The following is a 224,803-nucleotide window of genomic DNA, read 5'->3' as shown; positions in this document are numbered from 1 at the left end:
TTACCGACATGCTGAAATATGCCCGCTTTCAGCTGGACGGCAAGGACGCCGCCGGGAACCAGCTGTTGTCCATGGAGGCGCTGGACTATGCCCATGCTCCGGCAGTCGATGCTGCGGCCGGCGAGTTTACCGGACTGACATGGTTCGTCCATGACTACGACGGCGTCACCAGCCCCTTCCACGGGGGGAATTGGCCCGGCACGCGGTCTTTTCTGAAGCTGATACCGGAACACGACTTTGCGGTGGTGATCATGGTCCACAGCGATCGCGGAGTCGAAGCCTACAGTAATATTTCGGACGCAATGGTCAAAGCCTTCACGGGAATCGAGGCCGACTCTCCGGTCGCAGCGGGCGTCGATCCGTCTGTGCTCGATCCCTTCGTCGGCGTCTTCAAGGGGAATTCCCAAAACATCGAGATCCGGAAAGAGGGCGACAAATATGTGTTTGTCCAGTTCTCCGCATTGACCAGCGGAGCGGATCCCGCGCCTGCCAATGTGGCCAACACGGCCGAGGGCTATTTCATCATCACCGAAGGCCCGAACGAGGGATCCCTTGGCGAATTGCTCGAAGATCCGTCTGGCGCACTCAACTACGTGCGATTCAACCATCGGATCTTCATTCGGGGCGACGGGGCGGTCGACGAATTCTCGCTCTCTGGAACTGCATTCGACAAACCGGCTGAGTAAGAGCCACGGGTTCGGTGGAGGGGCGCTCCAGCACCGCGCAGATTGAACTCTCCACCGAACCCGTTGCATCGGCAACAGGAGAAGTCCAATGCGAAAACTAAACCCAAAGACCTTGACCGCGGCGCTTGTCTGCACAGCCGTCATTCAGCTAGCACGCTAGTGGCGCTCTGCGGCGAACAGCGGCTACGTCCGCATGTGAGACGCTCGAAACCGGCGCAGCGAAGGTCCGGTTCAGATAATTGATCTTGAAGCCCGGACTGAACGGCAGCTTTCGCCGTTTCGACTCGGGTTTCTCGCGGTCGCAGAGAATAGCCGGTGTCCGCCCTTCGTGACGGTTTCTGCGCGTTCGCCCGAGGTCGGCAGTGGGCTCTTCTGAGACATCTGAGTCATTCCGTCAGATGTCCGGAAAGTCCAAGGTTTGTTGCTGCTGTCAGCGGAGCTGCAGCGGCGACAAATCTGACAAGGAGGAAAGCGCGGGCGGCTGCCGCAGCTATGGGGATTGTGCGTTACCGGTGCGTCAGTCGAGGAACGGATCGGCGGTCGCGTTGGTCACGGGGCGGGTCGGCCAGTTGGTTTCCACGGTCTGATGCCGCCGTTTGGTCTGTCTTTCCGGCTTCAATAGCCCATCTCGCTGCCACGTCATGAGTCTGGCCGTAGTGATCGGTCCGACACCTGGGTACCGCGGGGCCGGGTGGGATCGGTGGTTCATACAGTTCCTTCCGAGACAAAGGACTGGACTTCTGAGCGCGGCAGAGCGGTACTGACGGTGTAGCCGCGTCGCCCGGGATGCCCGGGCTCCACTCAGTACAGGGCGAGGGATTGGCCATTGCCCGCAGAGTGGAGAATTGAGATGGCGATTGAATCTGAACAAAAGACAGGGCTCGGAACACCCAAAACGGTGCGCGCGAAAGCGACGCGCGGCGATCAGCTGCGCAGGTTGCTGACCCGGAAATCCGGCGCCTCGATCGCGCAGATTGGGAAGGCATTCGGCTGGCAGCCTCATACCGCCCGGGCAGCGATTTCGGCTCAGCGCAAGGCCGGGTCCGTGATCACCCGTAGCGATAGCGCCAAGGGGTCAGTCTATCGGATTGTCGAGGAGGGGCGCAGCCAGTGAGTGCGGATCATCTGACTGAGCTCGCCTTCCGGATCGCGGAAATCGAGGCCATGGATCGCGCCGCTTGCCTCAAGCGGTGGCGGGAGGTCTTTGGTCGGCCGCCGCCAAAGTACCTGTCACCGCAGTTCCTCAGGCGGGTGCTGATCTGGGAGGCGCAGAACAGGGCACTTGGCGCGGTGTCGGCTAGAACCACCCGCCGCCTGAACCAGATTGCTGCTGGCAGACCCGTACAATCGACCGCAAAGGCAGGGTCACATCTGGTCCGGGAATGGAACGGGCGGACATACCAGGTCGAGGTGGTGGAAGACGGATACGTCATGGATGGCAAAACCTGGCGGTCCCTGTCGGCCCTTGCGAGACATATAACGGGCGCGCGCTGGTCTGGCCCGCGCTTCTTCGGTGTTCAGTGATGCGCCGGATCCGCTGCGCGATCTACACGCGGAAGAGTTCCGAAGACGGGCTCGAGCAGGACTTCAACTCGCTCGACGCCCAGCGGGAGGCGTGTGAGGCCTACATTGCCAGCCAAAAACACGAGGGCTGGGAGTTGCTCCCGGATCGCTACGACGATGGTGGCATCTCCGGCGGCCATCTTGAGCGCCCATCCTTGAAAAGGCTCATGCAGGCGGTGGACGAGAAACGCGTGGACCAGATCGTCGTCTACAAGATTGACCGCCTGACCCGGTCGCTTGCCGACTTTGCCAAACTGGTGGAACGGCTGGATGCGGCCGAGGCATCGTTTGTGTCGGTAACGCAGAGCTTCAACACGGCGACCAGCGTGGGGCGTCTGACCCTGAACGTGCTTCTGAGTTTTGCCCAGTTCGAGCGGGAGGTCACGGCGGAGCGTATTCGGGACAAGATCGCAGCTTCTAAGCGAAAGGGCCTCTGGATGGGTGGCAATGTGCCGCTCGGCTACCAGGCCGATGGCCGGACACTGAGGATAGACCAGGAGGAAGCTGCCACGATCAGATGCCTCTACGACTGGTACCTGGAGCATGGCGTCGTCCGCGTGGTGAAGGAACAGGCGGACGCGTTGGGCCTCCGATCACGTCGACGCCTGCGCGGGGCAGGGCGCATCTCCGGAGGCAAGGCATTCGACCGGGGTCACATCCATCACATTCTGAGTAACCCGATCTACGCGGGTCGCATCCGCCACAAGGGTCAGGTCCATGATGGGCAGCATCCCGCCATCATTGCGCCAGCGATCTGGGAGCGGGTGCAGCAGATGCTGGAAGACGGGTGCGGAAAAGCGCGCGGAACAAGGCACATGGCGCCGCGATCGCCGCTCGCAGGCAAGCTCTTTGATGAAACCGGCGATCGTCTGACGCTGAGTCATAGTGGGACGAATGGCAAGCGGTTGCGCTATTACATCTCCCGCAGGCTGGTCACGGATCGCAGCCAGAAGCATCCGGATGCCTGGCGCCTGCCCGCAAGACAGGTGGAAGCACTGATCGCCGAGCTTGTCAGGGCGCACCTGAAGAAGACCGGGATCGCAACGCTGCTCATCCAGGATATTGCCGCCTCAGAGGTTGCCGCGACATCCGCCAGACTGCATGCGGTCGAGAAGACAGGCGACTGTCTGGCGCTCGTCGATCGGGCTGACCTGAGCCCAGGTAACATCACGGTTCGCTTCAATCAGAACGCTCTCGCCAACCTCGTCGATTGCGACCCGGAGAGGATCAATCCAGAGCAGCTCATCCTCAGCGCCCCGTTCCGGATGCGCCGACGGGGTGTGGAACTGAAACTCCATCTTGGGGATGCGCCGTCCGAGATCGACCGGACGCTCGTTCAGAACATTGTCAAGGCCCGGCGCTGGATGGCGATGATCCTTGATGGCAAGACCTTTGCGGAGATCGCCGAAGGGGAGGGGACGTCGAAGCGGCGGGTCCAGGATGTGATCGATCTGGCGATGCTCGCACCTGACGTGCTCGACGCAATTGCGGCCGGTGAGCAGCCCGAAGGTCTGACCTCCGACTATCTGATCAAGTCGGGCGTCCCGGCTGACTGGTCAAAACAGCGCGAAACGTTCGCGCAGCTGTAACCCAAAAACTCGACACATCTCCCAAACTCGTACCGCCGGAATCGCAAACGGAGACTGCGGGCTGAAATCCGCCGGATATGCACTCTGGTTCGCGTCTCTCCGAGAAAGTCGCCACGACAACCGTCGGAATATACGCCGGAAGTGCCCGGCAAACTCTCAGCGCCTGAATTTTGGGAAGTGCGTGGCTGGGGTGGTAGGATTCGAACCTACGGTACGCGGTACCAAAAACCGTTGCCTTACCACTTGGCTACACCCCAACGGTGAGCGGCTGTCTACGCAACCTGCTTGGGCAACGCAAGGGGCGCTTGCAAAAAATATCGGCCCTTCGGACACTTTTTTGAGGGCGGCTGTCAGCCCTTGGTTTCGACCAGGATCGCGCCGTCCCGGCCACCGCGTTCGACCGCTTCATGAGCTGCGGCGCAAGCGCTGAGCGCATAGGTCTTCTGTACCGGAATCCGAAGCGCCCCGGCGACCAGCGCCGCGTGCAATTGCGCGATGGTCTTGGTCCGCCGGGCTGGGGGCAGCAGATAGATCAGGGCCATCTCCAGCGTCACCGCCTTGAACATCAGCGGATAGAACGGCAGTTCGGGCGACATCGCCTTGGCCGATCCATAAGCGTTGATGCGTCCGTTTTCGGCGATCACAGCCGCGTTTGTGGCGGCGTTCATGCCGAACTCCACCTCGACGATTCGCTCCACCGGGCGGCCATTGTTGGCGTTCAGGATCGCGGCCGCCAGGTCCGGGTCGGCATAGTCCAGCACGGCGTCGGCGCCAGCCGCGCGCACCCGCTCGGCGGCCGCGCGCCCGGCGGTGGCGATCACCCGCGCGCCCCCCCATTTCGCCAGTTGCACCGCCAGGTATCCGACCGTTCCGGCGCCGCCATGCACCAGCACCGTCTGCCCCTCGACCGGGCCGCCCGAGAACACCACATGGGTTGCGGTCAGGCCGGGGATGCCCAGCACCGCGCCGGTCTCGAGGCTGACGCCCTCCGGCAACGGCACCGCCTGTTCCGCAGGCAGGGCGATCTGTTCGGCGCAGGTGCCCATGGCCCGTCGCCACTGCCCGTTCCACAGCCAGACCCGCTGGCCGATCCGCCCCGGGTCGACCCGTTCACCCACGGCCGAGATCACGCCGGACCCGTCGCTATGCGGCACGATCACGGGGTAGGGCAGTTCGGTCACCCCCACCCGCGCCCCGGCCCGCGCCTTCACGTCCGAGGGATTGACGCCCGACAGCGCCACATCGACCAGAACCTCGCCCGGTCCGGGGCGGGGTGGCTGCATCTCTTCAAGGTGCAGAACCTCGTCGGCCGGCCCGAAGGCGCGGTAGGTGATGGCTTTCATGGTCCAATTCCTGTCTGTTCCGTTCCGTTGACCTTAGCGGGATCGGCGGCAAAGGCTAGGCCTTGGGGCAGGAAGGATGCCGGATGAGGGATTGCACAGGCCGGACCAGCCGTTTGACTGACCGACGGACTATGCTTCCGCTGCAATTATCTCGACATCGGCGATGGAGCGGGGGGCCGCGCGAGGCCGCCCGTGTCCTGGCGCGATTTCACCTGGTCGATCTCCGGTTTTCCGGCCTGCCGCATCGTGGTCGGGTGCACCGTCGGCAAGCTGACCGAGGCCGGGTTTTCCGCCTGCGACCGGCCTTGCCCCGATGAAAGCTACAAGGCGGGTGTGTGCCGGTTCCCGATGCTGGCGCCCGGCGGGCCCGACGATCCCGAGGCCCACACCAATGCAGGTGATCCGCATGCATACCCTCTTACTGATTCTCTTTGGGGGGCTGGGGGACAAGGCGATGGCAGGCATAGGCCGGACGTTCCGGAAACTCTGCCCCGGCGCCGGTCATTTCCTGCAAGGGGACGTGGGCGAAGATTTGGCGCGCCATAGGCTCGCCTTCATCCTCCACAGCCGCGAAACCTGGATCAGTCCCGGATCTCGTCCGGGTCGACGCCCCAGAGATTGGACTTCAGCGCCCAGCCGCGATAGCCGCCGGCAGTGATCCTGCACCAGTCGACGGTGCAACTGCCCAGCCGAGCGACGACGCCGTTCTCGAAATGGGCGGCGATCTGCGAATTGGTGTCGGGACGGTCGTAGACCGGCATCATGTCTTTTTCCACCAGTACCGTCCGGGCTCCCGACAGCAGTGCGTAATGCACCCAGCCGCCTGCGCCTTCGCGGTCCTGAACCTTGCGCCAGTGGCCGTATTCGGCGGTGATCTGCAATGGCATGTCGCGGCGCTTGAACACCCAGTCGATGCGATGGGTCAGCGACGGGCCGCGCCGCACGTTGCCTTCGGATGTCTTCATCGAAACGTAGCGGGGGATCGGAAGATTGGTCACCGCCCCACGCTTTTCTTCGTCCGCCTGCGCGCCTTGTGCCAGCACGAGCGAAACCGCGAAAACCACCGACGCCAAGGGGCGTCCGAAACTGAATGAACCTGTCACTGCCTGCCTGCCAGATGTCTGCCTGCGTTTTGAAAAAGGCTGCGTTATTTGCGCATGGGGTTCTTGTGCCCCGCCTTCTCCTGCGCCACGATGCCATGGCGCGTGACCGTTTGAAAGCTGTGGGAGAGCTCAAGTGCCAAGAGAACGTCTGAGTGTTGTCGTAACGCGACGGTTGCCCGAGGCGGTGGAAACCCGCCTCAGCGAACTTTTCGATGTCCGTCTGCGCGATGACGACACTCCGATGACGCGCGAGGAACTGGCCGCGGCCATGCGCGGGGCGGATGTGCTGGTCCCGACGCTGACCGACAAGATCGACGCAGGCCTTCTGGCACAGGTGGGCGAGCGACTGCGGCTGATCGCCAATTACGGCGCGGGTGTCGATCACATTGACGTGGCCACCGCGCGCCAGCGGGGTATTCTGGTCTCGAACACGCCCGGCGTGCTGACCGACGATACCGCCGACATGACCATGGCGCTTATTCTCGCCGTCACCCGACGCATTCCCGAGGGGCTTGCCGTGATGCAACGGAACGAATGGACCGGCTGGGCCCCCACCGCGCTGCTGGGCGGCCGTGTCGGTGGCCGCCGACTGGGCATCCTCGGCATGGGGCGCATCGGTCAGGCGGTGGCCCGCCGCGCTCGCGCCTTCGGCATGCAGATCCACTACCACAACCGCCGCCGCCTGCGCCCCGAGATCGAGGAAACGCTCGAGGCGACATATTGGGAAAGCCTCGACCAGATGATCGCCCGGATGGACGTGATCTCGGTCAACTGCCCCTCGACGCCCTCGACCTTTCACCTGATGAACGCGCGTCGGCTCAAGCTGATGAAACCCACCGGCGTCATCGTCAACACCTCGCGCGGCGAGGTTATCGACGAAAATGCGCTGACCCGGATGATTCGATCGGGCGAGATCGCCGGGGCAGGGCTCGACGTCTACGAACACGGCACCCAGGTGAACCCGCGCCTGCGCGAACTGCCCAATGTGGTGCTGCTGCCCCACATGGGCTCGGCCACGTTGGAGGGCCGGATCGAGATGGGCGAAAAGGTGATCATCAACATCAAGACCTTTGCCGACGGTCACCGCCCGCCTGACCAGGTGGTGCCGGCGATGCTCTGAGGCGCACGAGCGGCAAGGTTCGAACACCCTTCGTTTGTGCCGCCTTGGCAGCATTGACAGGATGAACGCGGCAACGCGACAGCAGGGAGAGTGACGATGCGAACCGGTATGATGGCGGGCCTCTGGCTGGCGGCGATGGTGGCCGGCTCGGCATCGGCCCAGCAGGCGGCGGATACGGTGGCCCCTGAAGGCGCGGCAGCCGGGCAGGTCAGGCCCATGTCGGCAGTGGTCGAGGCCGCGCAGGCGGCCAAGGCCGCGGGCCAGCCGGTCGAGGCGCAGAACTGGATGGTGGCGGCCGCCAATCCGCTGGCGGTGATGGCGGGCGGCAACGTGCTGCGCCGGGGCGGCACCGCCGCCGACGCCATGGTCGCCGTGCAGACCGTGCTGGGCCTTGTCGAACCGCAGAGCTCGGGCTTGGGCGGCGGCGCGTTCCTGGTCTGGTACGATGGCGCCACCGGCCGTATGACCACGCTCGACGCCCGCGAAACCGCCCCGCGCGCGGCGACGCCCACCCTGTTCCAGGACGACACCGGCGCGCCGCTGAAATTCTTCGACGCCGTGGTCGGGGGCCGCTCGGTCGGCACACCGGGCACGCCTGCGTTGCTGGAAGAGGCGCACCGCCGCTGGGGACAGGCCAACTGGGGCACGCTCTTCGGCGATGCGATCTGGCTGGCCGAAAACGGTTTCACCGTCTCGCCCCGCCTTGCCGGTCTGGTCGAGGAAGACGCCGAAAGGCTGGGCCGGTTCCCGGAAACGGCGGCCTATTTCCTGCCCGACGGCGTGGCCATCAAGGCCGGCGATACGCTGAAGAATCCCGCCTATGCCGCAACCCTGCGCGCCTTGGCCGCCGACGGCGGGGCCGCCTTCTACGGCGGCCCCATCGCCGCCGACATCGTGCGCACCGTCCGTCAGGCCGAGGGCAATCCCGGCGTGTTGTCGGGGGCCGACCTGGCGCTTTACCAGGTGATCGAACGCGAACCTGTCTGCGCCGCCTACCGCACCTACGAGGTCTGCGGCATGGGCCCGCCCTCGTCCGGGGCGCTGACCGTGGGGCAGATTCTGGGCATGCTGGAACCTTTTGACCTGGCGGCGCTGGGGGCAGAGAACCCCGAAAGCTGGCGGCTGATCGGCGATGCCTCGCGCCTCGCCTTTTCCGACCGGGGCCGCTACATGGCCGACAGCGATTTTGTCCCGATGCCCACCAGGGGGCTGGTCGATCCCGCCTATCTGAAATCGCGAAGCGAGCTGCTCGCCGGCCCTAAGGCGCTGGACAGTGTCGAACCCGGCAACCCCGAGTTTGACCATGCCTCGAACTGGGCCGATGACATCTCGCTCGAACTACCCTCGACCTCACATATCTCGATCGTGGATCGCTATGGCAACGTGCTGTCGATGACCACCACCATCGAAAACGGTTTCGGCTCGCGGCTGATGACGAACGGCTTCCTGCTCAACAACGAGCTGACGGATTTCTCGTTCCAGACTCATGACAACGGCGTGCCCATCGCCAACCGGCTGGAACCGGGCAAGCGTCCGCGTTCCTCCATGGCGCCCACCATCGTCACGCAGGATGGCAAGCCGGTGCTGGCCATCGGCTCGCCCGGCGGCAGCCGCATCATCGGCTATGTCGCCCGCGCGATCATCGCCTGGGCCGACTGGGGCATGAACGTGCAAGAGGCGCTGAACGCGCCGCATCTGGTCAACCGCTTCGGCACCTATGACCTCGAAGAGGGCACCGGAGCGGCCGCGATGGAAGAGGCGCTGACCGGCCTCGGCTACAAGGTCTCGGTGCGGGCGCTCACCTCGGGCCTGCACGCCATCGAGATCGGAGAGACGCTCAGGGGCGCCGCTGACCCGCGCCGCGAAGGCATCGCCATGGGCGAATGAGTCGGTCGGGGTTAGTGGGTATTGACCTGCAGCCGCGCCGCTTCTTAGGTAGCGTTTGAATCCTGGCGGGACTGGCCCGCCGGGGCAAGGGGGGATAGACATGGCTCGGATCACCGCATTGCCGCGCAACGAGACCGGCATCGAAACCGTGATTGGCATTCTGAAACAGCGCTTTGGCGACCGTTTGCAGACTGGCCAGGCGATCCGTGAACAACATGGCCACACAACGACCTGGATCGACAATCAGCCGCCCGACGCGGTGGTGTTCCCCACCTCGACGGCCGAGGTCTCGGATATCGTCCGGACCTGCGCCGAACACAAGGTGCCGGTGATCCCCTTCGGCACCGGCACCTCGCTGGAGGGCCACGTGAACGCGCCCGCCGGCGGTATCTCGGTCGACTTGATGCAGATGAACAACGTGCTTGCGGTGCACGCGGGCGATCTCGATTGCGTGGTCCAGCCCGGCGTTACCCGCGAACAACTCAATACCCACCTGCGCGACCAGGGCCTGTTCTTCCCGATCGACCCCGGCGCCAATGCCTCGATGGGCGGCATGGCCTCGACCCGGGCCAGCGGCACCAACGCGGTGCGCTATGGCACGATGAAGGACAATATCCTCTCGCTCGAAGTGGTGATGCCCGATGGCGAGGTGATCCGCACCGCGCAGCGCGCGAAAAAGACCTCGGCCGGCTATGACCTGACCCGGCTGATGATCGGCGCCGAGGGCACGCTGGGCATCATCACCGAGCTCACCCTGAAACTGCAAGGCATCCCCGAGGCGATCTCGGCGGCGCGCTGCTCCTTCCCGACAGTCGATGCCGCCTGCCAGGCGGTGATGACCACAATCCAGTTCGGCATCCCGGTGGCGCGGATGGAACTGCTCGACGTGATCGCGGTGCAGGCCGTCAATGCCTATTCGAAACTCGACCTGCCGGAAACGCCGCTGCTGCTGCTGGAGTTTCACGGCTCCGAGGCGGGCGTGGCGGAACAGGCCGAAATGTTCGGCAGCATCGCCGAAGAGCACGAAGGCACCGGTTTCGCCTGGACCACCTCGACCGAGGAACGCAACCGGCTGTGGAAGGCGCGGCACGAATTCTACTGGGCCACCCTGCAATTGCGTCCGGGCTGCACGGCGCTGGCGACCGATGTCTGCGTTCCGATCTCGCGGCTGGCCGATTGTGTCAATGCCGCTACCGCCAAGGCCGAGGAAATGGGCCTGTTCGCGCCGCTGGTCGGCCATGTGGGCGATGGCAATTTCCATATCTCGCCGGTGATCGACAAGACCAATCCGGCCGAAGTCGCCAAGACCGAGGAATTCACCGCCTGGCTGGCCGAGCTTGCGATCTCGATGGATGGCACCTGCACGGGCGAGCACGGCATCGGCCAGGGAAAACGTGCCTATCTGAGCCGTGAACTGGGGCAGGCCCCGCGCTACATGGCGGCGATCAAGGCCGCGCTCGACCCGCTGGGCATCATGAACCCCGGCAAGATCCTCTGACCGGGAGTGGCTGCGCCGCCTGAGATTTTTCGTCGAAAAATCTCGTCTCCGGCGGGAGTATTCTCGAAAAGATGAAGAGCGGGGGCATCCAAACCGCGCACCATGCGGGGTGAAGTCGGTTTTGCGCGTTTTTGCGTCGGATGAACTTGGCGTAACACGCGCGGCTTCGTCATAAAGCATGCCAACGAGACTCATTTCCGGAGAGCGGGCACATGAAAACCCAAGTCAAAGCACTGGTCGTCGGCGGCGGCGCCGTCGGCACCTCGATCGCCTATCACCTGGCCAAGGCGGGCTGGGACGACGTCATGCTGATCGAGCGGGACGAGCTGACCTCCGGCTCGACCTGGCATGCAGCGGGCCTGCTGCCTCTGTTCAACATGTCCTACGCGACGACCCATATTCACAAGTACTCGGTGGATTTCTACAAGACGCTGGAAGCGGAAACTGGTCTGAACGCCGGGTTCGCCGTGGTCGGCAACCTGCGTATGGCGCAGACCCAGGACCGCATGGACGAGTTCATGCTCTATGCCTCGACCGCCGAGACCTGCGACGTGAAATACGAATGGCTGAGCCCGGACGAGATCAAGGCGCGCTGGCCGCTGATCCGCACCGACGATCTGAAAGGCGCGCTTTACCACACCGAGGACGGCTACATTAACCCGGCCGACGTGACCCAGGCCATGGCCAAGGGCGCCCGTCAGCGCGGCGTCGAGATTGTGCGCAAGATGCAGGCTGATGCCTTCCACTGGACCGGCACCCATTGGGAAGTCACCTGCACCAAGATGGTGGAGCAGGGCGGCAACCTGGTGCCCAGCGACGAGCAGGTGGTGATCACCGCCGAGCATGTGGTGACCGCATCAGGCAACCATGCGCAGCGCACCGCGAAACTGCTGGGCATCAAGATGCCCGCGATCCCGGTCGAACATACGTTCATCGTCATGGACAAGGATCCCGAACTGGTCAAATGGCGCGAGGCGGGCAATCCCGAACACCCTGTCGTGCGCGACGCAGACAACGAATCCTATGCGCGCGAAGAACGCGGCGGCTGGATCCTGGGTATCTACGAACACGGCGCACCGGCGCGGTTCGAATATGGCGTGCCCGACAGTTTCCGGGCCGATCTGTTCCCGCTCGATCTCGACCGGATCGCCGATCAGTACATGGCGATGGCCGAGCGCGTGCCGTCGTGCGCCGATAGCGGCCTCAAGGACGATTTCAACGGCCCGATCTGCTATACCCCCGACGGCAACCCGCTGGTGGGTCCGGCGCCGGGCCTCAGAAACATGTGGCTGGCCGAGGGCTTCTCCTTCGGCATCACCGCCGCCGGCGGCACCGGCTATTACCTGGCGCAGATGATGGTCAATGGTGAGGCCGAGATCGACATGGCGTCGCTCGATCCCAAGCGCTACAGCTCGAACTGGATGACCACCGAGTTTGCCGCGCGCAAGAACGAGGAATGCTACAGCCACGTCTATATCCTGCACCACCCGGATGAAGAGCGCGAAGCCTGCCGCCCGCTGCGTACCGCGCCCGCCTATGATCGGCAAAAGGCACGCGGCGCGCAATTCGGCTTCGTCAACGGCTGGGAGCGCCCGAACTATTACGGCCCGCTCGATGCGCCCGAAAACTTCGACCATGACGCCCGCAGCTTCCGCCGTGGTGGCTGGTGGCAATATGCCGTCGAAGAGGCCAGGGCGATCCGCGAAGGCGTGGGCCTGATCGACGCCACCGCATTCACCAAGCATGTGGTCAAGGGCCCCGGCGCCACCCAGTTCCTCGACTGGTTCACCTGCAACAAGCTGCCGAAAGTGGGCCGGATCAACCTGACCTATGCGCTGACCGCGTTCGGTACCACGCGCACCGAATACACCATCGTCCGCAATGGCGAGAACAACTACTACCTCGTCTCCGCCGGCGCCTGGTCCGAGTATGACGCCGACTTCCTGTGCAAGGCGGCCGAGGACAAGATGGAGGAGTTCGGCTATATCGAGATCCAGGATGTCACCACCCAGTGGGGCGTCTTTGCCATCGCAGGGCCCAAATCGCGCGATGTGCTGAAAGAGGTGATCAAGGACGCCGATCCCGACACCGCGCTCTCGAACAAGCGTTTCCCCTGGCTCAGTGCCCGCCAGATCGAACTGGGCATGTGCCCGGTCAACGCGATCCGCGTCGCCTATACCGGCGAGCTGGGCTGGGAACTGCATCACCCGATCGAGATGCAGAACTACCTCTGGGACCTGCTGAATGCGGCCGGTGAAAAGCATGGGATGAAGCTGGTGGGCGCCCGCGCCCAGAACTGGCTGCGCCAGGAGAAGAGCTATCGCGCCTTCGGCACCGAACTGGGCCGCGACGCGACCCCGCTCGAGGCCGACCTGCCGCGCTTTGTCGATCTCGACAAGGACTTCCACGGCAAGGCGAAACTGGTCGAAACCGGCGTGCGTGCCAAGTGCTGCACGCTGCTGATCGACGGACCGAGCGACGCCGATCCCTGGGGCCGCGAGGTGCTCTATACCCCCGAAGGCGAGCGCGTCGGGCGCCTGACCTCGGGCGGCTATTCGGTGGTGTTTGGCAAGTCGATCGGCATGGGTTACGTTCGTCCTGAACTGGCCGTCGAGGGCACAAAGCTCCAGGTCAAGATGTTGGACAAGCTCTGGGATGCAATCGTCACCTGCGACAGCCCCTACGACCCGAAGAACGAGACCATCCGCAAGGACGGCTGAACCACGCCGGATCCCTTTGATCTGGCTGATCCTGATCGCCGCGCTCTCATTGGGCGCGGCGTTTTTCTACAAGCAGAACCCGCTGGCCAACGCGGCACAGCGCTATGCCACTTCGATCGCCACCGCGAGCGCGGCCACCTATGTCACGCTCCGGACGCTGAACGCGGTGCTCTCGACCGCGCAAGAGGTCCAGGTCTCGGGCAGCGCGCTGGTGGTTTCGGGGACCGCGCAGCCGCTCAGGATGCTGGAGCCGGTGGATGACACCGTGGAACGGATCGCCGCCGTGGTGTTCAACCTGATGCTGGCCACCGGCATCCTGGCCGTGGCCATGGGGCCTGTGGGCGCGGTGGGCGGCGGCATGATCGCGGCGGCATCGCTGCTCTGGATCATGGACCGCATATTGGGGCCGCGCGACGTGGTGTCGGTGCTGTCGCGGCGGTTGGCCTGGTATGGCGGGTTCTTCCTGCTGGCGCTGCCTCTGGCCTTCGTGATGTCGGCCTGGCTGGCGGACTGGCTGACGGCGGATGTGCTGGAGCGGCATCAGGCCATCATCGCCGAGATCACCGCCTCGGTCGGCGCGCCGGTCCCGGAACAGGCGGGTGGCTGGTGGGAGACAATGCGCGGCACCCTGGGCGAGGCGGGCCGATACCAGGAGTTGGCGCAGAACCTCTGGACCCGCGCCGACGACCTGGTCGGCAGCTACGTGGCGCTCCTGGCGGTGTTCGTGTTTAAAATCTTTGTGTTACCTGCCCTGCTGGCGGGCGCGCTTTTTATCCTGACCCGTTTCTTCGCGCACCGCCCCGAAAAAAGCTGAACGGGCGCTCCCACCCGTTGGGTCCGGCGCCGCGCTTTGCGCGGCGCGGTGGATCAGAACAGGTCAGATCTCTCCACCATCAGGTGTTCCAGAACCCGGGCAACCACCATCGCGGCCACCAGTATCGCGGTTTTCATGATCGCGCTCCCTGTCGGTTTTCCGGTTTCTTAACGGCAGGGGCGCGCAATTCCGTCGCCTCAGTCCGCGGCAGTCTCGTTCAACTCCATGTGACCGCTGCCGCGCGACAGCACCCGCCGCAAGATCGGTTCGAAGAATTCCAGCGGTTTGGTGGGATAGTCCGGGTCAAAGGCGCATTGGTCGTATTCATGGCAGAAGTAACGCGCGTCCTCCCAATAGGGGCTGTCACGATACTTGTCGCGCGCGTTGCGGTCGCCGCCCCAGTAATGGTTGTAGTAGTACCCCTGGAACACGCAGTGATGTTGCAGAATCCAGTAACACTTCTCGCTGACATAGGGTTTCATCATCGCCGCGGCCAGTTCGCCGTGGTTGTAGGGCGACAGGATATCGCCCACGTCATGCACCAGCGCCGCCACCACGATCTCGTCCTCGGCCCCATCCGCATGAGCGCGCGTCGCGGCCTGAAGCGAGTGTTGGTAGCGGTTGATCGGGTAGGGGGTCCAGGCCTCGTCCAGCGAACGGATCGCCTCCAGGATCCGCTCGGGCAGGGCGGCGTTATAGGCCTCTTCATATTCCATCACCGCATCCCAATCGGCCTGGGTGGCCTCTTCGAAACTGGTCCAGGTGGGCTTTTGTGACTTGTCCAGCATGGCGCATTCCCTTCGTGTCTGTTTCGGGCGAAGGTAACAGAGCGGATCTGAGCAGAAAAACGAATTGATTTGCTCAGTCTGATATGAAAAATCTTTCACTTATGCAGATCGCCGCGCTCGAAACCTTTCTTGCCATTGCCGAGACCGGCAGTTTCCATGCCGCCGCCCGCGCGCTCAACGTCACCCAGACCGCCGTCAGTGCCCGCATCAAGGCGCTGGAAACCGCGCTGGGCGTCGCGCTGTTCGAGCGCGGTCCAGCCGGAACAAGGCTCAGCCTCGCGGGCCAGCGGTTTCGCCCCCATGCCGAACAGATGTCGCGCACCTGGAGCTTTGTCACCGCCGAGATGGCAGCAGGTCCCGGCGCGCGCGGCGCCTTGCGTCTGGGTGCGCAACTGTCGCTGTGGGACGCGCTGCTGGTCGACATGGCGGTCTGGCTCGAACAGGAGCAGGGCGTCGTGCCCTTCACCCTGAACTATGATCACGCGCTCGACATGGGCGTGGCCGTGGCCGAGCGCCTGCTCGACCTCGCACTGGTACACGACCGCCCGACGCAACCGGGGATCGAGGTGGTCGACCTGCCTGATGAAAGGCTGCTGCTGGTATCGGACCGGCCGTTGAGCCTGGGCCAGGACGAGATGCCGCTGTTCATCAACCTGGAATTCTGCGCCGAATACGATCGGCTCTGGCAGCAGGTGATGCCGCCCGGCAGCCGCCAGCATATCGTTCTGGGCAATGCGGCGATGGGCCTGCGCTATCTGCTGCGGCGCGGAGGGGTGGGGTATTTCCCCGATACGATGGTGAATGGCCCGCTCCGGCGCGGGCGGTTGCACGCGGTGCGCGGCGCGCCCGAAATGCACCTGGCCTGCCGGGCGATCCACCTGCGCGACAATCCCGCACTTGGCCAGATCGAAACCGTCATCGCGGGGCTGCGCAAACTGCGCCGCGGGCGCTGAGCGCGGGTTGGTCGGTGTCGGCGATGTGCTAGACTGAGTATGAATTTCAGGTCGTCATTGAGGAGACACCCGTCATGCGCGCCTATTTCGTCGCCTGCCTGTTGCTGGCTGCCCCCGCGTTTGCCCAACAAGGCCCCGCCTTCGACTGCGCCAAGGCGCAGAGCGACGCGGAGAACCTGATCTGCCAGGATGCCGATCTGGCACGGCTCGACCGGCTCGTCACCGGGCGCTATGTTGCCGCGCTCGACGTGGTCAAGGGGCTCGACGCAGGGGCTGCCGAAGCCGAGAAACAGCTTCGCGCCGAGCAACGCGGCTGGATCAAGGGCCGCGACGACTGCTGGAAGGCCGATGACCTGCGCGCCTGCGTCGCCGACAGCTACCTGCGGCGCGACGGCGAACTGGTGGCGCGCTGGATGCTGGAGGACCCGAACGGCATCTCCTTCTGGTCCTGCGGCGGCAACCCGGCGAACGAGGTTGTAACCTATTTCTACGCCACCGAACTGCCCAGCGTCCGGTTCGAACGGGGCGACAGCATCGACACCGGATCTCTGGTGCCGACCGGGTCAGGCGCGAAATACCAAGGCAGCTTCGGCCGCTCGATCTGGATCAAGGGCGACAGTGCGATGTATCGCGACCCCGACCCGGACGGCAGCGAATTCGAATGCGTACTGGTGTCGAGCGGCTGAACCTGCCGCCTGTCATCCCGCCAGTTCGTCGAAGCATTCCAGCGCCTTGGCGGCGTACATCATCGAGGGGCCACCGCCCATCTGGATCGACATCGCCAGCACGTCGGCCACTTCGGCGCGGCTGGCACCTGCCTTGACCAGCGCTTCGACATGCAGCGAGATGCAGGGTTCGCAGCGCGACGCCACCGAAATGCCGAGCGCCACGAATTCCTTGGTCTTGAAATCCAGCGTGCCGCCTTCCTTCACCGATTTTCCCAGCGCGCCAAAGGCGCGGGCGGTCTCGGGAATCGCTCCGTTCAGGTTGCGCAGCCCGGCGCGGGTGGCGGCCAGCTTGTCGTTCCAGCTCATATCATGTCCTTACACATATTTTGCTGTTCGCATATGTAAGCATTGCCGAGACCGCGGCCTTGATCTGGATCAGACCCGCGGTTTTTCCGCCACCAGCGCCAGGTTGTTGGCGGGCATCTCGATCACCTCGGCCATCTCCAGCCCGGCGCCCTGCATCAGGTCCATCGTGTCGAAATCGTCCTTGTAGCCGATCTCTGGGTCCTTGGCGGTCAGCGCCGCGTGGAACCGTTCGTCGCCCTCGCTGGTCAACTCACCCGCCCGCATGAAAGGGCCATAGATCACCAGACGCCCGCCGGGGTTCAGTGCTGTGGCAGCCTCGGCAATCAGCGTCGCCGCCTCTGCCCCGGATATCAGGTGCAGGAGGTTTATCAGCACCACCAGATCCTGCCCCGCCCATTCGGCAGCCCAGCCGGGGCGGGTGGCGTTCAGCGCCTGCGCGGGGGCGACATTGTCCAAGCCCTCGCAATAGGCGTCGATGCTGGCGCGGCGCTGGGTATCCACCTCGGTGGGTTGCCAATGCAGCCCCGGCAACCGTTCGGCAAAGGCACTGACATGCTGGCCGGTGCCGCTGGCCAGTTCCAGCGCCCGGCCCCGATGCGGGGCCACCTGCTCCAGCAGGTCGCACAGCACACCCACGTTGCGGCTTGCCGCCGGGGCAATCATGCGTGCGCCTTCTCCTTGCGTGGCGACACTGGCGACCGGGGGCGGCTTGCGGCTCATCTCAGCCGCTCCGGCCGCAACTGCGCCACCACCCCGGCTTCGATCTCGGGCGCGGCACCCGTCACCAGATCGCACAGCAGCTGCGAAGCCGCCGGCGAGGTCTGGAACCCGTATCCGCCCTGACCGGCACACCAGATGAAATCGCGCTGGTCCGGGTCAGGCCCCAGCACCAGCACCCGGTCGGGGGCAAAGCTGCGCAAGCCCGCCCAGTTGCTTTCCATCCGGGTCACTTCCTCGGTCACCATCTCCTGATAGCGCGCCAGCCCCTCGGCCAGCACCATGTCGTCGGCCCAGGCGTCCTGTGGCTCCACCGGGTCGGCATCGGCGGGCGAGACGATCAGCTTGCCGGCATCGGGCTTGGCATACCAGGTCTCGCCCACGCCCATCAGCATCGGCCAGCCGCTCAGGTCATGGCCGCCCGGCGCCGGGATACGCGCCATAGACCGGCGATAGGGTTGCAAGCCGATCGGCGCCACCCCGGCCATTCCTGCCACCTGATCGGCCCAGGCCCCGGCCGCATTGACGATATTGCGTGCCTCGAACACCTCTCCGGCCTCGACCTGCCAGACCGCGCCGCGAGAGATCCGCGTCACCCGCTGCCGGGTCAGCACCGCGCCGCCATTGGCACGGATCACCCGCGCGAAATCCTGCATCAGCCGGTCGGTGTCGATGTCCCAGGCCTGGGCATGATGCGCGGTAAAGGCCACCGTCTCGGGGTTCAGGATCGGCACCATGGCGCGTGCCGTCTCGAACGGGATCGGCTCCATCTCCATATCGGCGACATCCGTCTCGAATGACTCCGCCTGATCGGAGCCGCCCAGCAGCATCAGCCCCCGCGGGGTCAGGTAGCCACCATTGGCGGTGTGGTGATAGTCGGCGCTGGCCCGGTTCAGCGCCACCACCGCGGGCTTGCCATAGGCCGCCTCGAACAGCGCGGCCGAGCGGCCCGAGGCGTGGTACCCCAGCGCCTCTTCGGCCTCCAGCACCGTGACCTTGCCATGCGCCGACAGGCGCGCGCCCGCGCTCAGCCCGGCGATGCCGCCGCCGATTACCAGAAAGTCGATCATGCCTGTTCCTCGATCCTGTCGGTTGCCGGCGGTGGCGTCGGGCTCAGCGCCGAGAGCCGCGCATAAAGCTCCGGCGACATCTCGAACCCCATCGCCGCCAGCGACGGGCGCAACTGTTCGGTCGAGCGGGCCGAGACGATGGGTTGCGCCCCCAGAGGGCTGGCCGCGACCCAGGCCACCGCCAGCGTCGCCGGATCGACCCCCAGTTCCGCCCCGATCCGCACCAGCCCTTCGGCAGCGCGCGGCATCCAGTCCAGCCCGTAGCGCGCGGCATAGCGGTCGTCCTCGGTCAGCCGCCCGGCGCCGCCCCCGGCATATTTGCCGGTCAAGAGACCGCCGCCCAGCGGCGAATAGGCCGCGACGTTGATCGCCTGATCGGCGCAAATCGGCAGGATCTCGACCTCGGCCTGGCGCTTGACCAGGTTGTACATCGGCTGCACCAGGTCGACCGTCAGGTCGAACCGCGCCGCGATGGCCACCGCCTTCATCACCTGCCAGGCGGCGAAATTCGACAGGCCGACATAGCGGATCTTCCCCTCGTCGCGCAGCTGCGCGAAGCATTCCATCGTCTCGTTCAGGTCGGTCTCGGGATCGAACCGGTGCAGATAAAGTGCATCGATCATGTCAAGCCCCAGCCGCGACCGCGAGACGTCCAGCTGCGCCCGCATATTGGCGGCCCCCGCGCCTCCGTCATATCCCACCTTGGTGGCGATCAGCAGCCGCTCGCGCTCGGCCTTGATCATCCCGCCCAGCAGGGTCTCGGACTGGCCGCCGGTATAGACATAAGCGGTGTCGAAATGGGCGATGCCCGCCGCGCGGCAGGCGTCATACATCTGGCGGCTGGCGGCCGTATCGGCACGGCCCCCGAACTGCATGGTGCCAAAGGCAAATCCACGCGCGTCCGTGCCGTCGAGAGTGGTCAGGATACGTGTCATGGGGCAGACCATGGCACGCCCCGCGCTGGCCGAAAAGGGCAAACAGACGGCCACATCGACTTGCCTGCAAACCCGCCGGACCGCATAGTCGCGTCAGGACACTCGGGCTCAGACAGGATAACGGCATGAACACAGCTGAAATGCATCCCATGGCCACGGCGCACCTGCCGGGCTACCTTCCGGGAGCGGATGGAAGCGACCCGCTGTTCGTCGGGGTCGCGGCCTTTACCATCGCCCTCATCGTGTTCATCGGCGCGATGTACTTCACGCTGCACGCCCTGCCGGAACGCATGGCGCATCACGGCAACCACACCCAGTTCCAGGTGATCGGCATTCTCGCGCTGATCGCGCTTTTTACTCATAACAACATCTTCTGGGTGGCCGCCCTGCTGCTCGCCGCCTTCAGGTTGCCGGATTTCCTGACCCCGATCCAGTCGATGGCAAGCTCGCTCAGCGGCATCCTGAGCCGGATGTCCACGCCATCTGAAACGCCGCCGCCGGCCAGATCTGTCGATCCGGAGGCGCCCCGCGATGTTTGAGCTTCTGATCTGTTCGCTTGTCACCATCCTGCCCGATTACCTCTACCGCCGCTACCGTCAGGGCAAGCGCTGGGGGCACGAGATCACCTTCTTCTCCATGTGGTACGAGCTGCGCTATGGCATCACGCTCTGCGCCCTTCTCACCATCTCGCTGATCACGCTGGTGTTCTTCTATCACCCCTCCACTTCGAACGTGCGGTCCTTCTTCCGCACCGTGACCATCCTGCCCGAGACGGGCGGCCGGGTGGCCGAAGTTCACGTGACCAACAACCAGCAGGTCGCGGCGGGCGACCTGCTGTTCCGGCTCGACGACGCCAGCCAGCGCGCCGCGGTCGAGACCGCCGAACGCCGGGTGGAAGAGGTCGAGGCCTCGCTGGTGGTGGCGCAGGCCAATCTGGCCGCAGCGCAGGGCGCCGTCACCCGCGCCGAGGCGGCGCTGAAGCAGTCGCAAGAGGATCTGGCCCGCGAACAGGAGCTAATCAACCGCGGCTCCAGCGCGGCCCGGCAGGCCGAACTGGACCGCTTCACCAACGAGGTCGGCATCCGCGAGGGCGAGCTGGACGCCGCCCGCGCCCAGCAGCAGGCGGTCGAGGAACAGATCCGCGTGCTGATCCCCGCCCAGCAGGCCAGCGCCCAGGCGGCGCTGGAACAGGCGAAAACCGAGCTTGCCAAGACCAGCGTCTTTGCCGGGGTTTCGGGCACGGTGGAACAGTTCGGCCTTCAGGTCGGCGACTACATCAACCCGGTGCTGCGCCCCGCCGGCATCCTGGTGCCCACGGAATATGTAGACAAGCACCGGTTCGTCGCGGGGTTCCACCAGATCGCGGCCGGGGTGCTCAAGCCGGGCATGTATGCCGAGATGACCTGCCTGTCGAGACCGTTCACCGTTATCCCGATGGTGATCGTTGGCATCCAGGACGTGGTTCCCTCGGGCCAGATCCGGCCCACCGACGTGCTGGTCGATCCGCAGGACAACGCCCGCCCGGGGACTGTGACCGTGTATATGGACCCGGTCTATGCCGGCCAGGCCGACGGAATTCCCGCGGGCTCGAACTGCCTTGCCAATGCCTATACCAACAACCACGACATCCTTCATGATCAGGAGATGAGCACTGGCCGCTGGCTGTTCCTGCACGTGGTCGATACGGTCGGCCTGGTGCACGCGATCCTGCTGCGCATCCAGACGCTGCTCATGCCGGTCAGGACACTGGTGCTCAGCGGCGGGCATTAGCAATGCCCGCTAAAGCGCCCGGTAGACGCTCCATTCATCGCTCAACCCCCTGAGCCGGTGGCTGCCGAGATCCTCGAAATCCAGGCCCGAGCCCGCCACCAGGTCCTTTACCGTGCGGGACACGAGGATATCGCCGCCGTTGCCCAGCTGGGCAATGCGCGCAGCGATGTTGACGGCGATGCCGCGGACATCGTCATCGGTCACCTCGACCTCGCCGGTGTGAACGCCGATCCGGACCGGGATGCCCAGTTTGCCAACGGCCTCCTCGATGGCCTTGGCGCAATGAATGGCGCGGCCGGGTCCGTCGAACGTGGCCAGAAACCCGTCGCCCAGGGTCTTGACCTCGTGCCCGTGAAACAGGCTCAGCTGGTCCCGCACCGCCCTGTCATGCGCATCCAGGATGGCGCGCCATTCCGCATCCCCGAGGGTTTCGGCCCGAAGGGTCGACTCGACGATATCGGTGAACACCACCGCCGCCAGAACGCGGTTGAACACCGGGGCGGGCCTGCTGCCGGTGACGAAGGCGTTCACTTCGGCCAGGATCTGCTCGCCCTCCTTGCCGAGAAAGACGAAGTGGTCGCGGCCCTCCAGTTCGATCAGCGTCGCGCCGGGGATCAGCCGCGCCAGCGTGCGGCCGCCTTCGATGTCGATCAGCGCGTCCTCGGTCTTGTGCATCACCAGTGTGGGGATCCGGATGGCGGGCAGGATATCCTTGATGTCGATCTTGCTGTTCACCTTCATGATCTCGATCAGATCACGCGGCGAGGCGCCCGTTCTCTCGTATTTCCCCCACCAGTCCTGAAACGCCTGGTTATGTCCGCTGTCCGGGCAGAACATCGGCAGCGCCGCCCCGGTTCCCCAGGACGTCTCGGCATAGTCGAAAAGCTCCTCCAGCGCCTCTTGGGTCGGAAACCAAGACTCGAAACTGGCGAAGGCGCCATAGAGGATCAATCCATCGCAACGCGGCGCCTGATAGGCGGCGAATACCGACGCCAGCGAGCCGCCCTCGGATATTCCCATCACGAAGGCTGTCTCCATGCCGGCGGCATCCATCACCGCCCGGATGTCGTCCATGCGCTTGTCCATGTCGGGCACCGCGACGCCACGGTCGGACAGGCCGGTTCCGCGCTTGTCGAACAACGCGACGCGGGCGAACTGACCCAGACGGTCCAGCCAGCGCGCCCAGTTCGGTTCCTCCCAGTAGGTCTCGATCTGCGACACGAAGCCGGGGACCAGGACGAGGTTCTTCGGCCCATGGCCGAAAACCTGATAGGCGATGTGGACATCGCCGCTTCTTGCATACTGCGTTCTCGGAGGCATCCGGCCTCTCCAATAAACCAGTCGAAAGCGCGACCAGTCTAGAACCTGTCGCAGCCGCCTGACAATCAAATACCCGGAAGCCGGCAGGCAGGGGGCGGGTGACGGCACAGCTGCCCAAGCCAAAAGAAAGGCCCCGCGCCGCTGCGCGGGGCCTTCCTGTTCCTTCCGGCGCTCCGATCAGTTCGGAATGTCGCCTTCGATGCCTTCGACGTAGAAGTTCATGCCGGCCAGCGTGCCGTCATCGGCGGTTTCGCCCTCGGCGAGCCAGTCCGAACCGTCCTGCTTCTTCAGCGGGCCGGTGAAGGGGTGGTATGCGCCGCTTGCGATCGCGTCCTTCAGCGCCAGCGCTTCGGCCTTCACCTCGGCGGGAACCGCGTCGGAAATCTCGCCGATGCCCACCATGCCGGGCCCGATGCCGTCCCAGGTGCTGGTGCTGGTCCAGGTGCCGTCCATCACCGCCTGGGTGCGGGCGATGTAATAGGGCGCCCAGTTGTCGATGATCGAGCTGACACGCGGCAGCGGCGCGTATTCGGCCATGTCCGAAGCCTGGCCAAAGGTGATCACGTTGCCGGCGGCCTGCGCGGCGGCCTGCGGCGCGGTCGAATCGGTATGTTGCAGGATCACGTCGGCACCCTGTTCGATCAGTACCTTGGCGGCGTCGGCCTCTTTCGCCGGGTCGAACCAGGTATAGGCCCAGACGATCTTGAACTGCACGTCCGGGTTCACCTTGCGGGCGTGGATGAAGGCCGAGTTGATGCCCCGGATCACTTCGGGGATCGGGTAGGAGCCGATGTAGCCCACGATGTTCGACTTGGTCATGCGCCCGGCGATGGTGCCCTGCACCGCACGGCCCTCATAGAAGCGGGCCGAATAGACGGACACGTTCTCGGCCTGCTTGTAGCCGGTGGCATGCTCGAACTTCACCTTCGGGAACTTCTTGGCCACGTTGATCGTCGGGTCCATGTAGCCGAACGAGGTGGTAAAGATCAGGTCGGCGCCTTCCAGCGCCATCTGGGTCATCACCCGCTCGGCATCCGGGCCCTCGGGCACGCTTTCGACGAACACGGTCTCGACCTTGTCGCCGAAATGCTCTTCGACGGCCAGCCGGCCCTGGTTGTGCTCGTAGGTCCAGCCGCCGTCGCCCACGGGGCCGACATAGACAAAACCGACCTTGGTCTTGTCCTCCGCCATCGCGCCGGTCGCCAGACCCAGCGCCATCGCGGCGGTTGCGAGAAGAGACGTGAACTTCATCTAGGAACTCCCCTGTTTGGTTCTTTATTTGCTCTCGTCAGTGAGAGGCGTGGAAAATGCGGCCGAGCGAGGCCGGTGCCCTGCTCTTGTCCGCCGAAAGGATGACAAGAACAAGGATGGTGATGACGTAAGGGGACATTGCCAGATACTCGACCGGGATGGCAACGCCCGCCGCTTGCAGATTGAGCTGAATGACCGTGACGCCGCCAAAGAGATAGGCACCCAACAGCGCCCGCCACGGCTTCCAGCTGGCAAAAACCACCAGCGCCAGCGCGATCCAGCCGACACCGGCGGTCATGCCCTCGGTCCACTGCGGTACGCGAATGAGGCTGATATAGGCCCCGCCCAGACCGGCACAGGCGCCGCCAAACAGGATCGCCAGGATGCGAATGCGGATCACCTTGTAGCCCAGCGCGTGCGCCGCATCGTGATTCTCGCCCACCGCGCGCAGGATCAGGCCCATGCGGCTGTATTTCAGCATCCACCAGACCGCCGCCGTCAGCGCGATGCCGAGATAGAGGATCAGGTCATGGCTGAACAGGATCGGCCCCACGACCGGCAGGTCGCTCAGCACCGGAATGTCGAGCTTGCCCATCGCCGGCGGCTTGATCCCGACATAGGATTGGCCCATCAGCGCGCTCAGCCCCAGGCCGAACAGCGTCAGCGCCAGGCCGCTCGCCACCTGGTTGGCCAGCGCCACCTGGGTCAGCACCACGAACAAGAGCGACAGGATCGCGCCGCCCACGGCGGCGCCGATGAACCCCAGCCAGGGCGAGCCGGTCTCGACCGCGATGGCAAAACCGCTGATCGCCCCGACGATCATCATGCCCTCGACGCCCAGGTTCAGTACGCCCGCGCGCTCCACCACCAGTTCGCCGATCGCGGCCAGCAAGAGGGGGGTTGCCGCGACCATGAGAGAGGCCACCAGCAGGACGGGATTGATTGCAGACAGGTCCATGGTTCACGCCACCTCCTTGCGGGCCGCACGGATGCGGTAATTGGTCAACAGATCCAGCGCCAGCAGGAAGAACAACAGCATCCCCTGGAACACCTGGATCGCGGCGGCAGGCAGGCCCAGACTGCCCTGCGCGATTTCGCCACCGATATAGGTCAGCGCCATCAGTCCACCGGCCAGCAGGATGCCCACCGGATGCAACCGACCCAGAAAGGCCACGATGATCGCGGTAAAGCCATAGCCCACGTTGAAGTCGATGCTGACCTGGCCCGACGGGCCCGAGACCTCGAACAGCCCCGCCAGCCCCGCCAGCGCGCCCGACACGCCCAGGCAGAACAGGATCAGCCGGGCCGGGCGCACGCCGGCGAACCGCGCCGCCCGCGGCGCCTCGCCGGTCAGGCGGATGTGGAACCCGGTCATGTGCCGGTTGAGCAGCACATAGGCGAATATCACCGCGATCAGCGCCGCCACCACGCCCCAATGCATTCCCGATCCTTCGATCAGCTCGGCATTATGCGCGCTGCCATAGGATTGCAGGTTGCGCGAGCCGGGAAAGCCGAAGCCCTCGGGGTTCTTCAACAACCCAAGCGACATCGAGGCTAGAAGCTGCTCGGCCACATAGACCAGCATCAGCGACACCAGGATCTCGTTGGTGCCGAACCGCACCTTGAGGAAGGCCGGGATCATCGCCCAGGCCCAGCCGCCCAGTGCGCCTGCGACCACCATCAGCGGAAAGATGTAGAATGCCTCCATCGGATAGAAGGCCAGCCCCACACCGGCGCCCACGATGGCGCCCATGATGTACTGCCCCTCGGCCCCGATGTTCCAGATGCCCGCGCGAAAGCCCAGCGAAAGGCCGATGGCGATCAGCACCAGCGGCGCCCCCTTCACCAGCAGTTGCGGCCGATAGTAGAACGCATATTCGCCGAACAGCGGCTCCCAGAAGATGGTGCCGATCGCCTCCACCGGGTTCTTGCCCAGGGCCGCGAACAGCAGCCCGCCGAAAAACATCGTGGCCAGCACCGCCACCAGCGGCGTCGCCATCGACCAGGCGCGCGACGGCTGCGGCCGTTTCTCCAGAACGATCATCCGCGCGTCCCCCCAATCACGGTGTTCTTGTTGTTAGCTTGTCTCGGGCTGCGGTCAGACATGCGCCACCTCCATCCCGTGGGCGCCGCCCATCATCAGGCCGATCTCGTCCACCGTCAGCCCGGTCGTGGTGCGCGGTGTACTCAGCCGCCCCTCGTTCAGCGCCGCGAACGTGTCCGAGATCTCCATCAGTTCGTCCAGGTCCTGGCTGATGCAGATCACCGCCGTGCCCCTGGCCGCCAGGTCCAGCAGCGCCTGCCGGATCGCCGCCGCAGCCGCCGCGTCCACGCCCCAGGTCGGCTGGTTCACCACCAGCACGTCGGGGTTCTGCAACACCTCGCGCCCGATCACGAACTTCTGCAGGTTGCCGCCCGACAGCGACCGCGCCGCGTTCTCCGGCCCCGGCGTGCGCACGTCGAAGGCCTTGATGATCCGCTCGGCGAAATCGCGCGTCTCGGCCCATTTCAGGAACCCGTTGCTTTCCAGCCCCTCGCGCACCGACCCGGTGAGCAGCGCGTTTTCCGTCAGGCTCATGTTCGGTGCCGCCGCATGGCCCAGCCGCTCTTCGGGGGCGGTGAGCAGGCCCAGCCGCCGCCGCGCGGTCGGCCCCATCCGGCCCACCGGCTGGCCGTCCTTCTTGACCGCATCCGCAGCCGTCAGGATCTCGCCCGACAGCACCGCCAGCAACTCGTCCTGGCCGTTGCCCGCGACCCCGCCGATGCCCAAGACTTCGCCCTTGCGTACCGTCAGGTGCAGGTTCTTCAGCGATGTGCCGAACTCGCTGGGCGAGGGCACCGACAGGCCCGTGATATCCAGCGCGATCTCGCCGAATGCGCGGCCCGCACGTTGCGGCGTCTTCAGCGCCGTGCCCACCATCATCTCGGCCATGTCGCGGGCCGAGGTCTCGCGCGGGGTGCATTCGCCCACGTTCTTGCCCAGCCGCAGGATGGTTGCATGGTCGCAGAGCGTGCGGATCTCCTCCAGCTTGTGACTGATATAAAGGATCGAGGTCCCCTCGGACCGCAGCTTTTGCAGCGTCTGGAACAGGATCTCCACCTCCTGCGGCGTCAGCACGCTGGTCGGCTCGTCCATGATCAGCAGCTTCGGGTCCTGCAACAGGCAGCGGATGATCTCGACCCGCTGCCGCTCGCCCGCGCTCAGATCACCCACCGTGCGGAACGGATCCAGAGGCAGGCCATAGGTCTCGCTCACCTCACGGATGCGCGCGGCCAGATCGCCCATAGCGGGCGGGTTCTCCATCCCCAGCGCGATGTTCTCGGCCACGTTCAGCGCGTCGAACAGCGAGAAATGCTGGAACACCATGGCGATCCCGTCGGCCCGCGCCGCGCGCGGTTCGGGCGGTGCATAGGGCGCGCCGCGCAGGGACATGGTGCCGCTGTCGGGCTTGACCAGCCCGTAGATCATCTTGACCAGCGTGGACTTGCCCGCGCCGTTCTCGCCCAACAGGGCATGCACCTCGCCCTCGCCGATGTCGAAGCTGACATTGTCGTTGGCGACGACGCCGGGATAGGCCTTGGTCAGCCCCTTGATGCTCAGAAGTGGTGTGCTCACGCGCGCAGTTCCTTCCTTGTCGTTTCACCATGCGCCGGACTCAAGAGCCGGGCTGCAACGCCGATGGCGATGCTGGCGGGATGCTTGCCCAGGGCGGGATCGCCGATCGGGCAGGTGATGCGGGCGATCTGCTGCGAACCATGACCAAGCGCGGCCAGCCGCGACCGGAACCGCGCCCATTTGGTAGCCGAGCCGATCAGCCCGGCAAAGGCAAAATCGTGCCTTAGCAAGCGATTGCACAGTTCGAGGTCCAGTTCGTGCGAATAGGTCAGGATCAGATGCTCGGCCTCTCGCGGCGCATAGGGTACCAGATCCGCCGGCCGTGCCGCCGGCACACGCGTCACCCCTGCGGGAATGGTTTCGGGAAACCGCTCCACCCCTGTATCGACCCAGGTGATGGCGATATCGGGCAGCGGCGACAGCACCTCCACCAGCGCGCGGCCTACATGGCCCGCGCCCCAGATCCAGAGCTGCCGCGCGGGTTTCAGGACCGGCTCCACCATCCAGCCCTCGATCAGCTGCGGCTCGGGCGCCACACCCTGTCCGCGCGCCCGCGCCAGCAGGCGCTTGACCGCCAGCGGGGCAGGTGCCGCGCCGCTCACCGGCCGGGCTACAACCTCGCCTTCGATCGCCTCCAGCCGCGCCGCATCCCAGGCTTCGGTCAACAGCGTCACCGCCCCGCCGCAGCACTGGCCCAGCTCCGGCCCCAGCGCATGGCGGCTCAGCCCCAGCCGCCCGGCCCGCGCGGCCTCGGCTGCCTGAAACTCCAGGGCGCCGCCGCCGATGGTGCCCGACTGGCCGTTCTCCCAGACCACCATCGCCGCGCCCACCTCGCGCGGCGAAGATCCCCGGATCGCCGCGATCACCACCCGGGCCACCGGCCCGTGCGCGGCCACCGCCGCCCGCAGTTCCTCAAGGTCAAATGCCATCGCGCAGCCTCCGGATGCCCTTCCAGACCTCCTCCGCCGTCGCCGGTGCGTTCAGCGCCGGATAGGCGCTGCCGCAGGACGCAACCGCATCCGACAGCGCCAGCCAGGCAGAAATCCCCAGCATGAAGGGAGGTTCGCCCACCGCCTTGGAGCGATAGATCGTCTCCTCGCGGTTCTGCCCGTCCCAGAGCGTCACTTTGAACACCTCGGGCCGGTCCGAACAGGCCGGGATCTTGTAGGTCGAGGGCGCATGCGTCCTCAGCCGCCCGCGCTCGTCCCAGACCAGTTCCTCGGTGGTCAGCCAGCCCGCGCCCTGCACGTAACCGCCCTCGACCTGGCCGATATCCAGCGCCGGGTTCAGCGAAGCGCCGGCATCGTGCAGGATATCGGTGCGCAGGATGCGGTTCTCGCCGGTCAGCGTATCCACCGCGACCTCGGTCACCGCCGCGCCATAGGCGAAATAGTAGAACGGCCGCCCGCGCCCCTGGATGCGGTCCCACTCGATCTTGGGCGTCTTGTAGAATCCGGTGGCTGACAGGCTGACACGGCCCTGATAGCTCTGCGCGGCGGCCTCGGCAAAGCTGTAGCGGGCCGCACCCACCTCCACCATCCCGTCCGCGAACCGCACCGAGGCCACGTCGGCCTGATGGCGTTCGGCCAGAAACGCCGCCATCCGGTCGCGGATCGTGTCGCAGGCGGCCTTCACCGCCATGCCGTTCAGATCCGACCCCGACGAGGCCGCCGTGGCCGAGGTATTGGGCACCTTGGCGGTATCTGTCGCGGTGATCTTGACCATTTCCAGCGGAATGCCGAAGCGGCTCGCCGCCACCTGCGCCACCTTCTGGAACAGGCCCTGTCCCATCTCGGTGCCGCCATGGTTCAGGTGCACGGACCCGTCCTGGTAGACATGCACCAGCGCGCCCGCCTGGTTCAGATGGGTCAGCGTGAACGAGATCCCGAACTTCACCGGAGAAAACGCGATCCCCCGCTTGACGATCGGATTGGCCGCGTTCCAGGCTGCCACCGCCGCCTTGCGCGCAGCATAGTCGGACGAGACCAGCAGCGCTTCGGTCATTTCGTGTAATTCGAAATCCTCGACCAACTGGCCGTAGGGCGTGGTGTTGTCGGTCTTGCGGCGGGGCAAAGCATCGCGCGAGGTGTAATAGTTGCGCTTGCGCAGTTCGACCGGGTCCATCCCCAGTTCATGCGCGATGTGATCCATGACCCGCTCGATGCCGACCATGCCCTGAGGGCCGCCAAACCCGCGATAGGCGGTGGCGGACTGCGTGTTGGTCTTCAGCCGGTGACTCTCGATCCGGGCATTGAGCAGGCGATAGGCGTTGTCAGCATGCAGCATCGCCCGGTCCGCGACCGGCAGCGACAGGTCCTGCGCCCAGCCGCAGATGACATGGTGCAGAAAGGACACCCCGGTAATGCGGCCATCGGCGTTGAATCCGGCCCGATAAGCGATGCGAAAGGCGTGGCGCTTGCCGGTGATCACCATGTCGTCGTCGCGGTCATAGCGCATCTTGCAGGCCCGGCCGGTGGCGCGGGCGGCCAGGGCGCAGGCCACCGCCAGCGCGTTGCCCTGGCTCTCCTTGCCGCCAAATCCGCCACCCATGCGGCGGGTCTCGACACGGACGGCGTGCATCGGCACGCCCAGCGCCTCGGCCACCTTGTGCTGGATCTCGGTCGGGTGCTGGGTGGAACTGTGCACCAGCATGTCGCCGCCCTCGCCGGGCAGCGCCAGCGCCGCCTGGCCCTCGAGATAGAAATGCTCCTGCCCGCCCAGTTCGAAGCTGCCCTCGATCACATGGGCGGCCGCTGCGATGGCCGCCTCGGCATCGCCCTTTTCATAGATGCGCGGGCCTTCCTCGAACCGGCTGTCCGCCGCCAGCGCCTGTTCAATGGTCAGGATCGCCTCTTCCTCGGCATAGTCGATGCGGCCCAGCCGCGCCGCCTTGCGCGCGGCCAGGTGGCTGGTTGCCACCACCAGGAACACCGGCTGGCCCACATAGTTGACGCTGCCGTCCGACAGGAACGGTTCGTCATGGACCGAGGGCGAGACGTCATTGGCAAAAGGCAGGTCATCGGCCGTCATCACCAGCACCACGCCCGGTGCCTTGCGCACCGCATCCAGATCCATCGCGGTGATCCGCCCCTTGGCGATGGAACTCAGGCCAAAGGCCAGGTGCAGCGTGTCGCGCGGGGTGGGGATATCGTCGACATACCGGGCGCTGCCGGCCACATGCAGCGGCGCCGCGTCATGGGGGAGGGGTCTGGTGACGCTCATGCCCGTACCTCCAGCACATTGGCCATGTGGCCCTGATCCTCTGCGAAATAGCGGCTCAGCAACGCCTTGGCGGTCTCCATCCGGTAGAGGGCCGAGGCGCGCATGTCCGACATCGGGGTGAAATCGGCCTCGAAGGCGGGCAGGGCGGCGGTGACGGTCTCCTGCGTCCAGGGCTGGCCGATGAGCGCGGCCTCGACCGCGCGGGCGCGTTTGGGGATGCCCGCCATGCCGCCAAAGGCGATCCGGGCAGCAGTAACGGTGCCGCCTTCGACCGTGATGTTGAAACAGCCGAGGACGGCGGAGATGTCCTGATCGAAGCGCTTCGACAGCTTGTAGCATTTCAGCCGGTCGGGCTGGCGCGGGAAACTCACCGCCTCGACAAACTCGCCCGGCGCGCGGTCCTGCTTGCCGTAATCGAGGAAGAACTCCTCGAGCGGCAGGTCGCGGCGCGCGTCGCCCTTGCGCAGGTGCAGGGTTGCTCCCAGCGCGATCAGCGCGGGCGGGTTGTCGCCAATGGGCGAGCCATTGGCGATATTGCCGCCGACGGTGGCAGCATTGCGCACCTGCACGCTGGCATAGCGGCGGATCATCTCGCCATAAGAGGGGTGCAGCGGCGCGACGGTGTCGCGCATGCGGTTCATGTCAACCATGGCGCCAAGGCGCACATGGCTGTCGGTAATCTCGATCCGATTGAGATCGGCGCAGCCGGAAAGAAAGATCACCTTGGGCAGGTCGCGCAATTGCTTGGTTACCCAGAGGCCTACATCGGTCGCCCCGGCGACCAGCGTGGCGTCGGGATGGGCTTCGTAAAGGGCCGCGAGTTCATTGCTTGAGGTGGGGGCAGAGGGGGGCTCTGCCCCCCGGCCTGCGGCCTCCCCCCGGAGTATTTCCGGCGAAATGAAGGCACGATCGGTTGCAAGCCAGTCGGGTTTCGGCGCGTCCTCGACCGCGCGGGCGGCGCGGATGATCGGGGCGTAGCCGGTGCAGCGGCAGAGATTGCCCGCCAGTTGCGTGTCATGGTCGGTGGCGCCCTCGGCATGGGCAGCCACCATCGACATCACGAAACCCGGGGTGCAGAAGCCGCACTGGCTGCCGTGGTGGTCGACCATGGCCTGCTGCGCCGGGTGGGTGCCGCCGAGTCCCTCGACCGTGCGCACCGCCTTGCCGTGCAGCTGCGGCAGGAACAGGATGCAGGCATTCATCGCGCGGGTGCCGTCGCCGTCGCTCACCGAGACCGTGCAGGCGCCGCAATCGCCCTCGTTGCAGCCTTCCTTGGTGCCGGTCAGGCCGCGATCCTCGCGCAGCCAGTCGAGCAGCGTCGCGGTGGGGTCGGCCTCCGCCAGCTCCACTGTCTCTCCGTTCAGAAGAAACGTGATCTTCATACTGTGAAACCCGTCGCCTTACTCTGTTGGCCCATCGGTGCCCTCCTTCGATGCGACGTAGAAGAAGAGGCGGGCTGTGTTCTGGGAAAAGGTTAGAAACGCGAGCGGCCTTCTGGCAAGGAAAACTCATTCTGCGCTGCAACATTTTTGCGACGCCTGTGGCGGATTTCAAAACATGCCTGAAAAATACTCCAACTGATTCAACGGTCTGCCCTTGCGGCCCGGACGCAGGTTTGAAAGACCTTCAGATTTTAACGAATAATCGCAACCGGCCTTTTGGCGAATGGGCGGTAGTCTGTGGCCCGTCTTGCCGCCTCAGAGCAGCGAGGCCAGACGTTGCAGGCCGATCCCGATCGCCAGCAATCCCACCGCCACCGTCAGGGGGCGCCGGGGCGCGATGGCCGCCAGCCGGCCGCCCACCAGCGCCGCAGGCACGCCGCCGGCCACCAGCCCCGCCACCGGCAGCAGAACCTCGTGCAGGTCGCGCCCGGTGCCCCACCGGCCCAGATGATACCCGGCCATCAGCACCAGGAACACCGTCAGGCTCACGACCAGCTCGGCCAGCGCCGAGGAGCCGATGGCGCGGCGCGGTTCGTGGCCCGCGCCGATCAGCCCGCTGGTCACCACCGGCCCCCAGCTGCCGCCGATCCCCTCGATCAGCCCGCCGGTGGCCCCCAGCGCCGAGACCCGCCCGGTCGCCAACAGGCGCGGCGCCCGCCCCGACAGCCCGCGCCACAGGATCAGCCCGCCGATCAGCAGCAGATAGCTGCCGATGATCACCGTCAGAACCGGCCGTTTCAACTCGCCCAGGATCAGCGCGCCGACGATACCGCCCGCGGCCCCGGCCAGCGCCAGCCGCAGAAACAGCGCCTTGTCGATATTGCCGTTGAGCGCATGGGAAATCCCCGCCACGATGCCGGTCGGCACCTTGGCCGCGTTGACACTGGCGGAGACCAGCGGCGGCGGCACCCCCTGTGCCAGCAGGACCGAGGCCGAGATGACCCCGAACCCCATGCCCAGGGCGCTGTCTGCAAGTTGCGCGAAAAAGCCCACAAGGGCGAAGGTCAGGAACAGGTCCACGGCGACTCGGGGGAAAAGAGCCTATTTGCCACCTCGCTAAGCCATTCCCGGGCGTCCCGCAATCGGGGTTTTCGCCAGGGTTGTTACATCCCCCGTGGCGCCCCTGATCCGGATCGCCTATCGTCCCGGGCATGAGCAGCACGCCCCGATTCATCCACCTCCGCCTGCATACCGAATACTCGCTTCTCGAAGGCGCGATCCGGCTCAAGAAACTGCCCGCGCTTTGTGAAAAGATGGGCATGCCGGCGGTGGCGGTGACCGACACCAACAACCTGTTTGCGGCGCTGGAATTCTCGGTTGCGGCCAGCGGCGCGGGCATCCAGCCGATCATCGGCTGCCAGGTTTCGCTGGCCTATGTCACACCCATGCCGGGGGAAAAGTCGAAACCGCCCGCAGGGGTCGTGCTCCTCGCGCAGTCCGAGGCGGGGTACGAGAACCTGATGAAGCTCAACAGCTGCCTTTATGTGGATAAAGGCGGGCAGTTGCCGCAGGTCACACTGGACGAGCTTGCCACCCATTCCGAGGGGCTCATCTGTCTCAGCGGCGGGCCGGACGGGCCGGTGGGGCGGCTGTTGCAGCAGGGCCAGCGCCCGGCGGCCGAGGCGCTGGTGGACAAACTGGCAGGCATGTTCCCCGACCGGCTCTATATCGAGCTGCAACGCCACCCGGGCGAGGGCGGCGCGCCCGAGGCCGAGCGGCTCACCGAACGCGGCCATGTCGAGATGGCCTATGCCAAGGGCCTGCCGCTGGTGGCCACCAACGATGTCTATTTCCCCACCGCCGACATGTACGAGGCGCATGACGCGCTGATCTGCATCGCCGAGGGCGCCTATGTCGATCAGCAGCAAGGCCGCCGCCGCCTGACCGCCCAGCATTACCTGAAATCGCCGCAAGAGATGGCGACGCTGTTCGCCGACCTGCCCGAGGCGATCGAGAACACTGTCGAGATCGCCCGCCGCTGCGCCTTCATGGCCTACAAGCGCGCGCCGATCCTGCCGAAATTCGCCGATGACGAGGTGCAGGAACTGCGCCGCCAGGCCAACGCGGGCTTGCAGGCCCGTCTTGCGGTGATCCCGCACGCGGTCAGCGTCGAGGAGTATCAGAAGCGGCTCGATTTCGAGCTCGACATCATCGAGGGCATGGGCTTTCCCGGCTACTTCCTGATCGTGGCCGACTTCATCAAATGGGCCAAGGATCATGACATACCTGTGGGGCCGGGGCGGGGCTCGGGCGCGGGGTCTCTGGTGGCCTATGCGCTGACCATCACCGACCTTGACCCGCTGCGTTATTCGTTGCTTTTCGAACGGTTTCTCAACCCCGAACGGGTCTCGATGCCCGACTTCGACATCGACTTCTGCATGGACCGGCGCGAAGAGGTGATCCGCTACGTGCAGGAGAAATACGGCCGCGACAGGGTGGGACAGATCATCACCTTCGGTGCGCTTCTGTCCAAGGCTGCGGTGCGCGATATCGGCCGGGTCCTGCAGATGCCCTATGGCCAGGTCGATCGCCTCAGCAAGATGATCCCGGTCGAGGGGGTGAAACCCGTCAGCATCGAAAAGGCGCTGGCCGACGAGCCGCGCCTGCGCGATGCCGCCCGCGAGGAAGAGGTGGTCGACCGCCTGCTGACCTATGGCCAGCAGGTCGAGGGGCTGCTCAGGAACGCCTCGACCCACGCCGCCGGCGTGGTGATCGGCGACCGGCCGCTGGACGCGCTGGTGCCGCTCTACCAGGATCCGCGCTCGGACATGCCCGCCACCCAGTTCAACATGAAATGGGTGGAACAGGCGGGGCTGGTGAAGTTCGACTTTCTCGGCCTGAAAACCCTGACCGTGATCCAGAACGCGATGGACCTGATCTTCAAGTCGGGCCGCCCGCTGCATGTGGCCGCCGACGGCCGCCAGCTCTACGAGCCCGCCGAGGGGGCCGAAAACCAGATCAACGCCATTCCGCTGGAGGACGAGGCCACCTACAAGCTTTATTCCGCTGCCAAGACCGTCGCCGTGTTCCAGGTGGAAAGTTCGGGCATGATGGATGCGCTCAAGCGCATGAAACCCACCTGTATCGAGGATATCGTCGCCCTCGTGGCGCTCTACCGCCCGGGGCCGATGGAAAACATCCCGGTCTATTGCGAGGTCAAGAACGGGGTGCGCGAGATCGCCTCGATCCACCCCTCGATCGACTTCATCCTCGAGGAAACGCAAGGCATCATCGTCTACCAGGAACAGGTGATGCAGATCGCCCAGGTGATGGCGGGGTACAGCCTTGGCGGCGCCGACCTGCTTCGCCGCGCCATGGGCAAGAAGATCGCCGAGGAAATGGCCAAGGAACGCCCCAAGTTCATCGAAGGGGCCACAGCCAACGGCGTGACCAAGGAAAAGGCGGGCGAGGTCTTTGACCTGCTCGAAAAATTCGCCAACTACGGCTTCAACAAATCGCACGCCGCCGCCTATGCGGTGGTCAGCTACCAGACCGCCTGGCTCAAGGCCAACCACCCGGTCGAGTTCATGGCGGGCGTCATGAACTGCGACATCCACCTCACCGACAAGCTGGCGGTCTATTTCGAGGAGGTCCGCAAGGGGCTGGGCCTGCCTTACGTGCCGCCCTGCGTGAACCGCTCGCAGGCGACCTTCGACGTGGTGAACGGAGAGCTTGTCTATGCGCTCGGCGCGCTCAAGAACGTGGGCGTCGAGGCGATGCGCCTGGTGGTCGAGGGCAGGGGACAGAAACCCTTCGTCAACCTTTTCGACGTGGCCCGCCGGGTCGATCTGAAGAAAGTCGGCAAGCGGCCCTTGGAAATGCTCGCCCGCGCCGGGGCCTTCGACCAGCTCGACCCCAACCGCCGCCGGGTGTTCGAGAGCATCGAGGCGCTCAGCGCCTATTCCGCTGCCATCCACGACCAGAAGGCGTCGAACCAGGTCTCGCTGTTTGGCGAGGCGGGCGACGACCTGCCTGAACCGCGTCTCGCCGCCGTGCCCGACTGGATGCCCGCCGAACGCCTGTCCGAGGAATTCAAGGCCATCGGCTTCTACCTCTCGGGCCATCCGCTCGACGATTACATGCCCGCGCTCAAGCGCCGGGGCGTGCTGACGCTGGACGAGGTCACCGAACAGGCCCGTTCCGGCCCGGTGCTGGCCAAGATGGCGGGCGTCGTCGCCGGGCGGCAGGAACGCAAATCCGCCCGCGGCAACCGCTTTGCCTTTGCCCAGATGTCCGACCCCACCGGCGCGTTCGAGGTCACGCTCTTCTCCGAAGTGCTGGAGAAAAGCCGCGACTATCTCGAAACCGGCGCCCATGTGGTGCTGACCGCCGAGGCGACGATGGAGGCCGATCAGCTCAAACTGCTCGCCCGCTCGGTCGGTCCCGCCGATACCGTGGTGGCCGAGGCCGGTGCCACCGGATTGCGGGTTTTCATGGACGATGCCAGCGCCGTGGCCACCGTCGCCCATATTCTGGCCGAAGCCGCCAATGCCGCCCGCAACGCGGCCCGCGGCCCGATCCAGCTCTGCCTGATGGACCCCGGTCTGCCCGGCGAGGTCGAGATGGACCTGGGCCAGGATTTCCCCCTCAACCCCCAGATCAAGGGCGCGATCAAGTCGCTCGACGGGGTGCTGGACGTCGAGGAGATCTGAGCACCCTCCGATGCTCTCGGCAAATTCGCGCGGCGGCGGGGGAGTCGCCGCCGCGCATTGGGCGCTCGGTGCCTCACTCGGCAGCGATCGCCCGGTCTGCCTGGCCTTCCGTTGCGAACGGCACCCATTTCAGATCGCCGTCATAGCGCCAGGCCAGATTGCCCGCCTCGTCCATCGCAATGAGGTGGAGCCAGCGGTTGTCGAACAGCGCCCGCACACCGGAATGCCGCCGCAGCACATCGGTCATTGCCGCGCGCGGCGCCTCGATCACCACCGACAGGCGCAGCGGCTCGTGCTGGACCCGCTCGCCGTCATGCACCGACTGCCACGGCAGGCCGGGGCGTGGCGCGCCGCCATTGCCTTCCAGCACGCCGATGCCGCCCACCACGTTGTGCAACAGCTTGTTGCCGCCGCCAAACAGGGCCGGGGCCACGGTCGAACCGTAATATTGCAGGCTGATCCAGCTGGCGACCACGACAGGCGCGGTCATGATCAGTTCCAGCACACCGAAACCGTCGTCCCTGCGCCAGTCATAGCTGTGCAGGAAGGCCTGTCCCGCCAACCCCTTGCCCTCGGTCCGGTGCCGCGGCGCGGCGACGAAGGCGCGGCAGCCCGCCAGCCCCCATTCGGGGCGCAACTCGGCCCAGTCCTGCGCGCGACGTGCGATATCCGCCCCGCCCTTGGCACGCGGCAGCCGGGCGGCGCGCTCGGCGCGCGCCAGTTGTCCTGCGGCCTCCAGCCAGCCCCTAAGCCGTGCGATATCGGCCGCCCAGGTATCGGACGGCAGGTCCTGATCGTAGAGCGTCACCCGGTCGGTGGTGGTATGATGCAGCGCCGGCAGGAACACAGTATCGGCGGGAATCTCGATCCCGTCCGCCCGCAGCCCGGCGCGCACTTCGGCATCATTCAGCAGCCCGGCCAGCAGCCGCGCGTTCACATCGCCCGCATAGCCGCCGCAGGCACCGCATTGGAGCGCGCTTTCATGCGGGTTGTTGGTGACGTCCGCGCCATGACCGGCCACCATCACCACCCGTGCAAAGCCACCCGTCAGTGACATTGCGCCCAGCACCGTCCGCGCCATGGCAACCCGCGCCTCTGGCCCGATCGCCGGGTCGAGCTGCGGCGCGGGGTCCGCCTTGGCCGCCTTGCCCAGCCCCAGCGCGTCGCGCACCAGCTTGCCCGCATAGACCGGGCCGGTCGCCTCGACAAAGGCAAAGGAGGACACCGCCGCCAGCTTGAAGCGGCCCCAGGCCCGTCCGGCCCGCGCCGCGTAGCGGCGGCTCAGATCGGCCTCGCCGGATTCTGCCGCCTGCGACTGGACGCCGGGCCTGAGCAGCACCGGCCCCCGCGCCTCGACCACGTCCGACCCGGCCGCCCGATGCGCGCTGGCCAGGCCAAAGAACCCGGCAAAGCCGATGGTCTCTATCCCGCTGTCCTGCGCCTCCAGCGCCCGCCGGAAGACTTCGGAGCGCACGTCGATGCAGAAAGCCGCCTGAACCTCGGGTCGCCCCTGCCGGGCACGCGCCGCGCCAGCGGACAGCGTCTCGGAGAGCCTGCGTTGCGCCGCCCGCTCGGCGGCCTCCTGCCAGATTGCGTCCACCGCAATCTCATGCGCCGGGGTCACCGGGGCCTCATGAGCGGCGACGGTTTCGGCCCAGCGGTCGGCGATCTGCGCGCCATAGAGTCCGAACAGCGCCTCGTCGAACACCATCCGGATGGCCAGAAGTTCCGTCACCGTATTGTCTTGCGCCCCTTCCAGTTCGGCCTGCCAGAGCAGGTAGCGGCCATATTGCGCCCAGCCGCTCAGCGTGATCAGCCAGCGGTGAAACGCGGTGCCAGCGGCCTGCGCGCTCACTTCCAGCGTCTCGCAAGCCCGCCCGATCGCCCGCCAGTGCGACCGATTGGTCGCCGCGACAAAGGCGCCAAAGCCTGTCAGCCCGTGGATTTCCGGCGTCAGGTCGCGGCTGGCAAACTCGCGCCAGGCGGCAAAGGCCCCGCCCGCGCGCGCCGGTTGCCACAGCGCCTGTCCCTGGTCGAAATGGCTGGCCGCCCAGACGCCGATCCGCTCCTCGATCAGGCCCGGCCAGTCGATCCCGGACACGTCGGCGGCCAGATCGGCGACCGTCGGCAGTGCCTCTGCCGGTGCAGTCTCGCCCCCGAGTGCCGCCTTCACATCCGCCAGGGTCAGCCTGCCGAACCGCGGTTCGGCTGCCTCCAGCGCCGCCAGCAGGTCGGCCTCCAGGATCTCGCCTGCCGCGAATTTCCCGGTCCAGACGCTGCGCTCGGGCGTGATCCGGGTTCCTGCCACCCGCGCCAGCCGCGCTGCGGTCACCGCCAGCGGCTCGCCCGACTGGCCGAGGAAGGGGTTCACCGCCACGCTGGCCGACAGGGGAAACAGCGGCGGGATGGCCCTGGCCGCACCATTCGCCTCGGCGACAAGCTCCAGCAGGGGGGCGGGCAGGGTTTCAAGCTTTGCAAACATCTCTCTCGTCTCCGGTTCAGGCAGGGGTCCGCTTCGACCAGCCGTCCAGCAGCCGGTCAAAGATCGCGTTGGCATAAAGCCCGTTGGACAGGTGCACCCGAATGCCGGCGGCCGCCGGATGCGTGGCCCAGAGCGGGAAGGTGGCCTGCGCCACGGCAACCACGCCGAAGCTGATCAGGGCCAGGACGATCAGCGCCCATTCCAGTGGCCCCGGCGCGGGCACCGGCGGCAGTGCCCCGGCTGTCACATGCAGCGCCACCAGTTGCAGCACGAAATAGCTGACCGAGGTGACCGAGGCATAGATCACCATCCGCCGGGTCAGCGCCCCCGGCGCGGTATCGGCAAAGCCCTGCGCCAGCAGGTAGGCCACGCCAAAGATCAGGATCACCCCCAGCGCGATGGCTTGCACCGACTTGCCATCGAAACCGAACACCAGCCCGACCAGCCCGTAGATCGCGATGCCGATGGCAAAGGCCCGCACCACGTTCCGGGCGCTGGGCACCGCCACCGGTCCGGGCCGCCGGATCGCCGCCACGTTGCGCACCGCCTCGCCCGCGCTCAGGAAGGCATGCGCCTTGTAGAGCGAATGCGCCACGATATGCAGCAGCGCCAGCGGGAACAGCGCCAGCCCGCATTGCATGATCATGAAGGCCATCTGCGCGATGGTGGACCAGGCCAGCGAGGTCTTGACCGCCGGTTGCGTCAGCATCACCAGCCCGCCGAACAGCGCGGTCAGCCCGCCCAGCATCACCAGCACCGCCATCACGCCGGGTGCTGTCAGCATCACATCGGCCAGCCGGATCAGCAGGAAGCCACCGGCATTGATCACGCCCGCGTGCAGCAGGGCAGAGACCGGCGTGGGCGCCTCCATCACCTCGGTCAGCCAGCCATGCACCGGGAACTGGGCCGAGGCCAGAACCGCGGCCAGCGCCAGCAGCGCCGCCGCCGCCATGGTCGCCCAGCCGGGCTGCACCGCGCCCAGGATCGCGGCGATATCCGTCGTGCCATGAACCGCGACCAGCAGCACCACCGCACCCGCCAGCGCCACCTCGCTCAGCCGCGCCACAACGGCCTTCTTGCGCGCCGCGCGCCGCGCGGTCGTGCGCTCGGGGTAGAACAGCAAAAGCCGGCCCAGCGTCAGGCTGGTCGCCATCCAGGCCGCCAGCATCTGCACCAGGTTGCCCGACATCACCAGCAGCAGCACCGCCGCCAGCGTCGCCGCCATCCAGCCGGTGAACGCGCCCTGCCGCGCTTCGCCATCCATGTAGGTGGCGCTGTAGCGCAGGACGATCCAGCCGATGAAACTGACCAGAACCAGCATCGTCGCGCTGACCGCGTCCAGCCTCACCGACAGCCCGATCCCCCAGACCCCGATCAGCCCCGAGGTGCCCGGCCCCTTCAGCACCAAGAGCAGCGCCGCGCCCGCAGCCACGGCAAGCCCCGCCAGCGCCGCCCATTCGGCCAGTTTCGGCAGCCGCCCCGGACGCGAGCCCGGATTGCGGCCGGCATGCAGCGCAACAGCGAACAGGATCAGCGGTCCCAGCAGCGGCAGATACAGATATGACATGGCAATTCCCTTCGATCCTTGTGGGCACAGCCCTTTGCGCTGGACCTAGGCCATCGCTGGAATCAATAAAAATACATTGTTTGATGAAAATAGTTCGCTTAAATAGAACGATATGCCACTCAACTATCACCACCTGCGCTATTTCTGGGCCGTCGCCCATGACGGCAACCTGACCCGCACCGCCGAGCGTCTGAATCTGTCGCAATCGGCCTTGTCGGTGCAGATCAAGCAGCTCGAAGACCGCCTGGGCCATGCCCTGTTCGAACGGCGCGGCCGCCAGTTGCACCTGACCGAGGCGGGCCGGATCACGCTTGACCACGCTGACGCGATCTTTGCCACCGGCCAGGAACTGGTGGCGACGCTTCGGGAGACCGGCCGCACCCGGCAGGCGCTGCGGGTGGGGGCGCAGGCCACGCTGTCGCGCAACTTCCAGATCGGCTTCCTGCGCCCGATTTTGGGACGCGAGGATGTCGAGGTCATCCTGCGCTCGGGCAGCCCGACCGAACTGCTCGAAGGTCTGGGGACGCTGAACCTCGACGTGGTGCTGATGAACCGTGAACCCCCCGACGACAGCCTGACCCCCTACGAGACCCATCATGTCGCCGAACAGCCGGTGAGCATCGTGGGCACCCCAGCCCGGCTGGATCCCGACCGCCCGATCGAGGCGCTGCTGACCGAACAGCCCTTCATCCTGCCCACCACCGACAGCACGGTACGCACCGCCTTCGACGCCATGGCGAGCCGGCTGGGGGTCCGCCCGCAGGTGGTGGCCGAGGTGGATGACATGGCGATGATGCGCCTTCTCGCGCGCGAGGATATCGGGCTGGCGCTGGTCGCCCCGATCGTGGTCCGGGACGAGCTGACCTCGGGTCGGCTGGTCGAGGCGCGCGCGCACCCGCGCATTCGCGAAACCTTCTACGCGGTCACCCAGCGGCGGCGCTTCCCGAACCCGCTTGTTCAGGAGCTCCTGACCCGCAACGCCGGTCCCGAAGTGAGAGTCTGAGCGGGGCGCGGAACGGCGCCATATCCGCGCCCGATCCCCTGTACAAAACGGTCAAACCAGCCCGCAAGCGCAGTATAAAACGGCCAGAACGGCGTACATTAACTCTAATAGTGCGGTGGTCGCTCGTCGCCCAGGATGACCCCGCCGCCACCTTCCGCGACCCTGTCAGCCTCGCGCTGCATCAGCATTTCCACCCGTTTCGCCAGCCGGTCGATCTCGTCCCGCTGCCGCGCCACGATGTCGCTCAGTTCGTCCACCGTGCGCGTCAGATGCGCGATGCGCTCTTCGAGATGCTGCATGTTTTCGGTCCTTTTCGCGGTCTTCCTCTCCCTTACAGGCGCAACAACGGTCTTGCCAGCCCCTCGGGTGAGGCGTCATTCTGACGATGGAGGACTGCGCATGAGCATCATCACCGACAGCACAGACGGCATCACCATCGTCACTATCAACCGACCCGACGCGCGCAACGCGGTGGACCCCGCCACCGCCCGCGCGCTCTACGAGGCGTTTCTCGACTTCGAAGCCGATCCGGACCAGCGCATCGCCATCCTGACCGGGGCAGGGGGATATTTCTGCGCCGGGTTCGACCTCAAGGCGGCGGGTTCAGGGGACGCGGATACCTGGATTGAATCGCTCTACATTCCTGCGGACTGGTCCGACCCGGCAGTTTATCCCAGGCCCGGACCAATGGGACCTTCGCGGCTGATGCTGTCGAAACCGGTGATCGCCGCGATCGAAGGCCCGGCGGTGGCCGGCGGCATGGAATTGGCCGCCTGGTGCGACCTGCGGGTGATGGCCCGAGGGGCGGTCACGGGCGTTTTCTGCCGCCGCTGGGGCGTGCCGCTGCTCGACGGCGGCACCGTGCGCCTGCCGCGCATCCTCGGGCAGGGGCGGGCCAGCGACCTGATCCTCACGGGCCGCGCGGTCGAGGCCGACGAGGCGCTGGCATTGGGCTTTGCCAACCGAACCTGTCCGCAGGGGCAGGCGCTTGCCACCGCCCTTGATCTGGCGCGTGATCTGGCGCGGTTTCCGCAGGCCTGCATGCTTGCGGACCACCTGTCCGCGCGCATGGACCCCGCGGCCCTTGCCGCCGCGCTGCGCCGCGAATGGAACTCCGCCGCCGCCTTCATTGCCGAAGGCCGGGCCGGTGCGGCCCGCTTCGCCGCCGGAAAGGGACGCTCCGGAAGCTTTGCGGACATCTGAAAACAACCGAGTGACAGGGCAACGCACCGATGCGGCCGCACTGCGCCTTGCCCCGGGGCGGGCCTTGGGCTAGACCGCGCGCGGAACAGAACGCCCAAGGACTCCCACCATGGCCAAGCCCAAGAAAACGCCCCGCCCCAAGGCCGAAACGCCCAAAGGGTTCCGCGACTATTTCGGCGCCGAGGTGACGCAGCGGACCGAGATGCTGCGCACCATCGCGGGGGTCTATCATCGCTACGGCTTCGAGGCTCTGGAAAGCAGCGCGGTCGAGACGGTCGAGGCGCTGGGCAAGTTCCTGCCCGACGTGGACCGCCCCAACGCGGGCGTGTTTGCCTGGCAGGAATCCGAGGAGGAGGGCGCCGGCGACTGGATGGCGCTGCGCTATGACCTGACCGCGCCGCTCGCGCGCGTCTATGCCCAGCACAGCAACGACCTGCCGACCCCCTATCGCCGCTACGCGATGGGGCCGGTCTGGCGCAACGAAAAGCCGGGTCCGGGCCGATATCGCCAGTTTTATCAATGCGATGCGGACACGGTTGGAAGCGCGTCCATGGCCGCCGATGCCGAGATCTGCGCCATGCTCAGCGACACGCTGGAAGGGGTCGGCATCCCGCGCGGCGACTATGTGGTGAGGGTGAACAACCGCAAGGTTCTGAACGGGGTGCTGGAAACCATGGGCTTGGTCGACGACGACCAGCGCGCCGCGGTGCTGCGCACCATCGACAAGTTCGACAAGGTTGGTGCCGATGGAGTGAGTGAGTTGTTGGGCAAAGGACGGCTCGACGCCTCGGGCGCGTTCATTGATGGTGTGGGGTTGAGCGAAGCGCAAATGCGGCCTGTGCTCGAATTTATCGACTATTTCAATGTTGTTCAGGATGAGCTCTCGCTTGAAGCAAGTCGGGCTTACGACGAGGGAAATAACGACCGTGGCACGCAGTTGGACAACGCTAGATACGCGGTATCGCCCGAATTTAAGGCGGATCCAGTTGCCTACGATCCCGATGCGCTGAATATTTGGAACACGCGGGTATTTGATCACTTAAAGAGGATTGTTGGAAATTCCGTCATTGGTTTCCAAGGGATCGATGAATTGCGAGAGATTTTTGAGCTTCTCGGCGCGCAAGGCTATGGAGCGGACCGTATTAGGATTGATCCCAGTGTCGTGCGTGGCCTCGGCTATTACACCGGTCCCGTTTTCGAAGCCGAACTGACCTTTGAAATCCTGGACGAAAAGGGCCGCAAGCGGCAGTTCGGCTCGGTTGCGGGCGGCGGGCGCTATGACGATCTTGTTGCACGTTTTACCGGCCAAAGCGTTCCGTCCGTGGGCGTCTCCATCGGCGTCGACCGCCTGCTCGCCGCACTGCGGGAAAAGGGCCGCATTCAGGCCGTGGAACATGGCCCCGTCGTGGTCACGGTGATGGATCGCGACCGCATGGCCGATTATCAGGCGATGGTGGCCGAGCTGCGGAACGCCGGAATCCGCGCCGAGGTCTACCTGGGCAATCCCAAGAACTTCGGTAACCAGCTCAAATATGCCGACAAGCGCAACTCTCCCGTTGCAGTGATCGAGGGCGGCGACGAGAAGGCAAATGGCGTGGTGCAGATCAAGGACCTGATCCTGGGCGCCCAGATCGCCGCCAGTGCAACGCTGGAAGAATGGAAGGAGCGCCCCGGCCAGTACGAGGTCGCCCGTTCCGATCTGGTGGCCAAGGTGCGCGAGATTCTGGCGGGGCAGGCGGGATGATCACCCGCGCCCGCATTCTGGAGCAGGCCGCGCAGCTGCGCGCGCGGTTCGAGGCGGTCGGCGCGCAGGTGGTGGAGACCCCCATCCTGCAACCGGCCGAAACCCTGCTCGACCTCTATGGCGAGGATATTCGCGCCCGCGCCTATGTCACTTCGGACGCGCTGAGGGGCGAGCAGATGCTGCGCCCGGACTTCACCGTGCCGGTGGTGCAGAAGCACATGGAACACGGGGCCGAACCCGCCCGCTATACCTATGCCGGTGAGGTGTTCCGGCGACAGGAACACGACCCCGACCGCGCCAACGAATACATTCAGGTGGGATACGAGGTCTTCGACCGCACCAATCCCGCCGCCGCCGATGCCGAGGTCTTTGCCCTGTTCGCCGAGGCGCTGGAGGGGCTGGAGTTGCGCGCCGCGACAGGCGATATCGGCATCCTTATGGCGGCAGTACAGGGGCTGAAGACGACCGCGCCGCGCAAGGCTGCCCTGATGCGCCACCTCTGGCGGCCGCGCCGGTTCCGGGCTCTGCTCGACCGCTACGCCGGCCGGACGCCCGTGCCCCCGGCGCGCGCGGCGCTGCTGGCGGCCGATGATCCGCTGCAAGGCGGCGTGCCCGAGATCGGAAAGCGCGACCGCGCCGAAGTCGAGGAACGGATCGCCATTCTGCGGGCCGATGCCGCCGCAGCGCCGATTTCGGACAACGAGATGGCCGGGCTGGAGGCACTGCTGTCCGTGCGCGAAACCATGCCCTTTGCGCTGGAGCACCTGCGTGACATTTCGGTGGACCTGCCTCAGATCGTTCCCGCACTCGACCGGCTGGAGGCGCGGATCGCCGCCCTGCGCGCGCGTGGCGTCGATGTGGACCGGCTCGATTTCGAAGCCTCCTACGGGCGTACCTCGATGGAATATTACGACGGTTTCGTCTTTGGCTTCTATGCCGAACGCCGTCCCGACCTGCCGCCCATCGCCACCGGCGGGCGCTATGACGCGCTAACCCGGCAGTTGGGCCACGGCGCCGAGATCCCGGCGGTGGGCGGGGTGCTGCGCCCGGGCCTGATGCTGCTGTTGTCGGAGGCCGTGACATGAGCCTGAAACTCGGGGTGCCGTCCAAGGGACGGCTGATGGACAAGACCTTTGCCTGGTTCGAGAAACGCGGCATCACCCTGAGCCGCACCGGATCGGACCGGGAATATGCCGGGCGGGTCGACGGAATCGACGGCGTTTCCCTTGTGTTGCTATCGGCCGGTGAAATCCCGCGTGAATTGGCCGCAGGGCGCCTCCACCTGGGGGTAACGGGCACGGATCTGGTGCTGGAGAAGCTGCCGCTCTGGGAGCAGCAGGTCGAGGAGATCGCACAACTCGGTTTCGGACAGGCGGACCTGATCATCGCCGTACCGGCCTGCTGGGCCGATGTGGATACGCTTGACGACCTTGATGCCGCCGCCGCCGGATTCCGGGCTCGGCACGGCCACCGGCTTCGTATCGCGACCAAATATCACCGCCTGGTGCGCGATTTCCTGACGGATGCCGGCGTTGCGGATTACACGCTGGTGGACAGCCAGGGCGCAACCGAAGGCACGGTCAAGAACGAGACCGCCGAAGCCATTGCCGACATCACCTCGACCGGGGAAACCTTGCGCGCCAACCATCTCAAGATCCTGAGCGACGGGTTGATCCTGCGCAGCCAGGCAACGCTCTGGCGGAGCCGGGTGGCGCCGCTGAATCCGGGTGACAGACAGGCTCTCGAACTGCTTCTGGACCGGCTGGCGCGTTAGGGGGGGCTGCCCCCGTCACCTTCGGTGACTCCCCCGGAGTATTTCGGACCAGAAAGAAGCGGAAGCGCGTTCGGGCTTCTTTCTGGTGAAAAATACTCCGGAGCGCGAGGCGGAGCCTCGCAAGAACCTAATGTTTTCCTGCGCGGGCCTAACCGCACTTGGAGTGGCCGCAGCTACGGCAAGTCATGCAGCCTTCGATCATCACCATGTCGAACTGACCACAGCTGGGGCAGGCCTTGCCACGCGGTTGGTCGCCGTTCACCACCTGCGCCTGCGGGTCCGTCTTCAGGCCCATGCCTTCGCCTTCGAGGAAACCGATGGCGATCAGGTGCTGTTCGATCACGCCGCCGATGGCCGCGAGAATCGACGGAATGTATTTGCCCTTGACCCAGGCACCGCCGCGCGGGTCGAACACGGCCTTCAGTTCCTCGACCACGAAACTGATATCGCCGCCGCGCCGGAACACCGCCGAGATCATCCGGGTCAGCGCCACGGTCCAGGCGAAATGCTCCATGTTCTTGGAGTTGATGAAGACTTCGAAGGGGCGCCTGCGGCCGGCGACGATGATGTCGTTGATGGTGATGTAGAGCGCGTGTTCGCTGTCGGGCCACTTTATCTTGTAGGTGTTGCCTTCGAGATGCTCGGGCCGGTCCAGCGGCTCGGACATGTAGATGACGTCGCCGCTCTCGGTCCCGTGCGGTGCATTGGCGCGTTCCCCGGGCGCGGTGTCGGCGCTTTCCGACACGGTCAGAACCGAGCCGGTCACTTCGTTTGGCCGGTAGGTGGTGCAGCCCTTGCAGCCCAGGTCCCAGGCCAACATGTAGACGTCCTTGAACTCGTCGAACGAGATATCCTCGGGGCAGTTGATGGTCTTGGAAATCGAACTGTCGATCCATTTCTGCGCCGCCGCCTGCATCCGCACGTGATCGGCGGGGGCCAGCGTCTGGGCGTTGACGAAATAGTCGGGCAGGGGGGTGTCGCCGAACTTGTCGCGCCACATCTGCACCGCGTAATCCACCACCTCTTCCTCGGTCCGGCTGCCGTCCTTTTGCAGCACCTTGCGGGTATAGGCATAGGCAAAGACCGGTTCGATCCCGCTGGAGACGTTGCCAGCGTAAAGCGAGATGGTCCCGGTGGGCGCGATCGAGGTCAGGAGCGCGTTGCGGATGCCATGGGTGCGGATCGCCTCGCGCACATCCTCGTCCATCTGCATCATGTTGCCGGAGGCCAGGTATTTCCCGGCGTCAAACAGGGGAAAGGCGCCTTTTTCGCGGGCCAGATCGACCGAGGCCAGATAGGCGGCGCGGGCGATGGCGTGCAGCCAGTCCCCGGTCTGTTTGGCGGCCTCGTCGCTGCCATAGCGCAGGCCCAGCATCAGCAGCGCATCGGCAAGGCCGGTGACGCCCAGCCCGATGCGGCGCTTGTTCCGCGCCTCGGCGGCCTGTTCGGGCAGCGGGAATTTCGACGCATCGACCACGTTGTCCATCATCCGCACGGCGGTGGCGACCAGCTGATGCAGCGCCTCGGGGTCCAGCTTGGCCCCGGCTTCGAACGGGTTCTTGACCAGGCGCGCCAGGTTGATCGAGCCCAGCAGGCAGGCGCCATAGGGCGGCAGGGGCTGTTCGCCGCAGGGGTTGGTGGCGGCGATGGTCTCGACATAGTTGAGGTTGTTGGCCGCGTTGATGCGGTCGATGAAGATCACGCCCGGCTCGGCATAGTCATAGGTCGCCTGCATGATCCGGTTCCACAGGTCGCGCGCCTGGACCGTGTGATAGATCTTGCCGTCGAATTGAAGTTCCCACGGACCGTCAGCCTTGACCGCCTCCATGAAAGCATCGGTCACCAGCACCGACATGTTGAACATGCGAAGGCGGGCCGGGTCGGATTTGGCGGCGATGAACTGCTCGATATCGGGGTGATCGCAGCGCATGGTCGCCATCATCGCGCCGCGGCGGCTGCCTGCCGACATGATGGTGCGGCACATGGCGTCCCAGACGTCCATGAAGCTCAAGGGGCCGGATGCGTCGGCGGCCACGCCTTTGACGTCGGCGCCGCGCGGGCGGATGGTCGAGAAATCGTAACCGATGCCGCCACCCTGCTGCATGGTCAGCGCCGCCTCCTTCAGCATCTCGAAGATGCCACCCATGCTGTCGGGGATGGTACCCATGACGAAACAGTTGAACAGGGTCACCTGCCGGGCGGTGCCGGCGCCCGCGGTGATGCGGCCTGCGGGCAGGTATTTGAAATCTTCCAGCGCCTCGTAAAACACCTGTTCCCAATGGGTTGGGTCTTTTTCGACCTTGGCCAGGTCCCGGGCGATGCGCCGCCAGCTGTCCTCGACCGTCAGGTCGATCGGGGTGCCGTCTGCCTGCTTGAAGCGGTACTTCATGTCCCAGATCTGCTCGGCGATGGGGGCGGCGAAACGGCTCATCGGTTGATTCCCTGTTTTGGAAGAGGCATCCAGATTAAACCAATTGTGATCGGGACCACAACTGCTTGATGGGGCGGCCGGGTGCGCTACAATATCATGAATGTCCTTGGGAAGACTCTGTGGGCAAGCTGTGGATAAGACAATGCACCTGATCAAGCTGAGCGTGGGAACCGAAAGCGTCGATGACCTGTCGGAGTGGCAGGAGCGGTACCGCCAGCGGTTTGCCGACGGTTTGCCGCGCCATGTCACCCGCATGTGGCCCAAGCGCGAGACCGAGATCGTGAACGGCGGGTCGATCTACTGGGTGATCAAGGGGCAGGTGCAATGTCGTCAGCGGGTGTTGCGGCTGGACGAGGTCACCGGGCAGGATGGCACCCGCCATTGCGCCATCGTGCTCGACCCCGAACTGCACCGCACGCAGAGCGCGCCGAAACGCCCGTTCCAGGGCTGGCGCTACCTGAACCCCGAGGACGCGCCGCCCGACCTGCCGAAGAACAGGGCGCAGGACGACGCGTTGCCGGAGGCGCTGAACCGGGCGCTGGCGGAAATCGGCGTGATCTGATTGCCCCCGTGCCCACCCTGCCGGCCGGTAGACGCCAGCACGACATGGCGCGGAGCGAATTCGGGACTCAGGCGGTCAGGCCATAATCGAACGTGTAGTTGTCGTACTGATAATCGACGCTCCAGTCGACGGTGTAGCCAAGGTCTTCGAGAACCGCCAGGCTGGTATCCGACAGGTAAGCCGTCTGCGGGTTGGAGAGATCGATCCATCCGGTCATGAGTTCATAGGCGAAGTCGCCGGTAAAGAACGCATTTGAATTGGGATCGGACGGCGGGTTCACGGCCGATACCGCGAGATCGGTTTCCCAATGTCCGCCTGCCGTCCCGGAGCCGCCGTCGTTTTCCACGGCCAGTCTTGGCATCCGCCCACCGTCGCTGACGAATTCCGCCGAATAGGCGTTGTTCGCCGCGGTGCCGGTGTAATTTCCGCGATTGTCCACCAGACCGTGGTTGTACGGTGCCAGCAGCGGGTTGCTCTGTCCCCAGAGCGTTCCGACTCCCAGAACATGCATCATTTCATGCGTGGCTATCAGGGTGGCCTGGTCCAGGGTCAGGTTGTAGTCGGTGTCGATCGACATGGAACCTGCCGCCGGCATCCAGCCACTGGTCGTTCCGGCTGCGGCGCCCCAGAATGCCGACGGTCCTGCGGATGCAAGTACGCCGCTTGTCGGGATATCGCCGATCTCGACCTGAATCCACAGATCGTCCCAGTAGACGGAACCATTGTTGATCAGCGAGTCGGCCATGGCAGTGCCGTTGCTGTCCACCTCGACGAACAGGCCTTCGGTGATGAAGTTGGTGAAGAAATCCGCCGAGTTCTCAAGTGCCGTCTGCCAGGTTTGCGCCAGAGCCGAGGACCAGTCGCCGACATATTCCAGGACGATATCGAAGCCGGAAATCGAGTCGATGGTCGAACCGGTCCGCTCGCCGCCATCGCTGGAGAAATAGAAGTTTCCGCCATTTGTCCCGAGTTCGGTCGTGCCTCCGGTGTCGATCAACACCTGGTCAGGGTTGTTCTCGGAAACACCGGGTTCCGCAGGCGGATCGGTGTTCTTGCCGCCGCCCTTGCCGCCGCCCTTGCCGCCGCCACCGTCGCCATCGCTGCCAGGTTTGACGGCCGGCGCCGTCGGGCCGTTGGAATCGACCCCCGTCAGAACTGCGTTGCCACTGGCCGGATATGCCGCAGCGCCGGGCTGATAAGACGGCTGGGTCAGCTGGAATTCATCCACTTCAGGATCGAATTGCTGGAAAAAAGGAAGGTCAGGCCAGTCCGGCTGACTTTGTGAGTCCGGAGAATTGCCGGAAACCGCAGGGAAAGTTTCACCAAAGATATCCTCAAGCACATCGTCGAGGATGCCCTGAAACTGGTTCGGGAGTAGTTCACGGTTCATGTGCCGGACCTCCGAATTTTTGCTGGTCATAATAAATGCAAAAGAATTGCAGCTAAAATTGTCCAGATAAACAATGCATTTGTAAACACATTGTTTCCCTGCCCCTGGTTCGGGTCGTCACGGCTGTTGTGTCTCGCGAGGACGGAGACGTCACATCTTGACCAGCAGGCCAAGCAAGCGATCCAGGGCAGGCTGCATTTCCGTCTCGGAGAAGGCGCAAAAGCCCAGCACAAGGCCGTTTGCCCCCGACGAACCGGCGGCATAGCGCGAGAGGGGCTCGATCGTGATGCCCTGACCTTCGGCAAGTGCGGAAATTTCGGTGTCCTGGTACCCGTCACGCAGGTGCAACACCGCCTGCATCCCGGCATGGTGATCGACCGCCCGTCCAAAGGACTCGAAGTCGCGCGCCAGCCGGTCGAAAAGGTAACGCCTGCGTTCGGTATAGATGCGACGCACCCTGCGCAGATGGCGGTAGAATTCACCCGAGGCCATGAACTCGGCCAGAACCTGCTGCGGCATTGAGCCGGCCCTCAGGCCAAAGCGGTTCAGCGTGGCGCGAAAGCGACCCGCCAGGGGCACGGGGACCACCAGATAGCCGAGGCGCAGCGCATTCGAGAAGATCTTCGAGAAGGAGCCGACATAGATGGTGCGGCCCAGCCTGTCACCACCGGCCATGGCCGGGATCGGGCGGCCGGCATAGCGGAACTCGCTGTCATAATCGTCCTCGACGATCCATCCGCCCGTGGTTTGCGCCCAATTGACAAATGCGCGGCGGCGGCTTGGCGACATTGCACCGCCCAGCGGGTACTGGTGGGAGGGTGTCAGAATGGCGAGTTTGGCCGCTCTGTCCCGAGCGGGCAGGGTGGCGCCTTCGTCGTCGATCGGCAGCAGCACGGTTTGCAACCCCTGTGCGGCGGAAAAGGCATGCAGTGGTGGATAGCCGGGAGTTTCCAGCGCGACGGCGTCGCCCGGTCCGGTCAAGGTCCGCATGCACAGTTCCAGCGCGTCAGTGGCGCCAGCGGTGATGATTACCTGGTGTGGCGCTGTGTCGATACCGCGCCAGTCGCGCAGATGGGCGACGATGGCCTCGCGCAGGGCCGGGTTGCCGAAACTGTCGCCGGTGCTGAACATCGCCTGCGGGTTGGTTCGGCAGAGGCGGGCCACCGTCTTTGCCCATTGCCGGTAGGGAAACAGACGCATGTCGGGCGTGCCTGCGGCAAACGGCCTTGGGCCGGGCGGCGCCTGCGGTGCGGGTGCGGAGCGGATGGGGGGCCGTGCGGTCATCTCGACCTCTCCCATGGCGCAGACCACGTGCCCCGATCCTTGCCTTGCGCTCAGATAGCCTTCGGCAACCAGCTGATCATATGCGGTAATCACGGTCGACCGCGATACCCCCAGTTCCGCGGCCAGGGCGCGGGTGGGCGGCATCTTGCTGCCGGCGGGCAACTGGCCGTTGACCGCTCTGCTCCGGATCGCGGCGCAAATCTGTTCGAACACCGGCAATGGGTCGTTCCGGTCAATGGAAATTGCGGGCCAGGAGGTTTGCGTCATGGAATTGGTCTGTTCAGATTGGGAATTTTTGGACGTTAACGGAAAGCCGGATCGGCGGCAAACAGGCCCGTATTCTGGAAGGACGGAACATGGACCACGCTACAAACCATCTCGGCCAACCCATCGGGTTTGCCCTGCCTGAATGGCAGAAGCGACCGCGTCCGGATCGCCGCATTCTGGAAGGGCGGTTCACCCGGCTTGAGCCGCTGGATGCGGCCAGTCATTCCGATGATTTGTGGCAGGCGTTCGCGACAGATATCGACGGGCGCAGCTGGACCTACATGCCCTTCGGGCCTTTTGCCGGGCAGGCTGCATTCGCGGAATTCCTCGCAGACATGAGCAGGGGCGACGATCCGGTTTATTACGCCATTCTTGACCGGACCACCGGGCGGGCGCTGGGAATCGCCAGCTTCATGAGGATCCAGCCCGAGCATGGGGTGATCGAGGTCGGCGGCATAGCCTATGCGCCCCCGCTGCAACGGACACCTGCGGCGACCGAGGCGATGTACCTCATGATGGCGCATGCGTTCGACGATCTGGGGTATCGCCGGTACGAATGGAAATGCGATGCGCTCAACGCCCCCTCGCGCCGCGCGGCGGCGCGGCTTGGATTCACCCATGACGGGCTGTTCGAACAGGCCATCGTCTACAAGGGACGCAACCGTGATACCGCCTGGTTCTCGATCCTCGACCGCAACTGGCCGAAGGTGCAGCGCGGGGTCGAGGCCTGGCTGTCGCCGGAGAATTTCGATGCCGGGGGCAATCAGAGGCGTAGCCTCGTGAAATGCCGGGCCTAGGCCCGGCGCAGCTCGACAAAGGTCTCGTTGTAGGCCGCACCCCGTTCGATATCCGCACGAATGTCTGCCGGGATCAGCGCGTTGACGGTCAGGCCGGTGGAGGAGGTTTCGCGCCATGTGCCCTTGGGGCTGTAGAGCACGCCCGGCAAGGTGGCATCAGTGATCGACAGAAGCAATTCGACCGTGCCGCGGGCATTGCCGACAAGCACGCGTTCTCCATCGGCAAGACCAAGCCGTGCAGCATCCTCGGGGTGGATTTCGACCGTTTCGATACCCTGGCTGTCAGGATGGCCGCCAAAGGTGGCGTTGGTCCGTTTGGCTGAACCCGGAGTGATCAGGGAAAACGGCAGGTCGGCCGAAACAGGCCGATAGGCGGGCAGGCCGCAGCCAAACCGTTTTTCGAGGTCATGGCTGTACAACTCGATCCGGCCTGATGGCGTCGCCGGAAAAACCGTGTCGCACATCACCATCGGCGCATCGCCGCGGCGGCCCATGTCCAGCGCCCGGTCGGTGGGCAGGTCACGGGGCGCGAGGCCACCCAGCCTGGGGTCGGTCCCATCCATCGCCTGATCCATCAGGCTGGCATCGTCGTCGTGAAATTCCGGTTCGTCATAACCGAACCGCGCGGCGAGGCGTCGGAAGATCTCGGTATTGGGCAGGCTCTCGCCCACAGGGGTAATGACCGGTTCCGCCCGTTGCAGATAGGCCTGCCCATAGGCGCCGTAGATATCGGCATATTCGAAATGGCTCGAGGCCGGCAGGACCACGTCGCAGAACGCCATGCTGTCCGTCATCACCACGTCGGCGCCGACCGTGAAAAGATCGTCGCGCTTGAGGGCGCGCATCATGGCGGTCTGGTCGGGATGGGTTGCGACGGGATTGTGATTGTAGATCATCAGCGCCTTGACCGGCGGGTCGAGTGTTTCGTCCAGCAGTTTCTCGGCCACGTCCACGATGTTGAAGACCCGGGTGCCCGGTTGCTTCAGGTGGTCGCCCTGCAAGCGCGCCGTGGTCCGGGGAAAGGCGCCCCCCGGCTTGGCGATCACCCCCGCGCCGGGCCGCCCGTGATGGCCCGTCAGCGCGTTGAGCGCCATGGCGGCACGCAGGCCCGACCCGCCGGACGCGCCACGCTCGATCCCGTTGCCAAGCGATGTCGCCATGGTTCGTGCCGCTGCGATCCAGTCGGCCAGCATGTGGAACTGCACCGCTGTCAGGCCGCATTCGCGTTCGACATCCCCCACGCCAAAGGCGCGGGCGGCGTCGAGATAGGCATCGGCCCCATGGACCCAGCGCGCAATGAACCCGATGTCGAGCGCGCCGCGTCGGTCAAGCTCGGACGCCAGCGCCATCGCCAGAACGACATCCGTGCCCGGACGGATTTGCAGATAGAGGTCGCATTGCTCGGCCAGCTTGATCCGGTGCGGGTCGATCACCATGACCCGGCCGCCGTTGGCGCGAACCTGTTTCAGAACACGCATGAGATGGAGGTTGGATACCGTGACATTGTTGCCCCAGACCAGCACCAGATCGGCCAGGGCGGCCTGCTCCGGCGGCATGCCTGGGGCCGGGCCGAAGAGGCTGGTATAAGCTGTACCGCGCACGCCCCCGCACAGCGGGCCGCGCTCCAGCATCGTTGCTCCCATCCGGTAGAAAAACCTTCGATCCATCGATCCGCCGGCGAGTTCTCCGTGCGGGCCCGCATAGTTGAACGGCAGGACGGATTGTGGACCATGCCCGGCGATGGCGCGGGTGAAACCATCGTGGATCAGGTCCAATGCCTCATCCCAGCTGATCGGCGCGAAGCTGCCGGATCCGCGCGGCCCGGTCCGCCGCAGGGGTCTTGCAAGGCGTCGGGGGCCGTGCACGAAATCGGGATAGTAACGCGCCACCTTGTTGCAGATGACTCCGGCGGTGAAGGGGTTTGCACGCGATCCATGAACCCTGGACACGCGTCCGTTTTCGACCGTGACGTCAAGGCTGCAGGTGTCGGGGCAATCCAGAGGGCAGACAGAAGGCAAGTTCATGGGCAGGGCGATCCGGTTTTCCTGGTTCGGTGTCGGGGTTGCCCGGAAAGTCTAACCGTTGTGGTCTGCTGCAACAGCGCCAAACTGGCAAGATTTGACCAGTCCAATTTGCGAACGCCTTGGTCGAACGCACGGGCCGCCGTTTTGTGGCAGGATCTTTGCCCCGTGAAAATCCGGCAGCAGATGGCCCAAATGGGGTGAGGCATGAAAAGCACGGTTCAAGGGACTGGAAACAAAGATCTTCCGCAACGTCACTAAATTTGCTAACGATCCTCTAATAAAAAAATGAGGCAGGCAGACGGTAAATGAAAACGGGCTTTCGTGGCACGTTCGTCATTTCCTGGTCGCAAACAGATCTAGATGGACTCGAGGGGGCTTCTCTCGATACCTTGACCGCGGGAGCAGTCTGGTCCTGGCGGGGTGAGGCCGTTCAGGTGGACGGGCCTGTTGGGTTGTTGCGACTGGACCGGGCGGACGGTGAAGAGGCTCTGCGCAGACGCGCGGCGCGCAAGGTCAGGCGTCTGGTCGGGGCGGCAGTACAGAACCGGTCGGATATCGATGCGGTCGAGGTGGAAGAACCGCTTCTGGACCAGAGTTTCGTGGTCACGAACGGCGCTCGAAGCTACACGATAACCCTGATCGAGACCGGCAACGGGTCGCCGCCCTTGCTCATGTTCGTCGATGACATGCCGCCGCGCGACACGGATCTCTGGGTCGTGCACAGCAGTCTTGGCGCGGCCACTTCCAGGCCGGAAGAATCTGCCCGGGGCGGGGTGATCTGCTTTACCCCCGGTACGCGCATCGCCACGCCCACCGGCCCCCGCCTGATCGAGGAGTTGCGCGAGGGCGACAAGGTCCAGACCCGAGACAGCGGACCGCAGGAGATCCAGTGGATCGGCCAGCGCAGGATGACGGGTGCGCGGATGTTCGTCATGCCGCATCTGCGCCCGATCCGGCTGCGCGTCGGCGCCCTGGGCATTGACCGGCCCGATGCGGAATTGCTTGTTTCTCCCGAACACCGGATGCTGCTGCGCGGCCCGGTCGCTCGGTCCTTGTTCAATACCAGCGAGGTGCTGGTCGCTGCACGCGACCTGGTGAATGGCAAAACGATCACGGTTGACCTGACCGTGCGCGAAGTGACCTATTTCCATATGTTGTTGCCCAGTCACCAGATCCTTTGGGCCAACGGGATCGAGACCGAGAGCTTCCATCCGGCGAACGCGGCCCTGTCCGCCTTGACCGAAACCGACCGGCGACGGCTGTTGCACCATATGCCGGGCCTGGAAGCCGACCCGTTCGGCTACGGAAGTTTCGCACGCAGAAATCTGACGCCGACCGAAGCGGCGTTGATGATGTACGAGGCCGCCTGACCTCCGGCTTTTCGCGAAGAGCGTGTCAGACACCCAGGCGCGCAAAACCGGCTTTGTGGTCTTCGCCGGCTTTGTCCGGCTCGGCGAAAGCCGATGCATCGGATGGCTTCAGGCAGATCGGGCATCCAAGACGGGGCGAGGCGATACCGGGTAGCTGGCTGCCGTCCCGGAGCCGCGCCCGCAGGACCCCGTGCAATCTGGCGACCGCCTGGTCGACTTCGGCACGTGCGGGCACGATCACGCGTACCTGTTCCAGCGCCACGCAAAGCAAGGCCGCCTGCAGAGCCTTTCGGTCTTCGAGCTTGCAGGACGCGACAAAGGCTTCGATGGTCATCGGGCCGCTCGACAGGGTTTCGGTTACTTCGCGGGTGATATTGCTTGCCAGTGAAAACGCCTTTCGGGTTTCCGACACGTCACGTTCGTCATCCAGCATCGGTTCCCACAGGGCGATCGTCATCGCCCTGATGCGCCGGGTCCGTTCGGCACCGCTCAGCCGAGGGGCGCCCCGCGAGAACAGATCGGCGCGAAAGCTGCGTGTCGAGGCCAGATCTCGGGCCGTTTCACCCCAACCGGCCTTCGCCGCCTCGGTCACGAAGGCAAGAGCCTTGTCGCGGAACCGGAGCATGTCGAACTGCTCGGCAAGATCGCATGGCGCGGCAAAGATCATTTTTGCCGGCGCGAGTTCGCTTTGCAGATCCGACAGCCAGACCGGCCGGCCGTGCTCGGCCCCCAGATCATGTGCCAGGTAGAGATCCGGCATAGAGGACAGCAGGTCCCACATTGTCGATACGCCCGGGGGCTCGACCGCTTCGATCCAGTGCGCGACGGCGTTGCGCGCGGAACTGTATCCTGCCGCTCCCGAGAGGGTGGGAATGGTGCGGAAGAGATGCCTTATCGGTTCCGGCGCAGCCCAACCCGCCGCCGCAGCATAGCCGAAATAGGCAATGCCGCCGGGTTTCAACCAGCGACCAAGCACCTCAACCAGTTCCTTCTGAACTTCTGGCGCCAGCCATGTCCAGACTCCATGCAAGGCGGCATAGTCGAAGGGTTCGGGGTCGGGGAAGTCCAGCAGCTCGCCAAACGATGCTTCTCGGACAGTTATGTTGACGAGACCGGCCTCTTCGATGAGCACGCGGGCAGACGCCACGTGTTCGGGCATGAAATCCACCCCCAGGAATTCGGCCTCGGGGTGCAGCGCAGCCAGAAGGACAAGATTGTAAGCCGAGCCGCATCCGAACTCGACATACCGGAACCGGTCACCATTGCGGGGCGGGCGAATCCCGGCGACCGTCAAGGAAAGATCCATCATCACCGGAGCCGCATTGGGCTGAACGGTGTCGTAATAGGCCGCCCGGGCCTGATATCCATTGGACCAGTCGGATGATGTTGCCAAGGTCGCTCCGGTTCGTCTGCGCGATTGAGTCCACACTGGTCGATACAGGATCGACCAGTGGTGTATAGCCTGACGGTAACACGGTTCTGGACGCATGTCACAAAACCCCGCATCACGGAAACATCGCATGTTGACTCGGGCTTGCGGACGTATATAAGCGCGGCTTCATTGGTGTTGGTGGCTCCCGCAAGGGAAGGCCTGTCATGCTGTATGGCAAGAGGACAACGCCCTTCATAGTGGCCCTTGCGGGCTTCGACCATAACGAAGGAGATCAGCCGTGACCAAACGCACGTCTGCCAAGTACAAAATTGACCGCCGGATGGGCGAAAACATCTGGGGTCGCCCGAAATCCCCCGTCAACCGCCGCGAGTACGGCCCCGGCCAGCACGGCCAGCGCCGCAAGGGCAAGATGTCCGACTACGGCCTCCAGCTGCGCGCCAAGCAGAAGCTGAAGGGTTATTACGGCGACCTGACCGAAAAGCAGTTCCGCCGCATCTACGGCGAAGCCGAGCGTGTGAAGGGCGATACAGGTGAAAACCTGATCGGCCTGCTGGAGCGTCGCCTGGATGCCATCGTCTACCGCGCCAAGTTCGTGCCGACCGTCTTTGCCGCACGTCAGTTCGTGAACCATGGTCACGTTCTGGTCAACGGCAAGCGGGTCAACATCCCCTCCTACCGCGTGAAAGAGGGTGACGTGATCGAGGTGCGTGACCGTTCCAAGCAGCTGGCCTCGGTTCTCGAAGCCGTTTCGCTGGCCGAGCGCGACGTGCCGGATTACCTGGAAGTCGACCACTCGAAGATGACCGCCACCTTCGTCCGCACCCCCGGCCTGGGCGATGTGCCCTACGCGGTGGTGATGGAGCCGAACCTGGTCGTCGAATACTACGCCAAGAACTGATCCGTTCAGGTTCGTCGAATTCCGAAAGCCGCGCATGTTCTGCGCGGCTTTCTGCTGTTTGGGATGGCTCTCCGGGCGCTCGCGTGGAGAGCGAGGGGCAGGCGAGGTGCCCAAAATCTAAAGCGGCAGCGGCCGGCCCTCGGCAATTGACTCCATCGCGAAATAGCTGGTGACGCTGTCCAGTTCGACCTTTTCGATCAGCCGCTGGTAGACCTTGTCATAGCTGGCCATGTCACGGGTCACGACTTTGAGTTGATAGTCGTAGTCGCCGCCGATGCGGTGGAAATCCACCACTTCGGGAATGGTCAGAACGTGGCTGCGGAACTTTTGCAGCCACTCCGCCGAATGATGGCGTGTGCGCAGCATGACAAAGACCACGAGATCGAGCCCCAGCTTCTCGCGCGCGATGCGGGCGGTTGCACCTTTGAGAACGCCATTGTCCGAAAGCGCTTTCAGCCGCCGCCAGCAGGCGTTCTGAGACAGTCCCACCTGTTCGGCCAGCTCACGCTGGCTGAGCGAGGCATCGCGTTGCAGTGCCTTCAGAATGTTTGTGTCTATATGATCAATTTTTCCCATATCATCTATCAATTGACACAAAAATTACAATTTTCAAGCAAGGAAAAGGTGAGTTTTTGCGAATCCGAACGATCATATTGGTTCTGCAAGCAGGAGCCAAACCATGATCCTTACCCAGTTCCGCCAGTCGATCGAAGCAGATGTAGCCGCCGGACGCCTGTCCACGGGTCTGATCGGAGAGAACGTGATGATACCGGGGCTGAACGGCGATGTGCCGCTCGTCTATGCCGATTACGTGGCCTCGGGGCGCGCGCTCAGACAGGTCGAGGATTTCGTGGCGGGACAAGTTCTGCCGTTCTATGCCAACAGCCATACCGAGGCCTCCTATTGCGGATCGTACATGACTCGTCTGCGCAGGGAGGCGCGGGACGAGATCGGCCGGTGTGTCGGCGCCACGGAAGACGACGCGGTGATCTTTGCCGGATCGGGCGCCACCGCCGGGCTCAACCGGCTGGTCAGCCTGTTTGGAATTGGGGAGGCTGACCGGCCGGTTGTCTTTATCGGACCTTATGAACACCACTCCAACATCCTGCCCTGGCGCGAAAGCCGGGCAAAGGTGATTGAAATCCCCGAGGCGCCCGAGGGCGGCCCGGATCTGATGGCGCTCGAGGCGGCGCTTTTGACCCATGCCGACAGCGACCTGAAGGTGGGGGCGTTTTCTGCGGCGTCGAACGTGACCGGGATCGTCACCGATACGGTGCCGGTGACCCGGCTGCTCAAGACGCATGGCGCGCTGTCGGTCTGGGACTATGCCGGCGGTGGTCCCTATCTGCCCATCGACATGGGCGAAGGCGGTGTGCGCAAGGATGCCGTCGTCGTCTCGCCGCACAAGTTTCCCGGCGGTCCAGGTGCTTCGGGCGTGCTGGTCGTGAACAAACACGCGGTGCGCCGCAAGGCGCCCAGCTGGCCCGGCGGCGGTACGGTCAGTTTCGTGTCGCCCTGGCGGCATGACTACAGCGCCAACCTGGCGGCGCGGGAAGAGGCCGGAACTCCGAACGTGATCGGTGACATCCGCGCGGCACTCGCCTTTATCGTCAAGGATGTCGTGGGTGCGGACGAGATCGCACAGCGCGAGGCCAGGTACAACGCGATGGCGCTGGAAGGGTGGGGGGGCAACCCGCATCTGACACTGCTCGGCATGGACAAGGGGCACCGTTTGCCGATCTTCTCGTTCCTGGTGCATGACCGGGCCGGACAACCTGTGCACCAACAGCTGTTCACCCGGATGCTGAGCGATGTGTATGGCATTCAGGCCCGTGGCGGTTGCGCCTGCGCGGGACCCTATGCGCATCGTTTGCTGGGGATAGACCGGGCTGCATCGGAACGGCTGCATGCCGATCTGGCTGCCGGCAAGGAGATGCGCAAACCCGGCTGGGTCCGGCTGAACTTCTCGTATCTCATGGGCGAGGAGACGGTGCGCTTCATCATCGACGCCGTCAACGACCTGTCGCGCCGGACCGAGGAGTATGGCCCCCTCTACCAGGCAGACCCGGCAACCGCGCGCTTCAAGGCCGCATGAGGGAATTGCGGCTTTTCTCGCAGGGCTGAGATCGGTATGAGGGGCAGAGTTTCAGGAGCCCCCGCATGAACCAGTTCACCCCGCAGCCCGGCATCATGGACATCGCCTTGTATCAGGGCGGCAAGGCCCATGTCGAAGGCGTGGCCAATGTCATCAAGCTCAGCTCGAACGAGAATCCGTTCGGCCCCAGCCCTGCGGCGATCGAGGCAATCCGGGCCACTGCGGGGCAAGTGCATCGCTATCCAAGCACCGACCATGCCGAACTGCGCGCGGCCATCGGCGAGGTACACGGGCTTGACCCCGACCGGATCATCTGCGGAGTCGGCAGCGACGAGGTGCTGCAATTCGTGACCCAGGCCTATACCGGGCCGGGCGACGAGGTGATCTATACCGAACACGGGTTCTCGATGTACCCGATCCTGGCGCGGATGGCGGGGGCTACCCCTGTGCAGGTGCCCGAACGCCAGCGCGTCGTCGAGGTCGATGCGATCCTTGCCGCCTGTACCGAGCGGACCCGGATCGTGTTCCTTGCCAACCCGGCCAACCCGACGGGAACAATGCTGACCGAGGCCGAGGTCACGCGGCTGGCAGACAATCTGCCTGGCCACGTGCTGCTGGTGCTGGACGGCGCCTATGCCGAATTCGTCGAAGGATTCGACGGCGGCGCGGCGCTGGTTTCGGCGCGCGACAACGTCATCATGACCCGGACCTTTTCCAAGATCTACGGGCTGGGCGGATTGCGGATCGGCTGGGGCTATGCCCCGCGCGCGATCATCGACGTGCTCAACCGGATACGTCAGCCGTTCAACCTGTCCACGGTGCAGCTGGCCGCCGCCGAAGCCGCGGTGCGTGATCAGGATTGGGTGGTGCGCTGCCGGGCCGAAAACACGCTCTGGCGCGGCTGGTTGGCCGAAAGGTTTGCCGAACTGGGCATTGCGTCGGACCAGTCCTGTGCCAACTTCATTCTCGCGCGCTTTGCCGACCGGGCCGAGGCCGAAGCCTGCGACCTCTTCCTGCAATCGCAGGGCCTGATCGTGCGCCGGGTGGCCGGATACAATCTTCCCCAGGCGCTGAGGATCACGGTGGGCGACGAGTCCTCCTGTCGCGCTGTGGTTGATGCGGTTCGCGCTTTCAAGGAGCGCGCCGCATGAGCCGGGTCTATGATCGCGTCGCCCTGATCGGTCTGGGTCTCATCGCGTCGTCCATGTTCTGGGCGATCAAACGGGCCGGACTGGCAGGCGAGGTGACGGGGTACGCACGTTCCGAAGCGACCCGCGACACCGCACGCCGGATCGGCCTGTGCGATCGGGTCTGCGACAGCGCCGCCGAAGCAGCCGAAGGTGCAGATCTGGTGGTTCTCTGCGTGCCAGTGGGTGCGATGGGCGCGGTTGCGGCCGAGATTGCCCCGGTATTGAAACGGGGCGCCACGGTGTCGGACGTAGGCTCGGTCAAGCGCCATGTGATCGACGCGGTTTCCCCTTACATCCCCGAAGGTGTGCATTTCGTCCCGGCCCACCCGCTGGCCGGCACCGAGCATTCGGGGCCGGAATCCGGGTTCGCCGAACTCTTCGACAACCGCTGGTGCCTGCTGGTGCCTGTCGCGGGCAGCGATCCCGCCGCCGTGGCCCGCTTGCGCGACTTCTGGGAGGGGATCGGCTCGAATGTCGACGAGATGGAGGCCGACCACCACGATCTGGTGCTGGCCGTTACCAGCCACGTGCCGCATGCCATCGCCTATACGATGGTCGGGGTGGCGGATCACTTGCGGCGGGTGACCGAAAGCGAGGTCATCAAGTATTCGGCGGCGGGCTTTCGCGATTTCACCCGGATCGCGGCCTCGGACCCGACCATGTGGCGCGACGTGTTCCTGACCAACAAGGAGGCGACGCTGGATATCCTGGGCCGTTTCGCCGAGGAATTGTTCGTATTGCAGAGGGCCATCCGGATGGGCGACGAAAAGTACCTGTTCGACTACTTCACCCGTACCCGCGCGATCCGGCGCGGTATCATCCAGGCCGGTCAGGACACTGCCGCTCCGGACTTTGGCCGCAGCAAGGTCAAGCCATGACTGGCCGTGGGCGCATATTGGCCGCGATGTCGCTGGCCTTGTGGGCCTTGCCTGCAATGGCGAACGCGCCCGCCAACTCGCTGCGCCCGATCGCGCGCCACGCAACTGCCGCCGACCCGGTGGTCGAGGCCGCCGTGAAACTGGCCGCGGCCGACGCATCGGCTTCCGTTGCCGTTTCCCGCGTCAGGCCGAATGCCCGTCCTGCATCGGACCAGGAGATACTGGCCGCCGCGCGCACGCCCGCGTTGCAAGATGCGGGGCCTGAGCAGTCCTCTCGTCCCGAGGCACGTCCACAGGAAGTGGAGGAGCGCGCCCTGTTCGGGCGCAAGAAACGGCTCAAGGGCTCGGTCTGCGGCAATCCTGACATACAGGGCGAACCGGTGGGCAGGGTGTCGGGCAAGATCAATGGGTGCGGGGTCAAGGATGCGGTGCGTGTGACGTCGGTGTCCGGTGTTCAGCTCAGTGTTCCTGCGACCATGGACTGCGATACGGCGCAATCGCTGAACACTTGGGTTGACCGCAGCGTCAAACCCACATTTCGCCGACGCGGACCAGTGGTCGAATTGGAAGTGGCTGCTCACTATGCCTGCCGTACGCGCAACAACCAGCGTGGCGCCAAGATTTCCGAGCACGGCCAGGGCCGCGCCATCGACATCGCAGGCTTCACCATGAAAGACGGAGAACTGATCACTGTCGCCGAAGGCTGGAAACGCGGCGCGACCCGCAAGATGCTGCGGCAGGTCTGGAAAGAAGCCTGCGGGCCATTCGGTACTGTTCTGGGGCCCGAGGCCGACCGGTATCACTGGAACCATATTCACCTGGATACCGCCCGGCACAGGGGCGGGCCGTACTGCCGCTGATCCGGCAGCCTAGCGCAGGAAAAGCCGCGGTGCGGGCCCCAGGGGGATAGGCCCCAAAGTCACGTAGCCGCCACGAAACCCCAGTTCCAGGTCGAGCGCCTCGGGATTGCCGCCCAGTCCGGCAAGCATGTTCAGCACCCTTGTCAGCGGCTCGGCCGCCCGTGCGGGCAAGGCTCCGGATTGTTGGGCCATGTTCACCATCTCGCGCCAGTTTTCAGCCTTGAGCGCAACTTCGCCTGTGGGAACACCGTATTCGTCGACGGTGACCTTGCCCGCCGCGAAAAGGCGCAACTCGCCCCAGACCGCTTCGGCCAGCTTCAGGTCGATCACGCGGGGTTGCGGGCGGCTTTGTTCCAGTGCGCTGCGGTCCCAGGGCTTGTCGAAGGCGACATTCAGATCCAGTTCGAGCCTGTCGAAACTGCGCGGGAGCTGCTCGGATCCGCCCAGCAGGCGGCGCATGTCCTTGCCGGGGGAGAAATCCGGCGCTTCGGCATGGATCCGGTAATGTTCCGGCGCGTCCTGCTGTACCATCGACAGCGACAAGGCATCGGCATCCGCCAGAACTTCGGCCCCGCGCGAAACGGACCACTCGCCGGATGTCAACGCCATCGACTGAAGCGTCAGCGCATTTCCTGGCGCGAGGTTCAGATCCGCGCGCATCGCTTCTGCCTCGATCACCAGCGTATGGTCGTAATAAGACAGGCGCTGCGCTGTTTCGGGAAAATGGAGCGTTTGCCGCCCCGGCCAGATCGCCGGACTTTCCAGCGCCAGCCGATCGGCCCGCCAGGCAGTCCCGGTGGAGGGGTCGGCTAGCGCCGGAGCGTCGATGGTGATCCGGTGCCTGAACGGAAAACCTGAAAGGCGAATATCGGAGTATTCCGCCTGCCAGCCGCGCTCGGCCTGCACAGAGAACCAGCCGGTGACCGAACCGCGCAGGCCAAAACCTGCAACCGCCCAGTAACCCGACCAAAGGGCCGCAGCCAGAAGCGCAACTCGCACCAGGTTCAACATGGACTGCCCCTTTTGTCTGCTTACATTTTCATGTTTATAGGCCCAAACGGGCAAGGACCAGTGCGATGACGATGTGGGTTTTCGGATATGGATCACTGATGTGGAACCCCGGTTTCCCGGTGGCGCGGCGAGAGCTGGCGACGCTTCGGGGCTGGGCGCGTTCGTTTTGTATGACTTCCATCCACCACCGCGGCACCGAGGACAATCCGGGGCTTGTCCTGGCTTTGGACTCTGTGGCCGGAGCGCAGTGCCGGGGAATCGCATTTGCAGTCGAGACCGGGCATGAAGACCGGACGCTTGACGAATTGCGCGAACGCGAACTCATATCCTCGGCCTATGTGGAACGGCTGCTTGACGTGCATCTCGACAGGGGCGAACGCGTGACTGCGGTCACATACGTGATCGACCCTCATCACGTGCAATATTGTGGGGGTATGCCGCTGGAACAACAGGCCCAGATAATCGCAAATGCCGTGGGCGGGCGCGGCCCGAATACCGAGTATCTTTACAACACGGCAGCTCATCTTGCCGAAATCGGCCTCAATGATCCCGATCTTGACTGGCTTTCGGCGCGTGTCAGGCAAATCACGGCATAAACCCTTGGCGTTGCGAACGTCTTTTCGATAGGTTCGAGAGCAAGAGCAGTGACTGGTTCAGGAATTTCGCGCATGGCGCCTCCAGACCGAGAAGCGAGGCCGCAATTCTCGCAACCGATCCGTCAAATCCTGATGATGCTGATCGTCATAGGGCTGTCAGGCTTTGGTACTTTCGTCGCCATGCCACGCGTGCTGCCTGTGTTCGAGGCCAATCCCTATCTGAACGGCTTCATCCTGATGGTTTTCGTCATCGGCGTGGTCACCTGTTTCTGGCAGGTGATCCAGCTGATCGGATCGGTCCGCTGGATCGAGGATTTCGCCGCTGGTCTGGAGCGGGACGGAACGCCGGCGCCGTCCCTGCTGGCGCCCCTGGCCTCGCTCCTGCGGTCGCGCGCGGCACGGATGCAGATTTCCTCGACATCGACCCGTTCCATCCTCGATTCAGTGGCCGAACGGATCGAGGAAGAGCGCGAGATCACCCGTTACATCACCAACGTGTTGATCTACCTGGGGCTTTTGGGAACGTTCTTTGGCCTGGCGACGACGATTCCGGCGGTGGTCGATACCATCCGCAGTCTCAACCCGCAGGAGGGCGAAGAGGGGCTCGCCGTGTTCAACCGGCTGATGACCGGGCTTGAGGCGCAGTTGGGCGGCATGGGCACCGCCTTTGGCTCGTCGCTGCTGGGATTGGCCGGGTCACTGATCGTCGGCTTGCTGGAACTTTTTGCGGGCCACGGACAGAACCGGTTTTATCGCGAACTGGAAGAATGGCTTTCGACGATCACGCGTGTCAGCTTTTCCTCGGGGGAAGAGGGGGGAGCGGAAAGCGGTGTGATCGCTGCGGTGCTCGATACGATGGTCGAGCAGATGGATGCCCTGAAGGCGATGTTTGCCGCGTCCGAAGAGGGGCGAACAGAGATCACCGGACGACTTGGGCAGTTGGCCGATGCCATTTCCGAGATGAACATGCGCGATGCCGAGACCGAAAGCATCACCTCCGCGCTCGACCGGGTGGCGTCGGGGCAGGAAGCCCTGCTTGATCACCTGCGCACCCATGGCCTGCACGAGGGCATCGATGCGGAAAGCCGGATGCGTCTGCGCTCCATCGACGTGCAGATGCTGCGCATTCTCGAAGAGATTTCCGCCGGGCGACAAGAGAGCATGGCCGAATTGCGTACAGATATCGAACTGCTTGCCAAGGCGCTGTCCGGTACGCGCAAACCCGTGCGCGGACCCGCACGGGACGAGGGGTAGACCATGGCCCTGTCGCGGCGCACCGGTCAAAGGTTCCAGGGTTCGGTCTGGCCGGGTTTCGTGGACGCGATGACCGGATTGCTGATGGTTCTGACCTTTGTGCTGACCATCTTCATGGTCGTCCAGTTTGTTCTGCGCGAGACGATCTCGGGACAGGAACACGAACTGGATGCGCTGGCGCAAGAGGTTGGCCGGCTGGCGCAGGCTCTTGGGCTGGAAGAACGCGCCAACAGCCAGTTGCAGGCGCGGCTGGGGGCGCTGAATGCGACGCTGAATGACACCCAGGACGACCTGACACAGGCGCAGGCTCTGATTGCCTCGCTCACCGTCGAGCGGGATCAGCAGCGCGCGGCACTGGACGATGCGGCGACCCGGATCACGGCGTTCGAAGCCCAGGTTGCCGCCCTGCTGGCAGACCGGGACCAGGCGCTTGGCACCGTCGCAACACTTGAGGAGGAGCAGCGCGCCCTGTTGTCCGAGCAGGAGGCGCTGAACCTCGCGCTGGCGCAGGCTCGCAGCGAGATCGACGACCGGGCCGAAGCCGCCCGTCTGGCCGCTGCCCGGCGCGAGGCGCTCGAGGCGATGATCGCCGATCTGCAACGCGAAGGCGATGAGAGCGCGGCGCGGATCGGAGCGCTGGAACAGCAGTTGAGCGAGGAAGAAGCCGCGCGCCTGACCGAAGCGGCGGCGGCAGAGGCGCTGTGGGAGAAACTCAAGGATGCCGATGCCGAGCTGACGGCGATGACACTGGCGCTCGAGGCGCAGCGCAAACAGGCCGAAGACACCCTGACCCTTCTGGCGGCGGCCGATGCGGCCAAGGCGCAGCTGGATGCGAAACTTTCCGAGGTACTTGCCGAAATCGAGGCGGCGCGGGCGCAGCTGCATGAGCGCGATGAACTGGCCGAGCGTTTGGCGCGGGTCCTGGCGCAGATGGAGGTCGCACAATCGGAAAACGAGGCGCGCGTCAACGCCTTGTCGGCGGAATTGGATCGCATCCGCGCCGAAGGCGAACAGACCCGCGCCGACCTTGCCGCTGCCCGTGCCCGCGCGGCCGATACGCAAAGCGCGCTGGAAGCCGCCCTGGCAGAGCAGCGGGCGGCCACGGTCGCCACGCGGACGCAATATCAGGACGAATTGGAGCGGTTGCAGTCCGAACATGCCGCCGCGCGCGCAGCGCTGGAAACAGAACTGGCCGAACTGCAAGCGCGTGCAGACAAGACAAGGACCGCGCTGGAGGAACGGCTGGCGCGCGCCGAGGCCGACGCCGCCGGAACCAAGGCCGCTCTGGAGGCGGAACTGGCGCGGACCCGCACCGATCTGGCCGCAGCCCGTTCCGCGGCCGTTTCGACCGAAGAGGATCGCGCCTCGGTCGAGGCGCGCCTGCTGGCGGCGCTGGAGTCATTGGAACGGGCGCAGGCTACGGCTTCGGACCAGGAGGTTCTGCAACAACGCCTGCTTGCCGCCCTCAATGCGCAGACCGAAGCCGAGGCCAGCGCGGCCGAGCAGCGCACTTTGGCAGAGCAGCGCGCCGATCTGCTGGCACAGGCACGTGCGGCTCTGGGTGAGGAGCAGGCGATTTCGGCCGAGGCGCAGCGACAGACGGCATTGCTGAACCAGCAGGTTGCGGCGCTCAGATCGCAACTGGGCAGCTTGCAGGCGCTGCTCGACGACTACAAGAGCCGTAACGAAGCCGCGCAGGTTCGGGTTCAGACATTGGGACAGGATCTGAACGCGGCCCTGGCGCGGGCGGCATCTGAGGAACGGAAACGGCGCATCCTGGAAGAGGCGGAGCGCAAGCGGCTGGAGGCCGAAGCCATACGTCTGGCCGAGGAAGCAAAGGCGCTCGAGGCGCAGGCCAAGGACCTGGAACAGTATCGCTCGGAGTTTTTCGGCAGGCTGCGCGGGCTGCTGGGGGATCAGGAAGGCGTGCGGATCGAAGGCGACCGTTTCGTGTTCTCGTCCGAGGTCCTGTTCGATCCGGGCAGCGCGGATCTGTCGCCCGAGGGCCAGTCAGAAATTGCAAAGGTGGCGGGCATCCTGCGTTCGGTCGCGGCCGATATTCCGCCCGAGATCGACTGGGTGATCCGGGTCGATGGCCATACCGACAACATTCCCTTGTCGGGGACCGGGAAATATGCCGACAACTGGGAACTCAGCCAGGGCCGGGCTTTGTCAGTTGTGCGCTACATGGTTGATTTCCTGGGCATTCCACCCGACCGGCTTTCGGCCAACGGCTTTGGCGAATACCAGCCGATCAACCCGGCGGACACGCCCGAGGCCCGGGCACAGAACCGCCGGATCGAGCTTAAACTGACCGAGAAGTAATGACTATTTCACAACTACTTGAGTAGCGATCCGGTCGAGTTCCCGGCCCTCGCGCAAGAGTGTGATTTCGCCGTTGTACGCGCCGACAGGCCAGTTGCTGCTTCCGGCCCGACGGCCGGTCGCACGAAAGAGCCGCGCCTGGTCGCGGTCCAGTTTCATGTCCTGCGCCAGAAAGCGGCCACCGGGCCCGTCGATTGTGAGGCGCAGCGTATCGCCTGCACGCCCGCCATATGCCAGGACGAACAGAACGATCGCGGGGGCGTCGGCCGGCAGGTGTTCCGCCGTCACCGTACCGTCCTGGACCGCCTCGTATTCCGGGACATTGTCCGTGAAACCGGCGTCGATCAGGCCGCCTGGTACGTAGGCGATCGTATCCTGCCAGAGGCTGTGCCCGTCCTGACCGCAGGCCGCAAGCGCGCCGGTGTCAAACGGATCCACCACGGCGCCGTCACGCCGGACCGACAGGTGAACATGCGGGAACTGCGCCTTGCCGCTGATCCCGACCTGCCCCAGGACATCGCCGCGTTCGACCCGGTCACCGCGGCGGACCCGGACCGACCCCTGTTTCATGTGGCAATACTGGGTTTCCCAGCCGTCCTCATGCTCCAGCACGACCCCGTTGCCGCATTCGCGACCCGCGACCGCTTCGGCGTTGTCGGGGCCGTAAACGCGGTCCTCGACCCCGTCACGGATGCCGCGCACGACGCCTGGGGCCGAGGCGATCACGTTCACACCGGCTCGCATGGCCTCCAGCGTCGGCACTGCGAAATCGGTGCCCTTGTGGCCGTCATAGCTGAGCCTGCCACAGGCGAAATCGCGTGCGCCTTCGCTGGCGTCGCGGTCGACATATTGCTGGATGTAGCAGGTTTCGCCCAGGGTGCAGTCAATGGGCAGGCCTAGAAGAGGATCGCTCGCCGCGGGCAAGGCGGCGAGCGAAAACAGGGCCGTCAGGCCAAACCGCATCAATCCGCAGTCAGCAGAGGCGGCTTGTCGCCCGAGATGCGCGGCCGGTCCGGCCCGTCGATCTGCAGGACCAATTCGCCCTTCTTGACGCTGACGCGGACGACGCCGCCCTTGGCCAGCTTGCCGAACAGCAATTCTTCGGCCAGCGGCTTCTTGATGTTTTCCTGGATCACGCGCGCCAGCGGGCGGGCGCCCATCTTGTCGTCATATCCCTTGTCCGCCAGCCACTCGGCGGCCTGACGGGTCAGTTCGATATGAACATGACGGTCCATCAGCTGTGCTTCGAGCTGCAGCACGAACTTCTCGACGACCTGCAGGATCACCTCCTTGGGCAGCGGTGCAAACGAGATCACGGCGTCCAGACGGTTGCGGAACTCGGGCGTGAAGGTCCGCTCGATGGCGGCGGTGTCCTCGCCTTCACGCCGGTCACGCCCGAAACCGATGGCGGATTTCGCCTGCTCGGCGGCGCCCGCGTTCGAGGTCATGATCAGCACCACGTTGCGGAAATTCACAGTGCGCCCGTTGTGGTCGGTCAACTGACCGTGGTCCATCACCTGCAGCAGGATGTTGTAGACATCCGGATGCGCCTTTTCGATCTCGTCCAGCAGCAGAACGCAATGCGGATGCTGGTCGACACCGTCGGTCAAAAGGCCGCCCTGGTCAAAACCGACATAGCCCGGCGGGGCGCCGATCAGGCGCGAGACCGCGTGTTTCTCCATGTATTCCGACATGTCGAAGCGCAACAGTTCCACACCCAGCGTATCGGCCAGCTGCTTGGCAACCTCGGTCTTGCCGACGCCTGTGGGGCCCGCGAACAGGTAGTTGCCGATCGGCTTTTCCGGTTCGCGCAGGCCCGCGCGCGCCAGCTTGATGGCGCTTGAAAGCGCTTCGATGGCCTTGTCCTGACCAAAGACAACCCGTTTCAGGCTCGCTTCGAGATCTTTCAGCACCTCGGCATCGTCCTTGGTGACGTTCTTTGGCGGGATGCGGGCGATCTTGGCCACCACGGCTTCGATCTCCTTGACGCCGATGGTCTTGCGGCGCTTGCTTTCCGACAGCAGATGTTGTGCCGCGCCGGCCTCGTCGATCACGTCGATGGCCTTGTCCGGCAACTTGCGGTCGTTGATGTAGCGCGCCGACAGTTCCACTGCCGACTTGATCGCGTCCGCCGTGTAACGGACATCGTGATGTTCTTCGAAATAGGGTTTCAGCCCCTTGAGGATCTTCACGCTGTCCTCGACCGAGGGTTCGTTCACGTCGATCTTCTGGAACCGGCGCGAGAGCGCGCGGTCCTTCTCGAAATGCTGGCGGAACTCCTTGTAGGTGGTCGACCCCATGGTGCGCAGTTTGCCGCCCTGAAGCGCGGGCTTGAGCAGGTTCGACGCATCCATCGCCCCGCCGGAAGTGGCCCCGGCACCAATCACGGTATGGATCTCGTCGATGAACAGCACCGCGTCAGGATGTTCTTCCAACTCGTTGACCACGGCCTTGAGCCGTTCTTCGAAATCGCCGCGATACCGGGTGCCGGCCAGAAGCGCGCCCATGTCCAGCGAATAGATCGTGGTGTTTGCCAGAACCTCGGGGATTTCACCGGCGACGATCTTGCGCGCCAGCCCTTCGGCAATGGCGGTCTTGCCGACGCCCGGATCGCCCACCAGAAGCGGGTTGTTCTTGCGGCGGCGGCACAGCACCTGGATGCAGCGCTCAACTTCCTGGTCGCGGCCGATCAGCGGGTCGATATCGCCTGCGCGCGACTTGGCGTTCAGGTTCACGCAATACTTGGACAATGCGCTTTCCTTCTGCTCGGCCTCGCCCGCAGTTGTCGAACGGCTTTCTTCCTGGCTCCTTTCGGCGCCGGTTACCGGACGGTTCTCTCCATAGGCGGGATCCTTGGCCACGCCATGGGCGATGAAGTTCACCGCGTCATAACGGGTCATGTCCTGTTCCTGCAGGAAATAGGCAGCGTTCGATTCACGCTCGGCAAAGATCGCCACCAGGACATTGGCCCCGGTAACCTCGGTGCGGCCGGAGCTTTGCACATGGATCGCCGCTCGCTGGATTACCCGCTGGAACGCGGCTGTCGGCACCGCCTCGGACCCGTCGATATCGGTCACCAGGTTGGCGAGATCCTCATCGATGAATTCGGTCAGGGTGCTGCGCAATTCCTTCAAATCGACACTGCATGCCTTCATCACCCGCACGGCGTCGGGTTCTTCGAGCAGCGCCAGCAACAGATGCTCCAGCGTTGCGAATTCGTGTCGCCTTTCGTTCGCCGCCGCCAGGGCTGCGTGAATGGCCTGCTCAAGTGTGCTCGAAAATGAAGGCACAGGCGTGCTCCTCTGTCTTGGGTCGGGAGGGGGCGAGTTGCGGTCGGACCCCTCTGCCAACCATGTGCTCATACTATTAGAGTTTGGTTGATGTGAGCGGCGCTTCAAGGGTTTTCTTGATTTTACCACTCACATTTATCGTGATGGGTGGCGCGAATGTTGCAATTGCGGCATCAAAACCTGTCCTTGCGGCCGCGAATTTCAGCGAACACGTTAACGGGGCTTTCTCCTGCCATTCCCAAATGCGCCTGAATGGCCGGGTCCGCTGCCCGCAGAAAAGGGTTGGTCGCCTTTTCCAACCCAAGAAGGCTCGGGACGGTTGGTTTCCCATTCGCCCTGGCAGCATCTATTTCTGCGGCGCGCGTTTTCAAGGCTTCGTTGCCAGGATCTATGGTCAGAGCGAAGCGCGCATTGGATTGGGTGTACTCGTGGCCGCTGCACACGGTGGTATCATCGGGCAGGGCGGCGATTTTCGAGAGCGAGTTCCACATCTGCTCGGCCGTGCCCTCGAACAGGCGGCCGCATCCCAGCGCCATCAGGCTGTCGGCGGTGAAGACGGCCTTGCTTTGGGGCAGGTAGAAAGCCAGATGTCCGACGGTGTGGCCGGAAACGTCAATCACCTCGACCGGTTCTCCGCCGATCTCGAACCTGTCGCCCTCGGTTACTTCCCTGTCGAGGGGGGGTAGACGGTGCGCGTCCGCGGCCGCGCCGATTACCTGTGCAGGGTGGGCGGCCAGGATCTCGGGCAGCGCATCGACGTGGTCCCAGTGGTGATGCGTTAGCAGGACATGGCTCAGTTTCCAGCCGCCCGCGGCCAGTTCCGCCAGTATGGGCCCGGCTTCGGGGGCATCGACGAGCGCGGTTTCGCCGCTGGCCGCATCATGGGCAAGATAGGCATAGTTGTCGCTGAGACAGGGGATGGTGACGATTTCAAGAGGCATGGCCTTTTGCCTTTTTTCGTTGCTAGACTGGCTCAGCCAAACAGATCGGGCGAGCGGCTGCAATGCATCTGGACGTGCAGGACCTGAGGAATTTCTATTATCGAAGCACGCTGGGGCGGGCTGCGCAGGCGGCTGTGCGCGGTCGGCTTCTGGATATATGGCCCGAGGCCCAGGGACAGACGGTTGCGGGTTTCGGCTTTGCCGTGCCGCTTCTGCGCCCCTATCTGGCGGATGCGCGCCGGGTCATCGGGCTTATGCCCGGGCCGCAGGGCGTGATGCCCTGGCCCGCGGGCCTGCCAAATGTTTCGGTCCTGTGCGAGGAAACCCTTTGGCCGGTCGAGACCGGCCATGTGGACAGGCTGGTGGTGATGCATGGGCTTGAGACCTCGGAGCATCCCTCGGCGGTACTGGATGAGTGCTGGCGCGTGCTCGGGCCCGGCGGCAAGGCGATTTTCGTCGTGCCCAATCGGGCCGGACTGTGGTCCCGATCGGACAAGACCCCCTTCGGCTATGGCCGCCCCTATACGCTCGGTCAGTTGGAAACCCAGTTGCGCAAACACCAGTTCCTGCCAGAGTTCCACTGTTCGGCCCTGTACCAGCCACCATCGTTCAAGCGGTTCTGGCTGAAATCGGGTGCGCTGATCGAGCGGACGGGCACACGGCTGCCGACGATAATGGCCGGGGGCGTGTTCATGGTAGAAGTCTCCAAGCGCGTCCATCCGCCTCGCGGCAACGCAACGAAACACGTCGAACGCCCGGCCAAGGCACTCGACGGAATCCTGAAACCCGTCTGAACAGGATCATGCTTCGGATGCAATCGGCCTGCCTGGCCGGTCAGGAATCGGAAAAAACACGGGTTTGCAGGTACAATTTCAACCAGAAGAACGGGCGCAAACGGTCGCACTCTCGTTAACTCTCTGAAAAAACTTGATTTTGCTCAGGGGCCGTTATCGCTATACTATATTGCGACATAAGGAACGCTCTGCTACATCCCCCGTGATTTCGATGCCCCGCCGTTACGGCGGGGTTTCCTCACGCCCCCGGGGCCGCGCACAGGGCGCGTTCGGGGCCAATAATATCGGAAGGGTGGACGTGTCCGAACCAGCTTCGATTTCCGCAGGCATAGCCGCGCGCTATGCCACCGCGATTTTCGAGATCGCGAAAGAGAACAAAGACCTCAAGGGTCTGGAAACCGGTATCAACGATCTGGCGGCTGCCCTCGGCGAAAGCGCCGATCTGCGCAACCTGATCGCCTCGCCGCTGGTCTCGCGTGCCGAACAGGAGGCAGCGATCACCGCGATTGCCAAAAAAATGAAGCTCGGCGCAATGCTGGCAAATTCTCTGGGTCTGATGGCCCAGAAACGCCGCCTTTTCGTGCTGCCGCAGTTGCTCAAGGCGCTCAAGGACGCGCTGGCCGAAGAGCGCGGTGAAGTCACCGCCGACGTCACCTCGGCAAAGGCGCTGACCAAGACCCAGATCGAAAAGCTGACCAAGACGCTGAGCGAACGCGTAGGCAAGTCGGTCACCATCAATGCGACCGTGGATGAATCCCTCATCGGCGGTCTTGTCGTCAAAGTTGGCTCGAAGATGATCGACAGTTCGATCCGCTCCAAGCTCAACTCCCTCCAGAATGCAATGAAAGAGGTCGGATAAATGGGTATCCAAGCTGCAGAAATTTCTGCAATCCTGAAGGACCAGATCAAGAATTTCGGTCAGGAAGCAGAAGTGGCCGAAATCGGCCGGGTGCTGAGCGTCGGCGACGGTATCGCCCGCGTCTACGGCCTCGACAATGTCCAGGCCGGTGAAATGGTCGAATTCCCCGGCGGCATCATGGGCATGGCGCTGAACCTGGAAAGCGACAACGTCGGCGTCGTGATCTTCGGCTCGGACCGGGACATCAAGGAAGGCGACACTGTCAAGCGCACCAACTCGATCGTGGACGTGCCGCAGGGCGACGAACTGCTGGGCCGCGTTGTCGACGGTCTGGGCAACCCGATCGACGGCAAGGGCCCGATCAACGCCAAGCAGCGCGGCATTGCCGACGTCAAGGCGCCGGGCATCATCCCGCGTAAATCCGTGCACGAACCGATGGCGACCGGCCTCAAGGCCGTTGACTCGATGATCCCGATCGGCCGCGGCCAGCGGGAACTGATCATCGGTGACCGTCAGACCGGCAAGACCGCAATCGCGCTCGACACCATCCTGAACCAGAAGTCCTACAACGAAGCCGCCGGCGACGATGAGAGCAAGAAACTCTACTGCGTCTACGTGGCCGTGGGCCAGAAGCGTTCGACCGTCGCCCAGCTGGTCAAGAAGCTGGAAGAAGCCGACGCGCTGAAATATACGATCGTCGTGGCCGCAACCGCGTCCGACCCGGCACCGATGCAGTTCCTTGCACCCTATGCCGCAACCGCGATGGCGGAATATTTCCGCGACAACGGCCGCCATGCTCTGATCATCTACGATGACCTGTCGAAACAGGCCGTGGCCTATCGCCAGATGTCGCTGCTGCTGCGCCGTCCGCCGGGACGTGAAGCCTATCCGGGCGACGTTTTCTATCTCCACTCGCGTCTGCTGGAGCGTTCGGCCAAGCTGAACGAGGACTTCGGCGCCGGTTCGCTGACCGCTCTGCCGGTCATCGAAACCCAGGGCGGCGACGTGTCGGCCTTTATCCCGACCAACGTGATCTCGATCACCGACGGCCAGATCTTCCTGGAAACCGAACTGTTCTACCAGGGCATCCGCCCCGCCGTGAACACCGGTCTGTCGGTGTCGCGCGTGGGCTCCTCGGCCCAGACCAACGCAATGAAGACCGTTGCCGGTCCGGTGAAACTGTCGCTGGCCCAGTATCGCGAAATGGCGGCATTCGCCCAGTTCGGCTCCGACCTTGACGCCGCCACCCAGCAGCTGCTGAACCGCGGTGCGCGCCTGACCGAGTTGATGAAGCAGCCGCAGTATTCGCCGCTGACCAACGCGGAAATCGTCTGCGTGATCTTTGCCGGCACCAACGGTTACCTCGACAAGATCCCGCTGAAGGAAGTTGGCCGCTGGGAAGCGGGGCTGATCTCCCACATGCGCGGCAAGCGGGCAGACATCCTGGAATGGATCACCAAGGAAGATCCGAAGATCAAGGGTGAGGCCGAGGACAAACTCAAGGCAGCGATCGACGAATACGCCGCCACGTTCGCATAAGGAGAGAGTTGGGACATGCCTTCTCTCAAGGACCTTAAAAACAGGATCGAGTCGGTCAAATCGACCCGCAAGATCACCAAAGCCATGCAGATGGTCGCGGCGGCAAAGCTCCGCCGCGCCCAGGACGCTGCCGAGGCGTCGCGCCCCTACGCGGAACGGTTCAATGCCGTGATGGCGGGGCTGGCGGCTTCGGTCGGCGGCAGCGACAGTGCGCCTTTGCTGCTCCGCGGCACGGGCAACGATCAGGTTCACCTTCTGGTCGTCATGACGGCCGAGCGCGGCCTGTGCGGCGGGTTCAACTCGAACATCGCCAAGCTGGCACGCAACAAGGCGAACGAACTGTTGGCCAAGGGCAAGACGGTCAAGATCCTGACCGTCGGCAAGAAGGGCCGCGACTCGATGAAACGTGAATTTGCCGCCAATATGGTAGGGCACGTGGACCTGAGCGGCGTGAAGAGCCTTGGTTATGCCAACGCGCAGGACATTGCGCGCGACATTCTGGGCCGGTTCGACGCCGGAGAGTTCGACGTTGCCACGATCTTCTATTCGAAGTTCGAAAACGTCGTGTCCCAGATCCCGACCGCGCAGCAGATCATCCCTGCCGCCTTTGAAACTGAAGGCGCGGCAGAGGGTGTTGCCCTGTTCGACTACGAGCCCAGCGAAGAGGCCATTCTGGCCGACCTGCTGCCGCGTGGCGTGGCGACGCAGATCTTCTCGGCCTTGCTGGAAAACGGCGCCTCGGAACAGGGCGCCCGGATGTCGGCGATGGACAACGCGACCCGCAACGCGGGCGAGATGATCGACAAGCTGACCATCCAGTTCAACCGCTCGCGTCAGGCCGTCATCACCAACGAACTGATCGAAATCATTTCCGGCGCCGAGGCGCTGTAAGACTATCCGGAGACGAAACATGGCGAACGCAAAAGGCAAAGTCACGCAGATCATCGGGGCCGTCGTCGACGTCCAGTTCGATGACGCACTGCCTGAAATTCTGAACGCGCTGGAAACCGAAAACAACGGCAAGCGCCTGGTACTCGAAGTGGCCCAGCACCTGGGCGAGAACACCGTCCGCACCATCGCGATGGACGCGACCGAAGGTCTGGTCCGCGGCGCGGTCGTGACCGACACCGGTGGCCCGATCTCGGTGCCGGTCGGCACGGCGACCCTGGGCCGCATCCTGAACGTGATCGGCGAGCCGGTGGACGAAAAGGGCCCGGTCAACGCGACCGAGACCCGCGCCATCCACCAGCCCGCGCCCGAGTTCGAGGAACAGTCGACCGCGACCGACATCCTGGTCACCGGCATCAAGGTCATCGACCTGCTGGCTCCCTATTCCAAGGGCGGAAAGATCGGCCTGTTCGGCGGCGCCGGCGTGGGCAAGACCGTTCTCATCATGGAACTGATCAACAACATTGCAAAAGTGCACTCGGGCTTCTCGGTGTTCGCCGGTGTGGGTGAACGGACCCGTGAGGGTAACGACCTCTACCACGAGATGATCGAATCGAACGTTATCAAGCCGGATAACCTGGAAGAATCGCAGGTGGCGCTTGTCTACGGTCAGATGAACGAGCCTCCGGGAGCCCGTGCCCGCGTCGCGCTGACCGGTCTGACGCTGGCCGAACAGTTCCGTGATGCCTCGGGCACCGACGTTCTGTTCTTCGTCGACAACATCTTCCGCTTCACCCAGGCAGGGTCCGAGGTGTCGGCGCTTCTGGGCCGTATTCCTTCGGCCGTGGGCTACCAGCCGACGCTGGCCACCGACATGGGCGCGATGCAGGAACGCATCACCTCGACCAAGTCCGGCTCGATCACCTCGATCCAGGCCGTGTACGTTCCTGCGGACGACCTTACCGACCCCGCGCCTGCAACCACCTTCGCGCACCTCGACGCAACCACGGTTCTGTCGCGTGCGATCTCGGAACTGGGTATCTACCCGGCCGTTGACCCGCTCGACTCCTCGTCGCGGATCCTCGACCCGCAGGTTGTCGGTGAAGAGCACTACCAGGTTGCCCGTGACGTTCAGGGTATCCTCCAGCGCTACAAGTCGCTGCAGGACATCATCGCCATCCTCGGCATGGACGAACTGTCGGAAGAGGACAAGCTGACCGTGGCCCGCGCCCGGAAGATCCAGCGTTTCCTCAGCCAGCCCTTCGACGTTGCGAAAGTGTTCACCGGCTCGGACGGTGTGCAGGTTCCGCTGGAAGACACGATCTCGTCGTTCAAGGCGGTTGTGGCCGGTGAATACGACCACCTGCCCGAAGCTGCCTTCTACATGGTCGGCGGCATCGACGAAGTGATCGCCAAAGCCGAGCGTATGGCCGCCGCAGCTGCCTAAGGAGTAACCCTGATGGCAAACACCATGCAATTCGACCTCGTCAGCCCGGAGCGCCGCCTCGCGTCGCTCCAGGTGACTGCGGTCCAGATTCCCGGCGCGGACGGGGACATGACGGCAATGCCCGATCATGCCCCGACGATCACCACGTTGCGTCCCGGTATCCTCAAGGTCGAAGGGCCCGAAGGTTCCAGCGAATACCTGGTGACGGGCGGATTTGCCCAGATCAGTGCCGACGCTCTGTCGGTGCTGGCCGAAAAGGCGATCCCGGTGACCGAAATGACGCGTGCGCATCTGGATGAACTGATCGCCGAGGCCCGTGCCTCGCACGATGCAGCCAAGTCACAGGAACAGCACAGCCTGGTCGACGATGCAGCGAAACTCCTGGCCGACATGGAGGCCCTGGGCACCCATATGGGTCTGTGATCCGTTCCACCGGAGCCAATCAATCATGACAAGGCCAGCCGTTGACCGGCTGGCCTTTTTTGTGTCTTGTTTTGATCAGATTACTCTTTGATATTTCTCAACTGTCTGTCGTTGTCCCGGATCTTGGCCCATGAAGATGTTCTCCTCCCACCGCGTCGCTATTCAGCAAGGTGATGTTGCGATGTTCTCGGACTACGAGAACGGAGGAGACATGTGGACCGGATCGGGTAACCGGGAACGCAGACACGCTGTCAGCTTCGGCCAGGAGTTCCGTTCGGAACCCGCCGTGGTGGTGGGAATTTCCCTGTGGGACGTCGATACCGGAGCTGCGGTGCGGGCGGAAGTGAAAGCGGAGAACATCACCCAAAATGGGTTCGATATCGTCTTTCGAACCTGGGCTGATACGCGTGTCGCCCGGTTGCGTGTCGGTTGGACTGCGATCGGTGACGTTGCCCATGAAGATGACTGGGACGTGATCTAGGCACGACGCCCAAGAAAATTCGTCGAATTTTCTTGGGCCAAGGGTCTGTGGTCAGGGCTCTGAAACAGTCAGGCGGCTCAATCCATGTGATACAGCGACTCGTAGATCGGCCGCAGTGTCTTGTCTTCGAACAGCGATGAGACCGAGGTGCCGTTCCAGATATTCAGGATCGCCTGGGTGAAGATCGGTGCTGTCGGCACCACGCGGATGTTCGGCGCTTTCAGAATCTCCGGCGTCGGCTGAATCGTATCGGTGATGACGAGCGACTTCATCACGGAATTGGTGACACGGTCTACTGCCGGGCCGCTCATCACGCCATGGGAAATGTACGAATGTACTTCCTTCGCGCCATTGTCCAGCAGGACCTGCGCGGCCTTGCACAGCGTGCCGGCGGTATCGCAGATGTCATCGACGATCAGACAGATCTTGTCGGTCACATCTCCGATCACGGTCATCTCGGCCACTTCGCCCGGCTTTTCGCGGCGCTTGTCGACGATCGACAGCGGCGCATTGATCCGCTTGGCCAGTTCTCGTGCCCGTGCGACGCCGCCCACATCCGGAGAGACCACCATCAGGTCGGCCATCCGGTCCTTGAAATTCGTCCGAACATCCAGTGCAAAAACTGGCGAGGCATAGAGGTTGTCCACCGGGATGTCGAAGAATCCCTGAATCTGGGCCGCGTGCAGATCCATGGTCAGGATCCGCTCGATCCCGGCTCCGGTCAGCATGTTGGCGACCAGCTTTGCGCTGATCGGGGTACGTGCCTTGGTCCGCCGGTCCTGCCGGGCATAGCCGAAATAGGGAATCACCGCCGTGATCCGCGCCGCCGAGGATCGGCGAAGCGCGTCCGCGATGATCAGCAGTTCCATCAGGTTGTCATTGGCGGGGTTCGAGGTCGGCTGGATGATGAACATGTCCTCGCCGCGGACGTTCTCGAAGACCTCGACGAATATCTCGCCGTCGTTGAACCGCTCGACCCGCGCGTTGACCAATCCCTGGTCCACGCCGCGATACAGGCTCATACGGCGGGCTATGGATTGTGCGAGCGGAAGATTGGCGTTCCCAGAGATAAGCTTGGGTTCGGTGAAGGACGGCATGACTGTTTTCCCCAGGCAGCACTGTCTGTTGTGACAGATTCGTGATGTTGACACCGCTTACCATGGGCGTACCGTCCAGCAAAGGTAACGCTGCGGAGAAAGTGAACATGGCTGATATCGACTACTATTTTTCGACATTGTCGCCTTTTTCCTACCTGGCTGGCACACGGTTGGAGGAGATTTCGGCAAGGCATGGCGCAAGTATCGCCTACAAACCGGTCGATATCCTGGCGTTGTTCTCGCGCACGGGGGGCGTGCCACCCAAGGACCGGCACCCGTCGCGCATCGAATACCGGGCCCAGGAATTGCAGCGTCAGGCCCGCAAGACCGGTTTGGCCTTCAACCTGAAACCTGCGCATTGGCCGACGAACGCGGCGCCTTCCTCCTATGCGATCATCGCGGCAGTTCGGGATGGTGGCGGCGACGTTGGCGCTTTGTGCCATTCGATCCTGCGCGCCTGTTGGGCCGAGGATCGTGACATCGCCCAGGACGATGTCATCCGCGATTGCCTGGAGCGCGCCGGGTTCGATCCCGGCCTCGCCGACAGCGGGTTGCTCGTCGGGGCGGAGACCTATGCCGCCAATCTGGAAGAGGCTGTCGACCGCGGCGTCTTCGGTGCTCCGTTCTACATCACACGGGATGGGCAGAGGTTCTGGGGGCAGGATCGGCTGGGCGATCTCGATGCGCATCTGGCGGAGATCAAGGGGTGAGGGATATCGCCTCCTTGCCTCAGCCCGTCCATGTCAGCACCTTCGGCCATGGGCCTCGGCAGGTATTGGCGCTGCATTGCACCATTGCCCATTCCGGCGCGTGGAAGGGATTGGCGCGTATTCTGGGGGACGAGGCCCGCTTCACCGCGCCCGACATGCTCAGCCACGGGCGTAGCCCGGACTGGGACGGGCAGGGATGCTTTCAGGACCGTATCCTGCAAAACGCGGAAGCCTGTCTGGACACCCGCAGCGATGTTATCGGTCATTCCTTCGGGGCTACGGTCGCCTTGCGGCTGGCGGTGGAGCACCCGGATCGTGTGCGCAGCCTGACCATGGTCGAACCGGTGTTCTTTGCCGTGGCCTGTCAGGATGCGCCCGAGTTGATAGAACAGCATGGCCGGGACGCAAAACCCTATATCACCGCGCTTGAAAGTGGGGACAAGGCTTTGGCCGCGCGGCTCTTCAACCGGATGTGGAGCACTGCCGACAGCCCGCGCTGGCCGGACCTCCCCGAAGCGACAAGGGCAGCCATGATCCGTGGCATCCACATTGTGCCAACCGTCGACAACGCCCTGTTCGAGGATAGCGCCGGGCTTCTGCGCCCCGGTATCCTGGATCGGGTGACAATGCCGGTCCTTCTGTTGCGCGGCGCCCTTTCGCATCCGGTCATGACAGCGATCTCGCAGGGTCTCGTGCGGCGCCTGCCGGAAGCCCGCGAAGCCGTGATCGACGGCGCCGGCCACATGTTGCCGATCACTCACCCCGAAGAGACGGCGCAGCAGATCCGCAGCCTCTGGGCGCGCGCCGGCTGAAGCGATCCTTCATCTTTTGAACAGGATGAAGAGGCGGTTCAACCCGTACATATACGGAGTGCAAGTGGGCCCTGGAAGTCGTAGCGCTCGGGCGCAAGCCATTCGGGCCCGGTGACGGTTGCAAGCAAGTCCAGACGCGGTTGCCCGGCGGGTCCGGGACGAAATCCGGGTCGGTGGCCTGTTGGCGCGGCGTGTTCACGGCACTGCCCCCTTGCCTTGGCCGCCTGCGGATGCAAGACCCTAGGACATGCGGCGTTGGTGGATCATCTTGGGATTTCTGGCGGCGGTCGGCCTGATGGCGACCGGAGTCTGGTCCTATGGGCTGCGCCAGGCACTGGGGCAGCTTGCGCAGCGGGCCGAGGCCGACCTGGAGCTTGCCACCGACCGGTTGACCGCGCAGTTGCAGCGGTATCAGGAAACCGCTGTGCTTCTGGCCGATCATCCGGCTCTGGACAAACTCGACACCGAAGAGGGGCAACGTCAGGCTCAGGCGCTGTTTCTCGACATCGCGGACAAGACATCGGCGCTGGAGATCCTCTATGCCGATACCCGTGGCGCGGTGCTGGTGTCGGCGCGGGGAACATTGTTCGGAGATGTTTCGGCAACCGGCTATTTCCGGCGGGCGATGCATGGCGCCCTGGGCAGCGAACACGGCGTTCAGCATCCGCTGGATCAGCGCGCCTTCTACTATGCCGCGCCTGCGTTCGGACTTGGCGGCAAGGTGCGCGGCGCATTGGTCGTGGCAGTGGATATCGCGCATCTGGAATGGGATTGGCGTGGGAATACGCCGGCGGTTTTCTTTACGGATTCGTCCGGGCAAGTCTTCATCTCGAACCGCAACGAACTGTTGTGGTGGACCCGGCCTGCTGGCGAACCCGGCCTGGTGCCGGCCAAGGGTCCGTCACGTCCGTTCCGGGCACGATGGATGGCGGAATACGAGATCTGGCACCTGGACTGGGGACCCTACCTGCCGCAGCGGGCATTGCATCTGACCCGCGACCTGCCGGTGATCGGCATGACGGGCGAGGTGCTGGTCGATATCACGCCGGCGCGCCGGATCGCGGGGTTGCAGGCGGCGGCGGTGGCGGCGATCTGCCTGGCCTTCGGGGCGATGCTGTATCTTGCGACCGAACGGCGCCGGACCCTGGCCGAGGCCAACCAGGTGCTGGAAAGCCGGGTGGCGCAACGGACGCGGGCGTTGACGGCGGTCAACAGTGCGCTCCGGCGCGAGGTGGCCGAGCGGCAGGAGGCGGAAGCGGCGCTGAAACGGGCACAGGCGGAACTGGTGCAGGCCGGCAAGTTGAGCGCGCTAGGGCAGATGTCGGCGGGTATCAGCCACGAGTTGAACCAGCCGCTGATGGCGATCCGCCAGTTCGCCGACAACGGTGCGGCCTTTCTTGCGCGCGGGCAGGCGGACAAGGCGGGCGAGAACCTCGGCCGGATCTCCGACATGGCGGCGCGGATGGCGCGGATTATCAAGAACCTGCGCGCCTTTGCCCGCAACGAGAGCGAGCCGATGAACCGGGTCGATCTGGCGCAGGTGATCGCCACCGCGATCGAACTGACCGAAACGCGGATCGCAGCGGAGGGGATCGTGATGGACTGGCAGCCGCCGGACAGCCCGGCGCTGGCCTGGGGCGGCGAGGTGCGGCTGGTGCAGGTGTTCGTCAACCTGATCACCAACGCCGCCGACGCCATGTCCGGGACCGATGACCGGCGTATCTGCATCCGCGTGAACGAGGGCACGCGGTTGTCGGTCACCGTGTCCGACACGGGACCGGGGATTGCCGACCCAGAGAAGATCTTCGAGCCTTTCTATTCCACCAAGACGGTCGCAAGCTCCGAGGGGATGGGATTGGGCCTGTCGATCTCCTATGGGCTGGTGCAGAGTTTCGGCGGCAATATCCGGGGCGAGAACACGGGCGAGGGGGCGACCTTTACCGTGGAACTGGAGCGATACAGAGAGGATGAGGCGGCATGATCCGCAAGGTTCTGTTGGTCGATGACGACGCCGCCGTGCGCGAGGCGCTGAGCCAGACGCTGGAACTGGCCGATTACGAGGCGGTGACCGCGGGCTCCTTCGTGGCGGCCAAGGACCATATCACGCCCCGTTTCGAGGGCGTCATCGTTTCCGACATCCGGATGCCCGGGCGGGACGGGTTTCACCTGCTGAACTATGCGCGCGAGACCGACCCCGAGCTGCCGGTGATCCTGCTGACCGGCGAGGGCGACATCCCGATGGCGGTCAAGGCGATGGGCGAGGGGGCCTATGATTTCCTGGAAAAACCCTGTGCCGCTGCCGATCTGCTGGCGGTGATCGGGCGCGGCATCGGGGCGCGGGCGCAGGTGCTGGAGACCCGCGCGCTGAAACGGCAGCTGGAGCGCGGCGACCCTGCGGCGCGGCTCCTGTTCGGCGCCTCGCCGCAAGCCGAGGCGCTGCGCGAGCGGGTGCGGGCAGTGGCCCCGACGCTGGCCGAGGTGCTGGTGACCGGGCCTGCGGGCAGCGGTATCTCGAAAGTGGCCGAGGTCATCCACCTGATGTCGCCGCGCGCGCAGGGGCCGTTCCTGAAACGGCCTGCGGCGGGGCTGGACGCGGCGGAGTTCACCCGGCTGTGCAAGGACGCGGCCGAAGGATCGGTATTTCTGGACGAGGTCTCGGCCCTGTCGCAGGCGGCGCAATATGCGGCGCTGGAGCAGATCGAACAGGGCAGGGGGGCCAGGCTCCTGGCCGGGACAACGGCCGACCTTGCGGCGCTGGTCGAGCAGGAGCGATTCAACGCCGACCTGTTTTATCGTCTCGAAGGGATGCGGGTGCGGATCCCATCGCTGGCCGAGCGTCCCGAGGATATCCCGGTGATTTTCCGCCACTATGTCGTACAGGCGGCAGAACAGGCGGGCATCCCGGTGCCCGAGGTGACGCCCGACCATCTGGCGGCGCTGATGACGCAAAGCTGGCCCGGCAATGCGCGTTCGCTGATGTCGGCGGCGATGCGCTTCGTGCTGGGAATGCCCGAAGATGTGGCTGTAGCCGCCGAACTTGGGCTGAGCGAGCAGATGGCGCGTGTCGAACGGTCACTGCTGATCGCGGCGCTGGGTCGTCATAACGGTCACGCCTCGGAGACCGCGCAGGCGCTGAAACTGCCGCGCAAGACATTCTACGACAAGCTCGCGCGCTATGGCATCAAGCCCGAGACCTATCGGCGTTGACGGCTTGAAAAGGCTGGCCTGAGAAAATTCGACGAATTTTCTCGGACCGGCCGGAAACGGCGTGAGGCGATTCGCGTCACATGTGTGGAAATCCGCACAACGGCGTTCCGGGTTGTGTGGTTTCTTGCACAAGGGCTGCTCCGAATCTGATGATTCTACAAGTTATTTTTTGTTAAATTATTGAAATATAAACATTAAAACGAATCATTTGGCTTTGCGTGACTATCTGTTGAGCACGGCTCAGCGAATCGCTTCACTGCGCGGCATGCGGCACCTTGAGGGAGGTGCCCAGAGGAGCATCACCAAGAATTTCGGGAGGAGACCGATATGAAATTCCTGACCACCGCTGCAACCGCGCTGGCGCTGACCGTGACCGCAGGGGCCGCTCTGGCCAGCTGCGAGGATGGCGAGATCGTCGTCAAGTTTGCGCATGTGACCAATACCGACAAGCACCCCAAGGGGATTGCAGCCTCGCTGCTGGCCGAGCGCGTGAATTCGGAAATGAACGGCAAGATGTGCATGGAGATCTACCCGAACTCCACGCTCTACAATGACGACCAGGTGCTCGAGGCGATGCTGCAGGGCAACGTCCAGCTGGCGGCGCCGTCGCTGTCGAAATTCGAGACCTTCACCAAGCAGTTCCAGATCTTCGATCTGCCCTTCATGTTCAAGGACATCGCGGCGGTCGACGCCTTCCAGAAGTCGGAAACCGGCCAGGCGATGAAGGAATCGATGGTGCGCCGAGGCCTGCTGGGACTGGAGTTCTGGCACAACGGCATGAAGCAGATGTCGGCCAAGAAGCCGCTGCTGACCCCCGAGGACGCCAAGGGCCTGAAGTTCCGTGTGCAGCCTTCGGACGTGATCGTGGCGCAGATGGAAGCTCTGGGCGCCAGCCCGCAGCCGATGGCCTTCTCCGAGGTTTATGGCGCGCTTCAGACCGGCGTTGTCGACGGGCAGGAGAACACCTGGTCCAACATCTACGGCCAGAAGTTCTTCGAGGTGCAGGACGGCATCACCGAGACCAACCACGGCATCATCGACTATCTGGTGGTGACCTCGGTCGACTGGATCGACAGCCTGGACCCGGCCGTGCGCGAGCAGTTCACCACCATTCTGAGCGAAGTAACCGATGCGCGTAACGCCGCCGTGGGTGACGTGGACGCGGCCGCCCGCCAGTCGGTGCTGGATGCCGGCGGCGTGATCCGCGAACTGACGCCGGAACAGCGCCAGATGTGGGTCGATGCGATGAAGCCGGTCTGGCAGAAGTTCGAGGACGGTATCGGCGCCGACAACATCGCCAAGGCGCAAGAGTTCAACAACGCCAGCTGACGAGCCTGGCAGGGCGGCCCGAAACCGGGCCGCCCGTTTCCTGTCCAGTTGGACATCATCCAATCTTTCGGAGAATGATCATGTCTCGTCCGTCGCATGACGTGACCGGCCAGTCGGAGTCCGCCTTCGGTCGCGTGATTAACAATATCGAGGAGACCGCCATCGCCGTCATCCTCGGCCTGATGACCCTGCTTACCTTCATCAACGTGGTTCTGCGCTATGTCTTCAACAGCTCGCTGATCTGGGGGCTTGAGGTGGTGCTGATCCTGTTCGCCTGGCTGGTGGTCTTCGGGGTCAGCTACTGTGTGAAGGTGACGGCCCATCTGGGGGTCGACGTGGTCATCAACCTGCTCAACCCCGGCGGCCGCAAGATGATGGCGCTGGTGTCGGGCCTGTGCTGCATCCTCTATGGCATCATGCTGTTCAAGGGCTCGTGGGACTATTGGGCGCCCTTTGCCGCGCTGCAGCCGACCGAGGGGCGCTGGTTCCCGCTGGGCTTTACCGAAGGGGTGCGCGACCGGGCCTTCTATGTCACCGACCAGGTGCCGATGCTGGAAATCTTCCGCTGGTTGGAGCCGCTGATCAACTACGGCGAGGAATACGAAAAACTGCCGCGGGTGATCCCCTATGTCATCCTGCCGGTCGGCTCGGCGCTGCTGCTGTTCCGCTTCGTGCAGGCCACGCTGGGCGTACTGCGCGGATCCCGCGAAAGCCTGATCGTGAGCCACGAGGCCGAAGACGCGGTGGCCGAAGCCGCCGCCCTGAACAAGGACTGATCCGATGGATGTCGTCATTCTCTTCACGATGGTCGTGGGCTTTCTGCTGATCGGCGTGCCGATCGCGGTGTCGCTTGGCCTCAGCTCTATCATCTTCCTGCTGGCCTTCTCGGACACCTCGTTGGCCTCGATCGCGCAGAGCTTTTACCAGGCGATGGCGGGGCACTATACGCTTCTGGCGATTCCGTTCTTCATCCTGGCCTCCAGTTTCATGTCCACCGGCGGCGTGGCCAAGCGGATCATCCGCTTCTCCATCGCCTGTGTCGGGCACCTGCGCGGCGGGCTGGCGATTGCGGGCGTCTTTGCCTGTATGCTGTTCGCGGCGCTGTCGGGCTCGTCGCCCGCGACCGTGGTCGCCATCGGCACAATCGTCATCGCGGCGATGCGGCAGGCGGGTTATACCCGTGATTTCGCCGCCGGGGTGATCTGCAACGCGGGCACGCTGGGCATCCTGATCCCGCCGTCCATCGTGATGGTGGTCTATGCCTCGGCCACCGATGTCAGCGTCGGCCGGATGTTCCTGGCGGGCGTCATTCCGGGTATTATGGCGGGCCTGATGCTGATGATCACCATCTATGTGATGGCGGTGATGCGCGGCATGCCCAAGGGCGAGTGGCAGGGCTGGGGCGAGGTTGGCGCCTCGTTCCGGGACGCGTTCTGGGGGCTGATGCTGATCGTGATCATCATGGTCGGGATCTATGGCATTCCGGGGATCACGGGGGCGATCTTTACGCCTACCGAGGCGGCGGCGGTGGCCTCGATCTATGCCTTCATAATCGCCATGTTCGTCTATCGTGACATCGGTCCGCTGCGTCCCCGCGAGGCGCGCAGCCTCTCGGCGGCCGCCGTCACCGACGGCTCGGCCGAGCCCCGGCCCCTGTCCCTGCTGGACAAGCCGCAGGCGCTGATCACCGCCTTCTTTCACCACGATACCAAGCATACGCTGTTCGAGGCGGGCAAGCTGACCATCACGCTGATGTTCATCATCGCCAACGCGCTGATCCTCAAACATGTGCTGACCGACGAGCAGATCCCGCAGCATATCGCAGGCGCGATGCTGGACGCCGGTTTCGGCCCGGTGATGTTCCTGGTGATCGTGAACGTGATCCTGCTGATCGGCGGTCAGTTCATGGAGCCCTCGGGCCTCATTGTGATCGTGGCGCCGCTGGTGTTCCCGATCGCCATCGAGCTGGGTATCGACCCGATCCATCTGGGCATCATCATGGTGGTGAACATGGAAATCGGGATGATCACGCCGCCGGTAGGCCTGAACCTCTTCGTCACTTCGGGCGTGGCGGGCATGCCGATGATGTCGGTGGTGCGCGCGGCGCTTCCCTTCCTGGCGGTGCTCTTCGTCTTCCTGATCATGGTGACGTATATTCCGCCGCTGTCGACCTTCCTGCCCAATTCGCTGATGGGGCCGGAGATCATCATCAGGTAGCGGCGCGAACAGACAAAAGAAAACGCCGGGCGGGGAAACCTGCCCGGCGTCTTGCGTTGCGGTCCGTGGATCAAGCGTTTTCCAGCGCCTTGACGATGGGCGAGAAATCGGCGGCAACCAGGCTGGCGCCACCGACCAGTGCCCCGTCCACGTTGGGGACGGCAAATATCTCGGCGGCGTTTGCGGGTTTGACCGAACCGCCATAAAGCAGGCGGATGGCATGGCCGGTCTCGGAGCCGTAACGGCCCAGCAGTTGGGCACGCAGTGCTTCGTGCACTTCGGCGATCTGTTCGAGCGTCGGAACCTTTCCGGTACCAATGGCCCAGACCGGTTCATAGGCCACGACGACCTCGTTGCCCGTGATCCCGTCGGGCAGCGATCCGGCCAGCTGGCCGCTGACGATCTCCAGCGTCCGGCCCGCCTCGCGCTGGTGCAGTGTCTCGCCGATGCAGACCACGGCGACAAGGCCGGCGTCGATCGCGGCGCGGGTCTTGGCGCATATCCGGGCGTCGGTCTCGCCATGGTCGGCGCGGCGTTCGGAGTGGCCGAGGATCACGGCGCTGGCGCCGGCATCGGCCAGCATGGCGGCGCTGATGTCGCCGGTGTGCGCGCCCGAGGGCTCGGCATGGCAATCCTGCCCGCCAAGGGCCACGGCGGAGCCAGAAAGAGTGTCGGCCGCGCGCGACAGCAGGGTGGCGGGTGGACAGATCAGGATATCGACGGCGGGGTCGGGATGGGCATTTGCTATGGCCTTGAGCGCCTCCAGCGCGGCGCCGGTGCCGTTCATCTTCCAGTTGCCTGCCGCCAGTTTCCGCCGCATTCCTGCCTCCTGCCCATCAATTGTTCAACCACCCCACCGGATAGCACCGGCATGACGGCAAGACAATCTGGCGGGGGCAAAAGGGCTCAGGCCTTGCCGAGGCTTTCGTCGAACTTGATCGACTCGCCACAGCCGCAGGCATCGACGACATTTGGGTTCTTGAACTTGAACCCTGCTTCGAGCAGCGAGACCTCGTAGTCGATCTCGGTCCCGAAGAGGAACATCTGAGCCATGGGTGCGATCAGCACGCGGGCGCCATCCTGTTCCACCACCTCGTCATGCGGGTCGGCCTGATCGACATAGTCCATGGTGTATTCCATGCCGGCGCAACCGCCCTTCTTGACGCCGATGCGCAAGCCGGAATGGCCGCCCTTTTCCATCAGGCGGGCAATCTGGGCGGCTGCCCTGGGGGTCATCGTCACGGCCTGTTTGCCGGGAATGCCGAACATGAGGGTCTCCGTTGTCGCGCGTTATCTTCAATCTAGGGCCGGGCTGGGACTGGCTCAAGGGGTTTGGGAAAAAGGATGGGTGCCGTCCCCGGGCAGGAACGGCCCCCATACATGGATCGCATCCTGGGGCAAGGCAGATCCGGGCCGGTTGGGTGCTGAGGATGATGGGGAACCAGCAACAGACCAGCGCGGGCAAATTGCCGGTAAACTGTAACGGTCTTGTGTCGGCACTGTAACCGCTATCCGAAATTTCTCGTCGGCATGGCACTTTTTCCCGTGATTTGCCACCCAGGGCGCCGCCTTTACATGAAGCCCAGTTCCAGTCGCGCCTCGTCCGACATCATTTCCATGCCCCAGGGTGGGTCCCAGGTCATTTCCACGTCGACCGACTTGACGCCGGGAACGGCCTCGACTGCGGCGACCACCCATCCTGGCATCTCTCCGGCCACCGGGCAGCCCGGAGCGGTCAGCGTCATGATGATGCGGACATCGCCCTCGACCGAGATGTCGACGGTATAAATCAAGCCGAGTTCGAAGATATTGACCGGGATCTCAGGGTCATAGACGGTGCGGCAGGCCTCGACCACCGGGTCGTAGAGCGGGTGATCGACGGTCGACGGCGCAATCAACGGCGCGCCTTCCATGGGTTCTGTCGCGTGGGTCATCTGTCTCTCTCGCCGTTTCCTGAGTGTTTATATAGGAAAAACCCGAGGTGGCGTCCAGAGGCAGTGGTGCCGCGTCAACGCCACAAATGGGCATGGGTGGCGAAAAGACCCTGAAGCTTGCTGAGCAACCGGTTGGCGGCTCCGGGGTGCGGAACCTCTCCCGTGGAAAGTCGCTCGATGGCCATTTCGACCGGGCAGGGGCGGCTGGTGCGCGGATCCCAATAACGCGGGTAATCGATCAGGGCGGCGTGTACCAGCCCGGCCAGATCCGGCCGGGCCTGGCGGCGGGCGGGCACCGGGCCCAGATCGCGGGTCAGCCCCCAGCCCGCGTAGAACGGCGCGCCGAGCGTTGTCACCGGCACCCCGCGCAACAGCGCTTCGAACCCCAGAAGCGAGGTCATGGTCCAGACCTGGTTCACATGTCCCAGCAACGTGGCCGGATCGGCCGCGCGTGCTACCACATCGGCCAGCCCCTCGGCCTCGATCTGGCCGGTGCGTAACCCGGCCTCGACGTCCGGGTGCGGCTTGTAGACGATCACCGCCTGCGGATTTGCGGCGCGGACGGCGCGCAGCAGGTCCAGGTTGGTGCGTGTCTCGCCCGCGCCGGTTCGGATCGACGCGTCATCCTCGACTTGTCCGGGTACGAGGATGCGGTGCCCGGGTGGCAGGTCGGGCAGGGCGCCGCCCAGATTGTACTTGCTGACGCCCGTTTCTGTCAGACGCGCGATCAGCCGTTCGGCGCGGCGGCGCTGGTCATCCCGCAGGGTTGCGCGCGCGGCGATCAGGCGCTCCATCCGGCTGGGGCGGGTCGGATCGTAATAGATGCCCAGATCGTCGGTCACCAGCGACAGCGGCGGCACCAGTTCCGCGCCCAGCCCACGCGAGCGCAGGAACCCGTCCTCGACCCGCACGGCCGGACGATCGGGGTCGGCCTTGGCCGCCCAGACCATATGCGGGCGCGGATCGTCCGGAGCAGGGGTGTCGGTGAAAGCCACCTTGCCATATTGCCCGAACATCTGCCGCAGCGGCTTGCGTTTCCACAGCCGCATGCCGCCCGCGGTCCAGCCGGCGCGGTCCTGCCGCCAGGCCCGCACGTCCGCCTCAAGCGTGTCGAGCACGGTTTCCAGCTCGCACAGGCAATCGCGGTGCGGATCGTACCAGGTGGGATAGCGGATCATCGCGGCGGCAAAAAGCTGTGCCCGCGTCAGGCGGCGTTCCCGGCGCGGTACCGGGTGTTCGTCCAGGCTCAGCCCCCAGCCCGCGTAAAAGGGCTGGCCAAAGACGCGCGGCTTGTGCCCGGCGAGGATCGCCTCGAACCCCAGTTGCGAGGACAGCGTGTAGACGCCGACAGCGCCGTCGAGCAGCGCCCAGGGGCTGATCGGCGCGTCATAGAGGCTGACGCGCGCGTTGACATCGCTGTCACCGTAATAGCCGGGCCGGAACCCGGCGGCGGTTTCGGGATGGGTCTTGATCAGCACCCGCGCGCCGGGATGTTCCTCTTGCGCGAACACCAGCATCTCGCGGAACAGCGCATCCGTGCCCTTGCTGGCGGTGGCCGAGGCATCGCCTCGGGTCTGATCGACCACCAGCACATAGCCCGGTTCGGGCGGCGGCAGGCCGGAGTCGGTGGCGGCATACTTGCTCAGATGGCTGTCGCGAATCCGGGCGATGGCGTCACGTGCCCGATTCAACAGCGCGGTATCGTCCAGCGGGTGGCTCGCCAGCATCTGTTCCAGGTCACTGGGCGTGGCCGGGTCGAAATGCACCCCCGCCCGGTCGAGCAGCAGGCCCAAGGGTGGTTCTCCCGCCCGGCCGGGAAAGAGCGAGCGCAAGAACGCATCCTCGACCCGGAGCAGGGGCGCCGAGCGCCGCGCGGCAACCGCAAGCCCGCGATGGGCGGTGGGGCTATTGCCCCAGATTCCGACCAGATCGCCCTCGGCGGGCAGGCCCAGCCGGATGTCGTATCCGGCCAGCGACAGGATGCGGCGCAGGCGGGCTTGGGTCAGGAAACCACCGTTATAAACGAACAGCCGGGAGCGGTCGCCCCCGGCTGCCCGGTTCATGCCACTGGGCGACATGCGTCAGCCGCCAGCGATCGTCTGCAGGTTGGCCAGCGGGGTCAGGCCGCCGGAAATGAGCGAGATGGTCTTGGTCCACTGGGCATAAGGCGCCTCGGTGACGTAGAGCGTATCCTCGTCCCGGATCACGAAGTCGCGGGCGATGAACAGGCCGTTGGGTTCGGTAAGGTTCAGCACGTAGACCATGCGCTGTGCGCCTTGCAGGTCGTCGCGGCCCAGCACCTGACCGGCGATCTCGGCCGGTTCGTTGCGGAAGATGAACACGCCGGTGGGATCGGATGCTGCGGAAATCAGGCCGCCGACCTGGGCGATCGCCTCAAGCGCGGAGAGGTCCTGGGTCTCGAAAGGCACGCGGGCCTGGGTGCTGGTCGCCCCCAGCGCGGTGAACGAGCGGGTGTCCTCCTCGACCAGGATGCGGTCGCCGCCACGCAGGGCGATGTCCAGCTCGGGGTGGTTGAACAGGTCCTGATACCAGACCTTACCCTGCTGGTTGCCACGGATCACGGTAACCTCGGCGATCTCGGGCTGGATGGTGATGCCGCCAGCCTGCGCCAGCATGGCCGCCAGTGTCCGGGTCGGACGCTCGATCGGATAGACGCCCTGGCCGCCTACAGCGCCGGTCAGCGATACGGTCGAGCCGTCGCCTGCAAGCCGGCGCACCTGGACCTGCGGGTCGGGGGTCTGTTCCTCGAGCTTGGCGGTGATCGCCTCGCGCAACTGGTCGGGTGTGTTGCCCGAGGCGCGCAGCCGTCCGGCGTAGGGCACAAAGATGAAGCCGGCGCTGTCGACCTGGACCTCTTCGAGAATCGTGGCATTGGTGCCTTCGCTGGCCAGCAGCCCGTCATCGACGTTTTCCCAGACCGTGAGACCCAGCACATCGCCGGGTCGGATCGTGTCCGAGGTCAGGGCAGAGGCGTTCTTGAATGCGTCGGAAAAGCCCAGCGCGGGCACAACGGCGGTTGCGCGCGTGACACGGTCGTTGACGGCAACGATAAAGGCGTCGCCTTCTTTCTGCACCGAACCGGCAAAGATTTCCCGCTTGTTGGGCCCGACTTTCGGCAAGGAACATGCGGCCGCGACAGACAACGCAGCCAGCAAAGCAACGGGCTTCGCCCAGCGGACGGGATGGATTTTCACTGCTCGGTCTCCTCGACCTGATGTTTCTGCCTCAGGTTTTTTTCTCAAACTATCGGAATCCGGATGAAAAATCCAGTCCCGGGAGTTGTGCCGTTCAGTTGACTACCCGCAACTGTTGCCTTGGTGCCGCTTTGCCCGACTTGAGCGCATCATAGGGGTCGTCGCGGGACAGCATCATGTCGACGACCTGCCTCAGCAGTTGCCGGCGCCCCTTGCGGGAATAGAAGCCGCCGGGCAGCTGGCTGGTCTCAAGCAGGTAGCGGCGATACTCCTTGTAGGCGCGGCTGTCGGGGCGGTCGGCGGCAGCAAAGAAATCGGCCACCGGCTGGGTCGAGACGAACTCGGGTTTGTCATAGACCGCGCGGCCAAAGACCTTGAGCGGAATGCCGCGCCACAGCACCTGCTGGCCGGCGGTCGAATTCACGGTGACGGCGCTGCGCGCGTCGTTCAGAAGCTGCGCCAGCTTGCCGCCGCGCACGTAATGCACCCGGCCCTCCAACCCGTGCTGGCGGGCGAGCCGCCGGACCTCGCGCCGCAGCGGCACCCGGCCGTTCTCGAGCGGGTGCGCCTTGACCACCAGGTGGTGATGCCGCGGGGCACCTGTGGCGAAACCCTCGAAGATCTCGGCCAGGAAATCGGTCATCGAGGCAAAGGGCGAGTGCATCCGGAACGAGCTGTCATGTTCCAGTTGCAATAGCGCCAGGTGATAGGGAAAGCCGCCGTTGCGGATGCGGGCAGTGGCGATCATCCGTTCGACCGCCAGCGCCGGCATCAGCAAGAGCCGTTGCAGGTAGAGCAGGAATTCCTTGGTTACCGGCAGGTCGCGATGGGGCCTGAAACGGCGATAACCCTGGTTGGTGAACATGACGAACCAGTGGTAGAGCGCGCCATAGAAGATGTGCTGGCGCATGTCGCCCCAATGGGCAGGCGGCAGCGGCGTCTCCATGTCCGACAGCGCCAGCGCCGCGCGCATGTCCTCGATGCTCATGTCCATCAGCCGCGAATTGCCGTTCGAGCCGCCGCGTTCGTAAGTGACCCAGTAGGGGCGCAGGTAGCCTTCCTCGAACACGTGAATGCCAAGCCCCCGCTGACGCGCGGCGACAACGGCGGCAGCATGGATGGGGCGGGTGTCGCCGTAAAGCACGATGTCGGTCACGGCCCGGGTCTCCAGCAGATCGGCCAGCGCCACTGGCCAGTCCTCATGCGCGCCCTTGTAGGGAATATAGCTCCGGGTATGGAACCAGAAGGCCCGGTCGCCCGAGTTGAAGCCGACGCGCCAGACCTCAGCCCCGGCAGCGCGCAGCATGCGGCCGAGCGCGTCGAAGAACGGCCCGTGCGGCCCTTGCAGGAACAGGAAGACCCGCCTGGTCTGGGTCTGGTTCGGCATCTGCGGTCCCTTTACCTTTGCACCTGCCCAAGCGTGCGGCATTCCGGCTATCCTGCAAGATCAATCGGGCCAAACTATGACCCGCTCCGGGCAGGCGGGCAAGCATCGGGGCTTGTCCGCCGGGAAACACGGCGTTACGTCAGAAACTGAATTGCAAGCGCGAGGGTAAGGAACATGTTCACCGGCATCGTGACCGACATCGGCACCGTGGTCGAACTGGAGCAGCGCGGCGACCTGCGGGCGCGCATCCGCACCGCTTATGACACCGCGCGCATCGACATCGGCGCCTCGATCGCCAGCGACGGCGTCTGCCTGACGGTGATCGCGCTGGGCGAGGACTGGTACGATGTCGAGGTGAGCGCCGAGACCGTATCGAAGACCAACCTCGGCGGCTGGACGGTCGGCAAGCGGCTGAACCTCGAGCGGGCGCTGAAGGTGGGCGACGAATTGGGCGGGCATATCGTTTCTGGCCATGTCGATGGCGTGGCCGAGGTGGTCTCGGTCACGCAGGAGGGCGACAGCACGCGGGTCCGGTTCCGCGCCCCGCACGCGCTGGCGCGGTTCATCGCGCCCAAGGGGTCGGTGGCGCTGAACGGCACCTCGCTGACGGTGAACGAGGTCGAGGGCGATGAATTCGGCATCAACCTGATCCCGCATACCAAGGAGGCGACGACCTGGGGCGATGTGCACACCGGTGACCTCGTGAACCTCGAGATCGACACTCTGGCGCGCTACGTGGCGCGGCTGGCCGAGGCGGGCTAGGGGCATGGCCGGGATCGGGCACAACGGCGGGCCGTCGATGGAGCCGGGGCAGGTCTGGCGCACCCATGCCTGGCGGCAGGCGCAAAAGGCGCTGATGCCCAATGCGATTCCGATGCTGGTGCTCAAGATGCGCATGAGCCGGGCCGCCGAACTGGGAATGGACTACCGTACCTATGCCAGGGTGCGGCAGTATTCCGGGCAGGACATCCTCGGCCTGTTGTTCTCGTCCAACGCGCTGCGAATCTTCGGTTCGGGCGGGGAGATTCCCGCGGCGGAGTCCCGCACGGTCTCGGCTGTCCGCAATGCCCGTCGGCTGGCGCTGGTGCACCCTCCGGCCGCGCCCGAGATCGTGCTGACTGCGAACCGGGCGCTGGAGGATGCCGCCCGGGCGCCACGGTTGACCGACAGCTGGAGCGAGATGCGCGCGCGGGTGCGGGGGCTGATCCAGGGACAGCGCCTGCCCGGGTCCGCGGTGCTGGTGATCGGCGATGCGCCGCTCGAGGCTGAATGGGTCGCCGCCGGCCGCGCCGCGGGCTATCTGCCTTCGGCCGAATACTTCCGCCACCAGGCGGGCTGACCGGCTGCCGCCGCGTCGTGCTGCTTCTTTCTGGTTCGAAATACTCCGGGGGAGTCGCGCAGAGCGCGACGGGGGCAGCGCCCCCTCTTGCCCGCCAGTGGGTCAAGCCAGCGCTCCCGCCCCCTGGCGCCGCATCGCGGATGCGTCCCCAGGCGTTGGGCCGGGCGCGGAGCCGTTCCGGGCGCCGCAGGCGCCCACAACGCCCCCGCGCGGGCGCGCGCAACGCCGCGTCCGGCGCCCTGTCTGCCGTTTGTGTACTGGCATTCGCGCGCCGGGTGGTCTATCTGCGCAAACAGACCAAGACAGCTGAAAGGCCGCCCCATGAGCTTTGAAACGCCCGGACCCGTCGAGGCCCGCCTGCGCGAGGCGATCAGCCCGATCGAGGAGATCATCGAGGAGGCGCGCAAGGGCCGGATGTATATCCTGGTCGATCACGAGGATCGCGAGAACGAGGGCGACCTGTGCATCGCCGCCGAATTCGCCGATGCCGCTGCGATCAACTTCATGGCCACCCACGGGCGCGGGCTGATCTGCCTGCCGATGACGGCCGAGCGGATCGAGAGGCTGGGTCTGCCGATGATGGCGGTGAACAACTCGTCGCGGCACGAGACCGCCTTTACCGTGTCGATCGAGGCGCGCGAGGGCGTGTCGACCGGAATTTCCGCCGCCGACCGGGCGCTGACGGTCGCGACCGCGATCAACGAGCAGAACACGATGGCGCGCCTGGCCACCCCCGGCCATATCTTCCCGCTGCGCGCCCGGCGGGGCGGCGTGCTGGTGCGCGCGGGCCATACCGAGGCGGTGGTCGACATCTCGCGGCTCGCCGGACTGAACCCGTCGGGCGTAATCTGCGAGATCATGAAGGACGACGGTACCATGGCGCGCCTGCCCGATCTGGTCGAGTTCGCCGCGAAACACGGGTTGAAGATCGGCACCATCAGCGACCTGATCGCCTATCGCGCGCGCAACGACAACCTCGTGGTCGAAACCGCGCGCAGCACGGTGAAATCCGAATTCGGCGGCGACTGGGAAATGCGCATCTTCACCGACCAGACCCACGGCATCGAACATGTCGTGCTAGTCAAGGGTGACATCTCGACGCCCGAGCCGGTGCTGACCCGCACCCATGCGCTGCACGAGGCCTCGGACGTGCTGGGCCTTGGCCCCAAGCCGACCCAGGAACTGCCCCGCGCGATGGAGAAGATCGCGGCCGAAGGGCGCGGCGTCGTCTGCCTGTTCCGGCAGCCGCGCAACGCGCTTTATGCCAGCGACGAGGACGGCGTGCGCACCATCAAGCAGACCGGCCTTGGCGCCCAGATCCTGTCCAAGATGGGCCTGCACGAGCTGATCCTGCTCACCGACTCGCCGCAAACCAAATATCTCGGGCTCGACGCCTATGGCCTCTCCATCGTCGGCACCCTCCCCATACTGAAGGACGCCTGACATGGCCGGACATGAAACCCATTACATCCTGCCGCGCCCCGCGTTTGACAAGCCGGTGAAACTGCTGATCGTGGTAGCGCCCTATTACAAGGACATCGCCGACAACCTGGTCGCTGGCGCCAAGGCCGAGATCGAGGCCGTGGGCGGCACCTGGGAACTGGTCGAGGTACCCGGTGCGCTGGAGGTGCCGATCGCCATCGCCATGGCCGACCGGATGTGCAATTTTGACGGTTACGTGGCGCTGGGCTGCGTGATCCGGGGCGAGACCACCCATTACGACACGGTCTGCAACGACTCGAGCCGTGCGATCCAGCTGATGGGATTGCAGGGCGCCTGTATCGGCAACGGTATTCTGACCGTCGAGAACCGCCCGCAGGCCGAGGTGCGCGCCGACCCGGCCGCCATGAACAAGGGCGGAGGGGCCGCCGCCGCGGCCTTGCATCTGATCGCGCTCGGCCGTAAGTGGGGCGCTTCGACCAAGGGCGTGGGGTTCAAGCCGCTGTCCGAGTCGATCCAACTGGCTGACAAAGGCAACGGAACCCCGACCGCATGAACAAGAAACGGAAGATGAAATCGGCGGCCCGGCTCTACGCCGTGCAGGCGCTGTTCCAGATGGAGCATTCCAGCCAGACCGTCGAGGCGGTGGTGGCGGAGTTTCTGGATCACCGGTTCGGCGCCGTTTACGACGGCGAGGAGATGGCCGAAGGCGACACGGATCTGTTCCGCAAGCTGGTGGATGGCGCGGTGAACAACCAGGCGCTGGTCGACCAGATGACCGACCGGGCGCTGGTGGCGAAATGGCCGATCTCTCGCATCGACCCGACGCTCAGGGCGCTGTTCCGCGCGGCGGGCACTGAACTGACCCAAAGCGACACCCCGCCCAAGGTGGTGATCACCGAATTCGTGGATATCGCCCGGGCGTTCTTTCCCGAAGGGCGCGAGACCAGTTTCGTCAACGCGGTACTGGATCACATGGCGCGTGAAGCCCGGCCCGAGGCATTCTGAACGACACCGGTTTTCGGGGAACAAGAACCTCCCAAAAAGACGCGGCGCATCTGCAGATGGCGCCGCGTCTTCAATTCTGAAATTCCAAGCTGAAATAGCCAAGGCGCCACCACTCACGATTGGAGCCCTGCCCGCAAACGCTAGCTGATCGCGATCTTCGAATAAACCTATCTCTTCCGATAGGTGGGATCAGTCAGAAGACCCATCTGCACCGCACGCACAAGAGCGGCTTCGCGGGTTGGCGCGCGCAGCTTGTCACGGGCAGATTTCAAATGCGTGCGTACCGTGATCTCGCTGATGCCCAGAGCTGTTGATATCTGCTCGTTTCGCATGCCTTCGGCAAGCAGGTACAGAACTTCCTGTTCTCGCCGCGACAGGGGGGCGGTCGTTCCCAGGACCGGTGCCAGATCATGACCGGGGTGTTGGCCGTCTTCGCTGCCGGGACCCAGGTTGGTTCCAATCACGGTGGCCAGGATACGCATGCCGGTGGTTTGTTCGGTCATCCATTCTTCGGCCTCGGATCGGTCAGAAAACAGGGCCACCAGCGCCGCCCGGTTGCCGGGGCAGGGGACCACGAGGCTGAACGTATGCTGGTAACCATATTCGACCATTCCTGTGTAGAGTGCCGTAGCGGTGGCCGAATTGGATTGCTGCATGCGCACGCCCAAGTTGATGTACAGACACTCGGGCCCCTGGATCGTTTGGGCCAGAACCAGATCCGCGTCCGAGTAACCGCCTTCGGCATAGACCTTCAGCCATTGCGGCGACATCGAACTGCGCGCCCAGTGCAAAACACCCGTCTTTGGCGTGAAATGCCCCATGTTCAGGGCACGAAATCCAAACCCTTCAAGACGACCTACGACGTGGTCCCAACGGGCGGTGTCATCGAATATGTGAGACAGACTTTCCAGCAGGTCGAGCGCAAACTCCGAAATATTTCGCATTCAATCTCCGGCATATATTGTCGCAGGGACTACGCGACACACTGCTTCGTGGATCATTTTGTGCTACGTTTGATCACAACAACAAGGAGAATGGCAATGCCCCGGCTGATCCGGCTCTACATTACCCAGGTTCTGGTTGGGTTCGCGCTGTCGGCTGTGTTTACGGCAGGGTTGATATGGTTCGACATCGCCGGGCTCAGGGGGCTGATCATGCGCTCCGACGCGGCATTGCTGGCGGTCTTCATGCTGTGGTTCATGAACGGAATCGTGTTTGCAGGGGTGCAATTCGCCTGGAAGATCATGAGCTTGGCCGAAACCGAGGATGGGCCGCGTGGCGGCAGCCCGGTATCCGATCTGCGCCCCGCCGCGGCCAGGCAGGAAGCAACGGCACACCGTCGTTGATCGGGGATGCGGCGGGAACCACCAGGTTTCGACCGTGCGGTTCGATTCCCGAGGACCTGTTTGTACAGGTGGGTGCCAGTTAATCAGGCCAGGACCTGAACAGAGCCAGCCCCCTCGGAAATGTTTAAGGCCACCGGAATGCTACCTGTCACGAGAAGGGCAGAACCCGCCGCCGTCATAAGTAGGGCCGACGCAGGCCGCATGCAAGGGGGATCGGCGCAACCAGCAAGGCTTGGTGATGCCGGGTGCATTTTCGCATTGCGATCAGATGGCAGGCGGTGAAGGAACCGGCGGATTTTCCTGCTCCAGACGGCTCAAGAGGCAAGCCAAGCGGCCATTCCTCAAGGGATCAAAACCTCAGAAAGTGCAGAACCTGCGGATCGTTTGATAAGGGTGTCAGGACAACAAACAGGTTGGCGAATTCGCTTAGACCGATCGTGATGTCTTGCGGAAGGCCAAGGCCTTCCAGTATCCGGGGCATGGTTTCGGCATGGGCAACCACGAGAACCGTGTCCTCGTCATGTTCGAACGTGAGGGCGTCGATCAAACCGGCGATGTCATCTCCGGGCGAGGTATAGGTCCGAAGACCAAGCGCATCGGCAACTATGCCCCCGGTTTCCCAGATTCTGACGCATCGGACGTGACAATTGCTTCGAGCTTCGCATTCCGGAGCATCCTGGCCCAATTGTCGGCGCGATGCCGACCCTCGGGTATCAGTGCCGGGTCGGTTCCCGAAAGCTCTTTTTCTCCGTGCCTGACAAGGAAGACCGCTTGTTGTGCGGTTGCCGGCAAACTTGTGGTGACCAGAGCCAGCAAAAGGGAGATGATTTTTCGCAAAATTCGGAACCTTCTGCTTCGGGGACACTTGTTGGTCCATGACGGTATGTCACCCTAACCCGGTGGCCCGGTACGTCATAGCCAAAGGCAAAACTTGTCCGAACGGATGCGATTCTTGAACGGTGGAACATACGGCCGGGAAAAATGAGGCGGAACGCCAGGGACAGGATTGAGACCGGTGCATTGACGAAGGTCGCTTGAATTGCGCCGGGTTGATTTCCGGACCGGGTGACGCGTGGGTATTCACGCCGCTGCATCTGGGGCCAAGTCGGTCATGGGACTTGATTTTTGTTCACTTATTGTTCACGTTTGGCGACATGGTTTTGGATCTTCAACCCGGACAGAAACTGGCGCGTGGCGTGGCGCGTCACCTGAACGCGCATGGATTTGTCTCGGTCGAGGAATTCGTACCGGCGCGTGGCCTGCGTGTCGATGTCATGGGATTGGGCCCGAAGGGTGAAATCTGGGTGATCGAATGCAAGTCGAGCCGTGCGGACTTCCAGTCGGATGGCAAGTGGCACAACTATCTGGATTGGTGCGACCGTTATTTCTGGGCGGTCGATACCGAGTTCCCGACCGATCTGCTGCCCGCCGGTACGGGGCTGATCATCGCCGATGCCTATGGCGCCGAAATCCTGCGCATGGCGCCCGAACAGAAAGTTGCTCCGGCCCGGCGCAAGGCACTGATCCAGAAATTCGCCACCCATGCGGCGCGGCGACTGCTATCGTTGCGCGACCCGGAAGGTCACGGGATTTTTGTCTTCGACTGACCGCGGCCTCAGCGTTTGCCCATGCTGCGGGCGGCTTGCGCCGCGGCGCGAATCTCGTCCGCGATCTCCTCGGCTTCTTCCGGGTCAAAGTCCATCGGGATCTCGGTTCCGTTCGCCTCGATGAAGAGGCGCACCATGCCTGCATCGGTCGGGCCGATCTGAAGGTTCGCCTCGATGTCGCGTTCGGTGTTGATACCCATCTGTGCCTCCGGGAAAACTCTCGCCGGACTAGACCGGAGCGGGTTGAGAATCAAGGTGGTTGCGGGGTTACTTGGTACATGGACAATATTTCCCTGCGCCCGTTTGTTGCAGAGGACGCCGCCTGGCTGGTCGAGCGTCACGGCACACTCTATGCCGAGGCTGAAGGGTTCGACACGACTTTCGCGCCGTTGGTTGCAGAAATTCTGGATGCCTTCGTCGCCGGGCATGATCCGGCCTGCGAACGGGGTTGGATCGCAGAACATCAGGGGCGGCGACTCGGCAGCATCTTTTGCGTGCGGCTGGACGATGGAACTGCGAAGCTGCGCCTTTTCCTGCTGGCGCCCGAAGCGCGCGGCAAGGGTTTGGGCAGGCGGCTGCTGGAGACTTGCATGGATTTTGCGCGCAGGGCCGGATACCGCGACATGCAGCTCTGGACCCATGAGAGCCACCGCGCGGCCTGCGCGCTCTATGCCGCTGCGGGCTGGCATTTGGTCGATAGCAAGCCGGTGCGCTCCTTTGGTGTCGACCTGATCGAGCAGACCTGGAAAATTACCCTCTGACCCTCTTGCAATCCCGGACCCGGTTGGGTACATCGCCGTTCACGGTGCCGCCTTAGCTCAGTTGGTTAGAGCGCTGGATTGTGGATCCAGAGGTCCCCTGTTCAAGCCAGGGAGGCGGTACCATGAAAATCACTGAAAATATCCAGGCACGTATCGCTTCCATCTCCGGTGCCGTCATTCTGCTGGCGCTCGGCATCGGCCCGGAAAACCCGCCAGGCAAGAAACGGGCCGTTACCTGAGCCACAGCCCTTTCGACTTGATCCGGTTGCGGATGGCCTGTTCCTTGTGGGGCAGGTCCGCGCGGTCGAACATGGCCCGGATCTTTTCGCCCTTGCCCTGATAGACGATCTTCTTCAGTGGCTCGTAATTCTTGAGAACCTTCTTGATCCGGTTCGGCGCGCAGACGTCCTCCAGCACGTCGACCACGTGATCGGCCTCACGCGCGTAGAGCAGCGGAAACAAGCGATAGTGACAGGTGACCGAACCATCGAGCAGCCCGTCGGGCAAGGTGTCGCGGCCCCCGCCAAAAGAGTGGATCACCAGCGGCAGCGCTACCTGATCGAGCCAGGGGTCGAGGCTCTGGCAGGCCAGTTCGGGCAGCGGCGTATCGCGGATCGAACGGGCATAGGTCAGGAACCGGTGGCCAAACTTCTGCGGGCATTCGTAAAAGAAGAAGCCCGCGTTGAAATAGAGATACCGCTTCCAGTATTCGTCGGGCTGGCTGAAATCCAGTGAACTGTCGAAGTCCAGCCCGAACCGGGTGTAGAGGGCGCGCCAGATCTCGGCATAACCCGGACCGTAAAGCGTCGGTTGCGGCCAGGTTCCTTCCCGCCTGAGTGACGCGGTGGGCCGTGAGAAATCGAAGGGCACGGCGGCGAGGTCGCCGGTCACCAGCGTATCCGTGTCGAAGAACACGAAGGGTTCGCCCTCTGGCAGGGCCAGAAGCGCCTCGATCTTGTTGCCGTACGGGTAGGTTTCACCAAAGACCCTGTTCTCGAAGGGCAGGATTTCCGCCCCCAACGCGTCGAGCATGGCGATAACGTCTTCGTTCAGGGCCGATGGGTCGTCCGTCCACCTGGGTCCGGACCGAGGCACCGCCACGAATAGCCGCCCGCCGAACCCCGGCGAGGAATGCCGAAGCGAGGCCGCAAACAGGACAGCCTCGTATTGCAGGCGGTTGTTTTGCCCGACGATGACGATGTTGAATATCTTGCTCATGTCGTTTGTCGTTGCCTGCCCGCCATGTCCCCCGCTACGGATTTTCGAGTGCGGCCGGGGGCTTTTGCGTTACTATAGGCCGCGCCGGCGGGCTTCAAAACCCGGATTTTGCCGGATGAATTACGAAAGGTTTTCGAGATGCTCGATTTTCTGCTCTTCATAGTTGCCGCTGCCGCGCAATCGGGGGGTGCGAATTCTGATGCGCCGTCCGCATCCATTGCCCAGGCGCCAGCTCCGAGCTTCCTCGCGCCTACGCCTACGCCTGCGGCCCCGGCTGCCCCGGCCTTTCTCACACCCGCGCCGCAACTCGTGGCCGAGCCACAGGAGCCGACGGGCAGGTTCACCACCGCAGTCGAGGTCCGGCCCATTCTGAACGCCACGCGCGGCAACTGGGTGGCGCTGCGCGATTACGACGGGCAGGATCTGCTCTATGTCACGCATCTGTGGTCCTGGCGTTGCGGTCTGGCGCAGATCAGGATCGGCATTAACGGAGCCGAGCCCGAAATCTGGCCGCTGCCCGCTTGCCATGGGGACACGGCGGCGCCAAACGCCATAACCGAAAGCGACGGGCTGCCGTTTCGAAGCTTCCCCTCCGGCTCAGTTGCGCAGATCGACGTCGAACTGGTCTATGACGATCTGGGCGAAGACGCTGCCGGTTTTTCCCGGGCTCAGGTTCTGATGCCCTAGGGGCGGATCATCTTCTCGTGAATGTGCCTTGCCGTTTGGCGCTTCGGCCCAGATCGAGACGGGATGGCGAAAACAAGGAGTTTGCACCATGCGCATCAACGCGGATTTCAGCCGGCGGGCGGCCGTGCATTTCGATCAAAGCGAGTGGGTGCCGTCGCCTGCGGCAGGGGTTGAACGCAAGATGCTGGACCGGATCGGTGCGGAAGTGGCGCGGGCGACGACCATCGTCCGTTTCGCGCCCGGCAGCGCCTTTGCGGCACATACGCATGACGGGGGCGAGGAATACCTTGTCCTGGACGGGGTGTTCCAGGATGAGACGGGCGACTTTCCCGAAGGTTTCTATGTGCGCAACCCGCCGAAATCGTCGCATAGACCTGCGACCGAACCGGGGGCCACGATCCTGGTGAAGCTGCACCAGTTCGATCCGGCGGACCGGACCGAAGTGCGGCGCGCGACGCTTGGTCATGATAACGAGACCCTGTTTGTCGATACCCACGAGGAAGTGCGGATCGAAACATGGTCGGAAGGCGCGGCAATCGAACGCGAGAATCCGGGGGGAACGGAAATCTTCGTGCTGGAGGGGGCATTCCTCGAGGGCTCGGAACGGTTCGGAAAATGGGATTGGCTGCGTCTGCCGCCCGGCCAGCCCTTGTCACTGCGCGTGGCGGATGGGCCGGTGCGGGTCTGGATGAAGTCGGGGCACCTGTCGCAAATGGTCTGACGCGGGATCGGAGGGCGCCGAGAATTTTCGTCGAAAATTCTGGCGCGATGCAGCAGGGGGCTGGCGATTCCGCCCGGAGGTTCGGGATTTTGACCGGATGATAAATTTTACCAGTTGATAAAATTTCGTGATGTGTCACTCTGGATCCCAATAAGGAACATATCTTCAGGGAGAAGAGTGATGGCACAGGGCCAGATGGCTCCCGGCATCGTGGCCGGGCGGCTTTCCAGCGACGAACTTGCCGCGAATTTCGACGATCTGCACCCGGCCTATGCGCCGCACGAGGCGGCGGTAGCCGCAGATCGGTGCTATTTCTGCTATGATGCTCCGTGCCAGGCGGCCTGTCCCACCGATATCGACATTCCGATGTTCATCCGGCAGATCCAGACCGGCCACCCCGAGGCCGCGGCGCGTACGATCTTCGAACAGAACATTCTGGGGGGTATGTGCGCCCGGGTCTGTCCGACCGAGACGCTCTGCGAGGAGGCCTGCGTGCGCGAGGCGGCCGAGGGCAAGCCGGTCGAGATCGGGCGGTTGCAGCGCTATGCCACCGACACGCTTATGCGCGGGGGCGTACACCCGTTTACCCGCGCGGCCCCCACGGGCAAGACCGTGGCGGTGGTAGGGGCGGGTCCGGCGGGCCTGTCCTGCGCCCATCGTCTGGCCATGCTGGGCCATGACGTTGTGATCCACGAGGCGCGCGAGAAAGCCGGCGGGTTGAACGAATTCGGCATCGCCGCCTACAAGGCGACGCAGAACTTTGCTGCGGCCGAAGTGGACTGGCTGCTCCAGATCGGGGGGATCGTCATCGAGACCAGTTCGGCGCTGGGCAGGACGATCACGCTCGAAGGGTTGCGCGATGCCTATGACGCGGTGTTCCTGTCGATCGGTCTGGCCGGGGTGAACGCCCTGCGCGCGGCGGGCGAGGACAAGGACGGGGTGATCGACGCGGTGGAATTCATCGCCGCATTGCGACAGGCCGACGACCTGTCGGCGCTGCCGGTCGGGCGCAACGTGGTGGTGATCGGCGGTGGCATGACCGCGATCGACGCGGCCGTGCAATCTAAACTGTTGGGTGCCGAAAACGTGACGGTCGCCTATCGCCGGTCGCGCGAGGAAATGGGCGCCAGCCGGTTCGAGCAGGATCTGGCCGCCTCGAAGGGCGTCAAGCTGATGTTCAATGTTCAGCCTGTGGCGGTGCATGGCAATGGCTCGGCGGTCGAGATCGAGCTCGAATACACCTCCAGCGCGGGCGGGACATTGAAAGGGACCGGCGAAACCATTCGGTTGGCCGCCGACCAGGTGTTCAAGGCTATCGGGCAGTCGCTGGCGGGCGCGCCGGAGGGGCTGGCGCTGGAGGGTCGCAAGATCCGTGTCGAGGGGCCGGGGCGAACCTCGGTGCCGGGTGTCTGGGCCGGTGGCGATTGTGCCTCGGGCGGCGACGATCTGACCGTGACGGCGGTGGCCGAAGGCCGTGACGCCGCCATGGATATTCACGCCCAACTGAGCGCGTGACACCGAACAAGGATGCGAAAGCACATCAGGGAGGCCGCATAAATGGCTGATTTGAAGACAAACTTTCTGGGAATAGAAAGTCCGAACCCGTTCTGGCTGGCCTCGGCGCCGCCGACCGACAAGGAATACAATGTCCGCCGCGCCTTTGAGGCCGGTTGGGGCGGTGTCGTGTGGAAGACGCTGGGAGCCGAAGGCCCGCCGATCGTGAACGTGAACGGCCCCCGTTATGGCGCGATCCACGGGGCCGACCGGCGTCTGTTGGGGCTCAACAACATCGAACTGATCACTGACCGGCCGCTGGAAATTAATCTTGAAGAGATCGCACGGGTCAAGGCGGATTATCCCGACCGCGCCGTGATCGTGTCGATCATGGTGCCGTGCGAGGAAGCGGCATGGAAAGCGATCCTCCCGCGGGTAGCCGAGACAGGCGCCGATGGCATCGAGCTCAATTTCGGCTGCCCGCATGGGATGAGCGAACGCGGCATGGGCTCGGCGGTTGGCCAGGTGCCCGAGTATATCGAGATGGTCACGCGGTGGTGCAAGACCCATTACGACAAGCCGGTGATCGTGAAGCTCACGCCCAATATTACCGATATCCGCCATCCTGCCAGGGCCGCGAAGAACGGTGGGGCGGATGCGGTTTCTCTCATCAATACAATCAGTTCCATCACGTCGGTGAACCTGGACAATTTCAGCCCCGAACCCTCGATCGACGGCAAGGGCAGCCATGGCGGCTATTGCGGGCCCGCGGTGAAGCCGATCGCGATGAACATGGTGGCCGAGATCGCCCGCGACCCGGAAACCCGGGGGCTGCCGATCAGCGGTATCGGCGGGGTGACCACCTGGCGTGATGCGGCCGAATTCATGGCGCTGGGCTGCGGCACCGTGCAGGTCTGCACAGCCGCGATGACCTATGGCTTCCGCGTGGTGCAGGAGATGGCCTCGGGTCTCAGCCAGTGGATGGACGAGAAAGGCTACACGAGCGTCGATGCGTTCATCGGGCGCGCCGTGCCGAACGTGACGGATTGGCAGTATCTGAACCTGAACTATGTGGCCAAGGCCAGGATCGACCAGGAGGCTTGCATCAAGTGCGGCCGCTGCTACGCGGCCTGCGAGGATACCAGCCATCAGGCGATCTGGATGAAAGAGGGGCGAGTCTTCGAGGTCAACGATGCCGAATGCGTCGCCTGCAACCTCTGTGTCGATGTCTGTCCGGTCGAGGCATGCATCACCATGGAACGGCTGCAACCGGGGACGACCGATCCCCGCACTGGTCGCGTGGTTCAGGAGGAATACGCCAGCTGGACCACGCACCCGAACAACCCGATGGCCCGGGCGGCAGAGTGAAGCACAAGATTTTTCGACGAAAAATCTAGAGTTGAGAAAATTCGTTGAATTTTCTCAGAACAGCAGGCGGATCGGGCCGTTGTGGCAGATCACGACGAACTGATCCGCCGTTTCGATCACGTGGTAGTTGCGGCGGCGCATTTCCGCAAGAAACCTGTCCCGCCCCACTTCGCGTTCGACCCAGGACATAGAACGGCGCACGACCGCGCCGCGTTGGGCGGCGCGGGTGGCGAACATCTGGTCAAGCCAGCGTTGGGCGTGGTCGGTGTTGTTGATGGTCTGCATGCGCACAGTTCAGCAGTCTTTGGTTAACAAAGGTTGAAGGCTGTCTCGAAACCCGCGCCTTGCGTCCGAAGCTTTGCGCGGTTAAGCCCGGGGTAGGGTCATTTGTCGGCGGAACAATATGGTACGTCAGCTTCTTCCTGTAAGTGCCTTGCTGCTTGGATCGGCGCTTCTTCTGTTTGCCGGCGGCATGAACAGCCTGATTCTGCCGATCCGCGGGGCGCAGGAAGGGTTCAGCGCGGCGTCGCTGGGTCTGCTTGGAACCGGTTGGGCGCTGGGATATGTCGCGGGTTGCATTTACACGCCACGTTTGGTGGGCAAGGTTGGTCACGTACGCGCCTTCGGCGTCATGTCGGGATTTGCCGCCGTCGCTGTCCTGTTGTCGCTCCTGCTGCTGACCCCCTGGACATGGATTCCGTTGCGCGCGATGTCGGGCTTCTGCTTTGCCGGCGCGGCGATGATTGTCGAGAGCTGGCTGAGTGAACGCGCGGAGCCGAGCACGCGCGGCCGTATCTTCGGCCTCTACACGATGGTCAACCTGGGCGCTTCGACGGCGGGGCAACTTGTTCTGACCCTCGGCGATACCTCGGGGTATCTTTATTTTGTGCTACCGGCGATCTTCTATTGCCTGGCGTTGATGCCGACGGCGATGTCGTCCAAGGCCTTGCCGAAACCTCTGGTCAGTGTCCGTCTCGATTTGCGCGCGCTTTGGCGCAACTCGCCCGTGGCGGTTATCGGGGTGCTGTGCGTGGGCGTATCGAACAGCGCCTTCGGCACGCTGTCTGCGGTCTATGCGGACGGGATCGGACTGGCGATCACCGCTGTGGCGCTGTTTGCCAGCCTGCCGGTTCTGGCTGGCGCGGTGTCGCAGATCCCCATCGGCTGGCTGTCCGACCGTTTGGACCGGCGCGCAGTCCTGATCGGGGTGGCGGCTGCCGCGCTGGCGGCAGATCTCGTCTTCATCGCCCTGTCGCCTGAAAGCCGGGCGCTGAACCTGGTGTTGTCGGCGTTTTTCGGCGCGGCCATTTACGCCATGTATCCGATCATCATCGCACATGCGAACGATCATGCCGCAGCGGATCAGGCGATCCAGGTCAGTGGCGGATTGTTGATGCTTTATGGTGTCGGATCCATCGTTGGTCCGCTTCTGGCGGGTTTCGGCATGGAAACCCTCGGCGGTGCCGGCCTGTTCATGACATCCGCCGGGGCGCATGTGCTGCTGATCCTCTTCGCCGGCCTTCGCATCCTGCTGCGTGCTCCTGTGGATGAGGCCGACAAGGCGAGCTTCGTTCCCGCGCCTGCTGCCCGTGCAATGACGCCTGAAACAGCGGCCCTCGCAAGCGGAGAGATGGACGAGGAGGCGGCTTCCGTCGAGGATGCGCCTGCGTCGACTAATCCGGACGCGGGCTGAGCAAGCGCCGGTAAAGGGTGTCGAGAAACAGGTCGGCGCCGTCGAACGGGTCTTCGTCGCCCAGCACGGCGCGCACCTGCACGTCGAAATCCGCGTAGTGCTGGGTCAGCGACCAGATCGAGAATATGAGGTGATAGGGGTGAACAGGGGCGATGCGGCCCGCATCCATCCAGGCGCGCAGCAGCGCCACCTTGTCGTCGACAAGCGCTTTCAGGTCCTCGCTCAGCGCCTGATGAATACGCGGCGCGCCCTGTACGATCTCGTTGGCGAAAAGCCGGCTTTCCCGGGGATAGTCGCGGCTCATCTCCAGCTTGCGATGAACATAGGCGAGCAGTTCCTCCAAGGGCTCGCCGCTGTCGTCGAGTGCGCGCAGCGGATCGAGCCATGTGTCCAGAAGCTCGGCCAGCAGCGCTTCGTGCATCGCCTCCTTGGAAGGGAAGTAATAGAGCAGGTTGGGCTTGCTCAGACCCGCTTCGGCGGCGATCTGGTCGACCGTGGCGCCGCGGAAACCATTTGCCGAGAACACATTGAGTGCCGCTTCGAGAATTGCGGCTCGGTTCCTTTTCTGGATGCGGGTCGGGGCACGGTCCTGCGGCATGCGGTGCTGCTTTTTCCTACGGTTGCCCGGAATTCAGGCGGTTTCTTTGGGTCAGGTTCGGCAAATTCTTGACTGGTGGTGAACCCGTGATAGCGTGAGTTTGACCAGTTGGTCAAATCAGAATGAAAATTGCAGGAAAAGCGGACAACAGGGGAAGGCGAATGGCGGCACCGGCACAGAATCTCAGAATCAATGGTGACCGGTTGTGGGACAGCCTGATGGAGATGGCCAGGATCGGCCCCGGTGTCGCGGGCGGCAACAACCGCCAGACCCTGACGGATGCGGATGGCGAGGGCCGCGCCCTGTTCCGGACATGGTGCGAGGCGGCAGGTTGTTCCATGGGTCTCGACCAGATGGGCAACATGTTCGCCATGCGCCCGGGCACCGACCCGGAGGCTCTGCCGGTCTATGTGGGCTCGCATCTGGATACCCAGCCCACCGGCGGCAAATATGACGGGGTGCTTGGCGTGCTGGGTGGTCTGGAGGTGATCCGCACCCTGAACGACCTGGGGATACGGACCCGGCATCCGATCGTCGTCACCAACTGGACCAACGAGGAGGGCACGCGCTTTGCCCCGGCGATGCTGAGTTCTGGCGTGTTCGCCGGCATGCATACACAGGACTGGGCCTATGCCCGTAGTGATGCCGAGGGCAAGAGATTTGGCGACGAGCTGGCGCGGATCGGCTGGCGTGGCGAGGAAGAGGTGGGCGCGCGCAAGATGCATGCGTTTTTCGAGTTGCACATCGAACAGGGGCCGATCCTGGAGGCCGAGGGCAAGGATATCGGTGTCGTCACCCATGGCCAGGGGCTGAGCTGGACCCAGGTGACGATCACCGGCAAGGATGCGCATACCGGCTCGACGCCGATGCCGATGCGGCGCAACGCGGGGCTGGGCATGGCGCGGGTGCTGGAAAAGGTGGACGAGATCGCGCTGAGCCATGCGCCGCACGCGGTGGGGGCGGCGGGCCATATCGACGTCTACCCCAACTCGCGCAACGTGATCCCCGGCAGGGTCGTGTTCACGGTCGATTTCCGCAGCCCGGACCTGTCGGTGATCGAGGACATGGAGGCGCGGCTACGGGTCGAGGGCCAGAAGATCGCCGACGCGATGGGGCTGGAAATCGCGTTCGAGAAGGTGGGCGGCTTCGATCCGGTGAAGTTCGACGAGGGCTGCGTGACGGCGATCCGCAACGCGGCCGAACGGCTGGGGTACAGCCACATGAACATCATCTCGGGTGCCGGGCATGACGCCTGCTGGATCAACCGGGTGGCACCGACGGCCATGGTCATGTGCCCCTGTGTCGACGGGTTGAGCCACAACGAGGCCGAGGAGATCAGCAAGGACTGGGCGGCTGCCGGGGCGGATGTGCTGTTCCATGCGGTCGTGGAGACGGCGGAGATCGTGGAATAGCCGGGGGCGCTGCCCCGGATCCCCGGAGTAATTGGAAAAAGATGAAGGAACAGGACCTGCGCGGGTGATCGCCGATCTGCACCATATCGACCGGATCAAGGCGCTGATCGCGGCGGAGTTGCGGGACTATGACCCCGAGGTGGGCGCGCGCACCGTAGGCTGGGGGCAGCCGTTGCCGGCCGAGTGGCACCGCGCGACGCTGGCGGAGTTTCGCGCGGCGCTGATCGAACCCGAGGAGATCGAGGTGAAGTTTTCTGGCGGGGTCTCGATGGTGTGCTGGGCGGTGACGCGCAGCAACGGGGATTACCGGGTGGTCTGGGTGCCGAACGCCGAGGCATTCTCGCTGGTGACGGAAACCAGATTCGGCCCCGTCGATATCGGGGTGCATGGCGATGCGATCGGCTGTTTCGGGTCGGTCTAGGGATAAACAGGGAGTAAGCAGGATGTCGACGGTCATCAGGAACGGAACGGTTGTCACGGCGGATCTGACCTACAAGGCGGATGTGCGTGTCGAGGGGGGCGTGATCACCGAGATCGGGCAGGGGCTGAAGGGCGACAAGGAACTGGATGCGACCGGATGCTACGTGATGCCGGGCGGAATCGACCCGCATACGCATCTGGAGATGCCCTTCATGGGCACCTACAGTTCCGACGATTTCGAGAGCGGCACCCGCGCCGCGCTGGCCGGCGGCACCACGATGGTGGTGGATTTTGCCCTGCCCAACCAGGGCGAGGGGCTGATGGATGCCCTGAAGCGCTGGGACAACAAGTCGACGCGGGCCAATTGCGACTATTCCTTTCACATGGCGGTGACCTGGTGGGGCGAGCAGGTCTTCAACGACATGAAGACCGTGATCGAGAGCCGGGGTATCACCACTTTCAAGCATTTCATGGCCTACAAGGGCGCGCTGATGGTGAACGATGACGAGATGTTCGCCAGTTTCCAGCGCCTTGCCGAACTGGGCGGGGTTGCCATGGTGCATGCCGAAAACGGCGACGTGGTGGCGGAGCTGACCGCGAAACTGCTGGCCCAGGGCAATGCCGGCCCCGAGGCGCATGCCTATTCCCGCCCGCCGCAGGTCGAGGGCGAGGCCACCAACCGGGCGATCATGATCGCCGACATGGCGGGCGTGCCGCTCTATGTCGTGCATACCTCGTGCGAGGAGGCGCATGAGGCGATCCGGCGCGCTCGCATGCAGGGAAAACGGGTCTGGGGCGAGCCGCTGATCCAGCATCTGACGCTGGACGAGAGCGAGTATTTCCACCCCGACTGGGATCATGCCGCGCGGCGGGTGATGTCGCCGCCCTTCCGCAACAAGCAGCACCAGGACAGCCTGTGGGCGGGGCTGCAATCGGGTTCGCTGAGTGTGGTGGCGACCGATCACTGCGCCTTTACCACCGAGCAGAAGCGCTATGGCGTCGGCGATTTCTCCAAGATCCCCAACGGAACCGGCGGGCTGGAGGACCGGATGCCGATGCTGTGGACCCATGGCGTGGCGACCGGCCGGCTGACTCCGAACGAATTCGTTGCAGTCACGTCAACAAACATCGCCAAGATATTGAATTGCTATCCGAAAAAAGGTGCGGTTCTGGTCGGGGCGGATGCAGACCTGGTGGTCTGGGACCCGGAAAAGACCAAGACGATCAGTGCCGGCAGCCAGCAGTCGGCGATCGATTACAACGTGTTCGAAGGCAAGCAGGTCAAGGGCCTGCCGCGCTTCACGCTGACGCGCGGCCAGGTGGCGGTGCATGATGGCGAGATCCGCACTCAGGAGGGGCACGGCAAGTTCGTGGCCCGCGAGGCGAACGCCACGGTGAACAGGGCGCTTTCCACCTGGAAGGAGCTGACCGCACCGCGTCCGGTGCAGCGCAGCGGCATTCCGGCGACGGGGGTGTGATGCGCCTATTCGGGCACCAGCGCGTCAAGTTCGGGCAGGAGGACCACGCTCTCCTGCTCGTGCGGGTCGGTGCGGGCGAGGATGGCGACCGCCTCGGTCGTGCCGGTGTTGATCGGCAGGTGTGGAACGCCTGCCGGGATGTAGACCAGATCGCCGGCCTGGGTTTCCATCCGGTGTTCGAGGGCAGGCCCCCAGTACATGACCGCCGACCCCTCGATCACGTAGATCGCGGTCTCGTGGTCGGCGTGCAGGTGAGCCCTGGCCCGGCCGCCCGGCGGGATGCGCAGCATGTGCATGCAAATGGCTTGCGCGCCGGTGGTCTCGCGCGCGATACCCTGAAAGTAATCGAACCCCTGCTTGCCGGAATAGGTTTCGCCAAGGCGGAGCTTTTGACAGGAGTCTGGCATCTGATCGGACATTGGTCTGGGGTCTCCACAAGGACAATGACAACATGAATGGGACAGGGGAGCGGCCGGAGATGTCAAGCGTGGTTTCGGCCAGGGGGCTGAACCTGACGTTTCAGACCAGCGATGGACCGGTTCATGCGCTCAAGAACGTGAACCTCGAGATCGAAAAGGGCGATTTCGTCAGCTTCATCGGGCCGTCGGGCTGCGGCAAGACGACGTTCCTGCGGTGTATCGCTGCGCTGGAGCAGCCTACGGGCGGGAGCCTGAGCGTCAACGGGATGACGCCGGACGAGGCGCGGCGCAATCGGGCCTATGGCTATGTTTTCCAGGCGGCGGGACTCTATCCCTGGCGGACCATCGCAAGGAACATCAAGCTGCCGCTGGAAATCATGGGATATACGCGCGAGGAACAGGAGGACCGCGTAAGGAAGGTCCTGGATCTTGTTGATCTTGCAGGTTTTGGTGGGAAGTACCCGTGGCAGTTGTCCGGCGGGATGCAGCAGCGGGCGAGCATTGCGCGGGCGCTGGCCTTTGATGCCGACATCCTGCTGATGGACGAACCTTTCGGGGCGCTGGACGAGATCGTCCGCGACCACCTGAACGAGCAGTTGCTCGCGCTCTGGGCGCGGACCGGCAAGACCATCGGCTTTGTCACCCATTCGATCCCCGAGGCGGTGTACCTGTCGACCAGGATCGTGGTGATGAGCCCGCGCCCGGGCCGGATCACCGATGTGATCGAAAGCCCGCTGCCCAGGGAACGGCCGCTCGGCATCCGCGACAGCAAGGCGTTCATCGAGGTTGCGCATCGGGTGCGCGAGGGGCTCAGGGCGGGGCATTCCGATGATTGAGTCTGGAAAAACCGCTGCAGCATGGGGCACAAGAAAATTCGACGAATTTTCTTGGCCCCTGCGTCAACGGGGCGGAGCGGTGTCATGAGGCAGGTACTCGCCGTACTGGCCGTGGTCGCGGCGATCGTGGGGTTGTGGTATCTCGCCTGCATCCCGATGAACATGCAGGGTGTGCTGGTCGAGGCCGAGCGCGCGGGGGCGCAGGTGTCGCCGCCCGAAGCGGCGGCGCGGCGCGAGATGGGCGGGGTGTCACTGGCGCTGCGCAACGGCTTTGCGATCCCGGCGACCTGGGCGCAGGAACGTCCGCGCCTGCCCGCGCCGCATCAGGTGGCGGTCGAGCTTTGGGAAACCACGATCGACAAGAAGATCACCTCGAAACGCAGCCTGGTCTATCATGGCTGGGTGACGCTCAGCGCAACGCTATTGGGCTTTGCCATCGGAACAGGGCTGGGCGTGCTGCTGGCGGTGGGCATCGTCCACAGCCGCGTGATGGACATGTCGGTGATGCCCTGGGCGATCGTAAGTCAGACCATACCGATCATCGCCCTGGCCCCGATGATCATCGTCGTGCTCTATTCGGTAGGCGTGCAGGGGATCATCCCCAAGGCGGTCATATCCGCCTATCTGAGCTTCTTCTCGGTGGTCGTGGGCATGGTCAAGGGGTTGCGCAGCCCAGATGCGATGCAGCTTGACCTTCTGCGCACCTATAATGCCTCGAAGGGTCAGACCTTCTGGAAACTGCGCCTGCCTGCGTCGATGCCCTATCTCTTCGCCTCGCTCAAGATCGGCATCGCGGCCTCGCTGGTAGGCGCCATCGTGGGGGAATTGCCGACCGGCGCGGTGGCCGGCCTGGGCGCGCGCCTGCTGGCCGGCAGCTATTATGGCCAGACGGTCCAGATCTGGTCGGCGCTCTTTGGCGCGGCAATCCTCGCGGCCTGTCTTGTCGGGCTTCTGGGCCTGATCGAAAAGATGGTGCTGAAGCGGATGGGGATGGCGTGATGGTGTTGGTTGTCCTTGCTCTTGTGCTCTGGGGGGCGGGCTGGTGGCTCAACACACGGCTGGCCGAGGGGCCGCATTCCGGCACGTCTGCCGTGCGGCTTGCCATTCCCTTGATCTTTGGCGCGACCGTCCTGGTCATGTGGGAACTGGTGGTGCGCGGGTTGAACGTGCCGCTGGTCATCCTGCCCGCGCCCTCGCTGATCGTGGTCCGGTTCGCGGACAGCATTCCGATCCTCTGGGCCGATTTCGTGCAGACCTTCGTCAAGGGGGCGCTCAGCGGTTATCTCATCGGCTGCGGTGCGGCCTTCCTGATGGCGGTGGCGGTCGACCGGTCCGAGTTTCTGCGTCTGGGCCTGTTGCCGGTGGGCAATTTCGTGGCAGCCCTGCCGATCGTCGGCACCGCGCCGATCCTGGTCATGTGGTTCGGGTTCGACTGGCAGTCCAAGGCGGCGGTCGTGGTGGTGATGGTGTTCTTTCCGATGCTCGTCAACACGGTGGCGGGCCTGCGCGAGACGACCGCCATGCAGCGCGACCTGATGGAGACCTACGCCGCCAGCTATTGGCAGGCGTTCTTCAAGCTGCGCCTGCCGGCGGCGATGCCGTTCATCTTCAACGGGCTCAAGATCTCGACCACGCTGGCCCTGATCGGCGCGATCGTGGCGGAATTCTTCGGTTCGCCCACACTGGGCATGGGGTTCCGCATTTCGACGAGCGTCGGGCAACTGGCGCTCGACATGGTCTGGGCTGAAATCGTGGTGGCCGCCCTGGCCGGCACGCTGTTCTATGGAGCGGTGGCCTTGATCGAGCGATATGTCACCTTCTGGCATCCTTCACAGCGAAGGTAGCCTGACCCAAGATATCACAGATCCCGGGGCAAACCGGGGCAGGACCGGAAAACACAAGACCAACAAGGAGTAAAAAGATGAAGAAACTGATGAATGGCGCGGCCCTGGCTCTGGCGCTGGCGGCGGGTCCGGCGCTGGCTGCGGACGAGGTCAAGCTGCAACTGCAATGGGTGACCCAGGCGCAGTTCGCCGGCTATTACGTGGCGCTCGACAAAGGCTATTACGACGAGGAAGGGCTGGATGTGACCATCCTGCCCGGTGGACCCGATATCGCGCCGCCGCAGGTGCTGGCCGGTGGTGGCGCCGATGCCATGCTGAACTGGATGCCCTCGGCGCTGGCGGCACGGGAAAAGGGCCTGCCGGTGGTGAACATCGCGCAGCCTTTCAAATCCTCGGGCCTGATGCTGACCTGCTGGAAGGATACCGGTATCACCGGCCCGCAGGATTTCAAGGGCAAGACCATCGGCGTGTGGTTCTTCGGCAATGAATACCCGTTCCTGTCGTGGATGAGCCAGGAAGGCATCAGCACCGATGGCGGTCCTGACGGGGTGACGGTGCTGAAACAGGGTTTCAACGTCGATCCGTTGCTGCAACGCCAGGCCGACTGCATCTCGACGATGACCTACAACGAATTCGGTCAGGTGCTGGATGCCGGTGTCGGCGAGGACGAGTTGGTGACCTTCAAGTACGAGGACATGGGCGTCGCCACGTTGGAGGACGGCATCTATGTGCTCGAGGACAACCTCAAGGATCCGGCCTTCAAGGACAAGATGACCAGGTTCGTGCGGGCGTCGATGAAGGGCTGGAAATATGCCGAGGCCAACCCCGAAGAGGCTGCGGGAATCGTGCTCGACAATGATGCCACCGGCGCCCAGACCGAGGCGCATCAGGTCCGCATGATGGGCGAGATCGCCAAGCTGACCGCCGGGTCGAACGGCGCCCTGGACCCGGACGATTTCGACCGCACGGTGAACACCCTGCTGGCCGGCGGGTCGGATCCGGTGATCACCAAGAAGCCTGAAGGCGCCTGGACGCATGAGATCACCGACGCGGCGTTGAACTGATCGCTGCCAAGGCAGCCATTGCTTCAAAGGAACTGAACGCGGCCCCCGGGCCGCGTTTTTTCGTCAAGAACAGTCGCTTTGGCGCTGGAAGCATGAGCGAACCGTGCTAAGAAATGGTGCAGAATGGGGCAATTCATGCGCATCGGTGAGAATCTGGAATAAAATGCAGGAGTTTGCGCAAGAATTCAGGGATGCATTCGCGCTTATCCTGGCGGGCGACGCTGAATTGCTGGCTATTGTCCTGCTATCTCTTCGGGTTTCCCTGTTCGCGGTGTTTTTTGCGGCTGTCATCGGCATGCCCCTGGGCGCGGCGCTGGCGGTCGGGAGATTTCCCGGGCGCGGGGCGCTGGTGGTTCTGGTCAACGCGCTGATGGGCCTGCCACCGGTGGTGGTCGGACTTCTGGTCTATCTGATGCTGTCCCGATCCGGCCCGTTGGGCGTCCTGCAACTTCTTTATACGCCGACTGCAATGATCATCGCGCAGGTGGTGCTGGTCACTCCGATCATTGCCGCGTTGAGCCGGCAGGTGATCGAGATGTTGGATGCCGAATATGCCGAGCAGATGCGCAGCCTCGGGCTGTCGCGCTTTGCCACGGTGCCGGTTCTGCTTTGGGACGGGCGGATCGCGCTGCTGACCGCGCTTCTGGCCGGGTTCGGCCGCGCGATTGCCGAGGTGGGCGCCGTGATTATCGTGGGTGGCAACATCAACCATGTCACGCGGGTGATGACCACGACGATTGCACTGGAAACTTCCAAGGGAAACTTGGCGCTGGCGCTGGCGCTGGGTGCGGTGCTGATCGCCATTGCGGTCACCGTAAACGCGCTGGTCAGCCTTCTGGGGCAACGCGCCGAGGTTCGGGAGGCCATGCGGAATGCGTGATCTCTGCAACGATACCGGCGTGCTGATCGAAGCGACAGGGTTGCGGCTGGTGCGCGGCACCAAGCATCTGCTGGACATCCCGCACCTGCGGCTTGGCGGCCCCGGACCGACGGTGATCCTTGGCCCGAATGGCGCGGGCAAAAGCTTGCTGTTGCGCTGCCTGCATGGGTTGATCCGCGCCGACGCGGGTCAGGTACGGCAGGATGGAATACCCTTGGACGGCAGGCAGAGAATGCGCCAGGCAATGGTATTCCAGCGTCCGGTCCTGTTGCGCCGCTCGGTTGCGGCCAATCTTGATTTCGTGCTGCGGCGACAGGGTTTGCCCCGCGCGGTGCGGCGGGAACGGATCGCCGAATTGCTGGAAACAGGCGGCTTGAGCGGGCGGGAACGGCAATGGGCGCGGTCGCTGTCGGGCGGAGAGGCGCAGCGGCTTGCGATCCTCCGGGCGCTCGCGACAGAGCCCGATGTGCTGTTCCTGGACGAACCGACCAGCGCTCTTGACCCCGGCGCGACCCAGGCCATCGAGGCGCTGGTGAAGCAGGCCAGCGCCAAGGGCGTGCGCATCGTGATGGTCACTCATGACATCGGCCAGGCCCGCCGGCTGGCGCGGGATGTCGTGGTGATGATCGGCGGGCGCATCGCCGAGCATGGCGATGCGCTGCACGTATTTGACAATGCAACCCATGGGACCGTCCGGCGCTTTCTCGCCGGCGACCTGATTTTCTGAAAGAAACGGAGAGGATACATGTTCGTAACCTGGATCAGGGCGGGCGCCTTGGCGCTGGCAATGGCGGGCGCCGCGCAGGCGGCCGAGGATTTCATCGTGGTGCAATCCACCACATCCACGCAGAACTCGGGCCTGCTGGATCACATCCTGCCTGCATTCGAGGCGGAGAGCGGGATCGAGGTGCGGGTCGTCGCGGTTGGCACCGGACAGGCGATCAAGAACGCGACCAACGGTGACGGTGACGTTCTGCTGGTGCACGCCAAGGCGGCTGAGGAGAAATTTGTTGCCGAAGGCTGGGGCGTTCAGCGGTTCGACGTGATGTACAACGATTTCGTGCTGGTCGGTCCCGTGGCGGACCCGGCGGGCATCAAGGGGGGCGCGGATGTGGTTGCGGCGCTGAGTGCGATCGCCTCGGCGCAGGCGCCTTTTGCCTCGCGCGGGGATGACAGCGGCACCCACAAGGCAGAGTTGCGCCATTGGCAGAGCGCCGGTGTGGATGTCGCCGCCGCCTCGGGCGGCTGGTACCGCGAGACGGGCTCGGGCATGGGCGCGACGCTGAACCTGGCCGCCGGCATGGGCGCCTATGCGTTGACCGACCGCGCGACATGGATCGCATTCGCCAACAAGGGGGATCTTGAGGTCATGGTCGAAGGCGACGACCGGCTTTTCAACCAGTACGGCGTGATCCTGGTGAACCCCGAGAAACATCCCGGCGTCAAGGCGGAAGCCGGGCAGAAATTCATTGATTGGCTGATTGGCCCGGATGGTCAGGCCGCGATTGCGTCCTACACGCTCGACGGCCAGCAGCTGTTCTTTCCCAACGCCAGGTGAGTGCGAGATTTTTCGTCGAAAAATCTTGCACTGACCGGGCGCATGGCACGAAATGAAAGGTGGGACCGGCGTCAGCCGGTCGCGCCGTTCCGGTGGACGGTGCCCAGGCCGGAAATGTCGTAACCGCCCATCTCGGCGGCCCGCGCCGCGAAATCAGGCGACCGCAGGAAGCGCATCAACTGCTGCATCGGTGGATCAAAAGCCGCCCGTCGCCAGATGGCGAGATCAAACCGCTCCTCATGGGTCGGGATGAACGTCAGCCCATGGGGTGCGGCCAGCGCGCCAAGGCCGAACCCCACTTCGGCCTTGCCGGTCTGGAGCAGCACGGCAAGGTCCTCTTCGGTGCGGGCGCGATTTTCGAGAGGGGTGAGGGCGTCAAGGCCCAAACCTTTGGCCGACAGTTCGGCGCAGAACAAATGCTGGCTGGCGGCGCTGTCCTGTCGCAGCGCGACCCGGCGTCCTCCAATATCTCCGAAATCGGCAATTCCCGTCACGCCCGGCGCCAGCAACAGGCCGCGTGTGCGGCGGGCGATCTCGATCAGGACGACCGGCGCCTCGCCCATGGTCTCGGCCAGGGTATTCACGTTGAACCCGTCTGCCTCGCGGATATGCAGGGCCGCGGCCTGGGCCGTTCGCGCCTTGAGCCTGTCCAGCCCATCGAACGATCCGTCGTAATAGGTCGCAAGCCCCGAGCCGCTTTCGCGCAGCGCCCAGTCGAGCAGCGGGTCATGGCTGCCCGCTAAAATGGGCGGCAAGGCGGGCTCGGCCACTTGCGGACCGGCATGCGAGGCGTTCAGCCAGGCCTGGATCTCGGCGCGCGGGAACAGCAGCTTGCCCATGGCGCGCACATGCGGGATCTCGCCCGAGGACGCGAGGTCGTAGGCCTTGCGCTCTCCGATCCGGAGCAGGTCGGCCAATTCCCGGGTGGTCAGGTACTCGGGCATTCAGTCGAGGCGCACGTCGCGGCCGGTGCTTCGGTCGGCAGCAGAAAATCCGATTTCATCCAGCGCCACGGGCGCGGCGACGGTCACGACGATCATCATGGCAACAGCGCTTGCAAACGCCTTCATTTCTGGTCCTCCGCATGGGTGGCCGGGCGCAGATGAGAAATCAGGCCGGTACGATCTTGCGCGCCTGTGATCCTCTGCATCGGCATCTTCGAGCCCGGAATGTAATGGTCCGGGCCGAGGTCGAAAAGCAAATTGATGGTCTCGCCGGTCCATAACTCGATTGGAACATGGCCAAGCGTATCGCCGCGCCGGAAAACCGGCACGTGATCGGCTTTTGTCGGCCGTACTGTCGGGTTGGCTGGGTCCTGGAAGACGCGATTTCCGGTCTTGAGTGCGAAGCAGGGCAGCATATGTTTCGGGAAAGCCGATGGTGCAATCTCGGCAGGGCTGCCGAAACCTGGTGCCTCCTGTGCGCGGCGGGGCTGGCCAAGGCGATGCGGCTCAGGCACAAGAGGGCGACCCGCATGCACCACGCCCGGCGGCGACGGGTAGTTGGCGTCAGATGAAATATGAAACACAAGGAGAACCGGGGCGATGAGCGGCGATTACAACATGTCGATGCGCAAGTTTCTCAAGCACGTAGGTGTCACCAGCCAGCAGGCGATCGAGGAAGGACTCCGCAAGGCGGGAATGCCCGAGGGCGGGCAGTTCAAGGCAAACATCGTGCTGACCGTAGAGGGTCTGGAGGTCACCCACGAGGTGACCGGCGTGATCCGGGATGGTGACGCATGAGCCTGCGCGACGCCGTTCTGGCCAATCTCAAGAAGATCACCGACCCGGTCTCGGGGCAGGACATTGTCAGCGCGGGTATCGTCCGGGCGCTGAATGTCGAGGGCGAAAATGTCCGTTTCGTACTCGAAATCGACCCGAAACTGGCTGAAATGTACAAGCCCGTACAAAGCGCTGCCGAAAAGGCCGCGCAGATGGTCGCAGGGGTCGCGAAGGTCTCGGCGTTGATGACCGCGCATTCCGACAAGGCGCCGCCCGATCTGAAACCGCGCCCCAAGGCGGCGCCCCAGGGGCCGCAGCCGGTGCCCGGAGTGGACCGTATCGTGGCGGTGGCCTCTGGCAAGGGCGGGGTGGGCAAGTCCACCGTCTCGGCCAACCTCGCCTGTGCGCTGGCTGCCGAGGGGCGGCGCGTGGGTCTTCTGGATGCCGACGTCTATGGTCCGTCGCAGCCGCGCATGCTGGGCGTTTCGGGTCGGCCCGCCAGTCCGGACGGCAAGACCATCCTGCCGCTGCGCAACCATGGCGTCACCATGATGTCGATGGGGCTGATGACCAACGAGGGGCAGGCGGTGGTCTGGCGGGGCCCGATGCTGATGGGCGCGCTGCAACAGATGATGAACCAGGTGCAGTGGGGCGGGCTTGACGTGCTGATCGTCGACTTGCCGCCGGGCACCGGCGACGTGCAACTGACGCTGAGCCAGAAATTCGCGGTCGATGGGGCCATCATTGTGTCGACGCCGCAGGACGTGGCGCTGATCGACGCCCGCAAGGGGATCGACATGTTCCGCCAGCTCAAGACGCCGATCCTGGGCATGATCGAGAACATGTCGACCCATATCTGTTCGAACTGCGGGCACGAGGAGCATGTCTTTGGCCATGGTGGCGTTGCGGCGGAGGCGGAAAAGCTGGGCGTGCCGCTGCTGGGGGAAATCCCGCTGCATCTCGATATCCGGGTCGCTGCCGATGGCGGGGTGCCGATCGTTGTCAGCAAGCCCGAGAGCCCGCAGGCCGAAGCCTTCCGCCGGATTGCACGCGACTTGATCGCCAAGGGGCAGGCCTGAGCCGCCCCGCCTTTCCGCCGCCGATCAGGGTATCGTCCTCTCGGGGGTGAGGCGCCGTTCGACCGGACCGGCGCCATGGCGGCCATGGGCCGCGACGGCGGGCCGCCCCCGCGGTGCCGCTGGACGTGGCGTGGGCCGAGTTCGACCATATGGCAGAACTGGGCGATGACCACGTCCAGCGGCACCCTGTTGACCGTGGCGTGAACTGACCGATGCAGGGGGCGCGAAAGCTATCGCACCATCGCCCCGCAAGAAGTCGAACTGGATCCGCTGGCGGTGCGCCTCATCCCGTTCAATGACTGCCTTCGCAGAACCGACCCGCCGTGTTAGGATGTTTGACAGCATTGCACTTTGGATTTTGTTCTGTAGGAAGGATACAACATGCGCATCAACGGCGACTTCGGCGTTCAAGGTTTGACCGTTCAGCAGGTGTTGCTAACGATTATTCGGGATGGCGCATTTGTGGAAGGCTTTCTGATTTTGGAGCAACTGGAAAGCGTTACCTTTTCCGAACTAGGCCCTGCCAGTCCCAACAACATTCCGTTGCTCAATGGCGGTTCCGTCTCGTTCTTCTTTTCCGACCAGGGCAACCCAAATCCGTCGCCAACTGTCGATAGGCCCATCTATTCCGCTGTTTTCGTGGACGAAGATTTCAATACGGTCCAGATCGACTTTCCCTCGCCGCTGTCGTTGAATCATCTGCGCAACCTGACAGCGATGGGCAGCGGCGAGCCGACGCGAACGAACTATCCCGATTTCTTCAACGCGATCTTTCCGCTGGTTGCGGGCAACTTTCTGAGTGCCAACGGTAGCGACGGGCCCGATGTCATACGGGGGTTCGACAGTGATGATTTGCTCGCCGGTCTGGGCGGCAACGACAATATCCTCGGGGAAGGAGGGGCAGACCTGATCAACGGTGGTCCCGGCAACGACACCGGTTCGGGCGGCCTGGGCAATGACTCGTTGCTGGGCGAGAACGGTGGCGATCTGTTGTTCGGCGGCCCAGGCGACGATCAGATCAGCGGCGGCCCCGGTGAGGATCTTCTGGGCGGCGGCCCGGGTAATGACCAGCTTTTCGGGGGCGCGGATAACGATCTGATCTTCGGGGCTGCGGGTGATGACACGATCGAGGGCGGCGACGGCGATGACCTGATCGGCGGCACCGACGGCAACGACCTGATCAGTGGCGACGGAGGCAATGACGCGCTTTGGGGTGCCGGCGACAACGATACCATCCAGGGCGGCGAGGGCGCCGATACCGCTGGCGGTGGCGCCGGGGATGACATCATCGAGGGCGGCGACGGCAATGACCAGCTATGGGGGGGCGACGGTAGCGATACAGCGGGCGGCGGCGAGGGGAACGACACCATCGGCGGCTTTCTGGGGAACGACAGCCTGAACGGCGAAGGTGGAAACGACGAGCTTTGGGGATCTTCGGGCAATGACACTTTGCTGGGCGGCGGTGATTTGGGGTCTGATACGCTGGGCGGCGGCATAGGCGACGACAGTCTGGATGGCGCGGGCGGCGATGACCAGCTATTTGGCGGTTTGGGCAACGATACACTGTTGGGCGGCGCTGGTGACGACATCATCTTCGGGGCGGCCGGCAACGACCTGATCCTTGGAGGACCCGGCAACAATCAGATCTACGGCGGCCCGGGGCAGGACACGATCTGGCATGAGAGCGGCGAGAACTCGGTCTTCTTCTTCTCACCCGTGGACGATGTGCTGAACCTGTCGGTCTTCGGCGGCAACTTTGCCTTTATCCAGTCCATCATGGTTCAGGACGGAAACAACGTGGTGATCGGCTCTCCGGGCGATCAGGTTATTCTGATCGACATCCAGTTGCCCAGCCTGGAGGAGGATAACTTCATCTTGGTGCCATGATGCGCTGCCGGGGCGGCGCCGGGGTCAGACCAGGTCGGTGAAACCGCCGTATTGTCCGCGCTTGAACATCAGACCCTTGCCGGGACGGTGGGTTGCGCTCAGCACTTCGCCCACCAGGATCTGGTGGTCGCCGGCCGGGTGGCGTGCTGCCAGGCGGCAATCGAAACGGGCGAGCGCCCGGCGCAGAGTGGGAATGCCGTTGAGGCCGATTGTCCAATCCGCATGGCTGAAATCCAGCCCGTCGCGGGCAAATCCCTGCGCCAGTTCATGCTGATCCTCAGCCATGACGTGAATTGCGTAATGCCGTGCGTTCGCAAAGGTCTCGTAGCGGTTCGAAGCGTTGGCCAGGCACCAAAGCACGAGAGCGGGCTCCAGGGAAACAGAGGCAAAGGAATTGGCCGTGATGGCCGCAGGTCCCTTGTTGGAGAAGGTGGTGATGACCGTCACGCCGGTGCCAAAACACCCCAGCGCATCGCGGAATGCGCGGATGGTCTCGGGCCCCGGGATGAAACTGGTCTCGGTCATGTCGGTCTCGGCTCTGGTCTGCGCCCCCACGTGCCATGACGGGCGAAGATTGTCCATGCCGGCTACGGAAGAGCCGGAGCGGCCGGGAAAGGGTGCCTTGGTATCCATGCAGCACAAGAGAGCGCGGAAATGTGTGTTTTCAATGTTTCAATTGCGCAAGAGTACGGCAGACAGGCACATTTCCTTCAATTCAGGTCTTCGAGCAGGCGACCGTGCTTTCGGGTTTCGCGGATGACTTCGCCGAACCGGTTGAAACCTCGAGCCCGCAGCATCGGAAGCATGCGGCAGAGCACCTCGGCGGTGGCCTGCGCGTCCCCAAGGGCCGTATGACGCAATTCCGCCGGAATGGTGACCCCCAGGCGGTCGCAGAGCGCATCCAGCGTATGCGTCTCGCTTGCCCCGAACAGGACCGCCGACAGCAGCACGGTGTCGAGAATCGGATGTTGCCACTCCAGTTCGCAGCGTTTGGCGTGACGGCGCAGAAAGGCCATGTCGAAGGGGGCGTTATGCGCGACGATCACCGAGTCGCGGGAAAAGTGGTGAAACTGCCGGGCCGCCGCCACGATGTCGGGCGCGCCCCGGACCATCGCATCGGACACGCCGTGCACCCTGGTGGAGGCCGGGGGAATTGGCCGCCCCGGATCGACCAGCAGGTCGAGCCTTTCGCCCGGTACGATGCGGCCCTTGACCACCCGCACGGCGCCGATCTGCACGATCTCGTCCTTGTGGGGCAACAGTCCCGTAGTCTCCGTGTCGAACACCGCAAAGTTGAGCGCGTTCAGGTCCATGTCGTCCACTGCGGCGTCCGCAACCTGGTTCAACAGGTCGAAGTCGTATACCAGGGGGCGGGGGGCTTCCGGTGCGATGCGGGCGCTGGCCTCGTCGAGGATCAGCATGTAACCGGGCGCGTTGCCCAGCGGTTTCATGCGCGCCTGATAGGTCTGCGCACCGTCGGCGCCGGACAGGGTGCAGGACACTTCCAGTCCTGTCTTGACCAGCCGGGCATAGGCGCGTTCGAGACTGTCACGCTGAAAATAGTCGAACAGCGAGGCATTGAGGCGCGGGTGTGCGATCTGGGCGAGGACCCCGGCGGCCTGACCGTCATAGAGCACGATCTGGTGACGCGGATTGGCCAGCAGCATGGCGACCGGGATCTCGGTGAGGAGCGCGGTCAGCCGCTCCTTTTCGGCAGAAAGATGCGCGGTCTCGGCGGCAACGGCGGCGGCTGTATCCATGGCGGAGGCGTTGAGCTGGCCCGCCAGTCCGGCGGCGGCGGGGGCCAGGTCGCCCAGATAGCGCGCAGCGTGCAGATCGAGACTACCCTCGGCACCGGCATGGGCGCGGACGCGCATGCTGGACGACAGGCGCTCGATCGGTTTGGCGACATTCTCGTCGAAAAGGAGCCAGATGCCCGCCACCAGCGCCACCAGCCCGAATCCTGCCATCAACGCCGCCAGCACGAAGGCATCCATCAGATTGGGATTGCCGGTGCGGACATAGGCCAGCCAGAGCGCGCCCAGCACGACCGCCAGCCCGCCCGCCGCCAGCAGGCAGAAGAAGAGAAAGATGCGCAGCCGCAGGCTCAGTCCGGTCAGCATGTCACGCCTCGCAGGTGGCCAGAATGACGGGATCGTCCGGCGGCGGGCGGCGCCAGTCGGCCTCTGCGACGCTGCCATCGGCGGCGAATTCGGCGCCGCCGGCCAGACTCGCGCGGCGGTGTCCGTCGCAATCGACCAGCACCGGCAGTTTCGTCACCGGGGCCCAGCGCCCGAAGAAGTAGAGATCCACGAGGCGCTGTCCGGGCTGCGAGGGGTTGGTCCGGACCGAGCCCGCATCAATGGCGGCGAACCGGCCGACGAAGGGCGCGACATAGGTCCACGGCCGGTAGAGGGCCCGGCTCTCGACCTCTTCGACGATCCGCATTGTTTCCGGCAGGTTGGCGCGGGTACGCGTGTACCAGCCGTATTCGCTGGCAATGGTCACACCGATCATGCCGCAGCCGGCCGCGACCGGTGCCAGCCACCGCGGCAGGCGGCCGCCGGTGAACCGGTTCAGCGCCATGACCACACCGGCGATGGCAAGCCCGGCCACCAATGTGCCTACAAGTTCCAGAAACATCGCTCGGCTCCTCCCGCTTTTCCGACCTGCCGCCAGATGCAGGCAAAGATTTTTCGACGAAAAATCTCGGCCCGCCCGGTGGTCAGCTCAGCATTCCCTTGCCGTGTCCTACGGCCGATTGCATCGTCTTTACCACCACGAAGGCGTCGCGCAGATGACTTCGCTCAAAATCGGAGAGCGATGTGGGGGCCAGATAGTTGTCGGGCGCCTCGCCGCGCCGCACCAGTGTGGCCTGATGCTCAAGCCGGGTTTCGGCGATCAGGTCATAGGCGTCCATGAGGTCGCGCGCGCCCGAAGGGCTGAGCACGCCCGCCGCCTCTGCCGCCTCCAGCCGGGCCCGGGTGCCGACCTCGGTCAACTCGCCCTGAAGCGCATAGATGCGGCCCAGATCGACCACCGGCACGACCCCGTTGTGTTTCAGGTCGAGCGTGTTGCGATGCTCGCCCGAGCGGATGGTGGCGAAGCCGCGCAGCAGGCCCAGCGGCGGAGTATGTTTCAGCGAGTTCGAGATCATGTGCGCCACGAATATCGAATTGGCCCGCGCCGCGCGCAGCGTCTCGGCCTGGAGATCGGTGAACAGCGCCTGATGCCCGCCGATCGGGCGCAGGTCGAACATCACGCTGGCCAGCATCTGTGCCTCGGGATTGGGTTTGGCGATCCAGCCGCGGAAGTATTCACGCCAGACCCGCACCGGCTGGCACCAGCGCGGGTTGGTGGCCATCATCTGGCCCGGACAGTAGACATAGCCGCAGGTATTGAGCCCGTCGCAGACATATTTCGCCAGCGCCTGGAAGTAGGGCATCTGGTCGTCGGCCACGCTGTCGTCCAGCATCAGGCAATTGTCCTGGTCCGACACGCCGGTCTGTTCCTGCCGGCCCTGGCTGCCGCAGGCGAGCCAGAGATAGGGGACCGGCGGCGGGCCGAGCTTTTCTTCGGCAAGCGCAAGCAGGCGGCGGGTGGCGGTGTCTGCGATATCGGTGATCAGCCGCGTGACGACCTCGTGCCGGTTGCCGCCCGCCACCAGTTGCACCAGCAGGCGCGGGATCTCTGCGGTGACCTCGGCCATTTCGGCGGCGCTCGGGGCGCGCGCGATGCGGCTGACCAGTTCGGCGGAATTCACCGCCTGGAACCGGGTCAGGTCGGTCTGCGTGACCATGCCCACGAGCCGGCCGGCCTCGACGATGGGGATATGGCCGATGTGGCGCTCCATCATCGCATGCAGCACGTCCGAGCCGATGGCCGAGGGCGCCAGAGTCAGCGGGGCAGGGGTCATCACCTGGGCCACCGGGGTGCTCGCGTCCCGCGCTTCGGCTACCACTTTGCCCGAGAGATCGCGCTGGGTGAGGATGCCGACCAGTGCGTCGCCCTCGCAGACGCAGAGCGAGGAGATCGAGCGGCTGCGCATAAGTCGGGCGGCCTCCTGCACCGGGGCGTCCGGCGTGCAGGTCGCGGGATCGCGCGTCATCAGGGTTTCGACCCGGCTGGTTGCCAGGCTTTGGGCCTGCGGGCGCGGGGCCCGCGCGCGGGTGAAGAATCTTGCCACCGGCGGGTGGTCCGCCATCAGCTCGGCGAACAGGTCGGCGGGCAGGACCAGTAGCACGGAATGGGCATCGGCCCGGGCCGAGGTCACGGCGCGGCCATCGCGCAGCAGCCCGCGTTCGCCGAAGGAATTGCGCAGACCCAGGTGCGAGACCACGACGCCGTTCTCGTCGCGGATCTCGATCTGGCCCTCGTAGACGATGAAGAGGCCCGGCAGGGGCTCGCCCAGATCGTAGACGGCGAAATCGCGCTCCACTTCCCAGGCGTCGATGCGCGTCGCGATGCGGGTCAGTTCGGCAAGGGGCAACGCGTCATAGGGATGAACGGATTTCAGGAACCGGGTGATCTGTTCGGGCGAAAGGGGCATGGGGCACCAGTTTGTCGAAAAAAGTCCCGCCAGGGCAAGGCCTGGCGGGACCGTGGTCAGTAAGGGCGGCCCGAAAGAGGGAGAGAAGATGGGCCGCCCGTCAACTCAGTGATCCTGAGCTGCGCCTGCGCCTCGGGGAATGCGCACGCTTTCGACCAGGTCCTTGATCTCCTGCGGGGTTTCCTTGGTCATGCCGGCCACCACATAGGCGACTGCAAAGTTGACCGCCGCACCGATTGCGCCGAACGAGGTCGACTTGACCGTGCCCAGCAGCGGGTCGGCATCGGTGAAGGAGTTGGTGTCTGGGATGAAGAACCAGCCCTTGTGCAGGAAGATGTAGATCAGGGTCACGATCAGACCGGCCAGCATGCCTGCCACCGCGCCGGTGTTGTTGATCTTCTTCGAGAAGATCCCCATCATCAGCGCCGGGAAGATCGAGGCCGCGGCGAGGCCAAAGGCAAGCGCCACTGTCTGTGCGGCAAAGCCCGGCGGGTTCAGACCCAGATAGGTGGCGACGGCGATCGAGACGGCCATGGCGATCCGGGCCGAGAGAAGCTCGCCCTTTTCCGAGATCGAGGGATTGATCGAGCCCTTGATCAGGTCATGGCTGACGGCCGAGGAAATGGCCAGCAACAGACCGGCGGCGGTGGAGAGCGCGGCGGCAAGACCGCCGGCGGCCACGAGACCGATCACCCAGCCGGGCAGGTTGGCGATTTCGGGGTTGGCCAGAACCAGGATGTCGTTGTTGAACTTGGTCAGCTCGTTACCGGCCCAGCCCTTTTCGGCAGCCTTGGCCTGCATGGCCTCGGACTTGTCGTTGTAGTACTGGATCTTGCCGTCGCCGTTCTTGTCTTCCCAGCCCAACAGGCCGGTCTTTTCCCAGGTTGCCATCCAGTCATAGCGCGGATCGGTTTCGATCTGCTCGAGCGAGACGGCTTCGGCATCGGTGCCATTGGGCCACATCATGTCGGTGATGTTGAGCCGCGCCATTGCGCCGACGGCCGGAGCGGTCAGGTACAGAAGCGCGATGAACACCAGTGCCCAGCCTGCCGACCAGCGCGCGTCCGACACCTTGGGAACGGTGAAGAAGCGCATGATGACGTGGGGCAGACCGGCGGTGCCGATCATCAGCGACAGGGTGAAGAGCACCATGTTGAACGTGTCGCCGTTGTGGATGGTGTATTCGGCAAAGCCCAGCTCGCGCAGGATCGCGTCCAGCTTGGCCAGCAGCGGCTCGCCGCTTGCGGTATGGTCGCCGAACAGGCCCAGGCCCGGGATCGGGTTGCCGGTCAGTTGCAGCGAGATGAACACGGCCGGGATGGTATAGGCCATGATCAGAACGACATACTGGGCGACCTGGGTATAGGTCACGCCCTTCATGCCGCCGAACACCGCATAGGCGAACACGACCACGGCGCCGATCAGCAGGCCGGTGGTGTTCGACACTTCGAGGAAGCGGCCGAAGGCCACGCCCACACCGGTCATCTGCCCGATCACGTAGGTCACCGAAGCGACGATCAGACAGATCACGGCCACAAGGCGCGCGGTCGGGCTGTAGAAACGGTCACCGATGAATTCCGACACGGTGAACTTGCCGAACTTGCGCAGGTAGGGGGCAAGCAGCAGCGCCAGCAGCACGTAGCCGCCGGTCCAGCCCATCAGGAAGGTCGAGTTGTCATAGCCGACAAAGGCGATGAGACCGGCCATCGAGATGAAGGATGCGGCCGACATCCAGTCGGCGGCGGTGGCCATGCCGTTGGTGACCGGGTGAACGCCACGACCGGCGGCATAGAATTCCGCCGTGGAGCCCGCGCGGGCCCAGATCGCGATGCCGATGTAGAGCGCAAAGGATGCGCCTACGAACAGCAGGTTGATGGTAAACTGGTCCATGGGGGCTTACTCCTCGTTCACGCCGTATTCGGCGTCGAGCTTGTTCATGCGCCAGGCGTAGAAAAAGATCAGCGCCAGGAACACCAGGATCGAGCCTTGCTGGGCGAACCAGAAGCCAAGATCGGTGCCGCCGACGGCAATCCCGCTCAGCATCGGGCGCAGCACGATGCCGAACCCGAAAGACACCAGCGCCCAGATCGCGAGGCTGATGAGAATGATCCGCACATTGACCTGCCAATAGCCCTTCTGGGCGTCGGTGTCCTGTGCAGAGGTGGTGGTTTGGTCCGCCATGTCGCGGTTCCTCCTTGCTTCCTCCTGAGGCGCCCGGCTGCGGTCCGGGCGGTCTCGCTCCATTTCCTGCCGCCAGGGCGTCAGGCACAAATCCGCCGTTCCGCCAAGGCGGTGCGTCGGCATTCACTTCCGGGGGACTGGCGGCGGCGCAGGCCGCGCGCCGGACTCTCTCGCCTAGCTCATCGCCCCCTTGACGATGGCAGCGAGGCCCTGGGCGATCTCGTCGATCCCGCCCATGGCGTCGATACGTTGCAACACGCCATGCCCGTCGTAATAGGCGATCAGCGGTGCGGTCTGTGCATGATACGCTTCTAGCCGGCTGGCGACTGTTTCGGCGTTGTCATCGGCACGGCGCTTCATTTCGGTGCCGCCGCACTTGTCGCAGCGGCCCTCCTGCACGGGTTTCTTGAACGTGTCGTGATAGCCTTCGCCGCAGCCGGCGCAGGTATAGCGACCCGAGATGCGGGTCACCATCTCGGCGTCTTCGACCTCGAGGCTGATGGCGGCGTTGATGCACTGGCCGCTTTCGACCAGTAGTGCATCCAGCGCCTTGGCCTGCACCGTGGTGCGGGGAAAGCCGTCGAGGATCACGCCGCGCGCGCAGTCGGGTTCGGCCAGGCGGTCGCGCAGGATGGCGATGACGATCTCGTCCGAGACCAGGTCGCCCGCCTCCATCACTGCCTTGGCCTGCTGTCCGGCAGGGGTGCCGGCAGCCACGGCGGCGCGCAGCAGATCGCCGGTGGAAAGCTGAACAAGGCCGAACTTCTCTTCCAGCATCCGGGCCTGGGTGCCCTTCCCGGCGCCCGGAGGGCCGAGAAGGATTAGAACGGCGGGGGTGGTCATCACGGCAGCGTCCATGTCCATCCCCTTACTTGCCTGCCCGATTGGCGATCAGGTCGTCGACGACCGAGGGATCGGCGAGGGTCGAGGTGTCGCCCAGCGAGCCGAAGTCGTTCTCGGCGATCTTGCGCAGGATCCGGCGCATGATCTTGCCCGAGCGGGTTTTCGGCAGGCCGGGGGCCCACTGGATCACGTCCGGGCTGGCGATTGGGCCGATCTCGGAGCGAACCCACTTGACCAGTTCCTTGCGCAGCTCCTCGCTGGGTTCCTGGTCGTTCATCAGGGTGACGTAGCAGTAGATGCCCTGGCCCTTGATCTCGTGCGGGTAGCCCACCACGGCGGCCTCGGCCACCGCGGCATGCGCCACCAGCGCGCTTTCGACCTCGGCGGTGCCCATGCGGTGGCCCGAGACGTTGATCACGTCATCGACGCGCCCGGTGATCCAGTAATCGCCATCGGCATCGCGGCGGCAGCCGTCGCCGGTGAAGTAATAGCCTTTGTAGTCGGCGAAATAGGTCTTCTGGAACCGCTCGTGATCGCCCCAGACGGTGCGCATCTGGCCCGGCCAGCTATCCTTGATGCAGAGCACACCCTCGACCCCGTTGCCTTCGATCTCGACGCCGGACTGCGGGTCCAGTACTACGGGCAGGATGCCGAAGAAGGGTTTCATCGCCGAACCCGGCTTGGTGGCATGGGCGCCCGGCAGCGGGGTCATCAGGTGACCGCCGGTCTCGGTCTGCCACCAGGTATCGACGATCGGGCATCTGCCCTTGCCCACCACCTCGTTGTACCAGTTCCAGGCCTCGGGGTTGATCGGTTCGCCGACCGTGCCCAGCAGGCGCAGGTCGCTCAGGTCGTGCTTTTCGACAAAGCTGGTGCCCTGGCCCATCAGCGCGCGGATGGCGGTGGGGGCGGTGTAGAACTGGTTGACCTTGTGCTTGGCGCAGACCTCCCAGAAGCGGCCCGCGTCGGGATAGGTCGGCACGCCTTCGAACATCAGCGTGGTGGCGCCATTGGCCAGCGGGCCATAGACGATGTAGCTGTGGCCGGTGACCCAGCCCACGTCCGCGGTACACCAGTAGATGTCGCCGTCGTGATAGTCGAAAGTGATCTGGTGGGTCATCGCGGCATAGACCAGGTAGCCGCCGGTGGTGTGCACCACGCCCTTGGGCTGACCGGTCGAACCGGAGGTATAGAGGATGAACAGCGGATCCTCGGCGCCCATCTCGGCGGGCTTGCAATAATCCGACGCCTCGAGCGCCATCTCGTTATAGTCGTAGTCGCGGTCGGCGATCCAGGTGGTCTGGCCGCCGGTCCGTTTCACGACCAGGCATTTGACGCTGTCCTTGCAGTGCAGCAGTGCGGCGTCGGCATTGGATTTCAGCGGCGTCTTGCGGCCACCGCGGGGCGCCTCGTCGGCGGTGATCACCACCTTGGCGTCGCAACCGTTGACCCGGGCCGCCAGCGCGTCGGGCGAGAAGCCGGCAAAGACGATGGAATGGATGGCGCCGATCCGGGCACAGGCCAGCATGGCATAGGCGGCCTCGGGGATCATCGGCAGATAGATGACGACGCGGTCGCCCTTGCGCACGCCCAGACTCTCCAGGATGTTGGCCATCCTGCAGACCGAGCCGTGCAGCTCCTTATAGGTGATGTGTTTCGCGGCTTCGGTGGGCGAGTCCGGTTCCCAGATGATCGCGGTCTGATCGCCGCGGGTGGCGAGGTGACGGTCGATACAGTTGGCCGTGACGTTCAGCGTGCCATCGGCGTACCAGTTGATCGAAACCTCGCCGAAATTGTAATTGACGTCCTTGACTTGGGTAAAGGGCTTGATCCAGTCGACCCGCTTGCCCTGCTCGGCCCAGAACGCGACCGGGTCGGAGATCGAGGCAGCGTACATTTCGGAATATTGTTCCGCATTCACATGGGCGCGCGACACGACGTCCGCGGCTGGCGGATACAGCTTGGTCTCGGTCTGAGCTGCTGGTGACATGGATGAGGTTCCTCCCTCTGAGAAATTTCACTGTGACCGATATCACCCGGAGAACCTGGTGTTGTCGATCCGCTTCCGACCCTGCGCAGATCATAGTTGAAATTGAAAACAATGAAATAAATTACTGGATTTCAAAGGATTGTCTGTAAAGTATTTTTTCGCATACCGAGAAGTTGTAAATGATAGCGCCTGAACAGGTCAAATATCTCAATGAAAACGGCAGCCATCTTGTCAATATCTCGCGATGTGGGCTTTCCGTTTTGGGGCGGCTGCGCCGGAAACCGACCGAGGCAATTCGGGTTCGCGGGTGTGACATAATGTTTCGGGGCCCGCCTTCAATCCGCAATCTTTATGCGTTTGCGATACCGGCCGAGTCGGTGTTCGGCGGGCTTGGCATGCGTCACTGTTGGCGCTAGCTTGTCCGCGAGCGGTCGAACAAGGCCGCCACAAAGGGAGAGACTTCATGAACAAGATGTTGAGCGGCGCGGTCGTGGCCGCCGTGGCCGTTTCGTTCGCCGCTGAAGCAGGCGCAACCGAATGGAACGTGTCGGTCTGGGGCAAGCGTCGGGCCTTTACCGAGCATATCGAGAAGCTGGCCGAACTCGTGAGCGAAAAGACCGGCGGCAGTTTCACCATGAACATCAGCTATGGCGGTCTGAGCAAGAATACCGAGAACCTTGACGGTATCTCGATCGGCGCTTTCGAGATGGCGCAGTTCTGCGCCGGTTACCATGCGGACAAAAACCCCTCGATCACGGTTCTGGAATTGCCGTTTCTGGGTGTCAGTACGCTGGAAGAGGAATGGAAGGTTTCGCAGGCGGTCTATGAGCATCCGGCCACTGCCGCCGATCTGGCGCGCTGGAACGCGACGCTGCTGATGCCTTCGCCGCTGCCGCAATACAACATCGCGGGCGTGGGCGAGCCGCCGCGCACACTCAAGGATTTCGACGGCCTGACCGTGCGCGCCACCGGCGGCATCGGCGAGGCGCTGAGCCTGATCGGAGCGGTGCCGACCTCGGTCACCTCGGAGGAGGCGCGCCAGGCGCTCGACTCCGGCATCGTCAAGTCGATCGCATTTGCGCCGCACGCGCACATGTCCTTTGGCGTGATGGAAGTGGCGAAGTGGTGGAGTGACAACCTGAACCCCGGCACGGTGAACTGCCCGGTGGTTGTCAATACCGATGCGTTGAACGCGCTCAGCGACGCGGAGCGCGACGCGCTGCTGGGTTCGGTCGACGAGGCGATGGAGTACTACATCGACTTCTATGAAAACCAGACGATGAAGAAATGGTGGCCGCTGCTCGAGGAAAAGGGAGTCGAGCGGATCAGCTACAATGAGGAGCGTCTGGCCGAGTTTCGCGAGAAGGCCGCGGGCCCGGTGGCGGCGAAGTGGATCGAGGACAACACTGCGCGCGGCCTGCCCGCACAGGAACTCTATGATCTCGTGATCAGCACGCTGGGCCGCTGAGGCCCGGACGTGGGGCGCACCCGGGCCGGGGTGCGCCGCCTTTTCATTCAAAATCCAATGAGGGAGCAGGGCCATGGCGATCAAAGCCTCGGTGCTTGCCGATGACAGTCTGCTGAGCCGGCTGGATCGGGGGTTATACAGGTTGGAGACGATGTTCGGCCTTGTCAGCGGGCTGTCCGTGTTCGCCCTGATGATCCTGGCTGTCTATTCGGTGGGCGGGCGCAACATCCTCAACAGCCCGGTGCGCGGCTATGTCGACTGGATCGAGATCACCATGCCTCTGATCGCGATCATGGCGGTAAGCTATGCGCAGCGCGACGGCGTTCATATCCGGATGGATATCCTGGTGAGCAGGCTGAGGGGCCGCTGGCTGTGGATCGCAGAGTTCGTGACCACCCTGCTGGTGCTGCTTCTGGTGCTGCTGCTGATCTGGGGGTCTTGGGCGCATTTCCAGCGCAGCTTCGATTTCGCCGCGCCGCTCTGGAGCCGGGATAGCACAATCGACATCAAGCTGCCGATCTGGCCGGCCAAACTGGTCGTGCCGCTGGCCTTTTCCGTGCTTGCGCTCAGGCTGGTCCTGCAACTCTGGGCCTATGGCCGGGCAATCCTGCTGGGCACGGACAATCCGGTTGCGGTGCCGCTGATCGAAGATGCCGCAACCATCGCCGCCCGCGAGGCCGAGGCGGTTACCGGCCGGGAGGATACGTGATGGAAACCATCGACATCGGCATCATTGTCTCGCTTGGCCTGCTCGTCATGGTGGTTCTGGGCATGCGCGTGGCCTTTGCCGCGGCGATGGCCGGGCTTGTCGGGCTGATCTGGATATTCTGGGCAAAGAAGGGCTATGATCCGGCACAGTTCGGCTGGGCGCTGACGGTGGCGACCAAGACCGCCGGGCAGGTCCCGCATTCCAAGGTGGCAAGCCAGGCGCTGAGCCTGATCCCGACCTTCATCCTGATCGGCTATCTTGCCTATTACGCCGGCCTGACCAAGGCGCTGTTCGAAGCGGCCAAGCGCTGGATCGCCTGGGTGCCGGGCGGGTTGGCGGTTGCCACCGTGTTTGCCACGGCGGGGTTTGCAGCCGTGTCGGGGGCCTCGGTCGCGACCTCGGCCGTATTCGCCCGGATCGCCATTCCGGAGATGGTCGAGAACGGGTATAACAAGAAATTCGCCGCCGGGGTGGTTGCCGCTGCGGGCACGCTGGCGTCGCTGATCCCGCCCTCGGCGATCCTGGTCATCTACGCGATCATCGTCGAACAGGACGTGGGCAAGCTGCTCTTGGCCGGGTTCATCCCGGGCGCTTTTTCGGCCCTGGTCTACACGCTGATCATCGTCGGCATCGCCATGATCTGGAAACGGGTCGGTCCGCCCATTGGCGGGTTCACCTGGAAGGAGCGTTTCGTTTCGCTGCCGCCGGCACTGCCTATCGTGGCGGTGGTGGTGATCATCATCTTCTTTGTCTACAACCCTTTCGGCGATGCCTGGGGCACGCCGACCGAGGGCGGGGCGATCGGCGCCTTCATCGTGTTCCTGATGGCGGTCTACAGGGGCATGCGCTGGGTCGAGTTGAAGTCGGCGCTGCTTGAGACTGCCAAGCTGACGGTGATGATCTTCACGATCATCTGGGGCGTCCTGATCTATGTCCGCTTTCTTGGCTTTGCCGACCTGCCAGGGGCCTTCGCGGACTGGATCACCTCGCTTCACATGTCGCCGATGCTGATCCTGATCTGCATCCTCTTGGCCTATGCGGTGCTGGGCATGTTCATGGACGCGATCGGAATGCTGCTGCTGACCCTGCCGGTGGTCTATCCGGCTGTCATGGCGCTGAATGGCGGGGAGACGGTCAGCGCCGCCGACAGCGCCTTTGGCATGTCGGGGACCATGTGCGCGATCTGGTTCGGCATCCTCGTGGTCAAGATGGCCGAGTTCTGTCTGATCACGCCGCCCATCGGGCTCAACTGTTTCGTGGTGGCGGGCGTACGCCCCGACCTGAGCGTGCAGGACGTGTTTCGGGGGGTGGCGCCGTTCTTTGTCGCGGACGCGGTGACCATCGCGCTTCTGGTGGCGTTCCCCGGCATCGTCCTGTGGTTGCCGTCGCTTGCGGGTTAGGGGCATTTGTCGAAAATCCGAAACACGGCATTGCGGGTTTGAAATCGGACTGACTGCGGGCGGGCGGCCCTTGTGCTGCCCGCGACATCATCTACCGTGCGTCGCAGACCGGCGCGCGGCGCCCTGAACCGGAGGATGACGTGTCGATAGACGCAAGGATCGTGGACGACCTGCAAGCGAACGGGATCGAGTTCGTGACAACGGTGCCCTGCAAGCAACTGGCCGGCGTGATTGCAGAGGTCGATGCGCGGCCCGGTATCCATCATGTGCCCTCGAACAAGGAGGACGAGGGCATGGGGCTGTGCGCTGGTGCATGGATGGGCGGCAAGCGCCCTTGCATCATCATGCAGAACACCGCCATCGGCGTCACCATCAACACGCTGGCCACGCTGATCCAGTATTACCGGTTGCCGCTGCCGATGCTGATCTCGTATCGCGGCGAGTTGCGTGAACCCGTGGCCTGCCAGGTCGAGATGGCGGTGCATACCAAGGCGCTTCTGGCCCAGCTCAACATTCCGACCTATCACTTTCATCGCCAGGCGGATGTCGAGGAACTGGACCAGATCCTGAAATATACATTCATGTGCAACAAGCCCGTGGCAATCCTGACGGATGCCAGCTTCTGGGGAGGCTACGGCGATCAATGATCCGATATGACATCCTGACCGAAATCGCCCCGATCCTGCGCGACCACCTGGTGATCTGCAACATCGGCATTCCTAGCCAGGAGCTGCATGCCATCGACGACCAGCCCAGCAATTTCTACATGTTGGGCACGATGGGGCTGGCCTCGTCGATCGGACTGGGGCTGGCGCTGGCGCAGCCCAAGCCGGTGATCGTGATCGACGGAGACGGGTCGGTGCTGACCAATCTCGGCACGCTGCCGACCATCGCCAACAATGTCGCCGACAATTACATCCTGCTGATCGTGGACAACGGCTCTTACGGTTCGACCGGAGACCAGCCCACCTATGCCGGCCGCAAGACCTCTCTGGCGGCGATGGCGCGGGCGGCGGGTTGCGAACGGGTGATCGAATGCGCGGCCGAGGACACGGGCCGGGTGTTGACCGAGGCGCTGGAGGCACGGCAGATGACGGTGATCGTCGCCAAATGCGACAGCGGAAACCGCAAGATGCCGGTGATCACGATGGATCCGGTTGTCATCCGCGACCGGTTCATGAAGGCCGTGGCCGCCGGAGGCTGAGACGGCAGCGGGCGGGAACCGCCCGCGCCGCAACCGCGACGACCGGGACTGACTGAAAGGATGCCGCGCGTGAACATGGAAACGGTCGTCTTCCTGGCGCTTGGCGGGTGCGCCGGCGGCTTCGTGAACGGCTTGTCCGGCATGGGGACCGCGCTTTTCGCGCTGACCTTCTTCCTGCTGAAGTTCGATCCCGAAACAGCGGTGGCGCTGGCCGCGCTTCTTGCGGTGCTCGCCGGGATCCAGGGCATGTGGGTGGTGCGCGGCGAGATCCGGGCCGACCTGCGCAGGGTTTTGCGGTTCATCCTGCCGGGCCTGGCGGGCGTGCCATTGGGCCTTTTGCTGCTGGGTCGGGTGGACGCCGACCTGTTGCGGCGCCTGATTGCCGTGTCTCTGGTGCTCTATGGCGGCTACTTCGGTTTTCGAAAGGCGCTGCCGCGGCTGGAGCGGCCGCATCGCTGGATCGACCGGTCGGCCGGTTTTGTGGGCGGCGTGATGGGGGGGCTGGCATCCCTGTCGGGCCTGGTGCCGGTCATCTGGCTGTCGATGCGCGGCTGGCCCCGCGGCGAGACGCGCGCCGTCCTGCAAAGTTTCAACCTGGTGATCCTGCTGTTCGCGATCTGCGGTCTGGCGCTGAAAGGGGCCTATGGCCGCGAGACGCTGGAAGCCTTCGCCGTTGTCCTGCCAGCAGGTATCGTGGCGGCGCAGGCCGGGATCTTCGTGTTCCACCGGATCACCGACGCCCAGTTCCAGCGCTTGCTGATCCTGCTGTGCCTCTGCCTGGGCATTGGCATGCTGCTGCGGGACGCGCTGGCGGGATAAGGCGGCGGGGGGCCGGTCGGCGGCACCGCCCCCGTCGCCCGTCGGGCGACTCCGCCGGAGCACTTGCGTAAAGATGAAGGCGAAGCCGACCGGTCAGAACACGGGCGCGGCCAGGGAATACGGCCCTGGTTCCGGCCCTGGCCAGCACCTGCGCGACGACATCGGCTCCGCGCATCAGATCACTTCGTCCGACCGGTCGTCGGTTTCACCAGAGCGTTTCATCACCGCCGGTCTTGTCCCTTCGTAGAGATGTTCGATATTGCCCGCGATCCTTGCGTTCGCACGTTCGAAAAGGCAGGTGCCGTCGAGATCCGAGGCAACGATGAACGGACCCATGCGATTGCAGCGGATCACCCGCATTGCCTGCGCCATCCCCAGTTCGGCAGGCCAGTGCACCGCCTCGACGCGCTCGACCTCGCGGCCCAGCAGTGCGCCGGTGCCGTAACCCACCGTCGATAGATAGACCGCGCCGTTGGGCACGAAATGTTCCTTGTAGTCCTTTGGTGACATGCCTCCCTTGCCGACGATCAGTTTCGCGCCGGTGCGGGCCATCCATTCCGGCAGCCATTTGGCAAAGTGGAACGAGGCGGTGGCGGTCACCGCGCCGGCGATACCGCCGAACACCGTGGAATTGGCCACGCCGTTGCCGCCCAGCCGGTTCGAGCCATGCGAGCGGCGGGTGTCCTCGCCCGCGACACAGCGACCCTCAAGCGCGGTGCGGGTGTCGACATCAACCACCACTCCGCCCATGAAGTAATGCGCGGTCGGCACCACCTCGACCTTTTCTTTGGCAAGGTCGAAACCGCAATCTGCTCAGCGCTTGACCATTCCAGGAAAACTGGCGCACACGGCATAGATGCCACGGCTGACCACATCGCGCGTGGCGCGTTCGCCCTTGGCGTCATAGTCGAACATGAAGCGTTGACCGGCAGGGTTCAGCAAACGCCCGCCGGCGCCGCGCAGGGCCGTCGCGAGCCCGTTCATGCTCTTGTCGCCCGAGGGCGTATGATAGCGGTACATGGTCGGCTCGCGGCCCGTGGCCATCAATACCGCCCGGGCGCGGACCAGCCGAAAGAGACCGCGCCGCATGTCGATCATCAGAACACTCGCCAACGCCGACCCGTCCCGCGACGGCACCAGACCGACTGCCCGATGTTCCTGCATCTGCTCGACATTCTGGGCCAGCACCTGCTCCATCGGCCGCAGACCTCCGAACGCATGCAGGGCGAGAAGAAATACAAGGGCGAATTCCGACAGTTTCACAAGCGGATATTCGGCAAGGCTCAGGTAACGGTCGAACTTGTCCGGGGCAGTCAACGCCAGGGCCAGGACGCGGAAATGCACCGGCAGGAAAAGCGCCAGCGCCAGTCCGGACAGGCGATGGGTGAGAAAGGCAAGCCAGGGCGGGTGCGACCTCATGAGCGGACTCCGGTCACGGCAACGACCGCGTGCAGCCCGGTGGCGATCAGGAGGGCGGCGATGACAAGCGGCGGCAGCACGAGGGCCCCGCCGCGCAGGCCAAGCCATTCGGGCAGGATGACCCGCAGGCCGATGGCGCCATGAAAACCGGCGATCAGCACGAAACCGCGGTAGAACAGGAACCAGAGGTCGGAACCATGGGTCCGCGAGAGTATCTCGGCGGCGCTCGGACCACCATGGATGGCCCGGACCATGACGCCCGGATGCAACAGCACGAAAGGCGCCATCAGAACTGCGGTGATCCGCTGGAGCAGGTAGAGGCGCATGTCCGGCATCAGCTGCGTCCCCGCAGCGCGCGCCGGGCCGCGGCCCGTCTCAGCCCGGCAATGGCCGCCGTCGGGTCGAGACCGTTGGGGCTATGCGCCGTGCAGCTTCCAATGGAATGGCAGGACTGGCAGCCGCCCGAGCCGGAGACGTGGTCTGTGGGTCCGTCTGTGCGGTGGGGGCGGTTCTGTCGCGAGTAGGGTGATGATGCCCGCCAGCCCTTGTCCATTTTGCGAAGAACGGGTCCATGTCCACGACGAGGTCGCGGATCAGGGGCAGGTTCCGAAGCGGTCCGATTGTCAGCTGGCCCCCCTTTGCGCGGTCTGAACATGGGTGCGGCAGGTCCGGCGCGGGACACAGTCCACCATCATCGCGCAACTGCCGCACATGCCCACCCGGCGGGCGAAACGATAGGCAAGTGTCGGCTCTGTGTTGTGTTGAATCCAGCTTACCACGTCCAGCACCGTCTGGCTGTCCTGGGCGGGCACATCTCAGGTCTGGAGCTGGACGGCCTCTGCGGTGCCGCGCTGGATGGTGACCGAAAGGGTTATTGCAGACAGGTTCCCCATGTTTTCGATATCCGCTGGTGATGGATTCCAATAGCTTCGGAAGCTAAGCAAACAAAAAACAATTATGATTTCAAGATTTGTAAGGAAAAGTTACACATGGGCGACGAGACATCGAGTTCCAGGCTGGCCGCAGTGATCGAGGCGCGGTTCGGCGACCGGATCGACATGACAGCGCTGGATCTTGCCCCGGCGGCGGCAGATGCGGCATATGCGATGCTGTCGCGCGGGTCGTGCCGGCATTACGCCGATCGGCCCGTGCCCGAGGCCATGATGCGGCTCCTCGGGGCGATTGCTCTGTCGTCGCCCAGCAAGAGCGACCTGCAACAGCGCGACATCATCTGGGTGCGCGGGCCGCAGGCGTCGAGGGTCAAGGCGCTGGCCGGCGCGCAGGACTGGATCGCCGGAGCCCCGGAACTGCTTGTGTTCTGTGCCAACAACCGCCGCCAGCGTCAGTTGCACCAGATGCAGGGGCGACCCTTTGCCAACGACCATCTCGACGCATTCTTCAATGCCAGCGTCGATGCGGCGATTGCGCTGTCGGCCTGCGTGTCCGGGGCCGAGGCGCTGGGTTTGGGGTGCTGCCCGATCAGCACCATCCGGAACGCGGCAGATGAGGTGAGCGCGGTGCTGGGCCTGCCCGGACATGTGTTTCCCGTCGCAGCGCTTGCGGTGGGTTGGCCAGAGTTCCCGCAACCGCGCCTCAGCATGCGCCTGCCACTTGCCGCGACCTTTCACGAAAATTGCTATTCCGAAGGCGAGCCCGAAGCGACCATTGCCGAATATGACCAGCGCCGGGCTGGGCAGACACGGGGCATGCGGCAACGCGCGCAGGAGCGTTTCGGCCGCGCCGATCCCTATACCTGGTCCGACGACAAGACACGCCAGTATGCGGTGCCCGAACGGGCGGATTTTGCCGAATTCATTCGGGTCAAGGGGTTTCGAATTGATCCCGATACGCGCGATGAGTGACCGGGCGCGGCCTTGACTTGTGTATAGTGGGCCGTGTTTCTGGATCCGTCGAAATGTTGCGAAAAATGGCGGCTGAGGAATGGGTGACACCGAAACTCTGGTGATCGGGGCGGCGGTTCTGTTCCTGGCCGGCAGCATCAAGGGCTTCATCGGATTGGGATTGCCGACGGTTGCGATGGCACTTCTGACGCTCGCTCTGGAACCGCGTGCCGCTGTGAGCCTGATCCTGGTTCCGATGCTGGTCAGCAATCTCTGGCAGATGATCCGTGGTGGTCCGGTTGCCTCTGTCATCCGCCGGCATTGGCGGTTTGCAATCCTTCTCGCCCTCTCCGTTGCGATCACCCTGTGGCTCAGCCGCGATACCGGGGACCGGGTGCTGGGCTTTGTTCTGGGTTCGGTCGTGATCGTCTTCGCGGCGACCGGGTGGTGGAAGCTGGTGCCCGAGATACCGCAAGCCGGCTCAGGACGGGTGGAGACCGCCGCCGCCCTTTTGACCGGGGTCGTGGCGGGCCTGTCGGCGGGTTGGGTGCCGCTGGCCATGTATCTTTTCGCCCGGCGGGTCTCTCCGCAGGAGTTCGTGCAGGCTACCGGCTTCCTGGTCTCGGTTGGCTCCGTTCCCATGCTGATGGGTTATCTTGCCTTGGGCCATGCCGATGGTCAGAGTACGGTGATGTCGGCAATTCTCGTCCTGCCCACGCTTGCGGGGTTCACTCTGGGCGAAGGATTGCGTCGGCGAGTCGATCCGGAGGTCTTTCGCAAGGCGCTGCTGATCACCTTTGCTGGACTGGGCCTGAACCTTGTCTTCCGTTCGGTCAGCGGTGGCTGGTAGCGGACGCGCGCAGGCTCGGACATGGCCGCCACCCTGCGGAACGCACGCACCGCCCATAGGTTCAGATTGTGGCGCGTGACTTTGGATCAGGCATTCGGTCCGGGCGGTCACGAACGGGGGAGGCGTCACCGGACGAAGCAACCGGAACAGGCGATGTCCTCACGGTTCATCTGTGCTAGACGGTGCCAGACCAGATTCGAGTTTCACATGTTGTCCGGCATCAAAAAAGGATAGTGAAGCAAGGCCGATCGACGTGACTCGGTCGGAACACGGAGCGAACGCATTGAAGACAGACCCACAAAGAGCAGCGCGTCTCAGCGTGGCCCCGATGATGGATTGGACGGACCAGCATTGCCGGTACTTCCACCGCCTGCTGAGCCGCGAGACGCTGCTGTATACCGAGATGGTGACGGCACCCGCACTGGTGCGGGGCGGGGCGGTGCATTTGCTGGATCATGATGCCGCCGAGCATCCCGTGGCGCTGCAACTGGGCGGGTCGGACCCGCGCGAACTGGCGCAGGCCGCCCGTCTCGGCGCGGATGCGGGCTATGACGAGATCAACCTGAATTGCGGCTGTCCGTCGGATCGGGTGCAGTCGGGCACGTTCGGCGCCGTTCTGATGACGCATCCGCGCCTGGTTGCGGATTGTGTCCTGGCCATGCGCGAGGCGGTGGACGTGGAGGTGACCGTCAAATGCAGGATCGGGGTGGATGATCAGGACCCCGAGGTCGTGCTGCCGGATTTCCTGGACCATATCGCGCGGGCGGGATGCCGGCGCGTGACCATTCATGCGCGCAAGGCCTGGTTGCAGGGTCTCAGCCCCAAGGAAAACCGGGATATCCCGCCACTCGACTATGATCTGGTGCATCGGATGAAGGCGCGGTTTCCCGATCTGCACATCTCGATCAACGGCGGCATCACGTCTCTGGATGAAGCCCGCGCACATCTCGATGCGGGACTCGACGGGGTTATGATCGGGCGGGCGGCCTATCACCAACCGGCCGATATCCTGTGTGGCGCCGACCCGATGATCTTTGGAACCGGGGCCGCCAGCGACCCGGTCGAGGCGGTGCGCGCCATGTTGCCATATATCGAGGCGCATCTGGCATCCGGTGGCCGCTTGCATCAGATCACGCGGCATATGCTGGGCGCGTTTGCAGGCCGGCCCGGTGCCCGGAGCTGGCGGCGGATGCTGTCCGAGGGCGCCGTGCACAAGGGAGCCGGACCGGAACTGGTCGAGGCGGCGCTGGCGCAGATCGTCGAGATGCCGGAGCGTCAGGCCGGCTGATCCTAGCCAAGGTGAAAGCCGCGGAACTCCTTGTTTGTCCAGAGGCTGAGCATGGTCTTCATCTGGCTGACCGCCGGAATGGTCGACAGGCGGGACCGGTAGAGCGCCTCGTAATCCGCAGGCGAGCGGACACAGACGCGCATCAGGAAATCGAACTCGCCCGTGATCATGTGACATTCGAGAATCTCGGGCATCAGCGCCACCGCCTTTTCAAAGGCTTCAAGATCCTCGCGCCGCTGCGAATTCAGCTTCACTTCGATGAACACCTGGACATCGAGCCCTACCGCTGCCCGGTCGATCTGCGCCGCGTAGTTGCGGATCACACCGGCGGATTCGAGCAGCTTGACGCGCCGGTGGCAGGCCGATAGCGACAGCCCGATGCGATCGGACAAGGCCGCCATGGATACCTGACTGTCCTGCTGTAGGATCGTGACGATTTTTCTATCCAGGTCGTCCATTCGAAATTTTTCCTGAAATTTCAGAAAATAAGACACCATTTCCGAATTTTTTCCGAAACGACAGGAAGTTTCGTAACATTTTTTTTATGTGGTACGTATTTTTACGTGGCGTCATTTGGACGCAGAGCATTTCCAGGGAGGAAGACATGACAACCAAATTCGTCGTCGGCTATGACGGCAGCGCGGCGTCCCGGCGCGCACTGGATTTCGCGATGGAGCGTGCCGCGGCCGTTGGCGCCACGATTATCGTGGCCCATGTGCTTGAATGGTCGCCCTATTCTTTTCTCACCCCGACCGAGCTGGAGGAGCGTCACAAGCGCCGGGGCGAAGAACTGGCACGTGCGGAAAGCCACCTGATGGCCCCGTTGAAAAGCCAGTTGTCGGGCAAGGGCGTCCCCTTGGAAACCGTAATCCGCTACGGTCACGTGGCCGACACGCTCTGCGAGATTGCGACAGACAATGGCGCGGCGCAGATCTTTGTCGCGCGCAAGGGCGAAAGCAGCCTGGCCGCGCGCGTGTTCGGATCGGTTGCCGGTACGCTGGCGCAATGCGCGCCTGTCCCTTGCACCATCGTGCCGTAAACTTCCAGGTATCGAGGATCCCATGAAAAATCTTTCCAAAGCAGTGGCACTTGCCGCGCCGGCGGCGATGATGTCGGCAGCTCCGGCACTTGCCCAGTCCATCGACGAGAAGGTCAACGAGATATTTGCAAGCTCGACCGGCTGGTTCGTCAATTTCATCTTCAGCCCGTTTCCCGGAACCAGCTTTCCCTGGATCGTGGCCTGGCTGGTGGTCGCGGCGACGGTCTTTACCTTTTACTTCGGATTCATCCAGTTCCGCGCCTTTCCGCATTCCATAGCGCTGGTGCGGGGGGACTATTCGGACCCGAAAGATGCCGGCGAGGTCAGCCATTTCCAGGCGCTTGCCACCGCGCTGTCCGGCACCGTGGGTCTTGGCAATATCGCGGGCGTGGCGGTTGCCGTTGGCATCGGCGGGCCGGGCGCGACCTTCTGGATGATCCTGGCCGGCCTGATGGGCATGGCGTCGAAATTCACCGAATGCACGCTGGGTGTGAAGTACCGTAACGAATATGCCGATGGCACCGTTTCGGGTGGCCCGATGTATTACATGACCAAGGGCTTTGCCGAGCGTGGTCTTCCGGCGGGCAAGTTCATGGCCGTGCTGTTCTCGATCTTCTGCATCCTCGGCGCCTTCGGCGGCGGCAACATGTTCCAGGCCAACCAGGCGCATGCGCAGATCACCAATGTGGTGGGCGACTATCCCGGCTGGATCACCGGGCTGATCTTTGCCGGCGTGGTCTTTGCCGTCATCGTCGGCGGCCTGAAATCCATCGCCCGGGTGACGGAAAAGGTCGTGCCGTTCATGGGTATCCTCTATGTCGGTACGGCGCTGTTCATCCTGGTGATGAACTTCGACAAGATCGGCTGGGCCTTTGGCCAGATCTTCGCTGGCGCCTTTACCGGCGCGGGTGTCGCCGGCGGGATGGTCGGAGCGCTGATCCAGGGCTTCAAGCGCGCCGCCTTCTCCAACGAGGCGGGCGTGGGTTCGGCAGCCATTGCACACTCGGCCGTCCGGACCAAGGAGCCGATCACCGAAGGCTTCGTGTCGCTGCTTGAACCGTTCATCGACACCGTGGTGATCTGTACCATGACCGCGCTGGTGATCATCATCACCGGCCAGCTGATCCAGGACCCGACGACCGGCCTTTACCTGCTCGATGCCGGTGCCTCGACCATCCAGACCGTGGATGGCAACAAGGGCGTGGCGCTGACCTCGGCGGCCTTCTCCTCGGCCTTTGGCGGGTTCAAGTACATCCTGGCCGTCGCGGTGATCCTGTTCGCCTTCTCCACGATGATCAGCTGGTCCTACTACGGGCTGAAGGCCTGGACCTTCCTGTTCGGCGAAGGCAAGACCACCGAGATGGTGTTCAAGCTGCTGTTCTGCGTCTTTGTCGTGATCGGCGCGGCCGCCAGCCTCGGCCCGGTCATCGACTTCTCGGATGCGGCGATCTTTGCGATGGCGGTGGTGAACATCATCGCGCTCTATTTCCTGATGCCGATCGTCAAGCGCGAGATGACCTCGTACCTCTCGCGCCTGAAATCCGGCCAGATCAGGAAATTCGGCTGATCCACAGATGGTCCGGACGAAAAGGGCGGGGCAATCCCCGCCCTTTTTGCGTGACAGGGCACTTGAGCCCGAATGGCCGCTTTTCCCCAGCGCATCTCCGGTGTACCCATGCCGGGACCAATGGCGGAGTTCCGAGCATGCCCGATACCACCCTCCTGATGCAGATGCTGGCCCTTCTGGTCGTCATCGGCGCATTTGCCGGCGTGCTGGCCGGGCTTTTGGGCGTCGGAGGCGGCATCGTGCTGGTGCCCGCGTTCTTCTACGCCTTCCAGACCCTTGGGTATGGCGGCCCGCAATTGATGCAGATGTGCCTGGCGACTTCGCTGGCCACGATCATCGTGACTTCGCTGCGGTCGGTCCTGAGCCACAACAAGAAGGGCGCTGTGGATTGGGTGATCCTGCGCGGCTGGGGGCCGGGAATCGCGGTGGGCGCGGTTCTGGGGGTCCTGGTGGCGGCCTCGCTGCGGTCGGTCGCGCTTCAGGCGCTGTTCGGCGTGCTGGGCATCGTGATCGGTGCATATCTGGGGCTGGGCCGCGCGCATTGGCGGTTGGGCGATGCGATGCCGGGCGGAGTGCGCCGCGTGATCATGTCGCCGATCGTGGGCTTTCTCTCCGTTCTGATGGGGATCGGCGGCGGCAGTTTCGGCGTGCCGCTGATGAGCCTTTACAATACGCCCATTCACCGCGCCGTGGCGACTGCCGCCGGGTTCGGGGTGATCATTGCGGTTCCCTCGGTGCTGGGCTTCCTGTTTCTGCAGATCGACCCGGCCCAGCGGCCGCCGCTGACGGTGGGGGCGGTCAATCTGGTGGCCTTTGGCGTCGTCATCTGCATGACGCTGATCACCACGCCCTTGGGGGTCAGGCTGGCCCATGCAATGGACCCCAAACCGCTCAAGCGCGTCTTTGCCGTGTTCCTGACGCTGGTGGCGCTCAACATGCTGCGCAAGGCGCTCGGGTGGTAGAGGAGTTCCTCTCTCGCGGCTGGGTGCGGTTTCCGTTCGACCCGGTACTGGCCGAATGGGTCGCCCATGCGCTGCCCGCTGCGCGCCGGGCAGTTGCGGACCCCGCTTTTGCACATTGGCTCGATTGTGAGGGCACCTGGTTTGTCGGCGTCGATGCGCTCGACAATGACAGCGCGGGCCGGGTGGGCGACGGGCCGCCGCTGGCCGGGCAGGCGATGAACTTCATAGCGCGCCATCTGCGCGCATTGCCGCTGCACAAGGCACAGGTTTCGGTCACTTATTCCGGCTATCCCCGCCCGCGCCGGGGCGAAGGCGAGGCCGGCTTTCGCTATCGTCTCAATCGTGGCGCGGCGCATGTGGACGGGTTGAAACCCTCGGGCCCTGACCGCCGCCGCCATTTGGACGAACCGCATGCCTGGATCCTGGGCCTGCCGCTGACTGCCGCCGATGCCGGGGCCGCACCCATGATCCTGTGGGAGGGCAGCCATCGCATCCTCGGCCCTGCGCTGGCCCGGGCCCTGGAAGGATACCCGCCCGAAGACTGGCACCAGGTTGACGTCACCGATGCCTATCAGGCGGCGCGGCGCGAGGTGTTCGAGACATGTCCCATGCTGCGGCTGCATGCGGTCCCCGGCGAGGCCTACCTGCTGCATCGCCATTGCCTGCATGGTGTAGCCCCCTGGGCGCTGGACGCGCAGGCCGGGCCGGACGGGCGCATGATCGCCTATTTCCGCCCCCTGATGCCCGGCGGCGTCCCCGTCTGGATCGAGGCGCCTTGACCGCCGCTAGAATGCATCGGCTCCGGGTTCATCTTTTCCGCAAATGCTCCCGCCGAAGGCTTGGTCCTTCCGCAGGAAAGGCAAAACAGGGCGTCAGCCCCGCAGCCGTGCGGCGCGGCCGCCGCGGCGCTTGGTCAGGTTGGGGGCGCGGGACGGCAGTTCGGCCATGATCCGGGCGCGCTCTTCGCTGTCCATGCGCGACCAGCGTGAAATCTCGTCAATGGTGCGATAACAGCCGGTACAGATTCGCTCGGTCGGGTGCACCAAGCAGATGCGGATGCAGGGCGACTCGATCTCGTTGCGTTTCCAGACCGTGTCGGTCATCGGCTGAGGCTCCTAAAGATTGCGCAGACGATCCAGCGCGCCTTGCAGGATATAGCCCGCCGCCACGTGGTCGATAACCTCGGAGCGACGTTTTCGTGTCGTATCCGCCTCAAGCAGTGCCTTTTCTGCCGCAACCGTGCTCAGGCGTTCGTCCCAGAAGGTGATCGGCAGCTCGGTCAGGCGCGACAGGTTGCGGGCAAAGGCACGGGTCGACTGGCAGCGCGGCCCCTCGCTGCCATCCATGTTGCGCGGCAGCCCAAGGATCAGGCCGGCGATCTGTCGCTTCTGGATAATGGCCAGCAAATCCGTGGCATCGGTCGAGAACTTTCGCCGCCGGATGGTCTCCAGCGGCGAGGCGACGCCGCGCATCGTGTCCGACACCGCAACGCCGATCGTGCGCTCGCCAAGGTCCAGCCCGGCCAGCGCGCCGAACGCGGGCAGCGTGTCCGAGAATTCTTCGATCCGGTCGAAGATCATTCGCCCAGTCCCGCCTGCCGTGCGGCACTTTCGATCAGACCGCGCGCCTCGGCGTTGTCCGCGTAGACCTGACGCGCCTCTGCCAGGATGGTGCCGGCCCGTTCCGTGTCACCCAGGACGGTCAGCGCGCCGATCAGGCGGGCCCATTCCTGCGGGGTGCCGCCTTCTGTCGCCAGCCGTTCGGAAAGGCGCTCGACCATGCCTCGGATCATCTCGTTGCGGCTGTCGGCATCCATGTCCGAGGCGGCCTCCATGTCCTGCTGGCTCGGGCCGGGCAGGGCGGCCACGGGCGGCGGGGTGTATTCGACACCGGCCCGCATCGCCACCTCGCCGATCCGGGTCCGGATCGCCTCGGCCCAGGCCGCATCTTCGGGCGCGGCCGCAAGCGTGCGCGACCAGATTTCGAAGGCCTGATCCGGACGCCCGATCTGAAGCAGCATGACGCCCCAATAGTAGCGCGCCGGACCATATTCCGGGTTGCGCTGCAAGGCCTGGCGCAGAACCGCTTCGGCCTCGGGCGAGACATAGCCGCCGGCGGCCATGATCATCAGTTCCGCCTGTTCCGAGTAATCTTCCGCCGCCACGTCGCCTTGCAACAACTCGATGACCCGGCCCTTGGCGATGTAGGCGGCGCGCAGGTTGCCGGTGTTGGCTTCGTGCTGGGCCAGCAGCATGTGCCCCTGAACATCGTCGGGGCGCCGGGCCACGGTGTCGCGCAGTTTTTGCAGCAGTTCGGCGTAGCCGGGTTCGATCTGCGGTTGCGCCTGTGCGGGCATGCGCGCCTCTGCATCGGCCTGGGCCGGGCGTTCGGCGCGGTTCTGTTCGGCGATCTCGAGCCGGAGCTGCAGCGGCAGGTCGCCGTAGCCCGGCGCGCCGAGGCTGGAATAGAACCACAGCGACCCGGCCATGACGACGACAGCCGAGATCAAGGCCACGATCGCAGCGCCTCGTCTGTTCTGCGCAGGGTCTTCGGTCTCGGCTTGGATCTGCGCATCGGCGGCCAGAATGCGGCGCGAGATCTCGGTGCGGATGCGCTCGGCGTCGGCCGTGTCGATCACGCCGCGGGCGAGGTCACGGTCGACGCCCGCCAACTGGTCGCGATAGACGCGCAGGTCATAGGCCGCGGCCGGTTCGTTGACAACGCGCGCCCGCAAGGCTGCCAGCGCCAGCAGGCCGGCCACCGCCAGCGCCATGAGAGAGACGAGAATCCAGAAGATCATGAGGGCTCCGCTTTGCTCCCTGTCATCTAGCGACGCCGGACCCTCGAAAAAAGGGGCAAATGTGCGCGAGGCGCTGTCATGTCGCAATATCGCGATATTGCGGCGGTATGCGGCGGGGGTAATCTTGGTCTCCACGGCATACCTGCCGCAAGACACGAAACCGGATCGGATTCGCACATGAAGCATTATTCTGCCTTTGCCGTGGCGCGAGAAGCGTTGCGTTATCACACCGGATGGGAACGCGCCTGGCGCTCGCCCGAACCGAAGAAACGCTATGACGTGGTGATCGTCGGTGCCGGCGGGCACGGGTTGGCGACCGCCTATTACCTGGGCAAGAATTACGGCATCCAGAATGTTGCGGTGATCGAGAAGGGTTGGCTGGGCGGCGGCAACACCGGGCGCAACACGACCATCATCCGGTCGAACTATCTTCAGGACCCGTCGGCTGCGATCTACGAGAAGGCCCGGTCGCTTTACGAGACCATGAGCCAGGACCTGAACTACAACGTGATGTTCAGCCCGCGGGGCGTCATGATGCTGGCCCAGACCCAGCACGAGGTGCGCGGTTACAAGCGCACCGCGCATGCCAACGCGCTGCAAGGGGTCAAGACCGAGTGGATCGATCCCGCGCGGGTCAAGCAGCTGGTGCCGATCATCAACCTGCACGGTCCACGGTATCCGGTGCTGGGCGCGCTCTGGCAGGAGCGCGGCGGCACCGCGCGCCACGACGCCGTGGCCTGGGGTTATGCGCGGGCCTGTTCGGCCATGGGCATGGACATCATCCAGCAATGCGAAGTCACCGGCGTGCGCAGCGATGCCGGACAGGTCGTCGGCGTTGACACCACCAGGGGGCCGATCGATTGCGGCAAGCTGGGTATCGTGGTGGCGGGGCATTCGGGCCAGCTGGCCGAGATGGCGGGATTCCGTCTCCCGGTCGAGGCGCTGGCACTTCAGGCGCTTGTTTCGGAGCCGATCAAGCCCTGTATGGACGTGGTGGTTATGGCCAACACGGTACATGGCTACATGTCGCAATCGGACAAGGGCGAGATGGTGATCGGTGGCGGCACCGACGGGTTCAACAATTTCACCCAGCGCGGCTCGTTCCACCATATCGAGGAAACCGTGCGCGCGCTGAACGAGACCTTCCCGATGATCAGCCGCCTCAAGATGCTGCGGCAATGGGGCGGAATCGTCGACATGACCGGCGACCGCTCGCCCATCCTGTCGAAGACGCCGCTGGGCGGCTGTTTCATCAACTGCGGCTGGGGCACCGGCGGATTCAAGGCGATCCCGGGTTCCGGCTGGGGCATGGCGCAGCTGATGGCAACGGGCCATTCGCCGCTGACCGAGGCGTTTTCGCTCGACCGCTTCAAGGAAGGCCGCTTCATCGATGAAAGCGTCGCGGCGGGGGTGGCGCATTGAACCAGATTTTTTCAGTAGAAATCTGGTCCAAAGTTTTTCTGAAAAACTTTGGGGCTCTCCGGGGTCGGAGGGCGTGACAGATGGCCTATTCCGAAACCATGGCCGAGACGATGCGCGCCGATCTAGGGGTTGAGCCGGGCCTGTCCGAGAAGAAGATGTTCGGCGGGCTCTGCTTTCTCTTGCATGGAAACATGGTCTGCGGCGTCACCCGCGACGGCGCCATGTACCGACCGGGCAAGACGCACGAGGGAGAGGCCCTTGAACTGGGCGCGCAGCCGCTTTCCTTCACCGGACGCCCGATGGGCGGCATGGTGGAGCTGGACGCCGGCGCCTTTGAAGACGACGCGCTCCGTGCGAAACTTATCGAATTTTCGCTGGCCCATGCCGCCAGCCTGCCGCCGAAAGGATGACGATATGCTGATCCTCCATTGCCCCTATTGCGGCGTCGATGCCGACGAGACCGAACTCGCCGCCGGTGGCGAAGCGCATCTGAAGCGTTTCGGCCCGGGATCGAGCGACGACGAGCTTCATGGCTATCTCTTTGCCCGCGAGAACCCCAAGGGTGTGCATCTGGAACGCTGGCGCCATGCTTCGGGATGCGGCAAGTGGTTCCATGCCGCCCGCTGCACCGCGACGCTCGAGGTGTTCGGCACCTACAAGGCGCAGGTCAGCGGCCCGCCGCAGGAGATCCGCGATGCGATCTCGGCCCGCCGCCCCGGCTGGAGCTGGAGGGAATTCTCCTGATGTCCGCCCCCCTCACGACACTTCTTGCGAAAGGTTCGCGTAAATGAGCACCCGTCTCGCAAAACAGGGCCGCCTGATCGACCGTTCGAAACAGGTGACCTTTACCTTCAACGGCACCACCATGCGCGGGTTCCAGGGCGATACGCTCGCCTCGGCGCTCTTGGCCAACGACCAGATGATGATGGGCCGTTCGTTCAAGTATCACCGCCCGCGCGGGGTGGTGGCCAGCGGCGCCGAGGAACCCAACGCGCTGGTCGGTCTGGGCGAGGGGACGCGGTTCGAGCCGAACCAGCGCGCCACCACGACCGAGCTGTTCGACGGGCTCAAGGCTGCCAGCCAGAACCACTGGCCAAACCTCGATTTCGATATCGGGGCGGTGAACACCTATCTGTCGCGGTTCCTGCCGGCGGGCTTTTATTACAAGATGTTCATCCACCCGGCGCCGTTCTGGAAACATGTCTACGAGCCGATCATCCGCCGCTCGGCCGGTCTGGGCAAGGCGCCCGACAAGGAGCTGGTGGATGCCGATACCTATGAGCATTTCCATGTCCACACCGATATTCTGGTGATCGGTGGCGGCGTCGCCGGGTTGCAGGCGGCCAAGGTGGCCGCGGCTTCGGGCGCGCGTGTGCTGCTGATCGAGCAGACCGCCCATTGGGGCGGGCGTGCGCCGGTCGATGGCGGCACCATCGACGGCCTGTCGCCCGAGGATTGGGTGAGCCGCACCCTGGCCGAGCTGGAGGCGATGGACAACGTCACTCTGCGCCCGCGCACCATGGGCGCTGGCGTTTATGACCACGGCTATGCTCTGGGATACGAGCGGGTGGCAGACCACACCCCCGGCGTGCCGGGGCCGCGCCACCGGCTCTGGCGGATCCGCGCGAAACAGATCGTCAGCGCGACTGGTGCCATCGAACGACCGCTTTCATTTGCCGGCAACGATGTGCCCGGCGTGATGCTGGCGGGCGCGATGCGCGACTACGTGGTGAACTGGGGGGTGACCCCGGGCCAGCGGGTCGTGGTCGCCACCAACAATGACGACGCCTATCGTACTGCCATCATCCTCAAGAAGGCCGGTGTCGACGTGCTGCGCATTCTCGACGCCCGCAAGGAGGGCGGCGGCGCGCTGGCCGACGAGGCGCGCGCGCTGGGTATCCGGGTCGATCCGGGCCGCGCCATCGCCAAGGTCAAGGGCGGCAAGCGGGTCAAGAAGATCTTGATCTGCAACCAGGACGGTGTTGGCGGTGCGCGCGAAGAGCTCGAATGTGACGCGGTCGCCATGTCGGGCGGCTGGTCGCCGGTGGTGCATATGTGGTCCCATTGCGGCGGCAAGCTGATCTGGGACCGCGCCAATGCGCATTTCCGCCCCGATCCCGACCGCCCGCCGCTGGGCGCGGATGGCAAGGGCTTTGTTGTCGCCGCTGGTTCCGCCAACGGGCCGCTGTCGTTGGATCAGGTGATGGCCGACGCCGATGCAGCGGGCAAGGTCGCCGCCAAGTCGGCGGGCTTTACCCCCAAACGCACCAAGGCGCCCGAAGGCGCGGCCGAGGCCGAGAACGCGATGAAAGCGGTCTGGCTGATGCCCGCCAACGCGGAAATCCAGCTGCGCATGAAATCCTGGCTCGACTTCCAGAACGACGTGAAAGTGTCGGACGTGCAACTGGCCGCGCGCGAGGGGTACGAGAGCGTCGAACATACCAAGCGCTATACCACGCTGGGCATGGCGACCGATCAGGGCAAGCTGAGCAATATCAACGGCCTGGCGATCCTTGCTGATGCATTGAATGCGGATATCCCGCAGGTCGGCACCACCACCTTCCGCCCGCCCTATACCCCCATTTCCATGGGGGCCATCGGCGGCGAGGCACGCGGCGAGGTGTTCCAGCCGGTGCGCAAGACGCCGATCTATGACTGGAGCAACGCCAATGGCGCTGACTGGGAACCGGTCGGACAGTGGCGCCGCCCCTTTGCCTATGTCCGTCCAGGCGAAAGCGTGCATGACGCGGTCAATCGCGAGGTCAAGAACACGCGCGAGAACCTCGGGCTGCTCGATGCCTCGACGCTCGGCAAGCTGATCGTCAAGGGGCCGGACGCAGGCAAGTTCCTCGACATGCTCTACACGAACATGATGAGCACGCTGAAACCGGGCAAATGCCGCTATGGCCTGATGTGTTCGGAAAACGGTTTCCTCATCGACGATGGCGTGGTGGCGCGGATCGACGAGGACACGTTCCTGTGCCACACCACCACCGGCGGGGCGGAGCGCATCCATGGTCACATGGAAGAATGGCTGCAAACCGAATGGTGGGACTGGAAGGTCTATGTCGCCAACGTGACCGAGCAATATGCCCAGATCGCCGTGGTCGGCCCCAAGGCACGCAAGGTGCTGGAAAAGCTGAACGCCAAGGCTGGCGGCGGCATGGACCTGTCGGCCGAGGCGCTGCCCTTCATGGAATGGCGCGACGGGCGGATTGGCGAGTTTGACGCACGGGCCTATCGCATCTCGTTCTCGGGCGAACTGAGCTACGAGATCGCGGTTCCGGCGAGCCAGGGTCTGGCCTTTTGGGAGGCGCTGGTGGACGCGGGCAAGGAATTCGGCGTCATGCCCTATGGCACCGAATGCCTGCACATCCTGCGCGCCGAAAAGGGCTTCATCATGATCGGGGACGAGACAGACGGCACCGTGATCCCGCAGGATCTGGGGCTGGGCTGGGCGATCTCGAAGAAGAAGGACGATTACCTGGGCAAGAGGGCGCAGGAGCGCAGCCACATGGCCGACCGCGACCGCTGGAAACTGGTCGGTCTGGAAACGGTTGATGGCTCGGTCCTGCCCGATGGCGCCTATGCGGTGGGCGAGGGTGTCAATGCCAACGGTCAGCGCAACATGATCGGGCGAGTCACCTCGACCTATTACTCGGCCAACCTGGGCCGCGGTATCGCCATGGGCCTGATCCAGCACGGACCGGACCGGATGGGCGAGATCGTCGAATTCCCCGGAACCGATGGCAAGGTCTACAAGGCCAAGATCGTGGACCCGGTTTTCTATGACAAGGAAGGGGCGAAACAGAATGTCTAAACCTGTCAGCGCATTGATGGGTGCCGCCTATGACGGCATCGTGCGGGTCGAGGAATGCGGCCTGCAGGGCATGATCACCCTGAGGGGCGATCTGGCCTCGAAACCGGTCATCGCCGCCGCGACCGGCGCCACCGGGCAGGAGATGCCCGGCCAGCGCCGCGCCAACGTGGCGGGCGAAAGCGGGCTGTGCTGGATGTCGCCCGACGAACTTCTGGTGCTGGTCCCCCATGCCGAGGTGAGCGCCAAGCTGGCCGCCATGACCACGGCGCTGGGTGACGCCCACAGCCTGGCGGTGAACGTGTCGGATGCGCGGGCGATGTTCCGCGTCTCGGGTGAACATGCCCGCGAGGTGATGGCCAAGCTCGCCCCGGTCGATTTTGCCCCCGGCGCGTTCGGCCCCGGCGATTTCCGCCGCTCGCGCCTTGCCCAGGTGGCCGGCGCCTTCTGGATGGAGGAAGATGGCAGTTTCCGCATCATCTGCTTCCGTTCCGTGGCCGATTATGTGTTCAAGCTTCTGAAAGTCGCTGCACAGCCGGGAAGCGCGGTGGGCGTGTTCTGACTCGCCTTTGGTATCAACGCCACTGAGTGCAAAGCCCGGCCTCAATAGATGGCCGGGCTTTTTCGTGTTCCAGGGCCGCCGGTTGCCGACTGCGACCCATCTGCACTATGCTGGTGCCGGGAAAGGAGAGATCGCATGGCTCCCTCTTCAAGCCTTCTTCGGGTGTCAGCACTGGCTTTGCTGGGATGTGTTTCGACTGCATCGGCCGCAATTGCTTCTACGACCTGGACCTGTTCGTTCAAGGGGGTGGGCAAGGACCCTTACATTCCCTCTTCCGTCACCCTTGTCATTGACGAGGCAAAGCTGACCGGCACGGTGTACGACGCATTGATTGCCGCCAAACACGCTGGCCCCATCGGCGCCAAGATATCCCGGCGCGACGGCAAGTCCTGGACAATCCTGTGGGAAGTCGAAGTGCCGTTTTCGCGCAACCGGACATCCCAGGCGGATTACCGGGTCATTCTGACCCATACCACCGGCCGGGCGTCGATGCGGGCCGATGTGCCCGGCAATATCGAACCGTCGATGGGCAAGGGGCAGTGCCGCCGGGCCAACTGACCGGCCGTGTCATCGCGTGAACAGGAAACTGCGAAAGCGGCTCTGCGCCTCTGGTGCGGTCAGGTCGGCGGTGGCTCCGGTCTCGTCGGTGGCGGAGGTGTAGAATGACAGCTCCTGCGCTAGCCCCGCCATCGCCTCCGTTCGTTGTCCTTCCTGCAGAAACGGCGCGTGGGTCGAGAGGTAAAAGGCCGGGCGATGGGTCCGTAGCCAATCGGTCAGTGTCGGCACCACGCTGAACTCGGCCCCTTCGACATCCATCTTGACCAGTGAGACGCCGGACAGATCGACCGTTTGTGCAAACTGGTCCCAGTTGATGGTCAGCGCATCGCGACCCGCCTCTCCGGGCGCCAGCAGCGAGGTCATGGAATCGCCGGCCTCTCCCCCGAAACTGCCCATGCGCGCGACACCGAACCGGTCGGACAGGGCCACGCCAAAAGCCGAGACATTGGAGATGTTGTTGAGGTCCAGATTCCAGACAAGGTGTCGAAAGGCCACCGGATCAGGTTCGAAACACCACACATGGCGCGCCTTGCGCGCGGCATAGAGCACGGTCGGTCCGATCCAGGCGCCAATGTCGAGATAGTCCCGGTCAGGTGACAGATGCCGGTCCAGAACGGCGAAGGTCTCGGGTTCCCAATGCCCGGCCGTGGCCTTGCGCCAGAACCTGGAATGATAGGGATCGAGGCGGAACGGCTCGCCGTTCAGGCGGCCCGGAACATGCCCGCGGGCGCGGTAGATCATCTTGCGTAATCCGGTCAGCATCTGCCTCTTCCTGGTGCTTTTATGCCATCGGCCCTTGACCTGCGCGGGCGCCCAAAGCATGTAACCTTGGGAACGCAACAATTAATTGACAGGGGGCCAAGATGGCTTTTGAACTTCCCGATCTTCCTTATGCACATGACGCGTTGGCATCCAAGGGGATGAGCGCCGAGACGCTCGAATATCACCACGACCTGCACCACAAGGCCTATGTAGACAACGGCAACAAGCTGATTGCCGGCACCGAATGGGACGGCAAGACGATGGAAGAAATCATCGTCGGCACCTACAACAAGACCGCAGTGGCGCAGAACGGCATCTTCAACAACATCAGCCAGCTGTGGAACCACAACCAGTTCTGGGAGATGATGGGACCGGGCGAGAGCAAGATGCCGGGTGAGCTGGAAAAGGCGCTGGTCGCGAGCTTTGGCTCGGTACAGAAGTTCAAGGATGACTTCGCTGCCGCCGGTGCAGGCCAGTTCGGGTCCGGCTGGTGCTGGCTGGTCAAGAATGCCGACGGTTCGCTGGCGGTGACCAAGACCGAGAATGGCGTCAACCCGCTCTGCTTCGGCCAGACCGCGCTTTTGGGCTGCGATGTGTGGGAACATTCCTATTACATCGATTTCCGCAACAAGCGTCCTGCCTATCTGTCGAACTTCCTCGACAACCTGGTGAACTGGGAAAACGTCGCCTCGCGCATGTAAACTGGCGCAGCGCTTGCCGATATCGGCCCGGTCTCCGTGCGGAGGCCGGGCTGTTCTTTTTTGAGGGGGGGCGCTGCTCCGGTCGCCTTTAAGCGACACGCCCGGAATATTCGGGAAGGGATGAAAGGGCTGGTCAGGCTTGTTCAGGCGGGGCAATCTGTTCGCGGGAGGACACGCGCATGAACGAGATGCCGCAAGACCCGTTGCTGGGAGAGACCTTGACCGAAGGCGTGCTGACGCTGACGCTGGGCAGGCCGCCGGCGCATCCATTGTCGCGGGCGATGATCGGGGCGCTGCATGACGCTTTGCGCCGGGCCGGGACAGACGATTCGGTGCGGGTCGTGGTGATCCACGGACCGGGGCGGATCTTCTGCGCGGGTCATGACCTGAAGGAGATCGCGCGTCACCGGGCGGATGCGGACGAAGGCCGGGCCTATGTGGAAGATCTGTTCCAGGCCTGCTCGGCGATGATGCTGGAGATCACCCGGATCCCGAAACCGGTGATCGCGATGGTCGAAGGTCTCGCCACCGCAGCCGGGCTGCAACTGGTGGCGGCCTGCGATCTGGCCTATGCCACGCCCGAGGCGCGTTTCTGCCTGCCGGGGGTCCAGAACGGCGGGTTCTGCACCACGCCTGCGGTTGCGGTGTCGCGCGTGGTCGGGCGCAAGGCGGTGATGGAAATGGCGCTGACCGGCGCGGCCTATGATGCCGACTGGGCGCTTGGCGCCGGATTGATCAACCGGATCGTGCCGGCGGCGGAACTGTCCGTCATGGTTTCCGAACTGGCCCGCAGCCTGGCCGCGCGCAATCCCGGTCCGGTGGGGCTGGGCAAGCTGACCCTCTATCGCCATCTCGGCCTGCCGCTGGAGGAGGCCTACGCGCTGGCCATCCCGGTAATGGTCGATCATTTCATGGATCCGGGACGGCGACACCTGGACTGGAAGGTGTAAACCGGCTTGCCATTCCTGGCTGCGCACGGCTAGAGCGGGGCACGGCAATTTTCGGGGCAGGATATGGGCGAGATCGGGCGCGGCGTTGTGGCGATGGTCGGAGCCTGTGTGGTCTGGGGACTGTCGCCGCTCTACTACAAGCTTTTGGCGCATGTGCCGCCGCCCGAGGTGTTTTCGCATCGCACCCTGTGGTCGGCGTTGATGTTCATTGTCTATCTTGCCTTGCAGGGGCGGCTGGGAGAACTGGCGCGCGCCTATTCGGCCCCGCGCCAAACAGGACTGATCCTGCTGGCGGCGTTGATGATTTCTCTCAATTGGTTGATTTTCATCTTTTCGGTGCAGGCGGGCCATGTGACGGAAGCGTCTCTGGGGTACTATATCTTTCCCCTGATGGCTGTGCTGGCCGGGCGTTTCATGTTCGGAGAGCGCCTGGCCCGGGGACAGTGGCTGGCCATCGCGCTGGCGGCACTGGCCGTACTGGTACTGACCCTGGGCCTGGGAGTCATGCCCTGGGTGGCCCTGATCCTGTCTACCAGTTTCGCGCTTTACGGCTCGATCAAGAAGGGTTTGGCGCTGGGGCCGGTGATCTCGGTGACCGCTGAAATCCTGATCCTGATGCCATTGTTCCTGTCGGTACTGGCCTGGGCGCATTTGCATGGCGAGGGCGCCTTTGGTCTCGATCTGGAGACCAGCCTGTTGCTGATCGGTTCGGGGCCGCTGACCGCGACGCCGCTGATCCTGTTCAGCTACGCCGCACGTCGGGTGCCGCTGTCGACGGTGGGCGTTCTGCAATACATCAATCCGACGCTGCAATTCCTCTGTGCCGTGGCGGTGTTCGGCGAGGCTTTCACAGCGTGGCACGCGGTGGCTTTTGCCCTGATCTGGCTGGCGGTCGGGGTATTCTCTGTTTCGATGATGCGTCAGGACAGGGTGGTGCGCAGGGCGGCCATGGCCGCAGCCGGAGTATCTGCCCAGGTCAGGAATCCGGCCAGCGAGGCATCGGCGAAGCCCTGATCCACCGTGCGCTCGATCAACGCGCGCAGCCCGTCCCAGTAGCCTTCGATATTCATAACGACGATCGGCTTGTCGTGCAGGCCCAACTGCCTCCAGGTGAGCGCTTCGAACAGTTCGTCCAGCGAGCCCGGCCCGCCGGGCAGGACCACGACGGCATCGGCGTTCATGATCATCACCTTCTTGCGTTCATGCATGGTCTCGGTCACCACGAAGGTGGTCAGGTCGGTCTTGCCGACCTCGCGCCGCTGCAGGTGAACCGGGATCACGCCGAACGTCTGGCCACCTGCCTGCTGCGCGGCGCGCGCGACCTCGCCCATCAGGCCAACGTCTCCGGCGCCGTAGACAAGCCGCCACCCTTCATTCGCCAGCATGAGGCCAAAGTCACGGGCTGCCGTGGCATAGGCAGGCATTGCCCCGGAACGCGATCCGCAATAGACACAAACGGATTTGACGGTCATGGCAGCCTTTCCCGGTTTACTGTATAGGGGTTTGATCCCTGATAGCGGGAATGCGCCGGAGGCTCAACCGGGGCCGTAGACGGGGACAATGGCCGAAACCGCCGGGGCGCGATTTTCGGGTATGGGGAAGGAAAAAAATGGCTAATGAAGCCGGAACCGGGAGGCTCGGCACGGGTGGCTGGGCAATCGTTGCGGGTATCGCGCTGTCAGCCGGGCTGGTGGCACTTTACGCGCTGGGGGTGATCGGGCCACGGTCTGCCGAGGCTCCCGAGGCGGCGGTTCCGGCCCCGGCGGTTGACGCTGGAAAACCAGTGGCAGAGACGGCGGAAGCTGAAAACCCCGGAACGTCCGGCAATCAGCCCGACACGGGCGCGCAACCGGGGCAAGCGCAGCAAACTGCCACCGGGGACGCGTCGTCCGGAGGCGACGCCGCAGAAACAGCGGCCGCACCGGGAGAAACCGCATCAGAGCCGGTTGAGCAGTCCCTGTCGCTGCCTGTACCCGTTCTGGACCAGATCTTTGTCGAGCGCGACGGAAGCACCCTCATTTCAGGCCGGGCCGAGGTCGGATCCCGGATCGTCGTGCTGCTTGACGGGGCGGAACTGTACGGGTTCGAGGTGACGGGCGACGGCAATTTCGCCGAGTTCCTGACCCTGAGCTTCAGCGATGCCGCGCGGGTGCTGACACTGCGCTCCCAGCGCGATGGCCAGACCGTTTTGTCCGAGGATTACATCATTGCCGCTCTGCCTGCTCCGGAATCGGCTGTCGTGGCAGAGGCGGAGGAAGCAGAGGCAGGGACACGTCCCGGCTCCGCGGCACAGGCAGTTGAAACTGCGCCAGCCAAACCGGAACCGCCCCGGGCCACGGACCAGGTGGCCACAGCGTCTGAAGGCCCTGCACAGGATCAAACCGGTGCCGAACCGCAACAACAGGACGCACGCCAGAGCGCGGCGGCAACAGACGACCCTGCGCTTGCGCAGAACAATTCGCGACAGGCGATCACTCAACAGGACCCGGCCGATCTGAACGAAACCGCTACCACGGAAGCGCCGCAAGCCGAGCCGGCCACGGAGTCGTCGCAGGTGGCAGGTGCCGCGATCGAAGGCGCTCCGCAGGCCGATGACCCTTCGAGCGCACCGACCGCATCCCAGCAAGAGGCTGTCGCGGGTTCATCGGCCACGGCAGAGCCTGCGACCGGCAGCCCGGCTCCGGTCGCGGTTCTGCGGTCGGATGCATCGGGTGTCGAACTCGTACAGGCACCAGAGGTGTCCTCGTCGCTGGAACCGATGCGGGTCGCGCTCGATACGATCGGATACTCCGAAACAGGAAACGTGCGCCTGACAGGGCGTGCAAATGGCGGTTCGGTGGTGCGGGTCTATTTCGACAACCGCGTCGTATCCGATGCTCTGGCCGATGCGCAGGGCAAATGGCGCGGCGAGATCGAGGGGATCGTTCCGGGCGTCTACACCTTGCGGCTGGATGAGCTGGGAGAGGACGGAGCGGTGCTGAGCCGGCTGGAAACCCCGTTCAAGCGCGAGGCGCCCGAGGTTCTGCGCCCCGCCGACCCGCAATCGGGTGAAGCGCCGGCACGGCCGCTGGTTCACGCGGTGACCGTGCAAAAGGGCGACACGCTCTGGGCGATCTCGCGAGAGCGCTATGGCGAGGGGCTTTTGTACGTCAAGGTCTTTGATGCCAACCGGGACAGCATCCGCAACCCGGACCTGATCTATCCGGGCCAGGTCTTCAACCTTCCCGATTGAACGTGCAGCCGGCCCCAGCGGCCGGTTCGCATCCTGGACCGCCAAGAGAAAGCACCTGATGAGACGACTGGCCCATACCGCACCGGCTGACCAGAGCGCAGACGCCGAGCGCCGCTCGGGCTGGCGCACTATCCGGCGGGTGGCACCCTATCTCTGGCCCGAGGGCGAGACCTGGGTCAAACGCCGGGTGGTTCTGGCGATGGCGATGCTGGTACTGGCCAAGCTGATCGCGGTCTATACGCCGATCCTCTACAAGGGGGCGGTCGATGCGCTGGCGGGCGAAGGCGTGCCGCCACTGGCGCTGGGCGCGGTGGGTCTGACCGTGGCCTATGGCGTGGCGCGGATGCTGACGGTGGGCTTCCAGCAATTGCGCGATGCGCTTTTTGCGCCGGTGGGACAGCGCGCCTTGCGGGCGCTGGCGCTGGAAACCTTTCGGCATATCCACCGCCTGTCGATGCGATACCATATCACCCGCAAGACCGGCGGGCTGAGCCGGATCATCGAGCGGGGGGTGAAGGGGGTCGAGTTCCTCCTGCGCTTCATGCTGTTCTCGATCGGGCCATTGATGCTCGAACTGGTGCTGGTCGCCATTGTGCTGATGTGGCTGTTCGATATCTGGTATCTGGTCGTGGTGGCGGTCACCATCGCGCTGTACATCTGGTTCACCTTCGCAGTGACCGAATGGCGGGTAAAGCTGCGCCGCGAGATGAACGACCAGGACACCGAAGCCAACCAGCGTGCCATCGACAGCCTGTTGAACTTTGAAACGGTCAAGTATTTCGGGGCCGAGGAACGCGAGGCGCGCCGCTACGATCACTCGATGCGGGCCTATGCACAAGCGGCGCTGAAAACCGCCTATTCGCTCGCCTTCCTGAACTTTGGCCAATCGTTGCTGATCACCTGTGGCCTGATCGGCGTGATGGTTCTGGCCGCCTACGGGGTGCAGTCCGGTGCCCTGACCGTTGGCGATTTCGTCATGGTCAATGCCTACATGATCCAGATCACCGTGCCGCTCAATTTTCTCGGGACCGTCTACCGCGAGATCCGGCAGGCGCTTGTCGACATGGGCGAGATGTTCGAGCTGCTTGAACAGCCCGCCGAGGTGACCGACCGGCCAGGTGCTGCGGCGCTGGCGGTTCGGGGCGGCGAGATCACGCTCGAGAATGTGCGGTTCGGATATGAGCCGGACCGCGAAATCCTCAAGGGCGTGTCGCTGATCGTTCCGGCGGGCCAGAGCGTGGCCATCGTGGGCGCTACCGGGTCCGGCAAGTCGACCATCGGGCGGCTGTTGTTCCGGTTCTATGATGTGACCGGAGGGTCGCTGAAGATCGACGGACAGGATATCCGGGAGGTGACCCAGGACAGCCTGCATGCCGCAATCGGCGTGGTGCCGCAGGATACGGTGCTGTTCAACGATACCATCCGTTACAATATCGCCTATGGGCGCGAGGATGCGACCCAGGCGGATGTCGAGGACGTGGCCCGTGCCGCCCAGATTCACGATTTCATCGCCTCGCTGCCCGAAGGGTATGACACCAAGGTGGGCGAACGCGGACTGAAGCTGTCGGGGGGTGAGAAGCAACGCGTCGGCATTGCGCGGACCCTTCTGAAGAATCCGCCGATCCTGCTTCTGGACGAGGCGACAAGTGCGCTCGATACCGAGACCGAGCAGGAGATCAAGGAGGCTTTGGCGCGCGCGGGCGAAGGGCGCACCGTGATCACCATCGCGCACCGGCTCAGCACCATCGCCGAGGCCGACAAGATCGTCGTTCTCGAAAGGGGCGAGATCGTCGAAGAGGGTACACATGACGACCTGCTTGCCCGGAGCGGCCGCTATGCGCAGCTCTGGGCCCGTCAGCAAGCGGACGATGAAGAGGCCGCCTGAACCGGAAGAAATTCGATTTTGGGAATCTCGGGATCGAGAGTAGCTTCACCTGCAACCGACAAAGGAACACCCGCGCTCTTCGCTCGGATCCGGGAATCGGTCCAGTCCATTGGGGAGCGTAAAAGATGGGCAAATCACTCTTACTCGCAGGCATAATCGTTACTGTATCGTCCCTGGCCGCAGCCGCTCAGGATCTCGAGTTCCTGCTGGTTAACGAAAGCAGCGCCGATGTCACCGAGTTCCACATATCGATTGCGGCGAGCAATGATTGGGAAGAAAACCTGATCGAAGGCGGGTACCTGGCACCTGGCTACGAACTGGGGATCGTCATCGCAGATGGTGAGACGACCTGCGTGTATGACCTGCGCGCGGTGTTCTCGGACGGTGCAGTGCTGGAAGATTATGGCCTCGATTTGTGCGAGATGGGATCCTATACCTTCTCGGATTGATCTTCTCGGTGCCGTTCGAAGGGGATTGTTGCTCGGGTATCCAGGCTGACCCGTACCATTGGGGTGCAGGCAGGTCGGGCAACGATTCGACCCTGCGCTGTTTTCCGTGTTTGTCTGTTCCGTTCTGTTCCGAATAGACTGCAGGCTATCCTTAGTATTGCGGAGTGAGCACATGAAACTGTTGCGCCGTTTTCTGGTGATCTGCCTGGTGCTGGTCGGTTCGGGACTTGCGTTCCAAATGCTGTATGCAGTTCCTGACACTTCGACGCTTGATCACTCCGAGGCAATTCCTGCGAGCGAAAACACTACTCTGGGTGCAGCGGTCGCGTCGGCCGCGCGTGCCAATCCCGGGAAATCAGGTGTAACGCCTCTTGCGGATGGGCATCTCGCTTTTGCAGCCCGGCTTCACCTGATCCAGGCAGCCGAAGAGAGCATCGATGTCCGCTACTATATCTGGCAAAAGGATCTTACGGGACTGCTGCTTCTGGAGGGACTGCGCGATGCGGCGGATCGCGGCGTCAGGGTGCGCATGCTGCTGGATGACAACGGAACGCCTGACCTGGATGCCGAACTTGCCGAGATGGCCGCGCATCCAAACATCGAAATCCGGCTGTTCAACCCCTTCATCCTTCGAAATCCCCGCATGCTTTCGTACGTGTTGGATTTCAGCCGCGTCAACCGACGCATGCACAACAAAAGCCTGACGATTGACGGTGTCGTATCGGTCGTCGGCGGACGCAACATCGGCGATATCTATTTCTCGCGCAGCCTGGGGACAAACTACTTCGATCTCGACGTGGTCGCATTGGGCCCGGCTGCACAGGATGTTGCAGCGGATTTCGATCTTTACTGGAAAAGCCAGTCGTCCATCCCCGTGGAATTGGTCTTGCCGGAACGCCAGGCGGATGAGGGGGCTCTGGATGCATCAGTGGCCCGGATGCGGGCCTTGCCCGGTGGAGAGGACTATTCGCAGGCAGTGGCCGATCTGGAACTGATGAGCCTGATCCTTGACGACACAAGGGGGTTCGAGTGGGTCGAGATGAAACTGGTCAGCGATGATCCGGTAAAAGGGGTGGGAAAGGCCCAATCGGACGAGCTGATGATCATCCGGCTCCTGGACATGGTTCCGCGTCCGGAAAAGGAAATCTCGTTGGTTTCGGCTTACTTCGTGCCCGGAGACAGGTTGACCGACATGCTTGCCGAGTGGGCGCAGGCAGGAGTGCTGGTGCGGACAGTCACGAATGCACAGGAGGCAACGGACGTGCTGCCCGTGCACGCAGGTTACCGCAGATACCGCGACCGTTTGGTTGACGCAGGCGTGCAGGTGTTCGAACTGAAATCAACGCTGGAAAAGCCGGATGTTCTGGAACAGTTCGGACTGGTCGGGTCCGGCACGACCAGCCTGCATGCAAAGACCTTTGTCATCGACCGGGAACGGGCTTTTGTCGGTTCATTCAATTTTGATCCCCGCTCTGCCCGGCTCAACACCGAGATGGGGTTTCTGATCGAGAGCCCCAAGGTGGCGACAGAAATGTCCGAGGGCTTTGAAACCGGGATACCTCTTTGGACTTATGCGGTCAGCCGCGGGTCGGACGGATCATTGATCTGGCGGGAGATCGCAACCGACGGAGGTGAGGTCACCTATGAGGCGGAACCGAAAACGACGGTGTTTACACGGTTCCTGGTACAGATCATCGCACTCTTGCCGATTCAATGGATGTTGTAAGGATCATTTGGGCCGGGTGATTCCGGCCCAAGGGTCATTCAGCGGCATTGATTAGCTGTACAGTCCCGTTTTCGGTGGACAGCTCAGGCTTCTCAACCGGCGGATTCACTGGCATTTCGTCCCAGATGATTTCGGTCGCCTTCAGCTTCCTGGCGGACCTGCGCAGCTGCATGTCGCGCGCGATGCGGCTGGACCTGCCCGATGTGATCCGGGCAAAGCCGCGTCCGATCATCCGGGCATAGGTCGATGCCCATACGCGCAGGGCAAGCAGCGACGGTGTCACGACGAGCGTCAGAACCGTTGCGATGCCAAGTCCGAAGACCACAGCCGTCGCAAGCTGTTTCCACCAGAGCGCGGTGGGGCTGTCGATCGAGTATCCGCCATTGATGAAATCGAGACTGAGCCCGAACATCATCGGCGTCAGGCCGGCCATGGTGGTGATCGTGGTCAGCAAAACCGGGCGGATACGGGCCTCGGCGGTGCGCACGATGGCCTCGATACGGGGCATGTAACGGCTGAACTCCTGATAGGTGTCGATCAGCACGATGTTGTTGTTCACCACGATCCCGGCCAGGGCCACGATGCCTGTACCGGTCATGATGATCGAGAACGGCTGGTTCATCACCATCATCCCGATCAGCACGCCGGTGGTGGACAGCACCACCGCCAGCAGCACAAGCACCGAGTTGTAGAAACTGTTGAACTGCGCCAGCAGGATTATGAACATCAGCCCAAGTGCCGCCAGGAACGCCTTGGACAGGAAATCCTGGCTCTCGGCCTGATCCTCCTGGTCCCCGGTCCATTCCCATTCGAGACCGGCGGGCAGGGGGGTGGCGTTCAGCCATTCCGTGATGACGGCGATCCGTTCGTTCGCGTTGATCGGGGTTATCCGGGCATCCCCTCCGGCAATCGCCGCGCGCAACGCGTCAACCCCTTCGTCCGCAGTCAAGGACACAAGTTCGAACCGGGCGCGATCGACCGGGCGCGTAAGGGTTTCTTCTGCGGGCGTGGCGCCCTCCGGCACCATGCGCAGAACCGCCAGCCGGGTTTCACCCCCGTCCGGGTTGTCACGTACGAGCTTGCTCAGACCGGGTTCGACATCCGCCTTGACGTCGAAATAGCGTTTCTGATCGACGCGGCTGATCTTGGCCAGCTTTTCCACCGGCTTGCGCGTGATGAAGTTCGACAGGGGCACCAGCCCGTCCGGCGTGCGTACCTTGAGCGTGTCGAGCGTTGACAATACGCGGTCCTGTTCCGGCAGCCTTACCCGGATCTCGATCTCGTCGTCGGCGTTGGCGGGGCGGAAATCGCCCAGAAGCACGCCGCGGGTCACCAGCTGCACCATGGCGCCCACTGTGGCCACATCGGCGCCGAACCGTCCGGCCTTTGCAACATCGACGTCGATTTGCCAGTCTATTCCGGGCAGGGGTAGGGTATCTTCGATCTTGATCAGTCCGGGGGTGGCGTCGAATTGCGCGCGGATGCGGGCGGTCGCGTCAACGAGATTGTCCCAATTGTCGCCCTTGAGCCGCAGATGCACCGGTTTGGCCGAGGAAGGGCCGCGGCCAAGCGGTTCGATCTCGCTGACGAAACCGGGGAGTTTGGACAGTTCCGCATTCAACTGATCCAGCACGACGTCGCCATCATACTCGGCCGCAACCACCTCTTCCTGGAACCCCAGCCATTCGGTCATGCGGGTTCCGAGCCAACCCGTCAGCGGGTGCAGTTCGGTGGGCCGCTGCTCCCATGGTATGATCTCGAACTGGATCTGGCCCACGGTATCGGCAGGAGCCTGGGCGCCTCCGGTGTTCTGGTTAAGGCCGCCTTTTCCGGCAAAGGAAAAGACGTTGACCACTGCTGGATGGGCGCGGATCACTTCTTCCGCCTGTCGGACCAATGCGTCTTTTTCCGCCAGAGACAGGTTTCCGCGTGCCCGGACATAGGTGGTGGCCTGCTCCGGTTCGCTCTCGACAAAGAACTCGACGCCCAGTGAACGCTGCGGGAACATGACGAACACGACCTGATAAACCGCAAAGAACACCACGAAAATCGATACGATCGGCATCACCGGATTGCCCGCGATGAACTTGATCACGTGACCAAAGGGCGTGTGCCCACCCGGGGCGGCCACGCGCCGCTGCGGCATCTCGATTCGCGCGGCAGACAGAGTGACAGAGGCGGCAAAGGCACTGGTCAGAAACAACGCCGCCCCAAGCAACGTTCCGACGGTCGGCCCGGCGGAGAGCAGGTAGGCGGGATTCAGCAATTGCATGGCACCAAGGAACATTCCGTAGAGCGCGGGAGGCACCAGCAGGACCCGCAGCGCCCAGGGCATGCGCGCGCGCAGCCAGTTCGACATCCGCCCGAATATCCGGCTGATCCTGCCTGAAACCCCGCCCATGACCGGCAGATAGATCAGCGCGACGACCAGCGATGCGGACAGCACGAAGATCAGCGTGACCGGAAGCATCCCCATGAACTCGCCCGGAACGCCGGGCCAGAACAGCATGGGGAGGAAGGCGCACAGCGTGGTTGCCGTGGACGAGACCACCGGCCAGAACATGCGCTGCGCCGCCTCGACATAAGCGTGCATCGGGCCGATACCGTCCTTGATGCGTTTGTCGGCGTATTCGACCACCACGATGGCGCCATCGACCAGCATCCCGACCGCGAGGATCAGGCCGAACATCACGATATTCGAAATGCTGACCCCCATCAGTGCCAGAAACGCGAAGCACAACAGGAATGAGGTCGGAATGGCAAAGCCGACCAGCAGCGCGGCCCGGCTGCCCAGACTGGCCAGAACTACGATCATCACCAGTGCGATCGCGGTCAGAACCGAGCCTTCGAGCTGGTTGACCATCGATCCCACGACCCGGCTTTGGTCGTTGGACGTGCCGACATGCACGGCGGCCTTCATGTCTTCGGGCCAGGTTTCCTGCACCTGGGCAACGGTCGCCTTGACCTGCTCAACCGTGTCGATCAGGTTGTAGCCCTTGCGCTTGACCACTTGCAGCGCAACCGTGTTTTCTCCGTCAAAGCGGGCTGTTCCTTCGCGGTCTTCGAATGTGTAGTTGATCTGCGCAAGTTCGCCCAGCGTCACCACGCGGTCGCCGTTTACCTTGATCGGCAACTGGTAGACGTCTTGAGCCGATTTGAACGACGATGGAATCTTTACGGAAAATGCGCCCTGCTCGGTTTCCACCTCTCCGGCTGCAATCAGCTGGTTGTTGTTCTGGACGACATTGATCAATTCCAGGGCGGTGACATTGTAGGCCTCGAGCCGGAGCGGGTCGATCACGACCTCGAGCATCTCGTCACGATTGCCTGCTATGCCCGCCTCGAGCACGGGTTCGAGCGACTCGAGGTCATCCTGAAGATCCTTGGCGATGCGGGCCATGGTCCGTTCAGGAACCGACCCGGTCAGGTTCACGATGACGATGGGAAACTCGGAAAAGTTGATCTCGTTCAGCGTATATTGTTCGGCGCCGGCGGGAAACTCGGCCTGGGCCGTGTTCATCGCGTCGCGCACATCGGCGGTGATGGCCGACTTGTCCCAGCCGAATTCGAACTCCAGGGCCACGCCGGCATAGTTCTCGGCTGCGGTGGAGGTCATCTTCTTCAGACCGTCTAGGTCGGCCAGCTCGGTTTCCATCGGTTTGACCAGCAGGCTTTCGCTGTCCTCAGCCGAAATGCCGGGAAACTGGACCGAAACGAACAGAGCCGGAATCTCGATGTCCGGCTCGCCTTCCTTGGGCAGGCTGACATAGGCATATCCGCCTATCAGAATCGAAATCGCGATGAAGGCGATGACCATCCGGGCCCGTGAGGCGGCCCAGTCAACTATGCCTGTCATTGGGAAGCCTCCCGCCAGCTTGGCAGAACGCTGACGCCTTCGACGACATAGTCCTGGCCAACCACGATCACGTCGGCGGTTTCCGGCAGGCCCGTTACCCAGATGCCATCAGGCGTATCCCGAACCAGCGAAACCGGAATGAAAGCGACGATATTGTCGGGACCGACCGTGCGCACGCCAAGTCGCCCGTCATTGTTCAGGGTCAGGGCCGATTGCGGCAAAAGATGCGCCTTGGCGCCATCGGACGAGATCGCGATGGTTGCCGTCTGGCCGTCACGGATCCGCAGTTCGGGGTTGTCGACGGTAATCTCGACCTCGAATGTACGCGTGGTGGGATCGGCCGAACGGCTTAGGAAGGTGACGCGCCCCTGAACCTGCAGGCCGGTCACCAGTTGCGCCCCCGCAAGCGCGCCCACCTGAACTCGGTTGACCTCGGTCTCGGGCACGAAACCCACCACCTTGATCGGGTCCAGCTGGATGATCGTGGCGCAAAGCGTGCCGGGCTGCATCAGGCTGCCGAATTCCGCGGTGTCACTTTCCAGCAAGCCCTCGAACGGGGCCTTGATGGTCAGGCGGTCGATCTCGCGCTGTGCCGCCGCCACGGCTGCTGTTGCCGCCTCGATGCTGGCCCGGCTGGTTTCCAGCCCCGCCTCGGCGGCCTTGATCCCTGCTTCGGCAGAACGCACGGCCGCTTCCGTCGAAACGCGCCGGGTCTCCGAGGCGTATCCGGTTTCGGCCAGCTTCTGCGCGGCATTGTAATTGATCCGGGCCTCTTCCAGGCGCGCCTTGGCTTCGTTCAGCCGGGCTTCGGCTTCGGGCATCGAGCTTTCGGCCTGCGCCTTTCTTGCCCGGGCTTCCGCCAGGCTGGCGGAACGGGTGCCGGGATCGAGTTCGCACAGCAAATCTCCGGCGTTGACAAAGGCTCCCTTGCGCTTGGGTTCGGATATCACGGTCGACACGGTTTCGGCACGTACCTCGACCTGGCGAACGGCGCGCGTCTGGCCGCGCAGCACAACCGCGCTGTCGATCTCGCTGGCCTGCGACCGCAAGGCGACGACGCGTACCGCGCTGGGGGCGGATTGCGTTTCGCTGGCGGCGGAGGCCGCGCCGCTCGATCCAGCCTGTGCCGTAGCGGCGGTTTCCGCCTTTGCAAAAGCCATCAAGGCGTCGCGCTCGAAGACCAGCAGGTACAATCCGACGGTCACCAGGATTGCAGTAATGAAGGGAACCAGACGCATCGAACACCTTTCTTGAGAACACACGCGGACGCACACTATTATGCTTACTGTACGGCGAAAAGCGGGTCTTGGATCGTGACATGGGGGTTGCGATGCTCCATGTCCATACTGAACTGATCGGTTCAGTTTAACTTTTTTCGGAGGTGCGGCGCAAGTGCAAGGAAAATCGCCGGGTCGTTGCTCTTGGCTTGGTCGATGGTACTCGATATGAGGGACTGGCGTCCGTTGCAGCATCAGAAGAAAGCAGGGTGGAAACCGGTATGAGCGACACCGACAGTTTCATAGACGAAGTCACGGAAGAAGTTCGCCGCGATCGCATGTTCATGCTGCTGAAACGTTGGGGGTGGGTCGGCGTTGCCGCCGTCGTCGCCATTGTCGGCGGCGCGGCCTGGAACGAGTATTCCAAGGCCCAGTCCAACGCCAGGGCGCAGAAACTGGGCGATGACATCATCGCGGCGCTGGCTGCCGACGATGCGGCGGGCCGCGCAAGTTCGCTCGCGCAGATCGAGGCGACGACGCCGGGCGGTACGGCAGTTCTGGGCATGCTGACGGCGGCAGCGGAGCAGGACGCGGGTGATCTGTCGAGCTCTGTCGAAAGGCTCGAGGCCATCGCCGCGACGGGTGATCTGCCCGAGATCTATCGCGAGATAGCAGCCTTCAAGGCGCTGCTGATGCAGAGCGACTCGCTTGAGGTCGCCGATCGCAGGCAGCGGTTCGAGGTGTTGGCGCGTCCCGGAGCGCCGTTGCGCCTGTTGGCAACGGAACAACTGGCGCTGATCGACATCGCGGAGGGCGATATCGACGCGGCTCTTGCGCGGTTGCGGACAATTCGTGAGGACGCCGAGGTCAGCGCAGACTTGCAACAGCGCGCAACTCAGTTGATGGTGGCACTCGGCGCCGATCCGTTGCCGGTGCGGAACGGCTGACGCCGCCGGGACCAACGGCGTCTCAAAGGCGCAAGAAGAACGAAAGACAGGCGAGTTCGACCATGGTGACCAGCTCTTTTTCCCGGTTTGGAGCCGCTCTTGTGGGTAGTGCGCTGCTGCTATTGGCAGGGTGCGAGGAACCGGAGGTGATCCTGCCTGGCGTGCGCGAGGATATCCGGCCCATGACCGAGGCCGAGCAACTCAACCAGTCTCGCCCGATCAGGCTGGCGGCACAGCAGTCGAATGCCGAATGGCCCCAGGGTTTCGGTACGCCGGCCTATCGCACCGCGCATCCCGCACTTCGCGCATCGCCGCAACTGGTCTGGTCGGTGCCTATCGGGTCTGGTGACAGCCGGCGTCAAAGGATCACTGCTGATCCGGTTGTTGCCGGCGGTCTTGTCTACACGCTGGACAGTGCGGAGCGGGTCTCGGCAGTGACACCGGGCGGCGGCCTGGTCTGGCAGACGGACCTGATTCCCCCAGGGGAATCAGAGGGGCAGGCCACCGGGGGCGGTATGGGATATGCCGACGGCGTTCTCTACGTTTCATCGGGCTTCGGCAATCTGACGGCGCTCGATGCCAGGACCGGGAACGTGCGCTGGCGGCAGAAGCTGAACGCCACCGGCTCCGGCGCGCCCACGATCCGTGACGGCCTGATCTACCTCGTGGCCGGAGACGACACGGCCTGGGCCGTCACCGCCAGGGACGGGCGGATTGCGTGGCAGTTTCAGGCAACGCCCAGCGTGGGCAACGTCCTGGGCGCACCTGCACCCGCGCTGAGCAACGATCTGGCAATCTTCGCCTTCGGTTCGGGCGATCTGGTCGGAGCCTTCCGAAAAGGCGGCGTGCGACGCTGGGGAGCCTCGGTCTCAGGCGAGCGAAAGGGACGTGCGGCAGCACGGATCGGTGACGTGACAGGTAGCCCGGTCATCGTTGGCAGCACGCTTTACGCAGGTAACCATTCCGGCCGTACGGTGGCTTTCCGTGCCGACAACGGAGAACGGCTCTGGACCGCGACCGAAGGCGCGCTGGGGCCGGTTTGGCCTGCCGGCGACAGCATTTTCCTTGTCAGCGACCGCAACCAGATCATCCGCATGAACGCAGCCGACGGCAGCGTGATCTGGGCGCAGGACCTGCCGGGCTTTGTCAAGGACAAGCCCAAGAAGCGCGGCGCGACCTATGCCCATTATGGACCGATACTGGCTGGCGGGCGGGTCATCGTCGCTTCGAACGATGGCTACCTGCGGCTGTACAACCCCGAAGACGGAACGCTCTTGCAACGTATCGAAGTGCCGGGTGGGGCCACCACCGGGCCGGTGGTGGCGGGCAACACGCTTTATGTCGTGGGGACCAAGGGCCAACTGCACGCTTTCCGTTGACGCGAGGACGCGCTATAGGGCGCGTCTGAGTATAGAAAAGTAGAGTGCCATGTCTCTGACCCTCGCCATCGTGGGGCGGCCCAATGTGGGCAAATCCACCCTGTTCAACCGTCTGGTCGGAAAACGGCTAGCGCTGGTCGACGACCAGCCGGGCGTGACCCGCGACCTGCGCGAAGGGCAGGCGCGGCTGGGCGATCTGCGCTTTACCGTCATCGACACGGCAGGTCTGGAGAATGCGACCGACGACAGTTTGCAGGGGCGTATGCGCCGGCTGACCGAACGCGCGGTGGATATGGCCGATGTCTGCCTGTTCCTGATCGATGCGCGTGCGGGCGTGACGCCCAATGACGAGATTTTCGCCGATATCCTGCGCCGCCGCTCGGCGCACGTGATCCTGGCCGCCAACAAGGCCGAAGGCGCGGCGGCGGATGCCGGTGTTCTGGAGGCTTATGGGCTGGGGCTGGGAGAACCGATCCGCCTGTCGGCTGAACATGGCGAGGGGATGAACGACCTCTATACGCGACTGATGCCATTGGCCGATGCGATGGAGGAAGAAGCCGAAGACCAGGCGCCCGAAACGGATGTCGACGTCGCGGACGATGGCGAAGATGAGGACGACACCGCCGCGCGTGCAAGTGAGCCGCCAACCATCACTGCTGAGAAGCCTCTGCAAGTCGCTGTGGTTGGGCGCCCCAACGCGGGAAAGTCCACGCTGATCAACAAGATCCTTGGCGAAGAACGGCTGTTGACCGGCCCCGAGGCCGGGATCACCCGCGATGCGATCTCGCTCCGCATCGACTGGGACGGTACCCCGATGCGGATCTTTGACACCGCAGGCATGCGCAAGAAGGCCAAGGTGCAGGAAAAGCTGGAAAAGCTGTCGGTCAGCGACGGCTTGCGTGCGGTCAAGTTCGCCGAGGTGGTGGTGGTTCTGCTCGACGCTGCGATCCCGTTCGAGCAGCAGGACCTGCGCATTGCCGACCTGGCCGAGCGCGAGGGGCGCGCCGTGGTCGTCGCGGTCAACAAATGGGATGTCGAGGAAAACAAGCAGGACAAGCTGCGGGAGTTGAAGGAGAGCTTTGAGCGCCTTCTGCCGCAACTGCGCGGCGCGCCGCTGGTTACGGTTTCGGCCAAGACGGGCCGGGGATTGGACCGACTTCACGACGCCATCCTGCGCGCGCATGCGGTCTGGAATCGGCGGGTTCCGACGGCTGCCCTCAATCGCTGGCTGATCGGGATGCTTGAACAGCACCCGCCGCCCGCACCGCAGGGCAAGCGGATCAAGCTGCGCTACATGACCCAGGCCAAGACCCGGCCGCCGGGTTTCGTGGTGATGTGCAGCCATCCCGACAAGATGCCGGAAAGCTACTCGCGGTATCTGGTCAACGGTCTGCGGCAGGACTTTGACATGCCGGGCACTCCGATCCGGCTGACGTTGCGCGGACAGGGCGACAAGAACCCCTACAAGGGGCGTCGCAAGAAGAACGCCGGTGCGCTGACCAAGCACCTCAAGGGCCGGTCGTAACGTCCGCCTGTTGCTGCATTTTTTTGCATTGGGCGTGACAGCCCCCCATACTTCGCGCTAGGATTGACGTCATCGACGATATTTGTCGGGGGGCGGCTTGTCTGCGGGCGGGGCGCCATTAGGTTTTGGCTCAGGAAATTCGATCAGCCAGGTCGGGGGAACTAACGGCATGGATCTGAGAGCTTATACACGGCAGTACGCTGTCCAGGACAACCGCTTGGCGGGGTTGAGTTATTTCGGAACATTCGCGGTCTATTTCGCATCGCTCTTTCTTGCCATCGTGTATGTGGACCGTTGGTACGTGATGCTGCCTGCCGGCATCGTCTTTGCCTTTGCCGCCGTGCGCCTTTACGTGCTGCAGCATGACTGCGGCCATCATTCCCTGTTCGAGACGCGCCGTCAGAACGAACTTGCGGGCCATGTCCTGTCGCCGTTCACTTTCGCTCCTTTCGAAGTGATGAAGCAGAATCATAACCTGCATCACGCGGGCGTCGGTAATCTTGAGCATCGGGAGACCGGGGAAATCCACACCATGACGCTGCGGGAATGGAACGCTGCGGACTGGAAGACCCGATTGGCCTACCGGCTTTATCGCAATCCGTTCATCCTGATCCCTCTGGGGGCGGCTTTTACCTATTTCATCCGCTATCGCTGGCCGAAGAACGCGGCGCGGTTCGGTGTGCGCGGGGTGCTCCTGCACAATGTCTCGATCCTGCTCTTTCTGGGCGTATTGTGGTGGATCGCGGGAACGACCGGCGTTCTGGTCTGGCTGGCCTTTTCCTTCCTCGGCGGGATGATCGGAGTGTTCCTCGTCTATCTTCAGCACAATTTCGAAGATACCTACTGGGACCGGCGCCCCGGCCTCGACCCGCAGCTGGCGGCATTGCAAGGATCCTCGGCGCTGGATTTCGGCTGGTGGTTCGACACGGCGGTGGCCTGTATCACGTTGCACGACATCCACCATTTCAACGCGCGTATTCCCTCTTACCGTCTCCGGGCCTGCCATTATGGCTTGCCTGCTGAATACGCGCCGCGCCGGATCAAGTTTCCCGAAGCGGTTGCGGCGCTCAAGCTGAAGCTCTGGGACGAGGATGCACGGCGCCTTGTGCCGTTTCCCGCCGCGCATCGTCCAACCCTGGTACATAACGCAGGGTAAGACCCGCTTGTCTTATTCGGAAGGTGTTGAAAAGATCCATCCACGAAATGTATATACATTGTATAGTTAATTCAGCAGGAGGCGAGGAAAGGCCAAAATGACGTCACTGAGCGATATCCAGGGAGTAGGACCGGCACTGGCAAGACTTTTGTCGGAACACGGATATTCCGACGCCGAGTCAGTGGCCGCGACCACTGTCGAGACCTTGATGCAAATCCCCGGAATCGGAGCGTCCCGGGCCGCGATGATCGTGGCCGCGGCACAGGCGCTTGTGACGCCGGCCGGCGGCAAGAAACCGGCGGTATCCCGGACACCGTCGCAGCGCCGAGCGCCTACGGCCCGCGCCCCGCGCGCGAAAGCCGCGCGTCCTGCTCCGGTGAAACCCGCCAAACCTGTCCCGGTCGCGCGCAGCGAAACCGAGATCGCGCTGGCGGATGCGGCAGCCCTGGCCGAAATGTCCGACACCGACGCAAAGGCCGGAAAAAAGGCCAAGGCGGCAGCCAAGGAAGCCAAGGCCAAGGAAAAGAAAAAGAAATTCGAAGAGCAGATCAAGAAGGCCAAGGAAAAGGTCAAGAAGAAGTCGGAAAAGAAGAAAAAGAAGAAGAAAGAAAAGAAAAAGGCGAAGAAGTAACTTCTTCGCCTCTCGGGTTTGGGTCTCTAGCGCGTCAGACCAGTGTGCCGTCCAGTGCAAGGGTCAGCTTGCCAGCAAGGTAGGGGGCAAGCACTTCGGGGAGGGTCACGGTGCCATCTTCGTTCTGGCCGTTCTCCAGGACTGCGATCAGGCAACGTCCGACGGCAAGGCCAGAACCGTTCAAGGTATGCACGAACTGCGGTTTGCCGCCATCGGCGGGCTTGAACCGGGCATTCATGCGGCGGGCCTGAAAGTCTCCGCAGGTCGACACCGAACTGATCTCGCGATAGGTGTTCTGGCCGGGCAACCATGCTTCGATGTCAAAGGTGCGTCGCGCGCCGAACCCCATGTCGCCGGTGCACAGCACCACGGTGCGATAGGGGATGCCCAGTTTTTCCAAGACACCTTCGGCGCAGCGCAGCATGCGTTTCTGCTCTTCGTCCGACTTGTCCGGATGGGTGATCGAGACCATCTCGACCTTTTCGAACTGGTGCTGACGCAACATGCCGCGGGTGTCTCGTCCGGCCGAACCCGCCTCGGAGCGGAAGCAGAGCGAATGAGAGGTGTAACGGCGCGGCAGATAGCTTTCCTCGACCGTGCTGCCGTTGACGATATTGGTCAATGACACTTCGGAAGTGGGGATCAGCCACCAGCCCTCGCGGGTCTGATAGCTGTCTTCGCCGAATTTCGGCAACTGGCCGGTGCCCTGCATCATCTCGGACAGGACCAGGACGGGTCCGTTGACTTCGGTCAGTCCGTTCTCGGTGGTGTGGGTGTCGAGCATGAATTGCGCCAGTGCCCGGTGGATGCGCGCGACACCGCCCGACAGCAGCACGAAACGCGCACCCGACAGCTTGGCGGCGGTCTCGAAATCCATGCCGTTCTGAACCGCGGGAATGTCGAAATGCTCTCTGGGGACAAAGGCGAAGTCACGCGGCGTGCCCCAGCGGTTGATCTCGACGTTGTCGGTTTCGTCGGCCCCGTCGGGCACGTCATCGGCAGGCAGGTTCGCGATGCGCGACAGCATGTCGGCCAGTTGGGTATCGAGTTCCTTCGCCTCGGCCTGCATCTCGGCAATTTCAGCCTTTTTCTCGGTTACAAGCGCGCGCAGGCGTTCGAACTCGGCCTCATCCCCTCGCGCCTTCGCGGCGCCGACTTCCTTGGACGCCTTGTTCTGTTCTGCCTGTGCCGTTTCGGCCGCCAGGATGCGGGCGCGGCGCTCTTCGTCGACCGCCAGAATCTGCGACGACACCGGCGCGTCGCCGCGGCGCGCAAGCGCGGCGTCGAAGGCGGCAGGATTTTCGCGAATGGCGCGGATGTCGTGCATGGGTCTTGTCCTCGAAAGGTGAATCACTGCACGGCGTTATGCACCAAATGGCGGGAAGGGTGTAGCGCGTCGTTGAAGTTGCCTTGGTTCGCAAATGCAATGGCGGAAAAGCAATCGTTTCGATGGTTACGGTTCCAGCGAAACATGTTACCTTTTCCAAGTGGCATTCCATCAGCTGGTCAAGGAGGGCGCAATGGGCGGGCATGACGAGCCTGCTGCATCGGGCAGTTTTGCCGAGCGGTATGACGCGACGCTTGTGCCGGTCATTTTTCGACCCTGGGCGCGTGAACTTGTCCGACGCATCGCGCCTAAAGACGGTGACCGAATTCTGGATCTCGCTTGCGGAACAGGCGCTGTTGGCCGTGAAATTTGTGCTTCGGGTATTGAACCGGGGGTCCTGATTGGCGCGGACATAAGCGAAGATATGCTTCAGGTCGCTCGATCACGGGCATCCGAAGCTGGCATCAAGGCCGAATACCTACGGGCAAGTGCAGATGATCTGCCGTTTCCCGACCATTCCTTCGACGTGGTTTTCTGCCAGCAGGCGCTCCAGTTCTTTCCGGATCGCGCGGCCGCGTTGCACGAGTTGAAACGGGTTTTGGTGCCGGGAGGCCGGGCTGCTTTTTGCGTGTCGCGCAAATTGGAACTCAACCCGTTGCTCAAAGCGCAAGCGGCGACGCTGGACAGATATGCAAGCACGGATGCCGGCAATGCGGTGCGCGCCATCTGCGCCTTTGATGATGCGCAAATCATGCGTCGCCTGTTCGAAGATGCGGACATGACCGAGATCGAAATCGAAAGTGTCACCCTGACCCTTTCGCATCCGGATGGGCGGGCATTTGCGCAAGGTGCGATGGGCGGGATGCATACCGGAGACAAGATGTCTCGCATGTCCGCAGAATCGAGAAACGAGAGCATCGAGCATTTCATGACCGGTCTCGGAGATTGTTTCGACGGGAAGGGAATTACATTCCCCCATGTCTCCTACGTGGTCACGGCACGCGCTTAGTCGTGTACTCGTTTACGTCGGGCCGGTTTTAAACCGACCCGATGAGTATTTTCAGTTGAAGAACACTTTGGGTGGCGTCATTCGGTGGCGCGGCGGGTACATGCGGATCTCGCCGGTCATGAAGTCGGCATAGTCGCGGGTCAGTTCGGTTCCGGCCGGGATATCCCGCAACGCAATGCCCCAGACCCCATCCGAATAGTCAAGGTTGGGATACATCGAATGGTTCATGAACCGGCCTTCGTCGCCTTCGAGCATCCGGTAACCGGGGCGGTGGATGTCCGGATAGCTGTATCGCTCCAGAAACTCGCGGACATGCGGTTCGACATTGTCCAGCTTGGCTTCGGGAAAGGCGACGTCGAGCATCCGATCATGCCGCCAGACCTTGTCTCCGCGTTGGATATCGTCATGACAAAAAACCCCCAGACCTTCGATTTCGGAGGGGGCGAGATAGCAGCGCACCATCATCATGCGCCTGTTCCTTCTAGCAGGAGTGACCGGGCCGCTTCCCGGTCTGGAACATGGAAAAGTAGCCTTGCGCACAGCGGTTTGCGCAAGGAAATGAAGGCACTGATTCGTGTTGCAAAGCAACGGAAATCAACGGGAAGGGCATGTTTAGGATTTGATAGATTCCTAGGCTTCGGATCGGACCCGTTCGTCGTTGTATTGATGCGCCAGTTTGCCGTCCCAGCGCACGGTCGCGACCTTGGCTTCGGACGGATCGGCGACGTAGGACGGGGTCATGATCTGCACGCCGTTTTCGGTGAAGACGTCCAGTATGTTGCGGTGCAGATCGGACTTGATCTTCGGGATCACGGCGCCATGCGTGGTATAGGCGTTGATCTGATAGTTGACCGCATAGTCGGCCAGCGCCGCCCACAGCACGAACGGGGCAGGGCGCTTCTTCAGCCCGTCGGTACGCTTTGCAGCCTCGATCAGCATGGCCTCGACCTTTTCGGTGGGCTCTTCATAGCCAATACCGACAGTCGTATGGACCAGAAGGCCGTTGGAGTCGGCATGCTTGGAATAGTTGACGACTTCCGAATTCAGCAACTGCGCGTTCGGAATCGAGATCAATTCGTTCTTGATGGACCGCAGGTGCGTTTCCATCATCTTGATTTCCACCACATCGCCCAGATGCTCGCCGATCCTGATGCGGTCTCCGATCGAGGTGGATCGGCGATAGATCACGAAAAGCCCCGAAATCAGGTTGTTCATGACCGAGTTCGATCCGAGCGACAGCATGGCTCCGACCAGGATCGTCAGCCCCTGAAAGGCAGCCGAATCGGACCCGGGAATATATGGAAACGCAAAAACCAGCGCGATCATGATCAGGACCGCGCGTACGATATTGAAGGTCGGAATAACCCAGTTGCGCTCGAAATTGCCGATCTCGAAACTTCCCGCTTCGACCGCCTCGGAGAAGATGCGCAGCCCGCGGATGACGTATTGGGTGACCAGGGCTATGATCAGCAATGTCACGAAGTTCGGAAGGTAGTTCACGAAACCCAGAACGATGTTGAGGACCGGCCGGGTCACATAGGTCAACAGGATCAGGGCGACATATCTGGTTTCGGCAAAGGCGAGCAGGATGAAGGAAAGGTAGTAATACGCTCCCAGGAACAAGATTGCCAGGAGGCCAAAGTTCACTCCGAAACGGATCAGCGCGGCAATGGCATCGGCGCGAACATGTGCCTTTGTCGCGGTTTCCACGTCGGCAAGATTCTTGTGCACCAGCCGGGTGATACGGGTGTTGAGAAACCGCCGAAGCAGTACTCCCAGAAAGATAAAAATCGCAAAGGCGACCGTCCAGCCAACGGCGTAAATCGCGCCCTCAAGTCTCGCCTTGTCCGTCCGTTCGGCGCGGTAGGAAAGAATCGCATCTCTTATGACATCGGCATGCACGCCTGCCAGCAGCTCCAAGTCGAGTTTTTCAAGCTCGGCATCTGCCTTCGTAACGATGACGATATCGACCCCATCCGCAGTGATCAGGTAACCGGCCCGTACCTGCTGGACCTGGATATCGACGGTATTCGATTTCGAGGCGGTGGCGACTTGAACCAGCCGGTTATGGACCTGCATCGCGCGGCGCTCCGCGGGCATGCCGCTGACCCCGCGCAGCAGGAACAATTCGGTCCCGTCGAGAATGACGGGGGCCTGAAACACGCCGCGCGGAATTTTGACGGGCGCCGAACTGTCCTGAGCCAACGCGATTGACGAGGTCAATGCGCAAACCGCCAGGACCATGATTGCCAGCAAGCGGATCATTGTCGTTTTTCCCCTTCCTCCAATGTCTTGACTATAGCTGTGAACGCGATCCTGACCAGTGGCATGATAGCTGTTTGACAGGGTGCCTTGCCTCGACTTGCAAAGGCGTGGAACTGCGCATAGGTTCCCGGCAAAATTCGCGGGCCACTACCCGCCATCACAAAGGAAATGCTCATGGAAGGCGTCGCCCAGTTTCTCCCACTCATCCTGATCTTCGGCATCATGTACTTCCTGCTGATCCGTCCGCAGCAGAAGAAGGTAAAGGAGCATCAGGCAATGGTGGCGGCCCTGCGACGTGGCGATCAGGTGATCACCCAGGGCGGGCTGATCGGCAAGGTGGCCAAGGTCAAGGAAGATGGCGAACTGGAAGTCGAGATCGCCGAAGGCGTCAAGGTGCGTGTCGTGAAGGCAACCATCGCTCAGGTTCTGAACAAGACCGAACCGGCGAAGTGAAGCTTCGCGTCAACCTCCTGAAAAGGCGGGGCAATGCTACAAATTGAATCCTGGAAACGGGTGCTTGTCTGGTTGGTCTGTTTCGGCGGCCTTCTGCTGGCCCTGCCGAATGTCTTTTACACGCGTGTCGAGCAGAGCAACGACGCGCGCGCCGCGATCGAGATGAAGGGCGAAACGGCCGAACTGGCTGCAGCCGCCGGTCAGTGGCCGTCGTGGATGCCGTCATCCCTGGTGAACCTCGGCCTGGACTTGCGCGGGGGGGCTCATCTCCTGGCCGAAGTGCAGGTCGAGGATGTCTACGCAGCGCGGATGGAGGCAATGTGGCCGGAAATCCGCAATGCGCTGCGCGACGAGAGGGGCACGGTCGGCACCATTCGCAAGCAGCCATCCCCTGCCGACGAGATTCGCGTCAAGATCAGCCAGCCCGAAGGCATGGCAAGAGCGCTCGAAGTGGTGCGCGGTCTGTCGCGGCCGATCCAGACGCTCACCGGTGCGGGGGCCAGCGATATAGAGGTGCGCGGCCAGGGGGACGAGATCGTCGTAACGCTCAGCGAGGCCGAGAAGCTTGCGACCGACGACCGCACGGTAAGGCAGTCGCTGGAAATCGTGCGCCGCCGTATCGACGAGGTCGGCACCCGCGAACCGACGATCCAGCGCCAGGGCGCGGACCGGATCCTGATCCAGGTGCCCGGAATCGGCAGCGCCAGCGAATTGAAGGAGATTATCGGCACGACCGCGCAACTCACCTTCAACCCGGTTGTTGCACGCGGCACCGACCCCGAAGCGCGGGCAGATGTGGGGCAAAAGGTCGTTCCTTCGCTGGATCAGCAGGGCGTCTACTACACCTTGGAGACGGTTCCGGTGGTCACCGGCGAGGAACTGGTGGATGCGCAACCCGCCTTTGACCAGAATGGCCGGCCGGCGGTGAATTTCCGCTTCAACACCTCGGGAGCGCGCAAGTTCGGGGATTACACCCGCGACAATATCGGCGCGCCCTTTGCCATCGTGCTGGATGACGAGGTGATCAGCGCCCCGGTGATCCAGTCCCATATTCCTGGCGGTTCGGGCATCATCACGGGCAATTTCACCGTCGAGGAAAGCACAAACCTGGCAGTTCTGCTGCGGGCCGGCGCGCTTCCGGCGGGACTCGAGTTCCTCGAGGAACGCACCATCGGTCCGGAACTGGGGCAGGACAGTATCGATGCCGGCAAGGTTGCCACCGTGGTGGCCTTTGTCGCGGTCCTGGGATTCATGTGGGCCAGCTATGGCCTGTTCGGGATCTTCGCCAACATCGCGCTGATCATCAACGTCGGGCTGATCTTCGGCCTGCTCAGCCTGATCGGCGGTACGCTGACCCTTCCAGGCATCGCCGGGATCGTGCTGACGGTCGGCATGGCGGTGGACGCCAACGTGCTGATCTTCGAACGCATCCGCGAGGAACTGAAAACTGCGAAGGGCCCGGCGCGTGCCATCGAGCTTGGCTATGAAAAGGCGCTCAGCGCCATCCTGGATGCGAATATCACCACCTTCATCACCGCGGTGATCCTGTTTGCAATGGGCTCGGGCCCGGTGCGCGGGTTCGCCATCACCCTTGGACTGGGGATTTTGACCTCGGTCTTCACGGCGATCTTCGTCACCCGCCTGCTGGTGGTGATCTGGTTCGAACGCCGCCGTCCCAAGACGATCGAGGTCTGACATGCGCTTGAAACTTGTTCCGAACGAAACCTCGTTCGACTTTTTCGGCCGCTGGAAGCTGTGGCTGGGTATTTCGGCCCTTATGGTGGTGATCGGGTTTGCCTCCTTTGCCTTGCAGGGGCTGAACTTCGGCATCGACTTTCGTGGCGGTACCACGATCCGCACGCAAAGCACGCAGCCCATCGACGTGGGCGTCTATCGCGATGCCATTACGCCGCTGGGGCTGGGCGATGTGACCATCACCGAGGTGTTCGACCCGACCTTCGGACCGGATGAAAACGTGGCGATGATCCGCATTCAGGCACAGGACGAGGCCGAGGCGGTCAGCGCCGAAACCATCGCCGCAGTCGAGGCGGCGCTCAGCGCGGCAACGGCGGATATTCAATTCGTCTCGGTGGAATCCGTCGGCCCGAAGGTTTCGGGTGAACTGATCCAGACCGCGATCCTGGCCGTGTCGCTGGCGATCTTGTCGGTGCTGGTCTACATCTGGCTGCGTTTCGAATGGCAATTCGCCCTCGGCGCGGTTGCGGCGCTCATCCATGACGTGATCCTGACCATCGGCATCTTTTCCGAACTTCAGATCCGTTTCGACCTTGCGATCATCGCCGCCTTGCTGACCATCGTGGGCTATTCGCTGAACGACACCGTCGTCGTGTTCGACCGTGTGCGGGAGAACCTGCGTAAATACAAGCAGATGGAGCTGAAGGATCTGCTGAACCTGTCGATAAACGAGACGCTCAGCCGGACCCTGATGACCTCTGTGACGACGCTTCTGGCGCTGATCTCGCTCTATGTCCTGGGTGGCGACGTAATCCGCGGATTCGTCTTCGCGATGATCTGGGGAATCGTGGTGGGGACGTATTCGTCCATTTTTGTCGCCTCGACCATCCTGCTCTGGCTGGGGGTCAAGCGCGATTGGTCGAAACCGACGAATACAACCGGCAACCAGTTCGCCGATATCGACGCCTGAGCCTGGCGTCATTGCCGTTCCGCCGCTGGCACTAATCGCTCGCGGCGGAACCCTTCACGATGCCCTTCATGGAATTTTTATTTGACCTGCCGTCTTCCGAGATGTCGATCCTGGCCGGGGCGGCGCTTCTGGCCGGATTGGTGCGCGGTTTCGCTGGCTTTGGCACCGCGCTGATCTACCTGCCATTCGCCGGCGCCGTTCTGTCCCCGGTTGCTGCCATCACGACCTTGGTGCTGATGGATATCGTAGGCCCGGTGCCGATGCTGCCCCGCGCGGCCCGGCATGTGGACAAGGGCGATCTTGTCCGGCTTCTGGGGGGAGCTGCCATTGCCTTGCCGCTTGGCCTTTCGGCGCTTTTCCTGCTCGACCCGCAGCACTTCCGGTATCTGGTCTCGGGCATTTCCCTGATCATGCTGGCCGGGCTGGTTCTTGGGTGGCGTTACGCCGGGGTATTGCCCCCGGCCGCCGTCGCTGCGACCGGTTCGGCATCTGGGTTCCTTGGCGGCGTCGCCGGAATTCCCGGTCCGCCGGTGATCTTCGTCTATATGGCAAGCCCGAAACCTGCCCCGGTGATCCGGGCGAATATAACCTTCTACCTGTTCGGCTATGACTGGATGGTTCTGGCCATGATGGGGGTGGCCGGACGTCTCGATCCCGGGTTTTTCGTGACCGGCCTTGTGCTGATCCTTCCGAATATGCTTGGCACGGTGTTGGGTGCGGCGCTATTCGTTCCGGGATATGAAAGGGCCTACCGCCTGGCCGCCTATGGGCTGATCCTGGGCGCCGCGCTGACGGGCCTTCCGTTCTGGAACCTGAGAGATTGACATGCGCCTGACCGAAGTGAGCTACACCGACGCAGAACCGGTCGATGGCTATGGCCCCGGATTTTTTCGCATCGGCGGTGTGGTCTGGCAGGGGGCGACGCTCACCGGCCCGCGCGGAACCTCGACCTGGGGCGGGTACGCGGATGCGGATCCGCTGCTGGCGCTTGCGGACCAGATCGACGTGCTCTTCATCGGCACCGGCGCAGAGGTCGCGCATATCCCGGCCGCATTGCGGGCTTCTCTGGAAGAGGCGGGGACGGGGGTCGAAATCATGACTTCACCATCGGCCTGCCGTACCTACAATGTCCTTCTGTCCGAAGGCCGCCGGATCGCGCTGGCGGTGCTGCCGGTGTGAACGCCGTCTCGGATGCGTCATTTGCGGCCTTTTTCCCGTCCTTCCAATAGGCTAAGCCCGTTTCATGACACTGACCGTGACTGACCTTGCCATTGCCCGCGGCGGCGTGCCCGTGATCGAAGGGCTGAGTTTCGCGCTCGAACCGGGCCGTGCGCTGATCCTGCGCGGCCCCAACGGGGCGGGCAAGACGACCCTGTTGCGCACGCTGGCGGGGTTGCAGCCGCCGCTGTCCGGCAGGATCGAAGGTGCCGAGGATCGCATTGCCTATGCCGGCCATTCCGACGGGCTGAAACCAACGCTGTCGGTGACCGAGAACCTGCGTTTCTGGGCCTCGGTGTTCGGGGGGCGCGACATCGGTCCGGCGCTCACGGCCTTTCACCTGGACGACCTGGCCGACCGTCATGCCGGAAACCTGTCGGCAGGCCAGAAGAGGCGTCTGGGCCTGTCGCGCCTTCTTGTCACCGGTCGACCGATCTGGATGCTGGATGAGCCCACCGTGTCGCTCGACCGCGAGGCGGTCGCCATGTTCGCGGCAGCGGTGCGCGCGCATCTGGGGCAGGGCGGATCGGCCCTGATTGCCACCCATATCGACCTTGGCCTCGAAGGCGAGGTTCTGGATGTCGGTCCCTACAAGGCCAGACCTTCCCTGGACAGCGATTTCGACGGAGGATTCCTGTGATCGCGCTGCTGAAACGCGACCTTGTCCTGGCCCTGCGCGCCGGGGGCGGCTTTGGCCTGGGGCTGGCGTTCTTCCTGATCGTCACGGTGCTGGTTCCGTTCTCGGTGGGGCCGCAATCGGCGCTGCTGGCCTCCATAGCTCCGGGCGTCTTGTGGCTGGGGGCGCTGCTGGCCTGTCTCCTGTCGCTCGACCGGCTGCTGGCGCTCGATTGGGAGGATGGCACGCTCGATCTGTTGGCCACCGCGCCGCTGCCGCTGGAATCGGTCGTCACGATCAAGGCGCTTGCGCATTGGCTGACCACCGGCCTGCCGCTGGTGCTTGCCGCGCCGGTACTGGGCGTGTTGCTGAACCTGCCGGGGCCGGGCTTTCTGTGGCTGGTGGTCTCGCTGGCGCTTGGCACCCCAGCGCTGAGCGTGATAGGCACCTTCGGCGCGGCGCTGACCGTCGGTCTCAAGCGCGGCGGCCTGCTCTTGTCGCTGCTGGTGCTGCCTCTCTACATGCCGACTCTGATCTACGGCGCCGAGGTTGCCCGCCGCGGCGCCGAAGGCATGACCCTCGCCACACCGCTGATGATGCTGGCCGGCATCAGTGCCGCGGTCATCGCGCTATTGCCCTTTGCCAGCGCTGCCGTCCTCCGCGTCAATCTGCGTTGACGCAAGTCAATTGAGAAAGCCCCCGCTTCGGACTAGATAGGCTCCATGACGATATCGACGAGACTCAACGCACTCTGGGAATATGCCAATCCGCGCAAGTTCCTCGCCACCACCGAGCGGGTATTGCCCGTCCTGTGGCTGCTGACCGCCGTGACGCTGATCGGCGGGCTTGTCTGGGGCTTCTTCTTCACGCCCGACGACTTCCGGCAGGGCTCCACGGTCAAGATCATCTATGTGCACGTGCCATCGGCCTTTCTGGCGACCAGCGCCTGGTTCATGATGCTGGTGACCTCACTGGTCTGGCTGATCCGGCGGCACCATGTCAGCGCTCTGGCATCGCGCGCCGCAGCGCCGATCGGCGCGGTGATGACCATGATCGCGCTGATTACCGGGGCGATCTGGGGCCAGCCCATGTGGGGCACCTGGTGGGAATGGGACCCGCGCCTGACGTCCTTTCTGGTGCTGTTCCTGTTCTACCTTGGGTACATCGCCCTTTGGGAGGCCATCGAGGATCCCGACACTGCCGCCGATCTGACCTCTGTTCTGTGTCTTGTGGGCTCGGTCTTTGCCGTTCTCAGCCGATACGCCGTCTATTTCTGGAACCAGGGCCTGCATCAGGGGGCGTCCGTCCTGCGCGCCGGCGCTGTCACCGGCGCCGACACAACCGAAAAGGTCAGCAATGTCTATGCCTACCCGTTACTGCTTTCCATGGTGGGTTTCTTCCTGCTGTTCGTGGCCCTTGTGTTCTACCGCACCGGAACCGAGATTCGCGCGCGCCGGATCAAGGCGCTGCTGGCACGGGAAAGGGTGAACGGATGATCCCCGATCTTGGAAAATACGCAGCAACGGTCCTGTCTGCCTACGGCGCATCCATCTTGCTGCTGGTTGCACTGGTTGCACTGAGCCTGCGCCGCGGCCGAAAGGTTCGGACGGAAATGGAACAGATCGAGCAGAGGGTGTCACGCGATGGCTAAGGTTTCTCCATTGATGCTGGCGCCACCGCTGATTTTCGGTGCGTTCGTACTGCTGGCCGCTGTCGGCATGTTCCGCGATGATCCCGAATCCCTGCCATCGGCGCGCGAGGGCCAGCCCGCCCCTGCATTGGTTCTGACAGAATTTCCCGGCGCGCCGGGCTTCGACGAAGCCACATTGCGGGATGGCGAGGTGAAGCTTGTCAATTTCTGGGCCAGTTGGTGTGCCCCATGTCGGGCCGAACATCCGAGCCTTGAAAAACTCGCCGCCGAAGGCATTCCGATCTACGGTGTGAACTACAAGGACAAGGTGGAGAACGCGCAGGCATTCCTGGACGAGTTGGGAAACCCTTTCGCGGCCCTTGGGCGGGACGAGCAAGGGCGAACCGGTCTCGACTGGGGCGTTTACGGAGTTCCCGAAACCTATGTCATCGCGGGGGACGGCGCGATCGTTCTGCGCTTTGCCGGACCGATCACCTCGCGGGTGATCGACAGCACGATCCGCCCGGCGCTGGAAAAGGCCGCGGCCCGCTAGCCCCGGTCTTGGACAGAGGGGGCGCTGCCCCCGCCGCCCTGGCGGGCAGTTCCCCGGCGTATTTCTGAGAAGATGAAATGCGGGACACGTGTTCGCGCTTCTTTCTGGTCGCAAATACTCCGGAGCGCGAGGCAGAGCCTCGCAAAAAAAACGGGCGCCGGTTGGGGCGCCCGCTCTTGTTTCGACCGACCGGCCTCAGCTGGCTTTGGCCAGATTGCGCAGCACGTAATGCAGCACGCCGCCGTTCTCGATGTATTCGATCTCGGGCGCGGTATCGATCCGGCACTTGACCTCGATCGTCCTGGTGGTGCCATCGCCATAGGTGATGTCGCAGGGCACGGTCTGGAGCGGCTGGATGGTGTCCAGACCACGGATCGAGACGGTTTCATCGCCCTTCAGGCCCAGCGACTGGCGGGTGTCGCCGCCGGTGAACTCGAACGGGATGACCCCCATGCCAACCAGGTTCGAGCGGTGGATACGCTCGAAGCTTTCGGCGATCACGGCCTTGACGCCCAGCAGTGCGGTGCCCTTGGCTGCCCAGTCGCGCGACGAGCCGGCGCCGTATTCCTTGCCGGCAAAGATCACCAGCGGAATACCAGCCTCCTGGTAGGCCATAGAGGCGTCGTAGATCGAGGTCTGCACGCCATCGGGGCCCTTGGTGAAACCGCCTTCGACGCCGTCCAGCATCTCGTTCTTGATGCGGATGTTGGCGAAGGTGCCGCGCATCATCACCTCGTGGTTGCCGCGGCGCGAACCATAGGAGTTGAACTCGCGCGGCTGCACCTGGCGCTCGGTCAGGTATTTGCCGGCGGGCGTGTCTACCTTGAACGAGCCCGCGGGCGAGATGTGGTCGGTGGTGATCATGTCACCGAGGATCGCCAGTACACGGGCGCCCTCGATATTGGTGATCTCACCTTTCTCGTGGGACATGCCCTGGAAATAGGGCGGGTTCTGGATATAGGTCGACGTTGCCGGCCAGTCGTAGGTTTCGCTGTCGGTGGTTTCGACCGATTGCCACTTGGCGTCGCCTTTAAACACGTCGGCGTATTTCTTGAGGAATGCCTCGCGGGTCACGGTGGCGTTCACCAGGTCGGCGATTTCCTTGTTGGTGGGCCAGATATCCTGGAGGTAGACCGGCTGGCCGTCCTTCGAGGTGCCGAGCGGCTCGGTGGTCAGGTCGATGTTCATGTCTCCGGCCAGCGCATAGGCGACCACCAGCGGCGGCGAGGCCAGGTAGTTGGCGCGTACGTCGGGGCTGATGCGGCCCTCGAAGTTGCGGTTGCCCGAGAGGACGGCGGTCGCGACGAGGTCACCCTCGCTGATCGCCTTGGAGATTTCGGGCTGCAGCGGGCCCGAGTTGCCGATGCAGGTGGTGCAGCCATAGCCCACCAGGTTGAAGCCGATGGCGTCGAGATCTTCTTGCAGGCCGGCGGCCTCGAGATACTCGGTCACCACCTGGCTACCGGGTGCCAGCGAGGTCTTGACCCAGGGCTTGCGGTTCAGGCCCAGTTCGCGCGCCTTGCGGGCGACCAGGCCGGCGCCGATCAGCACGTAGGGGTTCGAGGTGTTGGTGCAGGAGGTGATCGAGGCGATCACCACCGAACCGTCGCGCAGTTGATACTCCTCGCCGTCGACGGCGACCGATTTCAGGACGTCCACCTGCTTGGTCGCAACCGGCCCTTCGTCCGCCATGTCCTTGGCGGCGTTGGAGATGTCGATGCCGCGGTGTTCCGCGACGACCTTGGCAAAGGCCGAGGCCGAGTTGGTCAGCGGCAGATAGTCCTGCGGCCGTTTCGGACCGGAGATCGCCGGAACGATGGTGCCCATGTCGAGTTCCAGCGTCGAGCTGTAGATCGGCGCATAATTGGCGCCGCGCCAGAAGCCGTTTTCCTTGGCGTAGGCTTCGACCAGCGCGATGCGGTCCTCGTCGCGGCCGGTCTGGCGCAGGTAGCGCAGGGTTTCGTCGTCGATCGGGAAAAAGCCGCAGGTCGCGCCGTATTCCGGGGCCATGTTGGCGATGGTCGCGCGGTCGGGCAGGGGCAGGTGATCGAGGCCGGGGCCATAGAATTCGACGAACTTGCCCACCACGCCATGCTTGCGCAGCATCTCGACCACTTTCAGCACCAGGTCGGTGGCGGTGCTGCCTTCGATCATCTCGCCGGTCAGCTTGAAGCCGACGACCTCGGGGATCAGCATCGAGATCGGCTGGCCCAGCATCGCGGCCTCGGCCTCGATGCCGCCGACGCCCCAGCCCAGAACGGCCAGGCCGTTGACCATGGTGGTGTGGCTGTCGGTGCCGACCAGCGTGTCGGGATAGGCGACGGTTTCACCGGCCTGGTCGGTGTCGGTCCAGACGGTCTGCGCCAGGTATTCCACGTTGACCTGGTGGCAGATGCCGGTGCCCGGCGGCACGACGCGGAAGTTGTTGAACGCTTTCTGGCCCCATTTCAGGAAGGTGTAACGCTCGAGGTTGCGCTCGTACTCGCGGTCCACGTTCATCTGGAAGGCGCGGGGGTTGCCGAACTCGTCGATCATGACCGAGTGGTCGATGACCAGGTCGACGGGGTTGAGCGGGTTGATCTTCTGCGCGTCACCGCCCAGACCCTTGATGCCGTCACGCATGGCGGCCAGGTCGACCACGGCGGGCACGCCGGTGAAGTCCTGCATCAGTACGCGGGCCGGGCGATAGGCGATCTCGCGCGGGTTCTTGCCACCCTTGGCGCCCCATTCGGCGAAGGCCTTGATGTCCTCGACCGAGACGGAGAAGCCGCCATCCTCGAACCGCAGCATGTTCTCAAGCACCACCTTGAGCGAGGCGGGCAGGTTCGAGAAATCGCCGAGACCGGCTTCGGTCGCGGCGGGGATGGAGTAATAGGAAATGGATTTGCCATTGACGCTGAGCGTTCGGCGCGTCTTGGCGGTATCCTGTCCGACTGTGATGGGCATCTTGGCCTCCCTCTCGAGGAACGTGGAAATGGGATTCGCTGCGGGTTATCTGCATCACGTCCGCCTTTGGTTCAAGCGCCAAGACGGGGGGTGCGTCAATTTTGGTATACCATTGCACACATGGCTTTGCAATATGAAGGTATACAATTGTATACCGGGCAGCATGCGGCGCTCAAGCAACCTTGATTGGTGTTGTGAGCCTCTGCGGCGTAGATCTGGAAATAGGACATTCGAACCGGAAGGAGACGCGCCATGAAACCAGCCGCCCTGTACCTTGCGCTGGCCGCGCTGAGCTTGCCCGGTCTTGCCGGAGCGGAACAGCCGGTTGTGGTGGAATTGTTCACCTCGCAGGGCTGTTCTTCGTGCCCGCCGGCGGACAAGATCATGCACAGGCTGGCGGCGCGGGATGACGTGATCGGATTGGCGCTGCATGTGGATTATTGGGACTATATCGGCTGGAAGGATACCTTTGCCAGCCCGGCAAACACCTTGCGGCAGCAGGCCTATGCCCGGTCGGGCGGGCGGACCATGATCTTTACGCCGCAGATGGTCGTGCAGGGGGGCCAGGACGTGGTGGGCACGCGCGAGGCGGATGTGATGCGCCTGATCGAGGCGCAGAAGGCGCAGCCTGCGCAGGCCGAACTGTCGGTATCGCGCGCAGAGGATGCGGTGAGCATCTCGCTGACGCCTGCGGGGGCAGGGAGCACCGGAGACCATGTGCTGCAACTGGTGCGTTATGCTCCGCTGCGCCATGCCTCGATCACGCGGGGTGAGCTTGCGGGCCAGGAACTGGACTATGCCAATGTGGTTGAAAGCATGACCGTCGTGGGCCGATGGAACGGCAGCGCGGCGCTGGATCTGACGGTGCCGGTCGAGGGCGACCTGCCGGTGGTGGTGCTGGTGCAGCGGGCCGATGCCGGGCCGATCGTGGCCGCGGCGCGGATCAGGTGATCAGGCGTCGCCTGTGTCCGTCTCGGGTTCGGCGTCGAGCCAGGGTTTCCAGCGGCGGTGGATCCAGAACCATTGCCCCATATGCCGGCGCACCATCTTTTCCAGATCGTCGTTGATGAACTGGGTCATGGTTCTGGCGTCGGAATGCGGCACCGGATCGTGCAGGACGATTTCGAAATCCAGCCCGTTCGGTTTGCGCACCGCGTAACAAGGTATCATCACCGCATCGTATTTCAGCGCCAGTTCGGCGTTCAGGACCGATGTGACGGCGGGCTGGCCGAAGAAGTCGAGCGCCTCGCCCCCATGGGCGTGCAGGTCCGAGACGATGGCGATGATCCCGCCCTGTTTCAGCGCGCGGACCATCTCCATCATGCCGCGCCGCCCCTGTTCGAACATCGGCTTGCCGGTCTTGTGGAAGGCATCGACATAAATCTCGTTGAAATAGGGGTTGGCCATGCGGCGGTAGAGGCAGCCGATCGGCTTGCCGCTGCGGGCCTGCAATGCGACCCGTGCAGCCAGGTAATGGCCAAAATGGGCGGTGATCATCATCACCGGCTTGCCCGCCGCGACGGCCGCGTCAAAGGCGGCGACGCCGGGGCCGGTGATTTCGGCGGCTCTCTGGCGTTTGGTGAAATCCTCGGGCGAGAAATGTTCCATGATCGCGCGCCCCGCGTTGTCGGGGACGGCGCGACACAGGCGGCTGATCTCCTCCTCGGGCAGACCGGGGCAGGTGAGCGCAAGGTTGGCGCGAATGCGCTTGCTGAACCCCACCAGCGGCCCCAGCGTGCTCATCAACCGGCCCATGGCCGCGATCCGCGTGCCATAGGGGAGCATCCGCATGCCACCGATCAGCCCGCGCAGCACCAGGTATTGGGCGTAGTAGGACGCGCGCGCGCCGCGGCTGAGTTCGGATTTTTCCAGGGGCATCGGGGTCTCTTACCGGCTGTGCATTTCGCGATGCCAGACATACAGGCCCGCCCCCGCGATCACAAGCGCGCCCAGGATCGTCCAGACATCGGGATATTCGCCGAAAAACACCGCACTCCAGACAGCGGCGAAGCCCAGGCCGCAATAGGCGTAGGGGGCAAGCATCGCGGCCTCGCCCTGCGAGAAGGCGCGGATCAGGCTGAGCTGGCCCATGGTGCCGAAACCGACAACCAGCACGATCAGGCCCCAGGCCGCCAGGTCGGGCGTCTGCCAGTAGGGGGCGACCACGAGGCTGAGGATGATGGTGCCGATAAGACCGGTATAGAGCAGCGAGGTCCAGACATCCTCGTCCGGGCCGACGCGGCGGGTAAGCAGCGCATAGGTCGAATAGCAGGCAGCGGCGGCCAGCGGGAACAGGGCGGCGGGCTGGAACAGGGCCGAACCGGGGCGCAGGATGATCATCGCCCCGGCCAGCGCGATGGCGATGCCGAGGATGCGCCGGGGGCCCAGCGCCTCGCCGAGGAAAAGCGCCGCACCCAGCGTGATCAGCACCGGGTTGACCGCCATCAGCGCGCTGGCGTCGGTCAGCGGAATGCGGCTGATGCCGATGAAGAAGAACCAGGTGGCCCCCATCAGCATCAGCGAGCGCAGCAGTTGCAGGCGCGGGTAGCGGGTGCGCGCCACGCGGTGCAGGCGCGGCAGCACAAGCAGCACCACCAGCACCATCTGGCCGGTGTAGCGCGCCCAGAGCGCCGGGATCACGCCGATGCGCGGCGTCAGCGCCTTGACCGTAGCATCCATCAGCGTGAAGAACAGGATCGCGAGAACCATGTAGACGATGGCCTGGCGGGACGACTGGCTCATCTGGCAGCGATCTGCGATCGGGTGGTGAATTCACTGAACATGTGAAGCTGATAGCGCCGCCGCTGCTCGCTGTCCATGACCGTCGGGGCCAGTGCTTCAGCCGTCTTCCTCGTCCGGGTCGATCAGTTTCAGCGCGCCCTCCTCCTCCAGCGTCCGGATCGTGGCGACAAGCGCGGTCATCGCCGTCTCGCCTTCGCTGCGCTTGACCTTGCCGCGTTCGCGGATCTCGTCGCGCAGGTTGTCGGCCATCCGGGCGGACATGTTGCCCAGCAGGAATTCGGCTACGGCGGCCTCTTCGCCCTCGGTCGCGGCGGCAAGGGCCAGCACCAGTTGATCCTGGTCGGAGACCCGGATGATCGCGGGCACGTCGCGGGTGGCGACGCGGCGGGGAATATCGGCGAAGGTGAACAGCACCTTGCGCACCGAGGTGGCAAATTCGGCATCCTCCTCGTCCAGTGCGCTCATCACCTGATCGCGGGTCGCTTGCGCCGACTGGTTGAGGATGTTTCCGACCCGCTTCTCCGGCCGGTCGGCGAAGGCCAGGATCGGCCTTGCGTCGATCTGCGCGGCGAGTGACCAGCCGATCCGGTCGACCGCCTCGGGCGTGACCTTGCCGGTCTGCGAGATGGCATAGGTGATGCGGCGGGCCACAGGGCCGGGCAGCGTGCCCAAGAGCGCCGCCGCCTTGGCGGTATCCAGCTTGGAGAGCAGGACGGCGGCGACCTCGGTACTTTCGGCCTGGGCGATTTCGGCCAGTTCTCCTGGGGGCAAGGCCCGCAGGCGCTGCCAGGGGTCGCCCATCTGGCGCACACCCGCCTCGCGCCGCAGGCGCGCGGCGGTGGTCGGGTTGATCTTGCCGTCCATCGCGGAGAGCGCGCCCGCCAGCCCATGCGGAAAGCTGAGGCCGATGCCGTCGAGCGCCTCGGCGAACTCCTCGGCCACCGCGTCCAGAGTCACCCGGTCCACAAGACCCATTTTTCCCATTTGTTTGGTGAGCCGTGCCTGGAGATCCTCGGGGAGTGCTTCGAGCGGGATGTCGGCGCCATGGTTGAGCAGCAGGCGGACCACGACGGCCGCCTTTTCCAGATTGCTCAGAACCCGTGGCACCCGCCGGGCGGTATCGTCGGGCACCCTGTCATTGCCACGCTGCCGCCGCGCGGGCGGGGCGTCGATGTCAAAGATCTCGGCGTCCAGTGGCGCCAGCGCATTTCTGTCCTGCATCTGCCTGCGTCGTCCGTCTTCAGAGTCGCAGGCAGGTTAGTGCGGCGGGCGTAAAGAAACGCTGAATCGGGGCCGGTCAGTAGCTGTAGGTCAGGCCGGTTCGGATCGCCTCGCGCAGCGAGACCTCGGCCCAGCTGCCGATCCCGCCGCGCGCCCTGATCTCGCGCCACTGGGCGATGGCGAGGTCGGTCCTGCCCTCTTCGACAAAGCCCTGGCCCATATAGCTGCGGGCCAGGATATTGTCGGGATTGGCGGAAATCGCGGCATCGTAGTAGAGGGCGGCCCTGTTCGGATCACCCATCTTGCGATGGGTGAAGCCCCAATAGGTCAACACCCGGTCATCGGATTGGTCGGGCATCGCCGCCAACACGCCCTGGGCATCCGCGTAGCGCCCGGCATAGGCCAGTTCGCGTACCGCGCCATAGAGCGTGTCGGTGTCCAGAGACGAATTCTTGGGGGCGACGCATTTGCCTGTTTTCTCGTCCCAGACCTTGACCCCCTTGCAGGTCTTTGTGGTCTGCGTCTCTTTTGGCGGGTTGGTCCAGGTCGAGCCGCCGCCGTTATCGCCGCCGGCCGCAAAGGCGGAAAGGGGCAGGGCGAGGCCAAGGGCGATCACGGGAAAAACGCGCATGAGAAAGCTCCTGAACGAGACGAAACAAGTAAAATCAAAAGGATCCGGGTCACCCGGAAATCACCCGGAGCCCCTTCCAATGCCAAGCGAGGCTCAGCTGTTGACCACCTGCACGCAGCTTTGCGAGCCGGCGTCCCACTGGGTGCCGGGGGCGCAGGATTGCGTCTGCTCGTGGCCGCGGCTGGAACAGCCCATGGCCAGCGCCGAAAGCGGCGCCATCGTCAGAACCACCGCGCAAGTCAAGGTCTTGAGGGTCATCGGAACTCCTCCGCTTGATGATATGGCAAGGAGTGTAGCGCAGAACCCCTCCTGGTCAAAGAGGGGCTCACGTTTAAGTGTCGGATCGGCCCCGATCGGCCGACCCGTCAGGCATCACTTGCCGAAAACGCGGGCAAAGATCGTGTCGACATGTTTGGTGTGATAGCCCATGTCGAATTTCTCGTTGATGCCGTCCTCGCCCAGGGCGGCGACCACATCGGCATCGGCCAGCAGTTGTTCGCGGAAATCGACGCGCTCTTCCCAGACCTTCAGCGCGTTGCGCTGCACCATGGTATAGGCGTCCTCGCGGCTGACGCCGGCCTGGGTGAGGGCCAGCAGAACCCGCTGGCTCATCACCAGGCCGGGGAACTTGTTCATGTTGTCGAGCATGTTCTCGGGGAAGATCAGCATCTTCTCGACCACGCCGGCAAGCCGGTGCAGGGCGAAGTCCAGCGTCACGGTGGCGTCGGGGCCGATGCCGCGTTCGACCGAGGAATGCGAGATGTCACGCTCGTGCCAGAGCGCCACGTTTTCCATCGCCGGGATCACCGCCATGCGAACAAGGCGGGCAAGGCCGGTCAGGTTCTCGGTCAGCACCGGGTTCTTCTTGTGCGGCATGGCCGAGGACCCCTTCTGCCCCATCGAGAAGAATTCGGCGCCTTCCAGCACCTCGGTGCGCTGCATGTGGCGAATCTCGATGGCGATGTTCTCGATCGAGGAGGCGATCACACCCAGCGTCGCAAAGAACATCGCGTGGCGGTCGCGCGGGATCACCTGGGTCGAGATCGGTTCGGGGCGCAGGCCCAGTTTCGCGCAGACATGCTCCTCGACGGCGGGGTCGATATTGGCGAAGGTGCCAACCGCGCCCGAGATGGCGCCGGTTGCGACTTCCCAGCGGGCCTTTTCCAGCCGGTTCTTGTTGCGGTCCATCTCGGCATAGAAGCGGGCAAAGGTCAGGCCCATGGTGGTGGGCTCGGCGTGGATGCCGTGGCTGCGGCCCACGCGCACGGTGTCCTTGTGCTCGTAGGCGCGTTTCTTGAGCGCCGCGAGCACCTTGTCGACGCCTGCCAGCAGCAGATCGGCGGCGCGCACAAGCTGCACGTTCAGGCAGGTGTCGAGCACATCCGAACTGGTCATGCCCTGGTGCACGAAGCGGGCCTCTTCGCTGCCCACATGCTCGGCCAGATGGGTCAGGAAGGCGATGACGTCATGCTTGGTGACGGCCTCGATCTCGTCGATCCGGGCGACATCGAAGTCCACATCCTTGGCCTTCCACACGGCTTCGGCGTTTTCCCGCGGGATCACGCCCAGATCGGCCATGGCGTCACAGGCATGCGCCTCGATCTCATACCAGATCTTGAACTTGGTCTCGGGCGACCAGATTGCAACCATCTCGGGGCGGGAATAGCGGGGGATCATTGGCAGCGGCACCTTTTTGTGATTGGCAGGACCAGTTGGCGCGCGTCATAAACCGCCGCGCCCCGCACGACAAGGCAGGAGCAGGAACATGAGACGGTTTGCCCGATCGGGGCCATTTTCCTGCGCATTCGGGGGAAGTGCATGAACGGACCGGAGCGGATCGAGGATTTCGAGGGCGACTGGCACCTGACCCGCGCCATAGATGACCGGCTGGCGGGACAGGTGCTGCGTGCTGAGGGGGTCGCGACGCTGCGCCGCGGCGATGGGCAATTCGTCTACGACGAGGAGGTTGCACTGCATATTCCCGGGCAACAGACCCTGCGCGGGACACGCCGATACCTGTGGCGCCCTGCGCCGGGTCGGATCGCGATCCATTTCGAAGATGGCAGGTTTTTCCATAACTTGACGCTTGGGCAATCCGCATCGGAGGACCATCACGACTGCGCGCCCGACAGTTACGACGCGGCCTATGACTTTGCCCGATGGCCGTGCTGGTCGGTGCGGTGGAGCGTATCCGGGCCGCGCAAGTCCTATGAAATGAGGACGGAATTCTCGCCCCGATAGCGTAAACGTGTTGCAGTGCGCCGCATGACAAGGCATTGCTGAGCGCCACAAGCTGTCTGAATTGGGAGACAACCGAATGAGCATGACTGTTCTGGCCGATGCAATCGGCCCGCGCCAGGGTACGGCGCGTCTGGCGAAACAAGCGGTTCTGGTGGTGCTGGGCATCGTCGCGCTGGCCATCGCAGCCAAGATCAAGGTGCCGATGTGGCCGGTTCCGATCACCATGGGCACCTTCGCCGTGCTGACCATCGGCACCGCGTATGGCGCGCGTCTGGGGATGATCACCATGCTGGGCTACCTGCTGGTGGGCGCGCTGGGTTTTGACGTGTTCGCAGGCTCTTCGGCCGAGAAATTCGGACTGACCTACATGATGGGCGGCACCGGTGGCTACCTTGTGGGGTATCTGCTGGCCAACGTGATGCTGGGCTGGCTAGCCACCCGCGGCTGGGACCGTTCGTTCGGCAAGATGGCGCTGGCGCTGGTGTTGGCCAATGTGCTGATCTATGTGCCGGGCCTTCTGTGGCTGGGCCAGCTCTATGGCTGGGACAAGCCGATCCTTCAGTGGGGCCTGACCCCGTTCCTGATCGGCGATGCGCTGAAACTGGTGCTGGCCGCCGTGCTGATCCCCGGCCTGTGGAAGCTGATCGGCAACGCCCGCGGCTGATCGCGCGCCCTTTTACAGCGAAAGGCCCGGACAGGATGTCCGGGCCTTTTTCGTTAGAGCCTCTTGGCAGGATGGGAAAATTCGCGGCTGTTCGGATCGGGAAAGCCTCTTGCCCGAAATATGCCGTTGCCGTTTCTCGGGCTAGATCTGGACTAGCCCGGCTGGCCCGTCCGTTCCAGCAGATCACCGAACCATTCGGGTTTCTCTTTCGAGGCGAAGGGAAAGAGCCTTGCAAGCTTTCGGGCGCTGAAGTTCGGATCCGGTTCCACCGCATTTTCGACCCCGACGCGCGCGGCGTCCATCCGCCCTTGATCGGCCAGTGCAACCGCGAGCCGCGCCTGGACATGCGCTGCATCCGGGTTTGCGACGGCGGTTTATGCATCCATGCGATGGCCGCGTCGGTCTCCCCGTTTGCGTGCAGCGCGTGCCCGAACCCTGGATGGAGGGCCTTCGCCCGCTACGTGGTCCAGCCGCACCGGGCGTCCTGGAAATGAGTGAAGGCGACGCCGGCATGTGGGACAGCCCGCGTATCGTCGAGCCTGGCCGAAACCCGAAACCGGTTCGGGGCGCCCTGCACCGAAGCCTGCAACAGATACCGGACGCCCAACTGTTCCGCGATTTCGTTCGATGGAAGGTTTTGCAGGGCGTCGCTGGTCGTCGCGCCCCGCGCCGAAACGAAGACCTGAGGCAACCGGGCGAGCGATGTGGTCATGTCGTCCACGAGCCCGCTGGCCATGATCGCGAGAACGCGATCAACCCCAAAAGGATCCAGAAGGGCAGGATTGCGACAGAAGGCACTTCAGGCAGGCCATAGGGCATGTTCGACGTGAGTGCCGGGGTGAATTAGGGGGGCCTTTCGCGCGGCAGGATTGCACCGGCCAGAACAGCCAGGACAGCACCCGGCGGGCAGACGGCCCGCCGGTATCTCGAGGCAGGGGGAGATGGCGGTCTACTCTCCCATCAACTCCGAATCGAACGGATAGCTGGTTAGGTTCTCGAAACCATCTTCGGTGATCAGCACCTGATCTTCGAGCTTGATGGTAAAATCGCCGCCCACCTCGCCGCAGCAGGCCTCGACACACAGGACCATTCCGGGTTCCAGCGGATAGTCGAAGGAGCCGGGCACCGCCTTGTCTGGATGCGCAACCAGGGGCCATTCGTCGCAAAGCCCGACACCATGCATCAGGCAGCCGTATTTCTGCGCATCGTATTTCGCGGGGTGTTTCATGCATTGCGCGATCAGGTCCGGGATCATCAGGCCCGGTTTCAGCAGCGACATGTTGTAATGGATGAACTCATGCGCATGCTTCATCGCCTCGATCATGTCGGCGCGCGGTTTCTGGTCGCCGATCCACCAGGTGCGGGAAATGTCGATGCACATGCCGTAAGAGCCGATCAGGTCGGTGTCGAAGGCGACGATCTCGTTTTTCCGGGTGATGCGGGGACCGCATTCCTGGAACCAGGGGTTGGTGCGCTGCCCCGAGGCGAGCAGCCGGGTTTCGATCCATTCGCCGCCGCGCCGGATGTTCTCGGCATGCAGCACCGCCCAGATGTCGTCCTCGCTTGTCTTGCCGTCCCCCACGTTGGTGCGGGCGAAGCGCTCCATCTCGGCAATGGCGCTGTCGCAGGCATGATGGGCGCAGCGCATGGCGAGGATCTCGTCCGCGCCTTTGATGGCGCGGGTCTTCTCGGTGACCTCCTCGCCCTCCATTATCTCGAACCCCTGCGCCTCGAGCGCGCGCAGCCCGTGCAGCATGATCTTGTCCACGGCGAGCCGCTTGTTGTTGCCACCGTGTTCCTCGATCAGCACGCGAACCTCGTTCGAGAGCACATCCGCCGCCACATCGACCTTGTCGCCCCGGTCGAAATAGAACAGGTCGGCGCCCGAGCGCTGTTCGCGCACCAGCGGGTTGAACTCGGACAGGAAAGGCGAGTTCTTGTAGTCCCAGATCACCATGTAGCCGTCGGCGCAAAGCAGCACCGCGCGGAACGGGTTGTGGGTGTTCCACAGCTGCATGTTGGTCGAGTCGGTAGCATAGCGGATATTGAGCGGGTCGAACATCAGGAGGCCGCCGTAACCCCGGTCGACAATGGCCTGGGTCAGCCGTTTCCAGCGGTATTCGCGCATCCGTTCCAGGTTGGGGAGTTCGAGCCCGGCCGCCGCCCATTCGGCGAAGGCCAGTTGGGTCGGCCCGATCTCGATCCGGTCGTTGTCATTCGGCGTGCCGTCGCCCAGCGTTGTGCCGCGGTTGGGGTCGATCTTGCGGGTGTCGCGATAGTGGCTGTTCATCGGTGGTCTCCCTTGGCTGGGGGCAGCATTGGCTGGCTTGTCCGTGTGAGTCGCATTCTACTGCGACGTCGCCTGGTGTCGTTTTTTGACCTGCCGCAGAGCCCGTTGTTTTGTTAACAAGCTGCATGACCGAGATTCTGCATAAGACCATCCCCTATGACGTGCTGCGTCCGCGTCCGTTGCCGGGCATTCAACCGATGGAAATGGCCGACTGGCTGCACCGGGACGAGGCGTTTGCCGGCCAGATGGCGCGCAGGGATGCGCTGATCGCGGAACGTCCGGCAGAGGTTCTGGCGCTGGACGAGGGCGCGCGGCCTGCGGCGCTGGAACTGCTCGGGATGGTGCTGGAGGCGGCCTATCCCGGTGCTGGCGACGAGCTTCGCCGTCCCGACGGTGTCAGGGTCGCCATCGACCGGTCGAACCCGATGCACACATTGGGGCGTCTGGTGCAGGAGGATTTCTGCATTTTGCAGAAACAGGGCAACGAACATGTGCTGACAGGCGCTGTTCTGTGTTTTCCTGCAAGCTGGATGCTCTCGGAAAAGTTCCGGCGCCCGCTGATCGGCATTCATGAACCGGTTGCCAGCTATGACGCGGGCATCGCTGCCCGGGTGCAACGGCTGTTCGACGGTGTGCAGGTGGGGCGTCCGCTCTGGCGGTTCAATGCACTGTGGTATGCCGATGCCGAGCTGCACCAGCCGCGCAGCATCCACGATCGCCGTCGGGTGCCGGTTCCCGATGATGCAGGGTATCTGCGGACAGAGCGGCAAAGCATTCTGCGCCTGCCTGAAACCCAGGCGGTCGTGTTCACCATCCACACTTATGTGGTCGCGAGGACCGACGCGCCCAAGCCAGGCGTGTGAAACCGGTCTGGGCGACCCTGTCCAGTCACGGACTGCCGTGATTTCGGCCGATCCCGTCAGGCATGATGCAAGGACATGCAGGAACACAAAAGGCTTTCGCCACTTCCGGCGAAAGCCCGCGTGGTTCCATTTCCGGCCCCTTCAGATCGGCAGCAGCGAGATGACGCTTGTCAACATGCCCGAGCTTTGCATGAACACAAGGGCCGCCGTCAGTGACAGAACTTGCGTGTTCAAGCGGAAGTCCTCGCCCCGGATCAGGTTGACCGCAGCCAGGGACACCGCAATCGGTGCGGATACGAAGGCGAGGCAACCGGTCATGCCCCAACTCGCCAGCCGCCGAATATCATTCTGGGCACTTTCCTCGGACGACAATCCGTCGTATTCGTCGGGTCTGGGTTCACTGCGGAAGGCCAGTGCCAAAGCTTCCTGTTCGGTCAATTCCACGAGTCCGATCTCGCCTTCATGGGCCTTGCGTCCCATGATCATGTCGTACCGCATAGCCAGATCCGGCGCGGTCTCGTCGATCGGTGCAAACCGGTCGCCGTGGTCGAAAAAAACTTGCTGGGGTCCACGGACACGGCGGGGAGAGACATTCGAAAATGCACCCAGAAATTGTTCTACCGTCAGGCGGACGTTGGGGTCGAGCCATTCGATGAGTTCACTGGTATAAAGATCGACCATCCGATAGAGCATGACCACGAGCATCAGTTCGGTCACGTCCTTGTCGTCGATCATGTCCGAAACCGGCATCATCGAAACAACCAGTCGGTTGCGATTGTACTGTTTGACTTGATGTCCGCGGCGGTTCAGGCCCGCGGTCTCGTCCATCCGGCGAATGTGCGAGTCGCCGTCGATGTTGGTTTCAAGGGTCAACTTGACCAGAAACTGGCTCGAAACTATCCGCGCTTCGCGGTCGCTCAGCAAGGTCTGGCGTTCCACCGCGTGCCCGTAATCTTCCAGCGTGGCGGTGACGATCCGGCTGAAACGGTCCAGAACGCCTTCTTCGTTTCCCAAGAATACCAGGCCACCGTGATACCTTCCTGTCCGTGCCACAGTGAGATCCTCCTAAAGTGTTCGACTTGGGATCAGTCTAGCGGCGTATGGTGGAGAAAATTGGGCCGAAAAGGCATCATAGAAGGGCAATTTCCCCTTTCTTCTGGCATTGGTTCGTCGATGGAAACCAATGTTTTTCTTAAAAGTCGACGAAAAATGGCGGAAATCTGTCATTAGAATGGCGGTTCGATGACGGGATGCAACTTCTAGCTGTCGATTCTCCGGGCCATGATGGCAATCGCCTGCTGATAGACAGAGGCCGCGTTCCATTGCTTGATAACTTCGAAATTCGGCTCTCCCGGCTGATATCCACGGCCCGGCTGCCAGCCCTTCTGCCTCAGGAAATTGGCGGTCGAAGCAAGGGCGTCGGTGATGTTGTAGAAATCGACCTTTCCATCTCCGGTTGCATCGACACCATAGGTCAGCGCGTTCCCGGGCAGGAACTGCGTGTGCCCCAGTTCTCCGTGCTTGGCGCCTCTGGTATTGGCCGTGATCGCCTTGCGGTCGACCAGTTCCAGCGCGGCCAGAGCATGAGGAATGAAGAAATCCGAGCGGCGGCAGTCGTAGGCCAGAGTGGTGATCGCTGCAACCACAGGGCTGTCGCCCATGAAGCCGCCAAAGGCGGTTTCCATGCCGTGCAGCGCGATCAGGATACCGGGGGGCACGCCGTACTGACGTTCCAGCGCGGCATAGAATTCGGGGTCGCGCGCCTTGCGCTTGCGGCCCTGCGCCACAATCGTGTCAGCGCCGCGCACCTGCATGAATTTTTCCAGCGAGTACCTGAAGCTTTTCTGGCCCCGATCCGCCCGGATCGTCGCGGTGGCGTAGCTTGCCTGTTCGAGCGCGCTGAGCCCGGCCCGGCCGATGCCGCGCTGGCGGGCGAGCTGGGCGAATTCCGTCTTCCAGGCGTTGAAACCCGATGAGGTGTTGCCGCAGGTCAGCGCGGCACCGATGGAAGGAAGCTGGCTCAGCAACAGGGCCAGAATGATTGGTCGCATGTCGTGTACCCTCCGTTTGGGACGCTGCGGGTCAGGGCAAGGTTGGCGCGATCAGGAACATGGCCTTCAGCGCGGCCCCGGGTTCCACGCCCGGCAGGGCCTCGTGGAAGACACGGCCGACAGTACCGTCGGCATACATCTCGGAGAGGAGTGTGTCGATCAGCAGGCGGAAATCGCTGTCCCCGCGGGGCAGGGCGAGCGCCTGTTTCTCGAGCGTCAGGATCTCGTCGAGAATCTGGAAGCGTTCGGCCATCCTGCCGGACACATAGTTGAAGATCAGGATGGACTGGTCGGCGAAATAGGCGTCGAGCGCTCCGTCGTTCAGGGCCTTGAACCCGGCTTTGTGATCGGCGAACGGTTCGAACCGGGCCTCGAGCCCGGCGGCCTGGAACGAATTCCGGACCGCCTGTTCGGTGGTGGTGTCAGTCCGAAAACCGATGGTTTGGCCCGCAAGATCCGACAGGCGGGCACCGACGCCCCGGCGGGAGATGACCGAGGTGCCATCGACATAGACCGGGATCGAGAAATCGACGATCTTCTGTCTTTCCAGGGTCACTGTGGCCGCACCGCAGAGAATGTCGATCTCGCCCCTGGCGATCCGCTCGAACCTGTCCGTCGTGCTGACTGGCACGAAACTGGCGTTCAGTTCGGGCAGGTCCAGACGATCGGCGATGGCCTGCGCAAGCCGGTCGCACAACATCGGGGTATAGCCCGAAGGCCGTCCCTCGGCATCGGCAAAGGAAAGGGGCGGTGCGTCGGTTCGGAATCCGATGGTGAGTTGTCCGCTATCGCGAATGCGTTCGATCGTCTGGGCCGCGCTGGCGCTGGCGGCGAGCATGGCCGCGAAGGTCAAGGCAAGTAGCCGCATGAAAATCAGTCCTTGGTTCGCAATATGCGACCAGACTAGCCGGGTGGCATCTTGGCTCAAAGGGGAATGTGTGCCCTGCACGCGGCAAAAAAGATGCGGGTGTTTCAGGTGGCGGTCCGCTCTGTCCTCAAAAAACCAAAAAGCCGGCGGTTGTGTAGCAGAAACAAGTTGTTCGTTCTGCCCGCAGTGAGAGTGTTGTAGGATTTCCAAGTCGATGGAATCGGGGCAAGGGAGGCATGGATGCCGGTGTTCATGGTGGAACGCGATCTCAAGGGGATCGCGATGGAAGATTTGGCAGGTGCGCAAAAAGCAGCTATTTCCAAGGCTGCCGAGATGCGCGCGGCAGGCACCGAAATCCGGTACATCCGTTCGACATTTGCGCCGCAGGACGGACGGTGCATGTGCCTTTTCGAGGCAGCAACCGAAGATGACGTGCGTGCGCTGAATGACCAGGCGGGACTGCCCTATAGCGGGATCGTCACTGCGATGGATCTGACACCATAGTTCCGGGGAGACGGCACGGTCTGTTCGTCGCCGTCGAACCCGATTGGACCTTGCGTTATCGTGCCGGGACTTGAAGATTGTCAATAATTCTTCTGACCGGAGAACCAGGGTTGAACTCAGACACGGATCCGCAAGTCGACCTGCCGACGTTTCGGGCGATGCGAGAGCGCGAAGCTGCCTCGCGCGATATTCTTCGGGTGATAACCAGTTCTCGCGAGGACAGCCTTCCGGTGTTCGACGTGATCCTCGCCCATGCCCGGCGGTTGTGCGACAGCCTGCATGCGGGGCTTTTTCTGGTGTCCGAAGACGGCAAGGAATTGCAGCTTGCCGCTTACCAAGGAGAGGATGAGTGGCTGGTCGCGCTTCATTTCCAGAACCCGCCCAGGCTGGAGGATACGGACAATCCGCTGGTGCGCTCGGCCGTTACCCGGACGGTCATTCTCATATCCGACACCGAAACCGAAAACCCCGACCCGAATACCGGAGGGGCAAGAAGCCTTCTGCACGTTCCATTGCTGGCGCGCGGTCGATGCCATGGCGTCCTGAGCCTTGCGGGCCGGGTTCCCGAGGCATTTCCGGGCGCCGATATCGAACTGATCCAGCTGTTCGCCGACCACGCGATGATCGCCGTCGAGAATGTCCGGCAGTTTTGTGCCTTGAGGGACAAGACCGAAGAGGTTCACCGGCTCAATCAATCTCTCCAGGAGAGGGTCGAGGAACAGGTGGGCGAACTGGAACGCATGGGGCGCCTCAAACGGTTCCTGCCGCCGGCCGTTGCCGATACGATCGTTTCCCTGGGAGCGGACAGGATGCTGTCCAGCCATCGTGCCCTGCTGGGTGTGCTCTTCTGCGACATCCGCGGGTTTACCGCGTTCTGCGAAACGGCCGAGCCGGAAGAGACGATCGAAGTGCTTCAGACCTATCACGAGGAGATGGGCAAGCTGATCAACGCGCATGGCGCGGGGGTGGATCATCGGATGGGCGACGGGATCATGGTGCTGTTCAACGACCCGATCCCTTGCGAGAATCCGGCCGGCGAGGCCGTCCGGCTGGCGGTCGCGATGCGCGCGCGCATGGCGGAACTGGGACGCCAGTGGAAAAGGTTGGGTTACCGGCTGGGATTCGGGGTCGGTGTGTCGCTGGGATACGCCACGGTCGGCATGGTCGGCTCGGAGGGGCGGTTCGACTACACCGCCTCGGGTACCGCGATCAATCTTGGCTCCAGACTGTGCGACGAAGCCGAGGACGGTGAAATTCTGCTGAGCCCAAGGGCGGCCATCGCGGTCGAGGATGAATTCCGGGTGGTTTCGCGGGGCACGTTGCACCTCAAGGGAATCCGCGAACCGATAGAGGTGTTCAAGCTGGAAGCCGAAACAGGGCAAGCATCGCTTGCCTGATCGGCTTTGCCGCGGGCCGGTACGACTGCGGTTCCCGACAGGGCAAGGCATCCGCAGGGCCATTCCAGACAAAAGGGGCGCCCCGAAGGGCGCCCCGATTTGCGATACAGGCCGCGATCAGCAGCTGTAGTACATGCCGAATTCCACCGGATGCGGGGTGTGCTCGTACTTGTGGACCTCTTCCATCTTGAGCTCGATATAGCCTTCGATCTGATCCTTGGTGAACACGTCGCCCTGCAGCAGGAAGTCGTGATCGGCGGCCAGGCACTCCAGCGCTTCGCGCAGGCTGCCGCAGACGGTCGGGATGCCGGCCAGTTCCTCGGCGGGCAGGTCGTAGAGGTTCTTGTCCATCGCCTCGCCCGGATCGATCTTGTTCTTGATGCCGTCGATGCCGGCCATCAGCAGGGCGGCAAAGGCCAGGTAGGGGTTGGCCGACGGATCGGGGAAGCGGGCTTCGACGCGCTTTGCCTTGGGCGACTCGGTCCATGGGATACGGACGCAGCCCGAGCGGTTGCGGGCCGAATAGGCGCGCAGCACGGGGGCCTCGAAGCCGGGGATCAGGCGCTTGTAGCTGTTGGTGCCCGGGTTGGTGAAGGCGTTCAGCGTCTTGGCGTGCTTGAGGATGCCGCCGATGAAATACAGCGCTTCCTGGCTCAGGTCGGCATATTTGTCACCGGCGAAGAGCGGCTTGCCGTCCTTCCAGATCGACATGTTCACGTGCATGCCCGAACCGTTGTCGCCATAGATCGGCTTCGGCATGAAGGTGGCCGACTTGCCGTAGGCGTGCGCCACGTTGTGGATCACGTACTTGTATTTCTGGATCTCGTCGGCCTGCTTGGTCAGCGTGCCGAAAATCAGGCCAAGCTCGTGCTGGCACGACGCCACTTCGTGGTGGTGCTTGTCGACCTTCATGCCCATGCGCTTCATGGTCGAGAGCATTTCCGAACGCAGGTCCTGCGCCTCGTCGGTCGGGTTGACCGGGAAATAGCCGCCCTTGAGACCCGGACGATGACCCATGTTGCCGGTCTCGAACTCGGCGTCGGTGTTCCATGAGGCGTCGGTCGCATCGACCTCGTAGGAGACCTTGTTGATCGTGTTCGAGTAGCGCACGTCGTCGAACAGGAAGAATTCGGCTTCGGGGCCCATATAGGCCACATCGCCGATGCCCGATGCCTTGAGATAGGCTTCGGCCTTGGTCGCGGTGCCGCGCGGGTCGCGGTGATACGCCTCGCCCGTGTCGGGCTCGACGACCGAGCAGTGGATGCAGATGGTCTTTTCCGCGTAGAACGGATCGACATAGGCGCTTTCGGTGTCCGGCATCAGTTTCATGTCGGAGGCTTCGATCGACTTCCAGCCGGCGATCGAGGAACCGTCGAACATGAAGCCTTCCTCCAGGAAGTCCTCGTCGACCAGATCGGCCACCACGGTCACGTGTTGCAGCTTGCCGCGCGGGTCGGTGAAGCGGATGTCGACGTATTCGGCCCCCTCTTCCTTGATCAGCTGAAGAACTGCGTCCTTGCTCATACTCTTTTCATCCTCTGTTAGAGTGTGTTCGGGTCAAAGCGCGTCCGAACCGGTTTCACCGGTGCGGATGCGGATGGCTTGTTCGACGGTCGAGACAAAGATCTTGCCGTCGCCAATCTTGTCGGTTTTCGCAGCCCCCACGATGGCGTCGATGGCGGCGTCGACCTGATCGTCGTCGAGCACTACCTCGAGTTTCACCTTCGGCAGGAAGTCGACCACGTATTCGGCACCGCGATAGAGCTCGGTATGGCCTTTCTGGCGGCCGAACCCCTTCACTTCGATCACGCTGAGGCCCTGGACGCCCACGTCCTGCAGGGCTTCTTTCACCTCGTCCAGCTTGAACGGTTTGATGATCGCTTCGATCTTCTTCATCGCGGTGCTCCTTGCAAGCTTGTCACGCCGCCTCAGATCACGTCTAAGCTGGGGTCACAATGCGATTGCGGAAATCAGCCGGTGCGGATGCGGCAAAAACAGGCATGAGGTGAAAATTTCAGCGTGACGCATAAAAATCAAGCAGAATTGAATCGTGGGTAAGGGAGCCATGACGGAACTGCTGACCGCGGCGCAGATGCGGGCTATCGAACAGGCGGCGATCGAGTCCGGCGAGGTGACCGGGCTGGAGCTCATGGAGCGCGCGGGTCGGGGCGTGATTGAGGCGATTTTCGAGGAATGGCCGGAGCTGGGCGAGGCTGGGGGGCCAGCCCCCCAGACCCCCCGGAGTATTTCGGGCGAAATGAAGAGTGCGGTCGTACTTTGTGGGCCGGGCAACAATGGCGGCGACGGGTTCGTGGTGGCGCGGATGTTGCACAAGCGCGGCTGGGCCGTGGAAGTGTTCCTCTATGGCGACTCCGGGAAGCTGCCGCCGGATGCAAGGGTGAATTGCGAGCGGTGGGCAGAGATGGGGGAGGTGCGGTCGCTCGGCGATCTGGCCGAGCGCCTGGCGGGGGTGCAAACCTGCTGTTCGGACCTGTTCGTGGATGCGATGTTCGGCACCGGCCTGTCCCGCCCCGTACCGGACGATGCAAGGTCGGTCTTTTCGATGCTGTACTCGACGGAGTATTCGGCCCGGGTCGTTGCCATCGACGTGCCGTCCGGTCTGTGCGCGGACAGTGGTCGTATCCTGCTCGGAGATCCGAGGGATGCCTGGGACCCGCTCGTGACCGGATGGATCTGTGTACCAGAGCTGACAGTCTCGTTTCATCGGCCCAAGCTTGGCATGCATATCGGTGAAGGGCATCGGGTGGCTGGACGGCTGCGGATCTGCGATATCGGGCTTGGTTCTGGCCGTCAGCTTGCCGACCCGCAGGTGTTTGGGCTGGTGGGCCGGCCGTGGTCCATCTTTGGCGGGCTTGCAGCCAAGTGGTCTCAGGGAAACAAATATACCCACGGTCACGCCCTGATCCTGTCGGGCGGAGCCGGCAGGACCGGGGCGGCGCGGCTGGCGGCGCGGGGGGCGCTCAGGATCGGGGCGGGGCTGGTGACTCTGGGAGTACCGCCGAGTGGGCAGATGGAGGTTGCCTGCCAGATCACCGCTTTGATGCTGGCACGCGTCGAGGGGGGCGAGGGGTTGTCGGCAGTGCTGGAGGATGCCCGCCTCAATGCGCTTTGTCTGGGGCCGGGCCTGGGTGTGGAACGGGCGCGCGATCTGGTGCCGGTGGCGCTGGCCGCACGGCGTGCCACGGTGCTGGATGCTGATGCCCTGACCGTCTATGCCGAGGATCCGGAGGAGCTTTTTGCACTGCTGCATGAGAACTGTGTCCTCACCCCGCATGGCGGCGAATTCGCGAGGCTGTTCCCGGATATCGCTGCGAAGCTGAAGGCGCCCGCCTCCAGGGGGCCCGCCTATTCCAAGGTCGATGCCACCCGCGAGGCCGCCAGGCGCGCCGGCTGCGTCGTGCTGTTCAAGGGGCCCGATACGGTGATTGCGGCACCCGACGGGCGCTGTTCGGTGAATTCCGCCCATTACGAACGATCGGCGCCGTGGCTGGCCACCGCCGGGTCGGGCGACGTTCTGGCGGGGTTCATCACCGGGCTGCTGGCGCGCGGCTGGAAGCCGATGCAGGCGGCCGGGATCGCTGCCTGGCTGCATGTGGAATGCGCGCTGGAATTCGGCCCCGGTCTGATTGCCGAGGATCTGCCGGAGCAACTGCCGGCGGTGTTCCGCAGGCCGGGTGACTAGGCGGCGAGACGGCCGGGAACAGACAGGCATTGCCCCGCCACTTCCAAACCGCCGGCATAGAGCACATGGTTCACGTCAAAATGCAGCTGGAACAGGTGCAACACACGCGGACCCAGGTCGCAGACGAATTCTCCATCCACCAGCGCGTCGGCGCGGACCAGGGCCTGCCGGGTGCCGAAGAGCGCCTGTGCCCGCCAATCGCGGATCAGCACAGGTTGCCCCGCCGGAAGCACCAGATCGCAGTCGGGGCGAGTGTCGCCAAGCGAGCCGGCGGCGAAGCGGATGGCACGTACGGTCTGCGGCGCGCGGGTGATGTGGCGCAGGGGTACAAGGCCGCGGTCGCGGCTAATGATCCGGTCGCCGGGCGAGAGGAACTCCACCGGCAACTCGCCATCCTGGGTTAGCAGGATGGTGCCAGCCAGAAACCCGGCCTCGGACACTGGGGCGATATCGGGGTTGGAATGCGAGATTCCACCCGCAGCATGGGCTGCCGCTTTTGCGCTCATGATTGTTCACCTTGGTCTGCTCGTTATTTTTGCAGGCGAGAATATGGCGAAATCGTGTACATGTCGCGTCGTTTTGTTGCCGATTTCAGATTACTCCGCACAAACGTGCCTTTGCGGTACCGGTAGCGGCTCGGGCAAGATTGCCTCTCGCGCTCGGCCGAAAGCTTTGCTATTCAGCGCGTCACGGTGCCGCTGCGGCGGGCCGTTACTGCGGGTGTGGCGGAATTGGTAGACGCACCAGATTTAGGTTCTGGCGCCGCAAGGCGTGGGGGTTCAAGTCCCTTCACCCGCACCATTTTCCATGTTCCGGATCTCGCGTTTGGCAGTTTCCGGTTTCCAGCGAACATCGCGTTTCGCAGTTTACGGGAGCAAGCCCAGGTCAATCGTGGCCGTTGCTCGGTAAATCTCCTTGTGAGCTTGCTTGGCGGCCTGGCCACGGCACCGCGTCGTCTGGCCTCGGCGAGGTCGGATTGACGCACGCAGGCCTGCCTGTCCGGGAAAGGTTCTTGTTACGAAAATGCCATGGTTGTCAGCTAAGGCTGCGTCTTGTCTGGTAATTGCGGGCAAATATCCGATCATGGCAGCGTGAATAGCCAAGCTTCTAAGGAGTGACGGGACATGACGGGACGGACAACGGTTTCGGCAGGCGTCGCGTTGGCGGCTGCCTTGGTAGCCGCACCGGCCGCCGCAGAATTGAAGTGGGACAATGCGTCGGGGGGGTACGTCAGGATCTACGGCCAGATCTCGCCGGCCTGGCAATCCGTGGATGATGGGGTGACAAGCAAGGATACGTTTGTAGACAACACCCACTCCAATTCCCGGGTTGGTCTCTGGGTGGTGCAGCCTCTGAACCAGTCGACGTTCAAGTTCAACTTCGAAACGGCCCTGGGCCTGCGCGGGTCCGGCGGGGTCAGCCAGACCAGCACACCGAAAGGGATCGACTGGGACCGCACCAGTATCCGCAAGGTCGATCTTTCGTTCAGCGGCGATTCCTGGGGCAGCGTTCACTTTGGCCAGGGGTCGATGGCTTCGGACGGGATCGCCGATATCTCGTTGAATCACAATGCGATGACGACCTACAACAGCGTGGGTGACTTTGCAGGTGGCTTCGAGTTCCGCACCACTGCCGGTGCCCTGTCGGGGGTGACGATCGCAGCGGTCAACCCGAGCCTTGACGGCGGCCGCCAAGGGCGGGTGCGCTACGATACGCCCTCTTTCAACGGGTTTAGCGTGGCACTGGCCGCAGGTACCGATGTTTTGACCCTTGGCAACAGCGACAAGTATTACGATATCGCGCTGCGCTATGCGGGGGAGTTCAACGGCGCAGAGGTCAAGGCCGGTCTTGGATTTTCGCGCCGGGACAGGGCCGGCGTCAACCGGGATGACACGTTCGGCTCGGTGGCGGTCAAGCTGCGGTCGGGTTTCAACTTTGCCGCCGCAGCCGGCAGCCGCAAGAACGACGGCAATTATGGCTATGTCCTCGTTGGCTATGAAGCGCAGTTCTGGCAGGTCGGCTTGACCTCTTTCGCGATCGACTATTACAACGGCAACGACTTCGGGCTTGCCGGACGCCAGTCCGAGACCTTGGGCATCGGCATCAACCAGAATTTCGACGCCAGCAACACCCAGGTGTACCTGGGCTACCGTAATCACCGGCTGTCCGATCCAGGCACCTCCTACAATGACGTGGACGCCTTCCTGTTCGGCGCGCGCTGGCGCTTCTGATTTCGCGATTGTCCGGGCCGCCTGAACCGGCACGCCCCTGAATTGCAGGGGCCTGCGTCGTCATTCAGGCGCCAAATGCGGGCCGAAGAACCATAACCCCCTTGCACCGGCGGGGCAGGGCAAATAGAACGCCTCAAATTGTGCAAGGCGCATGTCCGATACGTGCGCTCCGAATCCTATGGGGACTACCATATGCAGGTTACCGAGACTCTGAACGAAGGTCTGAAACGCGGCTACAACATCGTCGTCACAGCGGCAGAGCTGGACGCGAAGGTCAACGAGAAACTGGCCGAGGCGCAGCCCGAAATCGAGATGAAGGGCTTTCGCAAGGGCAAGGTGCCTATGGCGCTGCTGAAAAAGCAGTTCGGCCAGCGCCTGCTGGGCGAGGCGATGCAGGAAAGCATCGACGGCGCGATGAACAAGCATTTCGAGGACAGCGGCGAACGTCCCGCGCTCCAGCCCGAGGTCAAGATGACCAACGAGGACTGGAAAGAGGGTGACGATGTCGAGGTCGCGATGTCCTATGAGGCGCTGCCGGCGATCCCCGAGGTCGACCTGACCGACATCACGCTGGAAAAGCTGGTCGTGAAGGCCGATGAAGCCGCGATCGAAGAGGCCCTGGGCAACCTGGCGGAGACCGCGCAGGACTTCAAGGCGCGCAAGAAGGGCTCCAAGGCCAAGGACGGCGACCAGGTGGTGATCGATTTCGTCGGCAAGGTCGATGGCGAAGCGTTCGAAGGCGGTTCGGCCGAGGACTATCCGCTGGTGCTGGGTTCGAACAGCTTCATCCCCGGGTTCGAGGATCAGCTGGTCGGCGTGAAGGCCGGTGAGGAGAAGGACGTCAACGTGACCTTCCCCGCCGAATACGGCGCGGCCCATCTGGCCGGCAAGGACGCGGTGTTCACCTGCACCATCAAGGAAGTGAAAGAGCCGGTCGCGGCCGAAATCGACGACGAACTGGCCAAGAAATTCGGCGCCGAGGATCTGGCCGCCCTCAAGGGCCAGATCGCCGAGCGACTGGAAGCGGAGTACACCGGCGCCGCCCGTGCCGTCCTGAAGCGCGCCCTGCTTGATGCGCTGGACGCCAAGGTTTCGTTCGACCTGCCGCCGAGCCTGGTCGAGGCCGAAGCCAAGCAGATTGCGCATCAACTGTGGCACGAGGAGCACCCCGAGGTTCACGACCACAACCACGGTGAAATCGAGACCACCGAAGAACACAACAAGCTGGCCGAACGCCGCGTGCGTCTGGGCCTGCTGCTGGCTGACCTGGGACAGAAGGCCGAGGTCGAGGTGACCGACGCCGAGATGACCCAGGCCATTCTGACCCAGGCCCGCCAGTATCCGGGGCAGGAACGCCAGTTCTTCGAGTTTATCCAGAAGAACGCCGCGATGCAGCAGCAACTGCGTGCGCCGATCTTCGAAGACAAGGTCGTGGATCACGTCGTGGCGCAGGCCAAGGTGAACGAAAAGGAAGTCAGCAAGGACGACCTGCAGAAGGCTCTGGAAGCGCTGGACGCCGAGTAATCCGCACGGTCTTTGCTACAATGGCAAAAGAGCCGCCCTTGGGCGGCTCTTTTCCATTCGGCATGCCGGTTAGCGCCTCAGGCTTCGCGCGCGAAGGTCCGGGGATACTGCTTCAGTTCGGCCTTGCGACTTGCGCTCATGCCGCTGGGGATGGCGTCGATCAATTCGTGAACCATTTTCAACTCTTGCGGACTATCGGCGGACTGGATCTGTTCTAAAAGGTAGGTCTCCAGCGCATTGAGGGGGCCTTTGCCCAGGGTTTCCATCGGTTTCCCGGGGGCGTGTGTGTCATTGAAGAGCTTCAGGGCTTCTTCATCGGTCAGAAACACATCGTGTTCGATCCCGGCAAACCTCCGCACCCGGTCAACGCGTTCGGTACCGGTGTCGAGCAGGGCCGCCAAGGCGGGAACCTTTCCCATGGGCACGGTTTTCCCGACATAGCCGTAAGGCGCATTATCGGATCGCTTGAGAACCCGATCCATGACGGGGTCGATCACCGTAACGATATCCTTGATCCCGGCCGTGCGCGCATATTCGAGAGAGCCGATCATCAATTCGCATGTGGCGTAGGACACAGAGTTACGGTCTCTGCCGCGGTTCAGGCGTTGGGTGTCGACGCAAAACCGGGTCGATTCCCATATGGTCGCGCTGCGGATTGGTGGTTCGCCGCACAGAATGTCGGAAAATACGTCCGCGAGCATGTGCGGACCCGTCGTCTGCAAGGCCCGGACAGCCGCAACGACATTACCTTCCTCGTCCAGCCCCACGACATATGCCGGATCCAGGTGATCGAAATCGTCAATCTCCTTTCCATCCTGGATGCGCACGTCCCAACCGAGGCGGTCTCCAAACACGCGGGCACGCAACCGAAACATTTCATCCAGAATCCCACGGAACAGATGCTTGTTCAAAGCGTCGATCACGATGATCATTGTTTTTCCCCTACGAGTGGATTTTGATGTTCCAATCGTTGCCCAAGTTTGGGTTCCGGACTATTAGGGGATTCCCGTAGAATCTGGCGATTTGATGGCGAAACGTGTCAGCCGGGGTAAATAAGGCCCCGTCCGATGGCTCGGCCGACCGCTTGCGCTGTGGTCAGTGCGCAAAGTTTCTCTCTGGACGAACGCAAGTGCACTTCGACCGTGCGATGCGAGATCAGCAGAATGTCACCGATATCCTGTTGTGACTTTCCCGCAGCTACCCATTGGAGAATTTCAAGCTCACGCGCCGAAAGGGCAGGGTGATACAGGATCTGGCCCAACTGGTCAGAACTCATCACCGTGTCGTGAATGTGCACGGCCATGGATTGCAGGTCGCTGATCACATGCGAAACAAGTTTTCGCCATTCTTCGGACGAACAGTCGCGGGTCACGCTCAGCAATCCCACGTCGCCATATGGGCCGCGAACGGGTATCGTCAGCCCCTGATCACATAGCCCGAAATCATGCGCGTCGCAGAAGACGCGTTTGAATTCCTTGTTTCGCTCCAGACGGCTCCAATCTACCGGCGCGATGCTGCGTCGGCTCATGTGCAACGTCGGGTCGATCATGTGAAAACCCTGCTGCTGATAGTGCTGCTTCCAGTCGTCAGCATAGGTTACATAGCCATGGATGGCGCCGGCGGCGGGATTGATCCCGGCATAGGCGGCATGGTCCATCTCGAATTTCTCACGCACTTGAAGAAGGAAAGCCGAATAGACGGCTTCCGTCTTTGGCAAAGTACCGAGATCGACGATATCCATTCAATTCACCTGTCCGCGCGGACGGACGGTGGCAAGTGCTATCCTGGCACTTTTTCGTCCGCAGCGCGGGTGTTCACCGCCATTGTTCTGACAAATGCCAGAACAGCACGCTTTTGTTGCAGAGGCAAGCTTGTATAGATTTCCACCATCTCCACGGCATCGCGGTCCTTGAGAAAAACCAGTTTGTCGACGGGTTGGTCCCCGGCTCCGGCATTGCCTGCTTCCGGGGCCTCGATGCCCTCGAAAAAGTGGCTGACATGAACATCGAGAACTTCGGCGATTGCCCAAAGGCGTGATGCGCTGACGCGGTTCGCACCAGATTCGTATTTCTGAACCTGTTGAAACCGGACGCCCACTGCCTTGCCGAGATCCGCCTGGCTCAGGCCAAGCGCCATTCTCCGCGCTCGAATTCGCTGTCCTACCACGGCGTCAACTGTATTCATGAACTCACCTGTACTTCTGCAACTATTCCGAGAGCCAGCCTGGTGTTCGGTCAATTTCCGGCGAAGCGGGGGTCTGCAAAACACGCGACCATACTGCTCAAACTGCAATATGACGGGCCTTCTGGCAACCGGATTCCTTCTTAGGTTGCATGGCGAGCTTTCGAATTACTTAAGGAAGGAAGCCGCCAATACGTATTCGAACATTGTCGAGGTTCGGGACGATTTCCGGGCTGCGCCTTGATCTGATTGAGCTTTGTAAATTAAGCTTTTGAAATTACTTTTCTTTTAGCGGGGCGAGAAGGTGATTTGCCACGCCGGTTCGGGACGCTGATTTTTCGCATCCCGACCGGCACATACAAGAAGTCGAAAACATTGACGTCGCGTCAAGACGCAGGCTTCAAACCGGTTTCGACCAGCATTCCTCGACGTTTTGCCTCGTAGTAATACCCAGAGGCATAAAGGCTGATCGCCCGTGTGTGACTGCCGTCCGCCAGCAACCAGGCACCGCGCAGATACTTTCCGGCGTATTTCAAGTTGGTATCGGCATCCAGAAGCCCGTCAGGCCCGCCCCGATAGCCCATCGTTCGCGCGGTTGCGGGCAGGATCTGAAGAAGACCGTAGTAGGGGCGGTTGACTGCCCAGGGCCGGTGCGTGCTTTCTCGGATTGCCAGCTTGTGCACAAGGTCGCGCGGAATCTCGTAATGATCTGCCCATTTGTTGATCGAGGCGCGCAACTCTGGCGTTTCATTGGGATAGAGTGGCGGGTCGATCACCTCGCCCCCCGAGGGCTTCACCGAACATGCGGCAACGGACCAGGCAATGCCACTGAGCAATATCGCGCGTCGGGTTTGGGCCATCTGTACACTCGTGGACTGTTTCTCGGCAAACGGGATACCCGGCAAGCAGGCTTTTGCGAAGAGCGAAAAGCTCCAGGTCTGGCGAGTGGGCGGAATCCGGCGCATTGACCGCGCCCCAACGAAAAGGGCCGCCCCGTGAGGAGCGGCCCGTAGATCACCGAGACGCAGCGTCTCAGGCTTTGTCGCCGGATGCCGGTGTGTCGTCGTCGGAGGCTGCGCCACCGATGTCGTCGAACAGTTCGGAGATCTCGAACTCGGCGGCGGCTTCCTCTTCTGCGGCCAGTTCCTGGATCGACTTGCCCGAAGCCTGCAGTTCGGCTTCTTCGGCCGAACGGGCGACGTTCAGTTCGATGCTGACCTCGACTTCGGGGTGCAGACGGACGGCCACGGTGTGCAGGCCCAGTTCCTTGATCGGGGCGAGCAGGGCGACCTGTTTCTTGTCCAGCGAGAAACCGGCCTCGGTGGCGGCGTCGGCTGCGTCACGGGGGGTGACCGAACCATAAAGCGCGCCAGCGTCCGATGCCGAGCGAATCACGACGAACTGCTGACCGTCGAGCTTCCCGGCCAGAGCTTCGGCCTCTTGCTTGGTTTCCAGGTTGCGCGCTTCGAGTTGCGCTTTCTGCGCTTCGAAAGCAGCCACGTTGGCGGCGGACGCGGTCAGCGCCTTGCCCTGCGGCAGCAGGAAGTTGCGGGCGTAGCCGGGGCGTACGTCGACGACTTCGCCCATCTGGCCCAGCTTGGCCACACGTTCCAGAAGGATAACTTGCATGTGCCTATCTCCTTACTTCACGGCATAAGGCAGCAGGGCGAGGAAGCGGGCGCGCTTGATGGCGCGGGCCAGTTCACGCTGCTTCTTGGCCGAAACGGCGGTAATGCGCGAGGGCACGATCTTGCCGCGCTCGGAAATGTAGCGCTGGAGCAGCTTGGTGTCCTTGTAGTCGATTTTCGGCGCGTCGTCACCCGAGAAGGGGCAGACCTTGCGGCGGCGGAAAAACGGTTTTGCAGCCATGATTTAGTCTCCTTTCCCGAGGTTACGCGCGGCGCTCGCGGCGCGGTTCGCGCTCGTCGCGCTTCTGCATCTGGACCGAGGGGCCTTCCTCGTGCGCATCGACCTTGATGGTCAGAACACGCATGACGTCCTCGTGCAGGCGCATCAGGCGCTCCATTTCCTGCACGGCAGCCGACGGGGCATCCGAACGCAGGAAGGCATAGTGGCCCTTGCGGTTCTTGTTGATCTTGTAGGCCATCGTCTTGACGCCCCAGTACTCGCTGTCGACCAGCTTGCCGCCATTGTCGGCCAGTACGGCACCAAAATGTTCGATGAGGCCTTCGGCCTGCGCGTTGGACAGATCCTGACGCGCGATCATGACATGCTCGTAGAGCGCCATGTTATCTCCTGTTTCTATCAAGGCGCATTTCATAGGCGGGGCCATCTGTCCTTTCGCGGCCCTGCCACGAGAGACTGCGCGGTTCGAAAGTCGTTGCGAAAGGATGGCCCCATATACACGGCTGAGCGGCGGGAACAAGCCCCTGCATCACCTCACACCCTCTGATTGCAATTGGTCGGGCGCCGCTCAATTACCCCGAGCCCGCCGCATTCCCGTCGCATTGTTTGCCGAGATTTCATCTTGCCGGTCGGGAGCCGGAAGGTCATTCGCTCGAGGAGAGTAACACGAGATGCAAGTGGCACAACAACAAGCACTTCGTAACCGGATGCCGTTGCCGTCCTTTGAGGAGTCGGTGCCGCTCATGATCTCCTTCGCGCCGAACTGGCCCCTGAGGACCGTGATCTTCCGGGTTCTCGGAACGGCCTTGGTGATCGGCGCCGCTGCGATGTGGTTCATGCCCGGATCCAACCTCAGCGCAGAAACCGCGTTGATGAAACTGGGCGTTTCGCTGTTCTTCTTCTTCAGCGGTCTCGCGCTTCTGATGATCCACCACCAGGACAACCAGCCGGACGCCTATTTCGACCCGATCCGGCGCGAGCTCCGGGTTCTGCAGAAGAACAATCGCGGGCGTCCCCAAACCGTGCTGCGGCGCAGCTATGACAGTCTTGGCAGTGCCCGGTTCAACGAACACTATCTGGAAATCTGCGATGTGGATGGCACTATCCTGATGCGCCTGCCCATCGAATCCGCAGAAATCCGGCATGCGCTGCGCATGCAACTGAGCGGGCTGGTGAACATCTCCGTCTGATCCGACTTGTGTTCATTGGCTCACAGAACCTGTGAGCCAATGGCGAATTGTCCGACTTCCCCGACTGCCCCATGTCCCTGGCCAAGGCGAACACAGCGTTCGGCCTGAACCCGCAAATGCAGACATGGAGCTCCGAATGAAATCCTCCCTTCTCGCCGCCGCGCTGGTCGCAGCATCCGCCACTTCCGTTCTGGCTGCGCCGCAGAAATATCTGTTGGACGCCAGCCACAGCCAGGTGGTCTTTTCCTATAACCACCTCGGTTTCTCGACCACCACGGGCATGTTCTCGGGCTTCGAGGGCGAGATCATGTTCGATCAAAAAGATCCCGCGGCCTCGTCGGTGACGGTTTCGATGCCGGTTCTGTCGATGTTCACCGGTTGGGAACAGCGCGAGGCGCATTTCTTCTCGGGTGATTTCTTCGGCGCCAAGGAAGGCGACATGATCACCTTTGCCTCGACTGCAATCGAAGTGACTGGCGAGAATACGGCGAAGATCATCGGTGATCTGACCATGAACGGAGTGACCAAACCCGTCGTTCTGGACGCCAGGCTGAACCAGATGGGCGATCATCCGATGGAGGGCAAGCCCTGGGCAGGCTTCGATGCGACCACGACCGTTGTCCGGTCAGACTTCAATCTGGGCATGTTCGCACCCTATGTGAGCGACGAGGTCGAGATCCGCATTTCGGTCGAGGCGATGCAGGCCGAGGCCGGCGGCTCCTGACCCGCCCAACATCGCAGATGCAAAAAGGGCCCTCGTTTCAGGGCCCTTTTTCATGTGTGCCGTGTTGTGGCCTATCGCGTGGCGGTCAGGTTCACCGACACCTCAACCGGAAACTTCAGCGAACTTTCGTCGGGCATGTTGCCGCCGATCCCGAAATCGAGCCGGTTCAGGGTGACGGTTCCGCTCATCCGGGCGGTGGAGCCGTCGAGCTCGAGATCGAATGGCAGCGTGACGTCGATGGTGGTACCACGCAGGGTGAGCGTGCCGCGCGCCTCGTATCCGGTTTCGGTCCGGTAGAGATCGGCAAGGAACTCGGCGGTGGGAAAGACCGAGGCATCGAAGAAGTCCGGTCCCATGGCGTGGGCTGTCACCGATCCCAATGCGAGCGAGCCGATGGCTATGGTGACAGAGACGTCTCCTGCGGGGCCGGGTGTCTCGGGTTCTTCGAACCGGATGGCGGCGGTCCAGTCCGAGAAGGCGCCGCTGACCGGGCTGCCGAGCTGAGTCACCGTAATGGCAAGTGTGCCTTCGGTTACCGTCCAGTCGGAGGCGACCGCCCGCAAAGGCATGTTCCGAGAAGCTTCCTGTCCGACTTGCCGGTCGAACATGCCCAGCCATGCACCGCCACCAAGCGCCAGGCCCCAGATGACAAGGGCGGCGAAAAGGGGTGTCCGGGAATGCGTTTGCGCGGGCGGTTGTGATGGCGTGTCGCGTCCGGGCAGCATCCGCCGCAGGGTCTGGTCGCGATCGACGAAATGATGCTTCAACGCCCCGGCAACATGCAGGGCCAGAGAAATCACCAGGACCCATTGCAGCACCTGGTGCAACCCGGCCGTCAATTCGGCCAGTGCCGGGGTCCTGGGGACCAGCGGCAGCGACTGGCCGAAGGGCCACCAGATCGGGGCGAACCCCTCGGTCGCGGCATGGTGAATCCAGCCACTGAGGGGCACCATGACGAGCGACCCGTAGAGCAGCCAGTGTACGGTTTCGGCAGCCAGCGCCTCGGCCCGTTTGTGCGCATTGAGCAGGCCGGGTCTGGTTTGCGTCACTGCCCAGAGAATGCGGGCCACCGCCACGAAGAAGATGCAGACCCCCAATGTCTTGTGCAGCGAAAAGAGCCAGGCGGCGCGCGCGATATCAGCCTCGGTGCTGGAGATCGTGGGGTCGGTCACTTCGTGCGCCAGATCATTGGCGACCCAACCGACAGGGATGACGGTGAGAATCAGAAGGGCGGTGAGCCAGTGAAATGTCTTGGTGACGCCGCCATAACGGCGGTCTGTGTTGGAAAGTTGCATCTCTGTTACCGGTTTGCAGGGGATGGCCTGAACCTAACTGCCCGCTCGGAACGGACAATATGCGCGACCGCACATCCTCCGTGTTGGTATGCAGAGCTTGTGCGCTGCCGGGCGGGCGGCTACACCCGGCGTTAACGATCAAGAGAGCGAAGGGACAGAAATGACCGCAGCATTCGTGTTTCCGGGGCAGGGCGCCCAGACCATTGGCATGGGCAAGGCGCTGGCCGATGCCTATCCCGCAGCCAGGGCTGTATTCGATGAGGTGGATGCCGCGTTGGGGGAAAAACTGAGC

The 224,803-nt window shown here is 63.6% G+C and carries 218 protein-coding genes and 3 tRNA genes (2 of these 221 running past the window's edge); 126 read left to right on the top strand and 95 right to left on the bottom strand.

What is annotated here, in order from left to right:
* The 4 genes from BLT75_RS08320 to BLT75_RS08305 all read left to right on the top strand — a co-directional run.
* On the top strand, window positions 1–686 hold the 3' end of the coding sequence (locus BLT75_RS08320; RefSeq protein ID WP_218128856.1) for a serine hydrolase domain-containing protein. It extends 814 nt beyond the left edge of the window; the window shows 686 of its 1,500 coding nt (coding positions 815–1,500); the start codon falls outside the window, past its left edge; the stop codon is at window positions 684–686.
* 850 nt (window positions 687–1,536) lie between these two features.
* Window positions 1,537–1,800, top strand: a complete 264-nt coding sequence (locus BLT75_RS08315) for a DUF3489 domain-containing protein (protein WP_093029658.1) — start codon at window positions 1,537–1,539, stop codon at window positions 1,798–1,800.
* Window positions 1,797–2,210: a DUF2924 domain-containing protein gene (locus BLT75_RS08310; RefSeq protein WP_245706420.1), complete on the top strand. Its 414-nt coding sequence runs from the start codon at window positions 1,797–1,799 to the stop codon at window positions 2,208–2,210. Before BLT75_RS08315 ends, BLT75_RS08310 begins: the two co-directional genes overlap by 4 nt.
* Window positions 2,210–3,838, top strand: a complete 1,629-nt coding sequence (locus BLT75_RS08305; RefSeq protein ID WP_093029656.1) for a recombinase family protein — start codon at window positions 2,210–2,212, stop codon at window positions 3,836–3,838. The genes BLT75_RS08310 and BLT75_RS08305 overlap by 1 nt, the downstream gene beginning before the upstream one ends.
* Before the next feature lie 182 nt (window positions 3,839–4,020).
* Here BLT75_RS08305 and BLT75_RS08300 read toward each other — a convergent pair.
* The 3 genes from BLT75_RS08300 to BLT75_RS08290 all read right to left on the bottom strand — a co-directional run bounded on the left by BLT75_RS08300 (window position 4,021) and on the right by BLT75_RS08290 (window position 6,245).
* Window positions 4,021–4,095 (bottom strand) — tRNA-Gln (locus tag BLT75_RS08300).
* A gap of 93 nt (window positions 4,096–4,188) precedes the next feature.
* Window positions 4,189–5,181 (bottom strand): NADPH:quinone reductase, encoded by a 993-nt coding sequence (locus BLT75_RS08295; RefSeq protein ID WP_093029654.1) that lies wholly within the window; start codon window positions 5,179–5,181, stop codon window positions 4,189–4,191.
* Window positions 5,182–5,762: 581 nt separating this feature from the next.
* Window positions 5,763–6,245 (bottom strand): SH3 domain-containing protein, encoded by a 483-nt coding sequence (locus BLT75_RS08290; RefSeq protein ID WP_425441128.1) that lies wholly within the window; start codon window positions 6,243–6,245, stop codon window positions 5,763–5,765.
* 172 nt (window positions 6,246–6,417) lie between these two features.
* On the opposite strand from BLT75_RS08290, the gene BLT75_RS08285 reads away from it, so the two are divergent.
* The 5 genes from BLT75_RS08285 (at window position 6,418) to BLT75_RS08265 (ending at window position 14,323) form a co-directional block, all read left to right on the top strand.
* Window positions 6,418–7,404 (top strand): 2-hydroxyacid dehydrogenase, encoded by a 987-nt coding sequence (locus tag BLT75_RS08285; protein WP_093029650.1) that lies wholly within the window; start codon window positions 6,418–6,420, stop codon window positions 7,402–7,404.
* Between the two features lie 96 nt (window positions 7,405–7,500).
* Complete coding sequence (ggt, locus tag BLT75_RS08280) at window positions 7,501–9,291, top strand: gamma-glutamyltransferase (RefSeq protein WP_093029730.1); 1,791 nt, start codon at window positions 7,501–7,503, stop codon at window positions 9,289–9,291.
* Window positions 9,292–9,391: 100 nt separating this feature from the next.
* Window positions 9,392–10,789, top strand: a complete 1,398-nt coding sequence (locus tag BLT75_RS08275; RefSeq protein WP_093029648.1) for an FAD-binding oxidoreductase — start codon at window positions 9,392–9,394, stop codon at window positions 10,787–10,789.
* Between the two features lie 212 nt (window positions 10,790–11,001).
* Window positions 11,002–13,509: a GcvT family protein gene (locus BLT75_RS08270; RefSeq protein ID WP_093029646.1), complete on the top strand. Its 2,508-nt coding sequence runs from the start codon at window positions 11,002–11,004 to the stop codon at window positions 13,507–13,509.
* A 16-nt stretch (window positions 13,510–13,525) separates the two neighbouring features.
* Window positions 13,526–14,323 (top strand): hypothetical protein, encoded by a 798-nt coding sequence (locus BLT75_RS08265; RefSeq protein WP_093029644.1) that lies wholly within the window; start codon window positions 13,526–13,528, stop codon window positions 14,321–14,323.
* Between the two features lie 197 nt (window positions 14,324–14,520).
* Here BLT75_RS08265 and BLT75_RS08260 read toward each other — a convergent pair whose 3' ends face one another.
* The gene (locus tag BLT75_RS08260; RefSeq protein WP_093029642.1) at window positions 14,521–15,111 is read right to left on the bottom strand and encodes an HD domain-containing protein; all 591 of its coding nucleotides are present in this window, start codon (window positions 15,109–15,111) and stop codon (window positions 14,521–14,523) included.
* Window positions 15,112–15,194: 83 nt separating this feature from the next.
* Between BLT75_RS08260 and BLT75_RS08255 the strand changes: the two genes are divergently transcribed.
* Both BLT75_RS08255 and BLT75_RS08250 read left to right on the top strand, forming a co-directional pair.
* Window positions 15,195–16,064 carry a LysR family transcriptional regulator gene (locus BLT75_RS08255; protein ID WP_245706419.1) on the top strand — a complete coding sequence of 290 codons (870 nt, stop codon included), beginning with the start codon at window positions 15,195–15,197 and terminating at the stop codon, window positions 16,062–16,064.
* A 74-nt stretch (window positions 16,065–16,138) separates the two neighbouring features.
* Window positions 16,139–16,750: an MliC family protein gene (locus tag BLT75_RS08250; RefSeq protein ID WP_093029638.1), complete on the top strand. Its 612-nt coding sequence runs from the start codon at window positions 16,139–16,141 to the stop codon at window positions 16,748–16,750.
* Between the two features lie 12 nt (window positions 16,751–16,762).
* On the opposite strand, the gene BLT75_RS08245 is transcribed toward BLT75_RS08250, so the two are convergent.
* From BLT75_RS08245 to BLT75_RS08230, 4 genes are all read right to left on the bottom strand, one after another.
* The gene (locus BLT75_RS08245; RefSeq protein ID WP_093029637.1) at window positions 16,763–17,098 is read right to left on the bottom strand and encodes a carboxymuconolactone decarboxylase family protein; all 336 of its coding nucleotides are present in this window, start codon (window positions 17,096–17,098) and stop codon (window positions 16,763–16,765) included.
* Between the two features lie 69 nt (window positions 17,099–17,167).
* Window positions 17,168–17,818, bottom strand: a complete 651-nt coding sequence (locus BLT75_RS08240) for a DUF938 domain-containing protein (RefSeq protein ID WP_093029635.1) — start codon at window positions 17,816–17,818, stop codon at window positions 17,168–17,170.
* Window positions 17,815–18,885 (bottom strand): NAD(P)/FAD-dependent oxidoreductase, encoded by a 1,071-nt coding sequence (locus BLT75_RS08235; RefSeq protein ID WP_093029633.1) that lies wholly within the window; start codon window positions 18,883–18,885, stop codon window positions 17,815–17,817. Before BLT75_RS08235 ends, BLT75_RS08240 begins: the two co-directional genes overlap by 4 nt.
* Window positions 18,882–19,820: an aldo/keto reductase gene (locus tag BLT75_RS08230; RefSeq protein WP_093029631.1), complete on the bottom strand. Its 939-nt coding sequence runs from the start codon at window positions 19,818–19,820 to the stop codon at window positions 18,882–18,884. Before BLT75_RS08230 ends, BLT75_RS08235 begins: the two co-directional genes overlap by 4 nt.
* Window positions 19,821–19,945: 125 nt before the next feature.
* Between BLT75_RS08230 and BLT75_RS08225 the strand changes: the two genes are divergently transcribed.
* Together BLT75_RS08225 and BLT75_RS08220 are read left to right on the top strand one after the other, a co-directional pair.
* Complete coding sequence (locus tag BLT75_RS08225) at window positions 19,946–20,359, top strand: hypothetical protein (RefSeq protein ID WP_093029629.1); 414 nt, start codon at window positions 19,946–19,948, stop codon at window positions 20,357–20,359.
* Window positions 20,352–21,590: an HlyD family secretion protein gene (locus tag BLT75_RS08220; protein ID WP_093029627.1), complete on the top strand. Its 1,239-nt coding sequence runs from the start codon at window positions 20,352–20,354 to the stop codon at window positions 21,588–21,590. Before BLT75_RS08225 ends, BLT75_RS08220 begins: the two co-directional genes overlap by 8 nt.
* Window positions 21,591–21,599: 9 nt before the next feature.
* On the opposite strand, the gene BLT75_RS08215 is transcribed toward BLT75_RS08220, so the two are convergent.
* The 9 genes from BLT75_RS08215 to BLT75_RS08175 all read right to left on the bottom strand — a co-directional run bounded on the left by BLT75_RS08215 (window position 21,600) and on the right by BLT75_RS08175 (window position 33,461).
* Window positions 21,600–22,910, bottom strand: a complete 1,311-nt coding sequence (locus tag BLT75_RS08215) for an adenylate/guanylate cyclase domain-containing protein (RefSeq protein ID WP_093029625.1) — start codon at window positions 22,908–22,910, stop codon at window positions 21,600–21,602.
* 177 nt (window positions 22,911–23,087) lie between these two features.
* Window positions 23,088–24,161 carry a BMP family ABC transporter substrate-binding protein gene (locus BLT75_RS08210; protein WP_093029623.1) on the bottom strand — a complete coding sequence of 358 codons (1,074 nt, stop codon included), beginning with the start codon at window positions 24,159–24,161 and terminating at the stop codon, window positions 23,088–23,090.
* A 37-nt stretch (window positions 24,162–24,198) separates the two neighbouring features.
* Window positions 24,199–25,119, bottom strand: a complete 921-nt coding sequence (locus tag BLT75_RS08205) for an ABC transporter permease (RefSeq protein WP_093029621.1) — start codon at window positions 25,117–25,119, stop codon at window positions 24,199–24,201.
* Window positions 25,120–25,122: 3 nt separating this feature from the next.
* Complete coding sequence (locus tag BLT75_RS08200) at window positions 25,123–26,205, bottom strand: ABC transporter permease (protein WP_093029619.1); 1,083 nt, start codon at window positions 26,203–26,205, stop codon at window positions 25,123–25,125.
* Window positions 26,206–26,259: 54 nt separating this feature from the next.
* Window positions 26,260–27,777, bottom strand: coding sequence for an ABC transporter ATP-binding protein (locus tag BLT75_RS08195; RefSeq protein WP_093029617.1), 1,518 nt, complete (start codon window positions 27,775–27,777; stop codon window positions 26,260–26,262).
* Window positions 27,774–28,706, bottom strand: coding sequence for a xanthine dehydrogenase accessory protein XdhC (gene xdhC / locus BLT75_RS08190; RefSeq protein WP_093029615.1), 933 nt, complete (start codon window positions 28,704–28,706; stop codon window positions 27,774–27,776). The genes BLT75_RS08195 and xdhC overlap by 4 nt, the downstream gene beginning before the upstream one ends.
* A complete protein-coding gene (gene xdhB, locus BLT75_RS08185) occupies window positions 28,696–30,999 on the bottom strand; it encodes a xanthine dehydrogenase molybdopterin binding subunit (RefSeq protein WP_093029613.1) in 2,304 nt (767 codons plus the stop codon). The genes xdhC and xdhB overlap by 11 nt, the downstream gene beginning before the upstream one ends.
* Entirely contained in the window at window positions 30,996–32,381 is a 1,386-nt protein-coding gene (xdhA, locus tag BLT75_RS08180) for a xanthine dehydrogenase small subunit (RefSeq protein WP_093029611.1), read from the bottom strand. Before xdhA ends, xdhB begins: the two co-directional genes overlap by 4 nt.
* Window positions 32,382–32,696: 315 nt before the next feature.
* On the bottom strand, window positions 32,697–33,461 hold the full coding sequence (locus tag BLT75_RS08175; protein WP_093029609.1) for a sulfite exporter TauE/SafE family protein: 765 nt from the start codon (window positions 33,459–33,461) through the stop codon (window positions 32,697–32,699).
* 131 nt (window positions 33,462–33,592) lie between these two features.
* On the opposite strand from BLT75_RS08175, the gene dnaE reads away from it, so the two are divergent.
* A complete protein-coding gene (dnaE, locus tag BLT75_RS08170) occupies window positions 33,593–37,093 on the top strand; it encodes a DNA polymerase III subunit alpha (protein ID WP_093029607.1) in 3,501 nt (1,166 codons plus the stop codon).
* A 73-nt stretch (window positions 37,094–37,166) separates the two neighbouring features.
* Here dnaE and BLT75_RS08165 read toward each other — a convergent pair whose 3' ends face one another.
* Together BLT75_RS08165 and BLT75_RS08160 are read right to left on the bottom strand one after the other, a co-directional pair.
* The gene (locus BLT75_RS08165) at window positions 37,167–39,575 is read right to left on the bottom strand and encodes a YbcC family protein (RefSeq protein ID WP_093029605.1); all 2,409 of its coding nucleotides are present in this window, start codon (window positions 39,573–39,575) and stop codon (window positions 37,167–37,169) included.
* 16 nt (window positions 39,576–39,591) lie between these two features.
* Window positions 39,592–41,142 (bottom strand): proton-conducting transporter transmembrane domain-containing protein, encoded by a 1,551-nt coding sequence (locus BLT75_RS08160; RefSeq protein WP_093029604.1) that lies wholly within the window; start codon window positions 41,140–41,142, stop codon window positions 39,592–39,594.
* Between the two features lie 112 nt (window positions 41,143–41,254).
* Here BLT75_RS08160 and BLT75_RS08155 point away from each other — a divergent pair, with 112 nt between their 5' ends.
* Window positions 41,255–42,145 carry a LysR family transcriptional regulator gene (locus BLT75_RS08155; protein ID WP_093029602.1) on the top strand — a complete coding sequence of 297 codons (891 nt, stop codon included), beginning with the start codon at window positions 41,255–41,257 and terminating at the stop codon, window positions 42,143–42,145.
* 104 nt (window positions 42,146–42,249) lie between these two features.
* On the opposite strand, the gene BLT75_RS08150 is transcribed toward BLT75_RS08155, so the two are convergent.
* The gene (locus tag BLT75_RS08150) at window positions 42,250–42,444 is read right to left on the bottom strand and encodes a SlyX family protein (protein ID WP_093029600.1); all 195 of its coding nucleotides are present in this window, start codon (window positions 42,442–42,444) and stop codon (window positions 42,250–42,252) included.
* A 100-nt stretch (window positions 42,445–42,544) separates the two neighbouring features.
* Between BLT75_RS08150 and BLT75_RS08145 the strand changes: the two genes are divergently transcribed.
* The 4 genes from BLT75_RS08145 (at window position 42,545) to hisG (ending at window position 46,866) form a co-directional block, all read left to right on the top strand.
* Window positions 42,545–43,348 carry a crotonase/enoyl-CoA hydratase family protein gene (locus BLT75_RS08145; RefSeq protein WP_093029599.1) on the top strand — a complete coding sequence of 268 codons (804 nt, stop codon included), beginning with the start codon at window positions 42,545–42,547 and terminating at the stop codon, window positions 43,346–43,348.
* A 109-nt stretch (window positions 43,349–43,457) separates the two neighbouring features.
* Window positions 43,458–45,092 carry a histidine--tRNA ligase gene (locus tag BLT75_RS08140; RefSeq protein ID WP_093029597.1) on the top strand — a complete coding sequence of 545 codons (1,635 nt, stop codon included), beginning with the start codon at window positions 43,458–43,460 and terminating at the stop codon, window positions 45,090–45,092.
* Window positions 45,089–46,177, top strand: a complete 1,089-nt coding sequence (locus BLT75_RS08135) for an ATP phosphoribosyltransferase regulatory subunit (RefSeq protein ID WP_093029595.1) — start codon at window positions 45,089–45,091, stop codon at window positions 46,175–46,177. The genes BLT75_RS08140 and BLT75_RS08135 overlap by 4 nt, the downstream gene beginning before the upstream one ends.
* Window positions 46,174–46,866, top strand: a complete 693-nt coding sequence (gene hisG / locus BLT75_RS08130; RefSeq protein WP_093029593.1) for an ATP phosphoribosyltransferase — start codon at window positions 46,174–46,176, stop codon at window positions 46,864–46,866. The genes BLT75_RS08135 and hisG overlap by 4 nt, the downstream gene beginning before the upstream one ends.
* A gap of 148 nt (window positions 46,867–47,014) precedes the next feature.
* Here hisG and BLT75_RS08125 read toward each other — a convergent pair whose 3' ends face one another.
* A complete protein-coding gene (locus tag BLT75_RS08125) occupies window positions 47,015–49,297 on the bottom strand; it encodes an adenosylcobalamin-dependent ribonucleoside-diphosphate reductase (protein WP_093029591.1) in 2,283 nt (760 codons plus the stop codon).
* Window positions 49,298–49,439: 142 nt separating this feature from the next.
* Between BLT75_RS08125 and BLT75_RS08120 the strand changes: the two genes are divergently transcribed.
* A complete protein-coding gene (locus tag BLT75_RS08120) occupies window positions 49,440–49,859 on the top strand; it encodes a DUF1489 family protein (RefSeq protein WP_425441126.1) in 420 nt (139 codons plus the stop codon).
* 67 nt (window positions 49,860–49,926) lie between these two features.
* On the opposite strand, the gene BLT75_RS08115 is transcribed toward BLT75_RS08120, so the two are convergent.
* A complete protein-coding gene (locus BLT75_RS08115) occupies window positions 49,927–51,249 on the bottom strand; it encodes a M8 family metallopeptidase (RefSeq protein ID WP_143028532.1) in 1,323 nt (440 codons plus the stop codon).
* 150 nt (window positions 51,250–51,399) lie between these two features.
* The gene (pdxR, locus tag BLT75_RS08110) at window positions 51,400–52,800 is read right to left on the bottom strand and encodes a MocR-like pyridoxine biosynthesis transcription factor PdxR (RefSeq protein ID WP_093029585.1); all 1,401 of its coding nucleotides are present in this window, start codon (window positions 52,798–52,800) and stop codon (window positions 51,400–51,402) included.
* A gap of 89 nt (window positions 52,801–52,889) precedes the next feature.
* Here pdxR and BLT75_RS08105 point away from each other — a divergent pair, with 89 nt between their 5' ends.
* Window positions 52,890–53,597 (top strand): GNAT family N-acetyltransferase, encoded by a 708-nt coding sequence (locus BLT75_RS08105; RefSeq protein WP_093029583.1) that lies wholly within the window; start codon window positions 52,890–52,892, stop codon window positions 53,595–53,597.
* Here BLT75_RS08105 and BLT75_RS08100 read toward each other — a convergent pair.
* Window positions 53,594–55,621, bottom strand: coding sequence for a molybdopterin-dependent oxidoreductase (locus BLT75_RS08100; RefSeq protein ID WP_176827892.1), 2,028 nt, complete (start codon window positions 55,619–55,621; stop codon window positions 53,594–53,596). The genes BLT75_RS08105 and BLT75_RS08100 overlap by 4 nt on opposite strands.
* Before the next feature lie 305 nt (window positions 55,622–55,926).
* On the opposite strand from BLT75_RS08100, the gene BLT75_RS08095 reads away from it, so the two are divergent.
* The gene (locus BLT75_RS08095) at window positions 55,927–56,991 is read left to right on the top strand and encodes a Hint domain-containing protein (RefSeq protein WP_093029578.1); all 1,065 of its coding nucleotides are present in this window, start codon (window positions 55,927–55,929) and stop codon (window positions 56,989–56,991) included.
* Window positions 56,992–57,016: 25 nt separating this feature from the next.
* Here the strand turns inward: BLT75_RS08095 and BLT75_RS08090 are convergent, their stop codons facing one another.
* Complete coding sequence (locus BLT75_RS08090; RefSeq protein ID WP_176827890.1) at window positions 57,017–58,384, bottom strand: class I SAM-dependent methyltransferase; 1,368 nt, start codon at window positions 58,382–58,384, stop codon at window positions 57,017–57,019.
* Between the two features lie 277 nt (window positions 58,385–58,661).
* Here BLT75_RS08090 and rpsD point away from each other — a divergent pair, with 277 nt between their 5' ends.
* Window positions 58,662–59,282 (top strand): 30S ribosomal protein S4, encoded by a 621-nt coding sequence (rpsD, locus tag BLT75_RS08085; protein ID WP_093029574.1) that lies wholly within the window; start codon window positions 58,662–58,664, stop codon window positions 59,280–59,282.
* Between the two features lie 117 nt (window positions 59,283–59,399).
* Here rpsD and BLT75_RS08080 read toward each other — a convergent pair whose 3' ends face one another.
* Window positions 59,400–59,858 (bottom strand): Lrp/AsnC family transcriptional regulator, encoded by a 459-nt coding sequence (locus BLT75_RS08080; protein ID WP_093029572.1) that lies wholly within the window; start codon window positions 59,856–59,858, stop codon window positions 59,400–59,402.
* Window positions 59,859–59,961: 103 nt separating this feature from the next.
* Between BLT75_RS08080 and BLT75_RS08075 the strand changes: the two genes are divergently transcribed.
* The 4 genes from BLT75_RS08075 to BLT75_RS08060 all read left to right on the top strand — a co-directional run bounded on the left by BLT75_RS08075 (window position 59,962) and on the right by BLT75_RS08060 (window position 64,305).
* Complete coding sequence (locus tag BLT75_RS08075; RefSeq protein ID WP_093029570.1) at window positions 59,962–61,377, top strand: aminotransferase class V-fold PLP-dependent enzyme; 1,416 nt, start codon at window positions 59,962–59,964, stop codon at window positions 61,375–61,377.
* 65 nt (window positions 61,378–61,442) lie between these two features.
* Window positions 61,443–62,528 (top strand): histidinol-phosphate transaminase, encoded by a 1,086-nt coding sequence (gene hisC, locus BLT75_RS08070; RefSeq protein WP_093029568.1) that lies wholly within the window; start codon window positions 61,443–61,445, stop codon window positions 62,526–62,528.
* Window positions 62,525–63,445, top strand: a complete 921-nt coding sequence (locus BLT75_RS08065) for a prephenate/arogenate dehydrogenase family protein (protein ID WP_093029566.1) — start codon at window positions 62,525–62,527, stop codon at window positions 63,443–63,445. The genes hisC and BLT75_RS08065 overlap by 4 nt, the downstream gene beginning before the upstream one ends.
* Window positions 63,442–64,305 carry an extensin-like domain-containing protein gene (locus BLT75_RS08060; protein ID WP_093029564.1) on the top strand — a complete coding sequence of 288 codons (864 nt, stop codon included), beginning with the start codon at window positions 63,442–63,444 and terminating at the stop codon, window positions 64,303–64,305. The genes BLT75_RS08065 and BLT75_RS08060 overlap by 4 nt, the downstream gene beginning before the upstream one ends.
* Window positions 64,306–64,314: 9 nt before the next feature.
* On the opposite strand, the gene BLT75_RS08055 is transcribed toward BLT75_RS08060, so the two are convergent.
* Window positions 64,315–65,316: a DUF2125 domain-containing protein gene (locus tag BLT75_RS08055; protein ID WP_176827888.1), complete on the bottom strand. Its 1,002-nt coding sequence runs from the start codon at window positions 65,314–65,316 to the stop codon at window positions 64,315–64,317.
* A 65-nt stretch (window positions 65,317–65,381) separates the two neighbouring features.
* Between BLT75_RS08055 and BLT75_RS08050 the strand changes: the two genes are divergently transcribed.
* From BLT75_RS08050 to BLT75_RS08040, 3 genes are all read left to right on the top strand, one after another.
* A complete protein-coding gene (locus BLT75_RS08050) occupies window positions 65,382–65,912 on the top strand; it encodes a gamma-glutamylcyclotransferase (RefSeq protein ID WP_093029562.1) in 531 nt (176 codons plus the stop codon).
* Window positions 65,913–65,984: 72 nt separating this feature from the next.
* Complete coding sequence (locus BLT75_RS08045; protein ID WP_093029560.1) at window positions 65,985–67,166, top strand: biopolymer transporter ExbB; 1,182 nt, start codon at window positions 65,985–65,987, stop codon at window positions 67,164–67,166.
* A 3-nt stretch (window positions 67,167–67,169) separates the two neighbouring features.
* Window positions 67,170–69,491, top strand: a complete 2,322-nt coding sequence (locus BLT75_RS08040; RefSeq protein ID WP_093029558.1) for a peptidoglycan -binding protein — start codon at window positions 67,170–67,172, stop codon at window positions 69,489–69,491.
* A 3-nt stretch (window positions 69,492–69,494) separates the two neighbouring features.
* Here BLT75_RS08040 and BLT75_RS08035 read toward each other — a convergent pair whose 3' ends face one another.
* The 3 genes from BLT75_RS08035 to gloB form a co-directional block, all read right to left on the bottom strand.
* Entirely contained in the window at window positions 69,495–70,454 is a 960-nt protein-coding gene (locus BLT75_RS08035) for a M23 family metallopeptidase (RefSeq protein ID WP_093029556.1), read from the bottom strand.
* Complete coding sequence (gene clpA, locus BLT75_RS08030) at window positions 70,454–72,781, bottom strand: ATP-dependent Clp protease ATP-binding subunit ClpA (protein WP_093029554.1); 2,328 nt, start codon at window positions 72,779–72,781, stop codon at window positions 70,454–70,456. The genes BLT75_RS08035 and clpA overlap by 1 nt, the downstream gene beginning before the upstream one ends.
* A gap of 173 nt (window positions 72,782–72,954) precedes the next feature.
* A complete protein-coding gene (gene gloB / locus BLT75_RS08025; protein WP_093029552.1) occupies window positions 72,955–73,722 on the bottom strand; it encodes a hydroxyacylglutathione hydrolase in 768 nt (255 codons plus the stop codon).
* A gap of 62 nt (window positions 73,723–73,784) precedes the next feature.
* Between gloB and BLT75_RS08020 the strand changes: the two genes are divergently transcribed.
* From BLT75_RS08020 to BLT75_RS07990, 7 genes are all read left to right on the top strand, one after another.
* Window positions 73,785–74,516 carry a class I SAM-dependent methyltransferase gene (locus BLT75_RS08020; protein WP_093029550.1) on the top strand — a complete coding sequence of 244 codons (732 nt, stop codon included), beginning with the start codon at window positions 73,785–73,787 and terminating at the stop codon, window positions 74,514–74,516.
* 298 nt (window positions 74,517–74,814) lie between these two features.
* The gene (locus BLT75_RS08015; RefSeq protein WP_093029726.1) at window positions 74,815–75,375 is read left to right on the top strand and encodes a F0F1 ATP synthase subunit delta; all 561 of its coding nucleotides are present in this window, start codon (window positions 74,815–74,817) and stop codon (window positions 75,373–75,375) included.
* A complete protein-coding gene (gene atpA / locus BLT75_RS08010) occupies window positions 75,376–76,914 on the top strand; it encodes a F0F1 ATP synthase subunit alpha (RefSeq protein ID WP_093029548.1) in 1,539 nt (512 codons plus the stop codon).
* Between the two features lie 15 nt (window positions 76,915–76,929).
* Entirely contained in the window at window positions 76,930–77,805 is an 876-nt protein-coding gene (locus BLT75_RS08005) for a F0F1 ATP synthase subunit gamma (RefSeq protein ID WP_093029546.1), read from the top strand.
* Between the two features lie 19 nt (window positions 77,806–77,824).
* Window positions 77,825–79,249 carry a F0F1 ATP synthase subunit beta gene (gene atpD, locus BLT75_RS08000; protein ID WP_093029544.1) on the top strand — a complete coding sequence of 475 codons (1,425 nt, stop codon included), beginning with the start codon at window positions 77,825–77,827 and terminating at the stop codon, window positions 79,247–79,249.
* A 12-nt stretch (window positions 79,250–79,261) separates the two neighbouring features.
* Window positions 79,262–79,672 (top strand): F0F1 ATP synthase subunit epsilon, encoded by a 411-nt coding sequence (locus BLT75_RS07995; protein ID WP_093029542.1) that lies wholly within the window; start codon window positions 79,262–79,264, stop codon window positions 79,670–79,672.
* A 130-nt stretch (window positions 79,673–79,802) separates the two neighbouring features.
* Window positions 79,803–80,153, top strand: coding sequence for an H-type lectin domain-containing protein (locus BLT75_RS07990; protein WP_093029540.1), 351 nt, complete (start codon window positions 79,803–79,805; stop codon window positions 80,151–80,153).
* Window positions 80,154–80,230: 77 nt separating this feature from the next.
* On the opposite strand, the gene BLT75_RS07985 is transcribed toward BLT75_RS07990, so the two are convergent.
* Window positions 80,231–81,250, bottom strand: a complete 1,020-nt coding sequence (locus tag BLT75_RS07985; protein ID WP_093029538.1) for a ribose-phosphate pyrophosphokinase — start codon at window positions 81,248–81,250, stop codon at window positions 80,231–80,233.
* Window positions 81,251–81,357: 107 nt separating this feature from the next.
* Here BLT75_RS07985 and BLT75_RS07980 point away from each other — a divergent pair, with 107 nt between their 5' ends.
* The 7 genes from BLT75_RS07980 (at window position 81,358) to BLT75_RS07950 (ending at window position 89,525) form a co-directional block, all read left to right on the top strand.
* Window positions 81,358–81,960 carry a 2-hydroxychromene-2-carboxylate isomerase gene (locus BLT75_RS07980; RefSeq protein ID WP_093029724.1) on the top strand — a complete coding sequence of 201 codons (603 nt, stop codon included), beginning with the start codon at window positions 81,358–81,360 and terminating at the stop codon, window positions 81,958–81,960.
* Between the two features lie 14 nt (window positions 81,961–81,974).
* Window positions 81,975–82,772, top strand: a complete 798-nt coding sequence (locus tag BLT75_RS07975; RefSeq protein WP_245706416.1) for an alpha/beta fold hydrolase — start codon at window positions 81,975–81,977, stop codon at window positions 82,770–82,772.
* Window positions 82,773–83,019: 247 nt separating this feature from the next.
* Entirely contained in the window at window positions 83,020–84,753 is a 1,734-nt protein-coding gene (locus tag BLT75_RS07970; protein ID WP_093029534.1) for a sensor histidine kinase, read from the top strand.
* Window positions 84,750–85,979, top strand: a complete 1,230-nt coding sequence (locus tag BLT75_RS07965; protein ID WP_093029532.1) for a sigma-54-dependent transcriptional regulator — start codon at window positions 84,750–84,752, stop codon at window positions 85,977–85,979. The genes BLT75_RS07970 and BLT75_RS07965 overlap by 4 nt, the downstream gene beginning before the upstream one ends.
* Window positions 85,980–86,306: 327 nt before the next feature.
* Complete coding sequence (locus BLT75_RS07960) at window positions 86,307–87,308, top strand: DctP family TRAP transporter solute-binding subunit (RefSeq protein ID WP_093029530.1); 1,002 nt, start codon at window positions 86,307–86,309, stop codon at window positions 87,306–87,308.
* A gap of 80 nt (window positions 87,309–87,388) precedes the next feature.
* Window positions 87,389–88,084, top strand: a complete 696-nt coding sequence (locus BLT75_RS07955) for a TRAP transporter small permease (RefSeq protein ID WP_093029722.1) — start codon at window positions 87,389–87,391, stop codon at window positions 88,082–88,084.
* A 4-nt stretch (window positions 88,085–88,088) separates the two neighbouring features.
* Entirely contained in the window at window positions 88,089–89,525 is a 1,437-nt protein-coding gene (locus tag BLT75_RS07950; protein ID WP_093029528.1) for a TRAP transporter large permease, read from the top strand.
* A 70-nt stretch (window positions 89,526–89,595) separates the two neighbouring features.
* Here the strand turns inward: BLT75_RS07950 and tpiA are convergent, their stop codons facing one another.
* The 6 genes from tpiA to BLT75_RS07920 form a co-directional block, all read right to left on the bottom strand.
* Window positions 89,596–90,345 carry a triose-phosphate isomerase gene (gene tpiA / locus BLT75_RS07945; RefSeq protein WP_093029526.1) on the bottom strand — a complete coding sequence of 250 codons (750 nt, stop codon included), beginning with the start codon at window positions 90,343–90,345 and terminating at the stop codon, window positions 89,596–89,598.
* Window positions 90,346–90,431: 86 nt separating this feature from the next.
* Entirely contained in the window at window positions 90,432–90,794 is a 363-nt protein-coding gene (locus BLT75_RS07940) for a HesB/IscA family protein (RefSeq protein ID WP_093029524.1), read from the bottom strand.
* Window positions 90,795–91,096: 302 nt separating this feature from the next.
* Window positions 91,097–91,459 carry an SUF system Fe-S cluster assembly protein gene (locus BLT75_RS07935; RefSeq protein WP_093029522.1) on the bottom strand — a complete coding sequence of 121 codons (363 nt, stop codon included), beginning with the start codon at window positions 91,457–91,459 and terminating at the stop codon, window positions 91,097–91,099.
* Window positions 91,460–91,533: 74 nt separating this feature from the next.
* Window positions 91,534–93,537, bottom strand: a complete 2,004-nt coding sequence (locus BLT75_RS07930; RefSeq protein WP_093029520.1) for a capsular polysaccharide biosynthesis protein — start codon at window positions 93,535–93,537, stop codon at window positions 91,534–91,536.
* A gap of 3 nt (window positions 93,538–93,540) precedes the next feature.
* Window positions 93,541–94,674, bottom strand: a complete 1,134-nt coding sequence (locus BLT75_RS07925) for a polysaccharide biosynthesis/export family protein (RefSeq protein ID WP_093029518.1) — start codon at window positions 94,672–94,674, stop codon at window positions 93,541–93,543.
* Between the two features lie 94 nt (window positions 94,675–94,768).
* Window positions 94,769–96,061, bottom strand: a complete 1,293-nt coding sequence (locus tag BLT75_RS07920) for a capsule biosynthesis protein (RefSeq protein ID WP_093029720.1) — start codon at window positions 96,059–96,061, stop codon at window positions 94,769–94,771.
* Between the two features lie 174 nt (window positions 96,062–96,235).
* Between BLT75_RS07920 and BLT75_RS07915 the strand changes: the two genes are divergently transcribed.
* The 5 genes from BLT75_RS07915 to nusB all read left to right on the top strand — a co-directional run bounded on the left by BLT75_RS07915 (window position 96,236) and on the right by nusB (window position 99,848).
* On the top strand, window positions 96,236–96,823 hold the full coding sequence (locus tag BLT75_RS07915; protein ID WP_093029516.1) for a riboflavin synthase: 588 nt from the start codon (window positions 96,236–96,238) through the stop codon (window positions 96,821–96,823).
* Between the two features lie 4 nt (window positions 96,824–96,827).
* Entirely contained in the window at window positions 96,828–97,400 is a 573-nt protein-coding gene (locus tag BLT75_RS07910; protein ID WP_093029514.1) for a hypothetical protein, read from the top strand.
* A gap of 321 nt (window positions 97,401–97,721) precedes the next feature.
* Window positions 97,722–98,843, top strand: coding sequence for a 3,4-dihydroxy-2-butanone-4-phosphate synthase (gene ribB / locus BLT75_RS07905; protein ID WP_093029512.1), 1,122 nt, complete (start codon window positions 97,722–97,724; stop codon window positions 98,841–98,843).
* A 1-nt stretch (window position 98,844) separates the two neighbouring features.
* Window positions 98,845–99,396 carry a 6,7-dimethyl-8-ribityllumazine synthase gene (locus BLT75_RS07900; protein ID WP_093029510.1) on the top strand — a complete coding sequence of 184 codons (552 nt, stop codon included), beginning with the start codon at window positions 98,845–98,847 and terminating at the stop codon, window positions 99,394–99,396.
* On the top strand, window positions 99,393–99,848 hold the full coding sequence (nusB, locus tag BLT75_RS07895) for a transcription antitermination factor NusB (protein ID WP_093029509.1): 456 nt from the start codon (window positions 99,393–99,395) through the stop codon (window positions 99,846–99,848). The genes BLT75_RS07900 and nusB overlap by 4 nt, the downstream gene beginning before the upstream one ends.
* 167 nt (window positions 99,849–100,015) lie before the next feature.
* Here the strand turns inward: nusB and BLT75_RS07890 are convergent, their stop codons facing one another.
* Window positions 100,016–100,792 carry a response regulator transcription factor gene (locus BLT75_RS07890; protein ID WP_093029507.1) on the bottom strand — a complete coding sequence of 259 codons (777 nt, stop codon included), beginning with the start codon at window positions 100,790–100,792 and terminating at the stop codon, window positions 100,016–100,018.
* Between the two features lie 96 nt (window positions 100,793–100,888).
* Between BLT75_RS07890 and BLT75_RS07885 the strand changes: the two genes are divergently transcribed.
* Window positions 100,889–101,194: a hypothetical protein gene (locus BLT75_RS07885; RefSeq protein WP_093029718.1), complete on the top strand. Its 306-nt coding sequence runs from the start codon at window positions 100,889–100,891 to the stop codon at window positions 101,192–101,194.
* A gap of 349 nt (window positions 101,195–101,543) precedes the next feature.
* Here the strand turns inward: BLT75_RS07885 and BLT75_RS25260 are convergent, their stop codons facing one another.
* Both BLT75_RS25260 and BLT75_RS25255 read right to left on the bottom strand, forming a co-directional pair.
* The gene (locus BLT75_RS25260; RefSeq protein ID WP_093029505.1) at window positions 101,544–101,741 is read right to left on the bottom strand and encodes a hypothetical protein; all 198 of its coding nucleotides are present in this window, start codon (window positions 101,739–101,741) and stop codon (window positions 101,544–101,546) included.
* A 56-nt stretch (window positions 101,742–101,797) separates the two neighbouring features.
* On the bottom strand, window positions 101,798–101,986 hold the full coding sequence (locus BLT75_RS25255) for a histidine phosphatase family protein (RefSeq protein ID WP_425441127.1): 189 nt from the start codon (window positions 101,984–101,986) through the stop codon (window positions 101,798–101,800).
* Between the two features lie 362 nt (window positions 101,987–102,348).
* Here BLT75_RS25255 and BLT75_RS07875 point away from each other — a divergent pair, with 362 nt between their 5' ends.
* Complete coding sequence (locus tag BLT75_RS07875; protein WP_093029503.1) at window positions 102,349–102,801, top strand: MmcB family DNA repair protein; 453 nt, start codon at window positions 102,349–102,351, stop codon at window positions 102,799–102,801.
* A gap of 8 nt (window positions 102,802–102,809) precedes the next feature.
* On the opposite strand, the gene BLT75_RS07870 is transcribed toward BLT75_RS07875, so the two are convergent.
* A complete protein-coding gene (locus tag BLT75_RS07870) occupies window positions 102,810–103,001 on the bottom strand; it encodes a DUF6324 family protein (RefSeq protein ID WP_093029501.1) in 192 nt (63 codons plus the stop codon).
* 78 nt (window positions 103,002–103,079) lie between these two features.
* Here BLT75_RS07870 and BLT75_RS07865 point away from each other — a divergent pair, with 78 nt between their 5' ends.
* Both BLT75_RS07865 and BLT75_RS07860 read left to right on the top strand, forming a co-directional pair.
* The gene (locus tag BLT75_RS07865) at window positions 103,080–103,562 is read left to right on the top strand and encodes a GNAT family N-acetyltransferase (RefSeq protein WP_093029499.1); all 483 of its coding nucleotides are present in this window, start codon (window positions 103,080–103,082) and stop codon (window positions 103,560–103,562) included.
* 46 nt (window positions 103,563–103,608) lie between these two features.
* Window positions 103,609–103,685: transfer RNA gene (locus BLT75_RS07860), tRNA-His, on the top strand.
* Window positions 103,686–103,793: 108 nt separating this feature from the next.
* Here BLT75_RS07860 and BLT75_RS07855 read toward each other — a convergent pair.
* Window positions 103,794–104,780, bottom strand: coding sequence for a hypothetical protein (locus tag BLT75_RS07855; RefSeq protein ID WP_093029497.1), 987 nt, complete (start codon window positions 104,778–104,780; stop codon window positions 103,794–103,796).
* Between the two features lie 138 nt (window positions 104,781–104,918).
* On the opposite strand from BLT75_RS07855, the gene BLT75_RS07850 reads away from it, so the two are divergent.
* From BLT75_RS07850 to preA, 4 genes are all read left to right on the top strand, one after another.
* Entirely contained in the window at window positions 104,919–105,467 is a 549-nt protein-coding gene (locus BLT75_RS07850; protein WP_093029495.1) for a hypothetical protein, read from the top strand.
* 88 nt (window positions 105,468–105,555) lie between these two features.
* Window positions 105,556–106,188, top strand: a complete 633-nt coding sequence (locus tag BLT75_RS07845; RefSeq protein ID WP_093029493.1) for a cupin domain-containing protein — start codon at window positions 105,556–105,558, stop codon at window positions 106,186–106,188.
* A 180-nt stretch (window positions 106,189–106,368) separates the two neighbouring features.
* Window positions 106,369–107,703, top strand: a complete 1,335-nt coding sequence (locus BLT75_RS07840; protein ID WP_093029491.1) for an NAD(P)-dependent oxidoreductase — start codon at window positions 106,369–106,371, stop codon at window positions 107,701–107,703.
* A gap of 42 nt (window positions 107,704–107,745) precedes the next feature.
* The gene (gene preA, locus BLT75_RS07835) at window positions 107,746–109,050 is read left to right on the top strand and encodes an NAD-dependent dihydropyrimidine dehydrogenase subunit PreA (protein WP_093029489.1); all 1,305 of its coding nucleotides are present in this window, start codon (window positions 107,746–107,748) and stop codon (window positions 109,048–109,050) included.
* 54 nt (window positions 109,051–109,104) lie between these two features.
* Here the strand turns inward: preA and BLT75_RS07830 are convergent, their stop codons facing one another.
* Window positions 109,105–109,335, bottom strand: coding sequence for an N-(5'-phosphoribosyl)anthranilate isomerase (locus tag BLT75_RS07830; RefSeq protein WP_093029487.1), 231 nt, complete (start codon window positions 109,333–109,335; stop codon window positions 109,105–109,107).
* 118 nt (window positions 109,336–109,453) lie between these two features.
* Here BLT75_RS07830 and BLT75_RS07825 point away from each other — a divergent pair, with 118 nt between their 5' ends.
* Entirely contained in the window at window positions 109,454–110,743 is a 1,290-nt protein-coding gene (locus BLT75_RS07825; RefSeq protein WP_093029485.1) for an MFS transporter, read from the top strand.
* On the opposite strand, the gene BLT75_RS07820 is transcribed toward BLT75_RS07825, so the two are convergent.
* Window positions 110,724–111,341, bottom strand: a complete 618-nt coding sequence (locus BLT75_RS07820; protein WP_093029483.1) for a TetR/AcrR family transcriptional regulator — start codon at window positions 111,339–111,341, stop codon at window positions 110,724–110,726. The genes BLT75_RS07825 and BLT75_RS07820 overlap by 20 nt on opposite strands.
* A gap of 161 nt (window positions 111,342–111,502) precedes the next feature.
* Here BLT75_RS07820 and BLT75_RS07815 point away from each other — a divergent pair, with 161 nt between their 5' ends.
* The 3 genes from BLT75_RS07815 to hydA all read left to right on the top strand — a co-directional run bounded on the left by BLT75_RS07815 (window position 111,503) and on the right by hydA (window position 114,651).
* Window positions 111,503–112,753, top strand: a complete 1,251-nt coding sequence (locus BLT75_RS07815; protein ID WP_093029481.1) for a Zn-dependent hydrolase — start codon at window positions 111,503–111,505, stop codon at window positions 112,751–112,753.
* A 64-nt stretch (window positions 112,754–112,817) separates the two neighbouring features.
* Complete coding sequence (locus BLT75_RS07810; protein WP_143028531.1) at window positions 112,818–113,174, top strand: hypothetical protein; 357 nt, start codon at window positions 112,818–112,820, stop codon at window positions 113,172–113,174.
* A 22-nt stretch (window positions 113,175–113,196) separates the two neighbouring features.
* Entirely contained in the window at window positions 113,197–114,651 is a 1,455-nt protein-coding gene (gene hydA / locus BLT75_RS07805; protein WP_093029477.1) for a dihydropyrimidinase, read from the top strand.
* 5 nt (window positions 114,652–114,656) lie between these two features.
* Here hydA and BLT75_RS07800 read toward each other — a convergent pair whose 3' ends face one another.
* Window positions 114,657–115,070, bottom strand: coding sequence for a cupin domain-containing protein (locus BLT75_RS07800; RefSeq protein ID WP_093029475.1), 414 nt, complete (start codon window positions 115,068–115,070; stop codon window positions 114,657–114,659).
* Between the two features lie 59 nt (window positions 115,071–115,129).
* Here BLT75_RS07800 and BLT75_RS07795 point away from each other — a divergent pair, with 59 nt between their 5' ends.
* From BLT75_RS07795 to BLT75_RS07765, 7 genes are all read left to right on the top strand, one after another.
* A complete protein-coding gene (locus BLT75_RS07795) occupies window positions 115,130–115,906 on the top strand; it encodes an ABC transporter ATP-binding protein (protein ID WP_093029716.1) in 777 nt (258 codons plus the stop codon).
* 84 nt (window positions 115,907–115,990) lie between these two features.
* Complete coding sequence (locus BLT75_RS07790; protein WP_093029473.1) at window positions 115,991–116,905, top strand: ABC transporter permease; 915 nt, start codon at window positions 115,991–115,993, stop codon at window positions 116,903–116,905.
* Window positions 116,905–117,750, top strand: a complete 846-nt coding sequence (locus BLT75_RS07785; protein WP_093029471.1) for an ABC transporter permease — start codon at window positions 116,905–116,907, stop codon at window positions 117,748–117,750. Before BLT75_RS07790 ends, BLT75_RS07785 begins: the two co-directional genes overlap by 1 nt.
* A 77-nt stretch (window positions 117,751–117,827) precedes the next feature.
* Window positions 117,828–118,814 carry an ABC transporter substrate-binding protein gene (locus tag BLT75_RS07780; RefSeq protein ID WP_093029469.1) on the top strand — a complete coding sequence of 329 codons (987 nt, stop codon included), beginning with the start codon at window positions 117,828–117,830 and terminating at the stop codon, window positions 118,812–118,814.
* 163 nt (window positions 118,815–118,977) lie between these two features.
* Entirely contained in the window at window positions 118,978–119,694 is a 717-nt protein-coding gene (locus BLT75_RS07775) for an ABC transporter permease (RefSeq protein ID WP_093029467.1), read from the top strand.
* Window positions 119,687–120,421: an ATP-binding cassette domain-containing protein gene (locus BLT75_RS07770; RefSeq protein ID WP_093029465.1), complete on the top strand. Its 735-nt coding sequence runs from the start codon at window positions 119,687–119,689 to the stop codon at window positions 120,419–120,421. Before BLT75_RS07775 ends, BLT75_RS07770 begins: the two co-directional genes overlap by 8 nt.
* Window positions 120,422–120,439: 18 nt before the next feature.
* The gene (locus tag BLT75_RS07765; RefSeq protein ID WP_093029463.1) at window positions 120,440–121,252 is read left to right on the top strand and encodes an ABC transporter substrate-binding protein; all 813 of its coding nucleotides are present in this window, start codon (window positions 120,440–120,442) and stop codon (window positions 121,250–121,252) included.
* 71 nt (window positions 121,253–121,323) lie between these two features.
* Here BLT75_RS07765 and BLT75_RS07760 read toward each other — a convergent pair whose 3' ends face one another.
* From BLT75_RS07760 to BLT75_RS25250, 3 genes are read right to left on the bottom strand one after another with little or no spacing between them, the layout of a single operon-like run.
* Window positions 121,324–122,196 carry a helix-turn-helix transcriptional regulator gene (locus BLT75_RS07760; protein ID WP_093029461.1) on the bottom strand — a complete coding sequence of 291 codons (873 nt, stop codon included), beginning with the start codon at window positions 122,194–122,196 and terminating at the stop codon, window positions 121,324–121,326.
* Window positions 122,197–122,322, bottom strand: a complete 126-nt coding sequence (locus tag BLT75_RS25060) for a hypothetical protein (RefSeq protein ID WP_281243133.1) — start codon at window positions 122,320–122,322, stop codon at window positions 122,197–122,199.
* Window positions 122,319–122,612 carry a c-type cytochrome gene (locus BLT75_RS25250; RefSeq protein ID WP_093029459.1) on the bottom strand — a complete coding sequence of 98 codons (294 nt, stop codon included), beginning with the start codon at window positions 122,610–122,612 and terminating at the stop codon, window positions 122,319–122,321. Before BLT75_RS25250 ends, BLT75_RS25060 begins: the two co-directional genes overlap by 4 nt.
* A gap of 184 nt (window positions 122,613–122,796) precedes the next feature.
* Here BLT75_RS25250 and BLT75_RS07750 point away from each other — a divergent pair, with 184 nt between their 5' ends.
* The 3 genes from BLT75_RS07750 to BLT75_RS25055 all read left to right on the top strand — a co-directional run bounded on the left by BLT75_RS07750 (window position 122,797) and on the right by BLT75_RS25055 (window position 125,939).
* The gene (locus BLT75_RS07750; RefSeq protein ID WP_093029457.1) at window positions 122,797–122,994 is read left to right on the top strand and encodes a DUF6494 family protein; all 198 of its coding nucleotides are present in this window, start codon (window positions 122,797–122,799) and stop codon (window positions 122,992–122,994) included.
* Window positions 122,991–124,052, top strand: coding sequence for an Mrp/NBP35 family ATP-binding protein (locus BLT75_RS07745; protein ID WP_093029455.1), 1,062 nt, complete (start codon window positions 122,991–122,993; stop codon window positions 124,050–124,052). The genes BLT75_RS07750 and BLT75_RS07745 overlap by 4 nt, the downstream gene beginning before the upstream one ends.
* Window positions 124,053–124,433: 381 nt before the next feature.
* On the top strand, window positions 124,434–125,939 hold the full coding sequence (locus BLT75_RS25055; RefSeq protein ID WP_093029453.1) for a calcium-binding protein: 1,506 nt from the start codon (window positions 124,434–124,436) through the stop codon (window positions 125,937–125,939).
* Window positions 125,940–125,963: 24 nt separating this feature from the next.
* Here the strand turns inward: BLT75_RS25055 and BLT75_RS07735 are convergent, their stop codons facing one another.
* From BLT75_RS07735 to acs, 8 genes are all read right to left on the bottom strand, one after another.
* Entirely contained in the window at window positions 125,964–126,464 is a 501-nt protein-coding gene (locus tag BLT75_RS07735; RefSeq protein ID WP_093029714.1) for a flavin reductase family protein, read from the bottom strand.
* Between the two features lie 185 nt (window positions 126,465–126,649).
* Window positions 126,650–128,062, bottom strand: coding sequence for a 3'-5' exonuclease (locus BLT75_RS07730; protein ID WP_093029450.1), 1,413 nt, complete (start codon window positions 128,060–128,062; stop codon window positions 126,650–126,652).
* Between the two features lies 1 nt (window position 128,063).
* Entirely contained in the window at window positions 128,064–128,582 is a 519-nt protein-coding gene (locus BLT75_RS07725; protein ID WP_093029448.1) for a hypothetical protein, read from the bottom strand.
* Window positions 128,583–128,664: 82 nt separating this feature from the next.
* Window positions 128,665–130,488, bottom strand: a complete 1,824-nt coding sequence (locus BLT75_RS07720; protein ID WP_093029446.1) for a DUF294 nucleotidyltransferase-like domain-containing protein — start codon at window positions 130,486–130,488, stop codon at window positions 128,665–128,667.
* Window positions 130,489–130,593: 105 nt separating this feature from the next.
* Window positions 130,594–132,378 carry a sodium:solute symporter family protein gene (locus tag BLT75_RS07715; RefSeq protein WP_093029444.1) on the bottom strand — a complete coding sequence of 595 codons (1,785 nt, stop codon included), beginning with the start codon at window positions 132,376–132,378 and terminating at the stop codon, window positions 130,594–130,596.
* A gap of 6 nt (window positions 132,379–132,384) precedes the next feature.
* Window positions 132,385–132,669: a DUF4212 domain-containing protein gene (locus BLT75_RS07710; RefSeq protein WP_093029712.1), complete on the bottom strand. Its 285-nt coding sequence runs from the start codon at window positions 132,667–132,669 to the stop codon at window positions 132,385–132,387.
* 174 nt (window positions 132,670–132,843) lie between these two features.
* On the bottom strand, window positions 132,844–133,527 hold the full coding sequence (locus BLT75_RS07705; RefSeq protein ID WP_093029710.1) for an adenylate kinase: 684 nt from the start codon (window positions 133,525–133,527) through the stop codon (window positions 132,844–132,846).
* 10 nt (window positions 133,528–133,537) lie between these two features.
* Entirely contained in the window at window positions 133,538–135,502 is a 1,965-nt protein-coding gene (gene acs / locus BLT75_RS07700; RefSeq protein WP_093029442.1) for an acetate--CoA ligase, read from the bottom strand.
* Between the two features lie 463 nt (window positions 135,503–135,965).
* On the opposite strand from acs, the gene dctP reads away from it, so the two are divergent.
* The 6 genes from dctP (at window position 135,966) to BLT75_RS07665 (ending at window position 141,102) form a co-directional block, all read left to right on the top strand.
* The gene (gene dctP, locus BLT75_RS07690; RefSeq protein WP_093029438.1) at window positions 135,966–136,970 is read left to right on the top strand and encodes a TRAP transporter substrate-binding protein DctP; all 1,005 of its coding nucleotides are present in this window, start codon (window positions 135,966–135,968) and stop codon (window positions 136,968–136,970) included.
* A 73-nt stretch (window positions 136,971–137,043) separates the two neighbouring features.
* A complete protein-coding gene (locus BLT75_RS07685; protein WP_093029437.1) occupies window positions 137,044–137,679 on the top strand; it encodes a TRAP transporter small permease subunit in 636 nt (211 codons plus the stop codon).
* Complete coding sequence (locus BLT75_RS07680) at window positions 137,679–139,079, top strand: TRAP transporter large permease (protein ID WP_093029435.1); 1,401 nt, start codon at window positions 137,679–137,681, stop codon at window positions 139,077–139,079. Before BLT75_RS07685 ends, BLT75_RS07680 begins: the two co-directional genes overlap by 1 nt.
* Before the next feature lie 140 nt (window positions 139,080–139,219).
* The gene (gene comD / locus BLT75_RS07675; RefSeq protein WP_093029433.1) at window positions 139,220–139,726 is read left to right on the top strand and encodes a sulfopyruvate decarboxylase subunit alpha; all 507 of its coding nucleotides are present in this window, start codon (window positions 139,220–139,222) and stop codon (window positions 139,724–139,726) included.
* A complete protein-coding gene (comE, locus tag BLT75_RS07670) occupies window positions 139,723–140,283 on the top strand; it encodes a sulfopyruvate decarboxylase subunit beta (RefSeq protein ID WP_093029431.1) in 561 nt (186 codons plus the stop codon). The genes comD and comE overlap by 4 nt, the downstream gene beginning before the upstream one ends.
* A 75-nt stretch (window positions 140,284–140,358) precedes the next feature.
* Window positions 140,359–141,102 (top strand): sulfite exporter TauE/SafE family protein, encoded by a 744-nt coding sequence (locus tag BLT75_RS07665; protein WP_245706424.1) that lies wholly within the window; start codon window positions 140,359–140,361, stop codon window positions 141,100–141,102.
* A gap of 174 nt (window positions 141,103–141,276) precedes the next feature.
* On the opposite strand, the gene BLT75_RS24790 is transcribed toward BLT75_RS07665, so the two are convergent.
* From BLT75_RS24790 to BLT75_RS24775, 4 genes are all read right to left on the bottom strand, one after another.
* Entirely contained in the window at window positions 141,277–141,876 is a 600-nt protein-coding gene (locus BLT75_RS24790; RefSeq protein ID WP_245706413.1) for a fumarate hydratase C-terminal domain-containing protein, read from the bottom strand.
* 39 nt (window positions 141,877–141,915) lie between these two features.
* Entirely contained in the window at window positions 141,916–142,521 is a 606-nt protein-coding gene (locus BLT75_RS25245) for an FAD-binding protein (protein ID WP_093029427.1), read from the bottom strand.
* Window positions 142,518–142,856, bottom strand: a complete 339-nt coding sequence (locus BLT75_RS07650) for a succinate dehydrogenase (RefSeq protein WP_093029425.1) — start codon at window positions 142,854–142,856, stop codon at window positions 142,518–142,520. Before BLT75_RS07650 ends, BLT75_RS25245 begins: the two co-directional genes overlap by 4 nt.
* 288 nt (window positions 142,857–143,144) lie before the next feature.
* On the bottom strand, window positions 143,145–143,333 hold the full coding sequence (locus BLT75_RS24775) for a 2Fe-2S iron-sulfur cluster-binding protein (RefSeq protein ID WP_245706412.1): 189 nt from the start codon (window positions 143,331–143,333) through the stop codon (window positions 143,145–143,147).
* A 177-nt stretch (window positions 143,334–143,510) separates the two neighbouring features.
* Here BLT75_RS24775 and BLT75_RS07640 point away from each other — a divergent pair, with 177 nt between their 5' ends.
* From BLT75_RS07640 to dusA, 3 genes are all read left to right on the top strand, one after another.
* The gene (locus BLT75_RS07640; protein WP_093029423.1) at window positions 143,511–144,383 is read left to right on the top strand and encodes a nitroreductase family protein; all 873 of its coding nucleotides are present in this window, start codon (window positions 143,511–143,513) and stop codon (window positions 144,381–144,383) included.
* Between the two features lie 79 nt (window positions 144,384–144,462).
* On the top strand, window positions 144,463–145,212 hold the full coding sequence (locus BLT75_RS07635; RefSeq protein WP_093029421.1) for a sulfite exporter TauE/SafE family protein: 750 nt from the start codon (window positions 144,463–144,465) through the stop codon (window positions 145,210–145,212).
* 283 nt (window positions 145,213–145,495) lie between these two features.
* Entirely contained in the window at window positions 145,496–146,500 is a 1,005-nt protein-coding gene (gene dusA, locus BLT75_RS07630) for a tRNA dihydrouridine(20/20a) synthase DusA (protein ID WP_093029419.1), read from the top strand.
* Window positions 146,501–146,502: 2 nt separating this feature from the next.
* On the opposite strand, the gene BLT75_RS07625 is transcribed toward dusA, so the two are convergent.
* Complete coding sequence (locus tag BLT75_RS07625; RefSeq protein WP_093029706.1) at window positions 146,503–146,958, bottom strand: Lrp/AsnC family transcriptional regulator; 456 nt, start codon at window positions 146,956–146,958, stop codon at window positions 146,503–146,505.
* Between the two features lie 146 nt (window positions 146,959–147,104).
* Here BLT75_RS07625 and BLT75_RS07620 point away from each other — a divergent pair, with 146 nt between their 5' ends.
* From BLT75_RS07620 to BLT75_RS07605, 4 genes are all read left to right on the top strand, one after another.
* Window positions 147,105–147,539, top strand: a complete 435-nt coding sequence (locus tag BLT75_RS07620) for a universal stress protein (protein ID WP_093029417.1) — start codon at window positions 147,105–147,107, stop codon at window positions 147,537–147,539.
* Window positions 147,540–147,561: 22 nt separating this feature from the next.
* Window positions 147,562–149,106 (top strand): alanine/glycine:cation symporter family protein, encoded by a 1,545-nt coding sequence (locus BLT75_RS07615; protein WP_093029415.1) that lies wholly within the window; start codon window positions 147,562–147,564, stop codon window positions 149,104–149,106.
* Window positions 149,107–149,243: 137 nt separating this feature from the next.
* The gene (locus tag BLT75_RS07610; RefSeq protein WP_093029413.1) at window positions 149,244–150,068 is read left to right on the top strand and encodes a sulfite exporter TauE/SafE family protein; all 825 of its coding nucleotides are present in this window, start codon (window positions 149,244–149,246) and stop codon (window positions 150,066–150,068) included.
* The gene (locus tag BLT75_RS07605) at window positions 150,062–150,847 is read left to right on the top strand and encodes a hypothetical protein (RefSeq protein WP_093029411.1); all 786 of its coding nucleotides are present in this window, start codon (window positions 150,062–150,064) and stop codon (window positions 150,845–150,847) included. The genes BLT75_RS07610 and BLT75_RS07605 overlap by 7 nt, the downstream gene beginning before the upstream one ends.
* Window positions 150,848–150,940: 93 nt before the next feature.
* Here the strand turns inward: BLT75_RS07605 and BLT75_RS07600 are convergent, their stop codons facing one another.
* Genes BLT75_RS07600 through ccmI form a run of 3 tightly spaced genes read right to left on the bottom strand, consistent with a single transcriptional unit; the run spans window position 150,941 to window position 152,868 of the window.
* The gene (locus tag BLT75_RS07600; protein WP_093029409.1) at window positions 150,941–151,171 is read right to left on the bottom strand and encodes a DUF1289 domain-containing protein; all 231 of its coding nucleotides are present in this window, start codon (window positions 151,169–151,171) and stop codon (window positions 150,941–150,943) included.
* A gap of 12 nt (window positions 151,172–151,183) precedes the next feature.
* Window positions 151,184–151,648, bottom strand: a complete 465-nt coding sequence (ruvX, locus tag BLT75_RS07595; RefSeq protein WP_093029407.1) for a Holliday junction resolvase RuvX — start codon at window positions 151,646–151,648, stop codon at window positions 151,184–151,186.
* The gene (ccmI, locus tag BLT75_RS07590; RefSeq protein ID WP_093029704.1) at window positions 151,645–152,868 is read right to left on the bottom strand and encodes a c-type cytochrome biogenesis protein CcmI; all 1,224 of its coding nucleotides are present in this window, start codon (window positions 152,866–152,868) and stop codon (window positions 151,645–151,647) included. Before ccmI ends, ruvX begins: the two co-directional genes overlap by 4 nt.
* A gap of 177 nt (window positions 152,869–153,045) precedes the next feature.
* On the opposite strand from ccmI, the gene BLT75_RS07585 reads away from it, so the two are divergent.
* From BLT75_RS07585 to BLT75_RS07560, 6 genes are all read left to right on the top strand, one after another.
* On the top strand, window positions 153,046–154,290 hold the full coding sequence (locus BLT75_RS07585) for a sarcosine oxidase subunit beta family protein (RefSeq protein WP_093029405.1): 1,245 nt from the start codon (window positions 153,046–153,048) through the stop codon (window positions 154,288–154,290).
* An 80-nt stretch (window positions 154,291–154,370) separates the two neighbouring features.
* Window positions 154,371–154,700: a TfoX/Sxy family protein gene (locus tag BLT75_RS07580; RefSeq protein WP_093029403.1), complete on the top strand. Its 330-nt coding sequence runs from the start codon at window positions 154,371–154,373 to the stop codon at window positions 154,698–154,700.
* A gap of 4 nt (window positions 154,701–154,704) precedes the next feature.
* Window positions 154,705–155,034, top strand: coding sequence for a sarcosine oxidase subunit delta (locus tag BLT75_RS07575; RefSeq protein ID WP_093029702.1), 330 nt, complete (start codon window positions 154,705–154,707; stop codon window positions 155,032–155,034).
* 43 nt (window positions 155,035–155,077) lie between these two features.
* Entirely contained in the window at window positions 155,078–158,110 is a 3,033-nt protein-coding gene (locus BLT75_RS07570) for a sarcosine oxidase subunit alpha family protein (protein WP_093029401.1), read from the top strand.
* A complete protein-coding gene (locus BLT75_RS07565) occupies window positions 158,103–158,669 on the top strand; it encodes a sarcosine oxidase subunit gamma (protein ID WP_093029399.1) in 567 nt (188 codons plus the stop codon). The genes BLT75_RS07570 and BLT75_RS07565 overlap by 8 nt, the downstream gene beginning before the upstream one ends.
* Window positions 158,670–158,804: 135 nt before the next feature.
* Window positions 158,805–159,227 carry a hypothetical protein gene (locus BLT75_RS07560; RefSeq protein WP_143028530.1) on the top strand — a complete coding sequence of 141 codons (423 nt, stop codon included), beginning with the start codon at window positions 158,805–158,807 and terminating at the stop codon, window positions 159,225–159,227.
* Window positions 159,228–159,236: 9 nt separating this feature from the next.
* On the opposite strand, the gene BLT75_RS07555 is transcribed toward BLT75_RS07560, so the two are convergent.
* A complete protein-coding gene (locus tag BLT75_RS07555; protein ID WP_093029700.1) occupies window positions 159,237–159,989 on the bottom strand; it encodes an FkbM family methyltransferase in 753 nt (250 codons plus the stop codon).
* A gap of 101 nt (window positions 159,990–160,090) precedes the next feature.
* Here BLT75_RS07555 and BLT75_RS07550 point away from each other — a divergent pair, with 101 nt between their 5' ends.
* The 3 genes from BLT75_RS07550 (at window position 160,091) to rarD (ending at window position 162,654) form a co-directional block, all read left to right on the top strand.
* Window positions 160,091–160,690, top strand: a complete 600-nt coding sequence (locus tag BLT75_RS07550; RefSeq protein WP_093029395.1) for a superoxide dismutase — start codon at window positions 160,091–160,093, stop codon at window positions 160,688–160,690.
* A gap of 179 nt (window positions 160,691–160,869) precedes the next feature.
* Window positions 160,870–161,640 (top strand): enoyl-CoA hydratase-related protein, encoded by a 771-nt coding sequence (locus tag BLT75_RS07545; protein WP_093029393.1) that lies wholly within the window; start codon window positions 160,870–160,872, stop codon window positions 161,638–161,640.
* Between the two features lie 63 nt (window positions 161,641–161,703).
* Window positions 161,704–162,654, top strand: a complete 951-nt coding sequence (rarD, locus tag BLT75_RS07540) for an EamA family transporter RarD (protein ID WP_093029390.1) — start codon at window positions 161,704–161,706, stop codon at window positions 162,652–162,654.
* Here rarD and BLT75_RS07535 read toward each other — a convergent pair.
* Entirely contained in the window at window positions 162,561–163,112 is a 552-nt protein-coding gene (locus tag BLT75_RS07535) for an LOG family protein (protein WP_093029388.1), read from the bottom strand. The two genes, rarD and BLT75_RS07535, sit on opposite strands and share 94 nt — an antisense overlap.
* A gap of 137 nt (window positions 163,113–163,249) precedes the next feature.
* Between BLT75_RS07535 and BLT75_RS07530 the strand changes: the two genes are divergently transcribed.
* The 4 genes from BLT75_RS07530 (at window position 163,250) to BLT75_RS07515 (ending at window position 168,932) form a co-directional block, all read left to right on the top strand.
* Window positions 163,250–164,872 carry a LysM peptidoglycan-binding domain-containing protein gene (locus tag BLT75_RS07530; protein WP_093029386.1) on the top strand — a complete coding sequence of 541 codons (1,623 nt, stop codon included), beginning with the start codon at window positions 163,250–163,252 and terminating at the stop codon, window positions 164,870–164,872.
* 58 nt (window positions 164,873–164,930) lie between these two features.
* The gene (locus BLT75_RS07525; RefSeq protein ID WP_093029384.1) at window positions 164,931–166,757 is read left to right on the top strand and encodes an ABCB family ABC transporter ATP-binding protein/permease; all 1,827 of its coding nucleotides are present in this window, start codon (window positions 164,931–164,933) and stop codon (window positions 166,755–166,757) included.
* A 125-nt stretch (window positions 166,758–166,882) separates the two neighbouring features.
* Complete coding sequence (locus BLT75_RS07520) at window positions 166,883–167,206, top strand: hypothetical protein (RefSeq protein ID WP_093029382.1); 324 nt, start codon at window positions 166,883–166,885, stop codon at window positions 167,204–167,206.
* Between the two features lie 172 nt (window positions 167,207–167,378).
* Window positions 167,379–168,932 carry a phospholipase D family protein gene (locus BLT75_RS07515; RefSeq protein WP_093029380.1) on the top strand — a complete coding sequence of 518 codons (1,554 nt, stop codon included), beginning with the start codon at window positions 167,379–167,381 and terminating at the stop codon, window positions 168,930–168,932.
* Window positions 168,933–168,966: 34 nt separating this feature from the next.
* On the opposite strand, the gene BLT75_RS07510 is transcribed toward BLT75_RS07515, so the two are convergent.
* Together BLT75_RS07510 and BLT75_RS07505 are read right to left on the bottom strand one after the other, a co-directional pair.
* A complete protein-coding gene (locus BLT75_RS07510; RefSeq protein ID WP_093029378.1) occupies window positions 168,967–172,788 on the bottom strand; it encodes an efflux RND transporter permease subunit in 3,822 nt (1,273 codons plus the stop codon).
* A complete protein-coding gene (locus BLT75_RS07505; RefSeq protein ID WP_093029376.1) occupies window positions 172,785–174,026 on the bottom strand; it encodes an efflux RND transporter periplasmic adaptor subunit in 1,242 nt (413 codons plus the stop codon). Before BLT75_RS07505 ends, BLT75_RS07510 begins: the two co-directional genes overlap by 4 nt.
* Window positions 174,027–174,286: 260 nt before the next feature.
* Between BLT75_RS07505 and BLT75_RS07500 the strand changes: the two genes are divergently transcribed.
* The 5 genes from BLT75_RS07500 (at window position 174,287) to BLT75_RS07480 (ending at window position 179,643) form a co-directional block, all read left to right on the top strand.
* A complete protein-coding gene (locus tag BLT75_RS07500) occupies window positions 174,287–174,952 on the top strand; it encodes a hypothetical protein (RefSeq protein ID WP_093029374.1) in 666 nt (221 codons plus the stop codon).
* Window positions 174,953–175,014: 62 nt separating this feature from the next.
* Window positions 175,015–176,331: a PQQ-like beta-propeller repeat protein gene (locus BLT75_RS07495; protein WP_093029372.1), complete on the top strand. Its 1,317-nt coding sequence runs from the start codon at window positions 175,015–175,017 to the stop codon at window positions 176,329–176,331.
* A gap of 49 nt (window positions 176,332–176,380) precedes the next feature.
* On the top strand, window positions 176,381–177,856 hold the full coding sequence (gene der / locus BLT75_RS07490) for a ribosome biogenesis GTPase Der (protein WP_093029370.1): 1,476 nt from the start codon (window positions 176,381–176,383) through the stop codon (window positions 177,854–177,856).
* 169 nt (window positions 177,857–178,025) lie between these two features.
* On the top strand, window positions 178,026–179,012 hold the full coding sequence (locus tag BLT75_RS07485; protein ID WP_093029368.1) for a fatty acid desaturase: 987 nt from the start codon (window positions 178,026–178,028) through the stop codon (window positions 179,010–179,012).
* 97 nt (window positions 179,013–179,109) lie between these two features.
* On the top strand, window positions 179,110–179,643 hold the full coding sequence (locus tag BLT75_RS07480) for a helix-hairpin-helix domain-containing protein (RefSeq protein ID WP_093029366.1): 534 nt from the start codon (window positions 179,110–179,112) through the stop codon (window positions 179,641–179,643).
* A 34-nt stretch (window positions 179,644–179,677) separates the two neighbouring features.
* Here BLT75_RS07480 and serS read toward each other — a convergent pair whose 3' ends face one another.
* Window positions 179,678–180,970 (bottom strand): serine--tRNA ligase, encoded by a 1,293-nt coding sequence (serS, locus tag BLT75_RS07475; RefSeq protein WP_093029364.1) that lies wholly within the window; start codon window positions 180,968–180,970, stop codon window positions 179,678–179,680.
* A 193-nt stretch (window positions 180,971–181,163) separates the two neighbouring features.
* Between serS and BLT75_RS07470 the strand changes: the two genes are divergently transcribed.
* Window positions 181,164–181,979, top strand: coding sequence for a class I SAM-dependent methyltransferase (locus tag BLT75_RS07470; protein WP_176827882.1), 816 nt, complete (start codon window positions 181,164–181,166; stop codon window positions 181,977–181,979).
* Window positions 181,980–182,030: 51 nt separating this feature from the next.
* On the opposite strand, the gene BLT75_RS07465 is transcribed toward BLT75_RS07470, so the two are convergent.
* On the bottom strand, window positions 182,031–182,447 hold the full coding sequence (locus BLT75_RS07465) for an SET domain-containing protein (RefSeq protein ID WP_093029359.1): 417 nt from the start codon (window positions 182,445–182,447) through the stop codon (window positions 182,031–182,033).
* Between the two features lie 162 nt (window positions 182,448–182,609).
* Window positions 182,610–184,244 carry a mechanosensitive ion channel family protein gene (locus tag BLT75_RS07460; protein WP_093029356.1) on the bottom strand — a complete coding sequence of 545 codons (1,635 nt, stop codon included), beginning with the start codon at window positions 184,242–184,244 and terminating at the stop codon, window positions 182,610–182,612.
* A gap of 174 nt (window positions 184,245–184,418) precedes the next feature.
* On the opposite strand from BLT75_RS07460, the gene yajC reads away from it, so the two are divergent.
* The 10 genes from yajC (at window position 184,419) to BLT75_RS07410 (ending at window position 191,379) form a co-directional block, all read left to right on the top strand.
* On the top strand, window positions 184,419–184,697 hold the full coding sequence (yajC, locus tag BLT75_RS07455; RefSeq protein WP_093029698.1) for a preprotein translocase subunit YajC: 279 nt from the start codon (window positions 184,419–184,421) through the stop codon (window positions 184,695–184,697).
* A 33-nt stretch (window positions 184,698–184,730) separates the two neighbouring features.
* Entirely contained in the window at window positions 184,731–186,392 is a 1,662-nt protein-coding gene (secD, locus tag BLT75_RS07450; protein WP_093029354.1) for a protein translocase subunit SecD, read from the top strand.
* Between the two features lies 1 nt (window position 186,393).
* Complete coding sequence (gene secF, locus BLT75_RS07445; protein WP_093029352.1) at window positions 186,394–187,362, top strand: protein translocase subunit SecF; 969 nt, start codon at window positions 186,394–186,396, stop codon at window positions 187,360–187,362.
* Window positions 187,363–187,430: 68 nt separating this feature from the next.
* Window positions 187,431–188,186: a sulfite exporter TauE/SafE family protein gene (locus tag BLT75_RS07440; RefSeq protein ID WP_093029696.1), complete on the top strand. Its 756-nt coding sequence runs from the start codon at window positions 187,431–187,433 to the stop codon at window positions 188,184–188,186.
* Window position 188,187: 1 nt separating this feature from the next.
* Window positions 188,188–188,541: an Mth938-like domain-containing protein gene (locus BLT75_RS07435; protein ID WP_093029349.1), complete on the top strand. Its 354-nt coding sequence runs from the start codon at window positions 188,188–188,190 to the stop codon at window positions 188,539–188,541.
* A 64-nt stretch (window positions 188,542–188,605) separates the two neighbouring features.
* Window positions 188,606–189,220, top strand: a complete 615-nt coding sequence (gene ccmA / locus BLT75_RS07430; RefSeq protein ID WP_093029347.1) for a heme ABC exporter ATP-binding protein CcmA — start codon at window positions 188,606–188,608, stop codon at window positions 189,218–189,220.
* Window positions 189,217–189,873 carry a heme exporter protein CcmB gene (ccmB, locus tag BLT75_RS07425; protein WP_093029345.1) on the top strand — a complete coding sequence of 219 codons (657 nt, stop codon included), beginning with the start codon at window positions 189,217–189,219 and terminating at the stop codon, window positions 189,871–189,873. Before ccmA ends, ccmB begins: the two co-directional genes overlap by 4 nt.
* A gap of 45 nt (window positions 189,874–189,918) precedes the next feature.
* Window positions 189,919–190,692, top strand: a complete 774-nt coding sequence (locus BLT75_RS07420) for a heme ABC transporter permease (RefSeq protein ID WP_093029343.1) — start codon at window positions 189,919–189,921, stop codon at window positions 190,690–190,692.
* The gene (gene ccmD / locus BLT75_RS07415) at window positions 190,689–190,847 is read left to right on the top strand and encodes a heme exporter protein CcmD (protein WP_176827880.1); all 159 of its coding nucleotides are present in this window, start codon (window positions 190,689–190,691) and stop codon (window positions 190,845–190,847) included. Before BLT75_RS07420 ends, ccmD begins: the two co-directional genes overlap by 4 nt.
* A complete protein-coding gene (locus BLT75_RS07410; protein ID WP_093029341.1) occupies window positions 190,840–191,379 on the top strand; it encodes a DsbE family thiol:disulfide interchange protein in 540 nt (179 codons plus the stop codon). Before ccmD ends, BLT75_RS07410 begins: the two co-directional genes overlap by 8 nt.
* A gap of 195 nt (window positions 191,380–191,574) precedes the next feature.
* On the opposite strand, the gene acnA is transcribed toward BLT75_RS07410, so the two are convergent.
* Entirely contained in the window at window positions 191,575–194,325 is a 2,751-nt protein-coding gene (gene acnA, locus BLT75_RS07405; RefSeq protein ID WP_093029339.1) for an aconitate hydratase AcnA, read from the bottom strand.
* 252 nt (window positions 194,326–194,577) lie between these two features.
* Here acnA and BLT75_RS07400 point away from each other — a divergent pair, with 252 nt between their 5' ends.
* Window positions 194,578–195,276, top strand: coding sequence for a DUF1223 domain-containing protein (locus BLT75_RS07400; protein ID WP_093029337.1), 699 nt, complete (start codon window positions 194,578–194,580; stop codon window positions 195,274–195,276).
* Here the strand turns inward: BLT75_RS07400 and BLT75_RS07395 are convergent, their stop codons facing one another.
* The 6 genes from BLT75_RS07395 to purB form a co-directional block, all read right to left on the bottom strand.
* On the bottom strand, window positions 195,277–196,203 hold the full coding sequence (locus tag BLT75_RS07395; protein ID WP_093029335.1) for a lysophospholipid acyltransferase family protein: 927 nt from the start codon (window positions 196,201–196,203) through the stop codon (window positions 195,277–195,279).
* 9 nt (window positions 196,204–196,212) lie between these two features.
* The gene (locus BLT75_RS07390; RefSeq protein ID WP_093029333.1) at window positions 196,213–197,067 is read right to left on the bottom strand and encodes a DMT family transporter; all 855 of its coding nucleotides are present in this window, start codon (window positions 197,065–197,067) and stop codon (window positions 196,213–196,215) included.
* 96 nt (window positions 197,068–197,163) lie between these two features.
* Entirely contained in the window at window positions 197,164–198,288 is a 1,125-nt protein-coding gene (locus tag BLT75_RS07385; RefSeq protein WP_093029331.1) for a flagellar motor switch protein FliG, read from the bottom strand.
* 76 nt (window positions 198,289–198,364) lie between these two features.
* Window positions 198,365–198,919: a tetratricopeptide repeat protein gene (locus BLT75_RS07380; protein WP_093029329.1), complete on the bottom strand. Its 555-nt coding sequence runs from the start codon at window positions 198,917–198,919 to the stop codon at window positions 198,365–198,367.
* A 93-nt stretch (window positions 198,920–199,012) separates the two neighbouring features.
* On the bottom strand, window positions 199,013–199,177 hold the full coding sequence (locus BLT75_RS24335) for a hypothetical protein (RefSeq protein ID WP_176827878.1): 165 nt from the start codon (window positions 199,175–199,177) through the stop codon (window positions 199,013–199,015).
* Between the two features lie 114 nt (window positions 199,178–199,291).
* On the bottom strand, window positions 199,292–200,596 hold the full coding sequence (gene purB / locus BLT75_RS07375) for an adenylosuccinate lyase (RefSeq protein WP_093029327.1): 1,305 nt from the start codon (window positions 200,594–200,596) through the stop codon (window positions 199,292–199,294).
* Window positions 200,597–200,737: 141 nt separating this feature from the next.
* Here purB and BLT75_RS07370 point away from each other — a divergent pair, with 141 nt between their 5' ends.
* Window positions 200,738–201,160: a DUF6314 family protein gene (locus BLT75_RS07370; RefSeq protein ID WP_093029325.1), complete on the top strand. Its 423-nt coding sequence runs from the start codon at window positions 200,738–200,740 to the stop codon at window positions 201,158–201,160.
* A gap of 76 nt (window positions 201,161–201,236) precedes the next feature.
* The gene (locus tag BLT75_RS07365; protein WP_093029323.1) at window positions 201,237–201,824 is read left to right on the top strand and encodes a biotin transporter BioY; all 588 of its coding nucleotides are present in this window, start codon (window positions 201,237–201,239) and stop codon (window positions 201,822–201,824) included.
* 152 nt (window positions 201,825–201,976) lie between these two features.
* Here the strand turns inward: BLT75_RS07365 and BLT75_RS24330 are convergent, their stop codons facing one another.
* The 3 genes from BLT75_RS24330 to dddP form a co-directional block, all read right to left on the bottom strand.
* Entirely contained in the window at window positions 201,977–202,126 is a 150-nt protein-coding gene (locus BLT75_RS24330) for a hypothetical protein (protein WP_176827876.1), read from the bottom strand.
* A 155-nt stretch (window positions 202,127–202,281) separates the two neighbouring features.
* Entirely contained in the window at window positions 202,282–202,536 is a 255-nt protein-coding gene (locus tag BLT75_RS07360; protein ID WP_143028529.1) for a hypothetical protein, read from the bottom strand.
* 237 nt (window positions 202,537–202,773) lie between these two features.
* Entirely contained in the window at window positions 202,774–204,114 is a 1,341-nt protein-coding gene (dddP, locus tag BLT75_RS07355) for a dimethylsulfonioproprionate lyase DddP (protein ID WP_093029319.1), read from the bottom strand.
* Window positions 204,115–204,239: 125 nt separating this feature from the next.
* Between dddP and BLT75_RS07350 the strand changes: the two genes are divergently transcribed.
* A complete protein-coding gene (locus BLT75_RS07350) occupies window positions 204,240–204,977 on the top strand; it encodes a heme-dependent oxidative N-demethylase family protein (RefSeq protein WP_093029317.1) in 738 nt (245 codons plus the stop codon).
* A gap of 141 nt (window positions 204,978–205,118) precedes the next feature.
* On the opposite strand, the gene BLT75_RS07345 is transcribed toward BLT75_RS07350, so the two are convergent.
* The 3 genes from BLT75_RS07345 to BLT75_RS07335 all read right to left on the bottom strand — a co-directional run bounded on the left by BLT75_RS07345 (window position 205,119) and on the right by BLT75_RS07335 (window position 207,896).
* Window positions 205,119–206,030: a hypothetical protein gene (locus BLT75_RS07345; protein ID WP_093029315.1), complete on the bottom strand. Its 912-nt coding sequence runs from the start codon at window positions 206,028–206,030 to the stop codon at window positions 205,119–205,121.
* Between the two features lie 206 nt (window positions 206,031–206,236).
* On the bottom strand, window positions 206,237–207,028 hold the full coding sequence (locus BLT75_RS07340) for a lytic murein transglycosylase (protein ID WP_093029313.1): 792 nt from the start codon (window positions 207,026–207,028) through the stop codon (window positions 206,237–206,239).
* 31 nt (window positions 207,029–207,059) lie between these two features.
* Window positions 207,060–207,896: an amino acid ABC transporter substrate-binding protein gene (locus BLT75_RS07335; RefSeq protein WP_143028528.1), complete on the bottom strand. Its 837-nt coding sequence runs from the start codon at window positions 207,894–207,896 to the stop codon at window positions 207,060–207,062.
* 240 nt (window positions 207,897–208,136) lie between these two features.
* On the opposite strand from BLT75_RS07335, the gene BLT75_RS07330 reads away from it, so the two are divergent.
* The gene (locus tag BLT75_RS07330) at window positions 208,137–208,400 is read left to right on the top strand and encodes a DUF4242 domain-containing protein (RefSeq protein WP_093029309.1); all 264 of its coding nucleotides are present in this window, start codon (window positions 208,137–208,139) and stop codon (window positions 208,398–208,400) included.
* A gap of 110 nt (window positions 208,401–208,510) precedes the next feature.
* Window positions 208,511–209,797 carry an adenylate/guanylate cyclase domain-containing protein gene (locus BLT75_RS07325; protein WP_143028527.1) on the top strand — a complete coding sequence of 429 codons (1,287 nt, stop codon included), beginning with the start codon at window positions 208,511–208,513 and terminating at the stop codon, window positions 209,795–209,797.
* Between the two features lie 117 nt (window positions 209,798–209,914).
* On the opposite strand, the gene glnA is transcribed toward BLT75_RS07325, so the two are convergent.
* Together glnA and BLT75_RS07315 are read right to left on the bottom strand one after the other, a co-directional pair.
* Window positions 209,915–211,321 (bottom strand): type I glutamate--ammonia ligase, encoded by a 1,407-nt coding sequence (glnA, locus tag BLT75_RS07320; RefSeq protein WP_093029305.1) that lies wholly within the window; start codon window positions 211,319–211,321, stop codon window positions 209,915–209,917.
* Window positions 211,322–211,354: 33 nt separating this feature from the next.
* A complete protein-coding gene (locus BLT75_RS07315) occupies window positions 211,355–211,693 on the bottom strand; it encodes a P-II family nitrogen regulator (protein ID WP_093029303.1) in 339 nt (112 codons plus the stop codon).
* Window positions 211,694–211,862: 169 nt separating this feature from the next.
* On the opposite strand from BLT75_RS07315, the gene BLT75_RS07310 reads away from it, so the two are divergent.
* Entirely contained in the window at window positions 211,863–213,500 is a 1,638-nt protein-coding gene (locus BLT75_RS07310; protein WP_093029301.1) for an NAD(P)H-hydrate dehydratase, read from the top strand.
* Here BLT75_RS07310 and BLT75_RS07305 read toward each other — a convergent pair.
* Window positions 213,497–214,006 carry a Hint domain-containing protein gene (locus BLT75_RS07305; protein ID WP_093029299.1) on the bottom strand — a complete coding sequence of 170 codons (510 nt, stop codon included), beginning with the start codon at window positions 214,004–214,006 and terminating at the stop codon, window positions 213,497–213,499. The two genes, BLT75_RS07310 and BLT75_RS07305, sit on opposite strands and share 4 nt — an antisense overlap.
* A 210-nt stretch (window positions 214,007–214,216) precedes the next feature.
* Between BLT75_RS07305 and BLT75_RS07300 the strand changes: the two genes are divergently transcribed.
* The 3 genes from BLT75_RS07300 (at window position 214,217) to tig (ending at window position 217,255) form a co-directional block, all read left to right on the top strand.
* Window positions 214,217–214,301, top strand: a tRNA-Leu gene (locus tag BLT75_RS07300).
* Between the two features lie 323 nt (window positions 214,302–214,624).
* Complete coding sequence (locus BLT75_RS07295) at window positions 214,625–215,731, top strand: porin (RefSeq protein ID WP_093029297.1); 1,107 nt, start codon at window positions 214,625–214,627, stop codon at window positions 215,729–215,731.
* 192 nt (window positions 215,732–215,923) lie between these two features.
* The gene (gene tig / locus BLT75_RS07290; RefSeq protein WP_093029693.1) at window positions 215,924–217,255 is read left to right on the top strand and encodes a trigger factor; all 1,332 of its coding nucleotides are present in this window, start codon (window positions 215,924–215,926) and stop codon (window positions 217,253–217,255) included.
* Between the two features lie 77 nt (window positions 217,256–217,332).
* Here tig and BLT75_RS07285 read toward each other — a convergent pair whose 3' ends face one another.
* The 7 genes from BLT75_RS07285 to rpsF form a co-directional block, all read right to left on the bottom strand.
* The gene (locus BLT75_RS07285; protein ID WP_093029295.1) at window positions 217,333–218,187 is read right to left on the bottom strand and encodes an acyl-homoserine-lactone synthase; all 855 of its coding nucleotides are present in this window, start codon (window positions 218,185–218,187) and stop codon (window positions 217,333–217,335) included.
* Window positions 218,188–218,294: 107 nt separating this feature from the next.
* Window positions 218,295–218,996, bottom strand: coding sequence for a helix-turn-helix transcriptional regulator (locus BLT75_RS07280; protein ID WP_093029293.1), 702 nt, complete (start codon window positions 218,994–218,996; stop codon window positions 218,295–218,297).
* A 38-nt stretch (window positions 218,997–219,034) separates the two neighbouring features.
* Window positions 219,035–219,439 carry a helix-turn-helix domain-containing protein gene (locus BLT75_RS07275; protein ID WP_093029291.1) on the bottom strand — a complete coding sequence of 135 codons (405 nt, stop codon included), beginning with the start codon at window positions 219,437–219,439 and terminating at the stop codon, window positions 219,035–219,037.
* Between the two features lie 383 nt (window positions 219,440–219,822).
* On the bottom strand, window positions 219,823–220,296 hold the full coding sequence (locus BLT75_RS07270; protein WP_093029691.1) for a lytic transglycosylase domain-containing protein: 474 nt from the start codon (window positions 220,294–220,296) through the stop codon (window positions 219,823–219,825).
* 172 nt (window positions 220,297–220,468) lie between these two features.
* A complete protein-coding gene (gene rplI / locus BLT75_RS07265; RefSeq protein ID WP_093029289.1) occupies window positions 220,469–221,065 on the bottom strand; it encodes a 50S ribosomal protein L9 in 597 nt (198 codons plus the stop codon).
* Between the two features lie 12 nt (window positions 221,066–221,077).
* Window positions 221,078–221,305, bottom strand: a complete 228-nt coding sequence (rpsR, locus tag BLT75_RS07260) for a 30S ribosomal protein S18 (RefSeq protein WP_093029287.1) — start codon at window positions 221,303–221,305, stop codon at window positions 221,078–221,080.
* 22 nt (window positions 221,306–221,327) lie between these two features.
* Window positions 221,328–221,684, bottom strand: coding sequence for a 30S ribosomal protein S6 (rpsF, locus tag BLT75_RS07255; RefSeq protein WP_093029285.1), 357 nt, complete (start codon window positions 221,682–221,684; stop codon window positions 221,328–221,330).
* A gap of 295 nt (window positions 221,685–221,979) precedes the next feature.
* Here rpsF and BLT75_RS07250 point away from each other — a divergent pair, with 295 nt between their 5' ends.
* Both BLT75_RS07250 and BLT75_RS07245 read left to right on the top strand, forming a co-directional pair.
* Entirely contained in the window at window positions 221,980–222,492 is a 513-nt protein-coding gene (locus BLT75_RS07250; RefSeq protein WP_245706409.1) for a hypothetical protein, read from the top strand.
* Between the two features lie 136 nt (window positions 222,493–222,628).
* Window positions 222,629–223,216 (top strand): YceI family protein, encoded by a 588-nt coding sequence (locus BLT75_RS07245; protein ID WP_093029281.1) that lies wholly within the window; start codon window positions 222,629–222,631, stop codon window positions 223,214–223,216.
* Between the two features lie 71 nt (window positions 223,217–223,287).
* Here the strand turns inward: BLT75_RS07245 and BLT75_RS07240 are convergent, their stop codons facing one another.
* A complete protein-coding gene (locus tag BLT75_RS07240) occupies window positions 223,288–224,511 on the bottom strand; it encodes a cytochrome b/b6 domain-containing protein (protein WP_093029279.1) in 1,224 nt (407 codons plus the stop codon).
* A 160-nt stretch (window positions 224,512–224,671) separates the two neighbouring features.
* On the opposite strand from BLT75_RS07240, the gene fabD reads away from it, so the two are divergent.
* Window positions 224,672–224,803 carry the 5' portion of an ACP S-malonyltransferase gene (gene fabD / locus BLT75_RS07235; protein ID WP_093029277.1) on the top strand. 807 nt of this gene lie beyond the right edge of the window, so the window shows 132 of its 939 coding nt (coding positions 1–132); the start codon lies at window positions 224,672–224,674; its stop codon lies beyond the right edge, outside the window.

The organism is Ruegeria marina, assembly GCF_900101475.1.
Taxonomy (GTDB): Bacteria; Pseudomonadota; Alphaproteobacteria; order Rhodobacterales; family Rhodobacteraceae; genus Ruegeria_B; species Ruegeria_B marina.
This window is presented reverse-complemented; position numbering and strand designations above follow the sequence as displayed.

Bases quoted from the DNA above. Each gene is read 5' to 3' on its own strand.
- BLT75_RS08270 (WP_093029646.1), top strand. From the start codon at position 11,002: ATGAAAACCCAAGTCAAAGCACTGGTCGTCGGCGGCGGCGCCGTCGGC.
- BLT75_RS25060 (WP_281243133.1), bottom strand. From the start codon at position 122,322: ATGAAGGCGTTTGCAAGCGCTGTTGCCATGATGATCGTCGTGACCGTC.
- BLT75_RS07275 (WP_093029291.1), bottom strand. From the start codon at position 219,439: ATGAATACAGTTGACGCCGTGGTAGGACAGCGAATTCGAGCGCGGAGA.
- hydA (WP_093029477.1), top strand. From the start codon at position 113,197: ATGTCGACGGTCATCAGGAACGGAACGGTTGTCACGGCGGATCTGACC.
- BLT75_RS08215 (WP_093029625.1), bottom strand. From the start codon at position 22,910: ATGCCTCCGAGAACGCAGTATGCAAGAAGCGGCGATGTCCACATCGCC.
- BLT75_RS07840 (WP_093029491.1), top strand. From the start codon at position 106,369: ATGGCACAGGGCCAGATGGCTCCCGGCATCGTGGCCGGGCGGCTTTCC.
- BLT75_RS07955 (WP_093029722.1), top strand. From the start codon at position 87,389: ATGTCTCGTCCGTCGCATGACGTGACCGGCCAGTCGGAGTCCGCCTTC.
- pdxR (WP_093029585.1), bottom strand. From the start codon at position 52,800: ATGACGCAAACCTCCTGGCCCGCAATTTCCATTGACCGGAACGACCCA.
- nusB (WP_093029509.1), top strand. From the start codon at position 99,393: ATGAACAAGAAACGGAAGATGAAATCGGCGGCCCGGCTCTACGCCGTG.
- rarD (WP_093029390.1), top strand. From the start codon at position 161,704: ATGGGCGAGATCGGGCGCGGCGTTGTGGCGATGGTCGGAGCCTGTGTG.
- ccmI (WP_093029704.1), bottom strand. From the start codon at position 152,868: ATGATCTTCTGGATTCTCGTCTCTCTCATGGCGCTGGCGGTGGCCGGC.
- BLT75_RS07920 (WP_093029720.1), bottom strand. From the start codon at position 96,061: ATGCCGAACCAGACCCAGACCAGGCGGGTCTTCCTGTTCCTGCAAGGG.
- BLT75_RS07585 (WP_093029405.1), top strand. From the start codon at position 153,046: ATGAAGCATTATTCTGCCTTTGCCGTGGCGCGAGAAGCGTTGCGTTAT.
- BLT75_RS08125 (WP_093029591.1), bottom strand. From the start codon at position 49,297: ATGAGCCGTTTCGCCGCCCCCATCGCCGAGCAGATCTGGGACATGAAG.
- BLT75_RS07990 (WP_093029540.1), top strand. From the start codon at position 79,803: ATGAAGATGTTCTCCTCCCACCGCGTCGCTATTCAGCAAGGTGATGTT.
- BLT75_RS07875 (WP_093029503.1), top strand. From the start codon at position 102,349: ATGGTTTTGGATCTTCAACCCGGACAGAAACTGGCGCGTGGCGTGGCG.
- BLT75_RS07745 (WP_093029455.1), top strand. From the start codon at position 122,991: ATGAGCCTGCGCGACGCCGTTCTGGCCAATCTCAAGAAGATCACCGAC.
- BLT75_RS07625 (WP_093029706.1), bottom strand. From the start codon at position 146,958: ATGGACGACCTGGATAGAAAAATCGTCACGATCCTACAGCAGGACAGT.
- BLT75_RS08305 (WP_093029656.1), top strand. From the start codon at position 2,210: ATGCGCCGGATCCGCTGCGCGATCTACACGCGGAAGAGTTCCGAAGAC.
- BLT75_RS08225 (WP_093029629.1), top strand. From the start codon at position 19,946: ATGAACACAGCTGAAATGCATCCCATGGCCACGGCGCACCTGCCGGGC.
- BLT75_RS07620 (WP_093029417.1), top strand. From the start codon at position 147,105: ATGACAACCAAATTCGTCGTCGGCTATGACGGCAGCGCGGCGTCCCGG.
- BLT75_RS07340 (WP_093029313.1), bottom strand. From the start codon at position 207,028: ATGCGACCAATCATTCTGGCCCTGTTGCTGAGCCAGCTTCCTTCCATC.
- BLT75_RS07485 (WP_093029368.1), top strand. From the start codon at position 178,026: ATGGATCTGAGAGCTTATACACGGCAGTACGCTGTCCAGGACAACCGC.
- BLT75_RS07775 (WP_093029467.1), top strand. From the start codon at position 118,978: ATGCAGGAGTTTGCGCAAGAATTCAGGGATGCATTCGCGCTTATCCTG.
- BLT75_RS08105 (WP_093029583.1), top strand. From the start codon at position 52,890: ATGGACCACGCTACAAACCATCTCGGCCAACCCATCGGGTTTGCCCTG.
- ribB (WP_093029512.1), top strand. From the start codon at position 97,722: ATGAGCTTTGAAACGCCCGGACCCGTCGAGGCCCGCCTGCGCGAGGCG.
- BLT75_RS07960 (WP_093029530.1), top strand. From the start codon at position 86,307: ATGAAATTCCTGACCACCGCTGCAACCGCGCTGGCGCTGACCGTGACC.
- rpsF (WP_093029285.1), bottom strand. From the start codon at position 221,684: ATGGCGCTCTACGAGCATGTCATGATCGCGCGTCAGGATCTGTCCAAC.
- BLT75_RS07970 (WP_093029534.1), top strand. From the start codon at position 83,020: ATGCGGCGTTGGTGGATCATCTTGGGATTTCTGGCGGCGGTCGGCCTG.
- BLT75_RS07800 (WP_093029475.1), bottom strand. From the start codon at position 115,070: ATGTCCGATCAGATGCCAGACTCCTGTCAAAAGCTCCGCCTTGGCGAA.
- BLT75_RS07530 (WP_093029386.1), top strand. From the start codon at position 163,250: ATGGCTAATGAAGCCGGAACCGGGAGGCTCGGCACGGGTGGCTGGGCA.
- BLT75_RS07760 (WP_093029461.1), bottom strand. From the start codon at position 122,196: ATGCCCGAGTACCTGACCACCCGGGAATTGGCCGACCTGCTCCGGATC.
- BLT75_RS07750 (WP_093029457.1), top strand. From the start codon at position 122,797: ATGAGCGGCGATTACAACATGTCGATGCGCAAGTTTCTCAAGCACGTA.
- acs (WP_093029442.1), bottom strand. From the start codon at position 135,502: ATGTCACCAGCAGCTCAGACCGAGACCAAGCTGTATCCGCCAGCCGCG.
- BLT75_RS07370 (WP_093029325.1), top strand. From the start codon at position 200,738: ATGAACGGACCGGAGCGGATCGAGGATTTCGAGGGCGACTGGCACCTG.
- BLT75_RS07565 (WP_093029399.1), top strand. From the start codon at position 158,103: ATGTCTAAACCTGTCAGCGCATTGATGGGTGCCGCCTATGACGGCATC.
- BLT75_RS08140 (WP_093029597.1), top strand. From the start codon at position 43,458: ATGGCCAAGCCCAAGAAAACGCCCCGCCCCAAGGCCGAAACGCCCAAA.
- BLT75_RS08255 (WP_245706419.1), top strand. From the start codon at position 15,195: ATGAAAAATCTTTCACTTATGCAGATCGCCGCGCTCGAAACCTTTCTT.
- BLT75_RS07440 (WP_093029696.1), top strand. From the start codon at position 187,431: ATGGAATTTTTATTTGACCTGCCGTCTTCCGAGATGTCGATCCTGGCC.
- glnA (WP_093029305.1), bottom strand. From the start codon at position 211,321: ATGAGCAAGGACGCAGTTCTTCAGCTGATCAAGGAAGAGGGGGCCGAA.
- yajC (WP_093029698.1), top strand. From the start codon at position 184,419: ATGGAAGGCGTCGCCCAGTTTCTCCCACTCATCCTGATCTTCGGCATC.
- BLT75_RS08150 (WP_093029600.1), bottom strand. From the start codon at position 42,444: ATGCAGCATCTCGAAGAGCGCATCGCGCATCTGACGCGCACGGTGGAC.
- BLT75_RS07305 (WP_093029299.1), bottom strand. From the start codon at position 214,006: ATGAGCGCAAAAGCGGCAGCCCATGCTGCGGGTGGAATCTCGCATTCC.
- BLT75_RS08220 (WP_093029627.1), top strand. From the start codon at position 20,352: ATGTTTGAGCTTCTGATCTGTTCGCTTGTCACCATCCTGCCCGATTAC.
- BLT75_RS07845 (WP_093029493.1), top strand. From the start codon at position 105,556: ATGCGCATCAACGCGGATTTCAGCCGGCGGGCGGCCGTGCATTTCGAT.
- hisG (WP_093029593.1), top strand. From the start codon at position 46,174: ATGAGCCTGAAACTCGGGGTGCCGTCCAAGGGACGGCTGATGGACAAG.
- BLT75_RS07500 (WP_093029374.1), top strand. From the start codon at position 174,287: ATGAGCGACACCGACAGTTTCATAGACGAAGTCACGGAAGAAGTTCGC.
- BLT75_RS07900 (WP_093029510.1), top strand. From the start codon at position 98,845: ATGGCCGGACATGAAACCCATTACATCCTGCCGCGCCCCGCGTTTGAC.
- BLT75_RS07615 (WP_093029415.1), top strand. From the start codon at position 147,562: ATGAAAAATCTTTCCAAAGCAGTGGCACTTGCCGCGCCGGCGGCGATG.
- BLT75_RS08020 (WP_093029550.1), top strand. From the start codon at position 73,785: ATGCATCTGGACGTGCAGGACCTGAGGAATTTCTATTATCGAAGCACG.
- BLT75_RS07680 (WP_093029435.1), top strand. From the start codon at position 137,679: ATGGAAACCATCGACATCGGCATCATTGTCTCGCTTGGCCTGCTCGTC.
- BLT75_RS07985 (WP_093029538.1), bottom strand. From the start codon at position 81,250: ATGCCGTCCTTCACCGAACCCAAGCTTATCTCTGGGAACGCCAATCTT.
- BLT75_RS07785 (WP_093029471.1), top strand. From the start codon at position 116,905: ATGGTGTTGGTTGTCCTTGCTCTTGTGCTCTGGGGGGCGGGCTGGTGG.
- BLT75_RS07885 (WP_093029718.1), top strand. From the start codon at position 100,889: ATGCCCCGGCTGATCCGGCTCTACATTACCCAGGTTCTGGTTGGGTTC.
- BLT75_RS07710 (WP_093029712.1), bottom strand. From the start codon at position 132,669: ATGGCGGACCAAACCACCACCTCTGCACAGGACACCGACGCCCAGAAG.
- BLT75_RS07535 (WP_093029388.1), bottom strand. From the start codon at position 163,112: ATGACCGTCAAATCCGTTTGTGTCTATTGCGGATCGCGTTCCGGGGCA.
- BLT75_RS08050 (WP_093029562.1), top strand. From the start codon at position 65,382: ATGACGATGTGGGTTTTCGGATATGGATCACTGATGTGGAACCCCGGT.
- BLT75_RS07790 (WP_093029473.1), top strand. From the start codon at position 115,991: ATGAGGCAGGTACTCGCCGTACTGGCCGTGGTCGCGGCGATCGTGGGG.
- BLT75_RS07480 (WP_093029366.1), top strand. From the start codon at position 179,110: ATGACGTCACTGAGCGATATCCAGGGAGTAGGACCGGCACTGGCAAGA.
- BLT75_RS07390 (WP_093029333.1), bottom strand. From the start codon at position 197,067: ATGAGCCAGTCGTCCCGCCAGGCCATCGTCTACATGGTTCTCGCGATC.
- BLT75_RS07610 (WP_093029413.1), top strand. From the start codon at position 149,244: ATGCCCGATACCACCCTCCTGATGCAGATGCTGGCCCTTCTGGTCGTC.
- BLT75_RS08120 (WP_425441126.1), top strand. From the start codon at position 49,440: ATGCACCTGATCAAGCTGAGCGTGGGAACCGAAAGCGTCGATGACCTG.
- tpiA (WP_093029526.1), bottom strand. From the start codon at position 90,345: ATGCGGCGGAAACTGGCGGCAGGCAACTGGAAGATGAACGGCACCGGC.
- BLT75_RS07915 (WP_093029516.1), top strand. From the start codon at position 96,236: ATGTTCACCGGCATCGTGACCGACATCGGCACCGTGGTCGAACTGGAG.
- BLT75_RS07950 (WP_093029528.1), top strand. From the start codon at position 88,089: ATGGATGTCGTCATTCTCTTCACGATGGTCGTGGGCTTTCTGCTGATC.
- BLT75_RS08065 (WP_093029566.1), top strand. From the start codon at position 62,525: ATGAGCCGGGTCTATGATCGCGTCGCCCTGATCGGTCTGGGTCTCATC.
- xdhA (WP_093029611.1), bottom strand. From the start codon at position 32,381: ATGAAGATCACGTTTCTTCTGAACGGAGAGACAGTGGAGCTGGCGGAG.
- BLT75_RS08080 (WP_093029572.1), bottom strand. From the start codon at position 59,858: ATGGGAAAAATTGATCATATAGACACAAACATTCTGAAGGCACTGCAA.
- BLT75_RS07685 (WP_093029437.1), top strand. From the start codon at position 137,044: ATGGCGATCAAAGCCTCGGTGCTTGCCGATGACAGTCTGCTGAGCCGG.
- BLT75_RS08260 (WP_093029642.1), bottom strand. From the start codon at position 15,111: ATGCTGGACAAGTCACAAAAGCCCACCTGGACCAGTTTCGAAGAGGCC.
- BLT75_RS07520 (WP_093029382.1), top strand. From the start codon at position 166,883: ATGGGCAAATCACTCTTACTCGCAGGCATAATCGTTACTGTATCGTCC.
- BLT75_RS07770 (WP_093029465.1), top strand. From the start codon at position 119,687: ATGCGTGATCTCTGCAACGATACCGGCGTGCTGATCGAAGCGACAGGG.
- BLT75_RS07995 (WP_093029542.1), top strand. From the start codon at position 79,262: ATGGCAAACACCATGCAATTCGACCTCGTCAGCCCGGAGCGCCGCCTC.
- ruvX (WP_093029407.1), bottom strand. From the start codon at position 151,648: ATGATCTTCGACCGGATCGAAGAATTCTCGGACACGCTGCCCGCGTTC.
- secD (WP_093029354.1), top strand. From the start codon at position 184,731: ATGCTACAAATTGAATCCTGGAAACGGGTGCTTGTCTGGTTGGTCTGT.
- BLT75_RS24330 (WP_176827876.1), bottom strand. From the start codon at position 202,126: ATGGACGCCGCGCGCGTCGGGGTCGAAAATGCGGTGGAACCGGATCCG.
- BLT75_RS07720 (WP_093029446.1), bottom strand. From the start codon at position 130,488: ATGCCCCTTTCGCCCGAACAGATCACCCGGTTCCTGAAATCCGTTCAT.
- BLT75_RS07850 (WP_093029495.1), top strand. From the start codon at position 104,919: ATGCTCGATTTTCTGCTCTTCATAGTTGCCGCTGCCGCGCAATCGGGG.
- tig (WP_093029693.1), top strand. From the start codon at position 215,924: ATGCAGGTTACCGAGACTCTGAACGAAGGTCTGAAACGCGGCTACAAC.
- purB (WP_093029327.1), bottom strand. From the start codon at position 200,596: ATGATCCCCCGCTATTCCCGCCCCGAGATGGTTGCAATCTGGTCGCCC.
- BLT75_RS07855 (WP_093029497.1), bottom strand. From the start codon at position 104,780: ATGAGCAAGATATTCAACATCGTCATCGTCGGGCAAAACAACCGCCTG.
- xdhC (WP_093029615.1), bottom strand. From the start codon at position 28,706: ATGGCATTTGACCTTGAGGAACTGCGGGCGGCGGTGGCCGCGCACGGG.
- BLT75_RS07360 (WP_143028529.1), bottom strand. From the start codon at position 202,536: ATGACCACATCGCTCGCCCGGTTGCCTCAGGTCTTCGTTTCGGCGCGG.
- BLT75_RS08100 (WP_176827892.1), bottom strand. From the start codon at position 55,621: ATGAACTTGCCTTCTGTCTGCCCTCTGGATTGCCCCGACACCTGCAGC.
- BLT75_RS07980 (WP_093029724.1), top strand. From the start codon at position 81,358: ATGGCTGATATCGACTACTATTTTTCGACATTGTCGCCTTTTTCCTAC.
- BLT75_RS07280 (WP_093029293.1), bottom strand. From the start codon at position 218,996: ATGGATATCGTCGATCTCGGTACTTTGCCAAAGACGGAAGCCGTCTAT.
- rplI (WP_093029289.1), bottom strand. From the start codon at position 221,065: ATGCAAGTTATCCTTCTGGAACGTGTGGCCAAGCTGGGCCAGATGGGC.
- rpsR (WP_093029287.1), bottom strand. From the start codon at position 221,305: ATGGCTGCAAAACCGTTTTTCCGCCGCCGCAAGGTCTGCCCCTTCTCG.
- BLT75_RS07380 (WP_093029329.1), bottom strand. From the start codon at position 198,919: ATGCGCGTTTTTCCCGTGATCGCCCTTGGCCTCGCCCTGCCCCTTTCC.
- BLT75_RS07765 (WP_093029463.1), top strand. From the start codon at position 120,440: ATGTTCGTAACCTGGATCAGGGCGGGCGCCTTGGCGCTGGCAATGGCG.
- BLT75_RS08250 (WP_093029638.1), top strand. From the start codon at position 16,139: ATGCGCGCCTATTTCGTCGCCTGCCTGTTGCTGGCTGCCCCCGCGTTT.
- dddP (WP_093029319.1), bottom strand. From the start codon at position 204,114: ATGAACAGCCACTATCGCGACACCCGCAAGATCGACCCCAACCGCGGC.
- BLT75_RS07910 (WP_093029514.1), top strand. From the start codon at position 96,828: ATGGCCGGGATCGGGCACAACGGCGGGCCGTCGATGGAGCCGGGGCAG.
- BLT75_RS07335 (WP_143028528.1), bottom strand. From the start codon at position 207,896: ATGCGGCTACTTGCCTTGACCTTCGCGGCCATGCTCGCCGCCAGCGCC.
- BLT75_RS07570 (WP_093029401.1), top strand. From the start codon at position 155,078: ATGAGCACCCGTCTCGCAAAACAGGGCCGCCTGATCGACCGTTCGAAA.
- BLT75_RS07310 (WP_093029301.1), top strand. From the start codon at position 211,863: ATGACGGAACTGCTGACCGCGGCGCAGATGCGGGCTATCGAACAGGCG.
- BLT75_RS07510 (WP_093029378.1), bottom strand. From the start codon at position 172,788: ATGACAGGCATAGTTGACTGGGCCGCCTCACGGGCCCGGATGGTCATC.
- BLT75_RS07560 (WP_143028530.1), top strand. From the start codon at position 158,805: ATGGCTCCCTCTTCAAGCCTTCTTCGGGTGTCAGCACTGGCTTTGCTG.
- BLT75_RS07240 (WP_093029279.1), bottom strand. From the start codon at position 224,511: ATGCAACTTTCCAACACAGACCGCCGTTATGGCGGCGTCACCAAGACA.
- BLT75_RS07635 (WP_093029421.1), top strand. From the start codon at position 144,463: ATGGGTGACACCGAAACTCTGGTGATCGGGGCGGCGGTTCTGTTCCTG.
- BLT75_RS07350 (WP_093029317.1), top strand. From the start codon at position 204,240: ATGACCGAGATTCTGCATAAGACCATCCCCTATGACGTGCTGCGTCCG.
- atpD (WP_093029544.1), top strand. From the start codon at position 77,825: ATGGCGAACGCAAAAGGCAAAGTCACGCAGATCATCGGGGCCGTCGTC.
- BLT75_RS07315 (WP_093029303.1), bottom strand. From the start codon at position 211,693: ATGAAGAAGATCGAAGCGATCATCAAACCGTTCAAGCTGGACGAGGTG.
- BLT75_RS08035 (WP_093029556.1), bottom strand. From the start codon at position 70,454: ATGCGGTTTGGCCTGACGGCCCTGTTTTCGCTCGCCGCCTTGCCCGCG.
- BLT75_RS07935 (WP_093029522.1), bottom strand. From the start codon at position 91,459: ATGACCCACGCGACAGAACCCATGGAAGGCGCGCCGTTGATTGCGCCG.
- preA (WP_093029489.1), top strand. From the start codon at position 107,746: ATGGCTGATTTGAAGACAAACTTTCTGGGAATAGAAAGTCCGAACCCG.
- BLT75_RS07665 (WP_245706424.1), top strand. From the start codon at position 140,359: ATGGAAACGGTCGTCTTCCTGGCGCTTGGCGGGTGCGCCGGCGGCTTC.
- BLT75_RS07410 (WP_093029341.1), top strand. From the start codon at position 190,840: ATGGCTAAGGTTTCTCCATTGATGCTGGCGCCACCGCTGATTTTCGGT.
- BLT75_RS07940 (WP_093029524.1), bottom strand. From the start codon at position 90,794: ATGTTCGGCATTCCCGGCAAACAGGCCGTGACGATGACCCCCAGGGCA.
- BLT75_RS07420 (WP_093029343.1), top strand. From the start codon at position 189,919: ATGACGATATCGACGAGACTCAACGCACTCTGGGAATATGCCAATCCG.
- BLT75_RS07470 (WP_176827882.1), top strand. From the start codon at position 181,164: ATGGGCGGGCATGACGAGCCTGCTGCATCGGGCAGTTTTGCCGAGCGG.
- BLT75_RS07365 (WP_093029323.1), top strand. From the start codon at position 201,237: ATGAGCATGACTGTTCTGGCCGATGCAATCGGCCCGCGCCAGGGTACG.
- comE (WP_093029431.1), top strand. From the start codon at position 139,723: ATGATCCGATATGACATCCTGACCGAAATCGCCCCGATCCTGCGCGAC.
- BLT75_RS08245 (WP_093029637.1), bottom strand. From the start codon at position 17,098: ATGAGCTGGAACGACAAGCTGGCCGCCACCCGCGCCGGGCTGCGCAAC.
- BLT75_RS08155 (WP_093029602.1), top strand. From the start codon at position 41,255: ATGCCACTCAACTATCACCACCTGCGCTATTTCTGGGCCGTCGCCCAT.
- BLT75_RS07870 (WP_093029501.1), bottom strand. From the start codon at position 103,001: ATGGGTATCAACACCGAACGCGACATCGAGGCGAACCTTCAGATCGGC.
- secF (WP_093029352.1), top strand. From the start codon at position 186,394: ATGCGCTTGAAACTTGTTCCGAACGAAACCTCGTTCGACTTTTTCGGC.
- BLT75_RS07825 (WP_093029485.1), top strand. From the start codon at position 109,454: ATGGTACGTCAGCTTCTTCCTGTAAGTGCCTTGCTGCTTGGATCGGCG.
- BLT75_RS07525 (WP_093029384.1), top strand. From the start codon at position 164,931: ATGAGACGACTGGCCCATACCGCACCGGCTGACCAGAGCGCAGACGCC.
- BLT75_RS07465 (WP_093029359.1), bottom strand. From the start codon at position 182,447: ATGATGATGGTGCGCTGCTATCTCGCCCCCTCCGAAATCGAAGGTCTG.
- BLT75_RS07460 (WP_093029356.1), bottom strand. From the start codon at position 184,244: ATGATCCGCTTGCTGGCAATCATGGTCCTGGCGGTTTGCGCATTGACC.
- serS (WP_093029364.1), bottom strand. From the start codon at position 180,970: ATGCACGACATCCGCGCCATTCGCGAAAATCCTGCCGCCTTCGACGCC.
- BLT75_RS08315 (WP_093029658.1), top strand. From the start codon at position 1,537: ATGGCGATTGAATCTGAACAAAAGACAGGGCTCGGAACACCCAAAACG.
- BLT75_RS07400 (WP_093029337.1), top strand. From the start codon at position 194,578: ATGAAACCAGCCGCCCTGTACCTTGCGCTGGCCGCGCTGAGCTTGCCC.
- BLT75_RS07550 (WP_093029395.1), top strand. From the start codon at position 160,091: ATGGCTTTTGAACTTCCCGATCTTCCTTATGCACATGACGCGTTGGCA.
- ggt (WP_093029730.1), top strand. From the start codon at position 7,501: ATGCGAACCGGTATGATGGCGGGCCTCTGGCTGGCGGCGATGGTGGCC.
- BLT75_RS08045 (WP_093029560.1), top strand. From the start codon at position 65,985: ATGGCGCCTCCAGACCGAGAAGCGAGGCCGCAATTCTCGCAACCGATC.
- BLT75_RS07820 (WP_093029483.1), bottom strand. From the start codon at position 111,341: ATGCCGCAGGACCGTGCCCCGACCCGCATCCAGAAAAGGAACCGAGCC.
- BLT75_RS08165 (WP_093029605.1), bottom strand. From the start codon at position 39,575: ATGTTTGCAAAGCTTGAAACCCTGCCCGCCCCCCTGCTGGAGCTTGTC.
- BLT75_RS08115 (WP_143028532.1), bottom strand. From the start codon at position 51,249: ATGAACCGTGAACTACTCCCGAACCAGTTTCAGGGCATCCTCGACGAT.
- hisC (WP_093029568.1), top strand. From the start codon at position 61,443: ATGAACCAGTTCACCCCGCAGCCCGGCATCATGGACATCGCCTTGTAT.
- BLT75_RS07795 (WP_093029716.1), top strand. From the start codon at position 115,130: ATGTCAAGCGTGGTTTCGGCCAGGGGGCTGAACCTGACGTTTCAGACC.
- BLT75_RS08240 (WP_093029635.1), bottom strand. From the start codon at position 17,818: ATGAGCCGCAAGCCGCCCCCGGTCGCCAGTGTCGCCACGCAAGGAGAA.
- BLT75_RS25245 (WP_093029427.1), bottom strand. From the start codon at position 142,521: ATGAGGTCGCACCCGCCCTGGCTTGCCTTTCTCACCCATCGCCTGTCC.
- BLT75_RS07965 (WP_093029532.1), top strand. From the start codon at position 84,750: ATGATCCGCAAGGTTCTGTTGGTCGATGACGACGCCGCCGTGCGCGAG.
- BLT75_RS07515 (WP_093029380.1), top strand. From the start codon at position 167,379: ATGAAACTGTTGCGCCGTTTTCTGGTGATCTGCCTGGTGCTGGTCGGT.
- BLT75_RS07555 (WP_093029700.1), bottom strand. From the start codon at position 159,989: ATGCTGACCGGATTACGCAAGATGATCTACCGCGCCCGCGGGCATGTT.
- BLT75_RS08135 (WP_093029595.1), top strand. From the start codon at position 45,089: ATGATCACCCGCGCCCGCATTCTGGAGCAGGCCGCGCAGCTGCGCGCG.
- BLT75_RS07395 (WP_093029335.1), bottom strand. From the start codon at position 196,203: ATGCCCCTGGAAAAATCCGAACTCAGCCGCGGCGCGCGCGCGTCCTAC.
- BLT75_RS08060 (WP_093029564.1), top strand. From the start codon at position 63,442: ATGACTGGCCGTGGGCGCATATTGGCCGCGATGTCGCTGGCCTTGTGG.
- BLT75_RS08160 (WP_093029604.1), bottom strand. From the start codon at position 41,142: ATGTCATATCTGTATCTGCCGCTGCTGGGACCGCTGATCCTGTTCGCT.
- BLT75_RS08075 (WP_093029570.1), top strand. From the start codon at position 59,962: ATGATCCTTACCCAGTTCCGCCAGTCGATCGAAGCAGATGTAGCCGCC.
- BLT75_RS08295 (WP_093029654.1), bottom strand. From the start codon at position 5,181: ATGAAAGCCATCACCTACCGCGCCTTCGGGCCGGCCGACGAGGTTCTG.
- BLT75_RS25055 (WP_093029453.1), top strand. From the start codon at position 124,434: ATGCGCATCAACGGCGACTTCGGCGTTCAAGGTTTGACCGTTCAGCAG.
- BLT75_RS08055 (WP_176827888.1), bottom strand. From the start codon at position 65,316: ATGTTGAACCTGGTGCGAGTTGCGCTTCTGGCTGCGGCCCTTTGGTCG.
- BLT75_RS07580 (WP_093029403.1), top strand. From the start codon at position 154,371: ATGGCCTATTCCGAAACCATGGCCGAGACGATGCGCGCCGATCTAGGG.
- BLT75_RS25250 (WP_093029459.1), bottom strand. From the start codon at position 122,612: ATGCTGCCCTGCTTCGCACTCAAGACCGGAAATCGCGTCTTCCAGGAC.
- dnaE (WP_093029607.1), top strand. From the start codon at position 33,593: ATGAGCAGCACGCCCCGATTCATCCACCTCCGCCTGCATACCGAATAC.
- BLT75_RS08040 (WP_093029558.1), top strand. From the start codon at position 67,170: ATGGCCCTGTCGCGGCGCACCGGTCAAAGGTTCCAGGGTTCGGTCTGG.
- BLT75_RS08205 (WP_093029621.1), bottom strand. From the start codon at position 25,119: ATGGACCTGTCTGCAATCAATCCCGTCCTGCTGGTGGCCTCTCTCATG.
- BLT75_RS07385 (WP_093029331.1), bottom strand. From the start codon at position 198,288: ATGCAGGACAGAAATGCGCTGGCGCCACTGGACGCCGAGATCTTTGAC.
- BLT75_RS08235 (WP_093029633.1), bottom strand. From the start codon at position 18,885: ATGATCGACTTTCTGGTAATCGGCGGCGGCATCGCCGGGCTGAGCGCG.
- dctP (WP_093029438.1), top strand. From the start codon at position 135,966: ATGAACAAGATGTTGAGCGGCGCGGTCGTGGCCGCCGTGGCCGTTTCG.
- BLT75_RS07865 (WP_093029499.1), top strand. From the start codon at position 103,080: ATGGACAATATTTCCCTGCGCCCGTTTGTTGCAGAGGACGCCGCCTGG.
- BLT75_RS07650 (WP_093029425.1), bottom strand. From the start codon at position 142,856: ATGCCGGACATGCGCCTCTACCTGCTCCAGCGGATCACCGCAGTTCTG.
- BLT75_RS07890 (WP_093029507.1), bottom strand. From the start codon at position 100,792: ATGCGAAATATTTCGGAGTTTGCGCTCGACCTGCTGGAAAGTCTGTCT.
- BLT75_RS07245 (WP_093029281.1), top strand. From the start codon at position 222,629: ATGAAATCCTCCCTTCTCGCCGCCGCGCTGGTCGCAGCATCCGCCACT.
- BLT75_RS07600 (WP_093029409.1), bottom strand. From the start codon at position 151,171: ATGACCGACACGGTCTGGAAACGCAACGAGATCGAGTCGCCCTGCATC.
- xdhB (WP_093029613.1), bottom strand. From the start codon at position 30,999: ATGAGCGTCACCAGACCCCTCCCCCATGACGCGGCGCCGCTGCATGTG.
- BLT75_RS07435 (WP_093029349.1), top strand. From the start codon at position 188,188: ATGCGCCTGACCGAAGTGAGCTACACCGACGCAGAACCGGTCGATGGC.
- BLT75_RS07780 (WP_093029469.1), top strand. From the start codon at position 117,828: ATGAAGAAACTGATGAATGGCGCGGCCCTGGCTCTGGCGCTGGCGGCG.
- BLT75_RS07495 (WP_093029372.1), top strand. From the start codon at position 175,015: ATGGTGACCAGCTCTTTTTCCCGGTTTGGAGCCGCTCTTGTGGGTAGT.
- BLT75_RS24335 (WP_176827878.1), bottom strand. From the start codon at position 199,177: ATGACCCTCAAGACCTTGACTTGCGCGGTGGTTCTGACGATGGCGCCG.
- gloB (WP_093029552.1), bottom strand. From the start codon at position 73,722: ATGCCTCTTGAAATCGTCACCATCCCCTGTCTCAGCGACAACTATGCC.
- BLT75_RS07725 (WP_093029448.1), bottom strand. From the start codon at position 128,582: ATGTTTCTGGAACTTGTAGGCACATTGGTGGCCGGGCTTGCCATCGCC.
- BLT75_RS07930 (WP_093029520.1), bottom strand. From the start codon at position 93,537: ATGTCGCCCAGTGGCATGAACCGGGCAGCCGGGGGCGACCGCTCCCGG.
- BLT75_RS07295 (WP_093029297.1), top strand. From the start codon at position 214,625: ATGACGGGACGGACAACGGTTTCGGCAGGCGTCGCGTTGGCGGCTGCC.
- BLT75_RS08145 (WP_093029599.1), top strand. From the start codon at position 42,545: ATGAGCATCATCACCGACAGCACAGACGGCATCACCATCGTCACTATC.
- der (WP_093029370.1), top strand. From the start codon at position 176,381: ATGTCTCTGACCCTCGCCATCGTGGGGCGGCCCAATGTGGGCAAATCC.
- BLT75_RS08275 (WP_093029648.1), top strand. From the start codon at position 9,392: ATGGCTCGGATCACCGCATTGCCGCGCAACGAGACCGGCATCGAAACC.
- BLT75_RS08095 (WP_093029578.1), top strand. From the start codon at position 55,927: ATGAAAACGGGCTTTCGTGGCACGTTCGTCATTTCCTGGTCGCAAACA.
- BLT75_RS07830 (WP_093029487.1), bottom strand. From the start codon at position 109,335: ATGCAGACCATCAACAACACCGACCACGCCCAACGCTGGCTTGACCAG.
- ccmA (WP_093029347.1), top strand. From the start codon at position 188,606: ATGACACTGACCGTGACTGACCTTGCCATTGCCCGCGGCGGCGTGCCC.
- BLT75_RS07285 (WP_093029295.1), bottom strand. From the start codon at position 218,187: ATGATCATCGTGATCGACGCTTTGAACAAGCATCTGTTCCGTGGGATT.
- acnA (WP_093029339.1), bottom strand. From the start codon at position 194,325: ATGCCCATCACAGTCGGACAGGATACCGCCAAGACGCGCCGAACGCTC.
- BLT75_RS07730 (WP_093029450.1), bottom strand. From the start codon at position 128,062: ATGCTGACCGGACTGAGCCTGCGGCTGCGCATCTTTCTCTTCTTCTGC.
- BLT75_RS08230 (WP_093029631.1), bottom strand. From the start codon at position 19,820: ATGACACGTATCCTGACCACTCTCGACGGCACGGACGCGCGTGGATTT.
- BLT75_RS07705 (WP_093029710.1), bottom strand. From the start codon at position 133,527: ATGGACGCTGCCGTGATGACCACCCCCGCCGTTCTAATCCTTCTCGGC.
- BLT75_RS08200 (WP_093029619.1), bottom strand. From the start codon at position 26,205: ATGATCGTTCTGGAGAAACGGCCGCAGCCGTCGCGCGCCTGGTCGATG.
- BLT75_RS07505 (WP_093029376.1), bottom strand. From the start codon at position 174,026: ATGCGTCTGGTTCCCTTCATTACTGCAATCCTGGTGACCGTCGGATTG.
- BLT75_RS07330 (WP_093029309.1), top strand. From the start codon at position 208,137: ATGCCGGTGTTCATGGTGGAACGCGATCTCAAGGGGATCGCGATGGAA.
- BLT75_RS07815 (WP_093029481.1), top strand. From the start codon at position 111,503: ATGGCGGCACCGGCACAGAATCTCAGAATCAATGGTGACCGGTTGTGG.
- BLT75_RS07270 (WP_093029691.1), bottom strand. From the start codon at position 220,296: ATGGCCCAAACCCGACGCGCGATATTGCTCAGTGGCATTGCCTGGTCC.
- BLT75_RS07545 (WP_093029393.1), top strand. From the start codon at position 160,870: ATGAACGAGATGCCGCAAGACCCGTTGCTGGGAGAGACCTTGACCGAA.
- BLT75_RS07640 (WP_093029423.1), top strand. From the start codon at position 143,511: ATGGGCGACGAGACATCGAGTTCCAGGCTGGCCGCAGTGATCGAGGCG.
- atpA (WP_093029548.1), top strand. From the start codon at position 75,376: ATGGGTATCCAAGCTGCAGAAATTTCTGCAATCCTGAAGGACCAGATC.
- BLT75_RS08210 (WP_093029623.1), bottom strand. From the start codon at position 24,161: ATGAAGTTCACGTCTCTTCTCGCAACCGCCGCGATGGCGCTGGGTCTG.
- BLT75_RS07715 (WP_093029444.1), bottom strand. From the start codon at position 132,378: ATGGACCAGTTTACCATCAACCTGCTGTTCGTAGGCGCATCCTTTGCG.
- BLT75_RS07575 (WP_093029702.1), top strand. From the start codon at position 154,705: ATGCTGATCCTCCATTGCCCCTATTGCGGCGTCGATGCCGACGAGACC.
- ccmD (WP_176827880.1), top strand. From the start codon at position 190,689: ATGATCCCCGATCTTGGAAAATACGCAGCAACGGTCCTGTCTGCCTAC.
- BLT75_RS08005 (WP_093029546.1), top strand. From the start codon at position 76,930: ATGCCTTCTCTCAAGGACCTTAAAAACAGGATCGAGTCGGTCAAATCG.
- BLT75_RS07735 (WP_093029714.1), bottom strand. From the start codon at position 126,464: ATGACCGAGACCAGTTTCATCCCGGGGCCCGAGACCATCCGCGCATTC.